The organism is Dyella sp. OK584 (assembly GCF_057787755.1).
In genome coordinates this window covers 4,239,163-4,464,545 of the sequence record NZ_CM173542.1, presented here as the reverse complement: position 1 = coordinate 4,464,545, position 225,383 = coordinate 4,239,163, and the positions used below count along the sequence as shown (strand labels likewise).

Here is a 225,383-nt window from a genome sequence, read left to right as displayed (position 1 = left end):
CGCAAACCCAACAGCAGCGCGGCCTGCCGAGCCACCAAAATCTCGTGGCACGCAAATTGCTCAAACCCTCCCGCGGCCCATGTCGCAGGAGTGAGCGATGAGTTCCATCAACGACAACCTGTTCGGATTGCACACCCAGGCGCTTGATCTTTGGCAGCGCCGCAGTGAAGTGCTGGCCAGCAATCTGGCCAATGCAGACACGCCGGGTTATCTCGCGCGCGATGTCGACTTCAAGAAGGCGCTGTCCAACGCCAGCGGCCAGAGCGACAACCTGCCGATGACGATCACCCAGTCCGGGCAGATCAACCCGCAGGCGCAGGCAGCCGACCAGTTGGCTTATCGCACGCCGAGCCAGCCGACGATGGACGGCAACACGGTCGACGCGCAAACCGAGCAGGCCAACTTTGCCGCCAACGGTGTGCACTACCAGGCCAGCCTCTCCTTTATCACCGCGCAGATCCACATGCTGCGTACCGCCATCACCGGAGGCTAAGGCTGATGTCGATGTTCAAGATTTTCGATGTGGCAGGTTCGGGCATGGCGGCGCAGTCGCTGCGCCTCAATACCGTGGCCAGCAATCTCGCCAATGCCGACAGCGTGTCGAGCACGCCCGAAGGCGCGTATCGCGCCAAAGAGCCACTGTTCGCCGCCGTGCAGCGTGCGCTGGGTGGCGCGAGCAATACCGACAACGACAGCGCCGTCGGCGTCCAGGTGAAGGGTGTTACCGAGAGTCAGGCGGATGTGCAGAGCCGCTACGAGCCGGGCAACCCGATGGCCGATGGCAACGGTTACGTCTATGGCAGCAACGTCAATCCCATCGACGAGCTGGTCAACATGATTTCCGCATCGCGTTCGTACCAGAACAACGTCGAAGCAATGAATACCACCAAGCAGCTGATGCTCAAGACCCTCGACCTCGGCAAATAAGCTAGGAACCCTCACGTGTCCACCATTCCAGGCAACAGCAGCACCAGCGGCAGTTCGAATTCCGGCACGTCGAATGCCAGCTCCCCGTTGTCCAACACCATGACGCAGGCCGACTTCCTCAAGTTGATGACGGCCCAGTTGCAGGCGCAGGACCCCACCAATCCGGTGGACAACTCGCAGTTCGTTTCGCAGATGGCGCAGTTCAGCCAGCTCTCGTCCACGCAGCAGCTGGATACCGACCTGCAGTCGCTGAGCAGCAACATCAGCTCGGCCATGCAGACGTCGCAGGTGCTCAGCTCGGCGACCCTGGTGAACCGTCAGGTACTGGTGCCTTCGACCACGATGAGCTACGACGGCAGCAGCATTAGTGGCGCAGTGAATGTCGCCAGCGCCGGCAGCGTCACCGTGCAGGTACTCGACGGCAGCGGCAATGTGGTGCGCACGATGCCGCTAGGTTCGCAGGACACCGGCCTTGCGCAGTTCAGCTGGGACGGCAAGGACGACAGCGGCAACACCGTGGCTGATGGCAGCTACACGCTTAAGGCCACCAGCGGCAGCGCCTCGCTCGACACCTACGTAGCCGGCAAGGTTACCGGTGTGGGCTACGGCGGCAGCACGGTCGGCACTTACCTGCAGGTATCGGGCGTGGGCGGCGTGCCGCTCGCGCAGGTCGCACAGATTCTCTGACGCTTCGCGCGTCCACTCATCACGAGGAACCGAACATGGCACTGAACACGGCACTCAGCGGTATCAACGCGGCCCAGTCCGATCTCAACGTCATCGCCAACAACATCGCCAACGCCAACACCACGGGCTTCAAGGGTTCGCGCGCAGAGTTTGCCGACATCTTTGCCGTCACTGGCCTCAACCTCAACTCCACCGCCGTGGGCAGCGGCGTGCGCCTGGACGACGTGGCGCAGCAGTTCACCCAGGGCGATATCCAGCAGACCGGCAACAGCCTGGACCTGGCGATCAACGGCAATGGCTTCTTTGCCATCAACAATGGCAATGGCGTGAACTACACGCGAGCCGGTGACTTCCAGAAGAACTCCAACGGCTACGTCACCACGCCCGACGGCTCGCGCCTGCAGATCTACCCGTCCAATGGTGCGGGTGGTTTCGATACCAGCACGCTCTCGGACTTCAGCTGGATCACCGCGCAGAGCAACGCGACCGCCACCTCGACGGTGACGCTGAGCTCCAACCTGCCGGCCAGCGCCACCGTGCCGGCCAATGCGTTCAGCACCACCGATTCCACCAGCTACAACGCCGCGGCGCCGGTGAAGGTCTATGACTCGCAGGGCGGCTCGCACCAGGCCACCGTCTATTACGTGAAGACCGGCACCAATACCTGGGACGCCAACCTTTACGTGGATGGGCAGAACGCCGGCACCCAGCCGATGACCTTCGACACCAGCGGCAACCTTGCGACGCCGACGAGTGGCACGCTGGCGTTCAACAGCGTGACTCTGGGCAATGGCTCCTCGCCGCTGACGCTGTCGTTGAACGTTACCAACACCACGCAGTTCGGCACCGATTATTCCGCCGGATCGATTATTCAGAACGGCTTCGAGGCCGGCACGCTGTCTAGCATCGACATCGACAACAACGGCGTCATCACCGCGAACTATTCCAACAACCAGAGCACGCAGATCGGCCAGGTGGCCGTCGCCAACTTCGCCAACATGCAGGGTCTCCGCCAGCTCGGCAATGCGAGCTGGGCTGCCAGCACCGACTCCGGCCCGCCAGTGATGGGTACGGCGGGCGTTGGCGAGTTCGGCACGATGCAGTCCGGCGCGCTGGAAAGCTCCAACACGGCCGACACCACCGCGCAGCTGGTCAACATGATCCAGGCGCAGCGTGACTACCAGGCCAACGCACAGGTGCTGTCCACCGACAACACGCTGGCGTCGGCGCTGTTCAACGCTGTTTCGCGCTGATAAGCCGTCATGGATCGTTCCGTCTACGTAGCAATGACCGGGGCAACGCAGATCATGCGTTCCCAGGAAGCGGTGAGCCACAACCTGGCCAACGCTTCCACGGTCGGCTTCAAGAGCGAGCTCACCGCGTTCCAGAGCGTGCCGGTGCTGGGCGATGGTGCGCCCTCGCGCATCAACGCGGTGGCGCAGGGTATCGGCCAAAGCTTCACGCAGGGTTCGCTGATCAACACGGGTCGTTCGCTGGATGTTTCGGTGCGCGGCGCGGGCTGGATCGCGGTGCAGGCGCCGGACGGTTCGGAAGGCTATACGCGCGCGGGTGATCTGCAATTGACGGCGGACGGTGGCCTCACCGATTCGCGCGGCAACCCGGTGATCGGCAGCTCCGGCCCGATCACCATTCCGCCGGCTGCGGAAGTAAGTGTCGGCAATGACGGCACCATTTCCTCCGTGCCGCTGGGGCAGGGGCCCAACTCGGTGTCGACGCTCGATCGCATCAAGCTGGTCAACCCTGATCCGACACAGCTTGTGCAGGGCAGCGACGGTTTGATGCACATGGCTGGCGGCGGCACGGCCGATACCGACGACAACGCGACGCTCGCCTCCGGTGTGCTCGAGGGCAGCAACGTCAACGCGTCCGCCGAGCTGGTGAAGATGATCGCGTTATCGCGCCAGTACGACATGCAGGTGAAGTCCATCAAGGCCTCCGAGGACAACGCCGATTCCGCCATCAAGCTGATGCAGGCCAATTAAAGCCGCAGCGTTACGGGAGTAACCGATGTTCTCTTCCTTGTGGATTGCCAAGACCGGTCTCGATGCGCAGCAGACGCGCATGGACGTGATCTCCAATAACCTGGCCAACGCCAACACCACCGCGTTCAAGAGTTCGCGTGCCGCGTTCCAGGACCTGATGTACCAGAACAAGGGCCAGCCTGGCGGCCAGACCACGGAACAGACGCTGTCGCCGTCGGGCCTGATGCTGGGCACCGGCGTGCGCGTCGTGGGCAACGAGAAGCTGTTCACCGAAGGCAGTTTGACGCAGACCGGCAGTTCGATGGACGTAGCCATCCAGGGCCGCGGCTTTCTGCAGGTGAGCATGCCCGATGGCAGCGTGGCGTACACGCGTGACGGCTCACTGCACACCGACGCCAACGGCCAGCTGGTCACCGCCGACGGTTATCCGCTGGAGCCGGCCATCACCGTGCCGTCCAACGTGCAGAGCCTCACCATCGGCACCGACGGTACCGTGTCGGCAACGACCACCGCATCGGCTACACCCGCCACGCTGGGTGCGCTGCAGCTGGCTGACTTCATCAACCCCGCCGGCCTGCAGCCGATGGGTCAGAACATGTATCTGGAAACGGCATCGAGCGGTGCGCCGCAGACCGGACAGCCCGCACTCAACGGCATGGGTTCGCTGCTGCAGGGCTCGCTGGAGTCCTCCAACGTCAACGTGGTGGCCGAGATGGTCAACATGATCGAAACGCAGCGCACCTACGAAATGAATTCCAAGGCCATCAGCAGCACCGACCAGATGCTGCAGGACCTGACCGACAAGATGTGAGCATTGCCATGCCGTCCTTTCGCTACCTGTCTCGAATCACTGCTGCGCTGGCATTGGCCATGCTGGCTGGCTGCGTCATGCCGCCAACCCATGACGATCACCAGTGGGCGGCCACGATGCCGACGGAGCCGAGCGCGCCTCCGCCGACCGATGGCTCGATCTACCACGCCGAGCAGGGCATGGAGTTGTTCAACGACGCACGCGCGCATCGCGTGGGTGACATTCTCACCATCTCGCTGGTGGAAAGCACGCAGGCGTCGAAGAAGGCCAGCACCAGCACCAGCAAGAAGGACGCGAGCACCATCAGCGCGCCCACCATTCTTGGGCACTCGCTCAAGGTGGGTGGAAAGACCGCAGATTCGTCCCTCAATGCCGACCGCAATTTCGATGGTGCGGGCAACAGCAGCCAGAGCAACCAGCTCACTGGTTCGATCACGGTCACCGTGGCGCAGCGTCTCTCCAACGGCAACCTGCTGGTGCGCGGCGAGAAGATGCTCACCATCAACCAGGGTCAGGAGCTGATCCGCATTTCCGGCATCGTGCGTCCGCAGGACATCCTGCAGGACAACAGCGTGCCATCCACGCGCGTAGCCGACGCGCAGATCGCCTATACCGGCAAGGGCTCGCTGGCCGATGCGAACACGCAAGGCTGGTTGTCTCGCTTTTTCAGCTCGAAGTGGATGCCTTACTGATGAACGGTTTCTTCCATCGGGATTCCCATGTGATGGCACGGATCGCGCAGCGTGCGGTGTCGGTATTGCGCGGCGTAGCCATCGTGCTTTGCGCCAGCTTCTCGGTGAGTCAGCCCGCGCATGCCGACAAGATTCGCGACCTGGCCCAGGTGGCCGGCGTGCGCACCAACCAGTTGATCGGCTACGGCCTGGTGGTAGGTCTCGATGGCAGTGGCGATCAGACCACACAGGCACCGTTCACCACGCAAAGTCTGGAGAACATGCTGGTGCAGTTCGGCATCACCGTGCCGGCCAACGTGCGCCCGCAGCTGAAGAACGCCGCCGCCGTCACGATAACGGCGCAGTTGCCACCGTTCGCCAAGCCCGGCCAAGTCATCGACGTTACCGTGGCATCGATCGGCAATGCCAAGAGCATTCGTGGCGGCGAGCTGCTGATGACGCCGCTGCGTGGTGCGGACGGCAACGTGTACGCGATGGCACAGGGTAGCGTGGTGGTGGGTGGCATCAGCGCGCAGGGCAAGAGCGGTTCCAGCGTGCAGGTGAATATCTCGGCCAGTGGTCGCGTGCCCAATGGCGCGACGGTGGAGCGCAGTGTCGCTTCCTCGTTCGGCAACAACGGCGGTGATCTGGTACTCAACCTCAACACACCCGACTTCACCACGGCGGCGCATATCGCCGAAGCGGTGAATCGCACTTACGGCGCGGGCACAGCCAGCGCGATCGACGGGGGCTCGGTGAGCGTGCGCGGTCCGGTCGATCCGAGCCAGCGTGTGGCGTGGCTCGGCGCGGTCCAGGGCATTGAAATATCGCCGGGCGAAGCGCCTGCGCGTGTCGTGGTCAATTCGCGCACCGGCACCGTGGTGATCGGTTCGGAAGTTCGCGTGACGCCGGCAGCCGTGGCGCACGGTTCCATCCAGGTCACCATCAGTGAGCAGCCGCAGGTTAGTCAGCCGGAGGCGTTCAGCCGCGGCCAGACCGTGGTAGTGCCCAGCAGCAACGTGCAGGTGAGCGAGGACGGCGGCCACATGTTCAAGTTCGGCCCCGGCACCAATCTCGACACCATCGTGCGCGCGGTGAACCAGGTCGGTGCGTCGCCCAGCGATCTGATCTCGATCCTGCAGGCGCTCAAGCAGGCCGGCGCGTTGCACGCGGAACTGGTAGTCATCTAATGGCGTTGACCGGCGACGCTGCGAAGAGCCTGAACACCTGGACGGATCTGTCCGGGTTTCAGTCGCTTCGGCAAAGCGCGCAGACCGATGCGAAGTCGGCACTGCCGGCCGTGGCCAAGCAGTTCGAATCCATCTTCACCCAGATGATGCTCAAGTCCATGCGTGACGCCAGTGCGGGCGATGGACTGATGGACAGTGATGCGGGCACCGCCTGGCGAGACATGTTCGACCAGCAGCTGTCGGTGAACCTGTCGCAGCAGGGCAACGGCCTGGGCATTGCCCAGATGCTGATTCGCCAGCTTGGCGGCACGCAACAGAGCGGTACGGGTGGCACGACGACACCAGACGACTGGCAGAAGCGTCTCAATTCCGTGACCAGCGCCGCAAAATCGGCAGGTTCGCAGGTGCTCAAGTTGTTGCCGCAGGATGCGCAGGATTTCGTGCAGCAGCTCGCACCCTATGCGCAGAAAGCTGCCGAAAAGCTTGGCGTCTCCGTGCGCGCAGTGCTGGCCCAGGCCGCGCTGGAAACACAATGGGGCAAGCACATGCCGTCCCATGGCAATGGCGATACCAGCAACAACCTGTTTGGCATGAAGGCCGGCAGCAGCTGGGATGGCGAGAAAGTGAGCGTTCCCACGCTGGAGTTTGAGGATGGTGTGGCGGTGCAGCGACGCGCTCAGTTCCGTGCCTACGCCAATCCGGGCGAGTCGTTCGACGACTATGCCCAGTTGATTTCCGATAACCCGCGTTACGCCAAGGCACTCAACCATGGCGAAGACGTGGTGGGCTTCGCACGCGGCCTGGTCAATGGTGGCTATGCCACTGATCCGTCGTATGCGCAAAAAATTGTGGCCATCGCCAACAGCCCAGCCATGCGTGACGCCCTCGATGCGCTCAAGAAAGTCAGCGACGCGCCGATCTCCCCCAAGTGACTTTGCCGGAATAACCCATGTCCAACCTTCTCAGCATTGGTACTTCAGGGCTTAACGCGGCACAGGTCGCGCTCAATACCGTCGGCAACAACATCAGCAACGTCAACACGACGGGCTACAGCCGGCAGACGGTGGTGCAGACGGAGACCATGACGCCCCCCGGTGGGCGATACAGCATTGGCAGCGGCGTCGATGTGAAGTCCGTGCAGCGCGCCTACAGCGACTTTCTTACCAACGCGGTGTGGAGCAGCAACTCCAGTCTGCAGCGTGCTACCAAGTACAACGATCTGGCGACCACGCTCAACAGCGTGTTGAGCGCCAGCGGCAGCCTGCAGGGTTCGCTCGACAGTTTCTACGGCGCCTTCAGCACGGTGGCCAATACGCCGGGCGTGGCGTCCAGCCGGCAATCGCTGCTCGGCAGCGCCGGTTCCACGGTTACCGTGTTCAACACCCTCGGCCAGCAGTTGAGCGCGCAGCAGAGCCAGGTGAACAGCCAGATCGGCACCACGGTGAACAGCATCAACACCGTCGCCAGCAATATCGCCGACCTCAATGCCAAGATCCACCAAGCCGGCAGCAATGTGCCCAACGATCTGCTGGATCAGCGCGACACCATGGTCCAGACGCTTTCGGGCTACCTGGGTGTTTCCACCTTTGCCCAGCAAGACGGCACCATCAGCATCTATGCGTCCAATGGGCAGGCGCTGGTAAGCGGCGACAAATCTTTCGCGCTTTCCACCGGCAAGAACGCCTACGATTCGACGCGCACCGATGTGTTCGACACCACGGGCACCAACATCACCACCAAGCTGAGCGGCGGCGCGCTTGGCGCGTTGCTCGATTACCGCAGCAACGTGCTGGACAACGTGCAGAACCAGTTGGGCCAGGCGGCCGTGGCGCTCGCCAGCAGCGTCAACGAGCAACAGGCCAAGGGCCTGGACCTCAACGGCAAGCAGGGCGCGGCGATGTTCGGTGTGCCGTCGCCGACGGTGCTTCCCAGCAGCGCGAACAAGGGCAGTGCGGGCGTTACGGCCAGCATCAGCGATGCGTCGCAACTGACCGCGTCCGACTACGTGATGAGCTACGACGGCACCAACTGGAACCTGGCAACCACCAGCGGCCAGAGTGTGGCCATGACCACCAACCCCGACGGCAGCTATTCGGCCGATGGGCTCACCTTCAACGTATCGGGCACGGCGCAGACGGGCGACAGCTTCCAGATCCAGCCCACACGTTCGGCTGCCAACGGCCTGACGTTGACCATGACCGATCCCAACGGCATCGCAGCGGCGGCGGCGCTCACCTCCAAAGCGGCCAGCGGTAATACCGGTACGAGCAGCATGGGCTCGGTCACGGTGAACGATCCCACCAACGCGGCGTTGCTCAGCAATGCCACGGTGAGCTTTCCTACCACGGGCAGCTATCAGGTCACCGACAGCACCGGCAACGTACTGGCCAGCGGCAGCTATGCGGCAGGGCAGACCATCAGTGCCAATGGCTGGAGCGTGACGCCATCGGGCACGCCTGGCGCGAACGACAGTTTCACCGTTGGCATCAACAGCAATGGCCTCAATGACACCAGCAACGCGCTTGCACTGGCGGGGCTGGCCGACAAGGGCGTGCTCAACGGCGGCACCCAATCGGTGATCGAGGCTTACGGCACGCTCACCACGGCCATCGGCACGGTGGGTAGCCAGGCGCAGAGCAATCTCACCACGCAGACCAGCCTGTACAACCAATCGGTGTCCGCGCAGCAGAGCGTGTCGGGTGTGAACCTCGATGAGGAAGCGGCCAACATGGTGCGCTATCAGCAGGCGTATCAGGCCTCGGCGCAGGTGATCTCCACCGCGCAAACCATCTTCAGCAGTCTGATCAGCGCGATACAGGGATAAACCACGATGCGCCTCTCCACCAGCTGGATGTATCAGCAGTCCCTCAGCACGATGCTCAACCAGCAGAGCGCAATGGCGGCCTCGCAGAATCAGGTCGATACGGGCGTGCGCATCAACGTGGCATCCGACGATCCGGCGGGCGCGGGGCAAGTGGTGAGCCTCGGCCACATCATTGCGGCCAACGCGCAGTTTTCCAACGACATCGACAGCGCCAACACGAGGCTCAATACCGAGGCCAGCACACTCGACTCGGTGAACAGCGCGCTCGACAGCGTGCGAACGCTGTCGCTGCAGGCCATCAACGGAACGCTCTCGGATAGCGACCGCAAGAGCATCGCCAGTCAGCTCAGCCAGATCCGCGACCAGCTCGTGCAGGCGGCCAATACCACAGACAGCAACGGCAATGCATTGTTCGCCGGCACCAGCACCACCAGCACGCCGTTTCAGGTGGGCGTCAACGGCACCGTGAGCTACGCGGGGAACGATGGACAGCAGCGCGCGGCGGTGGGCTCGGGGTTGCAGATCGCTACCGGCGACGCCGGCTCGGGCATCTTCATGAATGTCCCTTCGGGCAATGGTTCGTTCGTAGCCAGCGCGGGCGGAACGAATACGGGCACGTTGCTCGTAGGCACCAACAGCGTCACCGATCTGGCCGCATGGAATGCCGGCAAGGCAAGCAGCGGTGGTGGTTACACCATCACTTTCGGTACGGCAGGCAGTTGGACGGCTGCCGATGCCCGTGGCAATCCCGTGCTCGACAGTAGCGGCAATCCGGTGGGTGGTACCTACACGGACGGCGGCTCGATCAGCTTCAACGGCATGACCGTCGCCATGAGCGGTACACCCGCTGCCGGCGATACGGTGTCAGTGCAGTCGGGCGGCCAGCAGGATGTGTTCACCACGCTCAGCAACATGATCACTGCGTTGCAGGGTGGTGGCAGCGATACGCAACTCACCAACGTGATGAGCCGGCAGATCGAGTCGATCGACCAGGCGCAGTCGGGCATCAGCGCGACGCAGGTCGCCATCGGCGGACGATTGAACACGCTGACGCAGCAGCAGGGCGTGTACCAGGATCTCAACGTTACCTATCAGGCCGCGCTGTCGGACGTGGCAGCTGCCGATCCTTACACCGCGATCAGCAACCTGTCGTTGCAGTCGGCGGCGCTGCAGGCGTCGCAGCAGGTGTTCGCGCAAGTCAAATCGATGAGCTTGTTCAACTACATCAAGTAATGGCTTCGTGGTTGCGCGTGCCGCGTTGGTGGCTGCGCGATGCATGGGCTGGATATCGGTCGCGGATGCAGCAGGGAGGTCTACGCAGCAAGGGTCGGGTGTGATGGTGCGCACGGTGGAAAGGTTTCGCCACGCTTGCAAAGTGCGCTCTATCACGAAATGGCAGTGAGTGGCTCAAGTAATCCGAAAGGACGCCGAAAAGCTCACCGAGGCGGATGGCATTCCCACTGAGGACCTTGCCGCCGGCACGAACAAAGCCAACCAACCGGCCACCGGTTACGTAGGAGAAATCCATGTCTCTCGTTATCAATACCAACATCTCGTCGCTGAATGCTCAGAACAACCTGACCAAGTCGAAGAACGCCTTGGCCATGGCCACCCAGCGTCTGTCGTCGGGCCTGAAGATCAACAGCGCCGCCGACAACGCCGCCGGCTTCGCCATCTCGCAGCGCTACACCACGCAGGTTGGCGGCCTCAATCAGGCCAGCGCCAACGCCAGCGACGCCATCAACCTGGCGCAGACCGCCGGTTCCGCGCTCGATCAGGTCACCGCCAACCTGCAGGCCGTTCGTGACCTGGCCGTGCAGTCGGCCAACGGCACCTACACGGACGGTGACCGCGCTTCGATCGACCAGGAAGTGCAGCAGCGCCTGGCTGAAATCACCCGCATCGCCAACCAGACCACGTTCAACGGTTCCAAGGTTCTGGACGGCACGATGCAGACCAAGAGCTTCCAGATCGGCGCCGACGTCGGCCAGACCATCAGCGTGAACCTGGGCACCAGCGTGAAGGCCAGCGACATGGGCAAGATCGCTGAGGTCAACACCTCCGACCTGAGCGGTGCGTTCACCGATGCCACCACCGGCGCGGCGCTGACGATGGATCTGTCGAAGATCACCATCACCGGCACCGATGGTACGGCAGTAGCACTCAGCGGCACGGCCAGCAGCGTCCAGGATCTGGCTGATGCCATCAATGCCAAGGCTGTCACTGGCGTCAGCGCGGCGGTGGACGGCAAGGGCGGCCTGAGCCTGTTCTCCAATGGCTCCTTCAAGGTTGCCGACACCGGTTCCATCGCTGCCGCCTCCACCTTGGGTGCCACGCAGACCAAGATCACGGGTGTCGCCACCGACGTCGGTGCCGGCGGAGCTTATGTGGATGGCGCTGCCGTCAATACCGCTGGATCGCTGGATGGCTCCGATGTTAAGACCGTCGATAACGCCAACGCGCTGATCTCGCGCGTCGACGTTGCTCTGAAGACAGTGAGCGATTTCGCTGCCCAGTTGGGTGCGGTGCAGAACCGCTTCCAGTCCACCATCTCCACGGTGGCGGCTCAGACCACCAACCTGCAGGCCTCGCAGTCGACCATCCAGGACGCGGACTTCGCGGCCGAGACGGCCAACCTCAGCAAGGCTCAGGTGCTGCAGCAGGCGGGCATCTCGGTGCTGGCACAGGCCAACTCCAACCCGCAGCAGGTGCTGAAGCTGTTGCAGTAACGGACGGAAGGCCTGGACGCGGCTCTCCCGGGTCGCGTCCGCCTCGGCCGGTTTTATCGCCTGACGGGCCCTTGGGCCCGCCAGGTATCACGGGAGCCACCGGCAAAGTCCTTGAGAGACGAGGGTTTTGCCGGGGGCTCGAAACTTCCCGCCGCAAAGCGGGGTTCATTCGGGAAAGTGAAAAGGCAGCGCCATGACCCCCACCAGCCCTACCAGCAGCCCCACCACCACCCCCACCACCACCCCCACCACCACCCCAACGACCGGCTTGACGACGACCGGCGGCACCATCAGCTCGGCGGGTCTCGGTTCCGGCCTGAACGTCAGTGCGATCGTCACCGCGCTGGTCAATGCACGAAAAGATGCGCCGCAGACGCAAATCACCACGCGTACTACGCAGACCAACAACCTGCTCACGGGGTTGTCTTCGCTGAACTCGGCGTTGGGCTCCGTGCAAAGCGCGCTCGCCACGCTCACCTCGGTCAACACGTTCAACAGCTACGCCGCCACGCTGACGCCCAGCGGCAGCAGTTCCAGCATCGGCACCGCGACCACGATGTCCAGTGCTCACGCTGGTACCTACACCATCGAGGTGAGCCAACTGGCGACGGCGCAGAAGCGTGCGAGTGACGCGTACGCCACCGGTACGGCAGTGGGCAGCGGCACGCTCAGCCTCACCGTGGGTTCGAACACGATGAACATCGCCGTGTCGGCCACCAATTCGCTGTCGGACATCGCCTCCGCCATCAACAGCTCCTCGTCCAACCCGGGCGTAACAGCCACCATCATCAATGGTGCGAACGGTCAGCAGCTGATGCTGAGCTCCAGCAAGACGGGTGTCGCCAACAGTTTCTCGGTGAGCGCGAACGCTACCAGCAGCAGCGGATTGCTTGCGCTGGCAGGCAAGCTCAATACGGCGGGCAACAACGAGCCGGTGGACGCGAAGCTCCAGGTGGACGGCATCGACGTCACCAGCGCCACCAATACCGTCACCGGCATGATGGACGGCGTGACGCTCAATCTCACCGGTACCGGCACCAACACGCTGACCGTGGCGCAGGACACCACCGCCGCCAACAAGGCCGTCCAGGGTTTCGTCGACGCATTCAACAGCTACGCCAGCACGGTGTCCTCGCTGTCCAGTTTCGACAAGAGCACCAGCACCGCTGGCGTGCTGCTGGGCGATGCCACGCTCACTTCGGTGCAGCGGCAGATCTCCTCCGTGCTCAGTAACTCGGTGAAGGGCAACAGCATCGGCACGCTGTCCAATCTGGGCATCACCCGCAACGCCGACGGCACTCTAAGCCTGGATACGGACAAGCTTGCCTCGACGCTCAAGTCCAACCCCAGCGCGGTGAAGGATCTGTTCACCGGTGCCAATGGTTATGCCAACGCGCTCAACAAGACGATCGATGGCTATACGTCGAGCAACGGCATCATTACCACGCGCATGGACAGCCTCAACAACACGCTGACCCAGCTGACCCAGCAACAGACTTCGCTCGATGCGCGCATGGCGACCTATCAGACCCAGCTGCAGCAGCAGTACACCGCGCTGGACACCTTGATGTCCTCGCTCAACAACACCAGCAGTTACCTGACCACGGCACTCGAGCAGATCAACAACTCCAACAGCTCGAAGAACTGAACGCGGGGAAGCGACCATGACCTACGGCTACACGCGCAACGCCGGCGCGATCTATCAGGACACCAGCGCGCGCGGCAGCGTCGAGGGTGCCGACCGTCACCAGCTCACCGGCATGCTGTTCGACGGCGCCATCGACCGGATCAATCAGGCCCGCGGTGCCATGCGCCGGGGCGATGTACCCGCGAAGGGCATGCATTTCGGCAAGGCGCTGGCCATTCTCGGTGAGTTGCGCGGCAGCCTGGACCACACGTCTGGCGGCACGCTGGCTGGTCGACTCGACGCGCTGTACGACTATGTGAGCCGCCGTCTTCTTCACGCCCAGCTCAACGACGACGAGCACGCCATTGACGAAGCAGTGGATTTGCTGACGCCAGTGCGCGACGGCTGGCGCCAGATTCGCGAAACGTACATGGCGTCGCAGAGCGCCTCCAGCGCTGCTGCGTGATGGTGATGGACATGGCTGCCAGCATTCTCGATGTCAGCGCACGCATGCTGGCCTCGGCCCGCGCCGGCGATTGGGACGCCGTCGCCTCGTTCGAGGCCGAACGCAGCGGCCTGCTCAATTCGCTGTCCCTGTCCGATCCGGCGGCGCTTGCGACCCTCAAGACACTGCTTGCCCATACCGAGGAAGTCCGCAAGCTGGCCGGCGACCAGCGCGACCACCTCGGCGAAGCACTGGGGCAGCATCAGCAGCGCCACCGTGCTCTTAGCGCCTACCTTCACGCCGGCATCGACTGACGCTACGTCCAGTCTGGCGCCAGAGCGAATACGCGCATAATCCCTACGTATTCCGGCGCTGTCTCGAAGCCCGGCCCAGAACGACCGAGGGACCCATGCAAGACTCATCCTGGCAGGCCTTTTCCGAGCGCGTCACCTATGAGGACGGCCTTCACGCCAGTTGCGCGGCGTTGCCGCAGGCGCTGGGCGAGTTGCAGCTACTGGCGATGCGCGAGCGCAACCTCAGCGTGCTGGGCACGCTCGCCGTGTTTGGCGAACGCCGCAGCGACACGCTCGACGAGGAAAGCCCGGTCGCGCAGGAATTGCAGCGGGTGGACAGCAAGCTCAACGTGCTGATGGCCATGCTGGATCAATTGCTTCGACGCGATGTCGAGCTACCACCCCGCCAGTTGCTCTGCTTCAACGCCATTGGAGCTGTGTTGCCGCGAGCCATGTGGCCTGTCGGTCAGGCAAGCGGCCTGGTGCGATTGCATTTCGATGGCTGCCTGGCCTTGCCGTTGGAGTTGCCGGCACGGCTCGTGCGAGAACGTGATGTCGATCACGTTTTCGTGGCGTTCGAATCACAGGACGACGTGACGTGTGACGCACTTGAGCGCCTCGTGTTCCGCCACCACCGACGTAAAGTGGCAGAACGTCGCCTGACAGCTTCTTAGGAATCTGCCTACGGTCGCGACCACTATGTGACCGACATCACGCTACGTAAAATCGACGCGAAAGTTCTTTGACGCCGATCTCATCTCTGGTGTCGCACAGGGTCACTTTTCCGCAGACCTTTAGCCTTCGTTTTAACCCAATAGATTCAGTCACATGTCGCATACCTTTGCGACGTGGGCGAGCCGCTGCGCCCGCGGGTGACGCTGACCGGCAGATGGCGGCGGCCGTCAGCGTCGAAAAATCGTTCCGTACTGGCCTTCTTCTTGCTGAACCCTCTTCAACAGACGACGACGGATTGTCGACTCGCCAGCAGCGCAGTCCAGGGGTTCAGGGGTCCATCGATGAAGCAGCACGCACGAGAGTCAGTCATGGGAAAGTTCGACGTACTGGTGATCGAATCCGATCATCGCAGGGCGGAGTCAGTCGTATCGGCGCTGGAGTTTCTTGGTTATCGGCCACAGCGCGCCGATGACTGCGAAACGGTGGAGGAAGCGACTCATGCCTGGCGCGCGGTCTATGTGGGCGACGTGCGGGATGATGCGAAGGCGGAGCAGCAGTTCGCCCAACTGGGTGCCGCCGCAGCGCATGTGATGGTGTTGCTGGCCACCGATTCGACTTGGGTGGCGCGGATGGGGGCGGACGCATCGCCATTCGCCGCCCGCGTGGGAGTCGTCGATTTCCCGCTGCGCTACGAACAGCTCGCCGAGACCTTGCGTGGCCCTCAGTCGCCGTCGGCAATGCGTCGCACGGAGCTTCGACTGGTCGGCTGCTCGGCACCGATGGCCCGAGTGAACTCTCTGGTTCGTCAGGTGGCGCCGTTCGACTCCAGCGTATTGGTGCTGGGCGAATCGGGCACCGGCAAGGAAATGGTGGCACGCAGCATTCATGAATGTTCGTCGCGCCGCGACAAGCCTTTCGTGGCGATCAACTGCGGCGCGATTCCGGCCGAACTGCTGGAAAGCGAACTGTTCGGTCACGAAAAGGGCGCGTTCACCGGCGCCATCAGCACACGCAAGGGCCGGTTCGAGCTGGCCGAGGGTGGCACGCTGTTCCTGGATGAAATCGGTGACATGAGTTTGCCGATGCAGGTGAAGCTGTTGCGCGTACTGCAGGAGCGCGTGTTCGAGCGCGTGGGAAGCAATCGCACGCAACGCTGCGACGTGCGCATCATTGCCGCCACGCATCGCAATTTGGAGGCCGCCATTGCTGACGGCCAGTTCCGCGAGGACCTGTATTACCGCCTGAGCGTATTCCCGCTGGAAATGCCGGCGTTGCGCGAGCACCTGGACGACCTGCAGGAGCTGGTGGCCGAGTTCAACCAGCGCCTGTCGCGTCGCGGCCTGTCCGGCGTGCGCTTCAGCGCGGGCGCCATGCATGCACTGCATGGTTATGCCTGGCCGGGCAATGTGCGCGAGCTGTACAACCTGGTGGAGCGTCTTTCGATTCTCTATCCGCACGGCGAAGTGCGCGTAAGCGACCTTCCGGAAAAATATCGCGGGCAGCAGGTGATCGAGGAAGTGCGCGGTTCCGCGCTGCTGTCGCTGATGACGGGTCATTCGAGCGCGATGGCCGAGCCGATGACGGTAGTGCCGGCCGATTCGTTGGTGATGCTGCCCGAGGGTGGGCTGGATCTTAAGGATCACCTGGCCGACATCGAAGTGGGGTTGATCCGTCAAGCGCTTGACGTTACCGGCGGTGTGGTGGCACACGCGGCGAAACTGCTGCGCATGCAACGCACGACGCTGGTGGAAAAGCTGCGCAAGTACGGGCTGCAGCCAAGCCTGCAGGCTTGATGTGCTTTTTCTCCCTCTCCTCTTTGGGGAGAGGGTTGGGGTGAGGGGACAACCTTGCGTTGCACTCGGAAAAACGTCGGTCCTGTAGGAGCGCACTCTGTGCGCGACATGCCTACGTAGCGGTACACCGAACCTCCGCGGTCGCGCACAGGGTGCGCTCCTACAAGGGCAAGACAAGCGAAAAATGGCATGGCACGCCTTGTGCTTCTACACACTCAAACACCGTCACGCGTTGGATTTCCGTCATGACCCAGATCGACGTCAACAACCTTCTGTCGCAAATGCGCCAGCTCTCCTCCCAGGTGAGGCCGGCCGAGCAATCGTTCAGTGCGGCAAAGCCCGGGCAGACGGATTTCTCCAGTCTTCTCAAGCAGTCGATCTCGTCCGTGGCCGATGCACAGACGCAAGCAGGCAACCTCGCTGCAGGCTTTGAACGCGGCGATGCGGGCGCCGATCTCGGTCGCACCATGGTGGCCGTGCAGAAGGCCGATCTCTCGTTGAACACGCTGACCCAGGTGCGCAACAAGCTGGTCGATGCCTACAAAGACATCATGAACATGCCGGTCTAAGAGCCTGATTATGGTCTTCCCACAGCCCGCGTTGTCGTTGAGTGGCCGTCAGGTGGTAGGGCGCGGCGCTGCGCCTGACTGGCTGTCAGGCCAAGCCGTGCGCTGCCGCATGACGGCCACTCAGCGGCAACCCTCCAGGCCGGGTCGGTTTGCCCACATGCCAGCGTCATCGCTCGGTCGTGTATCGACATACACTTCCTCGCTCTTCCTTGGCCTGCGCGCAAACCGAGCCCGGCGCGGGCTACGGGAAGACCATAATCAGGCTCTAGCTGGTCCGATGACGACGCCTTCGCGTCCACTGAGCACGAGCAGTTTTCATGGCCGATAACGCCCTCGCGACCACCGACGACAGAGCCGGTTCTCGCCTGGACCTCAAGCAGCTTGCGCGCACGCCGGCAACGCGGCAGCTGTTGCTGCTGGTTGGTGTGGCGGCAGCCGTCGCACTCGGCGTGGCCGTGGTGTTGTGGTCGCGTGGCCCCAACTACGGTCTGTTGTATGCAGGCCTTGAACAGAAAGACGCCGCTGCAGTGACGCAGGCGCTGCAAGCCTCCAACACGCCTTATACATTGGGTGCGGATGGCAATTCGATCATGGTGCCTGCGTCCGACCTGGCGGCCATCCGGCTGAAGCTCGCCGCGCAGGGCTTGCCGCAGGGCAGTGCGGCTACGGCCACCGTTCCCGGCGCTGACTCGCCGTTCGGCATGAGCGATCTGGCCGAGCGCACGCGCTACCAGCAGATGCTGGAAACGGATCTGGGCAACACCATCGCAGGTCTTCAGTCGGTGCGCGCGGCGCGTGTGCATCTCGCATTGCCCAAGCCTTCGGCTTTTATCCGCGACAGTCACGAAGCGAGTGCTTCCGTGCTGGTGACGCTGTATCCCGGGCGACAGCTCGATGCGAGTCAGGTGGCGGCGATCGTTCACCTGGTCGCTTCCAGCGTGCCCAGCCTTGACCCCAAGCAAGTGTCGGTCGTGGATCAGCAGGGTCAGCTGCTCACCTCCACGGATCCGGGCAGTGCCAGCGCCATTGGCGATACGCGCCTGCGTCTGACCACGCGCATCGAGAACTCCTATGCGCAGCGCATCGAAGAATTGCTGACGCCGCTGGTCGGCCCCGGCAAGGTGCGCGCGCAGGTCTACGTAGACCTCGACTTCAGCGAAACCGAGAAGGCCACCGAAACCTACGGTCACGAACACCCGGCGCTGCGCAGCGAACAGACCAGCAGCAATTCCCGCACCGGTAGCGGGAGCGATGGCGGCATTGCTGGTGCGCTGAGCAATCAGCCGCCCAATGCGGTGGCTCAGCCGACGGCCGCGCAGCCCAATGCGGGCAAGGCGACAGCTGGCAAGGGCGCCGCGGCAGCTACGGCGCAGACGAGCGCACCTGGCGAGAATTCCAACAGCGCCACGCGCAACTACGAACTAGACCGCACGATCAGCCACGTAAGCGATCCAGCCGGCCGTCTCGCACGCCTCACCGTTGCCGTCGTGGTCGACAACAAGAGTGTGCCCGGCGACAAGGGCAACAAGAGCGTGCCGTTTACGCCGCAGGAACTGGAGCACCTCACCACGCTCGCCCGCAACGCCGTGGGTTACACCGAGGCACGCGGCGACAACGTCAGCGTGATCAATCAGCCTTTCCATCAGGAAGTGGCCGGCGACACCACGCAGCCACCGATGCAGTTCTGGGAACGCCCCGGCATGCTGGACCTGATCAAGCAGGCCGCCGGCATCCTGGTCGCGCTGCTGGTGGCTTTCGGTTTGCTGCGTCCGCTGTTGCGCGGACTCTCGCGTGCACCCTCGCCGGGCAGGGGCCTGGCGGTGGCACAGCAACCCATGACGCCAACCATCTCTGTACGCATCGACGACAAGGACGATGGCGACGAACTGGCGCGTCTCAACGGCGTGCCGCCAACCATCGCCTATGAGCAACGCATTGGCCTGGCGCGGCGCATGGTCAGTGAAAACCCCAAGCACGTCGCGCAGGTCGTCAGAAGTTGGGTGGGCGAAGATGGCAGCTGATCGGACACACGCTATGGTTTTCCAGCTGGCGCTTCGGAAACGGGCGGCCCGGCCGATAACTCCCGGATACGCCGCGCGCGCAGCGACGGCACAAGAACCGGGCACGCACGCAGTCGGGCGGAATGAATCATGAAGGCAGAACTCTCAATCGGCGGCGCGCAACGCGCGGCCATCCTGTTGCTCACGCTGGGCGAGCAGGACGCCGCCGAAGTGCTCAAGCACCTCAGCGCGCGCGATGTTCAGGCCGTCGGCACGGCCATGGCTGGTCTCACCAACGTATCGCGCGATCAGGTGGAGACCGTGCTCTCCCGCCTGAACGAGGACATGGGTCGTCATACCTCGCTGGGTGTCGGCACGGAGGAGTACATCCGCAAGATCCTGGTCAACGCGCTGGGCGAGAGCAAGGCTGGCGGTTTGATCGATCGCATTCTGCTCGGCCGCTCCAGCAAGGGTCTGGAGTCGCTCAAGTGGATGGAGAGTCGCGCCATCGCCGAGATGATCAGCCAGGAGCACCCGCAGATCATCGCGTTGGTGCTGGCCCATCTGGAGCCCGACCAGGCTGCCGAAGTCATCGGCTATCTGCCGCCGCGTGTTCGCAGCGATGCGGTGATGCGCATCGCCACGCTCGATGGCGTGCAGCCGCATGCGCTCAACGAGCTCGATGAGATCATGGAGCGCCAGTTCTCCGGCGGTAACACCAAGAAACTCAAGTCCGCCTCCGTGGGTGGTCTCAAGGCAGCGGCCAACATCCTCAACGCGATGGAGTCCAGCCGCGAGAACGAGCTGATGGCCGCCATCCGCACTCACGACTCGAGCCTGGGTGGTCGCATCGAAGAACTGATGTTCGTGTTCGAGGACCTGGCGGAACTCGACGACCGCAGCATGCAGACCTTGCTGCGCGAAGTGCCGACGGCGCGACTGGTCACTGCACTCAAGGGTGCCGAACCGGGCGTGCGCGAAAAGATTTTCGCCAACATGTCCAAGCGTGCCGCCGACATGCTGCGCGACGACCTGGAAGTGTCCGGTCCGGTGCGCTTGAGCGAAGTCGACGCCGCGCAGAAGGAAGTGTTGGGCATTGCACGCAAGCTGGCTGACTCGGGCGCCATCAATCTTTCCGGCACCGGTGACGAGCTGGTGGCATGAGCGCCGTACTGAATCGCGACAACCTCGCAGCCTTCGAACGCTGGCATCCGCCGGAGATGGGTGCGCCTGCCGCAGCGCAAGCGCCTGCCGAATCGGCGGTGCAACCGACCGTGCGCGATCTCGAGGCGCTCGAACAGCAGGCGCGCGAGGAAGGTTACGCGGCCGGGCATGCCGAGGGCATGGCCGCGGCACGCGACCTGGTGAACTCGCGTCTGGGCAGGCTCGATGCCTTGCTGGATGCCGCCGCGCGTCCGCTGCGTGCGATGGATGAACTGGTTGAACTGGAACTCGCGCGCCTGGCCATGACCGTGGCGCGCCAGGTGCTGGCCCACGAACTGCGCACGGCGCCGGATCTGGTCGTCGAAGCCGTGCGACAGGCTGCACTGGCATTGCCTGCGGCCACCGGCAGCCTGCGTGTACGGCTGCATGCGGATGACATTGCGCTGTTGCGTTCGCTGGAAATGGTCGAGCCGAACTGGCAGCTGATTGCCGACCCGACCCTGCAACGTGGCGACTGCATGCTCGAAAGCGAGCGCTCGCGACTGGATGCACGGGTGGAAACGCGGCTTGCCGCCGTGGTCGACGCCGTACTCGGCGCCGAAGCGGAAGATATCGACGTGGATGCCGACGAGGTGCGCGGATGAATCCGCCGCCCGACCCAACGCGCACCGCGCTTTGGCAGGAACGGCTGGCACGTCGTCGCCAGCGCGCCCTGGGCGCACGCACGCTCACCGTGGAAGGTCGCCTGCGCCGCGTGGTGGGGCTGACGCTGGAAGCGGAAGGCTGCGAAGCGCCACTCGGTGCGCGCTGCATGGTCACCACCGCCGACGGCAGTGAACTGGATACTGAAGTGGTCGGCTTCGCCGACGAACGCCTGCTGTTGATGCCGGTGAGTGAGATGCACGGCGTGCTGCCCAATGCGCGCGTGCGTCCTTGCGCGCACACCAGCGGCTTGCCGGTAGGCATGGCGCTGCTGGGCCGTGTGATCGGCGCCGATGGCGTGCCGTTGGACGGCCTTGGGCCACTGGATGTGGACGAACACGCCTCGCTCAAGCGCGAGCCGATCAACCCGATGGCGCGCAAGCCGATCGACACGCCGTTGGATACCGGCGTGCGTGCCATCAACTCGCTGCTCAGTGTGGGGCGCGGCCAGCGCCTGGGTCTGTTCGCCGGCTCCGGCGTGGGTAAATCCACGCTGCTGGGCATGATGACGCGCTACACCGACGCCGATGTGGTGGTGGTCGGTCTGATTGGTGAGCGCGGTCGCGAAGTGAAGGAGTTCGTCGAGCACACGCTGGGGCCCGAAGGGCGCGCGCGTGCCGTCATCGTCGCCGCGCCTGCCGACGCGCCGCCGCTCAAGCGTCTGCGTGGCGCGCAGTACGCCACCGCTATTGCCGAGTGGTTTCGCGATCGCGGTCAGCGCGTGCTGCTGTTGATGGATTCGATCACCCGTTATGCGCAGGCGCAGCGCGAAATTGCGCTGGCCATCGGCGAGCCGCCCGCCACCAAGGGTTATCCGCCGTCCGTATTTGCCATGCTGCCGGCGCTGGTCGAACGCGCGGGCAACGATGCCGAAGGGCGCGGTTCCATCACCGCGTTCTATACCGTACTTACCGAAGGCGATGACTATCGCCACGACCCCATTGCCGATGCGTCGCGCGCCATTCTGGACGGCCATATCGTGCTGTCGCGTGACCTCGCCGAAGCCGGGCATTACCCGGCCATCGACATCGAGGCATCCATCAGCCGCGTAATGCCGGCCGTCGTGAAGCGCGAGCATTTGCGTGCGGCACAGCGCTTTCGCCAGGTGTATTCGGCCTATCGCCAGCAGCGTGACCTGATCGCGGTGGGCGCTTACCAGAAAGGCTCCGATCCGCAGGTGGATCACGCCATCGCCATGTGGCCGCGCTTGCGCGACTTCCTGCAGCAGGAAGTGGACGCACCCACCACACTCGGCGACGCCATCGCCGCGCTCGAACAAATCACCGCCGGAGGCGCGCCGTGACGTCACGCGCGAACCGCCTGCAACCGGCTGCCGACCTGGCGCACGAGCGACAGGAATCGGCGATGCAGAAGCTTGCCGAACAGCAGCAGCGGCTGGCAAAAGCCGAAGCGCAGCTGACGGAGCTGCGGCGTTATCGCGAGGAATATGCTCAGACCTCCGGTGGCGTCACCGTCAACGCATTGCTCAACCGTCGCCAGTTCGTCGAACGCATCGACCAGGTGATTGCGCAACAGATCAACGAAGTGGCCCGCCAGCAACGCCAGCTTGAACTGGTCCGTGGCCAGTGGCGTGATGCTCATGCACGAGAAAAGGCGCTAGGCAGCGTGATCTCTAGCTACCGCGAACAAGAGCGCAAGAGCGAAGACCGCCGCGAGCAGGCTGAAATCGACGAACGCATGCAGTACCGGCGCCCCGCGCGAGGGCGACTGTGATGAAGCATCTATGCCAAGCCTCTTTGGAGACGACCCCATGACGCCTTCCGTCGCACTCGCGGCCAACGCAGCGCCGCAGGCCGACGCATCGACTTCCTCGTCGTCAGGGAAGCACGCTTCTGACTCGGCTCGCAGCGACTTTTCCAAGCCGCTGCAGCAGGCGCGTCAGCAGCATCTGTCGCAGCAGGCATCGTCAACGCCAGACGAGCCCCGCTCCACATCGTCTGGCAGCGCGTCGACATCCAGTGCCGCTTCATCCCGCGATGACACGCATGACCACGACAAGGACGACGACTCCTCGTCGAAGAACACGACGCCTGACGCGACGGCCGCCATGCTGGCGCTGTTGGGCCAGAGCGTTCCAGCCCAGGCAAACCCAACGCCTGCCACTGCAGCAGCGAGTGATGGCAATGCAAAGGATGCAGGCGCTGTAGCGACCGCAACCTCCGTGCAGACAGCCGCCATCACACCCGGCCTGACCTTGCTGGGCGCGGCGCAGGCCGCGCAGACTCAGCCCCATGCCGATGCCGATGGCGACGATCTGGTCGACGCCATGAAAGGCGATGACATGAAAGACAAGGCGCTGTCGGTGACAACGGAAGACTCCGATGCCACCACGACTCCGGTGGCCTCGGCCGGCATGCCTGTGGATGCCAAGGCAAGCCTGACTCAGGTCACGCAGGGCACAACCACACAGGGCGATCACAACGACCCGCTCGATGCCTTGCGCGCCATGACCGCACAAATGATGCAGCCTGGGCAGACCGCTGCACCGGCCACTCCCGCCACGCCTCACGCCATGACCATGCAGTCGTCAGCGGGTACACCCGCTTTCGCACAGGAGTTGGGTCAGCAGGTGGCTTGGCTCGGCGGCCAGGACATCAAGCAGGCACGCATCCGTCTGCACCCCGAAGACCTTGGCCAGCTCGACGTGAAAGTCACCGTGAAACAGGATCACGTCGACGTGAGCTTCATCGCGCAACACCCGCAGGCGGTACATGCGGTGCAGCAGACACTGAGCCAGCTCGACGCCATGCTGGCCCATCACGGGCTTACGCTGGGGCACGCCGAAGTGGGGCAGGGTGGAGGCGATGGCAACTCAAGCCAGGGTGCGTCGACGGGTTCGACGACTGGCGGTGATGCGGGGTCGTCGGAGGATGGGGTTGTTGCGTCGGTGGTCGCGCCTGTCGTGCGGGCAATTGGGTTGTTGGATACGTTTGCTTGAGTTGCAGCAGGGTATGATCGATTGATCGCGCTGCTGCATTGCTCGTCATCCCAGCGAACGCTGGGATCCAGCGTCTTGGCCTTGCCCACCTCTTCGTGATCGGGCTCGCCTGCGGCGGGCTTCCGCTGTCCTGCCGGCCAGCGGGTTACTTCTCTTTGTTTGGCCAAAGAGAAGTAACCAAGAGAAAGGCCACCCCGATGGCGCGCCTTCCGGGCTGACGCCCTCCAGGTGCGCGGGCGGGTTGCGGGGTTTTTCGACAGCACATCCATGTACTGTCGAAAAACTGGCTGGCATCCATGCCAGCCACCCTTCGGGCTTTCCTCCACCTGCCCACCGCGCCATAGGGGACGGGTAGAGCAACACCCAAGAGCGAGAGCGAACAACAAAGAGCGATGAGCAGCGTTTCGCGCTGCTCGAGCCTTGTGCTTTTGATCTTCGGGACCCCTGTGCGGCGGTGAGGGACGGACGATCAGGCCCGCAGGGGAATCGACAGGGATGTCGATTCCTTTTCGTCAGGGCAGGAGCCCTGTCGAAAAGCCCGGCCGGCCCTCACGGACTTGCCGGGCGTTGCCCGGCAAGCGCCAAGCGGGGTGCCTTTCTCTTTGGTTACTTTCTCTTGGGCAAGCAAGAGAAAGTGACCCGGCCTCCGGCAGGAGGTCGGAAGCCCGCCGCAGGCGAGCACGCTGGCTGCCACGCAAATTTCCAGCGCTGCCCCGAACAGCACTCCCATTTCCCGCGACAACCTTCCGACAGCCGCCACCAACGCGACACGACCAATCCCCGTCACGCGTCAAGAAAGCGCCACTCTCCACATCCGAAGCTGCGCAAATCCAACTCCTACAACGCTTTCCGGCGATGGCATGGCGTTTGCTATCAACAGGCATGAGGCGCTCGCGTGGCGCCGCGACATGTATCTGACTGATAGGGAATGGGATCGGCATGGCTCAGAACGAGCAGGAAATCGAAACCACGATTGCCCCACCGAAGAAGGGCGCATCCAAGACGGTGTTGGTGATGGGTGTGGCGCTGCTGGCGATGGCAGGCGTGTGCGCCTATGTGTTGCTTGGCACGCGCAGCGCTCATGGCGGCGCAGCTCCGGAAGAACCCAAGGTGGCGATGTCCAAGCAGGAGCAGTACCTCGCGCTCGACCCGCCGTTCGTGGTGAATTTCAAGGACGACCAGTCCATGCGCTTCCTGCAGGTGGGCGTGAGCCTGATGTCGCACGACGCTGCCGCGCTGGCGGCCGCCAAGGAAGCCGACCCGGTGATCCGCAATGCGCTGCTGATGCTGTTCAGTAGCCAGGACTACACCATCCTCAGCGATGCCGTTGGCAAGCAAAAGCTGCAGGCGCAAGCGCTGGATTCCGTGCGCAAGATCCTCGAGAAGCGCCTGGGTCGCCCCGGCGTCGAGGCTCTGTATTTCACCAGCTTCGTAATGCAGTAACGGACGGCATCGATGAGCGATCTGCTTTCACAGGAAGAAATCGACGCCCTGCTCGACGGCGTGGAAGGCGGCGCTGTCGAGACGGGCAACGACGAACCGTTGCCGCCCGATGCGGTGATTTCGTACGACTTCACCCAGCAGGACCGCATCGTGCGCGGCCGCCTGCCCACGCTGGAGATGGTCAACGATCGCTTTGCGCGCTTCTTTCGCACAGCGATTTTTGGCGTGCTTCGCAAGACCTGCGAGGTGTCGGTGCTCGGCGTGAAGATGATCAAGTTCGCCGAATACGTGCATGCCCTGGCCGTGCCAAGCAACCTCAACCTGGTGCGCATCAAGCCGCTACGCGGCACGGCGCTGGTGGTGATGGAGCCGCGCCTGGTGTTCACCGTGATCGACAATTTCTTCGGTGGCGACGGGCGCTTCCATGCGCGCATCGAAGGTCGCGATTTTACGGCCACCGAGAACCGCGTCATCCAGATCATGCTCGAGGCGCTGTTCACTGCGATGTCGGAAGCGTGGGCGCCGGTGCTGGCGCTGAACTTCGAATACCTGAACTCGGAGATCAATCCGCAATTCGCCAATATCGTCAGCCCTACCGAAACCGTGGTCGTGTCGAAGTTCCATGTCGAGCTTGATGGCGGTGGCGGCGAAATACACCTCACCCTGCCGTACGCGATGGTCGAGCCGATCCGCACGCTGCTCGATGCCGGCGTGCAGAGCGATCGCGTGGATCGCGACGACCGCTGGGCCGAGAACCTGCAGGACGAAGTGCTCGATGCCGAAGTCGAGCTCAGTTCGTTGCTGCTGGAGACGCGCATCAACATCGGTGACTTCCTGCGTCTGCGACCTGGCGACGTACTTCCCGTCCAGCTACCTGAATTCAGCACCGTCTTCGCCGAGGACGTGCCGGTGTTTCGCGGCCGCTATGGCCAGTCCAACGGCCACAACGCCGTTCGTTTCCACGCTCAGACCGGCCGCCGCGAAATGCGCCTGTCGACAGAACCAGTTACGGAGAAGAGCCTCGCATGACCCCGCCCAATGACGTCGCAACCCAACGCGTCGAGTTCGACCAGCTCAGCGGCCCCGCGGCCGACGGTGCCGAGGTCAACCTGGACATGATTCTCGACGTGCCCGTGACGCTGGCGATGGAAGTCGGCCGCACGCGCATCAGCATCCGCAATCTCTTGCAGCTCAACCAGGGTTCGGTGGTGGAGCTGGACCGTTCCGCCGGCGAACCGCTGGACGTGTTCGTCAACGGCACCCTGGTGGCGCACGGCGAAGTGGTGGTGATCAACGAACGCTTCGGTATCCGTCTCACCGACGTAATCAGTCCCGCCGAGCGCGTGCGAAAGCTGCGGTGAGCATGATGTTGCTTGCTCTTGCCCTGCCGGTGGCTGCGGCGCCCGAAATCAATGTGGGTGGTGAACTTGTGCGCGTGCTGCTGAGCTTGCTCGGCATCGTCGTGTTGATCTTCGCCGCGGGCTGGCTCAGCCGGCGCTTGCAGGCGCGCACGGCTCCCGGCGGTCGCCGACTGCGCTGCGTTGAAACGATGGCGGTGGGTGCGCGGGATCGCGTGCTGCTGATCGATGCCGATGGCAAGCGTTTGCTGGTGGGTGTGGGGCAGCGCGGTATGCGCACGTTGCATGTCTACGAAGGCAGTGCGCCCGCGCCGGAGGCCAGCCCTCAACCGCCCGTTCCGGGTTTTGGCGACGTGCTTGCCCGATGGAAGCGCACGCCATGAAGAAATACCGTCGCTGGATTCTCCTTCTGGCGCTACTGCTGGTGCCGATGCTCGCTTGGGCAGCGCCCACCATGCCGTCCATGCCCATCATGCCGTCCTCGCCAGCCGGCATTCCCGTACTGACCGTGCAGAACGCGCCGGGTGGTGCCCAGAACTGGACGCTGTCGCTGCAACTGCTGGCGCTGATGACGGTGCTCACGGTACTGCCAGCCGTGCTGCTGATGATGACCTCGTTCACGCGCATCATCATCGTGCTGGGTTTCCTGCGCCAGGCGCTGGGCACCCAGTCCACACCGTCGAACCAGATTCTGCTGGGTCTATCGCTGTTCCTCACGTTGTTCGTGATGTCGCCGGTGCTAACCCACGCCTATGCCGATGGCGTGAAGCCGTATATGGACGGCCAGATGAGTGCCGAATTGGCCGTGCCTGCAGCCGCTGCGCCCTTCAAGCATTTCATGCTTGACCAGACACGCGACGCAGACCTGCAGTTGTTCACGCATCTGGCCAATGAGCAGCCTTATGCGAGCAAGGACGATGTGCCGTTTCGCGTGGCGATGCCGGCGTTCGTCACCAGTGAGCTGAAGACCGCGTTCCAGATGGGCTTTCTGCTGTTCATCCCGTTCCTGATCATTGATCTGGTGGTAGCCAGCGTGCTGATGTCGATGGGCATGATGATGGTGTCGCCGACGATCATCTCGCTGCCGTTCAAGATCATGCTGTTCGTGCTGGTAGATGGGTGGACGCTGCTGCTCGGCACGCTGGCGGGGAGTTTCTACACGTGAGCGCAGCCTTTCTTTCGCCCTCTTCCGCTTGGGGAGAGGGTTGGGGTGAGTCACCTAGAGGTGGTAAAGGGTGGGTGCTTGCCACGTCCCTTCATTCTCGTCATCCCAGCGAAAGCTGGGATCCAGTGCCTTTCTTCCAGGCATTCAGCAAGCACGAAAAGTCGCTGGATCCCCGCTTTCGCGGGGATGACGGTGAGGGGAATGCATGCTTTCTCGAGCACCCGCCCTTTACCACCTTGAGGTGGCTCAGCCCAGCCATCTCCACAGAGGCGAAAGGGAGCGAGAGCACGCCATGACGCCTGAATCCGTCATCGAATTCGGCCAGCACGCGCTTTATGTGGCGATGATGGTTGCCGCGCCCCTGCTGCTCACCGCGCTGTTGGTCGGCCTGATCATCGGTGTGGTGCAGGCCGCAACGCAGATCAACGAAATGACCTTGAGCTTCATTCCCAAGGTCATTGCAATGGCGCTGGTCGCGCTGATTTCCGGTCCGTGGATGCTGCGAACGCTGGTGCAGTTCACGCGCCAGCTGATCGAAAGCCTGCCCGGGGCGGTTAAATGACCACCGTCGACCTGGCCGACATTCAACGCCTGCTGGGCTCGTTGATGTGGGCGATGGCTCGGGTGGGCGGCCTGTGTCTGATCGCTCCGGTATTCGGCGATGCGGTAGTGCCGCAGCGCATCCGTCTCGGCGTGATGCTGGTGCTTACAGCGGTGATGGCGCCGCTTGCACCCGCGACCATCGATCCGATGAGTACGGATGGCATCGCCGTGATGGTGAGCCAGGTGCTGATTGGTGCCGCAGTCGGCTTTGTGCTGAAGATGGCGTTCGAGGCGGTATCGCTGGGTGGCCAGTTGGTGGGCCAAAGCATGAGCCTGGGTTTTGCCGAGACGGTGGATCCGCGCGGTGGCGGCAGTTCACCCGTACTCAGCCAGTTTTATCTGTTGATGGTGACCCTGCTGTTTCTGGCAATGGACGGCCATTTGCGTCTGATCGCGCTGCTGGCCGACAGCTTCCGCACCTTGCCACCTGGCCAGGCGGCCATCGACGGCAACGGGCTGCATGCCGTGGTCGCGTTTGCCACGCATTTGTTCGGTGGTGCGGTTCGTGTTGCCTTGCCGGCCGTCACCTCGCTGCTGATGGTCAATATCGGTTTTGCCGCCATCAGCCGCGCCGCGCCGGCGATGAATCTTTTCGCGGTGGGTTTTCCCATCACGGTGACGCTGGGATTCGTGGCGCTGTGGATGTCGATGCACAGCGTGCCGGGTGCATTCGAATCGTTGCAGATCAGCGCGTGGACGCTGATGCACGAACTGGTCGGTGGATGAGGAAGCCGCACCATGTCCGAGAATGACGACCAGGAACGCACCGAACAACCATCCGAAAAACGCCTGCGCGAGGCGCGGGAAAAGGGTGACCTGCCGCGCTCGCGAGATCTCTCCGGCGCGGTGGTGGTGCTGGCTGGTGTATCCACGCTGATCAGCGGCGGTGAGCGCTCGATGGAACACGTGCGCCACATCTACGGCCTGGGCCTGAACTACAGCCGCGACGCGCTGTTCAGCGATGCCTTGCCTTCACGCGTGCTGGCCATGGCCGTGCGCGAGGCAATGGCGCTGTTTGCACCAGTGGCACTGGCCACCATGCTGGCCGCGCTTGCCGCACCGGTGCTGCTGGGCGGTCTCAATTTCAGCGCCGAAGCACTGCAGCCGAAGCTGGAACGGCTCGATCCTCTCAAGGGCCTGGGCCGCATCTTCGCCTTGCGTGGTCTGGTGGAGCTGGCCAAATCGTTGCTCAAGCTGGTGCTGATCGGCGCGGTGCTGCTGATGGTGCTGAAAAACTGGCAGACCGACCTGATGGCAACTGGCCACGGCGAAGTGGGGGCCGGCGCGATCAAGGCCATAAGCCTGCTTGGTCACGGCGCGCTGCTGTTCGGCTCCGTGCTTGCGCTGATCGGCGGTGCCGATGCGCTGTACCAGAAGTTCGACCACACCAAGCGCCTGCGCATGACACGCCAGGAGTTGAAGGACGAGTCGAAGGAAAGCGATGGCAATCCCGAGCTCAAAGGCCGCATTCGCCAGCTGCAATACCAGATGGCGCGCAAACGCATGATGCAGGAGTTGCCCAGCGCCGACGTGGTAATCACCAACCCCACGCACTTCGCGGTGGCGCTGCGCTATGACGAGGGCCGCATGGGCGCGCCGCGCGTCATCGCCAAGGGCGTGGACGAACTGGCCATGCAGATTCGCCTCGTCGCCGGCAGCCATCGCATCCCGACGGTGGAGGCGCCGCCACTGGCTCGCGCGCTGTATGCCACCACGCGGATCGATCGCGAAATTCCGGCGTCGTTGTACGTCGCCGTGGCGCAGGTGCTCGCCTACGTGTTCCAGCTCAAGCAGGCCGTCGTGCGTGGTGACGAACCGCCGAAGGCACCCAAACCCGATGTCGATCCGGACCTGATGGGTCCCTACAAGTTCTGACGGAAGTTAAGCATGGCCACAGCTACCGCCATCGATACCCTCAAGTCGCTCGGACGCCGCGGCGTCGGCGCGCCGGTGATCATGCTCGCCATGTTGGCGATGTTGATGTTGCCGCTGCCGCCGTTCCTGCTGGACATGCTCTTCAGCTTCAACATCGCATTGTCGCTGGTGATCCTTCTGGCGGTGATCTACGTGATGCGGCCGCTGGAATTTGCTGCGTTTCCCACCGTGGTGCTGATGGCCACGCTGTTGCGTCTGGCGCTCAACATCGCTTCCACGCGCGTGGTGCTGCTGCATGGCCATGACGGCCCCGGCGCGGCGGGCAAGGTGATCGAGGCATTTGGCGAGTTCGTCATCGGCGGCAACTTCGCGGTGGGCCTGGTGGTGTTTGCCATTCTCACCATCATCAACTTCGTGGTGGTGACCAAAGGTGCGACGCGCGTGTCCGAAGTGACCGCCCGCTTCACCCTCGATGCCATGCCTGGCAAGCAGATGGCCATCGACGCCGACCTCAACGCCGGCCTGCTCAACCAGGAACAGGCACGCGACCGTCGCCAGGAAGTGCGCGAGGAAGCGGACTTCTACGGCTCAATGGACGGTGCCTCCAAGTTCGTGCGCGGTGACGCCACGGCGGGCATCCTGATCCTCATCATCAATATCGTCGGCGGCTTTTTCGTCGGCGTGATGCAGCACGGCCTCTCGGCGAGCGACGCTGCCAAGACCTACACCCTGCTCACCATCGGTGACGGCCTGGTGGCCCAGGTGCCTTCGCTGATGTTGTCGATTGCCACCGCAGTGATCGTCACGCGCGTCTCCAAGGCGCAGGACATGGGCAAGCAGCTGATCGGCCAGGTGTTCGGCCAGCCGCGTGCGCTGGCGGTGGCTGGTGTGGTGCTGGGTGTGATGGGCCTGGTGCCTGGCATGCCGAATATGGCCTTTCTGTTGCTGGGCGGCGCGTGCGGTGGCGCTGCGTGGCTGATGATCAAACGCGATCAGGAAGCGAAGGAACGCATTGCCCAGGCGGCTACCGAAATCCCGCCGCCGGCCGCGCCGGTGGAACGCCTGGAGCTGGGCTGGGAAGACGTCGCCAGCGTCGATCCGCTGGGGCTGGAGGTGGGATACCGACTGATTCCGCTGGTGGACACGCACCAGGGCGGCGAACTGATGGGCCGCATCAAGTCGGTGCGCCGCAAACTTTCGCAGGAGCTGGGCTTTCTGGTGCCGCCGGTGCACATCCGCGACAACCTGGACCTTGGCCCCAACACCTATCGCATCACCCTGATGGGCGTGCCGATGGGCGAGGCGGAGATTCACAACGACCGCCTGCTGGCGATCAATCCGGGCCGTGTACAGGAAGGGCTGCACGGCATCGCCACGCGCGATCCGGCATTCGGCCTGGAGGCGATGTGGATCGAGCCGGGCCAGCGCGAACTCGCGCAAAGCCTGGGCTACACGGTGGTCGATCCGGCCACGGTGATCGCCACGCATCTGTCGCACATCCTGCAGGGCCACGCGCACGAATTGCTGGGTCACCAGGACGTACAGCAACTGCTCGACCGCCTCGCACAGACCACGCCGAAGCTGGTGGAAGACCTGGTGCCCAAGCGCTTGTCGCTGGGCGTGGTGGTGAAGGTGATGCAGAACCTGCTGGCCGAGCGCGTGCCGATCCGCAACATGCGGAGCATCGTCGAATCCTTGGCGGAGCATGCGGGGCAGAGTCAGGATCCCGGCACTCTCACCGCCGCCGTGCGCGTCGCGCTGGGTCGGCAGATCGTGCAGGAGATCACCGGGCTGGGCACCGAGATTCCGGTCATCACGCTGGCGCCGGAGCTCGAACAGATTTTGCTCGGCTCCCTCGCAAATGGCGGTGTGGCGGGCGCCGCAGTGGAACCGGGTCTTGCGGACCGCTTGCAGCAAGGCGTCGCGGACGCCGCGCGCAAGCAGGAAATGAGTGGCGAACCCGCGGTGTTGCTGGTCGCGCCGCAGCTGCGTCCGTGGCTCGCGCGCTTCACTCGCCACGTGGCACAGAACCTGCACGTACTGGCTTACAACGAGGTGCCCGACAACCGGAGAGTGCGGTTGGTGCAGGCGCTGGGTCGATAAGAGTCGGGAGTCGGAAATGAAATATCGGGAACTGGAACAGCGAGCGATGCACGGCCCCACAGGCCTGCAGCCTGCCCATTCGCCTTTCGTCATCGCCGGCTCCCGCTTGCGGAGCAAAGCATGAAGATCAAACGTTTCGTCGCCGCCGATATGCGCCAGGCCATGCGCGAAGTGCGCGAGGACCAGGGCCCGGATGCGGTGATCCTTTCCACGCGCCGCATGAGCGATGGCATCGAGATCATCGCCGCCGTTGATTATGACGAGGCGCTGGTGCGCGAAGCCGCACGCCACGGTGCGCCGTTGCAAGTGGAGTCGCGTACGCCGTCCGATCATGCGTCGGCCGAAGCGAAACCGATGACGGCGAGCCGGAACGACGTCATGCCGCCGCCGCTGCCGCCAATCAGCCGTCACGACGATGGCGTAACCGTCACGCTGTCGCGCGCACGGCCGCCCATGGCTCCGCCCGCGTCGGACATGTTGCAAACCGCTACCCCCAGAATCCAGCCTGCGGCTCCGATGCAGCCCGTCGCGCCTGTCGAGGCAGCGCAGCCGACCGTAACGATCGACCCGTCCGCACCGATTCATCCTCTGCTTGAGCGCGCCGTGCAGGACACGGCTCGCGTTCGTGCCGAACTCGGCAGCCTGCGAGAGTTGCTGGAGACGCAGCTTTCCAGCCTGGTGTGGAACGACATGGAACGCCGCCAGCCGCTGCGTGCACGTGTGTTGCGCGAGATGACGCGCCTGGGCATCGAGTCGGATGTGGCACGTCGACTGGTGGCCGAGCTGCCTGCGAACATCACCCCCGAACAGGCGCGCTACCTGCCGCTGGGCGTGCTGAGCCGCAGCCTTTCCATCAGCCGGCGCGACCAGTCCGAACGCCACGGCGTGACGGCGCTGGTCGGACCCACCGGCGTCGGCAAGACCACCACCATTGCCAAGCTCGCCGCGCGTGCGGTGATGCGTCAGGGTGCCTCGCAGGTTGCGCTGGTCAGCACCGATCACTACCGCATTGGCGCTGCCGCGCAGCTGGAACACTACGGTCGCCTGCTGGGCGTGCGCGTGTATCCCGCCTATGACGCGGACAGCTTGCGACAGGTACTGGATCTGCTGCGTGGTTGCCACACGGTGCTGGTGGATACGGCAGGACTCGCCGGTGGCGATCCGCGACTGGCCGAACAGCTGCAAGTGCTGGGCAACGGCGGCGAACTGCGCTCATGCCTGGTGCTGGCCGCCAATGCGCAGGCCCCATCGCTGGATGAAGCGGTGCGCGCATACCTGCCGCTGAAACCGCACGCGTGCATTCTCACCAAACTCGACGAGGCACCCAGCCTCGGCGGTGCGCTGTCGGTGCTCATCCGTCATCGGCTCGCACTCGACTACATCACCGACGGCCAGCGTGTGCCCGAGGACATCGCCACCGCCGACGCGCGTGTGCTGGTGTGCCGCGCCGCCCAGGTGCTCAAGGGCAACGGCGTGGCGTCCGCTGATGACGATGTGATGGCAGAACGTTTCGGACTAGCGGTGGCTGGCGCATGAGTGCTTTTGCGATGAATCAGGCGATTGGCCTGGAAAGCATGCTGCGGGCTCTGGCCGAGCGGCATGGCAAACAAACACCCACACCCGATCAGGCCTTTGGCCTTGCCAGCCCTCCCGCGCGCCGGCGTTGCCGCGCCATCGCGGTGGCTGGCGGCAAGGGCGGTGTGGGCAAGACCACCGTGTCGGTGAACCTCGGCATGTCGCTGGCGATGGCCGGGCACCAGGTGATCCTGCTGGACGCCGACATGGGCCTGGCCAACATCGACGTGCTGCTTGGCCTCACGCCAACGCGCCATATCGGTCATCTGCTGGACGGCCATTGCGGCATCGAAGACCTGCTGCTGACGGGCCCGCATGGTATGAAGATCGTGCCCGCCGGCTCCGGCACACGTCGACTGGCGCAGCTGAGCAACAACGAGCACGCCGCGGTGATCCGCGCGTTCGATGATCTGGTGTCGCCGCCCGACTACCTGCTGGTGGATACGGCTGCGGGCCTGTCGGACAACGTGGCGATGTTCGCCGCGGCCGCCGACGATGTGGTGCTAGTGGTGTGCGACGAACCGGCCTCGCTTACCGACGCCTACGCCATGCTCAAGGTGCTCAGCCGTGACTTTGGTGTGCGCCGCTTCCGCATGGTGGCCAACATGGTGCGCAACGCGGGCGAAGCGCGGCAGCTGCATCAGAAGCTGGCACGCGTGAGCGACCGCTTCCTGGACGTGGCATTGGAATTCATGGGGATGGTGCCGCACGACGAACGGCTCAAGCAGGCCATCAAGCGCCAGAGCGCGGTGGTGGATCTGTGGCCGTCGAGTCGTTCGGGACAGGCATTCAAGCAATTGGCAGGTGCGGTCGATACATGGGGTGAACCCGAGCGACTGGGGCTGGACCGCATTGCCTTCTTCAGCAGGCAGGCCGCAGCGGCGACGGGGTGGTGAGATGAGCGTGGCTTCCGAATATCTGCAACTGCAACGGCAGAGTGCCGACGAACTGGTTCGCCAGCACGCGCCGCTGGTGCGAAGGATCGCCTATCACCTGATGGGCCGCCTGCCGCCAAGCGTGGACGTGAGCGACCTGATCCAGGCCGGCATGATTGGCCTGCTGGAAGCGGCGCGCAATTTCGCCACCGGACGCAATGCGAGCTTCGAAACGTTTGCGGGTATCCGCATTCGTGGCGCGATGCTCGACGAACTGCGGCGTACCGACTGGACGCCACGCTCGGTGCACCGAAAGGTGCGCGAGATGGCCGAAGTGGTGCGCCAGATCGAGATCGAAACCGGCGCCGATGCCGATGACGCCGAGGTCATGCGGCGACTGGGCATGGGTGCCGAGGAATACCACCAGGTGCTGGCCGATGCGGCGAGCGCGCGTTTGCTCAGCCTCTCCGTGCCGGACGAAGGGGATGGTGGCGCGGCGTTCGACGTAGCCGATGCGGACAGCCTTGGGCCGCAGGACAGCGTGGAGCACGCCGGCATGCGCGAGGCGCTGATCGATGCGATCGGCAGCCTGCCAGAACGCGAGCAGTTAGTGATGTCGCTGTATTACGAGGAAGAGATGAACCTCAAAGAGATCGGCGCAGTACTTGGCGTCACCGAATCGCGGGTCTGCCAGATCCACGGTCAGGCCGTCGTCCGGTTGCGCGCGCGCATGACCGACTGGCGCGAACAAGATTGAGCCGTGAACACCATTGAGTAATAACCCCGGGATTCCCTTCAGGCATGGCGCACCGGACCACACGGTGCAAGCGGAGAAAGTGGTTTGGACAAGAATATGAAGATCCTGGTGGTGGACGACTTTTCCACCATGCGGCGCATCGTTCGCAACCTTCTGGTGGAGCTGGGTTTCAGCAACCCGCTCATCCAGGAAGCCGACGACGGCGAAAACGCCCTGACGATGCTGCGCAATAACGCCTTCGATCTGGTCGTGACCGACTGGAACATGCCCAACATGACGGGCATTGACCTTCTGCGCGCGATTCGCGCCGAGCCTTCGTTGAAGGGCATGCCGGTGCTGATGGTCACCGCGGAGAACAACCGCGACCAGATCATCGCCGCCGCGCAGGCCGGCGTGAACGGCTACGTCGTCAAGCCGTTCACCGCCGTCACCCTGCAGGAAAAACTCACCAAGATTTTCGAGCGGATTGCCGCCAGCGGAGCCACCGCATGAACGCACAACCGAATCTGATGGCTGGCGAACTGCCGCGCGAATTGCACGACTTGCTCAACAGTACCGATGGTGCCGCTTTCGAGCAGGCGCTGGATGTACTCGTGCGCCAGCGCGAGCAGCGCGTGTTCCGTGCGCTGGGCCTGCTGGCCCGTGACCTGCACGACGCCGTACGTCGCCTCGGTGGCGATCTGGCACAGGAAGGCGTTCCGGGTAGCGTGGCCCACGCGCGCCAGCACCTGAATGATGTGCTGGAAATGAGTTCGCAGGCTGCGCACCGCTCGCTCGATTTTGCCGAGCGCATGCGTCCGCTGGCCGAAGCAGTGGCTCAAAACGCCAACGCCGTGATCGACGGCACGCCGCCCAGCGACGTCGCGCATATATTGGCGAAGCAGGCGCAGACCTTCGCCAACGATTGCCGCGACGGCCTCGCCGATTTCGTGGTGGCGCAGTCGTGGCAGGACCTGTCCGGCCAGCGCATCAAGAAAGTGGTCGCCTTCATCAGCAGCGTGGAGAACTCCTTGCTGGAGCTGGTGAGCCTCACCGGCGCACTGGCCCATGGCGAAGTGGCCGTGGGGCCGGTCAAGGTCACCAGCCAGGACGAGGCTGATCGTTTGCTGAGCGAATTCGGGTTCTGAGCATGACGCCGGAGCTGGACACGGAGCTGCGCGATGCCTTCCTGGCGGAAGCCGGGGATCTTATGCAGCGCCTGGGCGAGCAGCTGATCGGGCTGGAGACTGCTCCGCGCGACGCCGAACTGTTGAATGCGGTATTTCGCGCGTTCCATACGGTGAAGGGCGGCGCGGGCTTCCTCGCCCTGGAGCCGATGGTGCAGCTGTGCCATCACGCGGAAGATCTGCTCAACGTGGCACGCGGTGGGCGGTTGTTGCTCGACTCCAACCGCATGGATGCGCTGCTGGAAGCGCTGGATCTGCTCAACGACATGCTGTCTGCCCTGGCCGGCGGCACGACGATGGAGATGCCGCCGCCAAGCCTGCTGCAGCGGATTTCGCCCGCCGGCGCCGTCGCGCAGAAGCCCGCGCCAAAACCGATAGCGCCGCCGCCGAGCGACGGCACCATCGACGATTCCGAATTCGAAGCGCTACTGGACAGCCTCTACGGCGGTGGCGGTGCACCGGGTACGCCTGCGCCTGCAACCGCATCGGGCAGCATCAGCGACGACGAATTCGAAGCGCTGCTGGACAACCTGCACGGCAAGGGCGGTATGCCCAGCGCGCAGGAAGCCGTACCGGTTGCAGCATCGGCAGCGGACAGCATTTCGGACGATGAATTCGAGTCGCTGCTCGACAACCTGCATGGCAAGGGCTCTGCGCCCGGAGCACTGTCAGCGGCGCCCGCTCAGGCCGCACCCGTACACAACGCTGCGCCTGCAGCACGTAGTGCGGCGCCGGCACCTGAAAATACCGTGCGCGTGGATACCGCGCGCCTGGATACCCTGGTGCATCGCGCCGGTGAGTTGGTGCTGGTTCGCAATCGCCTGCTGAGCCTCGCGGCGAAGCACGGAGACGAAACGCTCGCGCTCGCCGCGAGTGAACTTGATCGTGTGTCCGATGCGCTGCAAGCCACCGTGCTCGGCATGCGCATGCAGCCGGTTGGCCGCCTGTTCCAGCGCTTCCCGCGCATCGTGCGCGACCTCTCGCGCCAGCTCGGCAAGGAAGTGGAACTGGTGCAGGAAGGGGAAGGCACCGACCTCGATCGCAGCCTGGTCGAGGCACTCGCTGACCCGATGGTTCATCTCATCCGCAACGCGCTCGACCACGGCCTGGAAATGCCGGCGGACCGCGAGCGTGCCGGTAAGTCGCGCAAGGGCAAGGTGACGCTTTCCGCCAGCCAGCGTGGCGAGCGCATTGTCATCACCGTGTCCGACGATGGGCGCGGCATGAACCCCGAAGTCCTGCGCCGCAAGGCGGTGGAGAAGGGCGTGATCGACGAGGCGCAGGCATCGCGCCTGAGCGAGAACGAATGCTACGAACTGATCTTCCGCCCCGGCTTCAGCACGGCCGCCACGGTGTCCGATATCTCCGGTCGCGGTGTTGGCATGGACGTGGTGAAGACACGCGTGGCTGAACTCGGTGGCACGTTGCAGGTGCGCTCGCAGCTCGGTCGTGGCAGCACGCTGGAACTGGCCGTGCCGCTTACACTGGCGATCCAGCGCGTGCTGATGGTGCGCGTGGGTGCGCGTCAGCTGGCGCTTCCGCTGAGCAATATTGACGAAGTGTTCGAGCTGGCACCGGGTCAGCAGCAATGGCTCGACGGCCGCGCGGTGGCATCGCATCGCGGTCGCGCGCTCGCGCTGGCGGACCTCGCCGGCTGGATTGGCATGGACGGTCCTTCGGGACGTCACGTGGTGGTGCTACACATTGGGCATATGCGTCTGGGTTGCCTGGTGCACGACGTGCTGGGTCGCGAAGACGTGATGGTGAAACCGCTCGGCCCCCTGTTCGAAGGCGTACCCGCTGTGGCGGGTGCGACGGTTACCGGCGACGGTCGTCTTGCGCTGGTGATGGATCTGGCTGGCCTGGCCGGCAACGACGGACAACTCCTCCCATCCCTGAGAGTTAGCGCCTGACATGGACCTGGTAAGTCTCATCGGTACGATCCTGGCCTTCGTGGTCGTGATCGTCGGCACCATCCTCAAGGGCTCCAGCGTGGAAGCGCTGTGGAATCCGGCGGCCTTCGTCATCGTGTTTCTGGGCACCATTGCGGCGTTGCTGGTGCAGAACACGGGCAAGGTGCTGAAGAACGCGTTGGCGATGTTTCCAAAGGTGTACAAGCCACCGAAGCATCAGCCAGCCGACCTGATCAGTCGCATCGTCGGCTGGAGCGAAATCTCGCGCCGCCAGGGTCTGCTCGGTCTGGAGCCGCAGATCGAATCGGAAGACGACACCTTCGTGCGCAAGGGCCTGCAGCTGCTGGTGGACGGCAGCGAGCCCGAGGCGATTCGCGGCGTGCTCGAAGTGGAAGTGGACGCACGCGAGCACACTGACCTTGCCGCGGCCAAGGTGTTTGAGAACGCCGGCATCTTTTCGCCCACCATGGGCATCATCGGTGCGGTGATGGGCCTGATGGCGGTGATGCAGAATCTGGCCGACCCCAGCAAACTCGGCCACGGTATCGCCGCGGCCTTCGTGGCCACCATCTACGGCGTGGCATTGGCCAACCTGTGGATGTTGCCGATGGCAGCGCGCCTGAAGGGAATCATCCACAAGCAGACGCAGATGCGCGAGATTGTGATCGAAGGTCTTGTCGCCATCGCTGAAGGCTCCAACCCGCGTCAGATCGAGGCCAAGCTGCAGGGCTACCTGCCGTGAGAATGGAGAGCCTCTCTTCATATCCCAAACATCTCGCGCCGGGTCTGTTTGCCCGCGTGGCGGTGTCATCACTCGGTTGTGTATCGACATACACGCCCTCGTTCTTCCTTGCCATGCGGGCAAACAGCTCCCGGCGCGAGGCGCTCGGGATATGAAGAGGGGCTCTAGAAAACACCACGAAGACCACGTCAATCACGAGGCATGGGCCATTCCCTATGCCGACCTGATGACGTTGTTGTTGGCGTTTTTCGTGGTGATGTACGCGGTCTCCGTGGTGAACGAAGGCAAGTACCGCGTGATGTCCGAATCGATCATCGAGGCGTTCAACGGCTCAAGTCATGTGATCGCCCCGATGCCGCAGACGCGCGTGCAGCCGCACAACGTCGATCCAGCGCTGGCCTCGCCCGCAGGACAGCCGGGCGCGGCCACTACACCGGTCAATGTTCCGATTCCGCAGCGTCCGCAGCCGGTGCGCGTGATGGATGTACGTCAGCGGCTTCAGGAGCACACCGAGCAGCAGAACCTGGAGCTGATCCGCGATCAAGTGCAGCGCGCGCTGCAGCCGCTTATCGACAAGCAAATGGTGATCGTGCGCAAGACCACCACCTGGCTTGAGATCGAGCTGCGCACCGACATTCTCTTTCCTAGCGGCGTGGCGAAGATTTCCCCGCCCGCCGATGACGTGCTTAACCAGATCGCCGCCATCCTGCATCCGTTCTCCAACCCGGTGCGCATCGAGGGCTACACCGATGACCGGCCGATCAACACCTCGTTATATCCCTCCAATTGGGAATTGTCCGCCGCGCGCGCGGCGAGCGTGGCGAGGCTGTTTTCCGAGCACGGCATCGACCCGCAACGCCTTGGCATTGTCGGCTGGAGCGAATATCGCCCCAATGCCGACAACGCCACTGAGGACGGCCGCAACCAGAACCGTCGCGTGCTGGTCGTGGTGCTGAGCGACCAGAACGCACCCAAGCGCTTCTACAACGACGTCGAGCACATGGGGCAGCTGGTGGACAACGGTGACGCCGGTGGAGCGCCCGCGCCTGCCGCTTCTACCATTGCGGCTCAGGCCACTGCCGCATTGCCGAACATGCCCGCGCCGATCAGGCCGTTGCAGGTCGGCCGTGATGTGCCCGTGAACAAAGTCGTGCTTGCCGAGCCGCATGGCGAGAACACAGCGCCACTCACGCCAAATGCCGCCGCCGGCACCATTATCGTGACCGCGCCACACAACAGGGCGCCGGAGCACGGGCCGTGACGAACGCATACGCGATACATGCCGTGCCGGCACATGCCGGGGAGTCGATGTCTTGAGTCCTGTCCAGAACCACACCACCGACGAACGCTGGCTTTCATTCCGCCTTGGCGGGCAGTTGTACGCGGCGCCGCTCGGACATGTCAGCGAAGTCATCCGCGACGGCGAATTGACGCCTGTGCCCGGCGCGGCGAACGACCTGCTCGGCATCCGCCATCTGCGCGGCCGCATCGTACCCGTGCTCGATGGCCGTCGCCGCCTCGGCCTCCCCGAATCTGTCGGGGACGATGAGGCCCAGGTGCGTTTGGTGATGCTTTCGCATGGCCCGCATCTGGTAGGGCTGCGTGTGGATGCCATCGGCGATCTGGTGTCGCCCGGCACATCGGAAATCGCTCCGCCGCTACCGGGCGGTGCAGCGCGTGAGGACGATCCGGTGCACGGCATCTTGCCCTGGCAAGGGAGCTTCATCGCCCTGCTCGACGTGCGTTGCCTGTGCCGTCTTCCGTTGGAGAGCGAGGCGGCCTGACGCTTTCGGGCAACGCTCGAATCGAGGGGCGCCGCAACGCCCCTGCGCTGTGACTTCAGGCACGGGTACGGGCATCGGGAGCGGCGCATGCTCCGGCCAATTCCCGGGAGACGTCATGATGCGCATGCGATCGTTCGGACTCCTGCTGGCCTTCCTTGTATCGATAGGCGAAACCTCGCCAACGCTTGCCGTCGAAGCGCCCGCATCGTTGCGCGATACCTTGCTGCACACCACGCAGGACCTTGTTGACGCCATTCCCACGGGTGACAAGGCAGTGTGGGAAAAGGCGCTTACCGATGACGCAGTGATCATCGACGAGTTCGGCCGCATTGCGCACAAAGCCGATACCGTGGCGTCCATCCATCCTTTTCCGGCGGGCTTTTCCGGAAGTATCGAGCTGCGCGACGCGCATGCGCAGCAATACGGTGACACGGCGATACTGCAGGTGGAGGAGTACGAACGCGAAACCGTGTTCGGGCAAAACTTCGTCGTGCGCTATGAGTCGCTGCTCACCTTCGTCAAGCAAGATGGCGCGTGGAAGCTCGCCGGCTACGAGGACGTGACACTGCCTACGCCGCCGCCCAAGCTCGCCGTGTCCGGCCTGGACCTTCACGACTACGCCGGCACCTATCGATACGGGCCGGGCCGTGCCTGGACGATAATCAGCAAGGGCGGCGAGCTGAGTTATGTGACACGCCCCGGGGGCACCGCGAACGTGCTTGAACCCATCGCGAAGGATGTATTCATGGGCAGCGATGACGAACGCAATCTGCTGGTCTTTCGTCGCGACGATCATGGCAAGGTGAATGCGCTGATCGAGCGGCGCAAGTTCAACGATCTCCGCCTTATCCGGGAGAACTAGTGTCACGCTGGCGAACATAGCCACTCGAAGCGGTTGTGGGCCAGACGAGCTAAAGCCGCGACGGTTGCGGCTGGCGTTGCATGCGACGAATGTTGCGGGTAGCGCGGAATGGATGGATAACCGATTTTGCGCAGATACTCCCTCATCAGCATGATGGATTGCGCAAGAAACTTTCGTGCTTAGACAGGGTTGCATAGCCGGACCTTTGCGGTTGGCCGTGTGGCAGTCCGGTTTCGGGGGAATAGCGTTCCACCAGTGGAGACACGCCATGTCCAGTCAGCTTCTTCCTCAGCGCATCGACAACGCGTATCACGGTCACAAGCTCGCGCTCTGGATCTTTGGCCTGCTCGTGCTCATCAAGGTGGGCATCGGCGTGAACTCGATCTTCAATGGCCACCACGTGGCAAGCTCGGCTGATGGCATTCCCCTTGATGCGTTCACGCCAGCGGGCGCCCAGGCCGTTGTTTCCCTGTTCGCCATATGGGGATTGGGTCAGCTCGTGATGTGCCTGTTGTGCGGCGTGGCGATGGTCCGATATCGCGCCATGGTGCCGCTCTTGTTTGCGCTCTTCTTGCTGGAGCACCTGAGCAGGAAGTTGATCCTGTATTTCCTGCCGATAGCCACAATAGGGTCACCGCCAGGGTTCATCGTCAATCTCTTTCTTCTGGCATTGATCGTCGTTGGGCTCGCGCTGTCGCTGTGGAGCCGGGCCGGTCTTCCGGTAGGGAAATGAAATGAGAGGAGGCAATCACGTTTCGTTGATCGCCTCCTCCCTGTCGGCAGCCGATGGCCGAGGCTATTTGAGTATGAGCTCGCGTAGCATCTGGCTGCCGAGCAATTCGCGCATCGACTCTCTGTCCGCGGACGCCTTGTCACGTTCATCCCTCGGACCCAAGGTCTTTGCCTGGACGGCATCGGCCTCGTCGGTTTTATCCAGTGCTGCCATGTTGGAATACGTGACGGCGAGGATCAGATCGGGATCCTGTGGCGAACGTGCCTGTGTCTGATAGACGGTGTAGCCAGTGATCAGGCCAGCCTTCTTCATGGCTTCCATGTTCGTCTTGTAAGGACCGTCCAGGAATTTCATGTAGTTGTTGAACTGCCCAGGTTTGATCTTTACAAAGCTGACGACACGAACCTGGCCGTCCTTATAAGGTTTGGCATCCTGCGCAAATGCTGATCCAAGGGTCGCGAGCAAGAGCAATGACACGATGAGTATCGAGTTGCGTTTCACGGTTTTCCCCTCGACATGGCTGCGCGCATGTGCGGCGAGCCGGAGGCTACGCGCGGTTCCTGAGAGTGTCAACGAATGAAGACTGGTGGCTTCGAAATGCATGGAAGACGCGCGCTGTGATGTATCAATCCTGTTACATGATGTAGACGTTTGGCCTTCTAAACTGTCTGGAAGTCATGCCTGGCAAAGGCACCAGCAGTGCTTGGGTGGGGCGATATGACGTCGGTTTAAGAGCGGATCTGGCCTGATAATGTCGACACACGGAGAGGGATAACGATCATGACCATCAAGCATGAAGGCGTGGATGCGAGTGTCCCGCCAAGCGGCACGGGTTGCGTCGAGTGTATGAAAGACGGCCACTGGTGGCTTCACCTTCGTCGCTGCGCGCAGTGTGGTCATATCGGCTGCTGTGACGATTCGCCGAACCAGCACGCGACCAAGCATTTCCAGTCGACGGGTCACGGCGTTATAGCCAGCTTCGAACCTGGCGAAGACTGGTTTTACGACTTTCGAACCGAGGAGTTCTTCGACGGCCCTTCATTGGTACCACCGCAATCGCACCCTCTCGAGCAAGGCGTGCCGGGGCCGAAGGAGAAAGTCCCTGCCAATTGGGAGGACCTCCTCAACTAGCCGATGCAGGCCCTGGGGTCAGCTCAGGTCTTTCCACTTCTGGAAGCTTTCGCTAATTGCTCGCAGGTGCTGCTGTAGGTCTTGAGTTCGCTTTTGATGGTGTCGAGATCGATGGTGAAACCGTAGCGCACTGCGCCACCCTTGTCGGCGAGCCAGGCTCCCATGGATCGCGCGGTCACGAATTGCGTCAGCTGGGACAACGGAACGGGGCGACTGATGACCACCGATTCGCTGGTAGCAATGACGCTCTCGCGTTCTCCCTGCAGGGTTTGCTGCTGGTCGATCTCGAAATACGACCGCGACGCGCGTGCCACGATGCGTCGCGCGCGCTCCACGCCAACCATGTAGTACGCAGTGAGCGTCAGCCCCTCGGGCTTGCACAACAGCGTGATGCGGTGCTCGCCGTCGCGAGCGCTCTGGCCGAGCGTCAGATAGGGCGCGCCCGACATCAGATGGTAGGTTGCCGTGGGCGCGAGACGTCCGTTGTTGGCCAGCCCCGTGGCCATCATCTGGTCGCCCGTAAGCCAGGCGACGTCTTCGCGTGGTGTCGTTGGGGCAGGCTTGAGCGCTTCTGCGCGAATGCCCATGTCCTTCACGTAGGAAGCAACGTCGCCCGACGCCAGCGGCGTGTTGGCGACGCCGACCGCTTTCTGCTCGATGCCATCCGATGGCGGCATGCCGAAGCGATCATTGCCGGTTGGCGCCCACCGATAGAGCCCACCCATGTAGGCATAAGTGCATGCACCCGTGCAGAGCGCGGCTTTGGGTCCTTGAGGGGAACGTGATGTGCGCCGTGGTACACCCAAATGCGTCGCCATCAAGCCGGATCGAAACATCCGTCCCAGAGCCATGCCCGCGCGAATGTCCCCGCCCGATGAATTGAGATAGATATCGGATCGGGGCGGAATCTTCCCCGACCTCACCAGCGCGCCGAAACGATCGGCGGCATCCGCATCGATGGTGCCGTAGAGATAGATCTGTGGTGCCTTGGCAACAGCGAGCGTCAGTTTGTCAGCATTGATCTGGATGGATAGCTCGTCGGCTGTTTGTCCGCGTGATGCCTTCGCCCTGGTGCTCGCATCGTTCACTTGGGCATGGGCAGTCACGGCGCCAGCCATGCAAGTTGCCAATAGCAGCAAACTGGACACACAGCGAAAACGTGCCAAACGGAAGAAGCCCGGATCTACATCAATGGCCTGCACGCAACTGATCCTGCGATATGGGTCGGACAGTTTGCCCGCCTGAGGATGTTGTGCAAGTGAAATCCGCCAGGCGAGTGTCCACGGGCCGGACGTCCGCAAATCTGTCCGCGGACGCAGCAACTTTTTACGCCTGCTCGGCAAGCTACTGAAAAGACTCGATTCCGCTGCACGTTTCCCGGTGGCACGCGGCTTGCTCTAGTGGACGCAACGGTCACACGCTCGTTCGCGTGCGCGATCACTGCATCTTCTGATCTCGCCGACGTTACCGGGCTTGATCGGTTGCCACATAACCAGAAAGGAGAAATTCGTTGAGCATGTCCCGTTCGCCCTTTGCTTTCACGCTGGCCCTCGTCATGGGGTTGGTATCGGTCAATGCTTTCTCCTCGACGGCGCCGGCTGCCGCCACAAGTGCGCCGACCGCGCCTGCCAAGGACAAGGCGCTGATGTCGCGCGACCAGGTCACGCGCATCCTGGAAAGCAATCGCAAGATCCTTTTGCCCCAGGGTGTGGACGAAAAGATCAAGTTGCACATCAACGGCATCGATCAATGGGTGTCGATTCGCGGAAAGGATCGTCGTAATCCGATCCTGCTGTTCCTGCACGGTGGCCCGGCCTCGCCGGCGATGCCCGAGGGTTATACGTTCCAGACGCCGTGGGAGGATTACTTCACCGTGGTGCAATGGGACCAGCGCGGCTCTGGCAAGACCTATCGCGCCAACACGGAAGAAGCGATGGCGCCGGGCATGACCGTGAAGGGCATGACCGACGATGCCGCCCAGGTGGTGCAGTATCTGCGTGAGCACTACGGCAAGCAGAAGATTTTCCTGCTGGGCCATTCCTGGGGAACGGTTCTCGGAGTGGAACTGGCCCAGCAGCATCCGGAATGGTTCTACGCATACATTTCCACGGGGCAGGTGGTGAACGGCCGTCGTAATGAGGAAGTGGGTTATGCGTTTTCCCTGCGCCAGGCGAAGGCGGAAGGCAACCAAACGGCAATTCGCGAGCTTGAGGCCATGGCGCCTTATCCCGGCACCGGCAAGATGACGCTCGACCGCATCGGCATGCGCAGCAAATGGGAGATGTACTACGGCGGTCTTTCCTGGGGCCGCAAGGATTTCCAGTTCGACGTGGACGCCGAAGAGCTGTCGCCCGACTACAGCCGGGAAGATCTCGACGCGATCGACAAGGGCAGCCTGTTCTCGCTCAACCATCTGCTGCCAGCGTTGCTCGCGGTCGACTTCGATCACGTAACGAAGTTCGCCTGCCCAGTGATCGTGTACGTGGGTGCGCACGACTACACCACGGCGCATGAGCTGAGCGAGGAGTGGTTCGAGCACATCCAGGCGCCGTCGAAGAAGCTGGTCTCGTTTGCCGACTCGGCGCACATGATGATGCAGGATCAGTCGGGTCGCTTTCTGATGCACCTGGTAACGGACGCGTTGCCGTTGGCGCAGAAGGCAGGAGATGCGGCACCGGCGGAAGTGACGCGCGATCGGTAATGCTGTTGGACAGGCCGGTTCCCCAACATTGCGGAACCGGCCTGTTTCGGCTTCGCGGTGGCGGACTGCGTCGATCAGGGCAGTGACGGAGTTCGGTAATTCTACGTAGCCGGGTTAGGTGAAATTTCGCTTGTCCACCATCGCCTGGACGACCACGCTGGCATCCAGCGTACGGAGCGCCATGCGCATATGCCTCACTGGCGGCGCGTTTGGCCTGACCACTCTTCTCCGCCCAGGGATGCCATGAAACGACTTGCGCTTGTTCCTCTTCTATTGGCCGCTGGCGCGGCTGTGCCAGCCTATGCGACCGAAGGTGCCCTGGGTCGCTCCATCACCGGAGAGCAGGCGACTTCGTATGCCGGCCTGATACCGCCGACGCCCGGTTGGAACTGGGGCGTAGGTTATGCCTACTACAGCGGCTCCATCGGCAGTTCGAAAGAAGTGCCCTTGCCCGGCGGTGGTTCCTCGCTGGGTCTGAAGGCTGAATTCCAGCTGCTTTCGTTCGCTGGCGTCTATATCTGGAACACCAAGCCATCGGCGTGGAATTTCGCCACGGAAGTGACCGTGCCGTTCGCCTATGTGGACGCAAGCGTCAACGCACGACTCGGCAACTTTTCGCGGGGCGTGAACGACAACGACTCCGGCCTGTTTGACATGACGTTCGTACCGGTGATCGCCAGCCATCACTTCAGCGAAACGCAGCACATGTCGCTGGCGCTGTACATCTATGCCCCCACGGGCAGCTACAACAAGGGGCAGTTGGCGAATGTCAGCCTGAACAACTGGACCTTCTCGCCAACCATCGGCTACACGCAGCTTTTCCAGCAGGGTTCGCTGGAATGGAGCCTCACCTCGGCGGTGGACTTCTATACCAGGAACGACGACACCGATTACCAGAACGGGGCGGTATTTCGTATCGACTCACTATTGGTCAAGCGCCTTCCCTCGGGTTGGGGCTTCGGCGCGGTGGGCGGCTGGATCGAGCAGCTCGAAGACGACACCGGTCCGACCGCCGATCGATTGAACGGTTTCAAGGGCCGCTCGCTCGCGCTTGGCCCCATGGTGAACTACCTCAAGAAATGGCAGGGCGGGCAGGCGGAGTTCTCGTTGCGCTGGATGCGCGAGTTCGACGTGAAGAACCGCCTCAAGGGCAACCCGGCATTGCTCGAGGTGTCGATATCCCTTTGACGTGATCGCTTCCTGATAGGGAAGGCGAACCATCGACGCTCAGGTCGCGCCGTGATCCTCGGACGCATCAAACACACATGCCAGTACTGAGGCGGCTGCTGCATAGAGCGGTGCGGGAACATCCTTCCGCAAACGCAGCGAGGCGAGCAGGGCGGCCATCTGCGGATCGTGGTGCAGCGGAATGCCGAGCGCGCGTGCACGCGCCAGCAGCGTTTCCAGCGATTCCGGTGTCAGGTTGGCGGGTGTCGCGGTATTGGCGGGGCCGCCGGAAAGGCGCAGGGTCACACGTCGCTGTGCGGGCGGTAATGAAGTGCTCATGCCATCGTCTTCAGCAGGATCGCGCTGTGCGGGCTGCTTGAATGTGGCAGGCCACGCTGGCAGCTCAATTGGTCGAGGATCAGGCCGCACGCTGCAAGGCGCTGACGCAACGGGCCAAACTGGTGTTCCAGCCGATGCACGGTGATGGCGCGCTCTGCCCACAGGCGCACCGACAGGCGCAGATCACGCAGCTGAAGTTCACCTTGCACGGGGCCGAGCGCGGGAAGGTCAAGCGCAAAACCCAGCACCCACGCGGCGCCACCTTCGTTGTCGGTGGTGTATTGCAGCTGGAGCTGCAGAATGTCGCGCCCCGCTTCGCCCTGCAGCGGAATCTCGATCATCCATGCCGGAACGGTGGTGGCCTCCAACTGCGCTACTTCCACGCGAGCCAGCGCCGCGTGCACTTCGCCGTGCAAGCGACCGAGTAGCGCATCGACGTCGTCGTTGAGCAGTTCCGGTGGCAGCGCGAAGCGAGGCTGTGCCTGCAGGCCACGCTGCTGCAGTGGCGGCGGCGTCTCGCTGTCGTCTGATGGCGCGCGGCGTGCCGGCAGATAGTCGTCGAGCAGGCTGGCCAGGCGCAGCAATGCGCCCTTCCAGTCCTCCTGACTCAGCACGGCCATGTCGACCTGTGACTGCGCCAGTTGCGATTCCAGGAACAGGCCACTGCGACTGATGGCTTCTTCCAGGCCCTCGCCGCGGGTGATTTCGGCCGGCGTGCGCACGCCGTGTTCGAGCAGGGCGAGCGCCGGACGCAGGTAAGCAGGCAACTGTCGCAGCGCGGGACGCTGCGCCAAAGCATCGAGTGTGGCGAGCAACGGCGCATAGCCGTTCTGTTGCGGCAACCGTTCGCGCAGCGCCACCTGGATGGCCGGCTCCGGCGTATGCGGTGCGATTACTTCCAGCTGCGGTTGCGCGCCCAGGGTCAGCACGCGCACTTGAAACTGCGAAGGTAGCTGGCCGCCTGGCGCTTCGGCTTCCACCGTGAGCGCGCCGATCTGTAACACCAGCATGCCTTGCGGATTGATCCCCAACGGCCGCGCAGCCAGCACCGTGCCGATGCGCCAGCTCTCCGCAGCACTGCCGGAGGCGGCGCCGGCCCAGGTGAGGGCGGCGAAGCTGGTGGGTTGAATGACCAATCAGGACTCCTTGCGGCAAGGCTTTGTGCGCGGGCCCTTCCGTGCATTGGGCATCGGCAGGTTTCGTGGGAACTTGAGCGTCATTTTGTCGTGCCCGTCGCAGGTTTGATGGGGTGGACGTCGCTAAAGCGATCGCGCCCGCCGCCGATAAGCACTCCGTAGACGCCCAAGTGGCGTAACGAGGACAGGCTTATGGGCAGCAAGGCGGCACAACGCAAAAGCGGTAGCGAGGCGCGCGTGATCGCGTTGCCCGCCGACTTTCGCCTGGCCGAACTGGCCAGCGTCAAGGCCGGCCTGATCGAGGCGCTTGACGCGCCCACGGTGCAATTGGACGGCGCCGGCGTGGAGCGCGTGGACACCGCTGCGCTGCAGCTGCTCGTGGCCTTTCGTCGCGAAGCTTCGGCGCGCGGGCTGGCCTCGTCGTGGACGGGTGTGAGTACTGCAATACGTGATGCGGCCGGCGTGCTCGGCCTGGCACAGGCACTGGAATTGCCGGCAACCATGCCGGCCTGAAACTGAGGTGGAAGATGGCAAAGATTCTTGCGGTGGACGATTCGGCTTCGATGCGCGGCATGGTGGCTTTCACCCTGCGCGGCGCCGGTCACGACGTTAATGAGGCCGAGAACGGCCAGCTGGCGCTGGATGCGGCGCGCGCCGGTCGCTACGACCTGGTGCTGGCCGACGTGAACATGCCGGTGATGGACGGCCTCAGCATGGTACGCGAGCTGCGCACGATGCCCGAATACAAGGGCGTGCCCATTCTCATGCTGACCACTGAGTCGCATACCGACAAAAAGATGGAAGGCAAGGCGGCCGGCGCCACCGGTTGGCTGGTGAAGCCGTTCGATCCGGAGCAGCTGCTGGCTACCGTCAAGCGAGTGCTGGGCTGAGGATGCCTTTTTTGTCATTCCCGCGAACGCGGGAATCCAGTGTCTTTAGTGACGTGCAAAGGCACTGGATCCCGGCTTTTGCCGGGATGACGAACTAACCCTCGCATCCCCAAGACGCTTTTCCCGAGAGAGCATCACCATGAGCAAGGCCGGTCTGGCGCAGTTCCAACAGGTATTCATCGAAGAGAGTCTGGAAGGACTCGACACGATGGAGTCGTCGCTGCTCGCGCTGGACAACGGCGGTGATGCGGAGCTGGTGCACACCATCTTCCGTGCAGCTCATTCGATCAAGGGCGGCGCGGCCACCTTCGGTTTTCCGGAGATGTCCTCGTTCACCCACGAGGCCGAGTCGCTGCTGGATGAAGTGCGTAGCGGCAAGCGCAGCATCGACCGCGCCATCATCGAACTGCTGCTGCGCACGGTGGACTGCCTGCGCGGCATGTTCGCGCGTGCCCAGGCCGGCGCGCCGCTCAACGATACGGTGGCCGAAAGCCTGCGCAGCGAGCTGGCTGTGGCGATGGGGCGTGGCGCTCCCGTGGGCGAGCTGCAGGCGCGGCGCGACGTGGATCAGGCTGATGCGTGGACGGTCCGCTTCCGTCCGCAACCGGGCATGCTGGCGGGCGGCAACGATCCGCTGCGCCTGATTCGCGAACTGGCCGGGCTGGGCGAGCTCAACGTCACGCCCGAATTCGAACGGTTGCCCACCACCTTGGCGGCACTGGAGCCGTCCGAATGCCATCTCGGCTGGACCATCGAGTTGAAAGGCCCTGCCAGGCGCGCGGACATCGCTGCGGTGTTCGACTGGGTGGAAGGTGAGTGCGACCTCGTCATTGAAGCCAGGCACGTGGTTGCAGCTGCCGCACCGGCGCCCGCAGCGCCAGTGGCCGCATCCGCGCCGGCCAACGTGGCCGACGCAGGCGCCGCGCGTGCGCAGCGTGAGGCGAGCGCCGAGTCCAGCTCGGTGCGTGTGTCGATCGACAAGATCGACGGACTGATCAATCTGGTGGGCGAGCTGGTGATTACCCAGTCCATGCTCGACACCTTCCGCGAAGGCGACATCGATGCCTCGCGCATGGCCCTGCTCGAACACGGGCTGGCCCAGCTGGCGCGTCACACACGCGAGCTGCAGGAAAGCGTCCTTGGCATTCGCATGTTGCCCATTGCCTCCGTGTTCAACCGCTTCCCGCGCATGGTGCGCGACATCAGCCAGAAGCTGGGCAAGCAGGTGAAGCTGGAGCTGGTCGGCGAGCAGACCGAGCTGGACAAGACGGTTCTGGAGAAAATCGGCGACCCGATGGTTCACCTCGTGCGCAACGCGATTGACCATGGCCTTGAAACGCCTGAAAAACGCCGCGCCGCCGGCAAGGGCGACACCGGCACGCTCAAGCTCCAGGCCTCGCATCGCGGCGGCAGCATCGTGGTGGAAGTTTCCGACGACGGCGCGGGCCTCAATCGAGATGCCATCGTTGCAAAGGCAGTGCAGCGTGGCCTGATCGCCAGCGGCGAGGGCATGAGTGACGAGGCCGTGGCGGAACTGATCTTCCAGCCGGGTTTCTCTACTGCCGCTGTCACCACCGATCTTTCCGGTCGCGGCGTGGGCATGGATGTGGTTCGCCGCAACGTGGCGGATCTGGGCGGCAGCGTCATCATTCGCAGCACGCAGGGCAAGGGCAGCGTATTCACCATCACCTTGCCGCTGACGCTGGCCATCATCGACGGCCTCACCGCCGCGGTGGGTGATGAGCGCTACATCGTGCCGCTGGTGTCCATCATCGAATCGGTGCAATTGAAAGCCGATGCGATACGCAGCGTGGTTGGCGGTGGCGAGCTGTTCCGTTTCCGCGGCGAATACCTGCCGGTGATCCGCCTGCACGAAGCGTTTGGTTGCGACAACGCGATACGCGCCATCGACGAGGGCCTGATGGTCGTGGTCGAAGGTGAAGGCACACGCGTGGGCCTGTTCATCGATGGCCTTATCGGCCAGCAGCAGGCCGTGGTGAAGTCGCTGGAAGCCAATTACCGCCGCGTGCAAGGCATATCGGGCGCCACCATCCTGGCGGACGGCTCAGTGGCGCTGATCGTGGATATCGCAGGCCTCATCCGCCTGCAGGGACGTCGCAAGGCGGCTTGATTCAAGGCATCTACAAGCCGCGGCCGTTGGCCTGCGGCCCGCGTAGTGCAGTGCAGGGGTCGCCCCGCATCGCCAGTAGTGGCGCCGACGGCGTCGCGACCGGTGGCCGTTACGCGTACGGCTGGAGCGAGTTCCAGGCCGGGCCACATTCCTCCGTGCATGGCGGAAAAGGCCCGCGAACCGCTCAAGTTTCGCGCTCCTTCGCCGATCCAGTTTTCGAAAGGGGGCCTGGCACCTGGCCCTGACGACGAGGCAAACATGACCGATAACACCCGGAGCGAGGCGCTCCAGACGCAATACCTCACCGTCAACCTCGGTCACGAGGAATACGGCGTCGACATCCTGGCGGTGCGCGAGATCCGTGGCTGGACGCCAGTCACGCGGATTCCGCAGGCACCGCACTACGTGCTGGGCGTGCTCAACCTGCGCGGCGCCATCGTGCCGGTGATCGACATGCGCCTGCGCTTTGGCCTGCCGCGCGAGGAATACGGCACCACCACGGTCACCGTGATCGTGACCGTGGCAAGTCGCAACTTCGGCGTGGTGGTGGATGCGGTGTCCGACGTGCTCGACGTCACCGCCGACGCCATTCGCCCGGTGCCGGACATGGGCACCACCGTGGATACCGAATACCTGAAGGGTTTGACCGCCGCCGGCGAGCGCATGGTGTTGCTGCTGGACGTGGACAAGCTGTTGCAGCCGCAGGATGCGCAGATGCTGGAAGCGGCACTCCCCGCCGTCTCCGATGTGAAAGCCGTGGCCTGATCGATATAGCCGGAAGTGGAATCATCATGAAGAAGTTCACACTGAAAATCCCTGCGCTGTCCGTTCGCAATCGCATGCGCGCGGTCCTTGGCCTGCTCGGCCTGATGCTGATCGGCGGCGCCATCGTCGGCCTGGGCGGCATGCAACTGCAGAACGACGGCATGGGCAAGATCTACGACGAGGAGATCGTGCCCACGCAGCTCATGTCGCAGATCTCCACCCGTTCGCTGATGTCCTTCATCTTGCTGGGCGAATCCAGCTCGCTGGTCAGCAAGCCGGACCAGGTGAAGGCCAAGCTGGCCGAATACGACAAGATGCAGACGGAGATGGAGGCGCTGAAGAAGCAATTCGACGCCATCCCGATGAGCGACGAAGTGAAGAAGCATTTCAAGGACTGGCGCTCCACCGACGCGGACTACAAGGACGCCAAGGATTCGCTGGTCGACGCGCTCAAGCAGGGCGATGCCGGCGCATCGGAACTGCTGGAAATGCAGGTTCGCCCGTTGATGATGCAGCGCCAGGATTCCATGGCGAAGCTGGTGGACGCGCAGCGTGCCGATGCCAAGCAGATCTATGACGCTCAGGTGGCGCGCTACCACTTCATCCGCGCCATCAGCATCATTGCGTTGCTGGCCGGTTTGGCTGTGGCCTCGGTGATGGCCCTGCTGATGATGCGTTCCATCATGAACGCCCTGGGCGTGGCGATGAAAGTTGCCCACGAAATCGCCGGTGGCCGCCTGGGCCACGAGATCCATGTGAGCAGCAAGGACGAGCTGGGCGAACTCCTGGGCGCGCTGCGCACCATGGACGAACGCCTCAGCAACATCGTCGGCGAAGTGCGCCATGGCGCAGGCTCGGTCAGCTCCGCCGCGCAGCAGATTGCGCGCGGCAACGACGACCTCAGTCAGCGTACGCAGGAACAGGCTTCCAGCCTGGAAGAAACCGCGTCGTCGATGGAAGAAATGACTTCCACGGTCAAGCAGAACGCCGAGAACGCCAGCCACGCCAACCAGCTTGCCAGCGCCACGCGCCGTCAGGCCGAGCACGGCGGTGAAGTGGCCGCGCAGGCCAGCCTGGCCATGCGTGAGATCAACGACTCCAGCCGCAAGATCTCCGACATCGTCAGTCTGATCGACGAAATCGCGTTCCAGACCAACCTGCTGGCTCTCAACGCCGCGGTGGAAGCAGCGCGTGCCGGCGAGCAGGGTCGCGGCTTCGCAGTGGTGGCCACGGAAGTGCGCAACCTTGCACAGCGCAGCGCCGGCGCGGCCAAGGAGATCAAGGGCCTGATCAACGACAGCGCGGAGAAGGTGCGCGTGGGTTCGTCGCTGGTGGACCAGTCTGGCAAGGCATTGGCCGAGATCGTGGACAGCGTGAAGAAGGTGACCGACATCGTGGCCGAGATCGCCGCTGCCAGCCAGGAACAGTCGGCTGGCATCGATCAGGTGAATCACGCCGTGTTGCAGATGGACGAGATGACCCAGCAGAACGCCGCACTGGTGGAAGAAGCCGCAGCCGCTGCACGTGCGATGCAGGAGCAGGCAGGCGAGCTGGCGCGCCAGGTGAGTTTCTTCCAGCTCGGCGACGATGCAGTCGAGCCGGCTACCCAGAAAGCTCGCACCAAAACGGTGATGGCCGAAGCCGAGGCCGTGTTTGCCGCTGTGCGCGGTGCACCCACCCAGCCGGCACGCGCGCCGCGCGCTTCCGAGGCGGCTGACGCGGGCGCCTGGAAGGAGTTCTGAGCATGAGCATGCCCGCCGCGATCGATGGCAACGCCGCCGTGGCGGGCATGAATGGTCCGTCGCTAGGCGATAGCGACTTCGCCTTCCTGCGCAGTTTTGTGTACGAGCATTGCGGTATCTCGCTGGGTGATCACAAGCGCCAGCTGGTGCAGGGCAGGCTGATACGCCGGCTGCGTGCGCTGAAGTTGCGCGATTTCGGCAGCTATTGCGACTTGCTACGCCGTGATCCTCTCGGCGAACTGGGCGAGCTGGCCAGTGCGATCAGCACCAACGTCACGGCGTTCTTCCGCGAGTCGCATCATTTCGACCTGCTGACCAACGAACTGTTGCCGCGCTGGATCGCCGAGAAGAAGAACGTCGGCCGCCTGCGCATCTGGTCCGCCGGTTGTGCCACCGGCGAGGAGCCCTACACGCTCGCCATCGTGCTGGCCGAGGCGCTGGAGAAGCATGGTGGCAACGTCGATGCGAAGATCCTCGCCACCGACCTGTCGCCGCAGGCATTGGAGACGGCACGCAAGGGCGTTTACCCGATCGAGCGGCTGGAGGGCGTGAGCGTCGAGCGTCGCCGCCGCTGGTTCCTGCGCGGCGAAGGCGAGTACGACCAATACGCCTGCGTGCATCCGCGCTTGCGCGAGCTGGTGAGCATCCTGCCGCTGAACCTGCTGCACGACTGGCCGATGCACGGCCCGTTCGACGCAATTTTCTGCCGCAACGTCGTCATCTATTTCGACAAGCCCACCAAGCAGCGTCTGTTCCAGCGTTACGCAGGACTGCTGCCGGAGGGTGGTTATCTGTTTCTTGGTCATTCCGAGTCCATGTACGGGCTCAATGAAAACTTTGACCTGATAGGACGCACGGTCTACCGGAAGCGCAGTGAATGAGCGTCCCCGCAGTGAATCTTCCCGCCGGCGCCAGCTATGACCCGGCGCGCGTGGTGCCCGGCTTCGAGCACCTGCGGCGTTTCTGGGATCCGGCACTGGCCTGCGTCACCGTAAAAGTGCTGCCTGGTGAGTTCTATGTGAGCACGCAGGAGGAAATGATCTCCACCGTGCTCGGCTCCTGCGTGTCGGCGTGCATCTATGACCGGCAGCGCGGCATTGGCGGCATGAATCATTTCATGTTGCCCGAGCCTATGGGTGGCGAGCGGGGTGGTTGGGCCGACACCGTCGGTCGCGCGGCGCGCTATGGCAACGATGCGATGGAGCAGTTGATCAACGCCATCCTCAAGGTTGGTGGACAGCGTTCGAATCTGGAAGTGAAGGTGTTCGGCGGTGGCCGTGTGCTGGCCACGATGACTGACATTGGCAAGCGCAACATCGAGTTCGTCAAACGCTATCTGGCCGCCGAAAGGCTGCAGTTGCGTGCGGAAGACCTGGGCGACGTGCACCCGCGCCACGTGCAGTTTTTCCCGGTCACCGGCAAGGCGCGCGTGCGGCAGTTGCGTGGCCGCACCGATTCGGTGCTGGTGGATGGCGAGCGGCAATATCTCAAGCGTTTGGCAAATGATCCGATAAAGGGAGAGGTGGAGCTGTTCTGACGCGCTGGCGCGGCAACAGATTCACTTGGCTGTATCCGGCCCCGGTAAGGGCCAGCACGAAGTCGGGAAAGATGGCGATGGAAAGAGTACGTGTCCTGGTGGTCGATGATTCCGCACTTGTGCGGAAGCTGCTGTCGACCATGCTTTCGTGCGATCCGGGCATCGAGGTGGTGGGCACGGCAGCCGATCCGTTGATTGCTCGCGAGAAGATCAAGCAACTCAATCCCGACGTGCTCACGCTCGACGTGGAAATGCCGCGCATGGATGGCATCACCTTTCTTGAAAACCTGATGCGCCTGCGCCCGATGCCGGTGGTGATGGTGTCGTCGCTCACGCAGGAAGGTGCGGAAGTCACGCTGCGCGCGCTTGAGCTTGGCGCCGTGGATTTCTTCACCAAGCCAAGCAACGACCTCGCCAGCACCTTTGCCGAGGGCGCGCAGGAAATCTGCGCCAAGGTGAAACTCGCCGCGCTTGCCCGTCCGCGTCAGCGCACCGCAGTGCGCAAGCTCGACGTGCCGCCGCGTCTCTCCGCAGATGCTGTGCTGCCGCGCGCGCAGACCGTCGGTACGCGTGGCGGCATGCCGATCATTGCCATCGGCGCGTCCACCGGCGGCACCGAAGCGATTCGCGTGGTGCTTGAGGCAATGCCGCCGGATGCGCCGCCGATCGTCATCACGCAGCACATTCCCGCTGCCTTCAGCGGTCCGTTCGCCGCGCGCATGGACCATTGTTCGGCCATGCGTGTGTGCGAGGCACGCGATGGCCAGCCGATCCAGCAGGGTCATGCGTACATCGCTCCGGGCAGCCAGCATCTGCTGGTGATGTGGGATGGCGCCAAGTACGTGTGCCGCCTGCACAACGGTCCGCCAGTGAACCGCCACAAGCCGAGCGTGGATGTGCTGTTCCGTTCGATGGCGGCCAGCGTAGGCAGGGCCACCGTAGCCGCACTGCTTACCGGCATGGGCGACGACGGTGCGCGCGGTCTGCTGGAACTTCAGCAGACCGGCGCGAGAACGCTCGTGCAGGACGAGGAGTCTTCGGTGGTGTGGGGCATGCCCGGCTCCGCCTGGAAGCTCGGCGCCGCCGGCGAAAAGCTGCCTCTGGATCACATTGCCGCGCGGTTGCTTGCGCTGGCGCATCAACCCATTCCACGCGCCGCCGTGTCGGCCATCTGATCAGCGGATAACTTCATGGATGCCATTTTCTCCTTCCTGCGCGTGCGCCCCGTGGTCGGCCTGGGCGGCAGTGCCATCGCGCTACTGCTGACCTTGCTGTGGCCGTCAGCCTGGCTCGCGCCCATTTTGATTGTGCTGCTCACGGCCGCCTGGATCATCGAGGTGCGGCGCGCGCCTGCCGCCGAGGAGCCCGAGATCGAGTCCTCGCTGGACCATCACGCACCGGTGCGCGAAGCGTTGGAAGAAGTGCGCAGCTCGCTGGTCGACGAACTGGGTCATGCCACACGCGAGCTGCACCAGGCGCTGGATCTGCTGCGTGACGCCGTGTCCGAACTCGGCGGCGGCTTCGACGGCCTGTCGCGCAAGACCGGCATGCAGCAGTCGCTGCTGCGCCAGATCATCGATGCGCAGAACGAAGGTGTGTCCGTGCAGGATTTTGCTGCCCGCACCGGCGACTTGCTCGAACATTTCGTGGGCATGGTGGTGCAGATGTCGCGCGAAAGCCTGCGCATCGTTTATCGCATCGACGGCATGGCCAAGGAAATGGACGCGGTGTTCGGCCTGTTGAAGAACGTCAACACCATCGCCGAAGAAACCAACCTGCTGGCGCTTAATGCGGCCATCGAAGCGGCGCGCGCAGGCGAATCCGGGCGCGGCTTCGCCGTGGTGGCGGGCGAGATCCGCAACCTGGCCAGCCATTCCAACCAGTTCAATGAGCAGATCGGCAGTCACGTCGAGCGTGCGCGCACCGCGATGGGGCAGCTGCGCGGCCTCGTTGGCACCATGGCTTCGCAGGATCTCAACGTCGCGTTGTCCGCCAAGGGCGGCATCGACGCGATGATGGCGCACGTCACCGAGAGCGACGCGCGCACCAGCGCCGTGGCCGATCAGGTGGTGGAAATCAATCGCGGCCTTGGCACCGACGTGTCCACCACCATTCGCTCGCTGCAGTTTGAGGACATCCTCAGCCAGCTCATCAACCAGACCCGCATGCGTCTGGTCGAGCTGCAGGACATCACCACCGAGTGCACGCGCGACATCCAGGAGCTGGCCTGCAACCCGATCGACGCCGAGTTGCTCGCGCAGCGTGCCGAACGCGTGCGCAGCCGCCTGGCTATCCAGCGCGAGAAGGCCCGCCTTCGCTCGCGCGGCCCGGCGCTGCAGAACACGATGGATGCCGGCGAAATCGAACTCTTCTGACTTCATGTGCCGGGAAAGTGCTTCTGCACTTCCCCGGCTCGCTCAAGTCCGATACATGCCCGGACTTGGCTCCGTCAAATCAAACACGTGTGTTTGATTTGCGAGCGATCCATCCATGGATCGTACTTCTGCGATAGGAAATGCCTCGATGAGCCTGACCGTTCACCACGACACCGAACTGGACTGCGTGACCCTGCAGCTGGGCGAACGCTTCGACTTCAGCGTGCACCGTGCATTCCACGATGCCTGCCTGGGCGGTCACGCTGCGCGCAGCTACGTCATCGACCTGGGTGAAGTCTCCAGCATGGATAGCTCCGCGCTGGGCATGCTGCTGCTGCTTCGCGAGCATGCGGGCGCCGATCGCGCGGAGATCCGGATCGTCAACGCCGGTACCAGCCTGCGCGGTACCTTGCGCGTGGCTGGCTTCGACAAGCTGTTCGTCCTGCACTGAAACCTGTCTGTTTCCTATAGGCGCGATGGCGGGACTCTGCCTTTCGCCCGATTGACGCTGCCCATGGCCGGGCGTAGGTTCCGGCGGACGCGAGGCTGTGCGCCTCGCGTTTCGATAACCCCCGTTTGTCCGCCGTTGCAAGCGTCGTTGCCTCCGCCCCGCGACTTGTAGAAACACATGGCCTCATGTGCGAAACGTGCCGTTTGCCGGTTCGCCGCGCCGTATGCGGCGTTGACCCATTCAGGGGATGGGTGGACTCAACACAGTTCGCCGGGCACGGGATGCCCAAGGAACCGTCTCCCGGGCGAGCAGTTTGCCGTGGGAGCCATCGACTACTTCATCGTTTTGCTGGAGGACGTGTCATGGCAAATTCCATTAAGTCGGGTGTGAAGTGTGTGCTGGTGGTGCTCGCGTGTGCCTTTGCCGGCACTGTGCTTGCGCAGGACATGGTCAAGGTCGCGCCGAAGAACACCAAGGTGCTGATCGACAATGACCAGGTCAGGGTGATCGAGGTATGGGTGAAGCCGGGTGAAATGCTTCCCATGCATTCTCATCCGGCGAACGTCGTCTACTTCGTCACGGGTGGAAAGACCAAGACGACGATGGGCGACGGCAAGACGACCGAGGTGGAACGCAAGGCGGGCGAGGCTGTTTGGAGTGATCCCGTGACGCACAGCAATCAGAACGTCGGTTCAGCGCCGACCAAGGCGCTGGTCGTCGAACTGAAAACGGCCAAATAGGACCTCGTCAGATCGTCGATATGCTGGCAGGTGCGCCGTTGGTGGCGTGCCTGCCAGATCGCGACGGTTCATCGCGTCATGCAACATGACGCGGCATGCGTAGTCAGTGCGGTGCCACGGGTGTCGCGACTTGCTGCTTCTCTTTCACAGGCTGCGCCGATGCGTCAGCTATGACTTCCTCAATCCGCTCGTGCACGTAGGGATAGAACGGGTTGGAGGAGATGCGCAGCACCGCATCCAGGTTGAGCACCAGCGCGCCGCGTTCGCCGCGAGGAGCCTGCGTGCCCAGGCGCACGCCGAAATTTTCGGATGTATCAGGCTCGGTGCCGTAGAGCGGATCATTGGGAGCGAACGGCAGGGCGATGTGCGAAAGCGAAAAGATATCGTCGGGATAGCGAATGGCGAGTGGGTACGACGTGGTTTCGGTGCTTCCCGCCTCGGTCACGCGCGCCACCATTTCGCTGCGATCCTGTTCGGCGTTGGCAATCACCGTGATGCGATAGTGCTGCGGGCCTTTGGGCAGCAACCGGTTGAGCGCCTGCAGAGAGCTTGTGCGCAACAGTGAATCGAACCGGCGATTGCGGTTGACGTCGAACAGTACGACTTCGCTGCCATTGGCTGGCAAATGCGCGTACAGGGCTGTCATTACGGCAGGTGCGCTCACCGTATCGTCGATCACAGACTGAAAGGAGAGGATAGGCGGCAAGGCCGTGAGCTGATTCGCCCGCGCCATGCGCCGCAATTGTCCCTGCAATACATCCGTGAGCAGATAGGTCTGGCGCGCTGCGTTGACGGGGAAGGAGTTGTACTTGAACGGGTTGTACTCCGGCAAAAGGTCCAGCCATGCCGCCTTCGCAAAAGCGGGAAGCACGGCCGGCAGTCCTGCCAGACCTGCGAAGCGCGCAAAGCGGGTGACGCCGATCATCGGCGACAGCAGCACGAGGCGTTCGGGCCGCGGGAGTTCAGCGTGCTCGGAAGCATCTAGCGTGTACTTGAGCGCGAGTGCGCCGCCATTGGAGTAGCCGACCATGTGGATGGGTGCATCCGCGCCCACCGCTCGCCGCGCTTCGCGCATGGCCAGTCGCGTCGCCGCCAGCCATTCCGGCCATTGCGCCTGCGTAAGTGCCGCTGGAACGGTGCCGTGACCTGGCACGCGCAAGCCGATGGCGACGAAGCCGTGATCGCGATAAAGCTCCGCGATGCGGCGCAGGCTGTACGGTGAATCGGTGAGTCCATGCAGCAGCACCACGGCGCCGACAGGTTTGCCGGCAGGCTGCAGTTCGTACGAGCGATTCCAGTCCTGCGTGAAGTGGCCCGGATACATCGTGGCGCCTTCGTAGTACCGGTTGCTCGCAACCCGGTCCGCATCCGGGAGCTTGTCGCTCACTTGCGTGCGAACCTCATCGAAGATGCGCTGCTCGGCGGCCAGATAGCCTTGCCAGTCGGTGGCGTCGATCTGCGCTGCGGTCAGCTCGTGCGGTATGTACGTCTGCCAAAGCGCAAGCGGGTCGCCACGCTGGGAATCCCATGCACGAATGGCCAACAGGGACAGGAAAAAGACCAACAGCACCAGTCCCAACCACTTCAGTCCCTTCGCTATCGCTCGAAGCATGATGCCTCCGCCATAGGCGCCGCTGCGCGACGATGTGTTGGGGAGTGTGCCTCATTTGGCGTGATGCGGGCACAGTCATGCTCTTGAGTGCCGATCTGGTGTCAGTGGCTGGCCGGCCGCACGGCCGACGCATGGGCGGCCTGGAATTGACGCGAGGCATCGTTGGCCCTGGCAATGCGCTCGCCATTCAATGGATGGCTGGACACATAGCGCAGCTCCTTGCCGCCCTTCAGCTCCGGGTGGACACGTTCCAGTGCTTGCATGGCATGCACAAAGGCCACCGGATCGATGTTTTGCTGCGCCAATGTGCGGAAGGCGAAAGTATCGGCATCTTCCTCGAAGCGGCGCGTGTAATGGCTGTCGATGAGGAACATGGGGATGCCCGCTGCGACGCCGCCCAACGACGTCACGTCACCCATCAGCATGCCGGCGACGATGAACACGCCTGAGCTTCGCAGCACCTGGCGCAGCATGTGATGGCCTGCCTGATGTCCGAGCTCGTGCGCGATGACGGCAATGAAGGCCTGGTCATCCGGAATGGCATTGGCCAGCTCATCGGTAAATACGATGGTGCCGTCGGGCAGTGCGAAGGCGTTGGCGCCGATCACCGGCGCTGCGTAGAAGCGCAGGCGCACCTCGGGCAGGCCAGGTATGGCGTCAGCAAAATGACGAAACACGGATTGGAGATGCGATTGCCTTTCAGGCGGCAGCGACGTCGGAAGCAGCAACCGTCCTTCCAGCACCACCAGCGACTGCCGGCCCATCGACGTTTCCAGCGCGTGCGGTAAATGACCCGCAATGCGGTCGGCCGCCCATGGCAACCCGAACTCGAACAGGCCGAGCAGCGAGGTCACCACCACGACGACGCTGACGAGCGCCGCCACCCAGCGACGTTCCAGCCAGTCGACCAGCCGCTCAAGCCGGTGATGGCGAGGAAACCAGTCTGCGGGTAGCAGATCGTGATCGATCTGCAGGTGTGCGCCATTGCTCAGGCGCAACACGAAGGGCAAACCGGTGACGCGAGCGCTCGGTTCGATGGCCGTGAGTGGCGCATCCCACTGATGCAAGCGGTCCACGGTGTGCCAGTGCAGCACCGCGTCGTCGCGCCACACGGAAACCCGTGTGGCCTGACTGGAACGCCCGTCGAAATAGACCGCCGGAACCATCATCGTTACAAGCCGATGTCGATACCCAGCAGGCTATCCATCTCGGTGGCCGCGGCACCGACCTCGCCATGCGCGAACGCATCGCGCACAAAGTCGTTGAGATCCCCCTCGCCGATGACCTCCAGGTGCTCCGCGCGATATCGGGCCAGCCGGATGCGCGCCCACGGCATGGCAAGGCCGAGGGAACACAGCACCGCCAGCCCGTTGGTGAGATAGAGGCAGAACATGGGCCACGACGCCAGCGTGGAGTTGAAACGGTAAAGCCCAAGGCTTGCCTGGTTGTAGAGCAGGTTGGTCATGCGCACATGGGCGAAGGTCCACACGCCCAGGTACATCGGTGCCATGCAGACATAGATGCCCGCGATGAAAAGCAGCGAAGGTGCCTTCGCATTGAATGGCTGCACATGTGCCTTCGCCATGGCCAGGTTGGCAAGCGTCAGCACCAGCACCGTGGGCACGAACCATAGCAGCGCCACGCCGACGGCCTTGATGTACACGCCGTAGTAGTTGCCGATTTCGCTTTTGAAGCGGAACGACTTGCCGCCGAAATGATGGTTTTCGACCATCCACTCCTGCTGGTGTCCCTTGATCCAGGGATAGATACCGGTAAACCCGGCGAATACCAGCAGCAGGCCGACAAACGGGTGGCCCGCGATGGAGAGCACGGTGGCCAACAGGAACGGAACGCCCATCAGGAAGTACACGCCGAGGTACCACTTGTAGGCACCCAGGTAGTCGTCGCTGAAAAAGAAGCGCAATCCGCGCCACGACGAATAGCGGGCCCGAAACATCAGGCTCTTGACGATCATCCAGGGCATGAATGCGCCAACCACCAGCGCCGCGCCTACCTGCAGCGGCTTGGATACATGGCCGGCCAGCGCGTAGAGCGCGAAGATCAGCGCCGTCAGCAGTCGACCCTTCAGGATCGGTATGGGCCGCGCGAGGTAATCGAACGGCGAGCCCGCCAGCGTGGTGCTTGAGTACATGTAGCGGCGCGTACGCACCGTGGCCCAGGCCGAGTAGATGCCAAGCGTCACCAGACTCAGTGCGACATTGACGATCCAGATGCGGAAATAGTCCCCGGCGTTGCCGTGGAACTGGAGACGCCGTCCCTCGTCGGCGTGTCGTGCAGGTGCAACGTCCATCTCGGGCAGGTACACGCCCGAGGCCATGGTCTCGTCATGCATGCTCTTGATCCCCTGAATGCTTCCCCCCGGAAGCGTGGGCAGCATAGCCGAGAAGCGGGCTTAGCGATGGGTCAAGAACTTGCGATGGCGTAGGGTAAATCTGAAACGAATGTCAGCAGCGCGAGTCGCCTGCTTCAGCCAGGAGGCCAAGGTCGACGTCCGCCAGACTCACGCCGTCTCGCCCATCGAATTTGGTTCGATACATGGCCTCGTCCGCCTGCCTCACCAACTGTTCGAAGCGCACCTCGGCGCGTGCCGTCGCCGTCGCCACGCCAATGCTGGCGGTCACGGGAATGAACTGGCTATCGATGCGGGCGTGCGAATGGGCAAGCGAATGGCGCAGTCGTTCGGCCACTTCCAGACCCTGCGCGAGGGTGGCACCAGGCAGGGCGACCACGAATTCCTCGCCGCCATAACGGCTGGCCAGATAGCCCGGCCACAGGGCGATCTCGGGCAGGATGGCGGACACGTGCCGAAGCACTGCATCGCCAGCGTCATGGCCCCAGGTGTCGTTGATGTGCTTGAAGTGGTCCAGGTCGAAGATCAGCAGGGTGAACGGCTGGCCGCGCTGCTGGCAGCGCTTGAGCTGGGCGCGACCCTCGGCTATGACGGCGCTGCGATTGAGCAGGCCGGTGAGGCCGTCGGTATGCGCGGCGCGGCGCAGATCCACCACGAGTCGCTCGGTGATCAGTTGAAGCAGCGCGAAGTAGGACGCAAGCCCGGTCAGGATGCCGATCACGTAGGTCGCGGCAATCGGCGTGCCGGCCAGCATGATGTCCTGGCTGGAGCCCGCTGGCAGCGGAATGAAGGCTCGCACGAGATAGAACGAGCCATTGATGATCATCACCGCGCCGGCCACATGGCAGCTGATGCGGATGGCGGGCACGCCGTAGCGCAGCAGCAAATAGGCATAGGCGAAGTTGAAGATCATCGCCTGAAGGCTGCCGGCGACTATGCGCATGCCGAGGTCGGGGGTGACATAGGCGAACCACGCCATGTATGCGGTGTACGCAATCACGAAGCAGCCCAGCCACCGCCAGCGCATGGGTAGCTCCAGATGCCTGGTGAGGCCCCTGAGGGTGATCACATTCGAGGTCACCAGCAGGCTGTTGCCGATCACGATGGAAAGCAGGTCGGGGATGCGATTGCGCAGACCGATCAGCGTCACGCCGAGCGTGGCGATCCACAGGCTGATGACCCAGAGGCGGAGCACGACCTGGTTGTGGAGCACCGCCAACAGCGAGGTGAAACCGATCGAGGCGCCGATGCCCATCAGGAGACTGACGAAGGTCAGAGTCGGAATGTCTAGATGCATGGCGCTCCCAGTGCCGCCGCACCCCAAGGGAGATGCGCTGTGCCTTGGCCGAAACCTGCGGATCGACGGCATCGTCGACGGTCAAGAAGTCTATCGGCTTTGGTGCCTAAAACTTGAACTGCATCACACATTGGGAAATGGGGCCCGGGGACGGCCCAAAAAAAAGGCCCCTCGCGGGGCCTCAAGCAAGACAACGGTGAAGTCAGTGCGCTTACCAGGTGCGAACGTCCGCAACGCCAACCGTGTAGGACTGCATTTCCGGGTCGAAGCGGAACAGGCGGCCAAGATCGAAATCCACCGTCTGGCCGGCGCCGATATTGGTGGTACCAGCCGGCCAGCCCTTCTTGGACTGCAGCACCTTGCCGGAACCGTCCTTCGCCTCGATGGCAACCTGAGCGGCGGCGGCCTCGGCACAATGGTTCACGAGCTGGCCGCTGAGGCTCAGGCGGGCGGCGGCGCCGCTACCGACAAGCTTCATCTTGAAGTCTTGCACGGCGAAGTCGGACGGAGCACAGGCGGCATGTGCGGCCAGCGGGGCAAACAGGAACAGGGCGGTAGCGATCAGGGTCTTCATAAGTGGAATCCGTCGATGGGGTCAGGTCGGAAGAAGAACGACATGACAAACATCGGCGGTTCCGCCGGATTCTTTAGGCCTGCCGCGGTCTTGCGTTCAGCTTCGTGCCATCAGATCGGTGTGTTCGATGAACCACAGACCGGCGAAGAGCTTCGGGTCAATCGAGTAGCCCTCAGCGGCGCGCGCAAACAGCCAGTGCCCGGCTTCCGCGCGCGGCACCTCGTGCACGACGATGTTTTCGGACTCATCGCCGCCGCCCGGGCCCACCTTTTTCAGATCCCGTGCCCGCACGAAAGTGATCATCTCCGTGCTCATGCCGGAGGACGAAGGCCCCTCATGCACGAACTCCAGCCGTTCGCAGCGGTAGCCGGTTTCCTCCTCCAACTCGCGGCTGGCGGCAAGCAACGCATCCTCGTCGCCGTTCTCGTGAAGGTCGCCCACCAGCCCGGCCGGCATTTCGATGGTGTTCTTCAGGATCGACACGCGGTACTGCTCGACGAACAACACTTTGTCCTCCGGTGTCACTGCCAGGATGATTACCGCCCCGCCGGGATTGTTGCGCTCGGCAAACTCCCAGCGGCCGCGCTTGCGCAGGCTTAGCCACTTGCCGACGTAGAGGGTTTCCACCGGGGCGCTGGCGTCGGCGGGAATCTGGCTGTGTGGATGGGTCATCGGCATCGCATCGGGCGGTGGGAATACTGCATGGTGCCGTGCCCATGTGGCAGTCACAACCTCATGACGTCATTCGCTGGTCGTGACGACCGGTCGCGGCCTGATTCGCATGGCCCAGGCCACGCCGGCCACCAGCAGCGCGATGCCGGTCAGGGTAAGCAGGCCTGGTGCGCGGCCGCGCAAGGCAAACGCATAGCCGAGCGCCGCCAGCGTTTCGAACACGATCAGTTGCCCGACCAGCGCCGTGGGCAGGCGCTTGCTGGCAGCGTTCCAGCACAGCGTGCCCAGCCACGAGGCGAACAGCCCGATCGCCGCCATCAGGCCAACGAAACGCAGCGGCTGCGGTCCGAACGGCATGTCGAACGGGTTGGCGCTCACGCCCATGAAAAGCCACAGCAATGCATAGCCGGCAAGCGCGAGCGGCAGCGTGGCGATGCCCTGCGCGGTGGCCCAGGTGCCGGGGCGGCGCCCAGGGTGACGGCGCAGCCAGTCCGCATTGCGCAGCGGATACCAGGTCCAGCACGCCACCGCACCGCAGGCGAGCAGCGCGCCGCGGGCGTAGCGTGAGACATCGGCGGGTGCGTGCCGATCCGTCGCCATGAGCTCCGCCTGATTGACGCAGGCGATGCCCATGGCGATCAGCACCAGCGACGGGGCCAGCCAGCGCCAAGGCAATCGGCCATCGCGGTGGGCATCACGCAGGTTGGCGGTGATCGCGATGACCACCGGCAACGTGCCGATGATCATGGTGGGCAGCGGTGCACCGGCCAGTTGAATGGCGCTGGCCAGGCACAGGTAATAAAGCAGGTTGCCAACCGCGGCGAGCTTCAGTGCGTCCAGCCAGTCTGCGCGAGAGAACTGGCGCAGCGCATGGCGATCGAGCCACGCCAGCGGCAAGGCGATCAAACCGAACGCGAGATAGCGCCCGACCGACTGCAGCGCGGCCGGATACTCCGGCAACAGCAGCGGACTGATGAACACCAGGCCCCACATCAGGCCGGCGGCAAGTGCATAGAGAGTGCCTGTCCACATGAGACACAGCATGGTCGGCTGTGGACGCGCCGTCTTGTACCAGATTGCGGGTGGCGGTCGATTACCTGCGCAATTCGCGCTGATATCGTGCCGGGGTCACGCCGTAGCGCCGCGCAAATGCGCGGGTAAGGTGCGACTGGTCTGCCAGTCCGACGGCGGCCGCCACCTGCGCTGGCGGTACGTCTCTCGACAACTGTCGTTTGGCTTCCGCAAGCCGTAATGCCATCAGCATCTGTTGCGGCGTGGCGTGATGTTGCGAGCGGAACTGGCGCAGGAAATGGAATGGACTCAAGCCCGCCACGGCGGCCAATTCGTCCAGCGTGAGCCGGCGAGAGAGGTGTGCATGCAGGTAATCCACTATTGGCGCGAAGCGTGCGGCACTCCCATCGACTGCCTTGCGTGGAACGCGCGCGTGACGGCGAAACTGCGCGAGCAGTTCGAACAGCAAACTGTCGAACGCCAGCGGTTCGCGTGCTTGCCACAACGCATCCAGCAAGCAGGTGACACGACGCGCGCTGGGCAAGTCCTCGCGCACTACATCGCCGAACCACCAGCCCGGCTCGCCGGTGATGTCCGCCACAGCGGAAGGCTCGATGTACACCATGCGGTAGTGCCAGCCGCCTTCGGTTTCGGCGCGCCCCGTGTGCAACTCGTCGGGGTTCATCATCACTACCGAATCCGGTGGCGCGAGATGATCGGCGCCGCGGTAGCGGAAACGCTCCACACCCGATTCGATGGCGCCCAGTCCGAAGCCGTCATGCGTGTGCGGTTCGAATGCATGACGGACGATATGCGCCCGGTAAAGCTCCACGCCCGGCCGATGCGCCGCCAGCCGGAACTCGGCTTCGTCGTGATCGGAGGGAAAGCGGTCGGGCATGCCTTGCATGTGCGTCATGCTACCGCTGCTTGCAGTGCGCGGCGAGGCACGCTCAAGCGATGTCGCTTATGCGATCAGCGCCTTGAGCCGCGTCCGCGTCAACGGACCGAACCGTAGCCGTTCGCACAGTGCATCCATGACCTGCGCATCGCCACGCTGGCGCCGCAACGCATCGGCTTCTGCCGCCACCGGCACATCCAGCGCAATGCGCGTGAGACGGCGATAAAGCCGTGCAGCTTCGGCGTGTTCGCGCAATTTTGCTGCGGCGCTGGCAGCACCGCGAATGCGCAGAAAAGGCACTTCATCGACGCGATCGAGCAAATCGTCCAGGTTGCCGAAATGGGACAGCAACGCCGCCGCAGTCTTTGCGCCGATGCCAGGCACGCCGGGGATGTTGTCCACCGCATCGCCGCACAGCGCGAGATAGTCGGCCACCTGGTGGGGATGCACGCCCAGGCGCTCGTGCACGCCGGCGGGCCCCCAGCGCATGTTGCGCGCGTAATCCCATTGCTCGTCGTACTCGCCAAGTAACTGGCCGAAGTCCTTGTCGGCCGACACGATCACGCTGCGAAACCCGTGTCCGCGCAGGCTCCACAACGCGCTGCCGATCAGGTCGTCGGCCTCGTAGGTGTGATCGATCATTACTGGCACGCCAAGCGCCTGCGTCACCTCCCTGCACAGCACGAACTGGCGTTCCAGATCGGGCGGTGGCAGTTCGCGATTGGCTTTGTACTTAGGGTAGATGGCATTGCGGAATGAGGTAGTCAGCGAGGCATCGAACGCCACCGCGAGGTGCTCCGGCTTCACGCGCTCCAGCAGTTCGCAAAGGAACCGCGTGAAGCCATGCACTGCATTCACCGAATGGCCATCCACATCGTGGAATTCGTCCGGCATGGAGTGCCAGGCGCGAAACACGTAAAGGCTGCCATCGATCAAATGGACGGCTGGACGGCTCATGGCGTCCACGTGCTGAGCACGTCGGCAAGCGCGGGTCGATCTCGGTCAGGCACATCGAGCTGAGGTGTGCCGATGTGCACGAAGCTAACCACCTGTTCGTTGTCCGCCAGGCCCAGGATGCCGGCCGCTTCGCGGTCGTACGCAGCCCAGCCGGTAAGCCATTGCGCACCGAAACCCAGCGCGTACGTGCCGAGCAGCAGGTTATAGGCCACGCAACCGGCGCTATGCAGCTGTTCGATCACCGGCACTTTGCTGGTGGCATCGAGACGAGCGATCACTGCCACCACCAGCGGCGCGAAGGTGTAACGCGTACGCTCTTTCTCGCGCTTGGATTCCGGCATGTCCGGATGCAGACGCAGCGACAGCGTGGCCAGGCGGTCGCCAAAAGCGAGCTTGGCCTCGCCACGCAACAAGATCAGGCGGAAGGGCACCATCTTGCCGTGATCGGGCACGCGGATGGCCGCTTCCAGCAGGTCGTGCAGAGTGGCCTCATCGGGCGCCGGCTCACCGAGCTGGAGGGAGGGAGTCGAGTGGCGCTGCTGCAACAGGGAAAGGGAGTGAGGCATGGGAAAGTCTGGCAAGGCAAGGCAGCCATGCTAATCCGCCGGGCACCGCGAGGCGAATGTTGAGCTCACGCGGTGGGTGGCGGGACCGCCGTTTCAGCCGGCAACCGCCAGCCGGAATGATCCTGGCAGCAAGGCTTGCACCGTGGTTTCCTGCATGGCGCCATCGAGGTTGCCCAGCCATACGGGCATGTTCTCGTCGCACAGTTCGGCCATCACCTGGCGACAGGCGCCGCAAGGGCTGATGGGGGCGGGCGTATCGCCGATCACCGCCAGCGCCTTGAAATCACCCGGCCGGCAACCTGCGGCCACCGCCGTGAACAGGGCGGTGCGCTCGGCGCAGTTGCACAAGCCATAGGAGGCGTTTTCCACGTTGCAGCCGGTGAATTGCCGGCCATCGTGAGTAAGCAGGGCGGCGCCCACCAGAAACCGGGAATAGGGCGCATAGGCCTTTTCGCGCGCCTGGCGCGCCAGGTTCAACAGGACATCGGGAACAACGACTTCAGTCATCGGGATCTCCATCGCGGGACCCCATCGCCAAGACCGCCTGAGGCGGCTTCGAAACCGGTGGCGGGCCAGTTAACTCCGTCAAGGAGGTTGCTGCAAGTGGCCGGTGGTCCGCTCGGCAGCGCATCGGCTAGGATGCATGGACCTTTCCGCAGGGGATGCACGATGCCGATCACCGTGGCTGCATTGCGTGAAACCGCCGCCGGCGAACGTCGGGTGGCCATCACACCCGAAATGGCCAAGAAGCTGCGTGGCAAGGGCCTGCGCGTGCTGCTGGAACACGATGCAGGCACCCCGGCGGGCTTTCCCGATGGCAGTTATGCCGATGTCGATTTTGCCGATGCCGACAGCGTGCTCGCGCAAGCTGACCTATTCACCTGCGTGCTGCCGCCGGACGATTCGGTATGGGGCCGGCTGCGTGAAGGTGCCACCGTGGTTGGGCAATTGCGGCCCTATGGTGCTGCTGCTCGCATCGTGGCGATGGGCAAGCATCGGCTCACCGCATTTTCCCTTGAACTACTGCCGCGCACCACGCGCGCGCAGGCGATGGACGTGCTCAGCTCGCAGGCTGCTGTTGCCGGCTACCGCGCCATGCTGATTGCTGCCGAGGCGTCTCCGAAATTCTTTCCCATGCTGACCACCGCGGCAGGCACGATCCGTCCGTCCCGCGTGCTGGTGATCGGTGCGGGCGTGGCGGGGTTGCAGGCGATCGCCACCGCGCGACGCCTCGGCGCACAGACCGAGGGTTATGACGTGCGCCCCGAGACTCGTGAGCAGGTGGAGTCGCTGGGTGCGAAGTTCCTCGAGCTGGGAGTTAGCGCCGCTGGCAGTGGTGGTTATGCGCGCGAGCTGTCGGCCGAAGAACGTGCCGCGCAGCAGCAGGCGTTGGCCGAGCATCTCAAGATGGTCGACGTGATCGTCACTACGGCCGCGGTTCCGGGGCGGCCGTCACCGAAAATCCTTACGGCGGCGATGGTCGATGGCATGAAGCCCGGCGCATTGATTGTCGACCTGGCTGCCGAGAGCGGCGGCAATTGCGAGCTGACGCAGCCGGGCGAGCGTGTCGAGCACAACGGCGTGGTCATCCTTGGCCCGCTCAACTTGCCGGCGGGCGCACCGCTGCATGCCTCGGAGATGTACGCGCGCAACGTCTACAACTTCGTTGAACTGCTGGTGCAGGGGGATGCGCTGGCGCCGGATTTCAATGACGAGCTGGTGGCGAAGAGCTGCGTAACACGCAACGGCGAACCCCACTTCCAGGGATAGGCAGCGCGTCCAGGCTGCTCATGAAAAACCCCGCCAAGGCGGGGTTTTTCGTGTCAGTGCCTGGGTGGTCCGCTCGGTGGAGGCGGCGGAGGCGGCATCCCTCTGGGGCCTGGGCCACCGAAGGGCGGCGGGCCGCCGCGCATTTCCTTATGCCATCGGCGAAGCAACTGCTCGCGCTGGTCCGGCGGCAACTGCTGGAAATGCTGAAACGCTGCATGCAGCTGCTCGCGTTCGGCCGGTGGCAGTTGCTGGAAGCGGCGACTGTTCTCCCGCGCCTGTTCCTGTTGCTCGGGGCTCATCTTCTGCCAGCGGTCGATGCGCTCGCGGATCTCACGGCGCTGATCGGGCGGCAGCAATTTCCATTGCTCGGCGCGCTGCAGCATGCGGGACTGCCGTTCCGGCGGAAACGAATCCCATTTGTCCGCCAGCGGTGACAGGACGTCACGCTCTTCAGGCGTCAGGTTCTGCCACGAACGCGGCGCTGGCGGTGGACCCGGCGGCGGCCCAGGTGGCGGTCCGGGCGGGGGCATGGCCCCAGGAGGTGGTGGAGGTGGTGCACTCTGGGCAAAAGCGGAAGTGGCGATGCCGCCCAACCAGCAAACCAGAAGCAGTGCAAGGAAAATACGACTTCGACGCATGGTCACCGGCTCGCCTGGCTGTCGCCGTTCTTGGCCAACCACCCGTAGAAGTCCAGGTTCTGATACAGCGAGGGATCCGCCGCGGCGGCGTCCGGTGGCAGGTCGCCATCCGCTTCATTCGTTGTCGAAAGCGCCGTAGAGGGTCGGCTGCCGGCGGGTCCCTGCACCGGGGAGGACAGCATCAGTGCCGCCAAGGCGATAGCCGCGAATGCGCCTGCCGGCAGCAGCAGCTGCAGCAGACGGTTGGCCAATGACGACTTATCGGCATTTGCCAGCGCCGCGCGCCTGGCTGCACGCAGACGGGCAGCCGTCGCCGGGTCGAGCTGACGCGCAGCTTCGCGATAAAGCTCGCGGGCACGGCGTTCCAGATGGTTGTCAGGCGCATTCATCGCCATTCCTCCAGTAGGTCGCGCAGGCGTTGTAGCGCGCGCGACAGGTGTGTTTTCACGCTCCCTTCCGAACAGCCCATGGCTCGGGCGGTTTCCGCTACATCCAGACCTTCCAGCACGCGCAGCATGAAGGCTTCACGCTGGCGCCGGGGTAGCAGTTTCACAGCTGCTGCCATGTCAGCGTACGACTGGGAGTCACGTAGCCTTTCCAGCGGCCCCGGCCCGGTGTCGGCGGGCTCCCACATGGGCAGCTCGTCGCCATCCTCGTCCCGGCCGCCCAACCAGCCCACCATGATCGAGCGCACCTTGCGGCGGCGCTGCAGATCCACGATGCGTCGGCGCAGGATGCCCCAAAACAACGGCGTCCACTCCTGGGCTGGCTTGTCACTGTAGTGCTTGACCAACCGCAGCATGGCGTCCTGCACCGCGTCGAGCGCATCCTCCCGGTGGCCGAGGTTCAACTCGGCCATGCGAAAGGCGCGACGCTCCACCTGTGCCAGGAAGGCATCCATCGAGGCCGGCACCGCGCGGATGTCTTCGGCCAGCAGATTGGTTTCGAGAGTGGATACGACGCTGTTCATGGCGTCATTGTCCGATTCGCCGGATCGGGCATGCTGTGACTCCATCGGTACGTCCTTGTGCATCAACGTCCAAGGCTCGCGCGGGTTGACTCACGCCCGTATGATGCGGGAACAACGGTGTCCTGGCGGGGAGAGGTCATGATCGACGGGTTCCTGGCGCTTTACATCTTCATGCTGGCCGCTTTTACGGGGTACGAGATCATCGCGCGGGTACCGGTGATTCTCCACACGCCGTTGATGTCCGGTTCGAACTTCATTCACGGCATTGTGCTGGTCGGCGCCATGATCGCGCTAGGTCATGCCGAGACACCGTTCGAGGTGGCCATCGGCTTCCTGGGGGTACTACTAGGTGCCGGTAATGCGGCCGGAGGTTACGTGGTCACCGAGCGCATGCTGGAGATGTTCAAGTCCAGCAAGCCCGCTCCCGGCAAGGAGACCAAGTGATGGCCTGGCTGGCGGTTGTGATCAAGGCCTGTTATTTCCTCGCTGCCTTGCTGTTCATCCTCGGTCTCAAACGCATGAGTTCGCCGCGTTCCGCGCGGGGCGGCATCGTATGGGCGGGCGTGGGCATGCTGGTGGCGGTCATTGCCACCTTCGCCCTGCCGGACATGCATAACCGGGGGCTGATTCTGGCTGCGGTGCTTATTGGCGTGGGGGCTGCGTGGTGGTCCGGGCGCCGCGTGGCGATGACCGCGATGCCGCAGATGGTGGCGCTTTACAACGGCATGGGTGGCGGTGCCGCGGCAGCCATTGGCGCGGCCGAGCTGTTCAGTTATGCCGGCAACGCAATCACCCTCTTGGACGGCGGTGAGTTCACCGCCAGTGGCGCAGCGACACCGGGAGCCGCCCAGCTGACCCTGGCGGTGCTGGGTGCGCTGATCGGATCGGTGAGCTTCTCCGGTTCGCTGATCGCCTTTGCCAAGCTGCAGGGGTGGCTGGACAAGCGCTTCGTGTTTCCTGGCCAGCGGGCAGTCAACCTGCTGATACTGGCCGCGGCGGTGGTGCTCGGCGCGATGATCGTCAGCGGGCAACTAAGCATGCCGCTGATCGTGTCGTTCTTCATCCTGGCGTTGCTGTTCGGCCTGATGATGACCCTGCCCATCGGCGGCGCCGACATGCCGGTGGTGATCTCGCTGTACAACGCCTTCACTGGCCTGGCGGTGGCGTTCGAAGGTTTTGTGCTGCAGAACGAGGCGATGATCATCGCCGGTATGGTGGTTGGCGCGGCGGGTACGCTGCTAACCCAGCTGATGGCCAAGGCCATGAACCGTTCGATCGGCAACGTGCTGTTCGGCAGCTTTGGTGCCGCTGGCGGCGCCGCAGCGCAGGCCATCGAAGGCAGCCAGAAGCCGATCGAGGCCAGCGATGCTGCGGTAATGATGGCCTATGCCGAGCGCGTGGTGATCGTGCCGGGCTACGGCATGGCGGTGGCGCAGGCGCAACACAAGGTTTGGGAGTTCGCCAAGCTGCTGATCGAGCGCGGCGTAAAGGTGAAATTTGCCATTCACCCCGTGGCCGGCCGCATGCCCGGCCATATGAACGTGCTGCTGGCCGAGGCAGGTGTGCCTTACGACCTGATCGCGGACATGGACGACATCAACCCGGAGTTTCCGAACACGGATGTAGCCCTCGTGATTGGCGCCAACGACGTGGTCAATCCGCTGGCCAAGACCGACCCTTCCTCGCCCATCTACGGCATGCCGATCCTCGACGTGTCGGCTGCCAGGCAGGTGATCGTGGTCAAGCGAGGCAAGGGCACCGGTTTTGCCGGCATCGAGAATGCGCTGTTCTATGCCGACAACGCGCGAATGCTCTATGGCGACGGTCAGGCGGCTGCCGGACAGCTGGTGACGGCGCTGAAATCGCTGGAGGGCTGACGGGGGCTCAACCCCTCGTCTTTCCCCGGATCGCCCGGCTGGCAACGAGTGCAGACAGGCCCATGCCGATGGCGTACCAGACGTCATCAGCAGGCGAGCTGCCAAATTCAGCCAATTGCAGCAACAGGTTGAATCCGGCTGTGCGCATCGCGTCAATGAGCCCCAGGCCCATCAATCCGGCGATGCGCGCGGCGGCGGTCAGCAGGTTCACGTAAAGCGACGCCGACAGCATGGCCAGCGCTGCAAGTAAGGCTGCGCCGGCACCGGCCGGGCGCACCCAGCTGCGAATGGCCAAGCCGAGCATCCAGCCAATGGGAAGCGACAGCCAGGGCAGGGGATGCTGCAGATAAAGCGTGGGCACCATCCAGACGGCACCGGCGGCCAAGCCGAGCATGACGGCGCTGATCAGCGCGAACAGCCAGGAGAATGCGACCCGTGCGTTCATGAACAAGCGGGGAAAAGCAGGGCAGCGGACACGGGTTCTTCTCTGGCGTAAAACTCCCATCATAGCGCGCAGCAAAGGCTCTTCGGCTGGGGCTAGGCTATGCGCGCTCTTGAGATCGGCCCGTCCCGTCCTGATTTGGGGATATGTGTGGCCATCAGGCGGCATAATACTGAGTTTGGCGCGGCACCCTTCCGCGCCCATCGATGAGATTTGGCATGAGCGGTTTCAGTCTTAGCAGCGAACCTTTCACCCTGGAGCGTGACTGCCAAGCAGTCATGGTGCCGCAGGGCGAAACGGTGAGCCTGCCTGCCGGCCAGGTCGGCTACATCACCCAGGCGCTGGGCGGCAGCTTCACGGTTTACGTGGAGGGCAACCTCTTCCGTATCGCCGGCAACGACGCCGATGCACTGGGCAAGGAACCGCCGCCGGCGATCGAACTGGCGGTGGATGCCACCGATGCCGATGTCGAGGCCCTGGTGTGGCAGCAGCTGCGTACCGTGTTCGATCCGGAAATTCCGATCAACGTGGTGGAACTTGGCCTGGTCTACGACGTGAGCATCGAGCACGCCGCAGCGGAGCAGCGGAAGGTGTACGTCAAGATGACGCTCACCGCGCCCGGCTGTGGCATGGGCGACATCCTTGTCGACGATGTGCGCACCAAATTGGAGCTGATTCCCACCGTTGCCGAAGCGGACGTTGACCTGGTGTTCGACCCGCCGTGGAACCACTCAATGATGTCCGACGCCGCCAAGCTCGAAACCGGCATGCTGTAAACCCCACAACGTTCTTCCGTGGGGCGCGCCCAGTGCGCGACCGCGGCGTGCCGGCGCGTTTGCTGCGCAAGTTTTTCTCGCACTCCGCGCACTCCTGCAACAGCCTTGCTCTGATCCATATCAACGTCCTGGACTCCAGTCGCCGCCAGACTGCGCAACGCAGTCTGGCCCGTTATCTGGAGCGCACATGTTTCCTGAGTTTCGCGACCTGATTACCGACCTGAAAGGCCGGGATCCGCACTTTTCTCGCCTGTTCCATCGCCATAACGAGCTGGACCACGAAATCAAGAACATGGAGTCGGGCCTCGCGCCCACCGGGGACGCGTTTATTGAGCAGCTCAAGAAGGAAAAGCTGCATCTGAAGGATCAGCTCTACAGCATCCTGCGACGGGTATCGGCATCCTGAGATGCGGCGCGCACGCCGCTTTTCTCGCGCCAGATTGGCGCGCCTCCCCTCAACGAAACCCAAGGGCGTCGTCGTGTCGTCATCGACTTCTTACCGCTCCCCGACCGATGCACGCGAGAACGAGAATCTCGCGCCTCCCGCAGTCGTAGCCGACGACGCCCAGCCGACTTTGGACGACGCCTTGTCTGCCGCCGGCGAGCTGCAGAGGGAGCGCGAAGCTGTCATGCATGCCATTGATTCGGCGCAGGCACTGATGGCCGATGGCATGCAGCACATACTTGCCGAGGCGTCACCACACGACGCGGACAGCCTGATGGGCACCGTCAGAACCATCCTGGATGGAATGTCGCCCGATGACGCCGAGCGCTTCCGTAGCCTCGTGCTGGAAGGTGACCCCAGCCTGCGACACGGCAAGGGCAGTCGTCATCCGGACGACGAGCTGTCGTCTGGTTGGCGCAAGGGCGAGTATCCGTACCGGAACAAGATGTCCCGTCGCAACTACGAAAAGCAGAAATTTCGCCTGCAGGTCGAGTTGCTCAAGTTCCAGGCATGGGTACGCGAGACTGGGCAGCGCGTGATCATCCTGTTCGAAGGGCGTGACGCGGCTGGCAAGGGCGGCGCCATCAGGCGCTTCATGGAACACCTCAATCCGCGCGGCGCGCGCGTGGTGGCATTGGAAAAGCCCAGCGAATCGGAGCGTGGGCAGTGGTATTTCCAGCGCTATATCCAGCACCTGCCGACCAGGGGCGAGATCGTGATGTTCGATCGCAGTTGGTACAACCGCGCCGGTGTGGAGAACGTCATGGGGTTCTGCACTGCCAATGAGTACGATGAGTTCATGCGGCAGGTACCGGAGTTCGAGCGGCATCTGGTCAGCAGCGGCATCCACCTGTTCAAGTTCTGGTTCTCGGTGAGCCGGTCGGAGCAGCGTCGGCGCTTCGGCGAACGCAAGCTGCATCCGCTCAAGCAATGGAAGCTCAGCCCGGTGGATCTTGCTTCGCTGGACAAGTGGGACGAATACACGCGTGCCAAGGAGTCGATGTTCGCGCACACGGATACAGCCGACTCGCCATGGATCGTGATCCGTTCCGACTGCAAGAAGCGGGCGCGGCTCAATGCGATGCGCCATGTGTTGAATCGACTGCCCTATGCAAACCGCGACGCCGAAGTGATTGGCGTGGCCGATCCGCTGATTGTGGGGCGTGCGCTGTTCGGATAGCGCGGCAAGTTTCGTCTCGAATCGCAACGGGCTCGCCGCTGGTGCGGCCCGTTGTCGGTTGTGGGCACGCTAGTTCCCAGCATCTCGTTTGAGACCCGGCGGGTCTCCGAGTGTCGCCAACGCGTTGGCGAAATTTAATCCCGATTTACTTTCGTCGTGACCTTGTGAATGTCGCGACGCATTGGTGTGCGCAAGTTTTTTCGCATTCTCTCTGGGCGGGGAGATTTTCCTGGCCTGAAGGACGAAATCGATGAGATCGATTAAATGCGCATGACATCGCATTTTGAAACAGATCTCATTGTTTATGCCGATGGGGTCATTTCATTCAACGGCATGAATTAACTGCAGTTGATGAGGTGTGCTGCGTTTCATACGTTTCACGAAAGCGAATTGCTCATGACGCAAGAAGTGGCGTTTTAAACCAATCGCTCCGCATTAATTTGCTCGCATGGTCGTGTTCGACACTGCAAATCGAGAGCATTGACGGTTCGCATTTTCCTGATTAGCGTCAATTAATCCGTGAGCGGGAGGGTTGACGGATGGTCCTTTGGCGGCGTCAGCACCGACATTCGCTTGGTGTGCGTCGTTTAACGAGTCTGTGTCGGGACATGCCGTTCCAGGGAACGGCAGGGGGAAGGCGAGTCCCGGCGCCTATCGGATCGCAAGACAGTCACGAAAGCTGAGGCCGTGCATTCACGGCAACCCATGTCCATGTGGCGCGACGTGCCGCATCAGGACGGTTTGTCCTCAAAAAATGTCAAGGAGACAAGAATGACTGTTCGTATCGATTTGCGGGGAAAGGCTTTTCGCAAGGCGTTGCTGCCGCTGGCCGTGTCGTTCGCCATGGCTGGATCGCTACACGCGGCGACCAACGATACCTGGGTAGGTGTCCGCACCCAGGCCGCCATCGCCAGAACGGTGGCACCCGCCACCGGTGCTACCACCGCTGCCGCGCACCCGAGCTGGACGCTGAGCCTGCATGGGGCGCCGACTGTCGATGCCGCCACCGTGTCGCCGCTGGAAGCCAGTAAGCCGATGCATGTGGAGGTCAGCCTGAACCTGCGCAACGTCGAAGAGCTGGAATCCTTCCTGCACGCGGTCAACGACCCGTCGAGTCCGCAGTACCACCGCTTCCTGAGTCCCGCGCAGTTCAAGGCACGCTATGCGCCTACCGATGCCGATGTGGCGCAAGTTACGGCCCATCTGCGGCAGGCTGGCTTCACCATCGTGCAGGTTGCAGCCAACAACATGCTGGTGTCGGCTGACGGCAACGCCAACACCGTTAACGCCGCTTTCCGCACCACCATGCGCACGTTTGCCTATGGCGGCAAACAGCGCATCGCCAACGATTCGGCGGTGCAGGTGCCGCAGGCGTTAGGCAGCATCGTCGATTCAGTGTTGGGCCTGCAGAACATCAACGTACCGCACACCATGCACCACATCCTTGGCCCGGCACCGTCGCAAGCGAGTGACAGCCATGTGGGCACGCTGGCCGCGGCCAGTCAGGTATCGCACAGCCCGACTGCGTTCCCCGCGATCTATGACGTTGGCAGCACGCCTACCGCATCCGGCACCACGGTGGGCATCGTGACCTGGGGTGACATGACCCAGACCATCACCGACCTCAACACCTTCACCAGCGGCGCGGGCATGAGCACGGTGACCACGCAGGTGGTGAAGACGGGCAGCAACGCCTATGCGGACGACCCCAACGGCGACGGCGAATGGAACCTGGACAGCCAGACCATCGTCGGCACCTCCGGCGGCGTCGGCAAGCTGGTCTTCTACTCGGCGCCGAACTGCTCCAACGACAGTTGCCTTACCGACGCAGCCATCACGGCGGCGTACAACCGCGCCGTGACCGACAACGTGGCAAAGGTGATCAACGTATCGCTGGGCGAGGACGAATCGGCCGCCAACAGCTCCGGCACGCAGGCTGCCGATGACAGGATCTTCGCGCAGGCCGTCGCGCAGGGTCAGACTTTCTCGATCGCCTCCGGCGATTCCGGCGTCTACCAGTGGTCCAGCGATCCGATCGAAGGCGCGCCGGGTTACGTCACCAACTCAGCCGGTACGGTGGAAATCTCGCTCAGTCACTACTCGGTGAGTGAGCCCGCCTCGTCGCCGAACGTGGTGGCGGTAGGCGGCACCACGCTGAGCACTACTGGTAATACCTGGACTGGCGAGACCGTGTGGAACGAAGGCCTTGCCGCGATCGATCCGAGCGGCGGCGACAACAACAAGCGCTTGTGGGCGACGGGTGGTGGCGTCAGCTTGTTTGAGACTGCGCCGGCATGGCAGACCATGGCGTTGGGTTCCACGGTGACCAAGCGTCAGGTGCCGGACGTCGCGTTCGATGCGGCACAGTCCACTGGCGCGAACATCATCATCCAGGGCCAGACCTACCAGATCGGCGGTACCAGCCTGGCCTCGCCGATCTTCGTTGGCATCTGGGCGCGCATCCTGTCGGCGAACAACAACACGCTGGGCTTGCCGACCCAAAACATGTACGCGCACTTCCCGACTGATGCCACGCCGCTGCACGACGTCACGTCGGGCAACAACGGCTATAACGGCTTCGGCTACACGGCCAAGGCGGGCTACGACAACGCAACCGGCTGGGGCAGTCTCGACATCGCCAAGTTCAACAGCTACGTCACCCAGTACTGGGGTGGCGGTGGTGGCGGCACGGGTGGCACGCCAACGGCGAACTTCAGCTTCGTCACCAGCGGGCTGACTGCGACCTTCACCGATAGCTCCACCGATAGCGGCGGCACAATCTCGTCCCACTCGTGGACCTTCGGCGATGGCGGCACGTCCACTGCGACCAGCCCGAGTCACACCTATGCGGCTGCCGGCACGTATAGCGCGAGCGAGACGGTAACCGATGGCGTGAGCGGCAAGATCTCCAGCAAGACGTCGTCGGTGACGGTGTCGTCCAGCTCGCCGTCGCAGTTGCTGGTCAATCCGGGTTTTGAAACCGGCACGGCCAGCCCGTGGACGATGAGCGCCAGTGTGCTGTGCAGCAACAGCAGTTGCAGTGGCGAGACGGCGCATGGCGGCTCGTGGTTTGCGTGGCTCGATGGCTACGGCCAGACACATACCGATACGGTGTCGCAAAAGGTGACGATCCCGAGCGGCAAGACGTCGGCGACGCTTTCGTTCTACATGCACATCGACACGGCCGAGACCACCACGACAACTGCCTACGACAAGTTGACCGTGCAGGTGCTCAATAGCAGCGGTACCGTGCTGAAGACGCTGGCGACGTACTCGAACCTCAATGCGGCGTCGGGTTATGCCCAGCGCACGTTCGATCTCAGTGCGTACATCGGCCAGACGGTGACGCTGAAGTTCGCCGGTACGGAGGATTCGTCGTTGCAGACGTCGTTCGTGCTGGATGATGCAAGCTTGACCGTGCAGTAAGCCGCAGCTGGGGCAACAAAAAAGGCCCGGTCAGCGATGACCGGGCCTTTCTCGTAACGACGGATGCGCAGCGTCAGCTGCTGACTTCTTCGAAGCGGTTGGCATCGCGATTCTTGCGCACCTTGGACGGATCCCAAACGCGACCATTCATGGTGATGTACACGCCATCGGGCAGCGTCTGCACGGCGGCCACCGCGCAACCGACATTGAATACCGCGTCCGAACCCTGGAAGCGTGCCGGATTCAGCGCGCCGGTGAGTACGATTACCTTGCCTTTGATGTTGGCCAGTTCATGCGCAGTCTCGACCATGGTGTCGGTACCGTGCGTTACCAGCACGTGGCGATGCGGCTGTGCTTCGATGGTCGAGCGGATCAGCGCGCGATCCTCGTCAGTGATGTGCAGGCTGTCCTTGCGCAGGATCGGAATCACGTCGAACTGGAAGGCCACGCCCAGCTGGCTGAGGATCTCGCTGATCTGCGGCGCGCCGATCTTGTAGTCCGACTTGTCATCGAAGTAGATCTTGTCGATGGTGCCGCCGGTGGTGACGATGGTCAGATGCTGCATGGTCGGAAGCCACAAGATAGGGGAGGTGCGCATTTTAGCCGTTGATGGCCGTCCGTGCTCAGTGCGGACCCAGCAACAGCGCGGTATCCGTCGCGTCGGTGACACCAAACCGTGACAGGCCATGCCCGACAAAACGCCGCAAGGCGGCGCCGGCCGGTGCGTTTCCGCGCGGCGCCGCCCAGCTGTCATGGCGGGCCAGCAAGGCGGCCGCTGCGCAGCGCGCCAGGGTGATGGCCAGGCCGCGCGCACCGGCTTCCAGTGCGTCGCGTTGCCCGGCATGGGCGTCCAGATAGCTGGAGGCCGCGTCCATGGCCGCATGAATCTGCTTGCGGGCGTGGGCGTCGATGCTGTCGGCCAGCCAGCCTTCGATGGCTGTGTGCAGTGCGCCCAGGCTCTCTCCCGCCAGTGCGCGCAGGCTGTCCAGCGAGAGCACATTGGTGGTGCCCTCCCATATCGCATACACCTGCGCATCGCGCAGCAGTTGAGGGAGGCCGGTGTCCTCGATGTAGCCGGCACCGCCGAAACACTCCAGTGCTTCGGAGCAGAGTTTCACCGCCATCTTGCCGGTCCACAGTTTGGCCAGTGGCGTGAGTAGTCGCAGCAACGCCGCTTCGTGTGGATGTGCGACGCCGTGTTCTACACGACCGAGCAGATGCGCCACCTCGAACGTAAGCGCGAATGCGCCTTCAAACTCCGCCTGCATGTCGGCCAGTGTCTGTGCGTGCAGCGGCTGATCGATCAGCCGCTTACCGAAGGCGCGACGGCGCGTGGCGTAGTCGCGTGCCAGCGCGATGGCGCGGGCCATGCTGGCGGTGGCACCGATCGCGTTCCATGTGCGGGTGATGTTAAGCATGGGCGCAACCTGCCGCACGCCATTGGCCAGTTCGCCCAGCGGCCATGCAGGCAAGCCATCGAGATGGATCTCGGCGGTGGGCAGCTCGTGTGTGCCGAGCTTGTCCTTGAGGCGATCGATGATCAGCTCCGGCTTGCGGCGCTCTCCGTCCATGGTTTCCACGTAGAACAGCGCGAGCGCACCGGGGCCTGTGCCGGCTCCGTCAGGGCGTGCCAGGCCGAGCGCGACTTCACCCACCACGGCCGAGCTGAACCACTTGCGGCCATAAAGCCGCCATTGGCCCGAAGCGTCCTGGCGCGCCACGGTCTCGGTGTTGCCCACATCAGAGCCACCGGCGTTCTCGGTCATCCATTGGCCGCTCAGCCAGAACGTGGCGGCGTTGCGGCTGAGCAGATGCGGCAGCGCGCGCTCGATCAGGGCCTTGTTGCCGGAAGCCTTCAGCGCGGTGGCTGCGCCATCGGTCATCGCCAGCGGGCAGGTGTAGAACTCGCTGGGCACGTGATAGAGGTAAGCGCGGGCAAACTCTTCGAGTCGCGCGTGCTCGCTGGCTTCATGGCCGGCAGCGAGCACCGAATGGGATGTGGTGATGTGCGGGCCTTCCCGCCAGGCCTCGGTCAGTTCGATGCGGTCGACGCGGTTGCCCCATGCATCCCATTGCGTGAGCACGGGTTTGCGGCGGGTGGTGCGGCAAGCGCGTTGCCACGCCATCAGCGCATAGTCGCCCAATGCCTGCAGGTCGGCGTCGAGTGCTGCACGCCGCGCTGGCGGTAACGCGCGATCGAGCATGGAACGCAGCAGGCGGTCTTCACGATACGGATGAGCGAGCTGCGGCGGATCTTGCAGGAATCCCATGGTCGGCTCTCGACGGATCGGTCGTCGGAAGTATAGGCGCGCGTTACCAACGATGCGTGGAGCGGGCTTTCAGCCCCGCTGGATCGCATCGAAGTTCACCAGATCTTCCTGCTTGCCGTTGATGTACAGCCGCAGTCGCCGACGCGGGTAGTCGCACACATCGTGTTCAAGCCGCTGGCCCATCACCAGCAGCACCAGTGGTTCGTTGCCGCTATTGGTCAGCATGTGCGCCGGGCCGTTGCGGGCGAAGCCGAGAAAATCGCCGGCGCTTATGGCGTGCGGCTGTTCGTCGATGATCGCGGTGCCGTGTCCCGAAAGCACATAGACGCACTCTTCCTCATAGAGGTGCCGGTGATATTCGGCGGAGTCGTGGCCGGGCGTTAGCTCCACGCGCAGCACCCCGATCTGGGTGAGGCCGGTGGCATCGCCCAGCCACTTGCGATGCCGCACGCCGTTGGGGTTGAGGGAATGGATGTTGGTGTCAGCCGACATCGCCTCGATGTCGGCTGCCTTCAACAGCTCGCGTGGTGCAGTCATTCGGGGCTCCGGTAACAAGCGTGTATCCGTAGCCTATCCCGCCACCCGTCGCGACCTTGTCAGGGCCTGCTGAACTTGAGGATGAAGCGATCGGTATGGCCACGCGTGGATGGATCGTAGATGCCGGCAGTATGACTGTCGGCAGGATTGCGCAACGCATCGCTTTCACCATCGAAGCGGAAGCCCGCTGCGGTGACTTCCGCTTTCACTGCGGCTGGATCGATCCGGTGCAGGTCGTCAGTACGTGATAGGCCGCTGCCAGCCGCCGCCGCGTGGTCGAGCACGAGCAGCGTGCCGCCGGGTTTGATGGTGTCGAACAAGGTTTTGTCCAGGCGCGCGATGTCCGGAGAGCCCATGAAGGGATCATGCAGATCGTGGTAGTTCTGCGACGTCCAGATCATGTCGACCTTCTCGGGAATGGACATGGCCGATGCGGGTTGAACCAGCACGACCACGTTCGGAAAGGCCGTCGTTCCAGCAAAACTTCGCAGGCTCAGCAGTCCTTTCGGCGCGGCCTTGTCCATCTCCGCCGGCTGCAGTGCGTAGACCTTGCCTCTCGGCCCGACGATCTTGCTCAGCAAGCGTGTGTAGTAGCCCGTTCCCGGCATCAGATCCACCACCTTGTCGCCGGGCCGGACACCGGCAAACGCCAGCACTTCAATGGCATGACGATCCGCGTCTTGCGCTTTGTCTTCCGCTGGTCGGGCCGTATCGGCGATGGCGTCGGTGATGTTGGATGGCACGTGCGTGGATGCCCATATTGGCGGCGCGATGCACATCGATGCGGCGACAAGAATGATCAGCGAATGACGTTTCATGACTAACCCTCCACCTAGTGAACGTAGTTGATCGCGATAGCTGGGGTGATCGAGGACGATGTGTGGTGGCCGCCGAAAATCACACGCGTGCCGATCAGCACACCGATGTCCGGCGTCCAGCTGTACTCGATGGCCGGCGCGACGCCGAAGTAATCGCTGGTGCCGGAATTCATGTGCAGGTCGCGTGGCAGCGGCGGCCCGCCGAACGGATCGACGGTGTCGCTGCCGGTGACGCGGGTGTTGCCGTTGTGGTTGTAGAGCGCATCCATCGCAAGCACCCAGCGGCGCGTGAGGCTGTATTCGACCGAGACGTCCATGCCATAGCTGTTGCCCGGTCGCGCCCGGCCGGAGAACGTGTTGCTCGTGCCATACACGCTCACGCCGTGTACGTTCGTGCTGCCCGAATACGACGCGGTGAGGTTCAGGCGCAGGCGCAGGATGCGGCCGTTGGGCATCCACAGATAGGTCTGCGCGTTGAAGCCCAGCGTGGTGGTGTACACGCCGCTGCCCATGCCATCGGCAGGCCGGTTGCCGAGGCGGTCGTAGGCCCCGGTGGGCAGGGTTTCCTGGATCATCAGCGCCGTGCTTGGCACCCAGCTGTCTTCGTGGAAGCGGGTGAACTGGTATTGCGCCTGCAGGGTGAAGTCGCCCAGCCCGACGCCGCTGCTGTTGGGGCCGTTATCCACGCGGTTGTAGCCGAATACCGGAATGATGCCGACGCTGAGACGGTCGGCCAGGCCATAAAGCAGGTAGGTCCGCGAGCCGAAGCTGTTGGCGTGCGGGGCGCGCACGTCGTAGAGATAAGGCTCGGCCAGGACATGGCCCGGCGCGCCTGTCTCGGGCGAGTTCGCCATCATGGGGCCTGTCCACCAGGCGTCTTCACGCGATTGCTGAGGGAAGTCCTCCGCCGAGGGCAAGGAGCGTGCCGGCAACGGGAAAATACCCAGCAGACAGGCCAGCGCGAAGACGGCCAGGCGGGATAGGGTGGGGACGACTGGGTGATGAAACTTCACAAGGGTTCCCTGGGTTTTGGCGGGCTTCACGCTATGTCTCCGAGCGGTCTTCGAAAATATCCACTTTGATATGATTCGATATGACCACTTCCGCGCCATCCGGAGATTGTGATGACACGTGCTTCCGCCAGTTTTGTGCCGCCAGTCGCGATCGATCCGGATAGCGGCATGCCGATGTACCAGCAGCTGTCGGACTGGTTCCGACGAGCCATCCGCGACGGCCACCTTCGACCGGGGCAGCGCGTACCCTCCACCCGCAACCTGGCGGGCGAGCTCAAGATTTCCCGTATTCCCGTGCTCAGCGCCTACGACCAGCTGCTGGCCGAGGGGTATCTGGAAACCTTTGCCGGCTCGGGTACCCGTGTGGCCAAGGCGATAGCCACCACGGCCTGGACCACGACGGGCAACCGGCGGCAGCGTGTACAGCTGAACGGACACGCCGAAACCGCATCGCGCCGCATGTCGCGCCGCGCAGCTCTGCTGCACGGGCCCGAGCAAACCTGGCTGGGCAATCTGGGCGCGTTCCGTGTCGGCCTGCCGGCGCTGGATCGCTTTCCGACCGGCGTATGGGCCCGATTACTGAGTCGACATGCGCGGCAGTTGTCCGTGGACACCATGAGTTACGGCGATCCGTCAGGGCACTTGCCGTTGCGCGAAGCCATCGCGGAATACCTGGGCGCCGCGCGCGCCGTTCGTTGTGATGCTTCGCAGATCCTCATCACTACCGGTTCGCAGCAGGCGTTGCAGATTTGCGCACACGTGCTGCTCGATGCGGGCGATCGCGTGTGGATGGAAGACCCGGGTTATCCCGGCGCACATCAGGCGTTCCGCACGGCGGAAGCGCAGATGGTGCCGGTTCCCGTGGATGGCGAAGGCATCGATGTCGAAGAAGGCATACGTCGCGCCAAGGGCGCACGTGCGGTCTACATCTCGCCGTCGCACCAGTTTCCGCTCGGCACCACCATGAGCGCATCGCGACGCATGCAATTGCTTGCGTGGGCTGCGCGCGACGACGCGTGGATCATCGAGGACGACTACGACAGCGAATACCGCTTTGGCGGACGTCCAGTGGCATCGCTGCAAGGACTGGATACGGGCGCTCGCGTCATCTACGTGGGTACCTTCAGCAAGGTCATGTATCCCTCGCTGAGGCTGGGCTACATGGTGGTACCCAAAGATCTGCTGCCGGCCTTCCATGCAGGTCGCGATGCCATCGACACGTTCTCTTCCACACTGCACCAGCTGGCCATGACGGACTTCATCCGCGAAGGCCATTTCGCCCGGCATATCCGCGCCATGCGTGCGCTCTACCGGGAGCGACGCGCGACCTTGCTGAAAGCCATCCAGCGTCAGATGGGCGATCGCCTCGAAGTGATTGGTGCCGAAGCGGGCATGCAACTGGTGGGCTTGTTGCCGCCCGGTGTAGACGATATCGAGGTATCGCGGCGGGCGGCGCAATGTGGTGTATCTGCGCGGCCGCTATCGCAGTGCTATCTGGAATCGCCCGCGCGTGGCGGGCTGATTCTTGGCTACGGCGGAGCAACGCTGGAGCAGATTGACGAAGGCGTACGCAAGCTCAGCCTGTGCTTTTGAAAGCACTCAAGGAGACGTTACGTTGGACGCTTGCGTTTCACACCTGCACCCAGCGTCCCGATCAGCGTCAGCGTCAGCACGATCTCGATCCATGCCAGCCAGCGTTCGCCTGGCGCGCTCCAGGCTTCGCTGATGCCGTGGCAGAAGTAGAACAGGCTCAGGATGCCGACCCACAGCAGCGCGCGGCGCACGTCGCGGATGGCCAGTAGCGGCAGCAGCAGTGGGATCACGGTGATGGCGAGCACCAGGGCGAAGGGCATGGACTGCGCGGGGAACAGCCAGCCGTGCCAGACCAGCTGCAGCGCCGCCAATGCAGCCCAGGCGAGCACGCCGATACGATAACTGGTGGCGACGGGCGTGCTCACGCGCTGGCACCCAGGCGGCGCGCTACGTCGGCGAGACGGCGGCCCAGTGCGCGCGCAAGTTCGCGCTCGTGTTCGGTAATGGCATTGTCGCCCTTCGCGCCGGTCACGTGACTGGCGCCATAAGGCGTGCCACCGCTCTGCGTGGCGGTGAGTGCGGGCTCTGTATAGGGCAGGCCGACAATCAGCATGCCGTGGTGAAGTAACGGCAATGCCATGGTGAGCAGGGTCGATTCCTGTCCGCCGTGCATGGTGCTGGTGGCGGTGAACAGCGCCGCAGGCTTGCCGGCCAGCGCGCCGCTGGCCCATTCCGCGCCGGTGGAGTCGAGGAAGTACTTGAGCGGTGCGGCCATGTTGCCGAAGCGCGTGGGACTGCCCAGCGCGAGCCCGACGCAATCGATCAGGTCCTGGCGGGTAACGTAGGGCGCGCCCTCCTCAGGTTCCGGCGGCTGTGCCACTTCGGTCACCGGCGCTACCGGCGGCACCTGGCGCAGGCGGGCACGCATGCCGGGCACTTCTTCCACGCCGCGTGCGACCAGGCGCGCTAGCTGGGCGGTGTGGCCGCTGCGGCTGTAGTAAAGGACCAGGATGTCTTGGCTCATGGGTTTGGGTGATTGCCAGTGATCGGTTAGTGTACCGGCCGATCAAGCCCGTGTTGCCCGTCTGTTCACGTCCTGCGTATGGGGCCGGGCGGCACCATGGGGTGTACGACGCACAAAAGGAGCCGCCATGGCCTTGCGTTTCGATCGCGATCGCACGCGAAGTTTCAGCCACTTCCTGTGGCAACGCTTCATCGACGACAAGTGCTTCGAGACCGCCGGTGCGCTGTCCTATACGACACTGGTGTCGCTGGTTCCGCTCATCGTGGCCTCGCTGGCCATCTTCGCGGCGTTTCCCGCCTTTGCCCAGGCGCGCAGCACGCTGATCGAATTCGTCTTCAGCAATTTCGTGCCCGCGGCGGGCGAGAAGGTGCAGGAGTACCTCAACGGTTTTGCCGATAACGCCAGCAAGCTCACCGGCATCAGCGTGCTGGTGATGTTCTTCAGCGCGCTGTCGATGATGGTAAGCATCGAGGACCGCCTCAACCGCATCTGGCGCGTGCAACGGCAGCGCGGTTGGGTGTCGCGGCTGCTGCTGTATTGGGCGGCGCTTACGTTGGGACCGGTGCTGATCGTGGGTGGACTCGCGGTGGCCTCATACGCCACGGCATTGCCAATTTTGAATGAAGCTGCCGGCCAGCTCGGTTTGCGTCAGCGTCTGGTGGGCACGTTGCCCTTCATCGTCACTTTCCTCACGCTCATGCTGATCTACCTGATGGTGCCCAATCGTCGGGTGCACTGGCGGGACGCGGCGATCGGTGCCTTGCTCGGCGCCGTGCTGTTCGAGATTGCGCGCTGGGGCTTTTCGCGCTTCATTCACCATGCGCATACCTATCAGCAGGTGTACGGCGCGGCGCTGGCGGCAATACCGATTTTTCTGCTGTGGATCTACCTTTCGTGGGTCATCGTGATTTTGTGCGCATCGGTAGCCGCGGCGGTCTCGGCCTTCGACTATGAGCCACCTGTTCAGTGCCTGTCCGAAGACGCGGCCTTGCTTGGCCTGCTGGTGGTGCTGGGTCATTTCATCGATGCGCATCGCGCGGGACGTCAGCTTGATCCCGACGAAGTGCGCGACAGCGAGCCACGCTTGCGGCGAGCCGCCGTCGTCGGCTACTTCGATGACCTGCAACGCGCCGCCGTCATCTGTCGCGGGGAAGGTGGTGGCTGGTTTCTGAGCCGTAGCCTGGAAAGCACGGATTTGCTGCGCGTGTATGCTCACTGCGCTTACCGCGTGCCGTTGCAACCCGCACAAGAAGTTCTTGCGCAAGGGCTGCGGTTGCCGCCGGAGCTGGTTGCGTTGCTTGACACCGTGGCGCAATCGCTCGACGCCACACTAAGTACGCGGCTGGACCAGGCTTACCCACCGGTCACACCCGCCACTGAAATATCCGAGGACATCCCCCAATGACATGCTTCAAACCGCTTGCCGCCCTGGCGCTGTCCCTGGCGCTCATCGGCAGTGCGCAAGCCGCGATGCCGGAACAGCCGTCGCTCAAGATCACCACGCTGGACGGCAAACCCTACGACCTCGCCACGCAGCGCGGCAAATGGGTGATCGTCAATTACTGGGCTACGTGGTGTGTGCCGTGCATCAAGGAGATGCCTGACATTTCCAGGTTCGTCAGCACCCACAAGGACAAGGTCAGCGCCATCGGCTTGGCCTATGAGGACAGCGACAAGGCCGACATCCAGACCTTCCTCACCAAGCATCCGGTGAGCTACCCGATTGCGCAGGTCACCCTGGACAAGCCGCTGAAGGATTTCGACGAACCGCGCGGCCTGCCAACCACCTGGCTGATCGGCCCAGATGGCAAGGTGTCCAAACGTTTCCTGGGCCCAGTGACCGAAGCTTCGCTCAGCCAGGCCATCGGTCTGGGGAAATAGTCATGGCAGCGGCGCGATTCCTGGTCAGCGGCAAAGTGCAGGGTGTGTTCTATCGCGCCAGCGCTCGCGAGCAGGCACTGGCGCTGGAGCTCACCGGCTATGCGAAAAATTTGCCTGACGGGCGCGTGGAAGTGGTCGCCAGCGGTTCGAGTTCGGCGCTGGAAGCGCTGGAACGCTGGCTGTGGCACGGACCATCGGCCGCTCAAGTGGATGCCGTGACCCGCGAGGAATGCACCGCGCCCGATGTGCGCGGTTTTCAAACCGGCTGAATACCGCCTCGCAGTCGTCGACCGACCAGGGAGGCGCGGCGTTTCGCTGTGCGCCGTCCTGGCGTCATCGCGTCCGTCGTTCAGCGGGAGACAACCTTCACGCAAAGTCGACAGGGACAACACACGCGATGGCGACCATGGCGTGTCTATTCCCGCTCCTGTAGTTCGTCGCATGGATAAGCCCGGCAGCGGGCGTTGATCCCACGGCCACCGCGCCAGGATGGGCGGTGCCACTTTGCACAGGAGAGCTTTCATGTCATCCCGCTTCCAGCGCATCACTCCGTTCCTCTGGTTCAACGATCAGGCCGAAGAGGCTGCCGCGTTTTACGTCTCGGTGTTCGAGAACTCCCGCATCCTCAACACCACGCGCTTCACGGCCGAGAGCGCAGCGGCCTCCGGGCGCCCTGAGGGTTCGGTGATGACCGTCGACTTCGAATTGGACGGCCAATCGCTCGCGGCGCTCAACGGCGGCCCGATCTTCAGCTTCAACGAAGCGGTGTCACTCGTCGTCCACTGCCGCTCGCAGGAAGAGGTGGATCACTACTGGGCCAAGCTCACCGAGGGTGGCAATGAGAAGGCGCAGCAGTGCGGCTGGCTCAAGGACCGTTACGGTCTGTCATGGCAGGTGGTGCCGGACGAGATGATCCGCCTGCTTGCCGATTCCGATCCGGGCAAGGTCGCCCGCGTTACCGCCGCGATGATGCAGATGAAGAAGCTCGACCTGATCGAGCTGCGCCGCGCGGCAGCCTAGTTGCTCATTCCTCGCAGGTATCGGGCACCCACAATGCCTTGTCAGTGACGTGCTCGCTCTTGGGCTTGCCCTTGAGCTTGGGCAGTTTCGGCTCGGGTATGGTTTCGTCATGGCGCGGCACCTGTTGCAGCAAGTGCCGGATGAGGTTGATGCGCCCGCGCTTCTGGTCATTGAAGTCGACCACGAACCATGGTGCTGCCGGGCGCTGCGTGCGCTCGATCATCACGTCACGCAGGTGCCCGATCTCGTCGTACTTTTGACGCGAAGCCAGATCGTTTGGCGAAAGCTTCCAGCGCTTGAGCGGGTCCTCGGCGCGTTCGGCGAAGCGCTCCTCCTGTTGCTTCTGGTCCACCGCCAGCCAGTACTTGAGCAGGATGATGCCGTCGTCTGTCAGCAGTTTTTCAAAAGCCGGCACTGCCGCCATGAATGCCTTGTACTGGGCTTTCGTACAAAAACCCATGGCCGGCTCCACCACCGCGCGGTTGTACCAGCTGCGATCAAACAGCACGATCTGACCCGCGCTCGGCAGGTGTTCCACGTAGCGCTGGAAGTACCACTGCGTGGCTTCGGTTTCGTTCGGCTTGGACAGCGAGGCAATGCGATAGCCGCGCGTGTCCATCGATTCGGTGATCGCCTTGATCGTGCCGCCCTTGCCGGCGGCGTCGCGACCTTCGAAGATCACCACCACCCGATGGCCGCTGCGTTGCAGCCATCGGTGCAGTGAGGCCAGTTCCAGCTGAAGCTCTTCCATCTCGCGACGGTAGGTCTTGTCCTTCTTGGCCATCTGCGGGTACTCCGTGGGCTAGAGATCGAGGTCGACCGGCTTGCGTCCTATGCGATAGCGCGCGCTCATCGCCTGCACGGCGCGGTGGAAATCAGTGGCAAAACCCTGCATGTCGAACAACGGACTCTGCGTGCGTTGCTGCGAGAGATGCTGACGCAGGGTAGTGAGCGCATCGCGATCGTTGCCCAGCTGCGTGGCCATGGCGATGAACGATTCCTCGTCCTCGCAGACGAGCTCGGGCAGACCCAGGCGCTGAAGCAGGCTGGTGGCGACGCGACCGGCGAACGTGTCACCCGTGCAGGTCAGCACGGGGCAGCCGGCCCACAGCGCATCCGATGCGGTGGTGTGCGCGTTGTACGGCAGCGTGTCCAGAAACAGATCGGCGTGGACGTAGCGGGCCAGATAGTCGACATGCGGCAGGCGAGGCAGGAATACCAGTCGCTCCGGCGCGATACCCGCGGTGCTGGCAGCGGTGCGCAAGCGGTCATCGGCACTTTCCGGCCCGCTGAGCAGCCACAGCACACTGTCCGGCACTTGCTGCAGCACCAGCATCAGCCGCGCGAAGGCAGCCGGGTTGAGCTTGTAGCTGTTGTTGAAACAGGCGAACACGGTGCCATGCTCAGGCAGCCCGCATTCGATGCGTGAAGGTGGTTCGGCCACCACGCGGGTGTTGTCGTTGGGCTGGTAGCAGCGCGGCAAGCGCAGCAGTTTTTCGCTGACGGTGGCTCGCAGGCTGTCAGGCAGCACGGTGCTGTCGGCCATCAGGTAGTCGATCCACGGCGCGCCGGAACTGCCCGGGTAGGCCAGCCAGTTCACCTGCACTGGTGCGGGGCGCAGCGCGAACAGCTCGGCGTTGTCATGTCCCGAGTAACCGTTGAGATCGAACAGGATCTCGATGCCGGTGTCGTGAATGCGCTCCGCCACCTGGGCGTGGTTGAGCGCGGAGACGTCATGCAGTGTGGTGGCCGTTGCCAGCCGTTGGCGGATTGGGCCGCCGTCGTCCGGCGTGGTCGCGAACAGGTGCAGGTCCAGGTTCTCTTCGTCGGCAAGGGCTTCGAACATGGCGACCATCAGCAGGCCGGTGGCGTGTTCGTTGAAGCCGTCGGCGACGAACCCCACGCGGACCGGCGCATCCGGTGCGGGCTTGGCATGCGTGAACGCCTGCTGCTTGCGCAGTGCTGCCGCCTGTTGCTCGACCGACGCGGCATAAGCGGTGGCGCAGCGCAGCTGCAGGGTGGCGTCGACATCCTCGGCGAGCATCGCGAACGGGCTGACCACGGCGCTGTCGTCGACAACCGCCTGCTGTAGTCGTGCGCTCAGGTCGTCCAGATCGCGCCAGTCGCAGAGGCGGCGGCGCAGGAACAACAGCTGACCGACCGCGCGGCCATCGTTAGGGTTGATTCGCAGCGTGCGTTCATAGGCGTCGCCTGCTGCCGCGAGCTGGCCGGCATCCTCCAGCGACTGGCCGACGGCAAACGGATATTGCGGGTTCTGTGGCGACAGGCGTTCGGCCTGCAACCATGCCTCGGTGGCTTGGGCCGGCTGTCCCTGTTTTTGCAGGATGCGTCCGCGCAGGGCGTAGGCAGCGTCGAAGCGCGGATACAGCTGCAAGGCTTCTTCGATATGCTGCTTGGCCTGATCGGCATGGCCAAGTTCCAGCTCGGCGGCGGCGAGGTTAAGGCGCAAGCCCGCGTGGGCAGGTGCGCCATGGGTGGCCATGGCGTAGGACTCGCGAGCGTGCTGGTAACGCGCTGCAGCCATCAGGGCATTGCCGAGCGTCAGCAGTACGGCGGGGTGACCCGGCGCCATGCGCAACGCAGCGCGAAGGCGCTCGATCGCGTTGTCGGCATCGCCATTGGCAACCTGGGCACTACCCAGATTGCACTGCACTTCGATGCTCTGCGGAGCCAGCTGCGCGGCCTGCTCGAGTGCCTGGACGGCATCGGCATGGCGCTGCAGCTGCATCAGGGCGACGCCGTGCAGGCGCGCCAGTTCGGCATCATCCGGATAGTGTCCGCGTGCCTGTAGGGCCGATTGTTCGGCTTCGCCGTATGCGCCGCGTTCGATCAGTTCGATGATCTGCTGCGCCAGGGCCTTGGAAGAGAGGGTAAAGAGGTCAGTCATCCGCCCAAACTAGCGCAGGGCGCCGCGGCTGCCAATCCACTTTCGCGACGAGTGCAAACTGGCGCTTGCACTTCGGGATGTCCGTGCACGTTTTGCTCGTCATTCCGGCGAATGCCGGAATCCAGTGCCTTCAACACCTTGCGAAGTCACTGGGTCCCGGCTTGACCAGCCCTTCGGCTGTTGAAAAGCGCCTCGCTGGGATGCCGGCTTGGATTCACAGGTTCCTTAGCTGGCCGTCAGCGCCTTCAGTTCGTCGACCTGATTCTCGCGGGTGAGCGTGTCGACCAGCTCGTCCAGGTCGCCCTGCATAATCTCCGGGAGACGGTAGAGATCAAGGCCAACACGGTGATCTGTCACCAGATTGTCCTTGTAGCGGTAGGTGCGGATACGTTGGCTGCGAGTGCCGCTACCCACCTGCAATCGACGAGACTCAGCCTGTTCGGCAGCCTGCTTGGACTGTGCTTCGTCGAGTAGTCGGGCCTTGAGCAAGCTCAGCGCTCGGGCGCGATTCTTATGTTGACTGCGCTCGTCCTGGCATTCGACCACTATCCCGGTGGGAAGGTGAGTGATGCGTATCGCCGAGTCGGTCTTGTTGACGTGCTGGCCGCCGGCGCCTGAGGAGCGGAACGTATCGGTCTTGAGGTCTGCCGGATTGATCTCGATGTCCACGATGTCGTCGAGTTCAGGGAGTACCGCAACAGTCGCCGTAGATGTGTGTACGCGCCCTTGTGCTTCGGTGGTTGGTACTCGCTTGACGCAATGCGCTCCGGACTCGAACTTCAGCCGCGAATACGCGCCCTTGCCCTCGATGCGCGCCACGACTTCCTTGTAGCCACCGTGCTCGCCCAAATTCTCGCTGAGCACTTCGACATGCCAGCGGCGACGCTCGGCGTAGCGCGTGTACATGCGGAACAGGTCGCCGGCGAAGATCGCTGCCTCGTCGCCACCGGTGCCCGCACGTACTTCGAGGAACAGGTTGGCGTCGTCGCGCGGGTCCTTGGGCAGCAGCAAAATCTGCAGCTCGTCGTCGAGTTCGACCAGGCGTTGTTCCAGTCGACCGATGTCGTCCTGCGCCATGTCGCGCATTTCCGGATCGTCCAGCATGGCGCGTGTCTCGCCCAGTTCACGCTCGGCCTGGTCATGCTCGCGCAGCGACGCGGCCAGCGGCTCAAGCTGCGAGTATTCGCGCGATAGCTCGCGAAAACGCGTGTTGTCGGCGAGCACGTCAGGCTGGGCGAGCAGCAGTCCGATCTCCTCGTGACGTTCGGCGAGGGATTCGAGCTTGCGGCGGATCGAAGGAGTCATGGGCAGGAACGAGTCGAAAAGTGGGGAGCGAGATAACGCGCAAGCGTACAGCGTCGGGGCGTTGACTCGTCGTCGCTACTCTTCGCTCAGTTCCGATTTCTCGTCCAGACCATAAAGGCGACCTGCTGCATGCAGCAGGTCCATGTCGCCGCTGAGCGCTGCCTCGCGCAGGCGCGCGCTGGGGTGATGCAGCAGCTTGTTGGTGAGCGTGTTGGCAAGGAAGGCCAGCGCTTCGTCCGGCGTCTTGCCGCGAGCAATCATGGCTCGCGCCTTCTCCAGCACTTCGTCGCGATAGCCTTCGGCATGCTGGCGCAGGTCCACCGCCGGGTTGCGCACGGTGAGCGCGCGGCGCCAGGCCATATAACGATCAACCTGCAAGTCGATGATGGCATCCGCCTCGCGGGCGGCGGCCTGGCGCGAACGGCGGTTGTCGTCGATCACCTGACGCAGGTCGTCGATGCCGTAGAGGAACACATCGCCGAGATCGCCCACCGAAGGCTCGATATCGCGCGGCACGGCGATGTCCACCATGAACATGGGCTTGCGCCGGCGCGTGACGATGGCCTTCTCGACCATGGCGTGCGTGACAACCGGCTGGCGAGCGGCAGTGGAGCTGATGACGATGTCCGCTTCGGCGAGATGCTGTGGCAGGTCGTGCAGGGAGATCGCATAGCCGCCGTAGCGACCGGCCAGCTCCTGTGCGTTCTCCAGCGTGCGATTGGCCACGATCAGCCGACGCACCTGCTTGTCCGCGAGGTGGCGCGCGGCCAGCTCGATGGTGTCCCCCGCGCCGATCAGCAACACGCAGGCCTGGCGCAGGTCGGTGAATACCTGCTCAGCCAGACGCACCGCGGTGAACGCCACCGACACGGTATGCGCGCCAATGCGGGTATCTGTGCGCACACGCTTGGCCACGGCAAAAGTGTGCTGCAGCAGGCGCTCCATCGGCGCGCGCAGTGCCTGGGCATCGCGGGCCTGCTGATACGCGTCCTTCACCTGACCCAGAATCTGCGGTTCGCCCAGCACCATTGAGTCGAGGCCGGTCGCGACGCGGAACATGTGACGCACGGCAGCGTCTTCATCATGCCGATACAGGAACTCATCGAGCCTACCCGCAGTCAGCTGATGGTGGCGGCTGAGCCACGCTTGCGGAATGCCTTCGGCGCCTGCTGCCACGCTTACGTAGAGTTCGGTACGGTTGCAGGTGGAAAGGATCAGCGCCTCTTCCACGCCAGGTTCGCGGGTGAGCGCCTGCAGGGCGGCGCTCGTGGCCTCCGCATCGAATGCCACTTGCTCGCGCAGGTTGACCGGCGCGGTGAGGTGATTGAGCCCTAAGGCGATCAGCGTCATGGTTCAGGGCAATTCAAGGCGAGGGGCATCCGGCAGCGTAAACTAGGCTTTAGCACCGGCCGTTCTAAAGTAAAAGCGGCCAATACAAACGGATGAGCGGAGAATAGTGTGCTGAGCAGGTGGGTCAAGTTCAAGCAACTGCGGCATTTTGGGGTCAGTTGGATGGCCATGCTGGCCCTGGCCGGGTGCGCCACCATGTCGGGGTCGCCCAGGCATCAGCCGGCCGCATCCAACCAGCCGCTCGACCACCTGGTGGTCGCCACGCCCGATGAAGACCACGACCTGATCGCACAGCTCATGGCTGGCGAGATGGCGCTCACCCGCACCGATCTCAAGGCGGCCTCGGCGGCTTACGGCCGGGCCATGATGCTTTCGGACGACCCCAAAGTGGCCGAGCAGGCCGCCGCGATGGCCATTGCCATTCGCGATACCCCGGCGGCACAGGCTGCCATTATCCGATGGCAGGCCTTGGGCGCCAAGCCGGCACCGCTGGCGCAGGCGCGCGCCCAGCTGGCGCTGAGCCAGGGCAATACGGAAGAGGCGCGCAAGCAACTTGAGCTGCTGGTGAGCACTGGCGATCCGGACGCCTGGCGCCAGTTCGGACGTGTGCTGATCGGCAGCCGCGACGCCGCGCAGGCGATCCAATTGCTGGAATCGGTCGCCACGCCGCAGCGGTTGCCGGCTGATCCCCAGGCCTGGCTGGCGATGAGCGAGCTGGGTGACAAGCTCGGTCGCCACGCTTACGCCCTGCAGATCGCAGAAACCGCGGCAAAGCGGTTCGGCACGGCGGAAACCTATGCCTGGCTCGGCCAGATGAAGTACCGCGACGGCGACAAGGCCGGTGCCAAGCTGCTGTTCGACAAGGCACTGGCCAAGGATCCGAAGAACACCCACCTGCGCCTGGCCTACGCCACGTTGCTGGGGCAAGGGGGCGACTACGCCGGCGCGGCGCGCTTGCTGGATAGCGGGCCGCAGGATGCCGACACCTATGCCATGCGTGCCGCCCTGGCCGCCCGCAACAACGACACCAAGACGATCAACCGCCTGTACACCCAGCTTCAGCGCTCGCCGGACGACGTGCGCCAGGGCAGCGCCTACCTGTTGGGTCAGCTGGCCGAGATGCTCGATCGCAAGCAGGATGCGTTGAAGTGGTACGACCAGGTGACCGACGACGACGACCACGCGTTCGACGCCGATGTGCGCAGCGCCGTGCTGCTGCAGGACCTGGGGCGCAGCGCCGAGGCGCATGAGCAACTGGCGCAGATGCAGACGGACTATCTGGACCAGCCCGCCATGCTGCGCCGCGCATACGAGGTGGACGCCGAGCTGTACATGAACGAGCAGCAATTCGGTCAGGCCGAGCGCTCATTCAGTCGCGCGCTGCAGGTAACGCCGGACGATCCCGCACTGCTATACGGGCGCGGGCTGGCGTACGCCGAGGCGGGCGACATCGACCGCGCCGTGGGTGATTTCCGTCATCTTCTGGAACTCAAGCCTGACGATACCGACGCCAGCAATGCGCTGGGCTACACGCTGGCCGACGCCAACCGCGACCTGCCGGAGGCGCAGCGGCTGATCGAGACTGCCCGCGCTGCCCGGCCGAACGATCCGGCCATCCTGGATTCCTGGGGCTGGCTGCAATACCGCCTCGGCCACCTGGACCAGGCTGAGAAAACCCTGCGTGGTGCGTGGACAGCACGCAAGGACTCGGACGTCGGCGTGCACCTGGGCGAAGTGCTGTGGAAGCAGGGGCGCCAGGAAGACGCGCGGCGGATGTTTGACGAAGTGCGTAAGATCGATCCGCAAAGCACCAGCCTTCACAACACTCTCAAGCGCCTCAATCCATGAAGCTTCCCCTTCGTTTTCTTGCGGCAGCGTTGCCGCTGCTGCTAGCCGCCTGCGTCCACAAGGAAGCCGTGCGCCCCGCGCCCAAGGCCGACTATGCCGTGCTCCTGGATCAGCAACGCGCGCGCGAACACCTGATGGCCAAGTCCGACCACTGGGTGCTGCAGGGCAAGATCGGCGTATCCGGTGAAGTCAACGGCAAGAAGGACGGCGGTAGTGGCACGCTCACGTGGACGCAAAACGGAGACAGTTACGAGTTCGTCGTGCGCGGGCCGGTAGGCAGCAAGAGCTTCCGCCTCAGCGTGACACCGGAGGGCGCCACGCTCGAAGGGCTCGATGGCGGGCCATTGCGCAGCCCGGATGCGGAGTCGCTGGTTCAGAAGGCCTTGGGTTGGCGCGTGCCGCTGCGCGATCTGCGCGCCTGGGTGATGGGTCTGCGTGCGGACAGCGGCCCGGCCGAGCTGAAATTCGGCGACGATGGCTTGCCGTCGCTACTGACGCAGGATGGCTGGAGCGTTACCTATCCGGCTTGGGACGCCTCTCGTCAGCCAGCGGCTGTGCCAGAAAAGGTGTTTGCCGAGAACCCGCCGTACAAGGTGAAGCTGTCGGTGGAGTCCTGGAGCTTCCAGTAACGCCCAGCTTTTCCCTCTCCCCTGCGGGGAGAGGGCAGGGTGAGGGGCCAATCTGGCGATATGGCTTGATAGAAGCGTGCTTCGTAGCAGCGTCTTCGCGAGCACCCGCCCCTCACCTCGGTCCTCTCCCCGAAGGGGAGAGGAAGAAGAAAGAAGACGGAATTCTCATGACCTTCCACATCGAGCGCGCCCGCCCCAGCCAGGTCGACGCCCTGTGCGCCATCGAGCGCGCGGCGGTGGAGTTGTTCCGTGGTCACCGCGCGTGGCCGTCGTACCGCCGCGTATCGGTGCCGCCCGAAATCCTGCATGAGGCGATCGCTCGCGGCTTGGTGTGGGTGGCCGTGATCGGCTCAGGCGAGCCGGTTGGCTTCATCTGGCTGGACGCGGAAGAGGGCGGCGAAGCCATCGGTGTGGCCGAAATGGACGTGCTGCCTTCGCACGGCCAGCGCGGGATCGGTGCGGCCTTGCTCGAGCATGCCTGTGGCTGGGCGCGCATGGCCGGCTACCACCGGGTCGACCTGGGCACGCTGGCGGACGTACCGTGGAATGCCCCGTTCTACGCCAAACATGGCTTTACGGCAGTCGACAAGAGTCGCCCCGAATTCGACTTTGCCCGCGAGCGCGACCGGGAAAACGGCTTCCCGGATGACTTGCGCGTGTTCATGAGTCGGCCACTGGCGCCGCCGGATCCAGCCGACTGGACCGTCTGGCCGGCACCCGCCAAGCTCAACCTGTTCTTGCGTATCACCGGGCGGCGAGCCGACGGTTACCACGAGTTGCAGACGGTGTTTCGCCTGCTCGATTGGGGCGACGAGATCCGCCTACGGCCGCGCCGGGACGGCCAGGTCCATCGGCTGACCGAAGTCCCCGGCGTGCCCGCCGACACTGATCTGGTGGTGCGCGCGGCCCGCTTGCTGCAGCCTCATGCGCCGGCAGGTGCCGGTGTTGATATCGAGGTGGAGAAGCGCATCCCGATGGGCGGTGGCCTGGGTGGCGGGAGTTCCGATGCGGCTACCATGTTGGTGGCGCTGAACCGCTTGTGGGGCACCGGTTTGAACGAGAACGCCCTGGCCGAGCTAGGTCGCCAATTGGGTGCGGACGTGCCGGTGTTTGTGCGCGGACGTTCAGCCTGGGCGGAGGGCATCGGCGAGAAATTGACCCCGATCGCACTGCCGCAACGCTGGTATGTGGTGCTTGATCCCCACGAATCCGTGCCCACCGCAGCACTTTTTCAAGCTTCTGAATTGACACGAAATGCGCCGCCGGCGACAATTTCATCCTTTGCTTCGGGCGAAACGGTCGAGAACACGTTCATGCCTGTGGTCCGCGCGCGACATCCGCGCGTGGCTGCGGCGCTGGACTGGCTCGACGGCTTCGGCCGGGCAAGGCTTTCCGGCAGCGGTGCGTGTGTGTTCCTGGAGACGGACTCTCCGGAACGCGCCGAGGCCATAGCGGAGCGCTGTCCTGCCAGATTCACGGCCCATGTGGCCAGGGGCGAGGACATATCTCCGTTGCATGTCGCTCTGGCGCGCCATCGAGGCGCCGACGGGGCAGGCAAGTAGGAAATCCAGTGATACTGGGGCGTCGCCAAGCTGGTTAAGGCACGGGATTTTGATTCCCGCATGCGCAGGTTCGAATCCTGCCGCCCCAGCCATTCCACACAATGGCTCAGGTTTAAAAAAATGACTGTTGACACGTCCGGTCCGATGCTCTTCACCGGCAACGCGCATCGCGCGCTGGCCGAGGATGTCGCCCAGCGCCTGGGTGTGCCGCTGGGCAAAGCCCTGGTGGGCAGCTTCAGCGACGGCGAGGTCCAGATCGAAATCGAGGAAAACGTCCGCCGCCAGGAAGTGTTCGTGTTGCAGCCCACCGGTGCACCGAGCGCGGAAAACTTGTTCGAGCTGCTGACCTTGGTCGATGCGCTCAAGCGTGCCTCGGCCGCCAGCGTCACCGCGGTGATGCCGTACTTCGGCTATGCCCGCCAGGATCGCCGTCCGCGTTCGGCACGCGTGCCGATCACGGCCAAGCTGGCGGCCAAGTTGATCGGCACGGCCGGTGTCGACCGCGTGCTTACGGTTGACCTGCACGCCGACCAGATCCAGGGTTTCTTCGACATTCCGGTGGACAACGTCTATGCGTCGCCGGTGCTGCTGGCGGACATCTGGCGCAACCACAGCATGGACGACCTGATCGTGGTTAGCCCGGACGTCGGTGGCGTGGTGCGCGCCCGTGCGATGGCCAAGCGACTCGACGATGCGGATCTGGCCATCATCGACAAGCGCCGCCCGAAGGCCAATGTGGCCACGGTGATGAACATCATCGGTGAGGTGGACGGCAAGACCTGCGTGCTGGTGGACGACATCGTCGACACCGCCGGTACGCTCTGCGCGGCGGCTGCAGCTCTCAAGGAGCGCGGCGCCCGCAAGGTGGTGGCGTACTGCGTGCACCCGGTGCTCTCGGGCGCTGCCATCCGCAACATCGAAGGCTCCCAGCTCGACCAGCTGGTGGTCACCAATACCTTGCCGCTGCGCCCCGAAGTGGCCGCCTGCGCCAAGATCCGTCAGCTCTCGGTCGCCGAGCTGCTGGCCGAAACGATCCGCCGCATCGCCTTTGGCGAGTCGGTGAGCTCGTTGTACATCGACTGATTTTAATGGCGGCGGGCGCGTGTCCGTCGCCATTGCATGACTCCTCTGGTCGCGGGGGAGTCACCTGACTGCCGCGAGGCAGCTCAACTACTGATAGGCAATACCAACATGGCTACGACTCACGAAATCAAGGCTCAGGGCCGCAAGGACGAGGGGAAAGGTGCGAGCCGCCGCCTGCGTCTCACCGGCTTCGTTCCTGCTGTTGTCTACGGCGCCGGTTCGGCCCCGGAGAGCATCCAGATCGAGCACAACACCATCCTCCTGTCCGCCAAGAACGAGTGGTTCTTCTCGTCCGTGCTCGACCTGAACGTCGACGGCAAGGTGCAGAAGGTGCTGGTGCGTGACTGGCAGAAGCATCCGTTCAAGCAGCAGATGCTGCACATGGACTTCCTGCGCGTGGACGAGAATGCGGCTATCCGCATCAGCGTGCCGCTGCACTTCCTCAATCAGGACAAGTCGCCGGCCGCCAAGACCTCGGGCGTGGTGATCTCGCACAACCTGACGGAAGTGGAAATCTCCTGCCTGCCGAAGGATCTGCCGGAATTCATCGAGCTGGATCTGGCCGACGTCAAGCCGGGCGACATCATCCATCTGTCCGAGCTCAAGCTGCCCAAGGGCGTGGAAATCGTTGCGCTGCACCTGGGTGCCGACCATGACACAGCCGTTGTCACCGCCAACACGGTGAAGGAAGAAGTGGACGCCGCTCCGGCCGAGGGCGAAGCTGCCCCGGCTCCCGAGGCTCCCAAGAAGTAAGTCGCCGCGCGCCGCATCCTCACCGGATGCGGCGCGTTTGCGTGCTTACTTGGCCTTATGGCGGGTCTGCGCCTCATTGTCGGACTGGGTAATCCCGGTGCCGAATATCTCAGAACCCGGCACAACGCCGGGTTCTGGTTTGTTGACGCCCTGGCGTCAGGGCAGGGCGAGCGCTTCGGTTTCGACGGCAAGCTGCATGGCGAGACCTGCAAGGTCCGCATCGGCGGCGAGTCGGTCTGGCTGCTCAAGCCCTCCACCTTCATGAACAAAAGTGGCCTCGCCGTGGTCACGGCGTTGCGCTACTACAAGATCGAGCCGGAGGAGTGCCTGGTGGCACACGACGAGCTGGATCTCGATCCCGGCACCGTGCGCCTGAAATTCGATGGTGGCCACGGTGGCCAGAACGGCTTGCGTGACATCGTCGCGCACCTGGGCCACGCAAAATTCCATCGCCTGCGCGTGGGTATTGGTCATCCCGGTCACAAGGACAAGGTCACGCCGTGGGTGCTGGGCCGCCCGTCCGCGAAGGACGAGGATGCCATCGTCGACGGCATTGCCCGCGCACTCGATGTGCTGCCGCTGGCGGTTGATGGCCAGTTCGACAAGGCCATGCTGCAGCTCCACACACCCAAGGAAGCGTAAGCCGGGCATGGCGAATCGCTAAGCGATTCGACGCCTGATCTACGATTCCCCACTCACGATTTTCTTTACCCGGATTCAAACCATGGGCATCAAATGCGGCATCGTCGGCCTGCCTAACGTCGGCAAGTCCACCCTGTTCAACGCGCTGACTAATGCCGGTATCGCTGCGGCCAACTTCCCGTTCTGCACCATCGAGCCGAACGTGGGCGTGGTGCCGGTGCCGGATCTGCGCCTGCAGGCGCTATCGGACATCGTCAAGCCGCAGAAGGTGATCCCCACTGCCGTCGAGTTCGTCGACATCGCCGGCCTTGTGGCGGGCGCATCCAAGGGCGAAGGCCTGGGCAACAAGTTCCTGGCGCACATCCGCGAAGTGGATGCAATCACCCATGTGGTGCGCTGCTTCGAACACGGTGACATCGTGCACGTGGCGGGTAAGGTCGACCCGATCGCCGATATCGAAACCATCGACACCGAGCTGGCGCTGGCCGACCTCGACTCCGTCGAGAAGGCATTGAACCGCGCCGAGCGCGCGGCCAAGGCCAACGACAAGGAAGCGATGGCCAAGAAGCCCGTGTTGCAGAAGATTGCCGCCGGCCTCAACGAAGGCAAGTCCGCTCGCAGTTTGGGCCTGGACGATGAGGAAAAGGCGCTGGTGCGCGACTTGTTCCTGCTCACGCTCAAGCCGCTGATGTACATCGCCAACGTGCGCGAAGACGGTTTCGAGAACAATCCGCACCTCGACGCCGTGCGTGCTCGCGCCGTCACGGAGGGTGCCGAAGTGGTGCCGGTGTGCGCTGCCATCGAAGAAGAGATGGCGCAGCTCGACGACGCCGACCGCGATGAATTCCTCAAGGATCTTGGCCTGGATGAGCCGGGCCTCAATCGCGTGATCCGGGCGGCTTACAAGTTGCTCAACCTGCAGACCTACTTCACCGCCGGTGTGAAGGAAGTGCGCGCATGGACGATCAAGCGTGGTTTCACCGGTCCGCAGGCGGCCGGCGTGATCCACACCGACTTCGAGCGTGGCTTCATCCGCGCCGAGACCGTCTCCTACGACGACTTCATCCAGTACAAGGGTGAGGCGGGCGCCGCCGCGGCGGGCCGTTTGCGCAAGGAAGGCAAGGATTACATCGTCAAGGACGGTGACGTGCTGCATTTCCTGTTCAACGTCTGATCTGACGCCGTCCTGCCGATGAAAAAAAGCCGCGCAATGCGCGGCTTTTTTGTGCCATGTCGATCATTGCGGAAGCGCAAATTGTGCGCGGCCAACGCGCTGTGTCATTACCACCTTGCGTGGCTTCATGGGAGCGGGTTGGTTGTGCGCAGGATGCACTTCTGAAGAAGGCGTCACCTTGCCGGCACCGCAGGCACATGCTGTGATGCCCGCATGGGTGATCTGCGATTACGACTTGCGCGCGAAGAGGATGCGCCTGCCATCGCCCGATTGGCCCGGCGCGTCGTACGTCGCTGGATCATTCCCGGCCAGCCCCGCGCAGGCGCGGTGGCGGTGGAGGATGCGCTGAGCACGCCGGTGATCCGCGAAAAAATACGGGTTGGCCAGCGTTTTCATCTGGCCTTTGTCGATGGGGTGCTGGCGGGGATCGCGGCCGTGCGCAACGACAGCCACGTATTCCAACTATTCGTCGGTACCCGCTACCAGAGGCGCGGCATTGCCAGGAAGTTGTGGGAGCGGCTGCGTCGCGACTGTATGCGCCGTGCCGGCACCCGGGTGTTCACCTTGAATGCCTCTCTTGGCGCGATTCCGGTCTACCTCCGCCTGGGTTTCGTGCGGGACGGCGATCCGCGCAGGGTGCCGGGCAAGATCGTAAGCATGCCGATGATCTATCGAGAGAGCGATCAGCCTTGATGCAGATGGGCCATGTGCGGCTATGCGACGCGGCGCATAATGATGCCTTTCCCGCCTCCGGAGTCCCCGATCCATGCCCGGTAAGCAGCACGAAGTGAATTTCCGTTTCCTCGCCCAGCCGACCGACGTCAACTTCGGCGGCAAGGTGCACGGCGGCATGGTGATGAAGTGGATCGACCAGGCTGGCTATGCGTGTGCGGTGGCTTGGAGCGGGGCGTATTGCGTCACCGCCGCGGTCAGTGGCATCCAGTTCGTGGCACCGATCCTGATCGGTGACCTGGTCACCGTGCGGGCTCGTGTGATCCATACCGGCCGATCGAGCATGCACATGGCCGTGGATGTGTTAGCGCGCGACCTGCGCAAGGATGAGCACCACCTGGCCACCAGTTGCGTGATGGTCTTCGTGGCGCTGGATGCCCCGGATGGCAGGCCGACCAGCGTGCCGGCATGGTTGCCTCGTGACGACAACGAGCATCGCCTGCAGGAGCAAGCCATGAAGCTGATGGAGCTGTCCAAGGAGATGGAGCAACTGGTCGACACACGCGCTGCCCAAAGCATCTGAAGCGATCGCGGTATGCAGTGAAAAAATCGCGGAAAAACGTCAATTTTCCCGCGACAGGTGTTGACAGCTCAGGGGCCGATCCACACAATAGCCGTTCTTTGTTGGAGGGATACCCAAGCGGCCAACGGGGGCAGACTGTAAATCTGCTGGCTTACGCCTTCGGTGGTTCGAATCCACCTCCCTCCACCAGACGATTTCCGCGTAAGGCTGTTGTACCAGGCGGGAGTAGTTCAATGGTAGAACCTCAGCCTTCCAAGCTGATGGTGCGGGTTCGATCCCCGTCTCCCGCTCCATTGAAGTCGTCTCAGGTGTTTCGTGCTCATGTAGCTCAGTCGGTAGAGCACTTCCTTGGTAAGGAAGAGGTCGCTGGTTCGATTCCAGTCATGAGCACCATCTCACCGCGGTCCGCGGGTACCATTCCACTTTTCATCATTTGACTCCATCGGGGTTTTAGGCGTATGGCAAAGGGTAAATTCGAACGCACCAAGCCGCACGTCAACGTCGGCACGATTGGTCACGTGGACCACGGCAAGACGACGCTGACGGCTGCGCTGACGAAGGTTGGCGCCGAGCGTTTCGGTGGCGAGTTCAAGGCATATGACGCGATCGACGCGGCGCCGGAAGAGAAGGCGCGCGGCATCACGATCTCGACTGCCCACGTTGAATACGAATCGCCCAAGCGCCACTACGCCCATGTGGACTGCCCGGGCCATGCTGACTACGTGAAGAACATGATCACGGGTGCCGCGCAGATGGACGGCGCGATCCTGGTGTGCTCGGCCGCTGACGGCCCGATGCCGCAGACGCGCGAACACATCCTGCTGTCGCGCCAGGTGGGCGTGCCGTACATCATCGTGTTCCTGAACAAGGCCGACATGGTGGACGACGCCGAGCTGCTCGAGCTGGTCGAGATGGAAGTGCGCGAGCTGCTGAGCAAGTACGACTTCCCGGGCGACGACACGCCGATCATCCACGGTTCGGCGCTGAAGGCGCTGGAAGGTGATCAGAGCGAAATCGGCATACCGGCGATCATCAAGCTGGTGGATGCGCTGGACAGCTACATCCCCGAGCCGGTGCGCGTGATCGACAAGCCGTTCCTGATGCCGGTGGAAGACGTGTTCTCGATCTCGGGCCGCGGCACCGTGGTGACCGGTCGTATCGAGCGCGGCATCATCAAGGTCGGTGACGAAATCGAAGTGGTCGGCATCCGTCCGACCCAGAAGACCACCGTCACGGGCGTGGAAATGTTCCGCAAGCTGCTGGACCAGGGCCAGGCAGGCGACAACGCCGGTCTGCTGCTGCGCGGTCTGAAGCGCGACGACGTGGAACGTGGTCAGGTGTTGGCCAAGCCGGGTTCGATCACCCCGCACACGGACTTCGAGGCTGAGGTGTACGTGCTGTCGAAGGACGAGGGTGGCCGTCATACTCCGTTCTTCAAGGGCTACCGTCCGCAGTTCTACTTCCGCACGACCGACGTGACTGGCGCTTGCCAGCTGCCGGATGGTGTCGAGATGGTGATGCCGGGCGACAACGTGAAGATGGTGGTGTCCTTGATCCACCCGATCGCGATGGACGAAGGCCTGCGCTTTGCCATTCGCGAAGGTGGCCGCACCGTCGGCGCCGGCGTGGTGGCCAAGGTCATCAAGTAAGCTGTACACTGGGAAGTCGCCCGCATTGCGGGCTGCAAGGAACCAGGGGTGGGGGCGGTCAAGGCCTTCTCACTCCCGGATGGCGCCTAAGGCGCCTCCTTGTGGCGGCAAGGCGAGCGACTTCACACTTTTTCGTATACGCCAGTAGCTCAATTGGCAGAGCAGCGGTCTCCAAAACCGCAGGTTGGGGGTTCGAGTCCCTCCTGGCGTGCCATCTTCCCGAGGATCCACGACGGGTGATGGATGGCATAGTGGCCGTAGCCGGTCGATGCCCTCTCTCATTCGATCACTTCGCATGAATACGAAGGCAGAACAGACCAAGGGCGTCAACGCCGCTGATATCGGCAGGCTGGTGCTGGCAGTGCTGGTGCTAGCTGCTGGCGTTTTCGCTTACTCGTGGTTCGGTAGCGACAGCTCCATTCCTCAATCGGTCCGAATGCTTGGCGTGCTTGTCGCGCTGGTCATCTCGCTGGCTATTGGTGCCTTTACTGCGCCGGGGCGTCGCGTACGCACGTTCCTCGGTGAATCGCAGTTCGAACTGCGCAAGGTGGTCTGGCCCACCCGTGACGAGACACTCAAGACCACCGGCATCATCATGGTTGTGGTCATTGTGCTTTCGCTGCTGTTGGGCCTGATCGACCTAATCCTGAAGTCGGTCGTGCTCGACTGGCTGCTCAAGCTGGGTACATGAGGTGATGGCATGAGCAAGCGTTGGTATGTGGTGCACGCCTATTCGGGCTTCGAAAACCAGGTAAAGCGGTCGCTCGATGAGCGTATCCGCCGCGCCGGTATGGAAGAGAGGTTCGGCGAAGTGTTGGTGCCGACCGAAGAGGTCATCGAGATGCGTGGCGGCCAGAAGCGCCGTAGCGAACGCAAGTTCTTCCCGGGTTATGTTCTCGTGCAGATCGAGACGGACACCGAGGGCAAGGCGCCGCGTATCGACGACGAGTGCTGGCATCTGGTCAAGGAAACCCCGAAGGTCATGGGTTTCATCGGTGGCACGGCGGATCGCCCGCTGCCGATTCGCGACAGCGAGGCCGATGCCATTCTCAGCCGTGTCCGCGAGGGCGTCGAGAAGCCCCGTCCGAAGGTGCTGTTTGAGCCAGGTGAAATGGTTCGCGTCACCGAGGGCCCGTTCAACGACTTCAACGGCGTGGTCGAGGAAGTCAATTACGAGAAGAGCCGCCTGCGCGTCGCGGTGCTCATTTTCGGTCGTTCGACCCCGGTCGAGCTGGAGTTTGGTCAGGTCGAAAAGGCCTGATTGACCCCGTTGGCACGCCTCAGGCATGGGGCTTGCTTAAAACTTGATCAGTCTCTAAACTACGCGGTTCACGCCGGAGCCTTTTGGCTCTGCGTGTCCGTGTTTCCGAGGTCCGCAGGATGGCGGGCCTTCCTCTATCCATGGACGAAGTACTGCGAGGAGCCGCAAGGCGCTTGAACTCGCGAGGAAAATCAAATGGCAAAGAAAGTAACTGGTTACATCAAGCTGCAGGTCAAGGCCGGTCAGGCCAACCCGTCGCCGCCGGTGGGTCCTGCCCTCGGTCAGCGCGGCCTGAACATCATGGAATTCTGCAAGGCGTTCAATGCCGCCACGCAGAAGCTGGAGCCGGGTCTGCCGATTCCGGTGATCATCACGGCCTATTCCGACCGTAGCTTCACCTTTATCACCAAGACTCCCCCGGCCTCGATCCTGATCAAGAAGGCCACCGGTGTCGCCAAGGGTTCGCCCAAGCCGAACACCGACAAGGTCGGCAAGATCACCCGCAAGCAGTTGGAAGACATTGCGAAGCAGAAGGAGCCGGATCTCACGGCTGCTGATCTGGACGCTGCCGTGCGCACCATCGCTGGTAGCGCGCGCAGCATGGGCTTGGTGGTGGAGGGTTAAGACATGGCAAAGCTCACGAAGCGTTTGAAGGCCGCTCAGGCCGCAGTGCAGCCGGGCAAGATCTACGGCCTGGAAGAAGCCCTCAACATCGTCAAGAACAACGCCAAGGCGAAGTTCGCTGAGTCCGTGGACGTCGCCGTCCGCCTCGGCATCGATGCCAAGAAGTCCGACCAGGGCGTGCGCGGCTCCTCGCTGCTGCCGCACGGCACCGGCAAGACCGTCAAGGTCGCCGTGTTCGTGCCGGCCGGTGAGAAGGCCGAGGCTGCCAAGGCCGCCGGTGCCGACGCCGTCGGCATGGAAGACCTGGCCGAGCGTATGCAGGCTGGCGATCTCGACTTCGGTCGCGTGATTGCTACGCCGGACGCGATGCGCGTGGTCGGTAAGCTCGGTCAGCTGCTCGGCCCCCGTGGCCTGATGCCGAACCCGAAGGACGGCTCGGTCACCGCCGACGTCGCCACGGCCGTCAAGAACGCCAAGGCTGGCCAGGTGAAGTTCCGCAACGACAAGGCGGGCATCATCCACGCCACCATCGGCAAGGCCAGCTTCGACGCTGCCCAGCTCGCGGACAACTTGAACACGCTGGTCAATGACCTGCTGAAGGCCAAGCCGTCGACCGCCAAGGGTCAGTACCTGCAGAAGATTGCCCTGTCCAGCACCATGGGCGTGGGCGTGCCGGTCGATACCTCGTCGCTGACGCTGTTGACCAAGTAAGAATCAAGTCCCGCATCGGCGTGAGCCGGTGCGGGCACGTTTTTGAGGGCAGCCCTGGCCCATGGTCGGGGTCGCCGTCAAAGACCGCAGGCGCATCAGCGCACGACGACGACGGGCAGGGAGCTCGGATCTGGCAGGGAATCGCCGTCGCCGTTAGCGGGATCGCTTAATCGGGTGCTACCACGGACCTAGCCTGCGTAGATGGTGCTGCCCCTTCTGGAATCGTTTTTCTGGAAAGGCCACCACCCGGGACTCACGTCCCCGACGTCACGGATGGCGTCGCTCAGGACCGCAAGCGGCAGGAGCCGTAAGCGGAGTTCATAAGAGGAGTGAAAAATGGCTCTGAATCTCTCTCAGAAGCAAGAAGTAGTCGCCGAACTGGCAGAAGTTGCCGCGAAGGCTCACTCCTTGGTCGCTGTCGAGTATGCGGGCACCACGGTCGCTCAGATGACCGCGATGCGCAAAAAGGCTCGTGAGTCCGGCGTGTTCTTGAAAGTTGTCAAGAACACCCTGGCTTCGCGCGCTGTAGTCGGTACCGATTTCGAGGTCGTCAAGGACGCCCTGACCGGTCCGCTGCTGTACGCATTCTCGACCGAGGAGCCCGGCGCTGCCGGTCGCCTGATCAAGGAATTCGCCAAGGGCAACGACAAGCTGAAGGCGCGCATCGTCTCGGTGGAAGGCAAGCTGCTTCCGGCTGAGCACGTTGAAGTGCTGGCTTCGCTGCCGACCCGCGAACAGGCCCTCGCCATGCTGGCCCGCGTGTTGGCTGAGCCGGCGTCGATGTTCGCTCGCGTCGTCAAGGCTGTGGCCGACAAGCAGGGTGGTGGCGAAGTCGCCGCCGAAGCCCCGGCTGAAGCCGAGCCCGCCTAAGTTCGTTGACTATTTAATTCGAATCAATTTCCAGAGGTAAAGCAAAATGTCCCTGACCAACGAACAGATCGTTGAAGCCGTCGCCGCCAAGTCGCTGATGGAAGTGATGGACCTGGTGAAGGCCATCGAAGAGAAGTTTGGCGTGACCGCCGCCGCCCCGGTGATGGTTGCCGCTGGCCCGGCCGCCGCTGGCCCGGCTGCTGAAGAGCAGACCGAGTTCGACGTGATCCTGAAGAGCGCCGGCGAGAAGAAGGTCGACGTGATCAAGGCCGTCCGCGCCATTACGGGCCTGGGCCTGAAGGAAGCGAAGGACCTGACCGAGGCCGGTGGCGTCGTGAAGGAAGCCGCTTCGAAGGAAGACGCTGCGAAGTTCAAGAAGGACCTCGAAGCAGCCGGCGCCACGGTCGAACTGAAGTAATCGGCGCTCTTGCGCGCCGTCAGTTTGATCTAGCGTCAAGCAAGCCTGGGGACGTAAGTCCCCGGGCTTTGCCTGTTGCAGAGGTCCGCGTAGGGAGATGCGGCCTGTAACGACCAAATGTCATCTTTAAGGTTCGTGTTTTACGCGTCGGGAAGACAGCACTGAAAGGCCTGCAGAACATCGCCGACCTTTGATTTATGCCTTTTTGACGCACTGACGGGCAGGGCAGCACATCTTGCCCGTCACGGCAGACACAGCTTTCACAAATCAGCCGGTGTGTGCACCACCGGCGTCACTGCGAACCGAGGCGGTACCCACCATGACCTACTCGTTTACCGAGAAGAAGCGCATCCGCAAGGATTTCGGCAAGCGTCCACCTGTATTGGGCGTGCCGAACCTGCTGACCATCCAGACCGATTCCTATCGCGAGTTTCTGCAGGAGCATGTCGCTCCCAAGCAGCGCGACGAAAAGGGTCTCCACGCCGCGCTGAAGTCGGTGTTCCCGATTGCCAGCTATTCGGGCAATGCCGCGCTTGAGTATGTCGACTATCGCCTGGGCGAGCCTGCCTTTGACGAGCGCGAATGCCGCAACCGTGGCATGACGTTCGGTGCGCCGCTGCGCGTGACCGTGCGCCTGGTCATCTATGACAAGGACAGCCCGGCCTCCAAGAAGGCCGTCAAGTACGTGAAGGAGCAGGAGGTCTACATGGGCGAAATTCCGCTCATGACCGACACCGGCACCTTCATCATCAACGGCACCGAGCGCGTCATCGTCTCGCAGCTGCATCGTTCGCCGGGCGTGTTCTTCGATCATGATCGCGGCAAGACGCACAGCTCGGGCAAGCTATTGTTCTCCGCTCGCGTGATTCCTTACCGTGGTTCGTGGCTCGACTTCGAGTTCGACCCGAAGGACGCGCTGTTCACCCGTATCGACCGTCGCCGCAAGTTGCCGGTGACGGTGTTGCTGCGCGCGCTCGGCTACAACAACGTCGAGATGCTCGATACGTTCTTCGAGCACAACGTGTTCCACCTGGGCAAGAAGGGTGGCACCACGCTGGAACTCGTCGCCGAGCGTCTGCGCGGCGAAACGCTGAGCTTCGACCTGACCATCGGCGACAATGTGCTGGTGGAAGCCGGCAAGCGCATTACCGCGCGTCACGTGCGTCAGCTGGCCGCCGAGAACATCACTGCGCTGGAAGTGCCGGACGACTACCCGGTCGGCCGCATCCTGGCCACCGACATCGTCGACAGCAAGACCGGTGAGCTGCTGGCCTCGGCCAATGACGAAATCACCGCCGAGCAGCTGGAAAACTTCCGCAAGGCCGGCATCGAAGTCGTGCCGACGCTGTACGTGAACGATCTCGATCGTGGCGCGTACATCTCGCACACCCTGCGCATCGACAACACCAAGACGCAGCTCGAAGCGTTGGTGGAAATCTACCGCATGATGCGTCCGGGCGAGCCGCCGACCAAGGACGCTGCGCAGAACCTGTTCTACAACCTGTTCTTCACCTTCGACCGCTACGACCTGTCGGCCGTGGGTCGCATGAAGTTCAACCGTCGCGTGGGTCGCCAGGAGATCACGGGTCCGGGCGTGCTGTTCGATCGCAAGTACTTCGGCGACCGCAAGGAAGAGGAAGCCCAGTCGCTGGTCAAGTCGCAGGGTGACCGTTCCGACATCCTCGAGGTGCTCAAGGTCCTCATCGACATCAAGAACGGTCACGGTACCGTCGACGATATCGATCATCTGGGCAACCGTCGCGTGCGTTCGGTCGGCGAAATGGCCGAGAACACCTTCCGCATCGGCCTGGTGCGCGTCGAGCGCGCCGTGCGCGAGCGCCTTAGCTTGGCCGAGTCCGAGGGTCTGACCCCGCAGGAACTGATCAACGCCAAGCCGGTTGCGGCGGCGGTGAAGGAGTTCTTCGGCTCCTCACAGCTCAGCCAGTTCATGGATCAGAACAACCCGCTGTCGGAAGTGACGCACAAGCGTCGCGTTTCGGCCCTGGGACCGGGCGGCCTGACCCGCGAGCGCGCCGGCTTCGAAGTACGCGACGTGCATCCGACCCATTACGGCCGCGTCTGCACCATCGAAACGCCGGAAGGCCCGAACATCGGCCTGATCAACTCGCTGGCCGTGTACGCCCGCACCAACACGTACGGCTTCCTCGAGACGCCGTACCGCAAGGTCGTAGGCGGCAAGGTCACCAACACGGTGGACTACCTCTCGGCCATCGAGGAAGGCGACCACGTCATTGCGCAGGCGAACTCGCCGCTCAAGGATGGTGCCTTCGTCGAAGACTTCGTGTCCTGCCGCTTCCGCGGCGAGTCCGAGCTGCGTCCGGCCTCCGAAGTGGACTACATGGACGTCTCGCCCATGCAGACCGTGTCGGTTGCAGCGGCACTCGTGCCGTTCCTGGAGCACGATGACGCGAACCGCGCGCTGATGGGCGCGAACATGCAGCGTCAGGCCGTGCCGACCCTGCGTTCGCAGACTCCGTTGGTAGGTACTGGCATCGAGCGCGCCGTGGCGCGTGACTCGGGTGTCATCACCACCGCCAAGCGCGGCGGTGTGATCGACCAGGTCGATGCGGCTCGTATCGTGGTGCGCGTGAACGAGGAAGAGGTCGGCGACAACGACGCCGGCGTCGATATCTACACCCTGACCAAGTACACCCGTTCCAACCAGAACACCAACCTCAATCAGCGTCCGCTGGTGAACGTGGGTGACATCGTGGCGAAGGGCGACACGCTGGCCGACGGTTCGTCGACCGACCTGGGCGAGCTCGCGCTCGGCCAGAACATGCTGATCGCCTTCATGCCGTGGAACGGCTACAACTTCGAAGACTCCATCCTGCTCTCCGAGCGCGTCGTGCAGGAAGACCGCTACACCTCGATCCACATCGAGGAGCTGTCGTGCATCGCGCGTGACACCAAGCTGGGCGCCGAAGAGATCACCGCTGACATCCCGAACGTGGGTGAGCAGGCGCTGGCTCGCCTCGACGAATCCGGCATCGTGTACATCGGTGCGGAAGTGAAGGCCGGCGACATCATGGTCGGCAAGGTCACGCCCAAGGGCGAAAGCCAGCTGACGCCGGAAGAGAAGCTGCTGCGCGCGATCTTCGGCGAGAAGGCGTCCGACGTTAAGGACAGCTCGCTGCGCGTGCCGCCGGGTATGGATGGCACCGTTATCGACGTGCAGGTCTTCACCCGCGACGGCATCGAGAAGGACAAGCGCGCCAAGCAGATCGAGGAAATGGAAATCAAGCGTATCCGCAAGGATCTTGATGACCAGTTCCGCATCCTCGAAGGCGCTATCTACAACCGTATGCGCACCCAGCTCGTCGGCAAGTCCGCGATGAGTGGTCCGGGTGGTTTGAAGCGCGGTGCGGAAATCACCGACGCCTACCTCGACGGCCTGAAGAAGGACGACTGGTTCAAGGTCAACGTCAAGGAAGAGGACGTCACCGAGTTCCTCGAGCGCGCCGCCGATCAGGTCAAGCGTCACAAGGAAGAGTTCGAGAAGCGCTTCAAGGAGAAGCAGGGCAAGATCACCCAGGGCGACGACCTTGCTCCGGGCGTGCTGAAGATGGTCAAGGTGTTCCTGGCCGTGAAGCGCCGTATCCAGCCGGGCGACAAGATGGCCGGTCGCCACGGTAACAAGGGTGTGGTGTCCAACGTGGTGCCGGTGGAGGACATGCCGTTCTCCGCCGACGGTATGCCGGTGGACATCGTGTTGAATCCGCTGGGCGTGCCTTCGCGTATGAACATCGGCCAGATTCTGGAAGTGCATCTGGGCTGGGCCGCCAAGGGCCTGGGCAAGAAGATCCAGAAGATGATCGAGGCGCAGGCCAAGGTCGCGCAGATCCGCGAGTTCCTCGACCAGATCTACAACCACCACGTTGCCGGTGCCGTGCAGCATGTCGACCTGAAGTCGCTGACCGATGAGGAAATCATCACGTTGGCGAACAACCTCCAGGAAGGCGTGCCGATGGCCACCCCGGTGTTCGACGGTGCCGAGGAAACCGAGATCAAGGCGATGCTCAGGCTTGCCGATCTGCCGGAATCCGGCCAGACGATGCTGTTTGACGGTCGTACCGGCGAAGCATTCGATCGCCCGGTCACGATTGGCTACATGCACTACCTGAAGCTGAACCACTTGGTTGACGACAAGATGCACGCGCGTTCGACCGGTCCGTACTCGCTCGTCACCCAGCAGCCGCTGGGCGGCAAGGCGCAGTTCGGTGGTCAGCGCTTCGGCGAAATGGAAGTCTGGGCACTCGAAGCCTACGGCGCGGCCTACACCCTGCAGGAAATGCTGACGGTGAAGTCCGATGACGTGCAGGGCCGTAACCAGATGTACAAGAACATCGTCGACGGTAACCATGAAATGGCGGCGGGCATGCCGGAATCCTTCAACGTGTTGGTGAAGGAAATCCGCTCGCTCGGTATCGACATCGACCTCGAAGAGGTCAAGTGATCGTCGCGGTCACGGGAGATTACGCATGAAAGACTTGCTCAATCTGTTCAATCAGCAGCGCACCGCGCCTGACTTTGACGCGATCAAGATCGCCCTGGCTTCGCCGGAGCTGATCCGCTCGTGGTCATACGGCGAAGTGAAGAAGCCTGAGACGATCAACTACCGCACCTTCAAGCCCGAGCGTGACGGCCTGTTCTGCGCCGCCATCTTCGGTCCGGTGAAGGACTACGAGTGCCTGTGCGGCAAGTACAAGCGCATGAAGCACCGCGGTGTGGTCTGCGAAAAGTGCGGCACCGAGGTCACCCTGGCCAAGGTGCGTCGCGAGCGCATGGGTCACATCGAGCTGGCCAGCCCGACCGCGCACATCTGGTTCCTCAAGTCGCTGCCGTCGCGCATCGGCCTGATGCTGGATATGACGCTGCGTGACATCGAGCGCATCCTGTACTTCGAAGCCTTCGTGGTGATCGATCCAGGTTTGACCGCGCTCGAGCGCGGTCAGCTGCTCAGCGAAGACCAGTACCTGGAAGCCGTCGAAGAGCACGGCGACGAGTTCGATGCCCGCATGGGTGCCGAGGCTGTCTACGAATTGCTCAAGTCGCTTGACCTGCCGGGCGAAGTCATTCGCCTCAAGGAAGAGATCGGCTCGACCAATTCCGAGACCAAGCTCAAGCGTCTCACCAAGCGCGTCAAGCTGATCGAGGCCTTCCTCGAGTCCGGCAACAAGCCGGAGTGGATGGTGCTGACCGTACTGCCGGTGCTGCCGCCGGACCTGCGTCCGCTGGTGCCGCTGGACGGTGGCCGTTTCGCCACCTCCGACTTGAACGACCTGTACCGCCGCGTCATCAACCGCAACAACCGCCTGCGTCGTCTGCTCGAACTCAATGCGCCCGATATCATCGTGCGTAACGAGAAGCGCATGCTGCAGGAATCGGTCGATGCGCTGCTCGACAACGGCCGTCGCGGTCGTGCCATCACTGGCACGAACAAGCGCGCGCTGAAGTCGCTGGCCGACATGATCAAGGGCAAGCAGGGCCGCTTCCGCCAGAACCTGCTCGGCAAGCGCGTGGACTACTCCGGTCGTTCAGTGATCGTGGTCGGTCCGACCTTGCGCCTGCACCAGTGCGGTCTGCCCAAGAAGATGGCGCTTGAGCTGTTCAAGCCCTTCATTTTCGCCAAGCTGCAGGCACGCGGCGAAGCCACCACGATCAAGGCTGCCAAGAAGCTGGTCGAGCGCGAAGAAGGTCAGGTGTGGGACATCCTCGAAGAGGTGATCCGCGAGCATCCTGTGCTTCTCAATCGCGCACCGACGCTGCACCGTCTGGGCATCCAGGCGTTCGAGCCGAAGCTGATCGAAGGCAAGGCCATCCAGCTGCATCCGCTCGTCTGTACGGCGTTCAACGCCGACTTCGACGGTGACCAGATGGCTGTGCACGTGCCGCTGTCGATCGAGGCGCAGCTTGAAGCGCGTGCCCTGATGATGGCGACCAACAACATCCTGTCGCCCGCCAACGGCGAGCCGATCATCGTGCCGACCCAGGACGTGGTGCTGGGCCTGTACTACATGACGCGCGAGTTGGTGAACGCGAAGGGCACCGGCATGGTGTTCTCGGGCATTGGCGAAGTGCGTCGTGCCTACGACAACCGCGCTGTCCAGTTGCACGCCAAAATCAAGGTCCGCATCAAGCAGGTGCACGTCGACGAACAGGGCGGTCGCACGTCCGAGACTTCGATCGTGGACACCACTGTGGGTCGCGCACTGTTGCTCGAGATCATGCCGGAAGGCCTGCCGTTCGCGCTGGCTAACACCGAGCTGACCAAGAAGAACATTTCGCGCCTGATCAACCAGTGCTACCGCCGCCTGGGCCTGAAGGACACGGTGATCTTCGGCGACCAGCTGATGTACACCGGCTTCCGCTTCGCCACCCGCGCCGGCATCTCCATCGGCATCGATGACATGATCATCCCTGCCGAGAAGAAGCCGATCCTGGAAGAGGCCGAGAAGGAAGTGGTCGAGATCCAGGAGCAGTACCAGTCGGGTCTGGTCACCGCCGGCGAGCGCTACAACAAGGTGGTCGACATCTGGTCGCGCACCAACGAACTCGTTGCCAAGGCGATGATCGACGGTATCGGTACCGAAAAGGTCACCGATGCCGAGGGCAAGACGGTCAACCAGAAGTCGATGAACTCGCTGTACATCATGGCTGACTCCGGCGCCCGTGGTTCGGTGGCTCAGATTCGTCAGCTGGCGGGCATGCGTGGCCTGATGGCTCGCCCGGACGGCTCGATCATCGAGACGCCCATCAAGGCGAACTTCCGTGAAGGCCTGAACGTGCTGCAGTACTTCAACTCCACCCACGGTGCTCGTAAGGGCCTCGCGGATACGGCGTTGAAGACGGCGAACTCCGGTTACCTGACCCGTCGTCTCGTCGACGTGGCCCAGGACGTGGTCATCACCTCGCACGACTGCGGCACCGAAGACGGCGTCATCATGCAGCCAATCGTGGAAGGCGGCGACGTGGTCGAGCCGTTGCGCGAGCGCGTGCTGGGTCGCGTGGCAGTCGAAGATGTCTACGCCCCTGGCGACGACATGGATCCGATCGTCGTCCGCGACACCTTGCTGGACGAAGCCCTGGTCGAGAAGCTCGACAAGGCCGGCGTGCAGTCGATCAAGGTGCGTTCGCCCATCACCTGTCAGGCCAATCACGGCGTTTGCGCGCTGTGCTACGGCCGCGATCTGGCCCGTGGCCACCTGGTCAACATGGGCGAGGCCGTGGGTGTGGTCGCCGCGCAGTCGATCGGTGAGCCGGGTACCCAGCTGACCATGCGTACGTTCCACATCGGTGGTGCGGCTTCGCGTGCGGCGGCGGTGGACAACGTGACGGTGAAGACCACCGGCACGCTGAAGTTCAACAACCTCAAGACCGTGCATCACAATCAGGGTCACCTGGTGGCGGTCTCCCGTTCGGGCGAAGTGAGCGTCATTGACGCCAACGGCCGCGAGCGCGAGCGCTACAAGGTGCCTTACGGCGCCACCATTGCCGTCAAGGATGGCGATCCGGTGAAGGCCGGCCAGGCCGTGGCTAACTGGGATCCGCATACCCATCCGATCGTCTCGGAAGTGGCCGGTACCGTGCGCTTCATCGACTTCATCGATGGCATCACCGTGCAGAGCCAGACCGACGATCTGACCGGCCTGGAGTCGGCGGTGGTGACGGATCCGAAGCGCCGTGGTACGGCCGCCAAGGATCTGCGCCCGATCGTGCGTCTGGAAGATGCCAAGGGTCGCGAGCTGAAGCTGCCGGGCACCGACGTGCCGGCGCAGTACATGCTCCCGGCCGGTGCCATCGTGTCGATCCAGAACGGTGTGCAAGTGGGCGTGGGCGACGTGGTAGCACGTATCCCGCAGGAAACTTCCAAGACCCGCGACATCACCGGTGGTCTGCCGCGCGTGGCCGATCTGTTCGAAGCCCGCAAGCCGAAGGAACCGGCGATCCTCGCCGAGCGTTCGGGTGTGATCAGCTTCGGCAAGGACACCAAGGGCAAGCAGCGCCTGATCATCAAGGACGTGGACGGCAACGAGCACGAGGAGCTGATTCCCAAGTGGCGTCAGGTCATCGTGTTCGAAGGCGAGCACGTCGAGAAGGGCGAAACCGTGGTGGACGGCGAGCCCAGTCCGCACGACATCCTGCGTCTGCTGGGTGTCGAGCCGCTGGCCGCTTACCTGGTCAAGGAAATCCAGGACGTCTATCGTCTGCAGGGCGTGAAGATCAACGACAAGCACATCGAAGCGATCATTCGTCAGATGCTGCGTAAGGTCGAGATCTCCGATCCGGGCGAGAGCCACTATCTGCGCGGTGAGCAGGTCGAGCGTGTTCGCATCAATGGCGAAAACGATCGTGCCATCGCCCGCGGCGAGCGACCGGCTGAGTACCAGTCGGTGCTGCTGGGTATCACCAAGGCCTCGCTGGCCACGGAATCCTTCATTTCGGCCGCCTCCTTCCAGGAGACGACCCGAGTCTTGACGGAAGCCGCGGTGCGTGGCACGCGTGATACCTTGCGTGGCCTGAAGGAAAATGTTATTGTCGGTCGTCTAATTCCGGCGGGTACGGGTCTGGCGTATCACGCGCAGCGTCATCGCCAGGGTGGTCTGACCGCCTCGGAGCTTGAAACCCTCTCCGGCTCCGCTTCATCGGCATCCTTTGCGGAAGCCACCACCGGTAGCGACATTGGTGTGGAGTAAGCCCCTCTCGGGTTCTACTCGCTGACATACGAAATGAGGCGCAAGGATTGCGCCTCGTGTTCGGGCTATGGATGGCAGGGCGTCAGCTTGTCTGTGACAAGCTGCCCATGTTAAATTCCCGCTTCTTGGCAGACCGAGCCGGTTCGGTCTGCCTTTATGTTTCTCAGGAACAGCTTCAGATGACGACAGTCAACCAGTTGGTTCGCAAATCCCGTAGCCCGAAGACCTATAAGAGTGCTTCGCCGGCTTTGCAGAACAGCCCGCAGCGCCGCGGCGTCTGCACGCGCGTTTACACGACCACCCCGAAAAAGCCGAACTCGGCCTTGCGTAAGGTTGCCAAGGTGCGCCTGACGAACGGCTACGAAGTCATCAGCTACATCGGTGGCGAAGGTCACAACTTGCAGGAGCACTCGGTGGTGCTGATTCGTGGCGGTCGCGTCAAGGATCTTCCGGGTGTTCGTTACCACACGGTGCGCGGCAGTCTCGACTGCGCCGGCGTCACGAAGCGCCGTCAGTCGCGCTCCAAGTACGGCGCCAAGCGCCCGAAGAAATAAGAGCTAAGGACAAGAAACATGTCGCGTAAAGGTTCACATCCCGCCCGTCTGATCCTGCCGGATCCCAAGCACGGCAGCCAGCTCATCGCCCGCTTCATCAACATGGTGATGAAGAGCGGCAAGAAGTCAGTTGCTGAGAGCATTGTCTACGGTGCTCTGGCCCATCTGGGCGAAAAGAACGCCGAGCCGGTTCAGCTCGTCGAGAAGGCGCTGAACAACATCGCCCCGGCCGTAGAGGTGAAGTCCCGCCGTGTTGGTGGTGCTACCTACCAGGTGCCGGTTGAAGTGCGTCCGGGTCGCCGTATGGCGCTGGCCATGCGCTGGGCCATCGATTCCGCCCGCAAGCGTGGCGAGACCTCGATGCCGCGCAAGCTGGCTGCCGAGCTGCTCGAGGCTTCCGAGAATCGCGGTGGCGCGATCAAGAAGCGCGAAGAGACGCATCGTATGGCAGAAGCCAACAAGGCCTTCTCGCATTACCGCTGGTAAGAAGTAGTTCGTTTTTTGCTTAAAGCAAGCACTTTTAGAGGTTAAGACCGTGGCACGCACCACTCCCATCGAGCGCTACCGCAACTTCGGCATCATGGCTCACATCGATGCTGGCAAGACCACCACCACGGAGCGCATCCTGTTCTACACCGGCGTCAGTCACAAGATTGGCGAGGTGCATGACGGTGCGGCAACGATGGACTGGATGGAGCAGGAGCAGGAGCGCGGCATCACCATTACGTCGGCGGCAACGACGGCGTTCTGGAAGGGCATGGATCGTTCCTTGCCTGAGCATCGCTTCAACATCATCGACACCCCGGGCCACGTGGACTTCACGATCGAAGTGGAGCGCTCGTTGCGTGTGCTCGATGGCGCAGTGTTCGTGCTCTGCGCAGTGGGTGGTGTGCAGCCGCAGTCCGAGACCGTCTGGCGTCAGGCCAACAAGTACAAGGTGCCGCGCCTTGCGTTCGTCAACAAGATGGACCGCACTGGCGCGAACTTCTACAAGGTTGTCGACCAGCTGAAGGCTCGCCTGGGTGCAAACCCGGTGACCATGCAGGTTCCGATCGGCGCCGAAGACAACTTCGAAGGCGTGGTCGACCTGCTCAAGATGAAGGCGATCATCTGGGACATGGAGTCCCAGGGCATGAAGTTCGAGTACCAGGATATCCCGGCGAACCTCGTTGACAAGGCGATTGAAGCGCGTGGCTACATGGTCGAGTCCGCTGCTGAGGCGACCGAAGAGCTGATGAACAAGTACTTGGAAGAGGGCGACCTCACCGAGGAAGAGATCATCGGTGGCCTGCGTGCGCGCACCCTGTCGAGCGAAATCATCCCGGTCTTCTGCGGTACCGCGTTCAAGAATAAGGGCGTGCAGGCGATGCTTGACGCCGTGGTCAACCTGTTGCCGTCGCCGCTCGACCGTCCGCCGGTCGCAGGTATGGACGAGGACGACCAGGAAGTCACGCGCAAGGCCGACGACGCAGCGCCGTTCTCCGCGCTCGCGTTCAAGATCATGACCGATCCGTTCGTCGGCTCGCTGACGTTCTTCCGCGTCTACTCGGGCACGCTCAATGCCGGCGACCAGGTGTACAACCCGATCAAGTCCAAGAAAGAGCGCATCGGTCGCATCCTGCAGATGCACGCGAACGAGCGTCACGAGTTGAAGGAAGTCCGCGCTGGCGATATCGCTGCAGCGGTAGGCCTGAAGGACGTGACGACCGGTGACACGCTGTGTGCGCAGGATCACATCATCACTCTGGAGCGCATGACGTTCCCGGAGCCAGTGATCTCGATGGCGGTGGAGCCGAAGACCAAGTCGGACCAGGAGAAGATGGGCGTCGCCCTCGGCCGCTTGGCCGCGGAAGATCCGTCGTTCCGCGTTCGTACGGACGAAGAGTCGGGTCAGACGATCATCTCGGGCATGGGCGAACTTCACCTGGACATCCTGGTGGACCGCATGCGTCGCGAATTCAACGTCGAGGCCAACGTCGGCAAGCCGCAGGTGGCTTATCGCGAGACGATCCGCAAGAGCGACGTCAAGTCGGACTACAAGCACGCCAAGCAGTCCGGTGGTAAGGGGCAGTACGGTCACGTGGTGATCGAGCTGTCGCCGATGACCGAGGAAGAGCGCAAGAGTCCGGACGTCAAGAACGATTTCCTGTTTGTCAACGACATTACGGGCGGCGTGATTCCGAAGGAATTCATCCCGTCGGTCGAAAAGGGTCTGCGCGAAACCATCGTCAGTGGTCCGCTGGCCAGCTTCCCGGTCGTGAACGTGAAGGTCAAGCTGGTGTTCGGCTCGTACCACGACGTCGACTCGTCGGAAATGGCGTTCAAGCTCGCTGCTTCGATGGCCTTCAAGGAAGGCTTCCGCAAGGCCGATCCGGTCCTGCTCGAGCCGATCATGAAGGTCGAGGTGGTGACGCCGGAAGACTACGTCGGTGACGTGATGGGCGATCTGAGTCGTCGTCGCGGTCTGCTCCAGGGCCAGGACGACACGCCGTCGGGCAAGACCATCGACGCGATGGTCCCGCTGGGCGAGATGTTCGGTTATGCGACGACGATTCGCTCGCTAACCCAGGGTCGCGCCACCTTCACGATGGAATTCGACCATTACGCGGAAGCGCCGAACAACATCGCTGAGCAGGTCATGAAGAAGGCCTGATAAGGCCCTTCTTCCCACAACATACCGTTCTTTTCTAGAGGTTTAGAGTCATGGCAAAGGGTAAATTCGAACGCACCAAGCCGCACGTCAACGTCGGCACGATTGGTCACGTGGACCACGGCAAGACGACGCTGACGGCTGCGCTGACGAAGGTTGGCGCCGAGCGTTTCGGTGGCGAGTTCAAGGCATATGACGCGATCGACGCGGCGCCGGAAGAGAAGGCGCGCGGCATCACGATCTCGACCGCCCACGTTGAATACGAATCGCCCAAGCGCCACTACGCCCATGTGGACTGCCCGGGCCATGCTGACTACGTGAAGAACATGATCACGGGTGCCGCGCAGATGGACGGCGCGATCCTGGTGTGCTCGGCCGCTGACGGCCCGATGCCGCAGACCCGCGAACACATCCTGCTGTCGCGCCAGGTGGGCGTGCCGTACATCATCGTGTTCCTGAACAAGGCGGACATGGTGGACGACGCCGAGCTGCTCGAGCTGGTCGAGATGGAGGTGCGCGAGCTGCTGAGCAAGTACGACTTCCCGGGCGACGACACGCCGATCATCCACGGTTCGGCGCTGAAGGCGCTGGAAGGTGATCAGAGCGAAATCGGCATACCGGCGATCATCAAGCTGGTGGATGCGCTGGACAGCTACATCCCCGAGCCGGTGCGCGTGATCGACAAGCCGTTCCTGATGCCGGTGGAAGACGTGTTCTCGATCTCGGGCCGCGGCACCGTGGTGACCGGTCGTATCGAGCGCGGCATCATCAAGGTCGGTGACGAAATCGAAGTGGTCGGCATCCGTCCGACCCAGAAGACCACCGTCACGGGCGTGGAGATGTTCCGCAAGCTGCTGGACCAGGGCCAGGCAGGCGACAACGCCGGTCTGTTGTTGCGCGGTCTGAAGCGCGACGACGTGGAGCGTGGTCAGGTGCTGGCCAAGCCGGGTTCGATCACCCCGCACACGGACTTCGAGGCTGAGGTGTACGTGCTGTCGAAGGACGAGGGTGGCCGTCATACCCCGTTCTTCAAGGGCTATCGTCCGCAGTTCTACTTCCGCACGACCGACGTGACGGGCGCTTGCCAGCTGCCGGACGGTGTCGAGATGGTGATGCCGGGCGACAACGTGAAGATGGTGGTGTCCTTGATCCACCCGATCGCGATGGACGAAGGCCTGCGCTTTGCCATTCGCGAAGGTGGCCGCACCGTCGGCGCCGGCGTGGTGGCCAAGGTCATCAAGTAAGAACGAACCTCTCCACTGGCATGGTGGAGATGGCCCGCGCAAGTCCGTCGATGGCGTGTTTGCGGGGTCGATTCAGCCGGGGAAGGCTTTAGGGCTTTCCTTCGGCCGAATTTGCAGCTATAGTTAATGGCTTGCTCGTCGACAGCCCCAGAAGCTGCTCGACACCACCGCGAAATGAGGCACAGGAAGTGCTTCGAGTTCGCTGGCCGGGATGGCCAACTCGCAAGAAGGGCTTGGGTTGCGAAGCGTGACGCTTTGTTGACCTGGGCATTTCGCGCGTTTTATACTTTTCCGTCTGGGCGGGCCCGTTTAGGGCCTGCCTAGTCTTTTAGGGTCAGTCGTGCGGCACGCTGTCGCTCGCCGTGGCTGACCTGGCAATACCGTAGCGGCAATGGGTTGTGCGGGGCGGCGAGAAGCCTTCCCGATTCACAGTATTTGTTCTTTCGATAATAGGACACGGTTTATGGCGAACCAAAAGATTCGCATTCGGCTCAAGGCGTACGATCATCGTCTGATCGACCGCTCAGCCAGCGAAATCGTCGAGACGGCCAAGCGCACTGGGGCTACGGTTCTCGGTCCGATTCCGCTCCCGACCAAGATCGAGCGTTACACCATTCTGGTGTCGCCGCACGTCGACAAAGATGCCCGCGACCAGTACGAGACCCGTACGCACAAGCGCGTTTTGGACATCGTCGACCCCAACGACAAGACCGTGGACGCGCTCATGAAGCTTGATCTCGCCGCTGGCGTAGATGTTCAGATCAAGCTCGGCTGAGCGATAGATAGGATACGAACATGAGTATCGGACTAGTTGGCCGCAAGTGCGGCATGAGCCGACTCTTCACTGAAGATGGACGCTCGATTCCGGTGACGCTTATTGAAGCCACCCCGAATCGCGTCACCCAGTTGAAGACGGAAGATAACGATGGCTATAGCGCTGTGCAGGTCGCGGCGGGCGTCAAGCGCGCCAGTCTGCTGACCCAGCCGCTGAAGGGTCACTACGCCAAGGCGAAGGTTGAGCCAGGTCGTGGTCTGTGGGAGTTTCGCGTGTCTGCCGACGACCTCGGCAAGTACAGCGTGGGCGCCGAGATCAAGGCCGACGACGTGTTCCAGGTGGGTCAGATCGTTGACGTCGCCGGCGTGTCGAAGGGCAAGGGCTTCCAAGGCGCCATCAAGCGTCACCATTTCACCATGGGCGATGCCACCCACGGTAACTCGCTGTCGCATCGCTCGCCGGGTTCTATCGGCCAGCGCCAGACCCCGGGTCGCGTGTTCCCGGGCAAGAAGATGTCGGGCCACATGGGTGCGGTCAACCGCACGCAGCAGGGCCTCGAAGTGGTCAAGGTCGACGCCGAGCGTCATCTGATCGCGGTGAAGGGCGCGGTGCCGGGTGCTACCGGCGGCGACGTCATCATCCGTCCGACGACCAAGGGTTGAGGAGAGACGCCATGGAACTGAATGTCATTGGCGCCAAGCCGCTCAACGTGTCGGACGAAGTGTTCGGCGCTGAGCTCAAGCAGGCCCTAATCCACCAGGTCGTCGTTGCCTATCAGGCAGGCGGTCGTGCAGGTACCCAGTCGCAGCTTTCGCGCGGCGAAATGTCCGGTACCACGAAGAAGTTCAAGAAGCAGAAGGGCGGTGGCGCCCGTCACGGTGATTACCGTGCACCGATCTTTGTCGGTGGTGGCCGCACGTTCGCTGCCAAGCCGCGTAGTTACGAGCAGAAGGTCAACCGCAAGTCGTATCGCGTTGCCATTCGCTCGATCCTTGCGGAGCTGATTCGTCAGGACCGTCTGAAGGTCGTCGAGAGCTTCGGCATCGACTCCCCGAAGACCAAGGCAATGGTGGCCAAGTTGGCCGAGCTGCAGGTGTCGGGTCGTGTGCTGCTGGTGTCGGAAGACGCCAACGAGGCCACCTTCCTGGCCGCGCGCAACATCCCGTACATCCACGTGGTGGACGTGTTGGCGCTGAACCCGGTCAGCCTTGTCGGTTCGGACCACGTCGTCATGACCGTCGATGCGGTGAAGAAGATCGAGGAGTGGCTGGCATGAGCAACGAACGCATTCTGAATACGCTGCGTGCGCCGCACATCTCGGAAAAGGCCGCGCGCCTGGCCGAGAAGAACCAGTACGTATTCGTGGTTGCCCCCGAGGCAACCAAGGCCGATGTCCGCGCAGCGGTGGAACAGATGTTCGACGTCAAGGTCGAGCAAGTGAACCTCGTCAATGCCAAGGGCAAGGTCAAGTCCTTCCGTTTCCGCACTGGCAATCGCCAGGGCAAGCGCAAGGCCTATGTCCGCCTCGCCGATGGTCAGACCATCGACGTGTCGGCCAAGGCCTGAGCCAGGAGTTGAATTGAGATGGCACTGATCACTCATAAGCCGACCTCCCCCGGACGCCGCGACGCAGTCAGCGTTCGCACCGAGGGCCTTCACAAGGGCGCGCCGTACGCGGCGTTGACCGAAGCGAAGACCAAGAACGGCGGTCGCAATAATTACGGTCGTATCACTGTTCGCCACCAGGGTGGTGGTCACAAGCAGCGTTACCGCATCATTGACTTCAAGCGCGACAAGGAAGGCATTGCTGCCAAGGTCGAGCGCATTGAATACGATCCGAACCGTACCGCGCATATCGCACTGCTGTGCTATGCCGACGGCGAGCGTCGTTACATCATCGCGCCGAAGGGTGTCCAGGCGGGCGACCGTCTGGTGTCGGGCAGCGATGCGCCGATCAAGGCTGGTAACAGCTTGCCGCTGCGCAGCATCCCGGTGGGTAGCACGATTCACTGCATCGAGATGCGTCCGGGCAAGGGTGCGCAGATCGCACGCTCCGCCGGTGCCGCGGTCCAGCTGGTTGCACGCGAGTCCGGTTACGCCACGCTGCGTCTTCGCTCCGGCGAAATGCGTCGGGTGCCGGTTGATTGCCGCGCCACCATCGGTGAAGTGGGCAATGGCGAGCACAGCCTGAAGAAGCTCGGCAAGGCCGGCGCCAAGCGCTGGTTGGGTATTCGTCCCACCGTTCGCGGTGTGGTGATGAACCCGGTCGACCATCCGCACGGCGGTGGTGAGGGCAAGACCTCTGGCGGTCGTCACCCGGTTTCTCCGTGGGGTACGCCGGCCAAGGGCTACAAGACGCGCTCTAACAAGCGCACCCAGCAGTTCATCGTGCGTCGTCGCAAGTAATAGGAAACGATTATGCCGCGCTCTCTAAAGAAAGGTCCGTTTGTCGACCTGCACCTCGTAAAGAAGGTGGAAGCCGCCGTTTCCGCCAATAACAAGCGTCCGATCAAGACCTGGTCGCGTCGCTCGATGATTCTGCCGGAGATGGTCGGTCTGACCATCGCCATCCACAATGGCCGTCAGCATGTCCCCGTGCTGGTCAACGAGAACATGGTCGGGCACAAGCTCGGTGAGTTCGCGGTGACCCGTACCTTCAAGGGCCATGGCGGCGACAAGAAGGGCAAGTGATGAGCACTGAAGCCAAAGCGATCCTGCGCAGCGCCCGCATTTCGGCGCAGAAGGCACGCCTGGTAGCTGACCTGGTTCGCGGTATGCCCGTGGGCCGAGCCAGCGACGTGCTCCAGTTCACCAACAAGAAGGCCGCAGCCCTCGTTCGCAAGGTACTGCTGTCGGCTGTCGCCAACGCCGAGAACAATCTCGGCGCTGATGTGGACGAGTTGAAGGTCTCGAGCATCTTCGTGGACGAAGGTCCGACGATGAAGCGCATGTACGCCCGCGCCAAAGGCCGCGGTTCCCGCATCCTGAAGCGCACGAGCCACATCACTGTGGTCGTTGGCAACTGACTGAGGACGTAGACGATGGGTCATAAAGTTCATCCCACCGGTATCCGCCTCGGCATTGCCAAGGACTGGAACTCGAAGTGGTACGCCAATAAGGGCGAATACGCCCAGTACCTCGCTGCCGACCTTAAGGTTCGCGAGATGCTGCGCAAGAAGCTGGCCCAGGCTGGCATTTCGAAGATCCTCATCGAGCGTCCGGCCAAGACCGCGCGCGTGACGATTCACACCGCCCGTCCGGGCGTGGTGATCGGCAAGAAGGGCGAGGATATCGAGAAGCTGCGCAAGGAAGTCAGCGACATGATGGGCGTTCCGGCGCACATCAACGTCAGCGAAGTGCGCAAGCCCGAGCTGGACGCACAGCTGGTTGCCGAGTCGATCGCGCAGCAGCTGGAGCGTCGCATCATGTTCCGCCGCGCCATGAAGCGCTCGGTCGGCAACGCGATGCGCCTGGGCGCCCTGGGTATCAAGATAAATGTCTCTGGTCGTCTGAACGGCGCTGAGATTGCACGTTCCGAATGGAGCCGCGAAGGTCGCGTGCCGCTGCATACGCTGCGTGCCGACATCGATTACGGCTTCGCCGAGGCGAAGACCACCTACGGCATCATCGGCATCAAGGTGTGGGTCTACAAGGGTGAGATCTTCGATCTTGCTCAGGCCAGCCAGGAGTCGAAGGAAGAGCAGTCCCAGCCGCGCCGTGAGGGTGGTGAGGGTCGTCGTGATGCGCGTCGCGAGGGCGGTGAAGGCCGTCGCGAGCGGACGGCGAAGTAAGGAGAGTTGCCATGCTGCAACCCAAGCGAACCAAATACCGTAAGCAGTTCAAGGGCCGTAACGACGGCTTGGCTTTCTGTTCCAATCTCGTCAGCTTTGGCGAGTATGGTCTGAAGGCAACCACGCACGGCATGCTCACCGCACGCCAGATCGAGGCCGCCCGTCGTTGCATCACCCGCTTCGTGAAGCGTGGTGGCAAGCTCTGGATCCGTGTGTACCCCGACAAGCCGATCACCAAGAAGCCCATCGAAGTTCGAATGGGTGCAGGTAAGGGTGGCGTCGAATACTGGGTCGCTCCGATCCAGCCGGGTCGCATGCTTTATGAAATCGAGGGCCTCGACGAGGCAACCGCACGCGAGGCGTTCCGCCTGGCCGCTGCCAAGTTGTCTGTCCAGACCCAATTCGTGACCCGGGCGGTGATGTGATATGGCCATCAAAGATCTAACCACTAAGACGGCCGAAGAGCTGAACAAGCACTTGCTGGATCTGCGTAAGGAGCAGTTCAACCTGCGCATGCAGAAAGGCACCGGCCAGCTCAACCAGCCGCACCAGCTGCGCCGCGTTCGGCGCGACATCGCCCGCACGAAGTTCGTGCTCGGCGGCAAGAAGTAAGGGACGGCCGATATGAGCGACAACCAAAAGCAGACGCGCACCCTCGAGGGCCGCGTCATCAGTAACAAGATGGACAAGACGGTCACCGTCCTGATCGAGCGCCAGGAACAGCATCCGCTGATCGGCAAGATCATTCGGCGTTCGACCAAGCTTCACGCTCAGGATGACCTGGGCGCGAACGAGGGCGATTTGGTCCGCATAGCGGAGTGCCGCCCTCTGTCCAAGACCAAGCATCACCGCGTGGTCGAAATCATCACGCGCGCTAACGTCTAAGGGAGGGTGCAGACATGATCCAGATGCAAAGCACGCTTTCCGCGGCTGACAATAGCGGCGCCCGCGAACTGATGTGCATCAAGGTGCTCGGCGGCTCCAAGCGCCGTTACGCCGCGATCGGTGACGTCATCAAGGTCACCGTGAAAGATGCCATTCCCCGCGGCAAGGTGAAAAAGGGTGAGGTGTACAACGCCGTGGTGGTTCGTACCGCCAAGGGTGTGCGCCGTCCCGATGGCTCGCTGATCCGTTTCGACGGCAATGCAGCGGTGCTCCTCAACAACAAGCTCGAGCCGATCGGCACCCGTATTTTCGGGCCGGTCACCCGCGAGCTGCGCAGCGAGAAGTTCATGAAGATCGTCTCGCTCGCGCCCGAAGTGCTCTGAGCGGAGACCAGACCATGAACCGTATCCGCAAGGGTGATCAGGTGCTCGTGATCACCGGCAAAAACAAGGGTCAGCGCGGTGACGTGCTGCGTGTGGACGGCGATCGCGTGTTCGTCTCCAACGTGAACCTCGTCAAGCGTCACACCAAGCCGAATCCGCAGGCCAACCAGGCCGGCGGCATCGTCGAGCGTGAGGCTTCGATCCATATCTCCAATGTGCAGCTGTTCAACCCCGCCACGAACAAGGGTGAACGCGTAGGTGCCAAGACGCTCTCTGATGGGCGCAAGGTCCGCGTGTTCCGTTCGTCTGGCGAGGTCGTGGACGCGTGAGGAACTAAGTCATGACGCGCCTTGAATCCTTTTACAAAGACCAGGTAGTGAAGAAGCTCACCGAGCGCTTCGGCTACGAAAACGTGATGCAGGTTCCCCGCATCACCAAGATCACGCTGAACATGGGCGTGGGCGAAGCGGCGGGCAACAAGAAAGTGCTCGAGAACGCCGTGGCCGACATGGCCAAGATCTCCGGCCAGAAGCCGATCCAGACCAAGGCGCGCGTGTCCGTTGCCTCGTTCAAGATCCGCGACGGCTGGCCGATCGGCTGCAAGGTCACCCTGCGCCGTGCCCAGATGTGGGAGTTCCTCGATCGCCTGATCAACATCTCGCTGCCGCGTACGCGCGACTTCCGTGGTGTGTCGGGTCGTGCCTTCGATGGCCGTGGTAACTACAACTTCGGCATCAAGGAACAGATCATCTTCCCGGAAATCGACTTCGACGCCGTCGACGCGATGCGTGGCATGGATATTTCCATCACCACCACCGCCAAGAGCGACGAAGAAGCCAAGGCGCTTCTGGAAGCCTTCAGTTTCCCGTTCCGCAACTGATAGACGCGAGAGAAAATCATGGCAAAGACCTCGATGGTCAACCGCGATATCAAGCGGACCAAACTCGTCAAGAAGTACGCCGCCAAGCGCGCCGAGCTGAAGGCGATAGTGCTGAGCCCCAATGCCTCTTACGAGGACAAGATGGAAGCTCAGACCAAACTGCAGAAGCTGCCGCGTGATGCAAGCCCGTCTCGCCAGCGCACCCGCTGCGTTCTGACCGGCCGTCCGCGCGCCGTGTACCAGAAGTTCGGCCTCGGCCGTAACAAGCTGCGCGAAGCCACCATGCGTGGCGATGTTCCTGGCCTGCGCAAGGCCAGCTGGTAAGACCCTAAACAGGGCAATGGTGGGCTAGCCCACCATTGTTCGATGCGGCGGCGGGCCCGGCCCGGCGTCGTTGGCGCGATTTATGCGCTGCTGTTCGCAAAGTCGGAAAATTGCTGCTATAGTCGTTGGTCTGCGTTCCGCAGGCCGGCCCTGTGCCGGCTCACAATTGAATTGATTTCCGGTTTTTCGGATATCGGTGCACTCTGAAGGATGTTTTCATGAGCATGACTGATCCCATCGCCGATCTGTTTACGCGCATCCGCAATGCCCAGCTCACGGGCAAGCAGGCCGTAAATATGCCGTCGTCGAAGTTGAAGGTGGCCATCGCCAACCTTCTCAAGAATGAGGGCTATATCCTCGACGCCAAAACCTCCAGCGAGGAGGGTAAGCCGGTGCTCGAGATCAAGCTCAAGTATTTCGAAGGCCGTCCGGCCATCGAGACCATTTCCCGTGTCAGCCGCTCCGGCCTCCGCGTTTACCGCGGCAAAGACGAGTTGCCGAAGGTCCTGGGTGGTCTCGGTATTTCGATCATCTCGACTTCTGCCGGTCTGCTGACCGACGCGCAGGCCCGTTCGAAGGGTCTGGGCGGCGAAGTCATCGGTCTGGTCGCATAAGGAGCCGACGATGTCCCGTGTTGCCAAGAAACCGATTAACCTGCCGAAGGGCGTCGAGCTCAAGGTCGATGCCAATGGCATCACCGTGAAGGGCGCCAGGGGCACCCTGTCGACCCACGCGCTCCCGGGCGCTTCCGTGGTCGTCGACAACGGGGTGGCCACGATCCAGGTTGCCGAAGGTGCTGACGACAAGTTCGGCGGTACCCTGCGTGCGCTGCTCGCGAACATGGTCAAGGGTGTTACCGACGGTTACGAGCGCAAGCTTGAGCTGGTCGGCGTCGGCTACCGTGCCTCGATGGCCGGCAAGTCGCTGAACATCGCCCTGGGCTTCTCCCATCCGGTCGTGTTCGAAGCGCCGGAAGGCATCAGCATCGAAACCCCGACGCAGACCGAAATCCTGATCAAGGGTTCGGACAAGCAGCGCGTGGGTGAGGTGGCTGCCAAGATCCGCTCGTTCCGTCCGCCGGAGCCTTACAAGGGCAAGGGCGTCCGTTACTCGGGCGAGAAGATCACGCTGAAGGAAGCCAAGAAGGCTTAATCGCCTATCCGCTTCCTGGAGAGAACACGATGAACAAGAACGAATCCCGCCTACGCCGCGCCAAGGCCACCCGCTCGCATATCCGCAAGCTCGGTGTCGCTCGTCTGTCGGTGCATCGCACCGGTCAGCATCTGTACGCGCAGGTGTTCGACGCTTCCGGACTGAATGTGGTGGCTGCTGCTTCCACTGTGCAGAAGTCGGTAGCCGAAGGCCTGAAGGGCACCAAGAACCTGACCGCTGCCGCTGCCGTGGGCAAGGCTGTTGCAGAGCGTGCGCTGGCTGCCGGTGTGGAAGCCGTGGCGTTCGATCGCTCGGGCTTCCGCTACCACGGTCGTATCAAGGCGCTGGCCGATGCGGCCCGCGAAGCCGGCTTGAAGTTCTAAGCCGGTCGGAGTCGGGTGCTGAATTCGTTCGGCACCCTGTTCCAGTAGCAGTACCTACAACTCCAAGCGGCTCAGCCGCAAGCAAAAGTCCCGGCTCGCTGGGCATACGGAAAAGAACATGTCTTCTACCGATCGCGAAAATTCAGACGGCCTGCTCGAAAAGCTGATCGCCGTCAACCGCGTGGCCAAGACCGTTAAGGGTGGCCGCCAGATGAGCTTCACCGCGCTGACCGTGGTCGGCGATGGCGAAGGGCGCGTGGGTTTTGGCTATGGCAAGGCGCGTGAAGTGCCGGTCGCCATCTCCAAGGCCATGGACCGCGCCCGCCGCAACATGGTGAGCATCGATCTCAACAACGGCACCCTGTGGTACGCCATCAAGGCCAACCACGGTGCAGCCCGCGTGTTCATGCAGCCGGCTTCCGAAGGTACTGGCGTGATCGCCGGTGGCGCCATGCGCGCTGTGCTGGAAGTGGTTGGTGTCAAGAACGTGCTGGCCAAGGCCGTTGGTTCGCGCAACCCGATCAACCTGGTGCGCGCCACCATCAAGGGCCTGCAGGCCGTTGCCTCGCCGAAGCAGATCGCTGCCAAGCGTGGCAAGACCCTGGAAGAGGTGCTGGGCAATGGCTAAGAACAACGAAACCGCCGCCACCGTGCGCGTGCGCCTGGTCAAGGGCCTGCGCGGTGTGCAGAGCCGCCATCGCCTGAGCGTGAAGGCGCTCGGCCTGAGCAAGCTCAACGACGTCCGTGAACTGAAAGACAGCCCGCAGGTACGCGGCCTGATCAACACGGTCTACTACCTGGTGCGGGTTGAGGAGTAATCACCATGCGTCTTAACGACATCAAGCCGGCCGCCGGTTCCCGCAAGACCCGCCTTCGTGTGGGTCGCGGTATCGGTTCGGGTCTGGGCAAGACCGCTGGTCGCGGTCACAAGGGTCAGCACGCTCGCGCGGGCGGTACCCACAAGTACGGTTTCGAAGGCGGTCAGATGCCGCTGCAGCGTCGCTTGCCGAAGGTCGGCTTCCGTTCGCTGAAGAAGAAAGAGAGTCAGGAAGTGTTCCTGTACGAGCTCGCCGCCCTCAAGGCTGACCTGATCGACCTGATCGTCCTGCACCAGGCCGGTCTGATCGACAGCCACGCCAAGAAGGTCAAGGTCGTCCTCAAGGGCGAGATCGGCCGCGCGGTGAAGCTGTCGGGCGTGCTGGCAACGGCCGGTGCAAAGGCAGCTATTGAAGCTGCCGGCGGCAGCGTGGAGTAATCACGTGGCGTCAGCCCAGGGCACATCGCTCGGATCGCTCGGCAAGCTGACGGAACTGCGTCAGCGCATCTTCTTTGTGATTGGTGCGCTGATCGTTTTTCGTCTCGGTTCCTTCATCCCGGTTCCCGGTGTCAATCCGGAGGCCATGACGAACCTGATTGAGCAGGGCGGCGGCCTGATGAACATGTTCAACATGTTCTCGGGTGGCTCGCTGGCACGCTTCTCGGTGTTCGCGCTTGGCGTGGTGCCGTACATCTCTGCATCCATCGTGGTGCAGATGATGGGGTCGGTGATCCCGAGCTTGCAGGCATTGCGCAAGGAAGGCGAGTCGGGTCGCCGGAAGATGACGACCTACACGCGCTTTGGCACAGTAGGTCTGGCTGCTTTCCAGGCTTTCAGCATCGCCATGGCGTTGCAGAAGCAGACAGCACTGGGCGGCGCGCCGGTGGTCTACACGCCGGGCATGGGTTTCGTCATGTCATCGGTAGTCGGTCTGACGGCCGGCACCATGTTCCTGATGTGGCTGGGTGAGCAGATCACCGAGCGCGGTATTGGCAACGGCATTTCGCTGCTGATCTTCGCCGGCATTGTCTCCGGTTTGCCTGGTGCGCTGGCGCATACGCTGACCATGGCCAGCAATGGCGAGCTGTCTGTGATCAAGATGATCATGGTGGCGGGTCTGATTCTGGCGGTGACGGCGTTCGTGGTGTTCATGGAACGCGCCCAGCGGCGCATCACCGTAAATTACGCACGGCGTTCCGGCGGGCAGCGGGCCTACATGAACCAGACCTCGCACTTGCCGCTGAAGATCAACATGGCAGGTGTGATTCCGCCGATTTTCGCTTCGAGTCTGCTGCTTTTTCCGGCGACTGCGGCGAGCTGGTTCGGCACGGGGCACCAGTCCCGCTGGATCCAGGAGCTGACCCAGGCGTTGACCCCGGGTGAACCTCTGTACGACATCGTCTTCGCGGTGCTGGTGATCACTTTCGCCTTCTTCTATACGGCGATCGTGTTCAACTCCCAGGAGACGGCGGACAACCTCAAGCGTTCCGGCGCCTTGATTCCGGGCATCCGCCCGGGTCGGTCCACGGCGGACTACATCGACAACGTAATGACCCGTTTGACCGGTGTCGGCGCGCTGTACCTGGTGCTGGTCTGCCTGGTGCCATCGTTTATGCAAAAAGCTTGGCACGTCCCGTTCTACTTCGGTGGCACCTCTCTGCTGATCGTGGTGGTCGTGGTGATGGATTTCACTGCTCAAGTGCAGGCGCACTTGGTCAGTCACCAGTACGAAAGCCTGCTCAAGAAGGCCAATCTCCGCCGCAACTGATGGCTGCTGGGGTGGTGGGAGTTTGGTCTAAGTTGGAAGGGCGGCGGCACCCAAGTGCCGCAGGGCTTTCCTGTTGGGTTAATTACGGTTAGAATTGCGCGTTTACCGCGCACGAAACGCATCGGAGAAATACATCATGGCGCGCATCGCGGGTGTCAATTTGCCGGTCCAGAAGCATGTCTGGGTCGGTCTGCAGAGCATTTTCGGGATCGGCCGCAGCCGGGCCAAGAAGGTCTGCGCGGACGCAGGCGTGGTTCCTACCACGCAGATCAAGTCCTTGAGTGAAGGCGAAGTTGAAAAGCTTCGCCACGAAATCGGTAAGTACGTCGTCGAAGGTGACCTTCGTCGCGAGGTGGGTATCGCCATCAAGCGTCTGATGGACCTGGGTTGCTACCGCGGTCTGCGCCATCGCCGTGGTCTGCCGGTGCGCGGCCAGCGCACGCGTACCAATGCACGCACCCGCAAGGGTCCTCGTCGCGCGATCAAGAAGTAACGGATTCCGAACATGGCCAAGCCTGTCAAGACCAAGAAGAAGATCAAGCGCGTTGTCACGGATGCCGTGGCTCACGTGCAAGCCTCCTTCAACAACACCATCGTCACCATCACCGATCGCCAGGGCAACGCTCTGTCGTGGGCGACTGCCGGCGGCGCGGGTTTCCGCGGTTCGCGCAAGTCGACTCCGTTCGCCGCCCAGGTGGCCGCCGAGAAGGCTGGCCGCGCGGCTGGTGACTACGGCGTGAAGACCGTGGAAGTGCGTATCAAGGGCCCGGGTCCGGGTCGTGAGTCCGCCGTGCGTTCGCTGAACGCCCTCGGTTACAAGGTTCTCAACATCATTGACGTCACGCCGATTCCGCATAACGGCTGTCGTCCCCCGAAGAAGCGCCGAGTCTAAGGAGCATACCCATGGCCCGTTATCGTGGAGCTACCTGCAAACTCGCCCGCCGCGAGGGTGCAGATCTCAGCCTGAAGAGTCCGGCTCGCGCCATCGACTCCAAGTGCAAGTTGGAAAACAAGCCCGGTCAGCATGGTGCGAACAAGCGCATGCGCATGTCCGACTATGCCAACCAGTTGCGTGAAAAGCAGAAGGTCAAGCGCATCTACGGTGTGCTCGAGCGTCAGTTCAGCAACTACTACACCAAGGCGTCGACCCTCAAGGGCAACACGGGCGAAAACCTGTTGCGCCTGCTCGAGAGCCGCCTGGACAACGTTGTCTATCGCATGGGTTTCGCGGTCACCCGCGCCCAGGCCCGCCAAATGGTCAGCCACAAGGCTGTGTTGGTCAACGGCAAGAAAGTGAACATCCCGTCGTACCAGGTTCGTCCGGGTGACGCGATCGCTCTTACCGAGCGTGCGCGTACCCAACTGCGTGTGCAGGAAGCGGCGACCGTGTTCGACACCATGGATCTGCGTCCGCAGTGGGTCGAAGTCGACAGCAAGAAGTTCGAAGGTACGTTCAAGACGATGCCGGACCGCGGCGACCTGCCGACCGACATCAACGAGAGCCTTATCGTCGAGCTCTACTCGAAGTAATCAACCGGAGCCCTGCATGGCAGTTTCGTCAACTAGCGTGCTGCGGCCTCGCGGCCTCAGCGTCGAGCAGCTCGGAGCCAACCGCGCCAAGGTGGTGGTGGAGCCGCTCGAGCGTGGCTTCGGCCACACCCTGGGCAACGCGCTGCGCCGCGTGCTGCTCTCCTCGATCCCTGGCAGTGCCATCGTCGAGGTTGAAATTGATGGCGTGCTGCACGAGTACACCACTCTGGAAGGCCTGCAGGAGGACGTGATTGAAGTCCTGCTCAACCTCAAGGACGTGGCGATTCGCCAGCATTCGGGTGATGAAGTCACCCTGACCTTGTCCAAGAAGGGCAAGGGCGTAGTCACGGCCGGCGACATCGTTGTCGACCACTCGGTGGAAATCATCAACCCCGAGCATGTGATTTGTCACCTCACCAAGGACATCGCTCTCAACATGCGCCTGAAGGTGCGTCGTGGCGTCGGCTACCAGCCGGCCAGCGCGCGCCAGCATCCGGATGATGAAGCCCGTCCGATTGGTCGCCTGCAGCTCGACGCGTCGTTCGCGCCGGTGTTGCGTGTGGCCTACGAAGTGGACGCCGCTCGTGTTGAGCAGCGCACCAACCTCGACAAGCTGGTGCTGGATATCGAGACCAACGGCACCATCGGTGCGGAAGACGCGGTTCGCAAGGCCGCCGAAATCCTCAACGACCAGCTGTCGGTGTTCGGTGACTTCTCGCGTCGCGAGAGCGCCACGGACAAGGCGGAGAAGGGCGGTTTCGATCCGCTGCTGCTGCGTCCGATCGACGATCTGGAGCTCACCGTGCGTTCGGCTAACTGCCTGAAGGCCGAGAGCATCTACTACATCGGTGATCTGGTTCAGAAGACCGAAGTGGAGTTGCTCAAGACCCCGAACCTGGGCAAGAAGTCCCTGACCGAGATCAAGGACGTGCTGGGTGGTCGTGGTCTGGCTCTGGGCATGAAGCTTGAGAACTGGCCGCCGCCGGGCTTGTCCCACGGTATGCAGCTGGGCTGAGAAATTGGCGATCGTTCGCGATCGCCTGTAATACCGGCAAACTGGCGAGCGCACTTAGGTGCGCTCGCCAGCTGCCAAAAAGCGGTCTGAAGAACCGCGTGATGTTTTGGGCGACCACCTTTGGTCTCCGGCATTGGTCGTCTGACGAGTGTGTATACCTCGGATTTTGCAGACACCTGATACGGCCAGCATTGGCCGTCTTGCTCAATAAGAGCCCGTAGTAAGAAGGGCTTCATCAGCGGGTAACCGCGGGAAGTCGGACATAACCGCCGACTTTTCATAACAATAGACATAGAGAGTATTGCCATGCGCCACCAGAAATCCGGTCGCAAGCTCAACCGCACGAGCAGCCATCGCGAGGCCATGTTCAAGAACATGGCGTCGTCGCTGATCAAGCACGAGCTGATCCGTACCACCCTTCCCAAGGCGAAGGAACTCCGTCGTGTTGCCGAGCCGCTCATCACGCTCGCCAAGACCGATGGTGTCGCCAACCGTCGTCTCGCTTTTGCGCGTCTGCGCGACAAGCAGGCCGTCGGCAAGCTGTTCGTCGAACTCGGTCCTCGTTACCGCGAGCGTCCCGGCGGCTACCTGCGCATCCTCAAGGCCGGCTTCCGCCCGGGCGACAACGCGCCGATGGCGTATGTCGAACTGGTCGATCGCCCGCGCGCCGAGGCAGCTGCCGAGTAATCGGTACTGCACCTGCTTTACGAAACCTCGGCAGGGTGACTTGTCGGGGTTTTGTCTTTTTGGGCGAAGAGAAAGCGCGCCGCTGGAACGCATGCGGGGCACGACGTCGCCTGACGACCCGATAAACCGCGGCTGGCAGACACCGGATGAATTAGTGAGCCCGGAAGTTTGCGGTCCTCCACAGGTGCGATTCGACAGAACGGTTACCGGGTGAATTGGCAGGGCTGACAGGGGCTGGGCAAGCGGGTAATGTCCCGTTTTCGCAACGCACCACAGTTGAGTCATGAATCCATTCCGTTGGTCGTATCGCGCCACCTATCTAGCCGGTTTCATCGTCTGCGTTGCTTTGCTGGGTTACGCGTTGTATGCCGAGCACGTGCTCGGCATGATCCCGTGTCCACTGTGCATCTTCCAGCGCATCGCATTCCTGGTCATGGGTGTGTTTTTTCTGCTCGGTGGCCTGCATGCGCCGGGCGGTGGTGGGCGGTGGTTTTATACCAGCGGTGTTTTGCTGGGAGCCTTGGGCGGCATCATCACGGCAGCTCGCCACCTCTGGCTGCAGACGTTGCCGGCGGATCAGATTCCTTCCTGCGGCCCTAACCTCGGCTACATGATGGATACGTTCCCGTTCGCCAAGGTGCTAAAGATGGTGTTCACCGGTTCGGGTGAGTGCGCCAAGATTGAGCCGGTGTTCGGCTTGCCGATGCCAGCTTGGACGCTGGCGTGGTATCTGCTGCTGGTAGCAGCGGCGATCTACGCCGCCGCGCGCAAACGCGCCTGAGCAGGCCGATTCGTCATGTCACACGTCATGCCTATCACTCAAGCAATGATCCAAGTTCCTGAAGGCTGGGCGCCTGGTAGCTGGCAGCAGCGGCAGGCGCTGCAGCAGCCGATATATGAGGATGCGGTTGAACTCGCTCGTGCCACCGGCCAGCTCGCAACGCTGCCGCCGCTGGTGACTTCGTGGGAGGTGCTGGCGCTTAAGGAGGCGCTGGCAGAGGCGCAGGAAGGCAAGCGCTTCTTGCTGCAGGGCGGTGATTGCGCAGAGAGCTTCGCCGACTGCACCAGTCCGGTCATCTCCAACAGGCTCAAGGTGCTGCTGCAGATGAGCCTTGTGCTGGTGCACGGGCTGAAGAAGCCGGTGCTGCGCGTGGGGCGGTTTGCTGGTCAGTATGCCAAGCCACGTTCGGCTGATACCGAGACACGCGATGGCGTAACGTTGCCAAGCTTTCGCGGTGATCTGGTCAATGGTCCCGAATTCACCCCGGAGGCACGTCGACCCGATCCGGAGCGATTGATCCAGGCCCACGCGCACTCTGCGCTGACCATGAACTTCGTGCGTGCACTGATCGATGGTGGGTTCGCCGACCTGCACCATCCCGAGTATTGGGATCTGGCCTGGGTCGAGCATGCGCCGTTGGCGGCCGAGTATCGCCGCATGGTGACGGCGATCGGTGACTCGCTGCGCTTCATGGAAACGCTCGCGGGCCCCATTGCCGGTTTTTCGCGGGTGGATTTCTTCACCTCGCACGAGGCGTTGCTGCTGCATTACGAAGAGGCGGTGACGCGCCGGGTGCCACGTCACCAGGGCTGGTTCAACCTGTCCACGCATTTCCCCTGGATCGGCATGCGCACGGCGGCGCTCGATGGCGCCCACGTGGAGTACTTCCGTGGTATCCGCAATCCGGTCGCGGTGAAGGTTGGCCCCTCGGTTACTCCCGATCAGCTGCTTCCGCTGATCGGCGCGCTCAATCCGGACGATGAGCCGGGTCGCCTCACGTTGATCCATCGCATGGGCAATGCGGCGATTGGCAGGGCCCTGCCGCCGCTGCTGGATGCGGTAAAGCGGGGAGGGCGTCGCGTGCTGTGGGTGGCTGATCCGATGCACGGTAATACGGAAACGACCTCCAACGGCTACAAGACGCGCCGCTTTGACAATATCCGGGGCGAGCTGGACCAGGCCTTCGACATTCATGCGGCGGCGGGCACGCGTCTGGGCGGGGTGCATCTGGAGCTGACCGGTGAGGACGTCACTGAATGCATGGGTGGTGCGCGCGATCTCAGCGAGGCCGATCTCGACCGTGCTTACAAGTCCATGGTCGACCCACGGTTGAACTACGAGCAGTCGCTGGAGCTGGCGATGCTGATCGTGCGCAAATCTGCGGGGCCAGTGAGCGCTTGAGGTTCGACAGGCATCGTTAGTTGATCCCAAGCCCGGCTTCAGCCGGGCTTTTTCTTGCCAAAGAGACTATGGAGCCGACTGCTTTCGCAAGAATGATGAGTCTGTGGCGAATATGTGATCAAATTCGCTGCGAGAATAGCGATCGGGTGTGCGGCCGCGAGGCCAGTTCTTTCCGAATACTCGCCGGAGTCTGCCGTGTTGTCCGAACAGGGGTTTGGTTTTAGTCGATGACCAACGCAACGACAGGGGCGGGCAGCGCTGACAAGCGCTCCTGGCTGCACGGAGGGCTCCGGCATCTTGCCGTGGTCGTTCTCTATGCGGCCAGTTACACGCTGCTGCGAGATATCTCCGTATCCCACTGGAATCTTCCTTCGGGACTCCGGGTTCTGTGCCTGCTGCTGGTGCCATCTCGCTACTGGCCGGCGATGATCGTTGGCGAGGTGATTCCGCTGGCTTATTTCGGCTGGTTGCATCACGAGGAATTCGGCTGGCTCTGGGCATGCCTGCTTGCCGTGCCGCCGCCCTTGCTGCTCTGTGCGCCCCTGTTTGCATGGGCGCGTCGCCGCATACCCCTGCTGGATGCGGGCACGCCCAATGTCACCGCGATGCTGACTTACATTCTGATCGGCGGCGCGATGAATGCGTTGGCGAACACCATGACCCTTGCCGTTATGCAGATGCCACCGGGTGAAGTGGCACCTGCGATCACGATGCATATCGCGCTGACCTATTTCCTTGGCGGGTACCTAGGGGCGTTGACGTTGACGCCGGCCGTGATTGCGCTGTGGAACTGGGCTGTGGGGTCGCGTGCGTCATGGCGTACTGCACTGCGAAGCACGTTCCTCCGGGATTGCGCGACTGGCGTGTTGCCGCCGTTGCTGCTGCTCGCGTGGCTCGCTTTGACCAGTTCCAATGCTGAAGTGGTAGAGGTCTCGCGCTTGGCGGTGTTTCTGCCCGTGGTGTGGATGACCTTGCGCTACGGCTGGCGGGGCGCAGCGGCCGCCGGCTTGCTGGCCAGCGTGACCGTGCAGCTCACCCTGACCGTGATTCGGGATCCGGCGGTGATCCAGGCGCAGGCATTGATCGCGTTTGCAGTGTCGAGCCTTCTGATGCTGGGAGGGCGTTTGCAGCTTGCGGTCAGGGAACCCACCGCTGGCGCACTGGATGCAGGCGAGATGCTGCGTGGATTTCGGCTGGCGCAGCAGGGGCTCTATCAGGAAGAGCAACGCTTGCGCCACGTGGCCGAGTCGCTCGACCAGCTCGGCCAGTCCATGCGCGATGGTCAGAAGCGGATGATGGAGCGTCTGAGCCCGATGCTGCCTGCCAGCATGGAGCAAACCTACGCGCGGCACCTCGACCTCACCCAGCGCGAGATGCAGCGCCTTGCCGATGCGCTGCATCCTCGCTCATGGCGGGAGCGCGGTTTGGCCGCCACCTTTGAGTGCGGCCCGTTGTCCCAGGCCGCTTCGATGGCCGGTGCGGACTACACCTGTGAATTAAGCGGGTGCGGACTGGACCAGTTGGCGCCGGGCGTCCACATGATGCTCTACCGGCAGGCCTGCGAAGTGCTGGTGTACATGCTGGCGCGCGAGCCGGTTCGACGCATTCGGGTGCAAATTCGCGGCGGCTGCACTGGTGGTCGCCGCTGGGTCGTGTTGCGCATGACGGGAACACGTGCCGCGCTCTCACAGCGTGGCAGGCCGGCGCCGGAGTGGCGTCAGCTGGTGGCGTTGCTGGGAACCAACGGGCAGGGCATGACCACGGTTCGCGAGCGCGCGCTAATCTACGGCGGCCTGGTACACGAGCGTGAGGATGACGATCGCCTAGGCGTCACGTTGCTGCTGCATGACGCCTTGCGAATCGAATCCTCCGTGGTGGCGGATTTGTCGTACGCAAGGCCGGTATCGGCCTAGCTACGTCGCAGCTCAGGGAGCGGGCGATACCGGCTTGCCGCCCACGGTGTCCAGGAATGTCGGCGGACGCCAGGCCTTGGCGTGCTGCTCGAATCCATAAGCGATCGAGATCAGTGTGGGCTCGCTCCAGCGGGCGCCGAACAGCACGATGCCCACCGGCAGATCATGAGCAAAACCGGCGGGTACGGTGATGGACGGATAGCCGGCCATTGCTGCGGGCTGCGAAGCGCCGCCTACGGTGGGGTCGCCGCTGATCACATGGTCGCCCAGCACCGGATCAGTGACGAAGGTCGGACCCCATGATGGCGCGAGCAGTGCATCGAGATGATGTGCCTTAAGCGCAGCGTCGATACCGTCCGGGCCAGAAAGCTGTTTCGCCTTGGCCAGTGCCGTGGTGTAGGCCTCATCGCTGAGGGCGCCCTTGGCTTGTGCCTGCTCGAACAACTCCTGTCCGAACCACGACATTTCGAGCGAGGCTTCGCGCTCGTTGAAAGCGATCAGGTCGGAGAGATTCTTGACCTTGAGATCGGTGCGCGCGGCGAGATAAGTGTTGATGTCGTGCTTGAACTCGTACAGCAGCACGATCATTTCCGGATCGCCCAGTTCTCTCAGATGCGGAATCTCGACGGGGTCGACGATGATCGCGCCCTGTGCCTTCATCAACGCGATGGACTCGTCGAGGACGCGATCTGCATTCGGCTCTGCACCACCCAGCTGACGCACGACGCCGATGCGCTTGCCGCGCAGGCCGTTCGGATTGAGGAAGCGTGTGTAGTCGGTGGCGTGCCGGTCGGCATCCAGCGTCGCCGGGTCGTGAGAGTCACTGCCGGCTATGGCGCTGAGTAAGGCGGCAGCGTCGGCCACGCTGCGGGCCATGGGTCCAGCGGTGTCCTGGCTGTGGCTGATCGGCACGATGCCGCTGCGACTTACCAGACCGAGCGTCGGCTTGATGCCGACGATGCCATTGGCGGCAGCGGGGCAGATGATGGAGCCGTCCGTTTCGGTGCCAATGGCGACGGTAACCAGTCCTGCGGCCACAGCCGCGCCGGAGCCCGCGCTCGATCCGCATGGATTGCGATCCAGCGCATAGGGATTGCGTGTCTGGCCGCCGCGTCCGCTCCATCCGCTGCTGGCGTGGTTGGACCGGAAGTTGGCCCATTCGCTGAGGTTCGTCTTGCCGAGGATCAACGCGCCATGGTTGCGCAGGCGCTCTACCAACGCGGCGTCACGCGGTGCCGGGGCGTCGGTCAACGCGAGCGAGCCGGCTGTGGTGAGCATGTGATCGCCGGTGTCGATGTTGTCCTTGAGCAGCACCGGAATACCGTAGAGCGGCCCACGCCGCTTGGTGCGCGGGCGCTGCTTGTCCAGCTTCTGTGCGAGTTCAAGCGCGTCCGGGTTGGTTTCGATCACCGCTCGCAGCGACGGGCCGGCCTGGTCGATGCGTCGGATGCGTTCGAGAAACTGCCGCGCCACTGCCTGGCTGCTTAGCGTGCCTACATCCATCTGCTGCTGGAGAGTGGCGATGGACGCGAAGGCGACGTCGGGAGCGTCGGCCGCGAGCAGCGGCGAACTGGTCAGCAGCGTGGCAAGTACAGCGATTGAGAGCTGGCGACGAGACACGGGACCCCCTCCGGACAGTGGTGTGCGACATGATGTCGCGAAACCGCAGCCTATCGGAGTTCGCCGTGGTCCGGTGTGGGGCGATGCCTATAATGAAGGCACGACATCGCCCTCGGTCGGGCGGCTGCGTATGACGCGCACTACGGGAAGATCATGAAAGGGCTCTCAGCGAAGCTGTGGCAAGCCGGGCGTGCCGGTAGCGCATGGATGCTACTCATCACCCTGGCGTCATTCGGCGCAGCGCATGCACAGGAAGCGGCGCACCCCATCATTCCCGACACGCTGCAGCAGCGCATCGCAGCGTGCACGGCGTGCCACGGCGTGCACGGCGAAGGCACGCCGGAGAGCGGGTTTTTTCCCCGTCTGGCCGGTAAGCCAGCCGGTTATCTCGCTCGCCAGCTGAAGGATTTCCAGGACGGCCTGCGCAAGTACGGCCCGATGGAATACACCGTGCGCCAGCTCAGCCCTGAGTACATGCACGAAATCGCCGAGTACTTCTCCACGCAGGACGTGCCATACAGCCGCTCGCCGATGCCGCGGATAACGGCCGACGCGTTCAAGCGCGGTGAGGAACTTGTGACGCACGGCGATCCCTCGCGCCAAATTCCGGCCTGTGCCGCTTGCCACGGCAGCCAGCTCACCGGCGTGCAGCCGGATATTCCGGGTCTCGTAGGCTTGCCGTACGACTACATCAGCTCGCAGCTCGGTTCGTGGCGCACCAAGACGCGCGCCACCGTTGCGCCAGACTGCATGTCGGAAATCGCCAACCGCTTGAGCGATTCGGATATCAGCGCAGTGTCGGCATGGCTGGCCGGGCGCGAATGGCCGGCGGACATGCATGCACAGCCGCCAGGCTCGGTGACGCCGCCATTGCATTGCGGTGTGCTGGGTGACAAGGGAGATGGCACATGAAGCGGGCGCTGGTAATCGTTGTCGTGGTGCTGCTGGCGCTGGGTGGCTGGTGGCTGTTCCACACGAGGGTGCTGCAGCCGGTGTCACCTCTGGCGAGCAAGGTGGATGCGGCGACGCTGAAAGATCCGGCGCTGATCGCCAAGGGCGAGTATCTCGCCATCGTCGGCGACTGTGCGTCGTGCCACACCGAGCAGGGCGGCGCCCGCTATGCCGGTGGCCGAGTGCTGCCCACGCCATTTGGCAACATCCCCGCACCCAACATCACGCCCGATCGTGAGACGGGCCTCGGCGAGTGGAGTTTCGAGGATTTCTGGCGGTCACTGCACAGCGGCAAGGGCCGCCATGGCGAACTGCTGTATCCGGTGTTCTCCTACACCTCGTTCACCAAGGCGTCGCGTGACGATGCGGTGGCGATCTTTGCTTATCTGCAATCGCTGCCTCCGGTGCATCAGCCGTCCAAACCACTTGGGCTGGAGTTTCCCTACAGCGTGCGCAGCAGCCTCAACGCCTGGCGCGCGCTGTATTTCCGTGAAGGTGAATACCAGCCGGACCCCAGCAAGTCCGAATCGTGGAATCGTGGCGCCTACCTGGTGCAGGGCCTCGGCCATTGCAACGAATGCCACGCGCCACGCGATTCGCTGGGCGGCACGCAGAGCAGTCCTTCGCTGGCGGGAGGACAGATTCCCTCCCAGAACTGGTATGCGCCCGACCTGAGTACGCAAGCCAACGGTGGATTGGCAGGCTGGAGCGAGCAGGACATCGTTGACCTGCTGAAGACCGGCCAGTCGGTACGCGGCGCGGCGTTCGGGCCGATGGCCGAGGTGGTGGCGCAGAGCACGCAGCACATGCACGAGGATGACCTGCGGGCGATCGCCACCTATCTGCAATCGCTGCCGCCGCGAGCGCTCGTTGTGACGGAGAAGTCGCCGCTCAACACCAAGCCCATTCTGGCTCAGGGCGCCAAGGTGTATGCCGAGCGTTGTGCGGATTGCCACGGCAAAGACGGCAATGGTGTGGCTGGCATCTATCCGCCGCTAAGCGGCAATTCCTCGGTCAACGAGCCCAGTGGCATCAATGCCGTACGGGTGGTGTTGCTCGGTGGCTTCCCGCCGGTGACGGCGGGCAATCCGCGGCCGTACTCGATGCCGCCGTTCGCCCAGCAACTGAGCGACAGCGATGTGGCCGCCGTAGTCACCTACATCCGCCAAACGTGGTCGAACCAGGCATCGCCGATCCTGGAACGCGACGTCATCAAAAACCGACACACGCCGATCGACTGATCGTGGCTTGCGTCAGGCGCTGCGCCTCGCAAGGAGTGCAGCGTCGGCGTGTTCTTGTTTGATGCATCCAAGGCTGACCAGGGTGGCTTGCACGGCTTCATCGAGCGGCGTGTAGAGGTTGTTGCCCAGGAAAGCCCGCAGCTTGCTGTCGTCGAGGCGAATGGGTTTGCGCCACAGGTAGCGCATCTTGCACAGCTCGCGCATCGTCTCGTTGAACGGCGACGCCAAGCGGGCGAGCCACCACGGGAAACGGCCGGCCTTGATCTGCGGATTGCCGGTGGCGCGCCGGATGGCGGCGACCATGTCGTGGCCATCCAGCCAGTAGCCGCCGAAATGAAAGCTCTGGAACGCGGCCAGTTGCGGTTCGCGATCCAGCAGGCGGGCGAGCACTTCGCCGACATCTGGCAGATACGCCCAACTGTGGCCCAGGTCAGGGCGGCCGGGATATTGCACGCGGCCCACCGGCGCACCAGGGCGGATCAGCCCCTGGGCGAACCAGTTGTTGCCGATCCGCGGGCCGAAGAAGTCACCACAGCGCAGGATCAACGTGCGCACACCGTCCGTGGTGGCTTCCTGTAGCCGGCGCTCCATTTCGGCGCGGATCTCACCCTTACGGGTGTGCGGGTGCTGCGGCGAGGTTTCGGTGAGCCGTGGGAAGGCATCGGGGCCGTAGTTGTAGATCGTGCCCGGCAGCACGATGCGGGCATGGTTCTCTCGGGCTGCCGCGATGGTGTTATCCAGCATGGGCAGCACCAGTCGGTCCCAGTCGCGATAGCCGGGTGGGTTCACGGCATGAACGATCAGTTGGGCGCCCATCGCGGCTCGCCGCACGTCATCCGCATTCATGGCGTCGCCCTGCATCCATTCGATGCCATGACGCCCGGCCTCGGGCAGCGTGCGCACCAGGGCACGTACATGCCAGCCGTGTCGCCGCAGGGCCAGGCAGGTTTCGTTGCCGATGCCGCCATTGGCGCCAATGACGAGTGCAAAGCGCTGGGTGGTCATGGTCAAGTCCTCGTGGAAGTTAAGGCCAGCTTGCAGGTCGCGATGATCAAAGAAAATTGCCTAATACCGAAGGTCTGCTATACAAATACGCATGGCCTCTATCGATCCCGGCTGGGAGCTCTACCGATCCTTCCTCGCGGTCATGCGCGAAGGCAGCCTGTCGGGCGCCGCGCGGGCGCTGGGCATGACCCAGCCCAGCCTGGGCCGCCATATGCGCGAGCTCGAGTCTGCCTTGGGTGCGGTGCTGTTTGCCCGCTCGCCCCAGGGACTGGTGCCCACCGAGCTCGCGCGAGAGCTGGTGCCGCACGCACAGGCCATGGCTTCGGCATCAGCGGCGCTGCAACGCACGGCATCGGCCGGGCGCGAGGAGGTCAGCGGAACGGTGCGCGTCACCGCCAGCGAGGTGGTCGGCGCCGAAGTGCTGCCGCCCATCCTGACAGTGTTCCGCGAGCGTCACCCCGGAATCGTGATCGAGCTGGTGCTGTCGAACCAGGCGGCGGACCTGCTGCGGCGCGACGCCGACATCGCCATCCGCATGGTGCAGCCCACGCAGGAAGCGCTGGTGGCGCGCCACGTGGGGCGGGTGGAGTTGGGATGGTTCGCCCATCGGCGCTATCTCGACTCGCATGGGCATCCCGGAATGCTGGACGATCTCACCGGGCACACGCTGATCGGCTTCGATACCGAAACGCCCTATATCCGCCGGCTGCGGCCGAAAGGGTTGCCCTACGCGCGCGAGCACTTCGGGCTGCGCACCGACAGCGACCTGGCCGCGTTGTCGGCCGTGAGAGCCGGTTTCGGCATCGGCATCATTCAGGTGAACCTGGCCCGGCGTGACCCACAGCTCGTGCGCCTGTTGCCGGACGAACTATCGCTGGCGCTGGAGGCCTGGGTGGTGATGCACGAAGACCTGCGCCAGAGCCTGCGGGTGCGGCGGTTGTTCGATCACTTGGCCGAGGCGCTGGCGGATTACGCGCGGTCCTGAGCTTTCTGCGCCACGAGGTTAGCCAGCGCCTGCCATGGCGCAAGATCCCAGTGCCCGCGTGCCTGTCCGGAGGGCGAGGGCAGCACGAACAGCTGCGTGTCGCCCATGCGCTCAACCTGCAGGCCATAGCCACTGTTCCGCCCCAACGCCGCGCGCGCCGCCGCTTTGCTGGTGAAAGCGAGCACGCGAGGCGCATGGTGCTCGATGCGTTGATGCAGCGCTACCACGTCGAAGGCATCGCGCGGCAATTCGTCGTCATTGCCTATGTGGTGCTTGGCCAGGTCAGTCAGGCCTATACCGAGCGCGTGCAGCAGAGGAAACTCCGCTGGTGCGAACAACCGGGGCGTCAGTTGCACAGCATGCAGAGTGCGCCAAAACAGGTTCCCCGGATGCGCGTAGTACGCACCTTCTTGCGCCGAGCGACGGCCGGCGGCCGTGCCACAGAACACCAGCCTCAGGCCCGGTTGCAGCAGATCAGGGAGAATCGGATCACGCATCGACCGAGCATAACGGGCGGTATCGCGACGGCCTAATGGAACACTGCTCGGTACATCAAATGCCATGTTTCTCTGCGATTTTGCGTGCCAGTTGGCGAGGTCACTGAATTCGTCGTCAGCGAGCGTCAACACGCATCGACAGTGTGCGCGTACTGCCGCTATAAAGATTACCTATCCAGGGGTGTGCCAGTGAGCGAAGAAATCCTGATCAACGTGACCCCGCGCGAGACCCGCGTTGGTGTAGTAGAGAACGGCATGTTGCAGGAGGTGCACGTGGAGCGAGCCTCCCGTCGCGGCTATGTTGGCAATGTCTACAAGGGCCGCGTGCAGCGCGTGATGCCCGGCATGCAGGCGGTGTTCGTCGACATCGGGCTGGAGCGTGCGGCTTTCCTGCACGCCTCGGACATCCTGCGCCCGCCGTTGCCACCTTCGGCTGATGGCGCCGAGATGGTCACCAACGGCAACGGCCATGTGCCGTCGATCAGCGAACTGGTGCATGAGGGCCAGGAGATCGTGGTGCAGGTGGTGAAGGACCCGATCGGCACCAAGGGCGCCCGGCTGTCCACTCATCTGTCCATTCCTTCGCGTTACCTCGTGTTGCTGCCGCATGCCCGCACGCTGGGCATTTCCGCGCGCATCGAGGAAGAGGAAGAGCGTCAGCGCCTCAAGGACGTGCTCAACTCGCTGATCGGCGAAAACCCGCTGGGTTACATCGTGCGCACCAACGCGGAGGGCCAGACCGCCGAATCGTTGGCCTTCGACGTGACCTACCTGGGCAAGGTGTGGCGCGTGGTGCAGGAGAACATCGCCAAGTCCAAGGTGGGTGAGCGCGTGTACGAAGAGCTCTCGCTGCCGTTGCGCAGCTTGCGCGACATGCTCAACGACGACATCGAGAAAGTACGCGTGGATTCACGTGAGACGTTTGAGAAGGTCGTGAAGTTCGTGCACAAGTTCATGCCACACCTCGACGACCGCATCGAGCACTATGCCGGCGAGCGCCCCATCTTCGACCTCTACGGGGTGGAGGACGAGATTCAGCGGGCGCTGAAGAAGGAAGTGCCGCTGAAATCCGGTGGCTACCTCATCGTCGACCAGACCGAGGCGATGACCACCATCGACGTGAACACCGGCGGTTATGTCGGTTCGCGCAATCTCGAGGAAACCGTCTACCGGACCAACCTTGAGGCCGCGCAGGCAGCCGCACGCCAGCTGCGCCTGCGCAACCTGGGCGGCATCATCATCATCGACTTCATCGACATGACCGACGACGAGCACAAGCGCCAGGTACTGCGCATGCTCGAAAAAGGCCTGGCGCGCGACCACGCCAAGACCACGGTCTACCCCATGTCGGCGCTGGGCCTGGTCGAAATGACGCGCAAACGCACTACCGACAGCCTGGAACGGCAACTATGCGAGCCCTGTCCAGCTTGCAGCGGGCGGGGCACCGTAAAGACGTCCGAAACGGTGACCTATGAGATCTTCCGCGAGATCACCCGTGCGGTGCGCCAGTTCAATACCGAGAAGCTGCTGGTGATGGCGAGCCCCAATGTGGTCGGTCGCATTCTGGAGGAGGAGTCCGCCGCGGTGGCCGAATTGGAAGAGTTCATCTCAAAAAGCATACGCTTTCAGGCCGAAGAGCATTATTCGCAGGAACAGTTCGATGTGGTTCTCCTTTAAGGCCATCACGCGCCTGGCATGCGGCGTGGCGAGTCGGCCGTGAACCCTCTTTGGCAAAAGTGCACGCATGGCTGTGCCCGGGCGTTGGGCTGGGTAGCCGGCGTCGCTTTGATTTCGCTGGCCGTGTTGATGGCGCTGACCCAGCTGGTGCTGCCCACGCTGGCGAGCCATCCCCAATGGGTGGCGGCGCAGTTGAGCGCCAGGCTGCAACGGCCGGTAACGTTTGAGTCACTGGAAGGACACTGGCAGCCTGCTGGCCCGCTGTTCGTCATGCACGGCATGAAAATAGGGGCCGACAACGGCGGGGAAGCCCTGCGCGTTCCCGACGCGGAACTGAAGCTGGACCTCGGCGGTTTGCTGCTGCCCACGCGCCACGTAGTGAACCTGCGCGCCCGCGGACTGCAACTGGACCTGAGTCGCGACACCGACGGCACCTGGCACATCAATGGCATCGGCCTGCCCGGCGGCGAGGAGCGGCAGAATCCGATGCTCGGGCAGTTGTCGGTCGGTCTGTGGCTGCGCGATGTGCGGCTGGACATCACCGATCACCGACTGGACCGGCACTACACGCTGCTGGCCGACCAGCTGCGTCTGAGCCGGCAGGGCAGTCGTATCCGCGTAGGTGCATTGCTGCGGCGCGAGGGTGCGCCGGGTCAACTGCATGGTGCTGGCAATTTCAGCGACAACGGCGCCGACGGCAAGCTGTGGATCAGCGGTACCGATATCGATCTGCACGCCATGTCGATGGGTATCGATATGGGCGGCTATACGGCCGAAAGCGGCAGCGGCTCCTTCGACACCTGGCTGGACTGGCGCGATGCCAAAGTGGTGCGCAGCCTTACGCGCTTTCATCTGGCACGGCTGTCCATTACCAATCCGGACGGCGTGAAGGCCAACGTGCCGGCGCTGGACGGACTGGGCGAGTTGTTGATAGGCAATGACGGTTATCAGCTGCGTTGGGCAGGCGACGATGGCAGCGCGCTGGCAGCTAGCCTGCAGGCTCTGGGCACCGACCAGGCGCATGCCGAGGTAGCTGCGCACAACCTGCAGTTGGCACCCTTGGTGCCCTGGCTGGCGCTCAAGCCTCAGTTGTCGCCGACGTTGGCGCAGTGGGTGGGCAGCGGCAAGCCGCGAGGGCAGGTCACGCATGCCCAGTTGAGCTGGAATCATGCCGGCGGCCTGCAATGGCTGGATGCCAAATTCAGCGGGCTAGCGATCGATCCGGTCGGCAAGTTGCCCGGCGTGGATGGCCTGAAGGGCGAGCTACGAGGCGACGCAGAGGCGTTGTCGCTATCGTTGCCCACGCAGGCTACGACGTTGCGTTTCCCGCGGACCTTCCGGCAGCCGTTCGTGATGTCGCGCCTCGGCGGCGACGTGACGTTCTGGCATGAGGATGATGCCTGGCGCATCGGCACCGACCGGTTCGGTTTCGAAGGCGCCGGGTTCGGCGGCCAGGCCCGTGGCGAAGTGGCGTTGCCTGACGCCGGTGGGCGGCCGTTCTTCGACCTGTACGCGTCGCTGGCGCATGCCGACGTGTTGGCGGGCAAGCTGTTCTGGCCGATCGACTCCATGTCGCCAGCCGCGGTGCAATGGCTGGACCAGGCGCTGGTCAGCGGCAAGATCGACCATGCCGACGTGCTCGTGCGCGGTGACCTGAAGGACTGGCCGTTCCATCACAACGAAGGCCGTTTCGAGGCGCATGCCAATTTGAGCGACCTCGTGCTCGACTATGGCAGGGGTTGGCCGCGCGCCGAAGGCGTGAGTGCAGTCGCCAGCTTCGTCAACAGCGGCATGATGGTGGAGGCCAGTGCCGGCCAATCGCTGGGCAACAAGGTGGATCACGCCGTGGCGGTGATTCCCGAGTTTGGTAACACGGTGCTCGACCTCAACGTGAGCGGCAATGGCACCGGTGCCAGCATGATGGACTTCGTGCGCCGCAGCCCGATCGGCATCCACCAGGCCGACACCTTGTCCAAATTGAAGCTGGGCGGCACGGGGGCGTTCGATTTCCATCTGTCGCTGCCGATGGCCGACGCCAGCAACTTGCGGCTCGATGGCCGTGCGCAGCTCACGGGCGTGGATTTCGATGCGCCCGAATGGAACCTCAAGCTGGATAAACTCACCGGGCCCGCCACGTTCGACAAGACTGGTTTCCACGCTGGCCCGCTGGACACCAGCTTTCGCGGACAGCCGTCCAAACTGGATCTGGCCATCGCTGGTGCCACCGGCAAGCCGGACACCACTCTGTCCGCCAAACTGAGCGGTCGCTACAGCATGAGCGAGCTCACCCAGGGCTATAAGCAACTGGACTGGCTGAACCAGGTGGCCGATGGCCGCAGCGATTTCACCATCGGTTTCGACATTGCCCGCGTCAATGGCGCAGCGACCACTACGCAGCAGTTGAATGTCGATTCGACATTGAGCGGCATGATGCTGGATTTCCCGGTACCGCTGAAGAAGCCCGCCGATGCGTCGCTGCCTCTGCATGTGGATATGAACTTGCCGATGGCCGGCAGCGACGTACGGTTGAGCGTTGGGCAGGTCGTGCGTGCACGTCTGCGCTTGCCGCAGAACGACAACCAGTCGCTGGCTGCAACGTTCGCCTTCGGCACGAAAGCCCCTGACGCCATGCCGGACAAGGGCATACGCGTACGCGGCCGCGCCGCGAAGCTCGACGTGACCGGCTGGGTGCAGTACTCCGCTTCGGGCAGCAGCAGCGGCGGGCCGGGGTTGGACGGCATCGATGTGAGTGCCGACCAGGCGCTGGTGTTTGGCCATCCATTTGCCGATATGCACTTGCTCGCCACCTCGCAAGCGGATGGTCTTACCGTGGATGTGGAAAGCGTCGGACTGGCCGGTCGCTTTGGCATTCCGTTGGCCGATCTCAACAAACGTGGTGTCACTGCGCGTCTGCAGCGCCTGTACTGGCCCAAGGACGTTGCGCCGCCACCGAAGAAGGCCAGTGCCGAGACCGTGGCAGAAGCCGGACAGGCGGCCGCGGCCTCTACGGCAAATCCCACGATGCCTGTACCCAATCCCGCGACCACCGGTATCACACCATCCTCGTTGCCACCTTTTCACCTATGGGTGAGCGACCTTCGCTTCGGTGATTCCAAGCTCGGTGAAGCACGCCTGGAGACCTGGCCGACTGATCACGGCATGCATGTCGACCAGCTGCGCACGTTGTCGCGTAGCGTGCAGATCAATGGTTCGGGTGATTGGGACGGCACGCCGACCAATAGCCATTCGCACATGCGCATCGATTTCTCGGCGGACAACCTCGGCGAGATGCTGGGTGCGTTCGGCTACGAAGGGCTGCTCGCTGGCGGTAAGGTGCGCTCCCAGCTCGACGCCACCTGGCCCGGCGCGCCTTCCGCGATGGAGCTTGGCAACATGGACGGCAAGCTGACCATCAATGTCACGGACGGCCGCATGCCGGAAGTGACGCCCGGTGTGGCGCGATTGTTTGGCCTGATATCGATACTGGAATTGCCGCGCCGACTCTCGCTCGACTTCGGCGATGTGTTCGGCAAGGGGCTGGCGTTCGATGCGATCACCGGCGACTTCAAGCTGGGCGATGGCAACGCCAACACCGACAACCTGCAGATCCTCAGTCCCGCCGCGGAAATCTCCATCAAGGGCCGCACCGGCGTGCGTGCCAAGGATTACGACCTGCAGGTACAGGCGATTCCGCATGCTGGCAACAGCCTGCCCATCGTGGGCGCGGTCGTGGCCGGCCCCATCGGTGTGGCGGCCGGTTTCGTCGCACAGGGACTGCTGGGCAAGGGTATCAATCATGCCGCCAGTGCGCGCTACAAGATCACCGGTGGCTGGGACAAACCGGTCATCACGGTGCTGGAGAAGAAGGACGTGCTGGTGCCGTCGGCAGTGATCCCGTCCACGGTGCCCACCGCCGATGCTGGCCCGGGCGGCGACGCCCCCTGAGCGCTTTAAACCGAGCCATTCGGCCCCAACTGTTACAGTCTGGTTTCCCCACAATGGCAACGACTTCATGGATTCCCTGATCGTGCAGGCGGAACGCCGCCTGCTGGCGCCGGGTGGCCTCGCCGCCACCGACCTCGAGCGTGTGTTCAATCAGTTGATGGGGCCTTCCATTGACGCCGCCGACCTGTATTTCCAACACTCGCGCAGCGAGTCCTGGGTGCTGGAAGAGGGCATCGTCAAGGACGGCAGCCATTCGATCGAGCAGGGCGTGGGCGTGCGTGCGATCAGTGGCGAAAAGACCGGTTTCGCTTATTCCGACGAGATCGTGCTGCCGCAGCTTCTGGATGCCTCCAAGGCTGCGCGCGCTATCGCCCAGGGTGGCAACGGCGTGGGCAAGCCGCTGGCGCTGAACGGTGCGCGGCAGTTGTACCCGGCCATTGATCCCGTCGAGAGCCTGCCCAACCCCGACAAGATTGCCCTGCTGCGCGAAGTGGACGCCTATGCACGCTCGCGCGACCCGCGCGTGAAGCAGGTGATCGTCAGCCTGGCGGCGACGATGGACACCGTGTTGGTGGCTGCCTCCGACGGCACGCTGGCCGCCGACGTGCGCCCGCTGGTACGTTTGAACGTGCAGGTGATTGCCGAGCAGAACGGTCGCCGCGAGCAGGGCAGTGCAGGCGGCGGTGGACGCTACGGTTATCGCGAGCTGATCGACAACGGTCGCGGCATGGCCTTCGCCGACGAAGCCGTGCGCCAGGCATTGGTGAACCTCGATGCGGTCGACGCGCCGGCCGGCAGCATGCCGGTGGTGCTCGGCCCCGGTTGGCCGGGTGTGCTGCTGCATGAGGCGATCGGTCATGGTCTGGAAGGTGACTTCAATCGCAAGGGCAGCTCCGCCTTCGCCGGTCGCATTGGCCAGCGCGTGGCAGCGCCGGGCGTCACCGTGGTCGACGACGGCACTCTGCAGGGCCGTCGCGGCTCGCTTAGCGTGGACGACGAAGGCACGCCCACCGAATGCACCACGCTCATCGAGGACGGCATCCTCAGGGGCTACATGCAGGACAAGCTCAACGCGCGGCTCATGGGCATGGCGCCCACCGGCAACGGCCGCCGCGAATCCTTCGCGCAATTGCCAATGCCGCGCATGACCAATACGTACATGCTCGCTGGCCAGCACGATCCGCAGGAAATCATCCGTTCGGTGAAGAAGGGCCTCTACGCAGTGAACTTTGGTGGCGGCCAGGTGGACATCACCAACGGTAAGTTCGTGTTCTCCGCGAGCGAGGCTTACCTCATTGAAGACGGCAAGGTGACGCGTCCGGTGAAGGGCGCCACGCTGATCGGCTCGGGCCCCGACGTGCTCACCCGCGTGTCGATGATTGGCAACGACCTCGCGCTGGACGAAGGCGTGGGCGTGTGTGGCAAGGACGGCCAGAGCGTGCCGGTGGGCGTCGGCCAGCCGACGCTGAAAGTCGATGCGATGACGGTGGGCGGTACGGCGTCTTAAGCGCCTCGCCGGCTAGGCTCTGCCGGAATTTCAGCCGTCCAATCAAAGCGCCGGTTGCCCTGTGGCAGCCGGCGTTTTTTTGTTGCCGCCGTGAGCGAGACACAAGGCGACTGAAAATCCGCCGCTTCGTTGTGTGAAGATTGACGCGGGGAACGGCCACGCGGTCGTGGGATGGGACGGGGATACCGATGTTCATGCGCAGAGAGTTCTGGGCGGGAATGGTGCTGGTCGCTTATTTGGGCGCGGCTGGGTCGACGGTGCGGGCGGATGACGCGGCACCAAGGAGTCCGTTCTCCGAGCAGGAGTTCAACAGCTTCGTCACCGCGGTCGCCAAGGCGGAAAAGATCAGCGATCCGATGCAGCGGTGCCTGAACTATCCCGATCCTCCGGGAAGTCATTGGACGCACGAGGGCGTCGTCGCGTATTGCCACTACCGATTGCAGCCTGCGATTACCGGCGATGATCTGGTGTCGCTGGCAGGAAGCGGCCACGCCGCCGATATCGACCGCCGACTGGGCGAACTCATGCATGCCCAATCAGGTGGCGTGCGTCCCCAGGATGTGGTGTGGCGAAGCATGCTTGCCTGTTGCTTCAGCAAAAAGTCCACGCCACAGGTCCGTCACGCGCTCGACGAATGGAAGCGCCAGGCACCGAAGAGTGCGCTCGCCTATACCTTTAGCGGCTACAGCAATGTGCAGCTGGCGTGGTCTGCACGTGGCGGGGAGTGGGCCAGCAAGACCTCCGAGTCGAGGTTTGATGCCATGAATGCATTGCTTGGTCGTGCCAAGGCTGATCTCGCTAAAACTGTGGAACTTGATCCCAAGCTCGCGATCTCCTACGCCGTCATGATCAATGTGGGTGTGCTGGTGGGTGACAGCAGCTATGCCATGCGGGCTGCCCGTCAGGGGCTTTCGGTCGACTCGTCCAGTCTGGCTGTTTACGACATGCTGGAATTGATGTCGGAGCCGCGATGGGGCGGTTCGCCACAATCGCAGGCGGGATTGATCGCAGCCTCGTTGAAGGAGTCAACGAAGAGCCCTCTGTTGCTGACGGTCAAGGCCAGTGTGCTGGCGGATGTCTACGAGTTGCGGAGCTGCAATTGCACGACGGCTGAGGAGCGCCAGGCCTATCGAAAAGCGTTCGACCAGGTGGCGCTGACGAGTACCTTGTTGTCGACCGGTATGAATGCCTCAGGTAACCACCAACCGGAAATCGCTTACGTCTATCTCTCCGAGGCGTTGCGCTTCTATCCCCCGGCCGAGGCGAACGATGCTATTTACTATCGGCAACAGGCCATCAATGAGCTTTATTTGCCCTAGGCAACGGCCGTCCAGACATTTCGATGTCTATTTCACCAACTCGGGGCTGATGCGGCCTCGGGCATATAGATAGAAGAAATAGTCATTTCTTTTCCGCCCTCGGCGAACGGACAGTGCAACACGCAATCTGCTGCCGATAGCCGACCTGACGGCTCCATGCGTCGGGCCGGCGCGACACCGTCCATAGCGAGGGCAAGACGATGAGTGAAGCCACCCGTGTGCTGCCGGCGCCGGCCCGATCCTCCGACGATGCGGCTTTCCGCTCGTCACGCCTTGGCGTGTTCTCCAACGAAGACTGGTGGTCGGTATGGATCGGCCTGTTGGTGATCGTGGTGGCCTGGGCGCTGTTTGCAAACGGCGGAAGTCTTAAATGGCTAGCGGTGGCGCCGGCGAAGTGGAAGACGCTGGCGGAGGCGGGCCAGGGTGTCGTCAGCCATCTTCCCAATTACCTGGCGTTGTTCGCCACCTTCGCGTTGCTGTTCGGAACGGGGCTTGTGGTGCTTGGGCAGTCGCTGTCGCGTTTCCTGCCGGCATTCCTGATTTTGTTCTTGGTGTCGCTGCTGATCTTCACCGCATCCGCATGGACGCAAGCGTCACGCTACAACCTCGAGGCGCCGCTGCTGGCGCTGGCGCTCGGCTTGCTTGTGTCCAATACCGTGAAGCTGCCGGTGTGGTTCCAGTCGGCGCTGCGCGTGGAGTTTTACATCAAGGTTGGCATCGTGCTGCTGGGCGCGACGTTGCCGTTGACGCTGCTGGTGTGGGCTGGGCCGGTAGCCGTGGGGCAGGCGACCATCGTGTCGCTCAGCACGTTCTTTGTGATCTTCCTGGTCGGTAAGGCGCTGGGGTTGGACAAGCGCTTTGCGGCGGTGCTCGGCGTGGGTGGTGCGGTGTGCGGCGTGTCGGCCTCGATTGCCGCTGGTGGCGCCGTGCGCGCGAAGCGCGAGCAAACGTCGATGGCGATCACCTTGGTGGTGCTATGGGCGATCGTGATGATTTTTGTGTTGCCGTTTGCAGCACGTTCGCTGGGTTTGTCGACGGCAGTGGCGGGCGCCTGGATCGGCACATCGGAATTTGCTGATGCCGCCGGTGTCGCGGCAGCGCAGGCGTATGGCGATGCAGCGCGCAATGCAGGCGGTGCCATCGCTGGCGCGCCGGATGCCGCTGTGCAGGCTTTCACGCTGATGAAGGTCGTAGGTCGCGATATCTGGATCGGCATTTGGGCCTTCACGCTCGCGTGGGTTGCCACCACGCGCTGGAACACGGGCGAGAATGGCGTGCAGGCGAAAGTCGATGTGCGCGAGATATGGGCGCGCTTTCCGAAGTTCGTCATCGGTTTCGTGCTGGCATCGGCATTGGTGACCTGGATTGCCAGTCACTACTCGCTGGTCGATTACCGCAAGATCGTCACGCCCGATCTGGTGGCACCGATCAGCACGCTGCGCACGTGGGCTTTCACGTTCTGCTTCCTCGGTATCGGCCTCACCACGCGGCTGCGTTCGCTCACCGCAACGGGTTGGAAGCCGTTCGTGGCGTTCACCGCAGGCGTGCTGGTCAACATCATCATCGGCTACGTGCTGTCGGTGCACATATTTGCCAGCTACTGGAATGGGCTGGGCGGATGAGCGTTGTTGGCGCCTGGGTCCTGCCGCCGAGCAACGTGGCTGCTCGCTGCGAACACTGTCGGCATCGATTGGAGAGCCAGCACGACGTGGAGCAGCGCGTAGCGGGCCTGGCTTCGTTCGGGTCGGCTTATGGCGCAAGCATCGCAGCCAGTCGGCTATGCGAGGTGCACGATTGCTGGGTGTCGCCCGGTGATGGTTGCGGGCGTTTCAGCGCGAAGGACTGAGCCCAAAGCGCCGATCCGCCCTCATCGTCATCCCTGAGGACGCTGGAATCCGGCGCCTTTTGGCGTGGTATGTGATCAAAAGCGAAAAGTCACTGGGTCCCAGCGTTCGCTGGGATGACGGTGAGGGTGCCTTCACCTGAGTGTGAAGCAGTCGTGCAGCGCCGAGCGCCTAGCGGGCATCCTCTTCTGCTTCCGCATCACCCACTTCATCCGCTTCACCAGGCTCATCGGCTTCCACCTCGGCCAGCTCCTTGAGCAACTGGAAGATCTCGCGGTAAGCGCGCGGCGGCTTGTTCGATTCCTTTTCCGCCTTGGCTTGCCGCACCAGTGAACGCAGATGCTGGCGATCGATGGCGGGATATTGCTCGATCAGCTCGCCCATCGCCGTGTCGGTATCGGACAGCAATCGATCGCGCGTCGCTTCCAATCGATGCATGGCAGCGGTTTCCTGGCGCTGGCGGCCGCGGTTCTCGCCCAGCGCAGCGCGCACACCTTCGAACACTTCCGGATCATGGCGGCGCATCACCTTCGCCAGGAAGGCCAGCTGTCGCTTGCGCGCGATATGCGCAGTGATGCGGCGCGTTTGGGCGATCTCGCGCTGCACATCCTCGGGCAAGTCCAGCTTGGCCAGCTTGCTCGGCGGCAGCTCAATCAGCTGGTTGGCCAACGCGAGCACGGCCAAGGCATCGCGGCGCTGCTGCGTACGAGTGGGGCCGTAATCGTGCTCGGGGTTGTCAGTGTAAGTACGGTTCACGAAGAGGTTTCCAGCAGTTAGGCCGTTGGGCCTGGCTTTCAGTGCGCGGTGTCGCGGTGGTCAAGCAGGGTAGGCTCGGCCTGCTCCAGCGCGAAACGGGCGATCGGCTCGCCCTCCAGCTCCACGGTTTCGCAGAACATCGAGGCAGGGCGCACCCAAAGGCCGTAGTCGCCATAGAGCGCCTGGTAGACCACTACTTCCTCCATCGTCTCGCTGTGCCGGGCAGTGCCCAGGACGCGATAACGCTGGCCTTTGTAGTGGCGGTAGATGCCGGCTGTCGGTGACATGGCGTTCTCCGCGGACGCTCTTTGCATTCGGCCGCGCCACCCCCATCTCGGGAAATTGCGCGGGTCGGACCGCGTATTCTACCCGCCCCTTCCGAGGAAACCCACGCGTGACCGAGCTCAAGCCCACTTACGACCGCAGCCTCGAAGAACTCGATCGGCTGGCCCAGCTGGCCGAGGACGTGATCCGCCGCGCCCGCGCCGCCGGCGCCAGCCAGGCCGAGGTGGCTGCCAGCATCGACACCGGGCTGAATGTGAACGTGCGCCTGGGTGAGGTGGAAACGGTGGAGCACACCCGCGATCGCGGCTTTGGGCTCACTGTCTATTTCGGCCAGCGCAAGGGTTCGGCCAGCACGGCCGACCTCAACCCGGACTCCATCCAGTCCACGCTGGATCAGGCTTGCGCCATTGCGCGCTTCACCGAGGAAGATCCGGCCGCCGGCCTGGCGGACGCCTCGCGCATGGCCACCGAGTTCCCTGACCTTGACCTCTGGCACCCGTGGCGCGTCGACACCGCCCAGGCTATCGCGCTGGGCAAGCAGATAGAGGACGCCGGTCGTGCTCACGCGGGCATCACCAATTCCGACGGCGCCAGCGTGCAGATGGGCGAGAGCCTGGGCGTATACGCGAACTCGCACGGGTTCCTTGGCCGCGAACGCGGTACGCGGCACTCGCTGTCGGTGGCGCTGATTGCCGGCGACGAAGAAGGCATGCAGCGCGACTACTGGTACGACAGCGTGCGGTCGGCCGATGATTTCATGAGCGCCCAGGCACTCGGCGACCGTGCCGCGCAGCGCACGTTGGCGCGCATGGGCGCGCAGCGGCTGTCGACCCGTCAGTGCCCGGTGCTGTTCGCACCGGAGGTGGCGCGCGGCCTCATCGGCCACATGGTGAGCGCCGTCAGCGGCGGTGCGCTTTATCGCCGTGCCAGCTTTCTGCTCGACCACGTAGGCAAGCAGATCCTGCCGGCATGGCTGAGCATCGTGGAGCGACCGTTCCTGATGCGCGGCCAGGGTTCGGGCGTGTTCGACGCCGAGGGCGTGGCGACGCGCGACAGTTCTCTCGTCGAAAACGGCGTGCTGGCGCGCTATGTGCTCGGCAGCTATTCGGCGCGCAAGCTGGGTCTGGAATCCACCGGCAACGCGGGTGGCATCCATAACCTGATCGTCGAGCCAGGCCAGGGCGACGGCGCGCCCAGTGACTTCAGCGGCATGCTCAAGCGCATGGGCACTGGGCTGCTGGTGACCGAGGTGATGGGGCAGGGCGTGTCCACCATCACGGGCGACTATTCGCGCGGTGCCGCCGGCTTCTGGGTGGAGAACGGGCAGATCGCCTACCCGGTGGAGGAAATCACCATTGCCGCCAACTTGCGCGATATGTACGCCAACATCGTCGCGGTGGGAGCGGACGTGGACCCGCGCTCGCACATCCTCACCGGCTCCATTCTGCTGGAGAGGATGACCATCGCCGGCGAATAGATTATCTGGCAACGGAAAAAGCGGCGGACACTTGCTAGGATCGGAGGCGCCGGCCTAGGCCGGAAATGCAAATTCAGGCCTTTACGACCCAGGAGATGTGCGCATGAGCGTTCCGCCCGAGTCTGTCGTACCGCCCTCGTCCAACGGCCCTGCCGCCCCGCCGTCCGACACACCATCCGTCCAGGAAAAGCAATGGGCCATGTTTGCCCATCTTTCCGCCTTGCTCGGCCTCATCATCACCGGCCATTGGTTCGGCTGGGGATGTTTTCTGGGGCCCTTGATCATCTGGCTGGTAAAGAAAGACGCCATGCCTTTCGTGGACGATCAGGGCAAGGAAGCGCTGAACTTCAACATCACCGTCGCGATCATCTTCTTTGCGCTGTTCGTACTCACGCTGATCACCCTTGGGCTGGGTGTAGTGATCGCCATTCCCATTGGGGTCGTGGTCGGCGTGGCGTGGCTGGTGTTCACCATCATCGCCGCCATCCGTGCCAACGAAGGTGTGCGCTACCGTTATCCCTTTACGCTGCGCCTGATCAAGTAAGCGCTGGTAGTGAACGAAAAAGGCGGCCGTTTGGCCGCCTTTTTCGTATCAATGCAGCCCGACGTAAGTGCGTTTGAAGCTCACTGGCTGCTGCAGCGTGGGGACTTTCCACGCGCCGGTGACCACCATCTGCTGGCCATCGGGCGATAACGCCCAGGTTTGGTCAAGCTGGGTACCGTCGGCGTACCGGATGGACACCATCAGGCGGCCCGCCTCAACGTGGCCGCGCACCATGGCGTTGCCATTGAGCGACTGGCGAGGCTGGCCATCCAGCTTGCCGGTGAGCTGGTCGCCGTTGTTGAGGCGTACCTGGAAGGTCTTGGTGTCCTGCTGTACCAGCAGCACGGAGTCGATTTTGAGCAGCGGCGGCATCGGATAAGTGGCAGTTGCGATGGGGTCCTTGTCGCCGTTGGTGGCCGGCTTGCTGTCGCCGTTGCCGCCACCGTGCTTACCATGGCCGCCTCCCATGCCGCCGCCGTGGCCCATACCGCCACCCGTTCCCTCGCCGCCCATGCCGCCACCGCGGTGACCGCCGCCGGCATGGCCCGCACCGGGTGGTGCCGGGGCCGAGGACGATGCTGCTGGTGTCGCCTGCTGCGTGTTGGCCTGGAGTTCCGTGCGCGCCTCGGCACGCATGGCCATCGTCAGCGCGTCGGAGCTATCGCTGTTGCGATCGTCCAGCCGCCAGGCGCCGCTGAAGCCGGTGGACTGCGGTGTGGCAGCAGACGACGCGGTGGCGAGCAGGAAGAGGCCGAGCGTGGTCAGCCACGAGGTGAGGGTGGAGCGCAAAGCGGCTTGGGGATGGGGCATGACGTCCGGACGTTGGGTGTATCCGTCTTCGAACGTCCTGTGGCCGTCTGTGTTGACGCACGTAGGGGCAGATCGCGCTTGGAATGCGCCCCTGCACGGTTGCTCAGTCGTTGCAGGAGCGCGTCCGGTGCGCGCCCTGTTGCATCAGTGCAGTCGCGCAGCCGCGTAGCGGGCCAGCTCTTCCAGCAGGGCTCCGCGCTCACCCAGAGGCGCGATGGCTTCCAGTGCGTCGGCGGTCAGGCGTGCGAGATGCTCTCGCGAGGCCTCCATGCCGATGATCGAAGGGAAGGTCGGCTTGTCGGAGGCCGCGTCCTTGCCGGCGGTCTTGCCGATCACGGCGGACTCACCTTCCACGTCCAGAATGTCGTCGCGCACCTGGAAGGCCAGGCCCACGGCGTGCGCATAGCGGTCGAGTGCGGCCAGCGCGTCGTCGGGTGCTCCGGCCGCCAGGGCGCCAAGGCGCACCGAGGCACGGATCAATGCGCCGGTCTTGCAGGCGTGCATGTGTTCCAGCTCGGCCAGCGTGAGCTTGCGACCGACAGCCGCCAGATCCAGCGCCTGCCCGCCGGCCATGCCTTCAGCGCCGCACGCGCGGCCGAGCACGCGCAGCATTTCGACGCATCGCGCCGGCGCCACGCCAAGATCGACATCATGCGCGAGCAGTTCAAACGCCAGCGCCTGCAACGCATCGCCCGCGAGAATCGCCATCGCCTCGCCGAACACGATGTGGCAGGTGGGACGGCCGCGGCGCAGTGCATCGTCGTCCATCGCCGGCAAGTCGTCGTGCACCAGCGAGTAGGCGTGAATCAGCTCCACGGCACAGGCCGGTGCATCCAGTCGCGAGCCGTCTTCGTCGAACGCGTGCCCCGCGGCATACACCAGCAGCGGACGCAGCCGCTTGCCGCCGCCGAGCACGGCATAGCGCATGGCACGATGCAGTTCGAAGGGAGCGGTGTCTTCCGGCGGTAGCGAGCGGACCAGCGCCTCATCGGCGCGCACGATCAGCGACTTGAGGTGCGTGCCGAGCTCAGAGTTCGGGTTCAAATGGTTCGGCGTTTTCGGGGGCATCGGGATCGAGCAGCAGTCGCACGCGCAGTTCGGCACTTTCCAGTGCCTGCTGGCAATGGCGATAGAGGCCGATGCCGCGTTCGAAGGAGGCGAGGGATTCGTCCAGACTCAGGTCGCCACCTTCCATACGTGCCACCAATTGTTCGAGTTCGTCCAGCGAGTGCTCGAAATCGGCGGCGGGTGCCGGATTGGCGGGGACGGAAGCGGACTTGGCCATGGGCCGCAAAGCTAACGCAGGGGGCGTGCGGAATCAATCTGTAGTCGGCCGATTGTCGCGACCCTTGTGCGACGCTCAGCACGCCTGTGTAGGAGCGCAGCCAGCGCACGACCAGCCTGCTCAGCTAGGACGGGGCTATACCGAGGCCACGTACTGGTGTGATCCCGCAGGGCGATCATCCATCAGTAGGCGGGTTGCCAATGGGGACGGGCGCTGCCGAACAACGCCAGGCCGCGGCTGGTGAGCCAACGGTCGCCGACGCCAACCAGCTCATCGCCGGCGTACAGCAACGGGCAGGCGAGACGCCGCCACGGCGGCATCGCGCTTTGCTGGAACAAATCGCGCAGCTCGCGCGTGTGTGCATCGCCAACGGGACGGATGTGTTCGCCGCCCCGACGCAGACGTACCGTCACGGGTTCCGTCAGTCGACCCGGCGGATCGAGCAGCAGGCTTCCGCCATCTGGCAAGGCGAGCGGTTCACCCTGCCAGGAAGCACTCCACTGGGGATCAATGGCGGGCTGCGGCGGCAGCGCCCAGAGCCGGCCCTTCCACACATGAAGTTCGGCGCCGGCCCAGCGAATGCAGGGCAATTGGCCGTCGCGTGCCCCGCACTGCCGCTCGATCTGCTCGCGCTGGGCGGTGGTAGGGGCGGGCAGCCCGCGCGCATGCAGCCAGTCGTCGAGCAGGGGGTGGCGCAGGGCCGGCGGCAACGCCAGCCAGCCGGCGGCATCGAGGCTGCCGGTGGTCACGTCCAGCAGTTCGGCTTGCCGGGAACGCCATTGCTGTTCCAGCGCCTGCGTAGCGGAACGGTTCAATCGTGCGCTGTGCACGATCGAATCCACGGCCTGCGGCCAATGCTGGTTCAGTCGCGGCAGGATCTCGTGCCGAAGGAAATTTCGCGACAGCCGGCTATCGGCATTCGATGGATCATCGATGCAGGGCAGCTCATGTTCGACCACGTGGCGGCGCAATACCTCGCGAGGAACGTCCAGCAATGGCCGCCATAGCATGCCCTTGCCCAACGGCCGCATTTCCCGCATGCCACCCAGGCCTTCCGGCCCGGAGCCGCGCAGCAGCTTGAGCAACACCGTTTCTGCCTGGTCGTCTCGATGGTGGCCAAGCAACAGGTGCTCGCCATCTTGCAGCGACAAGGCAAAAGCGCGATAGCGCGCCTCGCGTGCCGCCGCTTCCAGTCCGTAGCCGCGTGCGTGATCCACCTCCACCCGCAGCACCAGGCACGGTACGCCCCATTCCTGCGCGAGCTGTCGGCAATGCGCTGCCCATGCATGACTGTCTGCATGCAAGCCGTGATCGACATGCAGCGCACGCAGCCCGCGCGCATGCGCTTCGGGCAACCGGGTCAGCGCATGCAGCAGGGCGGTGGAATCCGGGCCACCGCTGTAGGCGACGCACAGCGCGCCCTGTGGCTGTTCGCGCAATGCGCGCTGCAGTATCTCGGCGAGCTTACTCACGGGCCGGCGATTTCTTGGTTTTGTTGCGCACGTAGATGACTTTCGGCCGCCCATCGCCAGGACTGCGCCGATCGATCTCGAACAGCGTGGTGGCGGCAATCAATTCACTGAGCTTGTTGTAGCCGTAGCTGCGCGCATCAAAGTCGGGTCGCTGCTTGGTGATGATGGAACCCACGCCGCCCAGTGCGGCCCAGCCATCGTCGTCGGAAGCCGCTTCCACGGCATTGCGCAGCAGATTGACCAGGCTGGAATCCTGCTTGAGCTGCGCGGCAGTGCTTGGCTTGAGCGGCTGTTCCTCATCCGGCTTGGCGACCAGAATGTCGGTGTAGATGAACTTGTCGCAGGCCGCGACGAACGGGTCGGGCGTCTTGCGTTCGCCGAAGCCGTAAACGATCAGGCCCGACTCGCGGATGCGCGCGGCCAGTCGCGTGAAGTCGCTGTCGCTGGAAACGATGCAGAAACCGTCGAAGCGCCCCGCATAGAGCAAGTCCATCGCATCGATGATCATGGCCGAATCGGTGGCGTTCTTGCCGCTGGTGTAGCCAAACTGCTGGATGGGCTGGATGGACTGCGTGAGCAGTTGTTCCTTCCAGCCTTTCAGGTGCGTGCTCGTCCAGTCGCCATAGGCGCGCTTGACGTGCGCCGTGCCGTACTTGGCGACTTCGGCGAGCAATGCTTCGGCGATCGCTGGCTGTGCGTTGTCGGCATCGATGAGGACGGCGAGCTTGGTAGCGTGTTCGTGGGCCATGGGCGCGACTTCCGAGCGGCGTTGTGCCGATGGTAGCGCGTGGGTGTGACCGGGCGGTGAGGCGGCGCGGGCCGCGCACAGGGTGCGCTCCTGCAGGAGAGCACCCCGCGAGGATTATTCGATATACGCGCCGTAACCGCGAAGACGCTTGTAACGCAGCTCGAGCAGATCCTTCAGCGGCAGCGCTTCCAGCTCGTCGAGCTGGTTGAGCAGCACAGCCTTCAGGCGCACTGCCATTGAATGCGGGTTGCGATGAGCGCCGCCCAACGGCTCGCGCACCATCTTGTCGATCAGGCCCAGCTCCAGCAGGCGCGGCGCGGTGAGACCGAGAGCCTCCGCAGCGTCCTTGGCCTTGTCAGCACTCTTCCACAGGATCGACGCACAGCCTTCCGGCGAGATCACCGAATAGGTCGAGTACTGCAACATCACCGTGCGATCGCCCACGCCGATAGCCAACGCGCCGCCGGAGCCGCCTTCGCCGATCACGGTGCAGACAATGGGCGTCCTGAGGTCGGCCATTTCCAGCAAGTTGCGGGCAATCGCCTCGCTCTGGCCGCGTTCTTCGGCACCGACGCCGGGATAGGCGCCCGGGGTGTCGATCAGGGTGAGGAGTGGCAGGCCGAAGCGCTCGGCCATCTTCATCAGGCGCAGCGCCTTGCGGTAACCCTCGGGGCGCGGCATGCCGAAGTTGCGGCGCACCTTGCCCTTGGTATCGCGTGCCTTCTGGTGGCCGATGATCATCACCGAACGGCCATTGATACGGCCAAGGCCACCCACGATGGCGGCGTCGTCCGCATAGGCGCGGTCACCGGCCAGCTCATGGAACTCGTCGCAAATCACGCTGATGTAGTCCAGCGTGTACGGACGGCCCGGGTGGCGCGACAGCTTGGTGATCTGCCAGGGCGTGAGGTTGCGGAAGATTTCGTTGGTCTTGAGCTTGAGCTTCTCGCGCAGGCGACCGACCTCTTCGTCGATGTTGAACGCCTGCCCATGGCTGGCGTGGCGAAGTTCTTCAATCTTCGCGTCCAGTTCGGCGATCGGTTGTTCGAAATCGAGGAAGTTGGGGTTCATTCGGTGCTATTCGTGACGCGGAAGCGGGGCAGTATACCGGTCCGCGAAAAATCGCGGAAACGGAAGCGTATGGGTACCCTTCACCGCCGGAATGACGATGAGGGGCCGCCCGTGTTCAATCGCCGCGCGGGCGATCGTCGGTCTTGACGATGCGCAGCTTGGCCGCTTCCACCCCCGGTACCGCGCGAATGGCGCGCAGCAGCTCGGGAATAGCATCCACCCGCCATTCCTCGCCCAGCTCCAAGTCGGCTTGGGCGGTCTGGTTGTGGTATCCGTACAAGACCACGCTGGCGCGGCCGCCGCGATAGCCGGCCAGGGCGCGGCGCAGGTCCTCGATGAAGTTGGGGCCTACTCCGTTCAGTTTTAAACGCAGCAGGCGCGCGAAGCGGCGGCAACCGTCGCCCAGGGTGTAGGCGCTGCGGGCGCGCAGGGCGAAGCCGCCGCCGGAGAAGTCGTCGATGCGCAGGCCGCCTTCGACCACCAGCATTTCGTCGCGCGTGAGCAGTGGTGCGACCTGCTGGTACAGCTCACCGAAGAAGCTCACTTCAATGATGCCGGTGCCGTCTTCCAGCCGCACAAAGGCGTCGCTGTCGCCGCGTTTGCGGATGGCGGTGACCATGCCGGCAACCGTCCACGGAGTGTCCGGGCCGCGGCGGAAGCGGTTGTTGTCGCCGTCGTCGTTCTTGCGCGGCTTGGGCGGCTGGTAGCGATCGGCGATCTCACCCAGCGGGCAGGTGGATAGCTGGGCCAGCTCGTCCTTCCACGGATCGGTGGGATGACCCGAGAGGTAATGACCGAGCGTGTCGCGCTCGCCCTGTAGCGTCTGTTCGAGCGGCCACGGGGGCACGGTGGGTAGGTCTACCTGCACGACCGGAGCGATGCTGCCCATCATGGCGCCGAACATGTCGTTCTGGCCCGACTGCTTGTCGCGCAGGTGCTGCTCGGCGACCTTCATCGCGTTCGGCAGTTGCGCCATAAGGCTTGCGCGATTGGGCGCCAGCGCGTCGAGTGCGCCGGACAGAATCAGTGCTTCAAGCACGCGACGATTGAGCTTGGTGGAGTCGACACGGCGACAGAAGTCAGCCAGGTCGGTGTACGAACCGCCGCGCTTGCGCTCGTCGGCAATCGCCTCGCATGCGCCTTGACCCGCACCCTTGATCGCGCCGAGGCCGTAACGGATGACCTTCGGCTCCATCGCGACGAACATGTACTCCGATGCGTTCACGTCCGGTGGCAGCACCTTCAGTCCGATCGCCTTCGACTCGTCGATGAAGGTCACCGCCTTGTCGGTGTTGTCCATGTCCGACGAAATCGTCGCGGCCATGAACTCGGCAGGGTAGTGCGCCTTCAGCCATGCGGTCTGGTAGGAGACCAGCGCGTAGGCAGCGGCGTGCGACTTGTTGAAGCCGTAGCCGGCGAACTTCTCCATCAGGTCGAAGATGGAATCGGCCTTGTCGCCGGTGAGTCCGTCCTTGGCGGCGCCTTCGCGGAACTTGGCGCGCTCCTTCGCCATTTCCTCGAGTTTCTTCTTGCCCATTGCGCGGCGCAGCAGGTCGGCGCCGCCGAGCGAGTAACCGCCCACGATCTGCGCCATCTGCATCACCTGCTCCTGATAGACCATGATGCCGTAGGTCTCTTTCAGGATCGGCTCGACGCGCGGATCGGGGTACTCCACTTCCTCGCGGCCATGCTTACGCGCCACGAAGCTGGGGATCAGGTCCATCGGGCCGGGGCGATACAGCGCCACCAGCGCAATGATGTCCTCGAAACGGTCGGGTTTTGCGTCCTTGAGCATGCGCTGCATGCCCGAGGATTCGAGCTGGAACACCGCCACCGTCTGCGCTTTCTTGAGCAGATCGTAGGTAGCTGTATCGGTGAGCGGCAGCGCAGTGATGTCGAGCGGCTCTTCGCCATTCGCAACGCGACGCGAATTGATGGCCTTCACTGCCCAATCGATGATGGTGAGCGTGCGCAGGCCAAGAAAGTCGAACTTCACCAGGCCGACCGCTTCCACGTCGTCTTTGTCGTACTGGGTCACCACGCCGCCGCCGCCCGGTTCGCAGTACAGCGGGGCGAAGTCGGTCAGCGGAGTGGGCGCAATCACCACGCCACCGGCGTGCTTGCCGGCGTTGCGGGTGAGGCTCTCGAGCTTGAGCGCGAGGTCGATCAGCGTGCGCGCTTCCTCGTCCTGCTCATACAGCTCGCAGAATTCCTTGACGATGCGATCGGGTTCTTTCTTCGCTTTCTCGGAACGACCGAGCGCACACGACAGCGTGAGGTCGAGCGGGCGCGCAGGAATCAGCTTCGCGATACGGTCGACCTGGTTGTAGCCCATGCCGAGCACGCGGCCGGAGTCGCGCAGCACGGCCTTCGCCGCCATCGAACCGTAGGTGATGATCTGGCTGACGTGGTCGCGGCCGTATTTGCGCGCGACGTAGTCGATCACCTCATCACGGCGATCCATGCAGAAGTCGATGTCGAAGTCGGGCATCGACACGCGTTCGGGGTTGAGGAAGCGCTCGAACAGCAACTCGAACTGCAGCGGGTCGAGATCGGTGATCTTCAACACCCACGCCACCAGCGAGCCTGCGCCCGAACCGCGGCCTGGACCGACCGGAATGCCGTTCTGCTTACCCCAGTTGATGAAGTCCGCCACGATCAGGAAGTAGCCGGGGAAGCCCATCTTGATGATGACGTCCAGCTCGCGTTCCAGTCGCGCTTCGTAGTCGGCCAGCGTGCGGCCGGCGGCCAGCGGCGCGACAACAAGACGTTCCCTCAGGCCTTCACGCGAGATCTCGCGGATGTAGCTGGCCAGGTCGTGGCCTTCCGGCACCGGGAAGTCGGGCAGGTAGTAGGTGCCGAAGATCAGTTCCAGCGTGCAGCGCTTGGCTAGCTCGATGGTGTTTTCGAGCGCTTCGGGGATGTCGGCGAACAGCGCCTCCATCTCATCGGGCGACTTCAGGTACTGCTGGTCGCTGTAGTCGCGCGGGCGCTTCGGATCGGCCAGCACGCGGCCCTGGTTGATGCACACGCGCGCTTCGTGTGCTTCGAAATCGTCCTGCTTGAGGAAGCGCGCGTCGTTGCTGGCGATGACCGGCAGGTTCATTTCAGCGGCCAGCGCCAAGGCGGCGGCGTTCCAGTTTTCCTCGCCTTCGCGACCGGTGCGGGTCAGCTCCAAATACAGGCGGTCAGCCATTTGCGTGGCGAACCGGCGAAGTCGTGCCGCGGCGGCGTCCACGCCCTGATTGACGGCGATACGGCCGGCTTCACTCTCGCGACCCATCAGGGCGATCAGGCCGTGCGTCGCTTCGGGCGTGAGCCAGGCGGCATCGACCATCGCGCGGCCACTTTGCTGACCGTCGCGCCAGGCACGCGAGACCAGCCGCGACAGGTTGAGATAGCCCTCGTGGTTCTGGCACACAAGAGTGAGACGCCAGGGGCGCGGATCATCCGGTGCGCTGATCCACAGGTCGCATCCACCAATCGGCTTGATGCCGGCGGCGCTGCAGGCCTTGTAGAACTTCACCAGCGCGAACATGTTGGTGTCGTCCGTCAGCGCCACCGCCGGCACACCCATGCGCACGCAGGCCTCGACCAGACCCTTGATGCGGATGGTCGAGTCGACCAGCGAGTATTCGCTGTGCAGATGGAGGTGAGCGAAGCGAACGGACATGGCGCACGCGCAGGTATGGAGACTCAGACTAACGGTGGGGGCCGGGTCGGGCAAGAATTGACATCGCCGTTAGCGCCATCATTGGGGCGCGATCAGGCTTGCGGCGGCGCAGCGGTTGTCGCGGGCACGGATGGAGTGGCCCCGGAAGAGGAGACTGGCGCGGCCAGCAGATCGTTGATCTCGCCGAGGATGTCGTCGAGCATGTCTTCGCCATAGCCCACATGGACATAAGCGACGCGCCCGTCTCGGCCGATCAACACCATGTAGGGAAGGCCGTTGACACCGTACGGTTTGGAGATGTGGTTGTCGCCGGGCTCGTAGGTGAGGATCACGTCCAGATCCTTCCATCGACGCCGGATCTTGGTGAAGGTATCGAGATCGTCGGCATGATTGACGCCCACGACCTGCAGTTGCTCCTGGCCGGTTTTCTTCTGGATGGCGGCCAGAATCGGCAGCTCCTTGAGACAGTAGCCGCACCAGGACGCCCAGAAGGTCACGATCACCACCTTGCCTCGCAACCCGCTTACACGGACTTCGTTGCCGTTGCGGTCGTGACCGAGAAAGTCGGGTGGCAAGTCGCCCTGGCCCGGTTTGGCGTGGACTGCCGATGCGATCGTCAGCGCCAGCAAAATCAGCGTACGTTTGAATAGACGTTTCATGGTGGTCCCCCTTGAGCGGCAGGTTAGCGCGAACGACAGCAGATGCGAGCGCGGCGGAGCGGCCATGGAAAATAAGCTTCTGGCGGTTGCGGGCAAACGCCTGGGCTGGCATGGTCCGGAGCTTTATCCGCTCTGGATGGCGGCCGCTTCGTGCCGCCTGGGACCTACTCCATGTCGTTGATCCGCTCGCTGTTCACCGTCAAACCCATCGAGGCGTCGCTTTCCGCCAGCGATAACCTGCGCCGTACGCTGGGCCTCAAGGACCTGATCGTGCTGGGCGTGGGTGCGGTGATCGGTGCGGGCATCTTCGTCATCACGGGTCAGGCTGCTGCGGAACACGCCGGCCCTGCGTTAACGATCTCCTTCGTGCTGGCGGGCCTTGCAGCGGCCCTGGCTGCGCTCAGCTACGCGGAGTTCGCCGCGATGCTGCCGGTATCGGGCAGCGCCTATGTGTATGCCTATGCCACTTTCGGCGAGCTGCTGGCGTGGTTCATTGGATGGAACGTGGTGGCCGAGTATCTGCTTGCCGTCTCGTCGGTGGCGGTGGGTTGGTCGGGTTACGGTGTGGGCTTGCTGCACAGCATGGGTATCGATGTGCCTGCAGTGCTGGCGAATGCGCCGCTGAATTTCCGCGACGGGCATTTCGTGACAACCGGCGCCTGGTTGAACCTGCCGGCCCTGCTGGTGGTAGCGGCGATCACGGCGCTGCTCTATGCCGGTACACGGAAGTCCACGTTGTTCGCCAGTTTCGTGGTGGTGCTGAAGGTGCTGGTGGTAATCCTGTTCGTCGTGTTCGGCTTGCAGTACATCGACACTTCGTTGTGGCATCCCTATGTGCCGCCGAGCCAAGGCGGAGACCACTACGGCTGGGCCGGTGTGTTCCGTGCGGCCACCAGTGTGTTCTATGCCTATATCGGTTTTGATGCTGTAGCGACCGCGGCGCAGGAAACCCGCAACCCGCAACAGAACGTGCCAGCCGGCATCCTCATTTCGCTGGCGATCTGCACGGTGCTCTACATCATCGTGGCGGCCGTGCTCACAGGTCTTGTGCCCTATCAGCAGCTGGCGACTGCCGAGCCGGTGGCGACGGCGCTGGCGGCGCACCCCTCACTCGCCTGGCTGAAGCTGTTGACTCAGGTAGGCGCGGTAGCGGGGCTTACCTCGGTGATTCTGGTCATGCATATGGGACTAGCGCGCATTCTCTACACCATGGCTGGCGATGGTCTGCTGCCACGCGCATTCGGCGCGGTGCACGCGCGCTTTCGCACGCCCCATCGCACCACCTTGCTGGTAGGTATCGTGGGTGGCGTGCTGGCGGCGGTGTTTCCGTTGAGTCTGCTGGGCGACCTGCTGTCGATGGGCACGTTGCTGGCCTTCTCGACCGTGTGCATCGGCGTGCTGGTGCTGCGGCGCACGCGCCCGGATCTTCCGCGCGGCTTCCGTGTGCCAGCCGCACCGGCGGTGTGTTCGCTTGGCGTGCTGGTGTGCCTGTTCTTGCTGGCGCAGATGAACCTGGCCAACTGGTTGTTGCTCGCCGGGTGGACCACGCTGGGCATGCTGATCTACATCGGCTACGGCTACCAGCATAGTCAGCTGCGCGCACGCGGCTGACATCTCCCTCCGCGACGACGGCACGCGGCAACCGTGCCGTCGTCGTCCGCGCTCTCACTCACCCTGAGATGTGAAAGCGCCCATCTCCGGTCGAATTATCGATGTAGTGGTCCAGACTGCTTACCGACAGCGGGTGGCGGTCGTAGTCGACATGCTGGTATTCGGCGTCGACGATGGTGGCTAGCTCCTCGGGGGTAAGGAGCTGCGTCGGCGCTGCGATCTGGTCGTTGTCTGGAAGTGCGTTGTTGCGCGGGCGGTTGGGAAGCGTCATGACACGACTCCTGCGGTCAAATACACGCGTTTGCGTTTCAAGGCCGCATGGCTGGGGGGACCACGCGGGTCTACCTATGCGTCCATGCCTTGATGAAGTGCACCGCGCCGCGGAATCTGGCGTAACGGTTGGTTGGCGTGGGCTCTGCTCTGCAGGCGGCCCGGCAACTTCGCTTCCTGTATCCCTTGGGATGCAGCAATGGCAGAAAAGGTTGTCTCGACGAAAAACCGGTGTGACGAATACGGAGAGAACGGTATGGGCCGTTGGCTCCTGACTTTGCCGGCACCCCGTCGCAGGTCACGGCCTTCCGGAAGTCGAATGTATTCTAACTCCGTTGCACGCAGGTGACGAGGGCCATTGGGCATGCTCCGGCGCCTCGCATTTGGCCTTCTTGATGCTTGAGCGGAAGTCGCAGCGGCTTGGATATAGACGTCCAATCACCCGGCGGAATCAGAACAACACACCCTGATCAACCAGCAACTTCACCGGGGCGAAGCTGCGCCGGTGATGGGGGCAGGGACCCAGCCGCTTGAGAGCTTCAAGGTGGGCGGGCGTGCCATAGCCCTTGTGTTCGGCGAAGCCATAGCCGGGATATTCGCTATCGAGTGTCACCATCAAGCGATCGCGGCTGACTTTGGCGAGGATCGATGCCGCGCTGATCGCAGGCTCAAGCGCATCGCCGCCCACGATGGCGCGGCCGGCGCAAGGCAGTTCGCGCGGCAACGCATTGCCGTCGATCCATGCTTCATGCGCGGCCGGGCTCAGTCCACCCAGCGCGCGGCACATGCCGGTCATGGTGGCCTGGAAGATGTTGATGCGATCGATCTCGTCCGGCATCACCATCACCACGCAATGCGCCAGCGCGTTTTCGATGATCTGCGGATAGAGCGCCTCGCGCCTGGCCTCGCTGAGCTTCTTGGAATCGTTCAAGCCATTGATGGGACGAGCAGGGTCGAGAATGACAGCGGCGACGGCGACAGGGCCAGCCAGCGGCCCGCGACCCGCTTCATCGACGCCGGCGATGAGCCTGACGACCGCTTTCATCATCGCGGCGGGAGCGCAAAGCGTGCTTGCCCTGGTTTTCGCGCTAGGCATGACCGGCCTCCACCAGTTCCGCCACGGCGTCAGCCGCCAGGTCGCCTGCGTGGCCTTCGAGGTCACCGCGCAGCGCCAGGTGCAATTGCTCAAACGCTGCAACGATCGCGCCGCGCCGCTCGCTGTCGTGGAACAGTGCCAGTGTCGCATCGGCGAGCTTGTTCACGGTGAAGTCGTCCTGCATCAGCTCGGGAACAAGTACCACGTCGTCGCCCATGCCACCGGCGCGTGCCAGGATGTTGGGTAACGAATAGACGTCCGTCTTAAGCATGTTGAGCGCACGCGCAATGCGGTAGCTCACCGGCGAGACGCGATAGCCCACCACCATCGGTCGCTTGGCCAGCATGGCTTCGAGCGCCGCGGTGCCGGACGCAAGCATCACGACATCGGCGGCGAGCATGGCTTCATGGGCGTGACCGTTGAACAGCACCGGCGCCGTATCGTTTGTCGCATCGCCGAGCATGGCCTTGAGGCTGGCGTACACACGCTCATTGGCTGCGGGAACGATGATACGCAAGCCGGGCAGGTTCGCGGCAACCTGGCGCGCGGCATCGAGGAAGATGCTGCCCAGCTGTTTGATTTCCGACGCACGGCTGCCCGGCAGCACGGCGAGCACGGGTACGTTCTGCGGCAGTTGCAGGAAGTCGCGTGCGCCAGTGCGATCCGATACCAGCGCAAAACGGTCCGCCAGCGGGTGGCCGACGAAGCGCGCATCGATACCGTGTCTGGCATAGATGGCCGGTTCCATTGGAAACAGGCACAGGACACGATCGGCACTGCGACCTATCTTCTCGGCGCGCTTTTCGCGCCATGCCCATACCGACGGGCTTACGTAATGCACCGTGCGGATGCCGGCCTCGCGCAGGCGTTTTTCCACGCCGAGGTTGAAGTCCGGTGCATCGATACCAACCACCACTGCAGGCCGTGCGGCGATCAGGCGCGCGACGAGTTCCTTGCGCAGCCGCAACAGCCGCGGTAGGTGCGACACCACCTCGGCGAAGCCGAACAGCGAAAGCTCCTTGATGTCGTACCAGGACTCGAAGCCCACGGCCTGCATACGGGCGCCGCCAATGCCGACGAAGCGCGCATCGGGATAGCGACGGCGAAGCGAGGTGATGAGATCGGCACCGAGCTGATCGCCGGAGTCTTCTCCGGCAATCAGTGCGATGAGTAGTGGCTGCGTGGTCGATTCGCCTGAAGACATGGCGCTAACGACTGCCGCCAGAGCCAGCGCGAGTGCTTGATGGGCGGATATGAGCCGAGCTCATATCAGCGCGCCAACGATCGCTCGCTGCGATCAATGAATTCCAGCATGGCACGCACATCCTCGCTGTCCGAGGCCTGCAGGCTTAGCTGCTCGCGCGCATCAGCGAGCGTGAGGCCCGCCATGTACAGTGTGCGATAGGCGCGCTTGATCGCGGAGATGCGCGCGGTATCGAAGCCGCGGCGCTTGAGGCCTTCGCTGTTGATGCCACGCGGGCGTCCGCGCTGCTCGTTGGCCATCGTCACGAATGGAGGCACGTCCGAACCCAGCAGGCAACCCATGCCGATGAAGGCATGCGCACCGATCTTGCAAAACTGGTGTGCGCCGGAAAAGCCCGCCATCACCACCCAGTCGCCAACTTCCACATGTCCCGCCAGCGCGGAGTAGTTGGAGAACACCGTGTTGTTGCCGATCTGGCAGTCATGTGCCACATGCACATACGCAAGCAGCCAGTTGTCGTTGCCGATGTGGGTGGCGCCGCCGCCATCACCCGTGCCGCGATTGATGGTGACAAACTCACGGATCTGGTTGCGGTCGCCGATGATCAGCTCGGTGCGCTCGCCGGTAAATTTCTTGTCCTGCGGCGCGCCGCCCAGCGAGGCGAACTGGCTGATGCGATTGTCGCGGCCGATGCGCGTAGGGCCTTCGATCACCACGTGCGGGCCAACCACCGTGCTTTCGCCGATCTGCACGTCCGCACCGATCACGCTAAACGCACCGATACTGACGTTGTCGCCGATAACGGCGGAGGGATCGATCTGCGCGGTGGGATGAATCATTTCTCGGACCTCGCAGCGCACATGAGTTCGCAGCTCGCCACTTCCTTGCCGTCGACCAAGGTGCGCGCCTCGAACAGGCCCATGCTGCGCAGCAGGCGCTTGAGCGTGACTTCCAGGCGCAGTTGGTCGCCTGGCACCACAGGTGCGCTGAAGCGTGCGTTGTCCACCTTGGCCAGGTAGAACAGCGGGCTACCGGTGTTGCCCTTGAGGCGGCTGGAGATCTGCGTGAGCAGGCCGGCAGCCTGTGCCATGGCTTCCACGAGCAGTACGCCCGGCATGACCGGGTGGCCAGGGAAATGGCCCTGGAAGAACGGCTCGTTGATGGTCACGTTCTTCAGTGCCACCACGCTCTTGTCCGGCACCAGCTCGATCACGCGGTCGACCAGCAGGAAAGGATAGCGATGCGGCAGCAGTTGCTGGATATGTTCCACAGTTACCGGAAGATGGAAGGGCACGGTGAGGTCACTCATTGTTGCTGTCCTTCTCCAACGCCGAAATCCGGCGCACGTATTCGTCGAGATGCTTGAAACGGGCGGCGTTGCGTCGCCATTGGCGATTTTCCTGCAACGGAACGCCCGAGGAATATTCACCGGGTTCGCGTATGGAATGCGTGACCAGGCTCTTGGCGGTAATGGTAACTCGGTCGGCCACTTCCAGATGGCCCAACACGCCGGCATTGCCGCCGATCATGCAGTAACGTCCGATTTTGGCGCTGCCGGCGACCGCGGCGCAGCCAGCCAGGGCCGTGTGCGCACCGATATAAACGTTGTGCGCGATCTGGATCTGGTTGTCCAATCGCACGTCTTCTTCCAGCACGGTGTCATCGAGCGCGCCGCGGTCGATGGTGGTGTTGGCGCCGATTTCGCAATCGTCGCCAATGCGGACGCCGCCGAGTTGCGGCAGCTTGATCCAGTGATCGCGATCGAAGGCGAGGCCAAAACCGTCCGAACCGATGACCGCGCCCGGGTGGACCAGCACGCGCTTGCCGAGCGTGACGCGAATGACCAAGGTGACGCGCGCCACCAGGCGACACTGCGCACCCACCGTGCATTCCGGACCGATGATGCAGTGCGGGCCCAGCACTGCGCCATCTGCCACCACTGCGCCGTCGTCTATCACGCAACCGGGACCGATGCTGGCAGTCGGCGCCACGCGCGCGCCAGCAGCGACTACCGCTGTGGGATGGATACCTTGCGGTGCGGCTGGCAGGCGCTCAAACAGCGCCGCGATCTTCGCGTAAGCCACATAGGGATCACGCGCCACTAGTGCGGGCACGGGACTGTCAACGACATTTTCCTCGCGCAACACCACGACGCCTGCGCGGGTATCGGTTAGCTGCGAGGCGTACTTGCTGTTGGAAAGGAAGCTCAGCTGGCTGGGGCCGGCGCCGGCAAGGGTGCCTACGCCGTCGATGACACGGCCACCATCGCCATGGAAGGCGAGGCCAAACCTTTCGGCAAGTTCAGACACCGTAGTCTGGAAAACACTCATGCTCAGGCTCCCTGCAATCGCGCCATTGTAGGGGTTTGGCCCCATTGGGCGCATGAAAAAAAGAAGGCGCGGCATGGCCGCGCCTTTTTTTGTCCGACCCTTCAGGCCACTTATGCCATCAGAACTGGCTGCCGAAGGTGAACTGGATGCGCTCCTCGTAGTGACCGTCATCCTGCTTGGTGCGAATCGGCACCGCGAAGTTGATGATCAGTGGACCGATCGGCGCCTGCCAGTGCAGCGAGATACCAGTCGAGGCGCGCAGGTCGCTGGCCTTGAAGCTCTGGTAGTCCTGGTACACGTTGCCGATGTCGACGAACCACGACACGCGCGCGGTGTTGATGTCCTTGAGGAACGGCAGCGGCAGGTACAGCTCGGCCGTGCCAAGCACCTTGAACGCGCCGCCCAACGGCTGCGCATAGCTGTACACACTGCCGGTACAAGTGCCGTTGGAGTTCGGCTGGATCGGCTTGCCAGTAGTGTCCACGCCCGTACAAACGCGAGGACCCAGTGTGTTGTCCTGGAAGCCACGTACGTCGCGCACACCGCCGGAGTAGTAGTTCTCCCAGAACGGGAAGGTGATCGGGTCCCCGGCCTTGTAGGTGGTGCCACCGTTGTAGTCGAAAGTCTGGCCATAGGCCTTGCCGTAGCCCACCTGGCCATCGACGTACAGCACGAAGCCCTTGCCGATCGGCCAGTAATGGTTGGCCTCACCAAAGATCTTGTAGTACTGCACGGTGGAGCCAGGCAGTGCGATGTCGGTCGACAACGAGACCAGACCGCCGCGGGTGGGCGCCCAGTAGCCGTTGCGGGTGTCGTGGGTCCAGCCCAGCGTGGCATCCCAGGTATGGATGGTCTGGTGGCCCAGCGCGTTCTGGTAGTCGATCAGCACCTGTGGCGAATAGTTCGCCGTCTGGATGACGCCGTTGGTGTCGATGTACTGGTAGCTGAGGTTGATCTTGTTGCTGCTGATGCCCAGGCCGGTGCGGACGTTGTCCGTTTCGGAAATCGGGAAGCTCAGGAAGGTCGAGAACGACTTCAGGCTGCTTTCGTAGTTGACGAAGTCACTGTTGGTGTCGCCGTAGTTGCTCTTGGTGTAACCGGCGTTGTAACCGATACCCACGCCGCTGTCGGTGAGATACGGGTTGAAGTAGCTCGCGTTGATGGCGGTGGAGTAGTCGCTACGCGACGCGCCCACAGTGAAGCTGTCACCGGTGCCGAGGAAGTTGTTCTGCGACACGGACGCGGACAGGATGATGCCCGAGTACTGCGAGTAACCCACGCCGAACATCAAGCTGCCGGCGGACTGCTCTTCCACCTTCACGGTCAGGTCGACCTGGTCCTCGGTGCCGGGCACCAAGGCTTTGTCGATGTTGACGGTCTTGAAGTAACCCAGGCGCTGCAGACGAATCTTGGAGCGGTCGATCGCTGGCTGCGAGAACCAGCTGCCTTCCAGCTGGCGCATTTCGCGGCGCATCACGTCGTCTTCGGTACGGGTGTTGCCCTGGAAGTTCACGCGGCGCACGTACACGCGCTTGCCCGGCTCGATGTAGAGCGTGAGGTCGACGGTACGCTTGTCCTTGTCCAGCTTCGGCACGGGCGTCACCTTGGCGAACGCGTAGCCGATGCTGGCCAGGATGCTCTTGATCGAGTTGGTGCTGGCTTCGATTGCCTTGCGATTGAAGGTGTCGCCCTTCTTCAGGAACACCAGCTGCTTGAGCGACTCCTCGGGGAGGATCAGCTCACCGAGCAGATGCACATCGGAAATGGTGTAGATGTCGCCTTCCTTGACGCTGGCGGCGATGTACATGGAGCGCTTGTCTGGTGCGATCGCCACCTGCGTGGAGTCCACACCGAAGTCGGCGTAACCGCGGTCCATGTAGTAGGACTGCAGCTTCTCCAGGTCGCCGGACAACTTCTCGCGCGAGTACTGGTCGTCCTTGGAGTACCAGGACAGCCAGTTCGACGTATCCGACTCGAAACCCTTGCGGATTTCCTTGTCGGTAAACGCCTTGTTGCCGACGATATTGATTTCGTTGATCTTGGCGACCTTGCCTTCGCGGATCTCGATGTCGATGGCCACGCGATTGCGATCGAGGTTGGCCACGTGCGGATCGACCGACACGTTGTACTTGCCACGGTTGTAGTACTGGCGCACCAGCTCCTGCTGCACGCGGTCGAGCGACAGGCGGTCGAAGGTTTCGCCTTCGGACAGGCCAATCTCCTTCAGGCCCTTGCGCAGATCGTCTTCCTTGATGTCCTTGTTGCCGCGCAGCGTCAGCTTGGCGATGGACGGACGCTCGATCACCTTGACGACGAGGATGTCGCCCTCGCGATCAATTTCGACGTCGCTGAAGAACTTGGTTTGATACAGGGCGCGAATGGCGCGCTGGGCGCCATCGTTGGTCAGGTGGTCGCCCTTGTTGATGGGCAGGTAGTTCAACACCGTACCGGTGGAGATACGGCTGAGGCCATCGATACGAATATCGGAAACGACAAACGGCTCGAAAGCGAGGGCGTTGGCGGTCAGGGAGGCAAGCAAGATCAGGGCGGCGATACGCTTCATCGTCGATTCCGTTAGTTTTTATTTCGATGAGGCGGCGTCAGCCGCCCCGATCAATGCGTGAAGCCAGGACGAGCCCAGCCTTGAAAGGGTGCTTGCATCTTCCCCAGATGCATCGGGTAAACCATCGCCATGTTCCAGCGGCGCGCGTTGCTGCCCGCGCCATGGATACGCCATACCCCCGGACACCATGCGACTTTCGGCAAAGTCGGCACGCGTCACGAAGGAAGGAAGCGATGGATGTCGTTGTAGAAAGCCAACCCCATTAACGTGAACAGCAGAACCAGGCCGACATACTGACCGGCCATCATCACGCGCTCACTGACAGGGCTGCCCTTGACCAACTCAATAAGGTAATACAGCAGGTAACCCCCGTCCAAGACGGGGATGGGCATCAGGTTGAGAATCGCCAGGCTGAGCGAGACCATGGCCAGGAAGCTGAGGAACCAACCCGCGCCCATATTCGCCGAGGCGTTGGCTACCTGGGCGATGCCGATGACGCCTGACAAGTTCTTGGTGGATGCCTGACCGGTCAACATCTTGCCGATCATGTTGAAGGTGGTGGCGGCGCTGTTCCAGGTGGTCTGCAGTGAGGCCGTCACGGCCTTGAACGGGCCATAACGCAGCACGGCTGTCTCGCGCTCCAGCGGTGAAACGCCAATCACCCAGTTGGTGGGCTGGCCTTCCAGCGATTCCATGCGCGCGGTGATCGACAGCGGCAGGGTCTTTCCGTCGCGCTCAACGACCACATTCAGATGGGGCGACTTGGCCGCCTCAGCGGGAATTAGGTGCTGGAAATCCTCATAGCTGGTCACGGACTGGCCATTGATGGACAGCACCCGATCGCCGCCGTGCATGCCCGCTTCAGCCGCCGCCTTGCCGACGAGCACTGTGGCGGCGACGGGCGGGAGTGGCGCGAGCTTCAGGCCTAGCTGGTCGAAGTACTGGCCAATGTCCTCGCCAGCGGATAGCTGGTTGAGCGGCAGTATCAGCTTGCGTTCGGCGCCATCGGTGCCGCGAACCTGCAGCGACAGCGGGTCGCGACCAAGCATGGCATTGGCCACGGCATCCATGGAGTCGCTCCAGGTCGCCACCGGATTGCCATCAATGGCCAGAATGCGGTCACCTGAGCGGATACCAGCTTCGGACGCCATGCTCTGCGGAGCGGCAGCGACCACGGGGGCCACGTCCGGCTTGCCCACCATGAACATCAGCCAGAACGCAAACAACGTGAAGATGAGATTGAAGCCGGGGCCCGCCGCCACGATGGCGATGCGCTGCCACACCGGCTTGCCGGTGAATTCCTGGCCAGCCAGTGCGGGGTCGACCTCGCCTTCGCGGGCGTCGAGCATCTTCACGTAGCCGCCCAGAGGAATCATGGCGACCTGATATTCGGTGCCGTCCTTGCCGATGCGCTTCCAGATGGCCTTGCCGAAGCCCACGGAGAATCGCAGCACCTTGACGCCGCAGCGCCGTGCTACCCAGTAGTGGCCGAATTCGTGAAAGGTGACCAGCACGCCAAGCGTGACAAGTAACCAGAACACTGAGCCAAAGAGAGGATTCATCTGTGAGAGCTTATCAGGCTTGTCAGCAAGCGTTGCGGAGAATGCGGCGGGCGGCCTCGCGGGCTGACCGGTCGCGTTCATTCAGGGTCTGGACATCGACCACAGCTTGCGACGGCAGTTCCGTAAGCACGCTCTCGACGAGGTCGGCGATGCCGAGGAAGGGCAGGCCGCCGGTGAGGAAGGCTTCCACCGCCACCTCGTTTGCGGCATTGAGGATGGCGGGTGCGTCGCCACCAGCCCGCAATGCCTGAAAAGCCAGTGCGAGGCAGCGGAAGGTGGCCAGATCGGGCTGCTCGAACGCCAGTGGCGCGGAGGTGGCAAGATCAAGCGGCGGTACTCCGGCTTCCACGCGCGCAGGCCAGGCCAGCGCGTGTGCTATCGCAGTGCGCATGTCAGGGTTGCCCAGCTGGGCGAGCACCGAGCCATCGACGTATTCCACCAACGAATGCACCAAGCTTTGCGGATGCACCAGCACCTCGATGTTGGCGGGCGAGGCGCTGAACAGATGGTGCGCCTCAATCACTTCGAGACCCTTGTTCATCAGGGTGGCAGAATCGACCGAGATCTTGCGGCCCATCACCCATTTCGGATGCTTGCAGGCCTGCTCGGGCGTCACACTGGCCAGCTCGGCGCGAGTGCGCCCGCGGAACGGTCCGCCGGAGGCTGTGAGGATCAGGCGCCGCACACCACTCGCGGCCAGGCTGGGCCGACCGCCGGGCAAACACTGGAAGATCGCGTTGTGCTCGGAATCCACCGGGATCAGTTCGCCACCACCGGCTGCCAGTGCCTCCAGCAGCAGCGGGCCGGCCATGACGATGGATTCCTTGTTCGCCAGCAGCAGGCGCTTGCCTGTGCGTGCGGCGGCGAGCGTGGAATCGAGCCCGGCAGCGCCCACGATCGCGGCCACGACGGTGTCGCACAAGTTGCCCGATACGGCTGCGGTGACGGCGTCATGTCCGCTGGCGATATCGCAACGGATATTGGCTGCGGCAAGGCGGCGGGCGAGTTCGCCTTCCAGTGCTGGATCGGCGATGACCGCGAGATCCGGCCGATGGCGCACGCATAGTTCGGCGAGCGCCGCCACATTGCTATGTGCAGTGAGCACGCTGGCGCGGAACCGCTCCGGATGACGGGCGATCACATCAAGCGTGCTGCCGCCAATGGAGCCCGTGGCTCCCACTACGGCGACGTTGCGAAGTGCGCTTCTACTCATAGGCCCAGCAGCAACTTGCCTGCAGCGAATACTGGCAATGCGGCGAACACGCTGTCGAGTCGATCAAGCATGCCGCCGTGGCCCGGGAACAGGTTGCCCGAATCTTTAACCGCGGCGTGGCGTTTCATCAGGCTCTCCAGCAAGTCGCCCACGATGGAGGCGATCACGGTCACCGCCGACAACACCAGCAGGCCAACCAACTTGCCGTCATGCACATCCAGCAGGAGGCCGCCAACCAGGGCGACGAGTGCGCCACCCACGAAGGCGCCATAGACACCTGCCCAGGTCTTGCCGGGGCTGATGGTGGGGGCCAGCTTGCGGCGACCGAACTGGCGCCCGCTGAAGTATGCGCCGATGTCGGCAGCCCAGACGATGAGCAGCGCGAGCAGGGTCCACCAATGCCCCTGCGTGCCGGATCCATGGATGGATACCACCGCCACCCAGGCCGGCACGATCACCAGCAGGCCGGCGCCCAGCTTGAACAGGCAGTTTTCGCGTGTCGGTGCGGCGCCGAAGGCGAAATGGCGCAGCCATTGGCCGGTTGCCAGCCACCACGCGACGCCGATGCCGATCAATACCGGCCACCAGGCGGTGCCTCGCGCGTACCAGCACAGCGCTAGCAGCAGGGCAGTCAAAGCCAGCAGGCTGCCTCGCGGCGCAGTGGCCTTGAGACCGGACAGTCGGGTCCATTCCCACATGGCGGCCAGGAAAGCGATGGCGACGATCGGTGCGAACAGCCAGGTCGGCGTCAGCAGGATCAGGCCGATCACCAAGGGAGCGAGTAGCAGGGCGGTGAGGGTGCGCTGGAGCAGCATGCAGATCCTTGGGTTACGCCTTGAGGGCGACCTGTTCGCCGGTTTTGCCGTAACGGCGTTCGCGGCGGGCGTAGTCTTCGATGGCGCTCTTCAGGCAAGCCTGGTCGAAGTCGGGCCACAGGGTATCGGTGAAATGCAGCTCGGCGTAAGCCAGCTGCCATAACAGGAAGTTGCTGACGCGGCATTCGCCGCCAGTACGGATGAACAAGTCCAGCGGTGGCAGCTCGGCCAGGCACATCCAGTGGCCCAGCAACTGCTCGTCGATTTCGTCTGCACGCAGTTCGCCGCGCACCACTGATTCGGCGGCCTTGCGGGCAGCCTGCACAATGTCCCAGCGGCCACCGTAGTTCACGGCGATGTTCAGGTGAAGCGCATCGTTGCCGGCGGTGCGCGCCATGGCGGCGATCATGCGCTGACGCAGGCCAGCATCGAACGCGTTGAGGTCACCCACGAAACGGATGCGCACGCCATTGCCGTGCAGTTCGTCCACTTCCTTGTCCAACGCACGCAGGAACAACTCCATCAGCGCGCCGACCTCGTCCTGCGGGCGCTTCCAGTTCTCGCTGGAGAACGCGAACAGGGTGAGTACCTTGACACCCTGGCGCAGACAGCCCTCGACCACATCGCGCACGGCCTTGCGTCCGGCGTTGTGGCCGAAGGTGCGCGGCCGGTGGCGGAGTTTTGCCCAGCGACCATTGCCGTCCATCACGATGGCGATGTGGCGCGGTATCCGCGCGGGGTCGGCGCTGGTCATGATGCGAGGGTGATGGCGCTCAGAGCGCCATCAGCTCCTCTTCCTTCTGCTTGACGGCGCTGTCGACGTCCTTGACGTAGCGATCAGTGAGCTTCTGGATCTCGTCCTCGGCCTTGCGCTCGTCGTCCTCGGTGATCAGCTTTTCCTTGAGCAGATCCTTGACCTGCTGCATGGCGTCGCGACGCACGTTGCGGATAGCGATCTTGGCGTTTTCACCTTCGTGCGCCACGTGCTTGGCCATTTCGCGGCGGCGCTCTTCGGTGAGCGGCGGCATGTTCAGGCGAATCACGGTGCCTGCAGTGGTCGGCGTGATACCAACATCGGAAGCCATGATGGCCTTTTCGATGGGGGCGACCAGGGTCTTCTCGAACGGGGTGATGATGATGGAACGCGAATCGCCCAGCGCGATCGTGGCGACCTGGTTCAGCGGCATGTCCGAACCGTAGTAAGGCACCTTGATGCCTTCAACCAGCGCCGTGCTGGCGCGGCCTGTACGCAGGCGAGTCAGGTCGTGCTTGAGCGAGTCGATGCTCTTGCCCATGCGGGTCTGGGCATCGTTCTTGATGTCGTTGAGCATGCGTACACCCCTTGAACCGTGCAAGCCGTTGAGTATAGCAGGGGGTAGCGGGGCGTTGGGATTGCGCGGCTTTCTTCCTCTTCCTCTGGGGAGAGGATCGAGGTGGGGAGCGGGTGCTCGCGATAAGGCTTTGTCGAGCGTTGCTTCGATGTTGCATTACCGCAAGATGGCCCCCCACTCCAGCCCTCGCTCCCACAGGGACTACCTTCGGGTCGCCCGCAGGGAAGAGGGAGTCAAAAGTTCAGTTGTCGGAGACGAGCGTGCCCACGGTCTCGCCTCGCATGATGCGCATGAGGTTGCCTGGTACGGTCATGTCGTAGATGCGCAGCGGCATGCCATGGTCGCGGCACAACGCGATGGCGGCCGTGTCCATCACGGCGAGCTTGCCTTCGATCACCTGATCGTAGGTGAGCGTGTCGTAGCGGGTGGCGTCGGCGTGGCGAGCCGGGTCGGCGGTATACACGCCATCAACCTTGGTAGCTTTGAGCAGAAGGTTGGCACCCAGTTCCACGGCGCGCAGCGCGGCCGCCGAATCGGTGGTGAAGAACGGGTTGCCGGTGCCGGCGGCGAACAGCACGATGCGACCCTTTTCGATATGACGGATCGCGCGGCGGCGGATGAAATCCTCGGAGACATCGTGGATCTGGATCGCGCTCATCACGCGGGCAAAACCACCGCGACGCTCGATGGCGTCCTGCATGGCCAGCGCGTTCATCACGGTGGCCAGCATGCCCATGTGGTCGCCGGTGACGCGATCCATGCCGGCCGCAGCGAGGCCGGCGCCGCGGAAGATGTTGCCGCCGCCGATGACCACGCCAATCTGGATGCCGGCTTTCTGCACTTCGATGATTTCGTCGGCAAGGCGGCCGATCATCTTGGGGTCGATGCCGTAGTCGGCCTCACCCATGAGGGCTTCGCCGGAGAGTTTGAGCAGGATGCGGCGGTAATTAAGCGGTGCGCTCATGAGGTCTCCGGATTGTGTGGGGCAAAACGCGCGTATTGTAACGGCAGCGACGCGAAGGGGTAAGCATTTCGTGCCGTGGCGTCGAGGGGAAACCCAGCCTTGCCGGAGGTTTGGTACCGGGATGGGCGCAAGGGACCTGCCCACCTCGCGAGGAGGCGGGTAGCAGAAAAAGGACTTTCATAAAAAAAGCCGCGGTCTCCCGCGGCTTTTCTGTGGCCCGAAGGCGGCAAGGTACTTAGACCTGCATCGCCTTCTGAACTTCGGCCAGATAGTCTTCCTGCACCTTCTCGATGCCTTCGCCGACCACAAGACGGGCAACGGCAACCACTTCGGCGCCTTCCTTCTTGAGGGCGTCGCCGACGGTGACATTGGTGTCCAGCACGTACGGCTGGCCGACCAGGGTCACTTCCGAGACGATCTTGTTGATCTTGCCGGAGATGATCTTCTCGAGGATGTCGGCCGGCTTGGCCTTGTCCTTGTCGGTCATCTGGCTCAGCGCGATTTCCTTTTCCTTCGCGATGAACTCGGCCGGGACGTCTTCCGGCTTGATGTGCGGCGGATTCATGGCCGCCACGTGCATGGCGATGCCCTTGGCCAGCTCTTCCGAGCCGCCCTTGAGCGCCACGATCACGCCGATGCGGCCGCCATGCAGGTACGTGGCCAGCGGGCCATCGTTACCGATGCGGACCATGCGACGGACCTGGATGTTCTCGCCGATGGTGGCGATCTGGGTCTTGGTGGCTTCTTCGACCGTGCCGCCAGCCGGGTGGGCGGCAGCCTTCACGGCGTCGACGTCGGTCGCACCGGACTGCAGTGCAACAGCGGCGACGGAATCGGTGAACGCTTTGAAGTTGGGTGCCTTGGAGACGAAGTCGGTTTCGCTATTGATCTCGACCAGCACGGCCTGGCCGTTGGCGGAGGCGGCGGCGATCAGGCCTTCGGCGGCCACGCGACTGGCCTTCTTGTCGGCCTTGGCCAGGCCGGTCTTGCGCAGGTACTCGACAGCAGCTTCGATGTCGCCGTTGTTCTCAACCAGCGCCTTCTTGCAGTCCATCATGCCGGCGCCCGAACGCTCGCGCAGTTCGCTAACCAGTTTTGCGGAAATGGCAGTCATCTGGATTCCTCAAAAAACTTTGATGCGCCCCGACCCTTGCGGGCCGGGGCAGATAAGGCTTACTCGGCGTCCGGCGCCGGCTCATCGGTGCGACCGCGGCCACCACGGCCACCGTCACGACGCGGGGCGCCAGCGCCCTTCTTGGCCGGACCACGGTTGTCGCGGCGCGGCGGAGCAGCCTTGCGCTCGTCCTTGGCAACCGGGTTGCCTTCTTCGTCGAGCTCGACGAACTCGTTGGCGTCGCCCTGGGCGGCAGACGGCGCAGCGGCCTTGCCTTCCAGGATCGAGTCGGCAGCGGCGCGGGCGTACAGCTGGATGGCGCGAATGGCGTCGTCGTTACCCGGGATGGCGTAGTCGACCAGTTCCGGGTTGTAGTTGGTGTCGACCACGGCGATGACCGGGATGCCGAGCTTCTTGGCTTCCTGGACGGCGATGTCTTCGTGGCCGATGTCGATGATGAACAGCGCGTCCGGCAGACGGTTCATGTCCTTGATGCCGCCGAGCGAGTTCTGGAGCTTGTCGCGCTCACGGCGACGGGCCAGCACTTCGTGCTTGACCAGCTTCTCGAAGCTGCCGTCGGTCTCAGCCGCTTCCAGCTCCTTCAGGCGGGCAACCGACTGCTTGACCGTGCGGAAGTTGGTCAGCATGCCGCCGAGCCAGCGAGCGGTGACGAAAGGCATGCCAGCGCGTGCGGCTTCCTCGGCCAACGGCTCACGGGCGGAGCGCTTGGTGCCGACGAACAGCACGGTGCCGCGCTTCTGCGCGATCGCCGACAGGAAATTCATCGCGTCCGTGAACAGCGGCAGCGTCTTTTCGAGATTGATGATGTGGATCTTGCCGCGCGCACCAAAGATGTACGGGGCCATCTTCGGGTTCCAGTAACGGGTCTGGTGACCGAAATGCACGCCAGCTTCGAGCATCTGACGCATGGTGACTTGAGCCATGGTGTAACTCCAATTTTTATGGGTCTTGAGAGACCCGGGGGTTGGGACCTCCACGCATCCCCGGCTTCGACCGCGGCAGCCCGTATCATGTGGTGGGCGTACCACGGCACCCCGAAGGCGGTGCCGATGCGTGTGTGGCGTTTAAGTGTCCAATCAAGGACTTGGGGGCTTGTACCGCAACGCGGTTACAATCTCCCCTGTTTTGCGACTACAAAAGAGCCCGATCAAATCGGACATGTCGGGTCAGCAAAACTTCGAAATTGTAGCCGGTAAGCCGGCGGCGCGGCAAGTTGCTGGATTTCTGGGCAATTGCCGCCATGTGAGTGGAACTATGGCAGTCACCCTGAAAACTCCCGAAGACATCCAGGCCATGCGTGAGGCCGGCAAGCTGGCGGCCGAAGTGCTTGCCATGCTGAAAGAGCACGTCAAGCCTGGCGTTACCACCGAAGACCTGGACCGGCTCGCCTACGAGCACATCACCAAGGTGCAGAAGGCCATTCCGGCCAACGTGGGCTACAACGGCTTTCCAAAGACGCTGTGCACCTCGGTCAACCACGTGATCTGCCACGGCATTCCCACCCCGGGCAAGGTGCTCAAGGATGGCGACATCATCAATCTCGACGTCACCGTCATCAAGGACGGCTGGCATGGCGACACCAGCCGCATGTACTTCGTCGGCGCCCCGTCGGTGCTGGCCAAGCGTCTGGTGGATACCACCTACGAGGCGATGATGCGCGGCATTGAGGCCGTGCGCCCGGGCGCTACGCTCGGCGACATCGGCGCGGCGATCCAGAAGCATGCGGAAGCCGCGGGGTTCTCGGTGGTGCGCGAGTATTGCGGCCACGGCATCGGCAAGGTCTATCACGATGAGCCGCAGGTGCTGCACTACGGTCGTCCGAGTACCGGTCTGGAGCTGAAGAAGGGCATGACCTTCACGGTCGAGCCGATGGTCAACGCCGGCAAGCCGCAGACCAAGCAGCTGCCCGATGGCTGGACGGTGGTAACCAAGGACCATTCGTTGTCCGCGCAGTGGGAGCACACCATTGCGGTGACGGATGACGGGTTTGAGATTTTGACGCCTTGGCCGGATGCGGCGTGAGGTGAGTGATGGAGGGTCGCTTCGGCGGCCCTTCTTTTTGGTCGTTGCCTTCGGTGAACGGCAAACAGGGCGCTTCATCTGGGTCGTCATCCCTGCGAAAGCAGGGATCCAGTGACTTTCGCTCTCGACTCCGTGTTCCGGCCAGCGTGCCGCCTACGCGGCGGGCGCTTCGATCGCCTGCTCGCGCTCAAGTCACTTTTCTTTTGCTGGCCCACGCACGCGCAGGAGCGCGTGCGAACGGCGAAGCCGGCCCGAAGGGCGGAGGGCAGGATGCCCGGAGTCAAAGAAAAGTAACCCAAAGAAAATGGCCTGAAGAGCTGGCAGCACTGCGATGGATACGAGCCTGGATAGTGCGGTATCGACAGGGCGTGGCGTTGCTACCTCAAACGGAGCGGCTACACCGCGGGGCGTCGGAGTACTGAGGACCTAAAGCTGCCGTTTGCTTCATGCTTCGCTCCCTCTCCCTCCGGGGAGAGGGTTGGGGTGAGGGGGCGGGCTTGCGGCAGCGCTGCATCAAGCCCTTGTCCCTGCGAATTTCCCCGGCGGAATGCAAATACATGAATGCAAGACTGCTTCTCGCCTCCATGCGTGGCAGACTTGCTGCACTGCCACACGCACTTGCCGACCATGCCCGTCGCCCCGATCGTGCTGCCCCCCTTGCCACGCCTGCCCGCGGCGGTGCCGCGCTCAGGTGTGTCTACGGACGCGCGTCGGGCTTTGCGGCAGTTGCTGGGCGATGTGGATCGTTCACTTGCAACAGCGTTTCGCGACGGTGCCGACGCCACCGCATTGGCCCACCGCCGCGGCGAATCGGTGCAGCGCATCGTGGTGCATGTGTGGACGGCATGCCTGGGTGACGTCAGCGATGCAACGCTGTTCGCGGTTGGAGGGTTCGGTCGCGGTCTGCTGTTTCCCCATTCGGACGTCGATTTGCTGGCGCTTGTCGGGCCTTCGGAACCGGCGCGTTTGCGCGCGTTGGAGCAATGCTTCGCCACGTTGTGGGATATCGGCCTGAAAGTCGGTCACGCCGTGCGCGACTTGCTCCAATGCCGCGTGCTGGCCGGGCACGATGCCAGCGTATTCACCAGCCTGCTCGATGCGCGACGCCTGGCCGGCGACCCGGCGATGGAAGAGGGGCTCCAGGCGATCATCGATGATCCGGCGTTGTGGCCGCCGGCGGCCTATCTGGCGGTGCGTCTGGCCGAGCGCGATGCACGTCATGCGCGCTACAACGACACCGCCTACAACCTCGAGCCCAATATCAAGGACGGTCCAGGCGGGCTGCGCACACTCGATTCGTTGCGCTGGCTCGGGCGTCGTCTCGCGCATGCGGATGATTTTGACGACATGGTGGCCGAAGGGCTGCTCGATCCGGCCGAGAAAGACACGCTGGAGCAGGCCGAGGCTACGCTGCGCAGCTATCGCTTCGCACTGCATCTGGAAGCGGGGCGCGCCGAAGAGCGTTTGTTGTTCGACTATCAACGGGCGCTGGCGGCAAGTCTCGGTTTTCAGGACGAGCACGAGAAGAACCTCGGCGTCGAGCAATTCATGCAGGGCTATTACCGTGCGGCCAGCCAGGTAGAGCGGCTAGGCGTGCAGATCGCCGAGCGCTTCGAGGAAATGTTGGAGCCACCGACCGCGCCGCAACCGGTAGGCGATGATTTCATCCGCTATGGCAAACGCCTGGCGGTACGCGATCCTGACCTGTTCATGCGACGACCCGCCGCGTTGGTGGAAGCCTTCATCGTGCGGCTCGGCGAGCCCGGCATCACGGGCTTTACCGCAGACACCATGCGCCGCATCCATCAGGCAGCGGCTGTGTTGGAACGTTCGTTGGCTGATGATCCAGAAGTGCTGGTTGCGTTCCTGCGATTGCTCCGCCTGGGTGCGCCTGCGGTGGAGGCGATGTGGCGGATGAATCGCCATGGCCTGCTGGCAGCCATTCTTCCTGCATTCGGCAAAGTGTTCGGGCGTATGCAGTACGACCTGTTCCATGTCTATACCGTGGACGAACACACGCTACGCGTGCTGCGGAACGTGGCGCGTTTCGCCGAACCGGCGGCTGCCGGCGAGTTTCCCATCGCCTGCGAGATCTGGCCGACGCTGCCCAAGCCGGAATTGCTGCTGTTGGCTGCGTTGTTCCATGACATCGCCAAAGGGCGGGGCGGCGATCATTCCGTGCTTGGCGAAGAAGAGGCGCTGGCTTTCGGTCGCCGACTGGGTTTGCCTGAGGAGGACACGCAACAGGTCGCGTGGCTGGTGCGCTGGCACCTGCTGATGAGCACCACGGCGCAGCGTCAGGACATTACCGATCCGGACGTGGTGCAACGTTTTGCTGAAACGGTGGGCAATGCCGAACAGCTGGATCTGCTGTACCTGCTGACTATCGCCGATATCATCGGAACCAGTCCAAAATTGTGGAATGGCTGGAAGGACCGATTGCTGGCGGACCTCTATACGGCCACGCGATATGCGCTGCGCAGCGAGGACGAACTACCGACGGATGCCGCTGCGCGAGTGCGCGAATGCACGGATCAGGCGTTGATCTTGCTGGAGCAAGACGGGTTCACGGCAGATGCTTGCCAGCGCGTATGGCGCAGCTTTCCCGAATCGAGTTTCCTGCGGCACCACCCGGAGCAGATCGCGTGGCAGACAGCGGCGATTCTGCGCGCGCGGGGGGCAACACCGTTGATCGAGGTGCACCCGAAGTCGGTGCGCGGCACGACCGAGCTTTTTGTCTACGTGCCCGACCGCGACGGCTTGTTCGCAGCCGTTACGGCCATGCTTGATCGACTGCATTTCTCCGTCATGGAGGCACGCATTCTGAGTTCGCCCACCGGCATGGCGCTGGATACGTTCCTGTTGCTGGAGTCGGATAGCCAGCAGCCGGCCACTCCGGAGCGTGCGGAAGAATTGAAGCAGCGCATGCATCGTGCGCTGTCCCAGCCTGGGCATGTGCACCAGCCATCAAGGCGCAGCATGTCGCGCCATCTCAAGCACTTCCAGGCGGCTCCGAAGATCGCTTTCAGCACGGTGGCAGGACGCACGCGCCTTTCGCTGGTATGCAGCGACCGCCCCGGCCTGTTGGCAGCGGTGGCGCAAGGCATGATGGACGCCGGTGTGCGCGTGCACGACGCACGCATCGCGACCTTCGGCGAACGCGTCGAGGACTTCTTCCTGATCACCGATCGCCACGATGCGCCCCTGAGCATCGACCAACAGGATCGTTTGCTTCATGCGCTGCTGGAGCGGCTGGGTACGGCAAAAGTCGCCTGAAGCAGGCGCAGAAGTGAGTGAGGCAGAGCGAGAGGCGGAAGAAAGCCTCTGGCGGTCCGCTTTTTCGTGGTTCTCGTTCCTCTTTGCTCGTTTCTCCAAACTGCTCGCTGGGTTAGCATCTGCGGATATTCCTCCACCCGCGTACACCCCATGCAAACCATCCAGTCCCTTATCGATGATGCCTTCGAGCGTCGCAACGAACTGACCCAGGCCGAAGTCGAGACGCATCTGCGCCCGGCGGTGGAGCAGGTCATCAACCTGCTGGAATCCGGCGAGCGGCGCGTAGCTGAGCCCGATGACAAGGGCGGCTGGACGGTGAATCAGTGGATCAAGAAAGCGGTGCTGCTGTATTTCCGCATCAATGGCAATCGCGTGGTCGACGGTGGCCCGGCGCTGGCGTTCGACAAAGTGCCGCTGCGCTTTGCGCACGGCAACGACACCGAGCTGCAGGGCCTTGGTGCACGCGTGGTGCCCGGTGCGCTGGTGCGTCGTGGCGCGCACGTGGCGAAGGACGCGGTGTTGATGCCCAGCTACGTGAACATCGGCGCTTACGTGGGCGCGGGCACCATGGTTGATACCTGGGCTACGGTGGGCTCATGCGCACAAATTGGATCGGGCGTGCATCTCTCCGGTGGTGTGGGCATCGGTGGCGTGCTGGAACCGCTGCAGGCCAACCCGACCATCATCGAAGACAACTGCTTCATCGGTGCGCGTTCGGAAGTGGTCGAGGGTGTGATCGTGGAGAAGGGCAGCGTGATCGGCATGGGCGTGTTCCTGGGCCAATCCACGCGCATCTACAACCGAGCCACTGGCGAAGTCAGCTACGGTCGCGTGCCTGCGGGCAGCGTGGTTGTGGCAGGCAGCCTGCCGTCGAAGGACGGGACGCACAGCTTGTATGCCGCAATCATCGTCAAGCAGGTGGACGAAAAGACGCGCAGCAAGACCGGTATCAATGAATTGCTGCGGAGCGCCGAATGAGCGTGACGCTGTACGGTCTGACCACCTGCGATACCTGCCGCAAAGCGCGAAATTGGCTCGACCGTTTCGAGGTGCCGTATACCTTCGTCGACTACCGTGCGAACCCGGTGCCGGCGGCGACCCTCAAAACGTGGGCGCAGCAACTTGGCGGCTGGGAAAAGCTGGTCAACAAAGCTTCCACCACATGGCGCACCCTGCTGCCGCAACGCAAGAGCCCCGGCAGTGATCCAGAGTGGACGTTGCTGCTGAAGGAGTATCCCGCACTGGTGCGCCGCCCTGTGGTACTGCAGGAAGACGGTTCGGTCAGCGTGGGTTTCACCGATAACGGCTTCAAGAAACTCTTCGCGAGGTGACATGAAGACCCTGCGGGTGAAGACTCCACGGACGCCGCGCCAGTACCGCAACAACCTGCGCATCGAGCGCGACAACGCAGCGCTTTACGATCGCCTGGCCGAATTGACGAAGGACGAACGTATCGACCGAGCGTACCGGCGCATCGCCGATGGCGAGCGTGCCAATGCCGCGTTCTGGGAAGATCGCCTGCGCCAGATCGGAGCGGATGTGCCGGCTTCGCGGGTGGGCATGCGCGTGCATGTGCTGTCGTGGTTCGCACGCCGCTTTGGCACCGACTTCGTGATGCCGACCGTGGTACGGCTGGAGCATGCCGATCACCTTCCGACCCCGGTGGATCGTGAGAGTCACCGCAACCACTTCGTCGATGAGGCGTTGCCGCCGGTGCAAAGCGGACGCCACCGCACGCGCAGCGGCAACACGCTGCGTGCCGCGGTGCTGGGCGCCAATGACGGGCTGGTGTCCAACGGCAGCCTGGTAATGGGCATGGCCGGCGCCGCATCGGGCGATCACGCGATCCTGCTTGCCGGTTTTGCCGGGCTGGTGGCGGGTGCGTGCTCCATGGCGCTGGGCGAATGGCTGTCGGTCAATAGTTCTCGCGAGTTCTACCAGGCGCAGATCGCCGCGCGTGCCGAACGCCTGGCGGTATCGCCGGAGGACGGCATGCATCGCATTGCCGGTATCTATCGCGAGAAAGGGCTGGAATCGCAGGCGGCTGAACATTTGGCCGAACATCTGGCCGAAACGCCGCGCACGGCGCTGGATACGCTGGTGCGTGAAGATCTCGGCATCGATCCCGATGAGTTGGGCGGCTCTGCTTATGGCGCGGCCATATCCTCGTTCTGCCTGTTCGCCCTGGGCGCGCTGTTTCCCGTAGCGCCGTACCTGTTTCTGCGGGGCAACGCCGCGCTGGTGGCGTGCATGCTCTCCACCATGGCGGCGCTGGTGCTGATCGGCATGGGTACTGCGCTGTTTACGGGTCGCAGCATGCTGTTTTCCATCGTGCGCCAGCTGGCTATCACGGTGGCTGCGGCGGGTGTCACCTATCTGATCGGTCACCTGATGGGCGTCGCGCTTACGGGCTGAGCGAAGCGCGTCGGGTCGTTCGTATTTCATTTTTCGTTGAGGGAAGCCATGTCCGCCGTATTCGATCTTGCCTGTGAGCTGATCCGTCGCCGTTCGGTCACACCGGACGATGCCGGCTGCCAGGCGCTGCTGGGCAAGCGGCTGGCGGCGGCGGGTTTCAAGGTTCAGCACCTGCGCTATGGCGATGTGGACAACCTGTGGGCCACGCATGGCAGTGGCGGGCCGCTACTGGTTTTCCTGGGGCATACCGATGTGGTGCCCACCGGTCCGGTGGAGACGTGGCATGGCGATCCCTTTGAGCCCGTTGTGCGGGATGGCCATCTATACGGCCGCGGCGCCGCGGACATGAAAGGCTCAGTGGCGGCGATGGCGGTGGCACTCGAGGCGTTTGTGGCGACGCACCCCGATCATCGTGGGCGCGTAGGCCTTTTGCTGACAAGCGACGAGGAAGGGCCGACCAATCTCGATGGCGTGCGCCGTGTGGCCGAGCATTTTCGTGCCATCGGTGAGCGTATCGACTGGTGCGTGGTGGGTGAGCCCTCTTCGAAAGAGCGGCTGGGTGACCTGATTCGCGTGGGGCGTCGCGGCTCGCTGTCGGGCACGCTCGTGGTGCACGGTGTGCAAGGTCATGTGGCGTACCCGGAGAAGGCGAAGAATCCCATCCATGCCTTCGCACCGGCGTTGGCGGAGCTGGCTGCCGAGCGATGGGACGAAGGCAACGCCGACTTCCCGCCCACCTCGTTTCAGGTATCCAATCTCAACGCCGGTACGGGTGCCAACAACGTGATACCTGGCGCACTGACGGCGCTGATCAATTTCCGTTACAGCACTGCCAGTCGCGCAGAAGATTTGCGTGCGCGCACCGAGGCCATTCTCGACAAGCATGGGGTGGACTGGCAGGTCGAATGGTCGCTCTCCGGGGAACCGTTCCTCACGCCACCAGGCGGCGCCGTGCGCGAAGCGGTGGTGGCCGTATGCCGTGAGTTGTGCAGTGTGACGCCGGAGGAGAGCACCGGGGGCGGTACGTCCGATGGCCGCTTCATCGCGCCGCTGGGCGCCGAGGTGGTCGAGTTGGGGCCGGTCAATGCCACCATCCACAAGGTAGACGAGTGCGTCGCCGTCGCCGATCTCGAGAAGTTGCCGTCGCTCTATCTTGCCGCCTGCAAGAAACTGCTGGGCTGAAAACGCGTCGCGGTGCCGGGCATATGCCGATTGCCCGGTTTGCCCAAGCCCATGCGGGCGTGGCACCCTGCCTGAGTCACACCTCTGGACGTCCAGAAGTCCGCAACTCGGGAGTATTCATGTCTCGCAAGTTCTTCAGCATTGCGCTCGCCACCACCTTGTCAGCCACCGCGATGGCTGCTGTACCGACGTCCGAGCAGCCAGGTCTCGCACAGATTCGCGAAACGGACTTGCGCGCCGATCTTGGTTTTCTCGCGTCCGACGCGCTGCAAGGCCGGCTCTCACTGCAGCCCGGCGATGATGCCGCCGTGCAATGGATTGCCTCGGAGTTCGCCAAGGCAGGGCTGAAGCCGGCCGCCATCGATGCCCAGCGGCAGTCCAGCTATCTGCAGGCCGTGCCGCTGGTTGAGTACCGGCCCGATGCGAAGGCCACACGCCTGGAGCTCAAGCGACAGGGCAAGAACACGGAATGGAAGGATCCCGACGTGTCGGGTTCATTTCCGGAGGATCGCGACGTGGAAGCGCCGGTGGTGTTTGCTGGTTACGGAATCACCGCGCCGGAGCTGGGTTATGACGACTACGCGAACCTGGATGTGAAGGGCAAGGTGGTCATCGTGTTCGACCACGAGCCACAGGAGAAGGACGCCGCCTCCACTTTCAACGGCACCGGCAACACGCGCTACGCCACTAGCTACGTGAAGGTGCTCAACGCGCAGGAACACGGTGCTGTCGCCGTGCTGCTCGCTCCCGAGCCCTCGCACAACCATCCGTCAGCGCAGGAAATTCGCACCCGCATCGGCCATCACGCGGAGCACGCGGCCAACCCGATTCCTGCTCAGGCGCTGGCCGACAGTCCGCTGCATATTCCCAGCATGGTGATCTCCGCTGACGTTTCCAGTCAGTTGCTGGCGCCCAGTGGCGATACGCCAGCCGCACTACAGAACGCCATCGACAAAGACCTCAAATCGCATTCGCGGCCGCTGCCGGATAGCACGATCAGCCTGCACCTGCACAACAGCTCACGGCGCGAAGCCTCGACCTGGAACGTGGTTGGACTGGTCGAGGGCAGCGATCCGAAGCTGGCGCCGGAAACCGTCATCATTAGCGCGCATCACGATCACGATGGCGAAAGCGGCGGCAAGATCTGGCACGGTGCCGATGACAACGGCTCGGGCACGGTGGGCGTGGTGACGCTGGCCCGTGCGTTTGCCGCCAATCCGGCCAAGCCCAAGCGTTCGATCCTGTTCGTGGTATTTGCTGCCGAAGAGCGTGGCTTGCTTGGCGCCTACTATCTTGCGGCGCACCCGCTGCGTCCGCTGGACACCACGCGTGCCATGATCAATTTCGACATGATCGGCCGCGACGAGAAGCCCAGCCAGCAGACGGACGGCCTGATCGACGTGCCGGCCGATACCAGCAACCGACTCAACCTGATTGGCGCGGCCTACAGCCCGGATTATCAGCGCGCGGTGGCCAAGCAGAACGAACAAGTGGGCCTTGTGCTCGATGATCGGTTCGATCACGAGTACGCGCTGAATGTGTTCTTCCGCTCCGACCAGTTTCCATTCGTGCTGCACAACGTGCCGGCTTTCTGGTGGTTCACGGGCTTTCATCCCGATTACCACCATCCCAGCGACACGGCGGAAAAAATTGACTATCCGAAGATGGCGAAGATCCTGAAGCTCGCCTATCTCAGCGCCTGGCAGTTCGCCGACGAGGCGACACCACCGCGGTTTGTGTCGCATCCGGGCAATCAGCAAACGCACTGAGCGCTCTTATCCATATCTACGGATCATGACAGTGGCGGCTGCGGGACAGGTCTGTTGCTGTTTCAAGGCCATATCGCCGCATGACAAAGAAAAGCCGCCTTTTGGGCGGCTTTTCTGTTGGCGTATACATGGCTCCGACTGTTGTCAGGTGCCAGTGAAGTAGGGGCCGACCATCAGCCTGTCGTTGCCCAATACCGACATGACGTCACCGTTTGGCTGAATGTAATCCAGGCGCTTGGGCGTTTCACCGGACGAGGCGGACGCGTCAGCGGCAGTTGGCATCTGGACGTTGTCGTGGTGGCCACTGAAGGTCAGCGCCAGCATCTTGCCGAGCTCGAGGCCACCGTCATGAAGTGCTTGCTTGAGTGCAGCAGCGTCATGATCGCCCCACGTCCTTGCATACTCATAAGCCAGTTGGCTTTGATCCCAGGCAGGGCTGTTGGCCGCAGCAAGATTCTTTTTGTGCTGATCGATCCTGTCCATCAGGGCCCGGCGACTTCTGCCCGCGGTGACGTCGAAACGTGGTTGCTTGTTGAGGTCATCGATTTGGGCATCAATGGCAGCCTGGTCCCAATGAGCGTTTTCCTCGGCAATCATCCGTTCCGTATCGGCTGGAGTCTTGTCGGCGATATGCAGCGCCTCGGACTGGAATACCAGCGTGTTGTGGAAGACAGGCTTGTGGCGCCAGTCGCTCGCTGCATTGCCAGGCTGTTGGCGAAACAGTTCTACCTCAGCCACTACGACCACATGCGAGAAATCCGTGCTCAGCGCATAACGAGGATGCACCACCAACCAGGAAGTGATCTCCTGAGAAGGTGCGATGCCTTTTACATTGGCAACCACCTGAGTCGCCCCTCGGTTGAGCCACGTCACGTCCCTGGCCGAGTCCACAATGGCTTGCCGGAGTTGCTCTTGCAGACTTGCGCCCTTGCTTGCCTCGCGTAGATTGGCGATATGAGTTTCGGCGAACTTGTGGTTGTCTGCCTTCGTTGCGGCGGAAACGATCGCCATGCCTAACGCTCCTCCTACCGCGTTGGCGCCGATACCATTCCAGCTCATCGGCTGTGTCGGGGTGAGCGCTGGTGGCACGTTACCGTTAATGCCCGTGTAAAGCGCTTCGATGGCCGGCTGGTCCATGGCCAGGAACAACGAGGTTTGCTGCAGATCAACGACGTAACTGGCGTTGTTGATGTCGCTTGCACGAGTAGCGAACGGCAAGATCGCCGAGCCAGCGAGACAGAGACCTGCCAGCAACTTCTTGTGGTGCATGTGGATTTCCCCCTTAGGCTCGGGGGGAAAGAAAGGCGTTTCGTACCCAGTGTGCTGGATAGGTGCTGGCCATGCCCCCCGACATCGCCAGCACCGCGTTATAGCAAATCAAGCGACCACGACCATTCACGTTCCGTATCGCTAGGCCTTGGGCATCAGCGTCAACGTGTGCTGCTCAGGCCCCGGCAACAGCGGCGTGGGGCGACCATTGACCCAGTCTTCCTCGCCCGCGCCGTGATACGGCGACAACGGATTGTCGCTCTGGCCGCCCGGCATGTGCAGGATGCTTTGCGCCTCGTGTCCGGGCATCGCATCGAGGCGCTCGGAGGCGCCGAAGCCCGGTGAGACGACGCGCGGCATGTTGTTGTCACCGGCCAGCGACTCGTCCGGCATGTCGAGCATGCGGCCAATGAACGGCGGCAGGGCGCGTGACAGCGGATGGCGAATGGCGGTGCGGTTGTACTCGCCCCAGCTGCGAGCGGCCAGACCGCCAGGTTGCTTGCCCAGTTCGTCGACCACCTGATGCGCGGCGGCGGTCAGCAGTGCGTTCCAGTTGTCGTACTTCGGATCGAGCAGATGCACGGGCCGGTCGCGCAGCAGCGCCCACACGGCGGCTTCGGTGTCGTTCATGCCGGGCCAGCTGAAGTCGTCATGTTTCTGCTTCACCTGCGCCACGAACGGCGCGAGCACGTTTTCCTTCACCTTGTCGCGGAAGGCGCGCACCAATCGATAGTCCACGCTTTCCGGCGCGGCGCGGCCGGTCCAGGTGGCAGTGAGCTGGCGCAGTTGTTCCAGCTCCGGATCGCTGGTACCGGCCAGCGTGTCCTGCAACAGACGCTGCCAACGAGTGAGCAACACGGCGCGGTTGTCGAGTTGCACATCAAGCATGTTGCCGGGCGTGAAGCTGTTGCGCGCGCGCAGGTCGTCGCGAATCTGCTGCGCACGTGCGCCCAGGTCGTGGCCGCCGTTGCCCAGCAGGTCGAGTTCGGCACCGTCCACGGTTCGGTTGTTGGCCGTCCACAGGCGGCCGTCGGCCGGATCTTCAATGCGCGGGTATTGCGATGGGTCGGCCCAGCCGACCCAGCCGGTATCGGGCGTTGACCAGTCGGCTGGCAGGCGCCCATCGAAACCTTTGCGCAGCGGCATGCTGTTGCCGGTGATGGTCCAGCCGATGTGGCCGGCGCTGTCGGCAACCAGCAGGTTCTGCGGCGGCATGCCCATGGTGGGCGCCGGGTCCAGCGCAGCGTGCGCGCTATCGGCGTGTTCCAGCTGCATCACATTGATGTTGTAGCCGCGCGGGCGATCGCCGATCCACGCCAGCGCCAGCGGCGTGCCGTCGGTGTCCTTGCCCATGATCGGTCCCCAGCGCGTGGCTTCCACTTTCAGCGTGTAGCTGGGCGCGTCCTTGATGCGGATGATCTCGTCGTGCGTCTCGATGGCGGCCCAGCCTTCGGGCACCTTGTAGCGGGTGGCATCGTTCGGGTCGCGTTGCACGCGCACCCAGTCCAGCCAGTCGCCGTAGCTGTTGGTGAACCCCCAGGCGACCTGTCCATTGGAACCGACCACCAGCGCCGGTGTGCCGGGCAGGGAGACGCCGCTTACATCGCGCTGGCCGCTCGGTGCGGTGGAGTCGGGATAACGCAGCCGTGTGCGGAACCAGATGTTGGGCACGCGCAGACTCAAGTGCATGTCATTGGCGAGAATGGCCGAGCCGCTTTCAGTCAGGCTGCCGGCCACGGCGAAGCTGTTGCTGCCCGGGCGGGGTTGATCGAGCGCCGGCAGCAGGGCGGCGGTGAGCGCGGTGCTGTCGACATGGGTGGCCGGTTGCGACTGGCGCAGGTCGAACACATCTGCCGCAGGAATCACCGGCGGGCGCGAGAGGTCACCCTTGAGCGGCGCCTCCCAGTCCGGGTCGGGCGACAGCAGGAAGTCGGCGACCGGTGCCGGCAACGCCGAACGCAGCTCGGCGATATGCAATTCGCGATCGTTGCGGCCGTCGCCATTGAGGTCCAGGTACATCGCCGAGATCACGAGGAACGAATCCTCCGGACGCCACGGCTGCGGCTTCGCCTTCAGCAGCAGGTATTCCCACGGCTTCACGCGCAGGTCGGCCAGGCCGGCGTTGACGCCCGCCGCGTACAGGTCGAGGGTGTGTTTCTGCTCGGGCGCCAGCGCTGCATAAGCGGCCTCGGCCACGCTACGCAGGCGATGGCGACGATGGTTGATGTCGGTATCCAGTGCCTTGGCGCCCACCAGCTCGGACAGCTCGCCGGCAGGCAGGCGACGCATCAGGTCCATCGCAAAGAAGCGCTCCTGCGCATGCACGTAGCCCAGTGCATAGCTGATGTCATCGCGGCTCTTGGCTTGCAGCGTCGCGGTGCCCAGCGCGTCGCGGGTGATCGATACCGCGTCGCCGAGGCCGGCCAGGTGCACCTCTCCATCGAGCCGTGCGCGGCTACCTGCAAGCATGTACCAGCCGGCGGCGAACACGCCCAGTATCAGGATCAGCAATGTGCCGATGAGGTAGCGAAGCCAGCGGAAACGTCGTGGTTGCGTCATGGCGTGTGCAGCTCAGTCCGTTGGTGGTGGAGGAACAAGACCGGCCGCACAAGCGGGCGGGGTTCAAGGCGTTGGTTGGGTAAACACCGCAAAAATGCCGGCGTAGGGCTTCACCATGAACGTGGGCGCACCGGCATAGCCTTCGCCGTCCACGTAAAACTGCGAAATGGTGCCGTCGAGGTACAGCGCGTCACGGCAGCCTAGTTCTTCCTTGAACAGTCGCGCAAAGGTATGAAAATTCACCGGCGCTTCGCTCACCGCGAACACCACGTGATGCGGCGTCTTCGCGCACACGCCACTACGCCACTTCAGGCTGCTGGAGTCGTCGATGAACTGGTCGTTGAGTTTGCCGTCGATCACCAGCATGGGGCCCGACTGGCTGGCCCATTGCACGGGCTTGCCCGCTGCCTTGAAGGCTGCGCTGGTGTGTACTTCGGCATGGCCATCCGGGTAGATGGCGAACACGCCATTGGGCAGCAGCGAGAAGTTGCCCGACGCAGGATTGCCGTGGGCGAGATTCAACGGCACCACCGTCTTGCCGTTTTCCACGTACAGGCCCAGCGGTGCGAACTGTCGGTCGTAGATGCCGGCATTGGTCGCGAACAGCATGCGGCGGCCGTGTGCCATGCCCCATTGGCGCAGCGCATTGATGGTGCCGTAAGGCTCGCCGCTGCCGGGTTCCTTCCAGTGCAGGCTCAGCGTTTCGCGCTTGAGGTCAACGTTGACCACGCGGAAGTTCTGGCTTTCGAACACGCGCGCGTCGCTGTCCACGGCCTTGGCCTGTTGGTCGCAACCGGCCAGGCCACCCAGCAACAAGATGGGAGCCAGCAGGAGCCAGGGCAGGCGGCGAAGCAGCGGACGTCGGATCGAAGTCGTGGACGTGGGCATAACCCAGATGGTCGCCGGCCCAGCCCAATTCACGCAAGCCCGGCCGCCGCATGTTTTAAACTCAACGCTTTTCCCAGGTAGCGCGGACCCATGCCCTACACACCCATCGTCGCCACGCTTGGCTATGTGCTGTCGCCCGATCGCCGGCAGGTGCTGATGATCCACCGCAACTCGCGCCCGGACGACCTGCATCTGGGCAAGTACAACGGCCTGGGCGGCAAGATGGAGCCAGGCGAGGACATTGCCGCCTGCATGCAGCGCGAAATCCATGAGGAAGCCGGCATTACCTGCGAGTCGATGTCCTTGCGCGGCACACTCAACTGGCCCGGCTTCGGCAAGCACGGCGAAGACTGGCTGGGCTTCATCTTCGTAATCGACCGCTACGACGGCACACCGTTCACGTCCAACAACGAGGGCACGCTGGAATGGGTGCCGCTGGATCGCCTGATGGACCTGCCCATGTGGGAAGGCGACCGTCACTTCCTGCCGCTGGTGTTCGATGGAGACTCACGCCCGTTCCACGGCGTGATGCCATACAAGGACGGGCGCATGCAGTCGTGGGCGTATTCGCGGCTGTGAGCGGGACCATACGCATCGTCGCCGCGGTGATCCGCGATGCACAGGGTCGGGTGCTGATGGTGCGCAAGCGTGGTGCCGATGTGCTGCAGCAACCCGGTGGCAAGCGCGATGTTGGCGATAGCGACGACCTGCATACGCTGGCGCGAGAGCTGCACGAAGAACTGGGTTGTGTGATGCATCGCGATGGTGCGCTCTGGCTGGGTTGTTTCAGCGCGCTGGCGGCCAATGAGCCTGGACATGTCGTCGAGGCGGAAGTCTACGAGGTCAGCGCGGAGGGTCCGTTCTTGCCGCGTGCGGAGATCGAGGAAGTGCGCTGGATCGATCCGGCGGCGCCCGGCGACTTGCCCATCGCACGACTGAGCCGTGAACAGATCCTGCCGTTGCCCGCAGAGGTCTGATTTACCTTTTTTGCTCGTCATCCCAGCGAAAGCTGGGATCCAGCGTCTTCCGTGCCTTGCAAAGGCACGGGATTCCAGCTTCCGCCGGGATTACAGCTTGCACGGGATTCGAACGGGCGCCCAGCAAGAGGTGCGCTACACCGTTGCCGTCGACCGGTTGCGATTTCGTCCGGTGATGTGGGCCAGCGTATTGACGTTGTCCACCAGCCGATCGCTGATGCGCATGAGCAGCTCCGCCGCCTGGCGGTCTTCCGCCATGTTCAGCAGTGCAGCGTAGGTGCGCTGCAGGCTGCGCAGGTCAGGCAAATGTTCCGGAGCGCGCTGCGTTCGCAGGGCCGAGGCGATTTCGTGCAGCGCGGCGGCGCCGTGGTCGACGAAGGCGCACATCTCCGCCGTTTCGGGCAGGTTGTTGTGATCGTCGATCAGCGCCTCCAGCGTCATTGCCGTGCGCGCGAGGCGGTTGCCGTTGGCGAACAGGGCATTGGCCAGCTCCAACAACGCCGGTGGCGTGGCGGGTTCAGCGCGCATGCGGTCCAGCGAAGCCTGGGCGTTGCTGCGCGCGGTGCGCGCGGCGGTACGTGCTTCGCGGCGACCGTCGCGACGTTCAGGGCGGGCCAACGCGCGCAGGTAATCGGCATAGGCATCGAGCATGTCCGACAGCGCGGCGCGGGCCCGACCGCGTTCCCAGGTGGGCCACAGCACATAGGCCAGCAGTGCCATGCCGCTGCCCAGCGCGGTGTTGATCACGCGGTCCATCACCGCATCGCTGGAGTTCACGCCTTCGAACGAAAGCAGGATCACCACCGTGCCGGTCAGCGCGGCCACGGCCGCACCGTAGTGCGCGGTGGCGAGATAGCGGAACGCCATGCACAGCGCCGCCATCAACGCCAAGTGTGCCCAGGCGTCGTGCGGCGTGTAGTGCAGTAAGGCCGTGGTGAGCAACAGACCCAGCACGGTGCCGACCACGCGCAGCAGGCCGAAGTTAAAGGTGGCGGCAAAATCGGGTCGCAACACGATGGCGGCGGTCATCGGTAGCCAGTAGCCGTGCGGCAACTGCAACTCGCGCGCCACGAACAAGGTGGCGGACAAGGTGACGGCGCTGCGTACGGCATGGCGAAACGCCACCGAGTGCGGCGTGAGGTTGGCTCGCAGCGTGGCGAATGCCGAACTGCTGCGCAGCGCGGTAGGCAGCGGTGTTTCGGCGGCAGCGGCGCGCAGTTCGCCACGGCTGCCGGCCCAGTTCGCGTTACGCACGGCGGCGGCCAGCTGGCCGGACAGCGAGTGGATATGCGTCGCCAATCCATCGGCATTGCCACCGTTGCTCAGCAGGGCGTTCTCGCTGGCCTGCAGCGTCTGCAGGGCGTGCTCGGCCTGCCTGGGCGAGTCGCCGGCCTCCAGCGCATCGGCGATGGCACCCAGTACGCGCGCAGCATCGCCGCGGAACATCGCATGGATGGTCGGGTTGGCGTGCAGCTCCGCCATGGCGGTAAGTTCCAGCCGGATGCGCTCGGCCAGTTCCAGCAGCACGCCAAAGGCTTCCATGGCGCGACCGCGCGCATGATGCCGGCCGAGCAGGGTGTGCTGCAGCGTGGTCATGGCATCGGTGAGGGCGGGCACGTCGGCATCGTCGTGTGCCTGTTGCCGCGCCAGCGTGGCCAGCCCGCGATAGACCGCGGCCAACGCATGGCGCTCCGGCCGATAGCGCTGCAGTGGCCACGCGGCAACGGAGAACACGGTGAGCAGCAGGCCACCGGCAAAGATCAGGCTGGCGGCGGCTATAGCCTCCCCCAGCGGGCGCGGCGTGGCTGCCGTAACCACCAGCAGGATCATGCTGGTCATGCCCACGCGGGTCATGTCGGTGCCGAACACCACCAGCAAACCGCCGAAAAAGCCAAAGGCGGCCGTGGCGATCAGCATGGGTATCAGCTGGTCGCCGATCAGGAAGCCAAGCAGTGAGGCCAGGCCCGCCGCCAACGAGGCGAGCAGCAGCCGCGCCATGCGCTGGCGATACGGGCCGGGCTGGTCGGAGAACATGGTGTCCAGCGCGCCGGCGCCTATGCCCAGCCCGATGCCGGGGTGCCCACTGGCAATGCCGATGGCAAGCGGCAGGATGACCGCAGCGGTGTTTCGAATCACCACGCGCATGGGGACATCCGGCCGCTTGGCGGTCAGCAGGCTGTCCACGACAGTGGCGCGTAGTGAGTATCCGCTGGAGGGCATGGTGCTTCGTTCGCTCCTAAACGATGCAGTCATTTTGCCTCACGGCGCCTGAAGCAAACGCGACGAAATGTGGCCGCGCAATCAGTCTCCGGCGGCACCCAGCTGGCGCGACAAGGCGTACAGCACGCGCAGGTCCTGGGCATCCAGCGCATCACCATCCATGCCGCGGAAATGGTGATGGAACGAACGCACCGCAGCGGCGCGGTCATCAAGCGGATAGCCGATCAACCCCAGTGCCATCCATGGATCGAAGCCAGGTGGCGGATCGAGCAGCGGGTCGCGCGGCCAGAGGCCGAAGCCGGCATCGGCGAGCTGCTGCCACGGGAAGCGCGGGCCGGGGTCGTCCTTGCGGCCGGGCGCGAGATCCTCATGCCCGATGATCTGCGTGCGCGGTATGCGCAAGCGGTCGGCAAGGTCGGTAAGCAGGCGCAGCAGGCTGTCGATCTGTGCGCGGGCAAAGGGCGAGTCGCCGTCGTTGTCCAGCTCGATGCCGATGGAAGCGGAATTGACGTCCGTGATGGTGCCCCAGCGTCCTGCGCCGGCGTGCCATGCGCGTTTGTCGTCGGCTACCAGCTGGTAGATGCGACCATCGTCGCCGATCAGGTAGTGCGCACTCACGGGCCCGCCGCTGTTGGCGGTACGCAGGGTGTGCAGCGCCTGCTCGGCGGAGTGCTCGTTGGTGAAGTGCAGCACGATCAGCACCGGGCGTCGCGCATCGACGTTGGGGGAAGGCACCCACTGCGCCATCGGATTGCGAACTGGCGCGGGCGCGCAGGCCGCGAGCGAAGCCAGCAAGCCTAGCGGCAACAGCAGGCGGCAGACATGGAAGAGGCAGGCATGCGCGGATCGGAAGGAAGTCACGGCGGGCGCGTCACGGGGAGGTGACATGGAACCTGCCGTAGCCAGGCGGCCGCGTCAAGCCAAAGAAAAGCGGCGCCAGGTTGCCCGGGCGCCGCTTGGTGTTTCATGGATGCGGAGTGATCAGGCGCGACCGGCGAATTCGCCAGTCAGCGTGTTCACCCACACCTTCTCATCGTTGGTGATGTACTCGGGCACCTGGATCTCGATGCCGGTGTTGAGCTTGGCCGGCTTGGTGCGCTTGGTGGCACTGGCGCCCTTGAGCTCCGGCGCGGTGTCGACCACGGTCAGCGTCACGCTGGTGGGCACCTGCAGGCCCACCGGCGCATCGTCGATCAGCTGCACGTAGTAGCCCTCGACGTCCTCGACGATGTAGCCCGAGTTGTCGCCCACCAGTTCCGGCGAGAGCAGGTACTGGGTGAAGTCCTCTTTGTCCATGAACACAAAGACTTCGCCGTCCATGTACGAGAAGTTCGCCTCGCGGCGCACCAGGTCCATTTCCTTCAGGTCGTCGTCGGCGCGCAGGCTCAGGTCGAACTTGCGACCGCCAGGGATCGAATACATGGTGAAGCGAAAGGTGATGTTGCCGCCACGCGCGGTCGGCGAGCTGCGCTCGATGTCGCGCACCTGATACACGTTGCCTTCGTGTTCGACTACGTTGCCTTTCTTGACGTCGGAAGCTTTCATGGATGTAAGACCGGATGATGAAATGTTTCATGGTCGTCATCCCCGCGCAGGCGGGGATCCAGCGACTTTGTGCCCTGAGGCGCGAGGCACTGGATTCCTGCTTACGCAGGAATGACGGTGTTGGAGGAATTACTTCGGCTGCAAACGCACCGCGCCATCAAGGCGAATCGTCTCGCCGTTGATGTAGCGGTTGCCGAGGATGAAGCCCACGGTTGAGGCGAACTCATCGGGCTTGCCCAGGCGCGACGGGAACGGGATCGACGCCGACAGCGACTCCTGCACCTGCGGCGGCATGCCGTCCACCATCGGCGTCCAGAAAATGCCCGGTGCGATGGTCATCACGCGGATACCGAAGCGCGACAGCTCGCGCGCCATCGGCAGCGTCATGCCGACCACGCCGCCCTTGGATGCCGAATACGCGGCCTGGCCGACCTGACCTTCGAAGGCAGCGACGGATGCGGTGTTGATGATCACGCCGCGCTCGCCGTCTTCGCCGGTTTCGTTGGTCTGCATCAGGTTGGCGCTGGCTTTGGCCACGTTGAAGCTGCCCACCAGGTTCACCATCACCGTGGTGGCGAAGGTATTGAGCGGCATCGGGCCTTCCTTACCCAGCATGCGGCCGGCACCCAGGATGCCCGCGCAGTTCACCACTACATTCAGGCCGCCCATCGCCTCGCGCGCGGCGGCGACATTGGCGCTGACACCTTCTTCAGAGGTCACGTCGGTGCGGAAAAAATGGCCGCTCAGCGCCTTGGCTGCTTCCTGGCCCTTCTCCTGGTTGACGTCGAACAGCGCGACTTTGCCGCCGTTGGCGACCAGAAACTGCGCCACCGCGTGGCCGAGACCGGAGGCGCCGCCGGTGATGATCGCCTTGACCTGATTGAGCTGCATGGGAGTCCGTAAAGCGGTTGAAAACACTAATGGTAGCCCAGCAAGGGACATCCGGCTCTTTGGACTCTGCCGGGCTGTTTCGGGGCCGTTGGTGGGCCGGGACAGTAGTTTGGGCTACCTGATAAGCCGGGCAGACCCCGCGACGGGCTTAGACGTAGGACCGCGCCTACAACTGGCAGCCATACTTAGAGCTTTTGGTGGCGCGGCTTATATCGATTTTCCGGGCTATTTCATCGCTCGGGCGGAGTACAACCGAGGCGGTGGGGCGCTGGCGCCGTCGCTGAGGGAGGGCCGCCATGGGGTGTGGAGGCGATCAGGGCTTGCTGGTCGGGGCGACCAAGCTTTGGCTTGGTGGCGCCTCGTCGTGGGCGGGAGCGCTTCTTCGCACCCACGGCGTTTGCACCGACATCCATTCACTTCTCGCGCGCATGCTGCCGGTCTTGCTGCTGGTCATGGCCGGTACGGCATGGGCAGGGGAGGAGCCGGCCGCGTCGACGAATGCGCCCGAGCACGCCGATCACTCGTCTTACTTCATGACAACCTCGCAACTGCCCGATCCCATGAGGCCGTTCGCGCACTTGCCGAAAGATGCTGCATTCAGGGTGCGCGCTGCGGTCGTGGCGGTGCCCGATCCACTGGAGACGCGGTTGGGTCGTGCCTTCGATGTCGAACTCAGCGCGGTGATGAGCGCGTTCCAGGCCAGCGGATACGTGCTCGATGGTTTTGCCTTTACATGGATACCGAAAGATCCGCACAGCGATAGCGCGTATCCCACATCCGATGGCAAGGCGCGCGAATTGCCGAGCGTCATGTTGTTTCGACGCGATGACTGGCGTGGATGCAAAGGGGAACCTAGGGACCCCCAATTTTGCGGCTCCAGTTACTACGCGCTCTTTCTCGTTGGCGAAACGCCAACCTCAGGTATTCATCCGGAAGCCTTCAAGCTCGCTGCGCGTTGTGCGATAGCGCTGGATGGCGCCAATCGCAAAAGCCCGCTGGCGTCGGCATCGGATCTGTTTGAGGAAGACTGCGACGCCCTGACAACACACAGCGCAAAGGCCGTGGCTGCGTTCAACTGCGATCGCCAGCTTGACGTGATCGGCCCAGCGTTCTCCGGCACCATGGAATCGATGGCAGCGGCGTTGAACAGGGCGGCCTTGGAAGTGGCAAGTGCGCCATGCGGTGGGTTGCCGACGGCAGAGACAGCAAAGAGCTTTCGGATTCGGTTGCTCTCGCCTTCGGCAAGCATCAGCAACAACGAAGAGATCAAGTACCACGCCTATGTGAAGGTCGCGAATACGGACAAGTTCAAGGTGGATCTCCAATACCGCTCGCTGGCTTATAGCGTGTCGGACCAAATGGAGAGCGTACTGTCGTATCTCCAACCCCGTGTGGGTCGAAATCGCAGTGTCGTGGTGCTAAGCGAGGAATCGAGCTTTGGCAATGGGGTCATGCCGGATCTCTACGAAAACTGGTCTCTCGGCACAGGCAACGAGATCTGCAGGAAATCCGGCAAAGAGGGCGCGCCGGAAGCGTGTTGGGGCCACCTGGTCAATGTGCAGTTTCCCCCCAACATCGCCGCCATCCGTGCCGAGCACGTGAAGATCCAGCAGACTGAAGATGCGCAGCGTCGACAGATACTGCCGGAGCGATTGCTCGAGCTTGACCTCACGGGTGTGGACAAGGGAACGGACCAACCACCGACCTACCAGCCCAGTCTGAGCTCCCGTTCCGATGAGCTCATGCTGTACCAGACCTTTGATGCCTTGAAGAAATTCCATCCGCCGGCGACGGTGATTATTGTCGCTACCGATGTGCGCGATCGCCTTTTCCTGCTGAGCGAGACGCGCGATCTGCTGCCAGGTGCGCTGCCCATCGTGCTTGAACAGGACAACCTTCTTGAGCATCCGGACTATCGTGATATCAGTCGCGGCAGCATCACGATGCCTGCTGGCAGAAGTCTCGTTTGCCTGAACTCTTACAACGATCCCATACCGTGCCCCCAAGGTGAGATGGTGCGGGGTTCTCCGGCCGAACAAGGCGACTTTTTGACGTGCTCCCTATTTCCACGCCGTTTCGCATTCGCCACTGACTACGCGGCGAACACCTTCCGCGCCATGTTGCGGCTGGTGAAACAGCAAGATGCGACGTCCAAAAAAGATATAGATAATTTCACCTCGCCCGCAGAGGCATGGATGGCGCCTCACATGCTGGTTGCCACGCTGGCAGGCTTCAAGGACATCGATGGCCTTCGGGCCAGACGGGCGTCAACGGACTCAACTGCTGTAGACACGCAGACCAAATGCAGCACACACAAGGAAGAAAGGCAGGACACCCTTATCGTTGCCGATACGCGCCTCCAGCTGCAGGGTCCCGTGTATCTGGCAATGGTCCTGTTTTTCCTGATGATGCTTGTAGTTGCACTGTGGCTGATCCGCAACGGTGGCGGGCGGCCGCTTCTGGTATTTCCCATTCATCGTTATGCGCTGCGTTGGATGCACGTTGCACTTGCGGCAACGTCGAAGTCCATCAGCAAGGTGGGAGTTGGCTGGTTCCTGCTGTGGATCGCCATGGCGGTGGCTGGTCTGGGAATCGCTGGCTACAAGGTCGGCAAGGTGTTTTGGCCGCATGCATACCTCGATACCAACCTGGCGCATGGTCGCGCCCTTGAGGTGCTGATCGGACTATGCCTTGGATACGGGTGCTTCATCGTCCTCACCATGCTCAGGGTGCGCGAGTGGGATGCGCACTGCGTGGTGCTGTCTGATGCCGTCGGGCACGAAACGCCGTTGGGCATGCGCTTACGCCGTCATGGTGTCGGATACGCAGTGCTGAGTGCGCTGATTCTGTTGGTCGGACTTTGCTTGAGCGTCAACGACCTTGATCCCGTCAGCACCAGTTCTGCCCGGGCCTCAGAACTGGCGGCCACTTTCGCGCTCTGCGGGAGTGCGTTCTTCCTGGCGCTGTTTGGTGAGGCATTCGATCGTCTGTGCCGCATCAGCATGGAGCTCGACAGGGCGGTCGCGCTGATTCGGAAGGGAACGGGTTCGAATGAATGGCCGACGCCGTGTCTGCTCGGCGAGCGAGCGACCAGCCCCTTCAACATTGCCATGCGCTTGAAGAACTATCAGGTCTGGCACCAAAGCGGCTACGCCGAGTGGGCCAGGCAGATTCAGTCCTTGCTGACCGGCACCTGGGAGCTTGGATCTCAGTCCGGCACCGTGTTCCAGACATGGCAGACATTGCTGGTCGCAGAGATGAAATTCGCGGTATCGGCGATGCGTACGTCTGCGTGGTGTTCGGTGTTGGGGGCCACGCTCGCCATACTGCTTATCCAGGTCTATCCGCCGGCCTACCCACGACTGCAGGCCACGGCTTCAGTGACGCTTCTGGCGCTCGGGTTTGCCGCCATTGTCTACGTCGTGGTCAAGCTGGAGAAGGACAGCTTGCTCGGGCGGATGTTTACCAGCGACAAGGACAGCCTGACCTTCGGCAGTGCGCTCTCGGTGCTGTGGCCCAAGCTGCTGGCTTTGGCCTCGATCCTGGTGACGGCATTTCTTCCAAGCGTCTGGGGTTGGGTCGGTGGTCTGGTAAAGGCCATCAACTCGCTGCACTGAGACGGTGTCGCGCTCAGGGCACCAGCAACCGTTGCAAGCTGTCAGATCCGATCAACGCGGGAAACGGAACCACGGGGCGAGGCGGTATCTGGGGCGTCTGCAGCTCCTTCTGCCACACACCTACGTCCCACCAGGTGTTCAGCTTGTAACCGCAGCTGCGCCATACCCCGGCCGGGTTAAAGCCCATGGAATCGTGCATGGCCACGCTGCTTTCGCCGGGCAGGGTAATGACGCCAACCGCCTGGTTCAGGCCTTGAAGATGCATCACGTCGAGCAGCACGCCATAGAGTCGACGCGCGATGCCGCGCCGACGCGCATCGGCGTGCACGTAGATGGAGGTTTCCGCGATCCAGTCATATGCTGCGCGCTCACGGAAGCGGCTGGCATAGGCATAGGCCAGCACGCGTCCACCTTCCTCCCAGACCAGCCATGGGTATTGCCGCAGACGAGTCACGATGCGCTCACGCATGACTTCGGTGCCCGGCAGTTCGGTCTCGAAGGTTTCCACGCCGTGGAGCACCGACGGGGTGTAGATGTCGTGGATAGCCGCGGCATCGTCGGCGTGGGCAATGCGGATCATGCGAGAACCTTTTCCATGCAGATGCTGCTTGGATTGGCGCTGTGTTCGCCAAAGGGTGGGCAGCGCCGGTAGCCGGCGCGTTCGTACAGCTCCAGCGCTTCAGTCTGTGCGGTGCCTGTTTCCAGGCGGACGACCTTGCCGCCGGAACGCGCGACTTCGCGTTCCAACGCTTCCAGCAATTGCTTGCCCAGGCCGAGCCCACGGCAAGCCGGCAGTACGTACATGCGCTTCACTTCCACATAGTCCGCGTGCCGCACGCAGGCGCCGCAAGCCACGGGTGTGCCATCGACGCGGGCGGTGAGGAATGTGACGTTGGGCTGCTTGAGTTCCTCCGCCGACACCGGTTGGATGTTGCCAGTGGGGTAGAGCTCCGACAGATAGCCGTCCAGCAGCTCGATCAGCGGTTTGACGTCTGGCGAGGCAGGGTCGTCGATCTCGAAACGCAGCATCGGTGCTTTCAGCATGACTCGTATTTCCAGTTGCGCCGCTTGCCCTCAGACAGCCACTCCAGCGTGGTGGCCAACCGTTTCTGGCGCGTGGCCTCGGTCTTGGCTTCGATGATCCATTCCACGTAGTCGCGTTGCGCACCGGGCGGAAAACTCTGGAACGCCTTGCGGGCACTGGCATGCTTGCGCTGGGCGAGCAGCGCGGAGAGATCTTCCGGTACCGTCGGTGCTGGCTTTGGCGTTGTGCTGGCGCGCCGCTGCTTTACGCCGGCGTCGATCAGTGCCATCGCTTTCTTGACGTGCGCAGCCAGCGTCTTCCTGGGCGGCAGATCCTTCAGCGAGGTGAGCTTGCCGAAATCACCCATGCCCTGTTCGGCGGTTTCGCCCATCACTTCCTTGTGCAGCCAAAAACCGAAGCTGCAGTGCTGCTTGAATGCGGCCATGTTGCACAGGAGCGAGCCGTTGTAGCCGAAGAAGGGCATGCTCCATTTGAGGCCTTCCTCCACCTCCGGGCAGGCTTCGTGCATCACGGCGCGCAGGTGCGCAAGGATGGGTCGGGCGAACGGCGCCGCCTTGGCGATATAGGCGTCGATACGCGGATCTTGATTGGCCATAAGCGTGACCTCACAGCTCGCGGATGAAAAACTTGTCGCAACTGAAGTGGCCGGTACCACCCATGGGTTCGCACAGGGTGGTAAAGCCATGCCGACGATACAACGATTGGGCAGCGTCCATGCCGGTCAGCGTCTCCAGGTAGCAGCGACGAAAACCATGTTCGCGTGCCGCGTCGAGGCAGCGCTGCATCATGGCGCTACCGGCGCCGAGGCCGCGTGCGTCGGGCAGGAAATACATCTTGCGCAGTTCGCATACGTCGACATCGCCGCCTTCCAGCGGAGCCACGCCACCACCGCCGAGCACGACGCCGTCGCGCTCCATGACGAAATACGCGCTGCGCGGACGTCCGTACACCTCGTACATGCTGTCGACTTCAGCGTCATGGATGGCAAAGCCCGGGCCATCGGCACCGAACTCGGGCATGACGGCGCGAATGATGTTGGCGACAGCGGCGTTGTCGCGGGCTTCAATGGGGCGGATCAGGAAGTCGGTCATGGCGTAGTTTGTGGTGTGCGGTAAACGGTGCCGTCCTTCATCACGAAGGCCGGATGCTGAAGATCGTCGATGTTCCTGGTGGGGTCGCCGGTGAATGCTGCCAGGTCGGCGCGCAGGCCCGGTGCGATGCGACCGAACTTCTCCTGCTGGCGAAGGATGCGTGCCGCCACGTCGGTGGCGGCGTGCAGCGCCTGTGGCGCGGACATGCCATCACGCACCATGTTTGCCGGCTCGCGCCAGTTGTCGCCGTGGGTGAATACGCCCACGTCGCTGCCATTGCCAATGATCACGCCAAGTTTCAATGCGGTGCGAAACGCGCGTTCGGCTTCGCGCATACGTGCCGTCGGTTGGCTCTGGCCGGGCACGTAGTGCTCGAAATATTCCGCGGTCGATTCCACTGCGGTTAGCGTGGGCTCGTAGGCGACGCCGTGCTGCTTGAGCAGACGGAAGGTGGCTTCGCTGGCGCCGTAGCCATGCTCGATGCTGTCCACGCCCGCTTCCACGGCCAGGCGCACGCCTTCGTCACTGGAGGCATGCGCGGCCACCGGACGCCCGGACAGATGCGCGGTGTCCACGATGGCCTTCATTTCCGCCAGCGACAGGGTGGGTTGCGTGCCGCCATCCACACCCACCCGGTAGTCGGCGTAAAGCTTGATCCAGTCGGCGCCATGGCCGGCCTGCTCGCGCGTGGCACGGATGGCTTCATCCACGCCGCTGATCTCCTGCGCGCCGCCGGGCAGGTCCATGTCGGGCCGGAAGCCGCGCGGCCCCGGCCCGTAACTGGCGGTGGCGACGATGGCCCGGGTGGCGACGAACATGCGTGGCCCCGGAATCATGCCCTCATCGATGGCGCGCTTGATCGAGACATCGGCAAACCCGGCGCCCTCGGTGCCCAGATCGCGCAGCGTGGTGAAGCCAGCCAGCAGCGTGGCGCGTGCGTGCGCGGCGGCTTCCAGCGTGCGGTAGTCCTGCGGCTCCTTCAGCACCTGGTCGTTCCACAACGTTTCGTTGTATGGATGCAGGAACACGTGCGAGTGCAGGTCGATGAGGCCTGGCGTCAGCGTGGTGCCGGGCAGAGCGATGCGTTGTGCGTCGCCGGGTGCCTGGATGCTTCTCACGGGGCCGACCGCCGTGATCACACCGTCATGCACCAGCACCACCCAGTCGGCGTGCGCGGCATCACCGTCGGCCGTCCAAACGCGTTCGGGAACCAGCAGCACATCGCCCTTTGGTGCGCTTGCCGCCATGGCTGCGCCTGAGGCTAACAACGCCAACAGCGCACCGACCCAACCCCTGCATTGACTCCAGCCCATCACCGGCTCCCGCGCATCCGAAAGCCGATTCTAGCCACGGGAGCCGCGTTGCGGCGAGGCCGGCTTCAGGGAGACGTGCTCGCCGTGGTGGAGGCAAGCTGCGCGCAGTCGCCGTCGGGCGTCCCGGTGGCGGTGACACAGCTCTGGAAGCCGGCGGGCAGGTTGGTAAAGCTGCGGCTGCCGCCTGCCTGCACCGCGAAGGAAGTAGGCGGCGATGGGCAGCTGATGCCGGCCGGCGCGCAGTCGTTGGCGACCACGGTGTAGTGACAGGCGCCACTCTCGCTGCGCATGCACTGGAACGTTGCCAGCTGGCCGGCGACATGCACCTTGCTGTAGACCACGTCGCGGCCATTGGCAATCGAATGCACGACGACGGTACGTCCCTGATCGCACCCGGCGAAGGAAAGAAGCATGTAGAACAATGCGAAGAACTTGTACATGGTGACCTCTTGCGTAATGCCTGCCTGGCTTCGCGAGGAAGCTCACATATTGCGGAACAAGGCCATGAAGGGCTGGCTTACCACCAGCGTTTCCGGACGCTGCTTGAGGCGCAGCGTGCCTTTGCCAGTGTCGTCGCGAACGATGGACGCCACGGCCTTGAGATTGACGATGGTCGAGCGATGGATTTGCTTGAACGTGCTGGGGTCGAGCATGCCGGCCAGTTCGCGGATCGGCGTACGTAGCAACGACTCACCGTCGGCGGTCATGGCAACGGTGTATTTGTTGTCGGCGCGGAAATAGGCCACGTCGTCCACCATGATCAACCGCGTCTCGCGCCCATTGCTGGCAGTAATCCAGGTCAACGGTGGCTTGCCTTGTGTGTTGCCGAGCGTGAGCTCGCGCAACAGCGCGGTGAGAGTTTCGGCATCGGCGGGCGGTTTGTCCGCGCGGGATTTGATGCGTTGCACGGTGGCGGCGAGGCGCTCAGGAGTGATGGGCTTGAGCAGGTAGTCGACCGCGCCACGTTCGAATGCGGCGATGGCGTATTGGTCATACGCCGTGGTGAAGACCACCTGCGTGCCGGGGCTGGCTTCGGCTGCCGCCGCGGCGACTTCCAGCCCGCTGAGGCCCGGCATGCGGATGTCGAGAAAGGCGACGTCGGGGCGATGGCCATCGATGGCCTCGAGTGCGCTGGCGCCGTCCTCGCATTCGGCAAGGATCTCCAGCTCAGGCCACGCCTGCGCCAGAAGGTTGCGCAATGCGGTACGCAGCAGCGCTTCGTCTTCGGCAAGGATGGCGGTGGTCATTGCCCTACCTCCGGTTCGCTCGTTGCTGCGGCGCGTGCCGGCACGGTGATGGTGCTGGCCACACCTTCAGGGGCATTGCCAACGACCGAGAGCGAGGCATCGGCGCCATAGATCAGGCGCAGACGTTCGCGAACGTTCTTCAGGCCGATGCCGGTGCCACCGCTGGCGGCGCTGAAACCGCGGCCATCGTCGGCCACCGTGATGGTCACCGCGTCGTTGTCACGGCGCGCCAGGATCCACACGGTGCCGCCGCCGGGCTTGGGTTCGAGCCCGTGCTTGATCGCGTTTTCCACCAGGGTCTGCAGCATCATCGGCGGCAGTGAGATGGCGCGCAGCGCGTCAGGCACGTCCACCTGCAGCGACAGGCGCGGGCCCATGCGCAGCTTCATGATTTCCAGATAGGCGCGGGTGCGTTCCAGTTCGTCGCCCAGTGTGGACAGCGCGTCATCGGTGAGAGGCAGGGAATGACGCAGGTAGTGGATCAGGTGTCCGAGCATATGGTCGGCCTGCGCCGGGTCGCTGCGCGTGAGGTATTGCGCGCTGGCCAACGTGTTGTAGAGAAAATGCGGTTCCACCTGTGCATGCAGAAGGTTGAGCCGAGCCACCGTGTGCTCCTTCTCGCTCTCCGACTGCATGGCACGCAGCTTCTCGTGCCGGCGTTTTTCGGAAATGCGACGAGTGATGGCGCGGATGATCGCCTCGGCGTTTTCGAGGTTGGTGCCATCGTCCACGCGGAACCAGTCGCTCCATGCGCCGGCTTCGGGCTCGCAGATCAGCGTGACGCTGCCGGTGCCTTCTCCCGGCGTCACGGTGGCGAAGATCTGGTTGCGCAGATGGCCAAACCAGACGGAAGGGTCCAGACGTCCGAGCATGCTGCGTCCATAGGGCATGGGACGCTTCACCTTGGCGCGAACCTGCAGGCTGTCACGTGCGCTTTCGATGTCCTCGGTACGGGGCAATTCCCGAATGGCGGCATCGAGCAGGTCGAAGGCTTCATCAGCATCGAAAGGTATCTCCACGCGCCGCCGCTGTCGGTTGCCCAGCGTATCGCTATCAACATGGCCGGCAATCAGTCGGACACGTCGCAGGTGCGAGACGGCGCTGGTGATCACCATCAGCAACGCGATGAAGATCAGAAGCGTGGCTCCGCCACCCACGTCGCGATAGCGAAACGGCGGGCTGTTGGTGACCAGCAATGCGATGAACAGCAAGGCGAGGAACCACGCCAGGACCAGGCGAACAACGAAGAGCAGGCTCTTGATCACGGCGGAATCTCTGGCATCGAAGGGAACGGACCGGAGCATACCCAGCCCCGTCGCTATCCGGGGGTGTCTTTCGACGGAACCGGCATAGGACCGACGAAAGCGGCCTGGGCGGGAGTGAAGCAACGCGCTTCGGATGCGCGGCTAGCCGCCGAACAGCGCGCGATGGGGCCCATGCCGATACCACTCCAGCACCGCTTCGGGCACCAGCGTGTGCAACGACAGACCGGCGCCCTCGTACATGTCCAGCGTGTCGAGCAGGGCGCGCTCGAAGGGGCCTGGCGTGGTGAGTCCCGAATGTTCGCGCTCGGGCAGTGCTTCACCGAGCATGCCTTCGCTCCAGCTGTAGAGTTCGTCGGCGCGGCCAACCAGCACGCCGCAGAGCCACGCTCGGAGCGGCTCGTGCAATACCAAGGCTTCGCTCTGCGCAAGCTGGCGAGCGAGTGTCGTCACGTCGATGTCGATGCCGCGATACCACTCGGTGTGTCCGGCAGCCGATTTCGGCACCGCGAACGGTGCCTGCGCACGATGTTCGACCCAGGTGGTGATAAATAGCCGTTCGATGCGACGTGCCTGTGCGACGCGATCCACCTCGATTAGCAGGCCGCGGTCCAGGTCGAAGAATTCAAAGAAACGTCGATGCAGTGTGCGAAAGCGCGACAGTGGTTCTCGCGAGAAACCGACCTTCAGCAGATCCTCATGCCGGCAGGGCAGCACATAGACATAGGCTCGCCCGCGCGAGGCAAACCGAGGCGCGGCCTGGTCTTCTTCCGTCGTATGGTTTCCGCTGGGCATGGGCGAAATGTTCGGGGCAATGGCGCAGGTTGCGCGTCGTGCGTCTCACCGGCCGGGATGGAGCGTGCGGCTAGGTTGCCAAGCGCGCTCGCGTGACGCGGCTGGCGGTTTCCTTGTGCAACTGGGCGGCAAGCCACGCGCCAGTGGCGATCAGGATGTCCAGATCGATGCCGGTGTGCAGTCCCATGCCGTGGAGCATATAGACCACGTCTTCGCTGGCGACGTTGCCGGTGGCACCTTTCGCGTAGGGGCAGCCGCCGGTGCCGGAGACGGCGCTATCCACCACGCGCACGCCTTCCTCAAGGCAGGAAAGGATGTTGGCCAGTGACTGGCCGTACGTGTCGTGGAAATGGACGGCCAAAGCCGACATCGGAACGTCCTGCGCCACGGCATGCAACATGGCGCGTGCCTTCGCCGGCGTGCCCACGCCGATGGTGTCGCCCAGCGAGACTTCGTAGCAGCCCAGTTCGTGCAGGCGGCGCGCCACGCGCACCACATCGCTCACCGGCACTTCGCCCTGGTAGGGACAGCCGAGCACGGTGGAAACGTAGCCGCGCACTTTCACGCCATCGGCTTTGGCGCGTTCAAGCACCGGCATGAAGCGCTCGATCGACTCGTCGATGGAGGCATTGATGTTCTTGCGATTGAATGCTTCCGATGCCGCCGTGAAGACCGCGATCTCAGTAGCGCCCACCGAGCGCGCCCGCTCATAACCCTGTTCGTTGGGCACCAGCACCGGATAGCCCACGCCGGGCACCTTGCGGATGCCCTGGTAGACCTCGGCCGCATCGGCCATCTGCGGCACCCATTTGGGGCTGACGAAGCTGGTGGCCTCGATGGTCTGCAGCCCGGTACTGGAAAGACGGTCGATCAACGCGATCTTCACGTCGGTCGGCAGCAACGTCTTTTCGTTCTGCAGTCCGTCGCGTGCGCCGACTTCGACGATGCGGACGTGATCAGTTTGAAGGGATGACATGTTCATGGCGTGCTTCTGTGAAGAGTGCGGCCATGGATGGCCGCTTTTTGACTCTAGGGTTCAGGGACGAAACGCACTAGTACCGAATCGGCTTCGACAAAGTCACCTTGCGCGGCGCCTATGCTCTCGATGGTGCCGGCACGCGGCGCCTTCAAGGCCAGCTCCATCTTCATCGCTTCCATCACCAGCAATTCCTGGCCTTCCTCCACGGCGTCACCGGTTTTGGCCTTGACCAGCACGATGCGGCCCGGCATCGGCGCCACGATCTGGTTGCCGCCAACGCTTTCCTTGGACTGCCACGCAAAGGCGGCGGCGCGCTCGAAGGCGTAGCGGTTGCCGGCAGCATCGTGCACGGTGACGCGCGCGGCATCGGAACGCATGGACAGGCGCAGCGCTTCGCCGTCAAAGCGGGCACTCAGCGCTTCACCGTCGTGACGGGCACCGTGTACTTCGGTGGCCGCGTCGCCGTGGCACAGCCGATAGTCGCCGTCGTGGCCGTAGGCTTCCACTTCGTAACGATGGCCATGCAGCGACAGCGCGACGATACGCTTGCCCGCGTGGCCGACACGCCATGCATCGGCACGCGACCACGGCGAGAACGGATCGGTGCCGTAACGTGATTGGGTCATTACCGCGCATTCGTCATGCAGCAACGCGGCGACGGTCGCCGCGAACAGCACGCCATCGGCAGGCGCGGCGTCACCCGCAAGAAATTCGTTGAGATGGCGATCGAGATAGCCGGTATCGATGCGGCCCTCGACCACGACGGGGTGACGTGCCAGTCGCTCGAGGAAAGCGACGTTGGATTTCGGTCCAACGATTTCGCAGGCCTTGAGGGCATCACGCAAGCGCTGCAGGGCTTGCGGGCGGTCCTGGTCCCATACGATCAGCTTGGCGATCATCGGGTCGTAGAAGATCGTCACCGTGTCGCCTTCGATTACGCCGCCGTCGATGCGCACATGGCGCGATGGCGCCGGCAGACGCAGGCGCTGCAACTTGCCCGATCCCGGCAGGAAGTTCTGGTCCGGATCCTCGGCGTACAGGCGCACTTCGATCGCGTGACCGCTAGCCCGCACCTGTTCCTGCCTCAGCGGCAGTGCTTCACCGGCGGCGACGCGAAGCTGCCATTCGACCAGGTCCAGGCCGAGGGTTTCTTCAGTGACCGGATGCTCGACCTGCAGACGCGTGTTCATCTCCATGAAGAAGAATTCGCCGCTCTGGCCGACGATAAATTCGACCGTGCCTGCGCCGACATAGTCGACCGCTTTCGCTGCGGCCACGGCAGCAGCGCCCATTGCGGTGCGGCGCGCGTCGTCGAGGAAAGGAGAGGGCGTTTCCTCCAGCACTTTCTGGTAGCGACGCTGGGCCGAGCACTCGCGCTCGTTGAGATGGATGACGTTGCCGTGCGCATCGCCGAACACCTGGAACTCGATATGCCGCGGATGCTCCACGTAGCGTTCCAAAATCACCCGCGTGTCGCCGAAGGCGCTCGCCGCCTCGCGCTGCGCGGAAGCCAGCGCGTCAGTGAATTCGGCCTCTGCACGCACGATGCGCATGCCTTTGCCACCGCCGCCGGAAGCTGCCTTGATCATCAGCGGGAAGCCGGTGAGGCGCGCCTGTTCGGCAAGCACATCGGCCGATTGGTCCTCGCCGTGATAGCCGGGCACCAGCGGCACGTCGTGGCGTTCCATCAGCGCCTTGGCGGCTGCCTTGGAGCCCATCGCGTCGATGCTTTCCGGTCGCGGCCCGATAAAGGCGATGCCGGCCTCGGTGCAGGCACGCGCAAAGGCCGTGTTTTCGGAGAGAAATCCGTAACCGGGATGGATCGCCTGCGCGCCACTCTTACGCGCCACATCAAGGATGACATCGCCGCGCAGGTACGATTCGGTCGGACGTGGGCCGCCAATGGGCCACGCTTCATCCGCCAGGCGCACATGTTGCGCATTGGCGTCGGCTTCCGAATACACGGCGATGGTATGGAGCCCTAAGCGCCGGCAGGTGCGGATCACGCGGCAGGCGATCTCGCCGCGGTTGGCAATGAGTACGCGCTCGAACATGCGGCTTCCGGGGATGATGCAGAGCTGACAAAACTAGCAGATTGCCGCGCTGCCGCCGATGCGCGGCGCAGCATGGACGGTCTTTTCAGGGGTGGCGCGAGCGATTTACTCGTCTTCCCAGTAGCCCACTGTCAGGTCCGGCTTGCTGATGATGCGAAAGCCCTGCGGCTTGCCATCGGCGTCTGGCGGGTATTCCGCGAGGATGCCGTACTTGCCGGTATCCGGGTATTCGCAGATTTCCGGCGTCTGTTTGGTGCTGACGGCGAGATAGCGCAGCTCGACCGTGCCCGTGTTGATGATCTGGTGCGCAAGCTCCGGACCGCCCGGTGGGCAGGCAATGACATCGCCTGCACGGATGGCATGGCGGTCGTTACCGATACGCACTTCACCCGTGCCCTCAAGCACGAAGAACATTTCTTCGTTGACGCGGTGGCAGTGGCGTGGGAAGGCGCGCTTGCCCGGCGGCACGGCGGTGATGTTGTAGCCGAGCTTTTGCGCGCCAATCTCCACCGAGAAGCGACCCATGCGCGCCTCGTAGCGTTCGGCCGTTTCACCGGTGGGGCCCATGCCGGGCGGGAAGGGCTGCAATTCAACGTCGGCAATGTTGATGATGGGGTGTGGCATGGTCTGGTGTCCGTTCGGGAGGCCATCAAGCATCTGCAGGGCGCGGTGCGTTCACTGGTGCAGGAAGGCGCGGGCTTCCTGGTTCGCCGTTGTCATTCCGGTTGATGACAGACCACCTCGACATTGTGCCCATCCGGATCGATCACAAAGGCACCGTAGTAATGCTCGTGATAGTGCGGCCGCAAGCCGGGAGCGCCGTTGTCCTTGGCGCCGGCGTCGAGCGCGGCGCGATGGAATGCATCCACCGTGGCGCGATTGGGTGCAGTGAACGCGATATGCACGGGGCCTGCGGTATGACCGTTGTGCGATGTACCGATCCAGAAATTAGGCACGCCGTTGATGCCGAATCCCGCATGCTCGCCGTCACCGGTTTGTTCCGCGGTGACCTCCATGATCAGCGTGCCACCGAGGGGCGCCAGCACCTTGCGGTAGAACTCGCGGCTGCGTTCGAAACCGGAAACCTGCAACCCAACGTGGTCGAGCATGGCATCACTCCTTGTGCAAGCGGGTGGCAACGTATCGAGTATGTAATCGATGGTGTCAGTCTGGCGTGCACCAGCGGGGCGGGCGCTTGGCGAGAAAGGCGCCAAGCCCTTCCTGCCCTTCGTCGGAGACACGCAGGCGGGCGATCAGTGCGGCGTTTTCGTGATCGAGCCGCTCAGCCTCTGCCTCGGTGGCGCCGGCGACGCGCAGCGCCAGTTGCTTGGCTTCCGACTGAGCCATCGGGCCAGCCTTGGCGAGCAACGCCAGCGTGGCCTCGACGGCTTCGCCCAGCGCGGTGATGGGCACGCACTGATGTATCAGGCCAATGTGCAGCGCCGTGGTCGCGTCGAAGAGTTCGCCAGTGAGGAACAGGCGGCGCGCCTGCCGCAGGCCGATGGCGTGAATGACGTAGGGCGAGATCACGGCGGGCACCAAACCAAGCTTCACCTCCGTCAGCCCGAAACGCGCGCTGTCCACACCGATGGCGATGTCGCAGCAGGCGATCAGGCCGACGCCTCCGCCATAAGCAGCACCGTTGACGCGGGCAATGGTGGGTTTGGGCAGGTATTGCAGGGTGCGCATCAGGCGGGCCAGGCGCAGCGAATCCTCGCGGTTCGCCGCTTCGCTGGCCGCTGCCATTCCGCGCATCCAGTTCAGGTCCGCACCGGCGGAAAAACTTGCGCCCTCGCCGGTAAGCACTACCGCGCGCACCGTCTCATCGGCGCCCGCGGTGGCCAGCGCATCGGTCAGCTCCGCGATCAGCACATCGTCGAAGGCGTTGTGCACCTGCGGGCGGTTCAGCGTGATGCGGCGGACGCCCGCCTGGTCGGCGATCTGGATGCTGGAAGTCATCGGGTGCTCCTGGTGGGGATGCACATCATAAACAGGCGACGCCGTGCACCTGGAGTGTGGCGCTGCAGGTCGCATGGGACTAAGGTACAATGCGAACCATTCTTATTTAAGTTGGTGACCAGTGCGCCTGTCCGACCTGCCGAAA

The 225,383-nt window shown here is 63.3% G+C and carries 223 protein-coding genes and 5 tRNA genes (1 of these 228 running past the window's edge); 149 read left to right on the top strand and 79 right to left on the bottom strand.

Annotation, left to right across the window (positions count from 1 at the left end):
- Positions 1-97: 97 nt before the first annotated feature.
- The 44 genes from flgB (at position 98) to AC3CBN_RS20045 (ending at position 43,023) form a co-directional block, all read left to right on the top strand.
- Positions 98-493, top strand: coding sequence for a flagellar basal body rod protein FlgB (flgB, locus tag AC3CBN_RS20260; RefSeq protein ID WP_488634771.1), 396 nt, complete (start codon positions 98-100; stop codon positions 491-493).
- Positions 494-498: 5 nt separating this feature from the next.
- Complete coding sequence (flgC, locus tag AC3CBN_RS20255) at positions 499-927, top strand: flagellar basal body rod protein FlgC (protein WP_488634770.1); 429 nt, start codon at positions 499-501, stop codon at positions 925-927.
- Between the two features lie 15 nt (positions 928-942).
- Positions 943-1,614, top strand: a complete 672-nt coding sequence (locus AC3CBN_RS20250) for a flagellar hook assembly protein FlgD (RefSeq protein ID WP_488634769.1) — start codon at positions 943-945, stop codon at positions 1,612-1,614.
- A 35-nt stretch (positions 1,615-1,649) separates the two neighbouring features.
- Positions 1,650-2,867: a flagellar hook protein FlgE gene (gene flgE, locus AC3CBN_RS20245; RefSeq protein ID WP_488634768.1), complete on the top strand. Its 1,218-nt coding sequence runs from the start codon at positions 1,650-1,652 to the stop codon at positions 2,865-2,867.
- A 9-nt stretch (positions 2,868-2,876) separates the two neighbouring features.
- Positions 2,877-3,617 (top strand): flagellar basal-body rod protein FlgF, encoded by a 741-nt coding sequence (flgF, locus tag AC3CBN_RS20240; protein WP_488634767.1) that lies wholly within the window; start codon positions 2,877-2,879, stop codon positions 3,615-3,617.
- Between the two features lie 25 nt (positions 3,618-3,642).
- Positions 3,643-4,428 carry a flagellar basal-body rod protein FlgG gene (flgG, locus tag AC3CBN_RS20235; protein WP_488634766.1) on the top strand — a complete coding sequence of 262 codons (786 nt, stop codon included), beginning with the start codon at positions 3,643-3,645 and terminating at the stop codon, positions 4,426-4,428.
- 8 nt (positions 4,429-4,436) lie between these two features.
- Positions 4,437-5,120: a flagellar basal body L-ring protein FlgH gene (gene flgH, locus AC3CBN_RS20230; RefSeq protein ID WP_488634765.1), complete on the top strand. Its 684-nt coding sequence runs from the start codon at positions 4,437-4,439 to the stop codon at positions 5,118-5,120.
- Positions 5,121-5,152: 32 nt separating this feature from the next.
- Positions 5,153-6,289 carry a flagellar basal body P-ring protein FlgI gene (locus tag AC3CBN_RS20225; protein WP_488636779.1) on the top strand — a complete coding sequence of 379 codons (1,137 nt, stop codon included), beginning with the start codon at positions 5,153-5,155 and terminating at the stop codon, positions 6,287-6,289.
- Positions 6,289-7,221 carry a flagellar assembly peptidoglycan hydrolase FlgJ gene (gene flgJ / locus AC3CBN_RS20220; protein ID WP_488634764.1) on the top strand — a complete coding sequence of 311 codons (933 nt, stop codon included), beginning with the start codon at positions 6,289-6,291 and terminating at the stop codon, positions 7,219-7,221. Before AC3CBN_RS20225 ends, flgJ begins: the two co-directional genes overlap by 1 nt.
- 17 nt (positions 7,222-7,238) lie before the next feature.
- Entirely contained in the window at positions 7,239-9,113 is a 1,875-nt protein-coding gene (gene flgK, locus AC3CBN_RS20215) for a flagellar hook-associated protein FlgK (protein WP_488634763.1), read from the top strand.
- 6 nt (positions 9,114-9,119) lie between these two features.
- On the top strand, positions 9,120-10,346 hold the full coding sequence (gene flgL / locus AC3CBN_RS20210) for a flagellar hook-associated protein FlgL (RefSeq protein WP_488634762.1): 1,227 nt from the start codon (positions 9,120-9,122) through the stop codon (positions 10,344-10,346).
- 293 nt (positions 10,347-10,639) lie between these two features.
- Positions 10,640-11,842, top strand: coding sequence for a flagellin N-terminal helical domain-containing protein (locus tag AC3CBN_RS20205; protein ID WP_488634761.1), 1,203 nt, complete (start codon positions 10,640-10,642; stop codon positions 11,840-11,842).
- A gap of 193 nt (positions 11,843-12,035) precedes the next feature.
- Positions 12,036-13,490, top strand: coding sequence for a flagellar filament capping protein FliD (gene fliD, locus AC3CBN_RS20200; protein WP_488634760.1), 1,455 nt, complete (start codon positions 12,036-12,038; stop codon positions 13,488-13,490).
- A gap of 16 nt (positions 13,491-13,506) precedes the next feature.
- Positions 13,507-13,935, top strand: coding sequence for a flagellar export chaperone FliS (gene fliS, locus AC3CBN_RS20195; protein WP_488634759.1), 429 nt, complete (start codon positions 13,507-13,509; stop codon positions 13,933-13,935).
- Between the two features lie 11 nt (positions 13,936-13,946).
- Positions 13,947-14,228: a flagellar protein FliT gene (locus tag AC3CBN_RS20190; RefSeq protein ID WP_488634758.1), complete on the top strand. Its 282-nt coding sequence runs from the start codon at positions 13,947-13,949 to the stop codon at positions 14,226-14,228.
- A gap of 95 nt (positions 14,229-14,323) precedes the next feature.
- The gene (locus tag AC3CBN_RS20185) at positions 14,324-14,881 is read left to right on the top strand and encodes a PilZ domain-containing protein (protein WP_488634757.1); all 558 of its coding nucleotides are present in this window, start codon (positions 14,324-14,326) and stop codon (positions 14,879-14,881) included.
- 369 nt (positions 14,882-15,250) lie between these two features.
- On the top strand, positions 15,251-16,675 hold the full coding sequence (locus AC3CBN_RS20180) for a sigma-54 dependent transcriptional regulator (protein WP_488634756.1): 1,425 nt from the start codon (positions 15,251-15,253) through the stop codon (positions 16,673-16,675).
- Between the two features lie 245 nt (positions 16,676-16,920).
- A complete protein-coding gene (fliE, locus tag AC3CBN_RS20175; RefSeq protein ID WP_488634755.1) occupies positions 16,921-17,244 on the top strand; it encodes a flagellar hook-basal body complex protein FliE in 324 nt (107 codons plus the stop codon).
- A 317-nt stretch (positions 17,245-17,561) separates the two neighbouring features.
- Positions 17,562-19,265, top strand: a complete 1,704-nt coding sequence (fliF, locus tag AC3CBN_RS20170; RefSeq protein ID WP_488634754.1) for a flagellar basal-body MS-ring/collar protein FliF — start codon at positions 17,562-17,564, stop codon at positions 19,263-19,265.
- 147 nt (positions 19,266-19,412) lie between these two features.
- Positions 19,413-20,408, top strand: a complete 996-nt coding sequence (gene fliG, locus AC3CBN_RS20165; RefSeq protein ID WP_488636778.1) for a flagellar motor switch protein FliG — start codon at positions 19,413-19,415, stop codon at positions 20,406-20,408.
- On the top strand, positions 20,405-21,052 hold the full coding sequence (locus AC3CBN_RS20160; RefSeq protein WP_488634753.1) for a flagellar assembly protein FliH: 648 nt from the start codon (positions 20,405-20,407) through the stop codon (positions 21,050-21,052). Before fliG ends, AC3CBN_RS20160 begins: the two co-directional genes overlap by 4 nt.
- Positions 21,049-22,413 (top strand): flagellar protein export ATPase FliI, encoded by a 1,365-nt coding sequence (gene fliI / locus AC3CBN_RS20155; RefSeq protein ID WP_488634752.1) that lies wholly within the window; start codon positions 21,049-21,051, stop codon positions 22,411-22,413. The genes AC3CBN_RS20160 and fliI overlap by 4 nt, the downstream gene beginning before the upstream one ends.
- On the top strand, positions 22,410-22,844 hold the full coding sequence (gene fliJ / locus AC3CBN_RS20150) for a flagellar export protein FliJ (RefSeq protein WP_488634751.1): 435 nt from the start codon (positions 22,410-22,412) through the stop codon (positions 22,842-22,844). Before fliI ends, fliJ begins: the two co-directional genes overlap by 4 nt.
- Before the next feature lie 37 nt (positions 22,845-22,881).
- Positions 22,882-24,069, top strand: coding sequence for a flagellar hook-length control protein FliK (locus AC3CBN_RS20145; RefSeq protein WP_488634750.1), 1,188 nt, complete (start codon positions 22,882-22,884; stop codon positions 24,067-24,069).
- Between the two features lie 939 nt (positions 24,070-25,008).
- Positions 25,009-25,512 (top strand): flagellar basal body-associated FliL family protein, encoded by a 504-nt coding sequence (locus tag AC3CBN_RS20140; protein ID WP_488634749.1) that lies wholly within the window; start codon positions 25,009-25,011, stop codon positions 25,510-25,512.
- A gap of 12 nt (positions 25,513-25,524) precedes the next feature.
- Positions 25,525-26,541, top strand: coding sequence for a flagellar motor switch protein FliM (fliM, locus tag AC3CBN_RS20135; protein ID WP_488634748.1), 1,017 nt, complete (start codon positions 25,525-25,527; stop codon positions 26,539-26,541).
- Entirely contained in the window at positions 26,538-26,873 is a 336-nt protein-coding gene (fliN, locus tag AC3CBN_RS20130) for a flagellar motor switch protein FliN (RefSeq protein ID WP_488634747.1), read from the top strand. The genes fliM and fliN overlap by 4 nt, the downstream gene beginning before the upstream one ends.
- Positions 26,874-26,878: 5 nt before the next feature.
- Positions 26,879-27,253: a flagellar biosynthetic protein FliO gene (fliO, locus tag AC3CBN_RS20125; RefSeq protein ID WP_488634746.1), complete on the top strand. Its 375-nt coding sequence runs from the start codon at positions 26,879-26,881 to the stop codon at positions 27,251-27,253.
- Positions 27,250-28,035, top strand: a complete 786-nt coding sequence (fliP, locus tag AC3CBN_RS20120) for a flagellar type III secretion system pore protein FliP (RefSeq protein WP_488634745.1) — start codon at positions 27,250-27,252, stop codon at positions 28,033-28,035. The genes fliO and fliP overlap by 4 nt, the downstream gene beginning before the upstream one ends.
- 292 nt (positions 28,036-28,327) lie before the next feature.
- Positions 28,328-28,597: a flagellar biosynthesis protein FliQ gene (gene fliQ, locus AC3CBN_RS20115; RefSeq protein WP_488634744.1), complete on the top strand. Its 270-nt coding sequence runs from the start codon at positions 28,328-28,330 to the stop codon at positions 28,595-28,597.
- The gene (gene fliR / locus AC3CBN_RS20110; RefSeq protein WP_488634743.1) at positions 28,594-29,364 is read left to right on the top strand and encodes a flagellar biosynthetic protein FliR; all 771 of its coding nucleotides are present in this window, start codon (positions 28,594-28,596) and stop codon (positions 29,362-29,364) included. Before fliQ ends, fliR begins: the two co-directional genes overlap by 4 nt.
- A 12-nt stretch (positions 29,365-29,376) precedes the next feature.
- Positions 29,377-30,513, top strand: coding sequence for a flagellar biosynthesis protein FlhB (gene flhB / locus AC3CBN_RS20105; RefSeq protein WP_488634742.1), 1,137 nt, complete (start codon positions 29,377-29,379; stop codon positions 30,511-30,513).
- 12 nt (positions 30,514-30,525) lie between these two features.
- The gene (gene flhA / locus AC3CBN_RS20100) at positions 30,526-32,616 is read left to right on the top strand and encodes a flagellar biosynthesis protein FlhA (RefSeq protein ID WP_488634741.1); all 2,091 of its coding nucleotides are present in this window, start codon (positions 30,526-30,528) and stop codon (positions 32,614-32,616) included.
- A gap of 120 nt (positions 32,617-32,736) precedes the next feature.
- Positions 32,737-34,152, top strand: a complete 1,416-nt coding sequence (flhF, locus tag AC3CBN_RS20095) for a flagellar biosynthesis GTPase FlhF (RefSeq protein ID WP_488634740.1) — start codon at positions 32,737-32,739, stop codon at positions 34,150-34,152.
- Positions 34,153-34,163: 11 nt separating this feature from the next.
- The gene (locus tag AC3CBN_RS20090) at positions 34,164-35,087 is read left to right on the top strand and encodes a MinD/ParA family ATP-binding protein (RefSeq protein ID WP_488636777.1); all 924 of its coding nucleotides are present in this window, start codon (positions 34,164-34,166) and stop codon (positions 35,085-35,087) included.
- A 1-nt stretch (position 35,088) separates the two neighbouring features.
- Complete coding sequence (locus AC3CBN_RS20085) at positions 35,089-35,823, top strand: RNA polymerase sigma factor FliA (protein WP_488634739.1); 735 nt, start codon at positions 35,089-35,091, stop codon at positions 35,821-35,823.
- An 84-nt stretch (positions 35,824-35,907) separates the two neighbouring features.
- Positions 35,908-36,315, top strand: a complete 408-nt coding sequence (cheY, locus tag AC3CBN_RS20080; RefSeq protein ID WP_488634738.1) for a chemotaxis response regulator CheY — start codon at positions 35,908-35,910, stop codon at positions 36,313-36,315.
- A complete protein-coding gene (locus AC3CBN_RS20075; RefSeq protein ID WP_488634737.1) occupies positions 36,312-36,950 on the top strand; it encodes a protein phosphatase CheZ in 639 nt (212 codons plus the stop codon). Before cheY ends, AC3CBN_RS20075 begins: the two co-directional genes overlap by 4 nt.
- Positions 36,951-36,952: 2 nt before the next feature.
- Positions 36,953-38,902 carry a chemotaxis protein CheA gene (locus AC3CBN_RS20070; protein ID WP_488634736.1) on the top strand — a complete coding sequence of 650 codons (1,950 nt, stop codon included), beginning with the start codon at positions 36,953-36,955 and terminating at the stop codon, positions 38,900-38,902.
- A gap of 1 nt (position 38,903) precedes the next feature.
- A complete protein-coding gene (locus AC3CBN_RS20065; RefSeq protein ID WP_488634735.1) occupies positions 38,904-39,644 on the top strand; it encodes a flagellar motor protein in 741 nt (246 codons plus the stop codon).
- Between the two features lie 151 nt (positions 39,645-39,795).
- Positions 39,796-40,905, top strand: a complete 1,110-nt coding sequence (gene motD, locus AC3CBN_RS20060; protein ID WP_488634734.1) for a flagellar motor protein MotD — start codon at positions 39,796-39,798, stop codon at positions 40,903-40,905.
- A 52-nt stretch (positions 40,906-40,957) separates the two neighbouring features.
- Positions 40,958-41,428: a chemotaxis protein CheW gene (locus AC3CBN_RS20055; RefSeq protein WP_488634733.1), complete on the top strand. Its 471-nt coding sequence runs from the start codon at positions 40,958-40,960 to the stop codon at positions 41,426-41,428.
- A gap of 115 nt (positions 41,429-41,543) precedes the next feature.
- Positions 41,544-42,290, top strand: coding sequence for a nuclear transport factor 2 family protein (locus AC3CBN_RS20050; RefSeq protein ID WP_488634732.1), 747 nt, complete (start codon positions 41,544-41,546; stop codon positions 42,288-42,290).
- 268 nt (positions 42,291-42,558) lie between these two features.
- Positions 42,559-43,023: a hypothetical protein gene (locus AC3CBN_RS20045; protein WP_488634731.1), complete on the top strand. Its 465-nt coding sequence runs from the start codon at positions 42,559-42,561 to the stop codon at positions 43,021-43,023.
- A 63-nt stretch (positions 43,024-43,086) separates the two neighbouring features.
- Here AC3CBN_RS20045 and AC3CBN_RS20040 read toward each other — a convergent pair whose 3' ends face one another.
- Entirely contained in the window at positions 43,087-43,626 is a 540-nt protein-coding gene (locus AC3CBN_RS20040; protein WP_488634730.1) for a hypothetical protein, read from the bottom strand.
- 177 nt (positions 43,627-43,803) lie between these two features.
- Here AC3CBN_RS20040 and AC3CBN_RS20035 point away from each other — a divergent pair, with 177 nt between their 5' ends.
- On the top strand, positions 43,804-44,154 hold the full coding sequence (locus AC3CBN_RS20035) for a UBP-type zinc finger domain-containing protein (protein WP_488634729.1): 351 nt from the start codon (positions 43,804-43,806) through the stop codon (positions 44,152-44,154).
- Positions 44,155-44,177: 23 nt separating this feature from the next.
- Here the strand turns inward: AC3CBN_RS20035 and AC3CBN_RS20030 are convergent, their stop codons facing one another.
- Complete coding sequence (locus tag AC3CBN_RS20030; protein ID WP_488634728.1) at positions 44,178-45,356, bottom strand: hypothetical protein; 1,179 nt, start codon at positions 45,354-45,356, stop codon at positions 44,178-44,180.
- 314 nt (positions 45,357-45,670) lie between these two features.
- Here AC3CBN_RS20030 and AC3CBN_RS20025 point away from each other — a divergent pair, with 314 nt between their 5' ends.
- Both AC3CBN_RS20025 and AC3CBN_RS20020 read left to right on the top strand, forming a co-directional pair.
- Positions 45,671-46,855, top strand: coding sequence for an alpha/beta fold hydrolase (locus tag AC3CBN_RS20025; protein WP_488634727.1), 1,185 nt, complete (start codon positions 45,671-45,673; stop codon positions 46,853-46,855).
- A gap of 243 nt (positions 46,856-47,098) precedes the next feature.
- Positions 47,099-48,043 (top strand): SphA family protein, encoded by a 945-nt coding sequence (locus tag AC3CBN_RS20020; protein WP_488634726.1) that lies wholly within the window; start codon positions 47,099-47,101, stop codon positions 48,041-48,043.
- A 39-nt stretch (positions 48,044-48,082) separates the two neighbouring features.
- On the opposite strand, the gene AC3CBN_RS20015 is transcribed toward AC3CBN_RS20020, so the two are convergent.
- Both AC3CBN_RS20015 and fliK read right to left on the bottom strand, forming a co-directional pair.
- A complete protein-coding gene (locus AC3CBN_RS20015; protein ID WP_488634725.1) occupies positions 48,083-48,361 on the bottom strand; it encodes an EscU/YscU/HrcU family type III secretion system export apparatus switch protein in 279 nt (92 codons plus the stop codon).
- Positions 48,358-49,497, bottom strand: coding sequence for a flagellar hook-length control protein FliK (fliK, locus tag AC3CBN_RS20010; RefSeq protein ID WP_488634724.1), 1,140 nt, complete (start codon positions 49,495-49,497; stop codon positions 48,358-48,360). Before fliK ends, AC3CBN_RS20015 begins: the two co-directional genes overlap by 4 nt.
- 192 nt (positions 49,498-49,689) lie before the next feature.
- On the opposite strand from fliK, the gene AC3CBN_RS20005 reads away from it, so the two are divergent.
- From AC3CBN_RS20005 to AC3CBN_RS19955, 11 genes are all read left to right on the top strand, one after another.
- Entirely contained in the window at positions 49,690-50,010 is a 321-nt protein-coding gene (locus tag AC3CBN_RS20005) for an STAS domain-containing protein (protein ID WP_488634723.1), read from the top strand.
- Positions 50,011-50,024: 14 nt separating this feature from the next.
- Positions 50,025-50,387 carry a response regulator gene (locus AC3CBN_RS20000; protein ID WP_488634722.1) on the top strand — a complete coding sequence of 121 codons (363 nt, stop codon included), beginning with the start codon at positions 50,025-50,027 and terminating at the stop codon, positions 50,385-50,387.
- Positions 50,388-50,526: 139 nt separating this feature from the next.
- On the top strand, positions 50,527-52,518 hold the full coding sequence (locus AC3CBN_RS19995; protein ID WP_488634721.1) for a chemotaxis protein CheA: 1,992 nt from the start codon (positions 50,527-50,529) through the stop codon (positions 52,516-52,518).
- Positions 52,519-52,776: 258 nt separating this feature from the next.
- Positions 52,777-53,283: a chemotaxis protein CheW gene (locus AC3CBN_RS19990; RefSeq protein WP_488634720.1), complete on the top strand. Its 507-nt coding sequence runs from the start codon at positions 52,777-52,779 to the stop codon at positions 53,281-53,283.
- Between the two features lie 26 nt (positions 53,284-53,309).
- Positions 53,310-55,025, top strand: coding sequence for a methyl-accepting chemotaxis protein (locus AC3CBN_RS19985; protein ID WP_488634719.1), 1,716 nt, complete (start codon positions 53,310-53,312; stop codon positions 55,023-55,025).
- A gap of 2 nt (positions 55,026-55,027) precedes the next feature.
- Entirely contained in the window at positions 55,028-55,906 is an 879-nt protein-coding gene (locus tag AC3CBN_RS19980) for a CheR family methyltransferase (RefSeq protein WP_488634718.1), read from the top strand.
- Positions 55,903-56,562, top strand: coding sequence for a chemoreceptor glutamine deamidase CheD (cheD, locus tag AC3CBN_RS19975; protein WP_488634717.1), 660 nt, complete (start codon positions 55,903-55,905; stop codon positions 56,560-56,562). Before AC3CBN_RS19980 ends, cheD begins: the two co-directional genes overlap by 4 nt.
- A 77-nt stretch (positions 56,563-56,639) precedes the next feature.
- The gene (locus AC3CBN_RS19970; protein ID WP_488634716.1) at positions 56,640-57,737 is read left to right on the top strand and encodes a protein-glutamate methylesterase/protein-glutamine glutaminase; all 1,098 of its coding nucleotides are present in this window, start codon (positions 56,640-56,642) and stop codon (positions 57,735-57,737) included.
- Positions 57,738-57,752: 15 nt separating this feature from the next.
- Positions 57,753-58,937, top strand: coding sequence for a methyl-accepting chemotaxis protein (locus AC3CBN_RS19965; RefSeq protein ID WP_488634715.1), 1,185 nt, complete (start codon positions 57,753-57,755; stop codon positions 58,935-58,937).
- A 148-nt stretch (positions 58,938-59,085) separates the two neighbouring features.
- Positions 59,086-59,388, top strand: a complete 303-nt coding sequence (locus AC3CBN_RS19960; protein WP_488634714.1) for an STAS domain-containing protein — start codon at positions 59,086-59,088, stop codon at positions 59,386-59,388.
- Between the two features lie 362 nt (positions 59,389-59,750).
- A complete protein-coding gene (locus AC3CBN_RS19955) occupies positions 59,751-60,128 on the top strand; it encodes a cupin domain-containing protein (RefSeq protein ID WP_488634713.1) in 378 nt (125 codons plus the stop codon).
- A gap of 103 nt (positions 60,129-60,231) precedes the next feature.
- Here the strand turns inward: AC3CBN_RS19955 and AC3CBN_RS19950 are convergent, their stop codons facing one another.
- The 11 genes from AC3CBN_RS19950 to AC3CBN_RS19900 all read right to left on the bottom strand — a co-directional run bounded on the left by AC3CBN_RS19950 (position 60,232) and on the right by AC3CBN_RS19900 (position 70,593).
- Complete coding sequence (locus tag AC3CBN_RS19950; protein WP_488634712.1) at positions 60,232-61,740, bottom strand: alpha/beta hydrolase; 1,509 nt, start codon at positions 61,738-61,740, stop codon at positions 60,232-60,234.
- 101 nt (positions 61,741-61,841) lie between these two features.
- On the bottom strand, positions 61,842-62,909 hold the full coding sequence (locus AC3CBN_RS19945; RefSeq protein ID WP_488634711.1) for a M48 family metallopeptidase: 1,068 nt from the start codon (positions 62,907-62,909) through the stop codon (positions 61,842-61,844).
- A 2-nt stretch (positions 62,910-62,911) separates the two neighbouring features.
- Entirely contained in the window at positions 62,912-64,093 is a 1,182-nt protein-coding gene (locus tag AC3CBN_RS19940) for a YjgN family protein (protein ID WP_488634710.1), read from the bottom strand.
- A 112-nt stretch (positions 64,094-64,205) separates the two neighbouring features.
- Positions 64,206-65,408: a GGDEF domain-containing protein gene (locus AC3CBN_RS19935; RefSeq protein ID WP_488634709.1), complete on the bottom strand. Its 1,203-nt coding sequence runs from the start codon at positions 65,406-65,408 to the stop codon at positions 64,206-64,208.
- Positions 65,409-65,619: 211 nt separating this feature from the next.
- Positions 65,620-65,982: a hypothetical protein gene (locus AC3CBN_RS19930; protein WP_488634708.1), complete on the bottom strand. Its 363-nt coding sequence runs from the start codon at positions 65,980-65,982 to the stop codon at positions 65,620-65,622.
- A gap of 96 nt (positions 65,983-66,078) precedes the next feature.
- Complete coding sequence (locus AC3CBN_RS19925) at positions 66,079-66,660, bottom strand: NUDIX hydrolase (RefSeq protein WP_488636776.1); 582 nt, start codon at positions 66,658-66,660, stop codon at positions 66,079-66,081.
- Positions 66,661-66,723: 63 nt separating this feature from the next.
- Positions 66,724-67,686, bottom strand: a complete 963-nt coding sequence (locus tag AC3CBN_RS19920) for a DMT family transporter (RefSeq protein WP_488634707.1) — start codon at positions 67,684-67,686, stop codon at positions 66,724-66,726.
- A 61-nt stretch (positions 67,687-67,747) separates the two neighbouring features.
- Positions 67,748-68,581 (bottom strand): AraC family transcriptional regulator, encoded by an 834-nt coding sequence (locus AC3CBN_RS19915; RefSeq protein ID WP_488634706.1) that lies wholly within the window; start codon positions 68,579-68,581, stop codon positions 67,748-67,750.
- A gap of 48 nt (positions 68,582-68,629) precedes the next feature.
- On the bottom strand, positions 68,630-69,520 hold the full coding sequence (locus AC3CBN_RS19910; protein WP_488634705.1) for a 5'-3' exonuclease: 891 nt from the start codon (positions 69,518-69,520) through the stop codon (positions 68,630-68,632).
- On the bottom strand, positions 69,517-70,086 hold the full coding sequence (locus AC3CBN_RS19905) for a nitroreductase family protein (protein ID WP_488634704.1): 570 nt from the start codon (positions 70,084-70,086) through the stop codon (positions 69,517-69,519). Before AC3CBN_RS19905 ends, AC3CBN_RS19910 begins: the two co-directional genes overlap by 4 nt.
- Before the next feature lie 93 nt (positions 70,087-70,179).
- Positions 70,180-70,593, bottom strand: a complete 414-nt coding sequence (locus tag AC3CBN_RS19900; protein ID WP_488634703.1) for a cytidine deaminase — start codon at positions 70,591-70,593, stop codon at positions 70,180-70,182.
- A gap of 162 nt (positions 70,594-70,755) precedes the next feature.
- On the opposite strand from AC3CBN_RS19900, the gene AC3CBN_RS19895 reads away from it, so the two are divergent.
- The gene (locus AC3CBN_RS19895) at positions 70,756-71,856 is read left to right on the top strand and encodes an NAD(P) transhydrogenase subunit alpha (RefSeq protein ID WP_488634702.1); all 1,101 of its coding nucleotides are present in this window, start codon (positions 70,756-70,758) and stop codon (positions 71,854-71,856) included.
- A 53-nt stretch (positions 71,857-71,909) separates the two neighbouring features.
- On the opposite strand, the gene AC3CBN_RS19890 is transcribed toward AC3CBN_RS19895, so the two are convergent.
- The 3 genes from AC3CBN_RS19890 to AC3CBN_RS19880 all read right to left on the bottom strand — a co-directional run bounded on the left by AC3CBN_RS19890 (position 71,910) and on the right by AC3CBN_RS19880 (position 73,464).
- Positions 71,910-72,386: a DUF3106 domain-containing protein gene (locus tag AC3CBN_RS19890; RefSeq protein ID WP_488634701.1), complete on the bottom strand. Its 477-nt coding sequence runs from the start codon at positions 72,384-72,386 to the stop codon at positions 71,910-71,912.
- 110 nt (positions 72,387-72,496) lie between these two features.
- On the bottom strand, positions 72,497-72,883 hold the full coding sequence (locus tag AC3CBN_RS19885) for a DUF3619 family protein (protein ID WP_488634700.1): 387 nt from the start codon (positions 72,881-72,883) through the stop codon (positions 72,497-72,499).
- On the bottom strand, positions 72,880-73,464 hold the full coding sequence (locus AC3CBN_RS19880) for an RNA polymerase sigma factor (protein WP_488634699.1): 585 nt from the start codon (positions 73,462-73,464) through the stop codon (positions 72,880-72,882). The genes AC3CBN_RS19885 and AC3CBN_RS19880 overlap by 4 nt, the downstream gene beginning before the upstream one ends.
- 138 nt (positions 73,465-73,602) lie before the next feature.
- Between AC3CBN_RS19880 and AC3CBN_RS19875 the strand changes: the two genes are divergently transcribed.
- Positions 73,603-73,908, top strand: coding sequence for an NAD(P) transhydrogenase subunit alpha part 2 (locus AC3CBN_RS19875; protein ID WP_488634698.1), 306 nt, complete (start codon positions 73,603-73,605; stop codon positions 73,906-73,908).
- Complete coding sequence (locus AC3CBN_RS19870; RefSeq protein WP_488634697.1) at positions 73,908-75,341, top strand: NAD(P)(+) transhydrogenase (Re/Si-specific) subunit beta; 1,434 nt, start codon at positions 73,908-73,910, stop codon at positions 75,339-75,341. Before AC3CBN_RS19875 ends, AC3CBN_RS19870 begins: the two co-directional genes overlap by 1 nt.
- 7 nt (positions 75,342-75,348) lie before the next feature.
- Here AC3CBN_RS19870 and AC3CBN_RS19865 read toward each other — a convergent pair whose 3' ends face one another.
- Positions 75,349-75,786 carry a hypothetical protein gene (locus AC3CBN_RS19865; RefSeq protein WP_488634696.1) on the bottom strand — a complete coding sequence of 146 codons (438 nt, stop codon included), beginning with the start codon at positions 75,784-75,786 and terminating at the stop codon, positions 75,349-75,351.
- Positions 75,787-76,001: 215 nt separating this feature from the next.
- Between AC3CBN_RS19865 and sufT the strand changes: the two genes are divergently transcribed.
- From sufT to AC3CBN_RS19845, 4 genes are all read left to right on the top strand, one after another.
- Entirely contained in the window at positions 76,002-76,559 is a 558-nt protein-coding gene (sufT, locus tag AC3CBN_RS19860) for a putative Fe-S cluster assembly protein SufT (protein WP_488634695.1), read from the top strand.
- A gap of 187 nt (positions 76,560-76,746) precedes the next feature.
- Positions 76,747-76,965 carry an HP1242/YdcH family protein gene (locus AC3CBN_RS19855; RefSeq protein WP_488634694.1) on the top strand — a complete coding sequence of 73 codons (219 nt, stop codon included), beginning with the start codon at positions 76,747-76,749 and terminating at the stop codon, positions 76,963-76,965.
- 73 nt (positions 76,966-77,038) lie between these two features.
- Positions 77,039-78,184 carry a polyphosphate kinase 2 gene (gene ppk2 / locus AC3CBN_RS19850; protein ID WP_488634693.1) on the top strand — a complete coding sequence of 382 codons (1,146 nt, stop codon included), beginning with the start codon at positions 77,039-77,041 and terminating at the stop codon, positions 78,182-78,184.
- A 771-nt stretch (positions 78,185-78,955) separates the two neighbouring features.
- The gene (locus tag AC3CBN_RS19845; RefSeq protein WP_488634692.1) at positions 78,956-81,610 is read left to right on the top strand and encodes a protease pro-enzyme activation domain-containing protein; all 2,655 of its coding nucleotides are present in this window, start codon (positions 78,956-78,958) and stop codon (positions 81,608-81,610) included.
- Positions 81,611-81,683: 73 nt separating this feature from the next.
- Here the strand turns inward: AC3CBN_RS19845 and AC3CBN_RS19840 are convergent, their stop codons facing one another.
- From AC3CBN_RS19840 to AC3CBN_RS19820, 5 genes are all read right to left on the bottom strand, one after another.
- The gene (locus AC3CBN_RS19840; protein WP_488634691.1) at positions 81,684-82,175 is read right to left on the bottom strand and encodes an asparaginase domain-containing protein; all 492 of its coding nucleotides are present in this window, start codon (positions 82,173-82,175) and stop codon (positions 81,684-81,686) included.
- A gap of 58 nt (positions 82,176-82,233) precedes the next feature.
- Positions 82,234-83,880: an acyl-CoA dehydrogenase family protein gene (locus tag AC3CBN_RS19835; RefSeq protein ID WP_488634690.1), complete on the bottom strand. Its 1,647-nt coding sequence runs from the start codon at positions 83,878-83,880 to the stop codon at positions 82,234-82,236.
- A 69-nt stretch (positions 83,881-83,949) separates the two neighbouring features.
- Positions 83,950-84,417, bottom strand: coding sequence for a cupin domain-containing protein (locus tag AC3CBN_RS19830; protein ID WP_488634689.1), 468 nt, complete (start codon positions 84,415-84,417; stop codon positions 83,950-83,952).
- 59 nt (positions 84,418-84,476) lie between these two features.
- The gene (locus AC3CBN_RS19825; RefSeq protein WP_488634688.1) at positions 84,477-85,235 is read right to left on the bottom strand and encodes a class I SAM-dependent methyltransferase; all 759 of its coding nucleotides are present in this window, start codon (positions 85,233-85,235) and stop codon (positions 84,477-84,479) included.
- A 14-nt stretch (positions 85,236-85,249) separates the two neighbouring features.
- Positions 85,250-86,278: a transporter family protein gene (locus AC3CBN_RS19820; protein WP_488634687.1), complete on the bottom strand. Its 1,029-nt coding sequence runs from the start codon at positions 86,276-86,278 to the stop codon at positions 85,250-85,252.
- 81 nt (positions 86,279-86,359) lie between these two features.
- Between AC3CBN_RS19820 and pdxR the strand changes: the two genes are divergently transcribed.
- Entirely contained in the window at positions 86,360-87,841 is a 1,482-nt protein-coding gene (pdxR, locus tag AC3CBN_RS19815) for a MocR-like pyridoxine biosynthesis transcription factor PdxR (protein WP_488634686.1), read from the top strand.
- Positions 87,842-87,858: 17 nt separating this feature from the next.
- Here the strand turns inward: pdxR and AC3CBN_RS19810 are convergent, their stop codons facing one another.
- Together AC3CBN_RS19810 and wrbA are read right to left on the bottom strand one after the other, a co-directional pair.
- Entirely contained in the window at positions 87,859-88,206 is a 348-nt protein-coding gene (locus AC3CBN_RS19810; protein WP_488634685.1) for a DUF2069 domain-containing protein, read from the bottom strand.
- On the bottom strand, positions 88,203-88,805 hold the full coding sequence (wrbA, locus tag AC3CBN_RS19805) for an NAD(P)H:quinone oxidoreductase (protein ID WP_488634684.1): 603 nt from the start codon (positions 88,803-88,805) through the stop codon (positions 88,203-88,205). Before wrbA ends, AC3CBN_RS19810 begins: the two co-directional genes overlap by 4 nt.
- A gap of 127 nt (positions 88,806-88,932) precedes the next feature.
- On the opposite strand from wrbA, the gene AC3CBN_RS19800 reads away from it, so the two are divergent.
- The 4 genes from AC3CBN_RS19800 to AC3CBN_RS19785 all read left to right on the top strand — a co-directional run bounded on the left by AC3CBN_RS19800 (position 88,933) and on the right by AC3CBN_RS19785 (position 91,706).
- Positions 88,933-90,210, top strand: a complete 1,278-nt coding sequence (locus tag AC3CBN_RS19800; RefSeq protein ID WP_488634683.1) for a YihY family inner membrane protein — start codon at positions 88,933-88,935, stop codon at positions 90,208-90,210.
- Positions 90,207-90,686 carry a TlpA family protein disulfide reductase gene (locus AC3CBN_RS19795; protein WP_488634682.1) on the top strand — a complete coding sequence of 160 codons (480 nt, stop codon included), beginning with the start codon at positions 90,207-90,209 and terminating at the stop codon, positions 90,684-90,686. Before AC3CBN_RS19800 ends, AC3CBN_RS19795 begins: the two co-directional genes overlap by 4 nt.
- A 2-nt stretch (positions 90,687-90,688) precedes the next feature.
- The gene (locus tag AC3CBN_RS19790; protein WP_488634681.1) at positions 90,689-90,955 is read left to right on the top strand and encodes an acylphosphatase; all 267 of its coding nucleotides are present in this window, start codon (positions 90,689-90,691) and stop codon (positions 90,953-90,955) included.
- Positions 90,956-91,208: 253 nt separating this feature from the next.
- Complete coding sequence (locus tag AC3CBN_RS19785) at positions 91,209-91,706, top strand: VOC family protein (protein ID WP_488634680.1); 498 nt, start codon at positions 91,209-91,211, stop codon at positions 91,704-91,706.
- A 4-nt stretch (positions 91,707-91,710) separates the two neighbouring features.
- Here AC3CBN_RS19785 and ppk2 (AC3CBN_RS19780) read toward each other — a convergent pair whose 3' ends face one another.
- The 4 genes from ppk2 (AC3CBN_RS19780) to hemA form a co-directional block, all read right to left on the bottom strand.
- Positions 91,711-92,490, bottom strand: coding sequence for a polyphosphate kinase 2 (gene ppk2, locus AC3CBN_RS19780; RefSeq protein WP_488634679.1), 780 nt, complete (start codon positions 92,488-92,490; stop codon positions 91,711-91,713).
- Positions 92,491-92,508: 18 nt separating this feature from the next.
- Positions 92,509-94,614, bottom strand: coding sequence for an O-linked N-acetylglucosamine transferase, SPINDLY family protein (locus tag AC3CBN_RS19775; RefSeq protein ID WP_488634678.1), 2,106 nt, complete (start codon positions 94,612-94,614; stop codon positions 92,509-92,511).
- Positions 94,615-94,839: 225 nt separating this feature from the next.
- On the bottom strand, positions 94,840-95,919 hold the full coding sequence (gene prfA / locus AC3CBN_RS19770) for a peptide chain release factor 1 (RefSeq protein WP_488634677.1): 1,080 nt from the start codon (positions 95,917-95,919) through the stop codon (positions 94,840-94,842).
- A gap of 75 nt (positions 95,920-95,994) precedes the next feature.
- Positions 95,995-97,269, bottom strand: a complete 1,275-nt coding sequence (hemA, locus tag AC3CBN_RS19765) for a glutamyl-tRNA reductase (protein ID WP_488634676.1) — start codon at positions 97,267-97,269, stop codon at positions 95,995-95,997.
- 162 nt (positions 97,270-97,431) lie between these two features.
- Here hemA and AC3CBN_RS19760 point away from each other — a divergent pair, with 162 nt between their 5' ends.
- From AC3CBN_RS19760 to AC3CBN_RS19480, 57 genes are all read left to right on the top strand, one after another.
- Positions 97,432-99,117: a tetratricopeptide repeat protein gene (locus AC3CBN_RS19760; RefSeq protein ID WP_488634675.1), complete on the top strand. Its 1,686-nt coding sequence runs from the start codon at positions 97,432-97,434 to the stop codon at positions 99,115-99,117.
- Positions 99,114-99,746 carry a lipoprotein insertase outer membrane protein LolB gene (gene lolB / locus AC3CBN_RS19755; protein ID WP_488634674.1) on the top strand — a complete coding sequence of 211 codons (633 nt, stop codon included), beginning with the start codon at positions 99,114-99,116 and terminating at the stop codon, positions 99,744-99,746. The genes AC3CBN_RS19760 and lolB overlap by 4 nt, the downstream gene beginning before the upstream one ends.
- A 167-nt stretch (positions 99,747-99,913) precedes the next feature.
- Positions 99,914-101,308 (top strand): 4-(cytidine 5'-diphospho)-2-C-methyl-D-erythritol kinase, encoded by a 1,395-nt coding sequence (ispE, locus tag AC3CBN_RS19750; RefSeq protein ID WP_488634673.1) that lies wholly within the window; start codon positions 99,914-99,916, stop codon positions 101,306-101,308.
- 15 nt (positions 101,309-101,323) lie between these two features.
- Positions 101,324-101,400, top strand: a tRNA-Gln gene (locus tag AC3CBN_RS19745).
- Positions 101,401-101,452: 52 nt separating this feature from the next.
- Positions 101,453-102,391, top strand: coding sequence for a ribose-phosphate diphosphokinase (locus AC3CBN_RS19740; RefSeq protein WP_488636775.1), 939 nt, complete (start codon positions 101,453-101,455; stop codon positions 102,389-102,391).
- A 108-nt stretch (positions 102,392-102,499) separates the two neighbouring features.
- Positions 102,500-103,144 carry a 50S ribosomal protein L25/general stress protein Ctc gene (locus AC3CBN_RS19735; protein WP_488634672.1) on the top strand — a complete coding sequence of 215 codons (645 nt, stop codon included), beginning with the start codon at positions 102,500-102,502 and terminating at the stop codon, positions 103,142-103,144.
- 57 nt (positions 103,145-103,201) lie between these two features.
- Positions 103,202-103,786, top strand: coding sequence for an aminoacyl-tRNA hydrolase (gene pth / locus AC3CBN_RS19730; RefSeq protein ID WP_488634671.1), 585 nt, complete (start codon positions 103,202-103,204; stop codon positions 103,784-103,786).
- Positions 103,787-103,868: 82 nt separating this feature from the next.
- Positions 103,869-104,960: a redox-regulated ATPase YchF gene (gene ychF, locus AC3CBN_RS19725; protein WP_488634670.1), complete on the top strand. Its 1,092-nt coding sequence runs from the start codon at positions 103,869-103,871 to the stop codon at positions 104,958-104,960.
- Between the two features lie 213 nt (positions 104,961-105,173).
- The gene (locus AC3CBN_RS19720) at positions 105,174-105,653 is read left to right on the top strand and encodes a GNAT family N-acetyltransferase (RefSeq protein WP_488634669.1); all 480 of its coding nucleotides are present in this window, start codon (positions 105,174-105,176) and stop codon (positions 105,651-105,653) included.
- 73 nt (positions 105,654-105,726) lie between these two features.
- The gene (locus AC3CBN_RS19715) at positions 105,727-106,215 is read left to right on the top strand and encodes an acyl-CoA thioesterase (RefSeq protein ID WP_488634668.1); all 489 of its coding nucleotides are present in this window, start codon (positions 105,727-105,729) and stop codon (positions 106,213-106,215) included.
- 103 nt (positions 106,216-106,318) lie between these two features.
- Positions 106,319-106,404 (top strand) — tRNA-Tyr (locus tag AC3CBN_RS19710).
- Positions 106,405-106,434: 30 nt separating this feature from the next.
- Positions 106,435-106,508: transfer RNA gene (locus tag AC3CBN_RS19705), tRNA-Gly, on the top strand.
- Positions 106,509-106,532: 24 nt separating this feature from the next.
- Positions 106,533-106,608 (top strand) — tRNA-Thr (locus tag AC3CBN_RS19700).
- Positions 106,609-106,673: 65 nt separating this feature from the next.
- Entirely contained in the window at positions 106,674-107,864 is a 1,191-nt protein-coding gene (gene tuf / locus AC3CBN_RS19695) for an elongation factor Tu (RefSeq protein ID WP_488634659.1), read from the top strand.
- A gap of 138 nt (positions 107,865-108,002) precedes the next feature.
- Positions 108,003-108,078 (top strand) — tRNA-Trp (locus tag AC3CBN_RS19690).
- An 81-nt stretch (positions 108,079-108,159) separates the two neighbouring features.
- Positions 108,160-108,555, top strand: coding sequence for a preprotein translocase subunit SecE (gene secE, locus AC3CBN_RS19685; protein ID WP_488634667.1), 396 nt, complete (start codon positions 108,160-108,162; stop codon positions 108,553-108,555).
- A gap of 9 nt (positions 108,556-108,564) precedes the next feature.
- Complete coding sequence (gene nusG, locus AC3CBN_RS19680) at positions 108,565-109,125, top strand: transcription termination/antitermination protein NusG (RefSeq protein WP_488634666.1); 561 nt, start codon at positions 108,565-108,567, stop codon at positions 109,123-109,125.
- A 195-nt stretch (positions 109,126-109,320) separates the two neighbouring features.
- Entirely contained in the window at positions 109,321-109,749 is a 429-nt protein-coding gene (gene rplK / locus AC3CBN_RS19675) for a 50S ribosomal protein L11 (protein WP_488634665.1), read from the top strand.
- Between the two features lie 3 nt (positions 109,750-109,752).
- Positions 109,753-110,460 (top strand): 50S ribosomal protein L1, encoded by a 708-nt coding sequence (gene rplA / locus AC3CBN_RS19670; RefSeq protein ID WP_488634664.1) that lies wholly within the window; start codon positions 109,753-109,755, stop codon positions 110,458-110,460.
- A 336-nt stretch (positions 110,461-110,796) separates the two neighbouring features.
- A complete protein-coding gene (gene rplJ / locus AC3CBN_RS19665; RefSeq protein WP_488634663.1) occupies positions 110,797-111,330 on the top strand; it encodes a 50S ribosomal protein L10 in 534 nt (177 codons plus the stop codon).
- A gap of 46 nt (positions 111,331-111,376) precedes the next feature.
- On the top strand, positions 111,377-111,748 hold the full coding sequence (rplL, locus tag AC3CBN_RS19660; protein ID WP_266169338.1) for a 50S ribosomal protein L7/L12: 372 nt from the start codon (positions 111,377-111,379) through the stop codon (positions 111,746-111,748).
- A 319-nt stretch (positions 111,749-112,067) separates the two neighbouring features.
- Positions 112,068-116,225 carry a DNA-directed RNA polymerase subunit beta gene (rpoB, locus tag AC3CBN_RS19655; protein WP_488634662.1) on the top strand — a complete coding sequence of 1,386 codons (4,158 nt, stop codon included), beginning with the start codon at positions 112,068-112,070 and terminating at the stop codon, positions 116,223-116,225.
- A gap of 25 nt (positions 116,226-116,250) precedes the next feature.
- Entirely contained in the window at positions 116,251-120,465 is a 4,215-nt protein-coding gene (gene rpoC / locus AC3CBN_RS19650; protein WP_488634661.1) for a DNA-directed RNA polymerase subunit beta', read from the top strand.
- A 179-nt stretch (positions 120,466-120,644) separates the two neighbouring features.
- The gene (gene rpsL, locus AC3CBN_RS19645; RefSeq protein WP_121881674.1) at positions 120,645-121,019 is read left to right on the top strand and encodes a 30S ribosomal protein S12; all 375 of its coding nucleotides are present in this window, start codon (positions 120,645-120,647) and stop codon (positions 121,017-121,019) included.
- Between the two features lie 18 nt (positions 121,020-121,037).
- The gene (gene rpsG, locus AC3CBN_RS19640) at positions 121,038-121,505 is read left to right on the top strand and encodes a 30S ribosomal protein S7 (protein ID WP_102305037.1); all 468 of its coding nucleotides are present in this window, start codon (positions 121,038-121,040) and stop codon (positions 121,503-121,505) included.
- Between the two features lie 49 nt (positions 121,506-121,554).
- Positions 121,555-123,672 (top strand): elongation factor G, encoded by a 2,118-nt coding sequence (gene fusA, locus AC3CBN_RS19635; RefSeq protein ID WP_488634660.1) that lies wholly within the window; start codon positions 121,555-121,557, stop codon positions 123,670-123,672.
- A 50-nt stretch (positions 123,673-123,722) separates the two neighbouring features.
- A complete protein-coding gene (gene tuf, locus AC3CBN_RS19630; protein ID WP_488634659.1) occupies positions 123,723-124,913 on the top strand; it encodes an elongation factor Tu in 1,191 nt (396 codons plus the stop codon).
- A 463-nt stretch (positions 124,914-125,376) separates the two neighbouring features.
- Entirely contained in the window at positions 125,377-125,688 is a 312-nt protein-coding gene (gene rpsJ, locus AC3CBN_RS19625; RefSeq protein WP_017461875.1) for a 30S ribosomal protein S10, read from the top strand.
- A gap of 20 nt (positions 125,689-125,708) precedes the next feature.
- Positions 125,709-126,350, top strand: coding sequence for a 50S ribosomal protein L3 (gene rplC, locus AC3CBN_RS19620; RefSeq protein WP_488634658.1), 642 nt, complete (start codon positions 125,709-125,711; stop codon positions 126,348-126,350).
- 11 nt (positions 126,351-126,361) lie between these two features.
- Complete coding sequence (gene rplD, locus AC3CBN_RS19615; protein WP_488634657.1) at positions 126,362-126,964, top strand: 50S ribosomal protein L4; 603 nt, start codon at positions 126,362-126,364, stop codon at positions 126,962-126,964.
- Positions 126,961-127,254: a 50S ribosomal protein L23 gene (gene rplW / locus AC3CBN_RS19610; protein ID WP_046972911.1), complete on the top strand. Its 294-nt coding sequence runs from the start codon at positions 126,961-126,963 to the stop codon at positions 127,252-127,254. The genes rplD and rplW overlap by 4 nt, the downstream gene beginning before the upstream one ends.
- Before the next feature lie 18 nt (positions 127,255-127,272).
- Positions 127,273-128,094, top strand: a complete 822-nt coding sequence (rplB, locus tag AC3CBN_RS19605; RefSeq protein ID WP_488634656.1) for a 50S ribosomal protein L2 — start codon at positions 127,273-127,275, stop codon at positions 128,092-128,094.
- A 12-nt stretch (positions 128,095-128,106) separates the two neighbouring features.
- Positions 128,107-128,379: a 30S ribosomal protein S19 gene (rpsS, locus tag AC3CBN_RS19600; RefSeq protein ID WP_017461870.1), complete on the top strand. Its 273-nt coding sequence runs from the start codon at positions 128,107-128,109 to the stop codon at positions 128,377-128,379.
- Positions 128,379-128,714, top strand: coding sequence for a 50S ribosomal protein L22 (rplV, locus tag AC3CBN_RS19595; protein ID WP_488634655.1), 336 nt, complete (start codon positions 128,379-128,381; stop codon positions 128,712-128,714). The genes rpsS and rplV overlap by 1 nt, the downstream gene beginning before the upstream one ends.
- 15 nt (positions 128,715-128,729) lie before the next feature.
- Positions 128,730-129,479 (top strand): 30S ribosomal protein S3, encoded by a 750-nt coding sequence (rpsC, locus tag AC3CBN_RS19590; RefSeq protein WP_488634654.1) that lies wholly within the window; start codon positions 128,730-128,732, stop codon positions 129,477-129,479.
- 11 nt (positions 129,480-129,490) lie between these two features.
- Positions 129,491-129,904: a 50S ribosomal protein L16 gene (gene rplP / locus AC3CBN_RS19585; protein WP_488634653.1), complete on the top strand. Its 414-nt coding sequence runs from the start codon at positions 129,491-129,493 to the stop codon at positions 129,902-129,904.
- A gap of 1 nt (position 129,905) precedes the next feature.
- Positions 129,906-130,091 (top strand): 50S ribosomal protein L29, encoded by a 186-nt coding sequence (gene rpmC / locus AC3CBN_RS19580; RefSeq protein ID WP_266183058.1) that lies wholly within the window; start codon positions 129,906-129,908, stop codon positions 130,089-130,091.
- 12 nt (positions 130,092-130,103) lie between these two features.
- Positions 130,104-130,364: a 30S ribosomal protein S17 gene (rpsQ, locus tag AC3CBN_RS19575; RefSeq protein WP_038620426.1), complete on the top strand. Its 261-nt coding sequence runs from the start codon at positions 130,104-130,106 to the stop codon at positions 130,362-130,364.
- A 14-nt stretch (positions 130,365-130,378) separates the two neighbouring features.
- Positions 130,379-130,747: a 50S ribosomal protein L14 gene (gene rplN / locus AC3CBN_RS19570; RefSeq protein ID WP_038620422.1), complete on the top strand. Its 369-nt coding sequence runs from the start codon at positions 130,379-130,381 to the stop codon at positions 130,745-130,747.
- Between the two features lie 14 nt (positions 130,748-130,761).
- Entirely contained in the window at positions 130,762-131,076 is a 315-nt protein-coding gene (gene rplX / locus AC3CBN_RS19565; RefSeq protein WP_131406557.1) for a 50S ribosomal protein L24, read from the top strand.
- Between the two features lie 11 nt (positions 131,077-131,087).
- Positions 131,088-131,627, top strand: coding sequence for a 50S ribosomal protein L5 (rplE, locus tag AC3CBN_RS19560; protein WP_488634652.1), 540 nt, complete (start codon positions 131,088-131,090; stop codon positions 131,625-131,627).
- A gap of 18 nt (positions 131,628-131,645) precedes the next feature.
- The gene (rpsN, locus tag AC3CBN_RS19555; RefSeq protein ID WP_488634651.1) at positions 131,646-131,951 is read left to right on the top strand and encodes a 30S ribosomal protein S14; all 306 of its coding nucleotides are present in this window, start codon (positions 131,646-131,648) and stop codon (positions 131,949-131,951) included.
- 218 nt (positions 131,952-132,169) lie between these two features.
- The gene (rpsH, locus tag AC3CBN_RS19550; protein ID WP_488634650.1) at positions 132,170-132,565 is read left to right on the top strand and encodes a 30S ribosomal protein S8; all 396 of its coding nucleotides are present in this window, start codon (positions 132,170-132,172) and stop codon (positions 132,563-132,565) included.
- Between the two features lie 10 nt (positions 132,566-132,575).
- A complete protein-coding gene (rplF, locus tag AC3CBN_RS19545; protein ID WP_488634649.1) occupies positions 132,576-133,103 on the top strand; it encodes a 50S ribosomal protein L6 in 528 nt (175 codons plus the stop codon).
- A gap of 29 nt (positions 133,104-133,132) precedes the next feature.
- Positions 133,133-133,486 (top strand): 50S ribosomal protein L18, encoded by a 354-nt coding sequence (gene rplR, locus AC3CBN_RS19540; protein ID WP_488634648.1) that lies wholly within the window; start codon positions 133,133-133,135, stop codon positions 133,484-133,486.
- A gap of 118 nt (positions 133,487-133,604) precedes the next feature.
- Positions 133,605-134,114: a 30S ribosomal protein S5 gene (rpsE, locus tag AC3CBN_RS19535; protein ID WP_114239845.1), complete on the top strand. Its 510-nt coding sequence runs from the start codon at positions 133,605-133,607 to the stop codon at positions 134,112-134,114.
- Positions 134,107-134,304 carry a 50S ribosomal protein L30 gene (gene rpmD, locus AC3CBN_RS19530; protein WP_046972898.1) on the top strand — a complete coding sequence of 66 codons (198 nt, stop codon included), beginning with the start codon at positions 134,107-134,109 and terminating at the stop codon, positions 134,302-134,304. Before rpsE ends, rpmD begins: the two co-directional genes overlap by 8 nt.
- On the top strand, positions 134,304-134,741 hold the full coding sequence (rplO, locus tag AC3CBN_RS19525) for a 50S ribosomal protein L15 (protein ID WP_488636774.1): 438 nt from the start codon (positions 134,304-134,306) through the stop codon (positions 134,739-134,741). The genes rpmD and rplO overlap by 1 nt, the downstream gene beginning before the upstream one ends.
- 4 nt (positions 134,742-134,745) lie before the next feature.
- Positions 134,746-136,071, top strand: a complete 1,326-nt coding sequence (secY, locus tag AC3CBN_RS19520; RefSeq protein WP_488634647.1) for a preprotein translocase subunit SecY — start codon at positions 134,746-134,748, stop codon at positions 136,069-136,071.
- A 136-nt stretch (positions 136,072-136,207) separates the two neighbouring features.
- A complete protein-coding gene (gene rpsM / locus AC3CBN_RS19515; protein ID WP_090454266.1) occupies positions 136,208-136,564 on the top strand; it encodes a 30S ribosomal protein S13 in 357 nt (118 codons plus the stop codon).
- 12 nt (positions 136,565-136,576) lie between these two features.
- Positions 136,577-136,963, top strand: a complete 387-nt coding sequence (rpsK, locus tag AC3CBN_RS19510; protein ID WP_007513384.1) for a 30S ribosomal protein S11 — start codon at positions 136,577-136,579, stop codon at positions 136,961-136,963.
- Between the two features lie 11 nt (positions 136,964-136,974).
- On the top strand, positions 136,975-137,601 hold the full coding sequence (rpsD, locus tag AC3CBN_RS19505; protein ID WP_488634646.1) for a 30S ribosomal protein S4: 627 nt from the start codon (positions 136,975-136,977) through the stop codon (positions 137,599-137,601).
- 16 nt (positions 137,602-137,617) lie between these two features.
- On the top strand, positions 137,618-138,616 hold the full coding sequence (locus AC3CBN_RS19500; RefSeq protein ID WP_488634645.1) for a DNA-directed RNA polymerase subunit alpha: 999 nt from the start codon (positions 137,618-137,620) through the stop codon (positions 138,614-138,616).
- Between the two features lie 306 nt (positions 138,617-138,922).
- Positions 138,923-139,303, top strand: a complete 381-nt coding sequence (gene rplQ, locus AC3CBN_RS19495) for a 50S ribosomal protein L17 (protein ID WP_488634644.1) — start codon at positions 138,923-138,925, stop codon at positions 139,301-139,303.
- A gap of 283 nt (positions 139,304-139,586) precedes the next feature.
- Positions 139,587-140,084 (top strand): disulfide bond formation protein B, encoded by a 498-nt coding sequence (locus AC3CBN_RS19490; protein WP_488634643.1) that lies wholly within the window; start codon positions 139,587-139,589, stop codon positions 140,082-140,084.
- 45 nt (positions 140,085-140,129) lie between these two features.
- A complete protein-coding gene (locus tag AC3CBN_RS19485; protein ID WP_488634642.1) occupies positions 140,130-141,485 on the top strand; it encodes a class II 3-deoxy-7-phosphoheptulonate synthase in 1,356 nt (451 codons plus the stop codon).
- Between the two features lie 302 nt (positions 141,486-141,787).
- The gene (locus tag AC3CBN_RS19480; RefSeq protein ID WP_488634641.1) at positions 141,788-143,398 is read left to right on the top strand and encodes an MASE1 domain-containing protein; all 1,611 of its coding nucleotides are present in this window, start codon (positions 141,788-141,790) and stop codon (positions 143,396-143,398) included.
- A 12-nt stretch (positions 143,399-143,410) separates the two neighbouring features.
- Here AC3CBN_RS19480 and AC3CBN_RS19475 read toward each other — a convergent pair whose 3' ends face one another.
- A complete protein-coding gene (locus AC3CBN_RS19475; protein ID WP_488634640.1) occupies positions 143,411-145,018 on the bottom strand; it encodes an amidase in 1,608 nt (535 codons plus the stop codon).
- 153 nt (positions 145,019-145,171) lie between these two features.
- Here AC3CBN_RS19475 and AC3CBN_RS19470 point away from each other — a divergent pair, with 153 nt between their 5' ends.
- Together AC3CBN_RS19470 and AC3CBN_RS19465 are read left to right on the top strand one after the other, a co-directional pair.
- The gene (locus tag AC3CBN_RS19470) at positions 145,172-145,930 is read left to right on the top strand and encodes a c-type cytochrome (protein ID WP_488634639.1); all 759 of its coding nucleotides are present in this window, start codon (positions 145,172-145,174) and stop codon (positions 145,928-145,930) included.
- Positions 145,927-147,210, top strand: a complete 1,284-nt coding sequence (locus tag AC3CBN_RS19465; RefSeq protein ID WP_488634638.1) for a c-type cytochrome — start codon at positions 145,927-145,929, stop codon at positions 147,208-147,210. Before AC3CBN_RS19470 ends, AC3CBN_RS19465 begins: the two co-directional genes overlap by 4 nt.
- A 12-nt stretch (positions 147,211-147,222) precedes the next feature.
- On the opposite strand, the gene AC3CBN_RS19460 is transcribed toward AC3CBN_RS19465, so the two are convergent.
- Positions 147,223-148,215, bottom strand: a complete 993-nt coding sequence (locus tag AC3CBN_RS19460) for an NAD-dependent epimerase/dehydratase family protein (RefSeq protein WP_488634637.1) — start codon at positions 148,213-148,215, stop codon at positions 147,223-147,225.
- A gap of 91 nt (positions 148,216-148,306) precedes the next feature.
- On the opposite strand from AC3CBN_RS19460, the gene AC3CBN_RS19455 reads away from it, so the two are divergent.
- A complete protein-coding gene (locus tag AC3CBN_RS19455) occupies positions 148,307-149,200 on the top strand; it encodes a LysR family transcriptional regulator (RefSeq protein ID WP_488634636.1) in 894 nt (297 codons plus the stop codon).
- Here AC3CBN_RS19455 and AC3CBN_RS19450 read toward each other — a convergent pair.
- Positions 149,185-149,697 carry a mismatch-specific DNA-glycosylase gene (locus AC3CBN_RS19450; RefSeq protein ID WP_488634635.1) on the bottom strand — a complete coding sequence of 171 codons (513 nt, stop codon included), beginning with the start codon at positions 149,695-149,697 and terminating at the stop codon, positions 149,185-149,187. The genes AC3CBN_RS19455 and AC3CBN_RS19450 overlap by 16 nt on opposite strands.
- Before the next feature lie 189 nt (positions 149,698-149,886).
- Here AC3CBN_RS19450 and rng point away from each other — a divergent pair, with 189 nt between their 5' ends.
- The 5 genes from rng to AC3CBN_RS19425 all read left to right on the top strand — a co-directional run bounded on the left by rng (position 149,887) and on the right by AC3CBN_RS19425 (position 159,767).
- On the top strand, positions 149,887-151,374 hold the full coding sequence (gene rng / locus AC3CBN_RS19445; RefSeq protein ID WP_488634634.1) for a ribonuclease G: 1,488 nt from the start codon (positions 149,887-149,889) through the stop codon (positions 151,372-151,374).
- Between the two features lie 39 nt (positions 151,375-151,413).
- Positions 151,414-155,319: a YhdP family protein gene (locus AC3CBN_RS19440; protein WP_488634633.1), complete on the top strand. Its 3,906-nt coding sequence runs from the start codon at positions 151,414-151,416 to the stop codon at positions 155,317-155,319.
- Between the two features lie 67 nt (positions 155,320-155,386).
- On the top strand, positions 155,387-156,826 hold the full coding sequence (tldD, locus tag AC3CBN_RS19435; RefSeq protein WP_488634632.1) for a metalloprotease TldD: 1,440 nt from the start codon (positions 155,387-155,389) through the stop codon (positions 156,824-156,826).
- 188 nt (positions 156,827-157,014) lie between these two features.
- Complete coding sequence (locus AC3CBN_RS19430) at positions 157,015-158,145, top strand: hypothetical protein (protein WP_488634631.1); 1,131 nt, start codon at positions 157,015-157,017, stop codon at positions 158,143-158,145.
- A gap of 200 nt (positions 158,146-158,345) precedes the next feature.
- Positions 158,346-159,767: a YeiH family protein gene (locus tag AC3CBN_RS19425; RefSeq protein WP_488634630.1), complete on the top strand. Its 1,422-nt coding sequence runs from the start codon at positions 158,346-158,348 to the stop codon at positions 159,765-159,767.
- A gap of 393 nt (positions 159,768-160,160) precedes the next feature.
- On the opposite strand, the gene yjgA is transcribed toward AC3CBN_RS19425, so the two are convergent.
- A complete protein-coding gene (gene yjgA / locus AC3CBN_RS19420; protein ID WP_488634629.1) occupies positions 160,161-160,745 on the bottom strand; it encodes a ribosome biogenesis factor YjgA in 585 nt (194 codons plus the stop codon).
- A 38-nt stretch (positions 160,746-160,783) separates the two neighbouring features.
- Positions 160,784-161,032, bottom strand: a complete 249-nt coding sequence (locus AC3CBN_RS19415; protein ID WP_488634628.1) for a DUF1653 domain-containing protein — start codon at positions 161,030-161,032, stop codon at positions 160,784-160,786.
- 107 nt (positions 161,033-161,139) lie between these two features.
- Here AC3CBN_RS19415 and pmbA point away from each other — a divergent pair, with 107 nt between their 5' ends.
- Both pmbA and AC3CBN_RS19405 read left to right on the top strand, forming a co-directional pair.
- Positions 161,140-162,507 (top strand): metalloprotease PmbA, encoded by a 1,368-nt coding sequence (gene pmbA / locus AC3CBN_RS19410; RefSeq protein WP_488634627.1) that lies wholly within the window; start codon positions 161,140-161,142, stop codon positions 162,505-162,507.
- Positions 162,508-162,706: 199 nt separating this feature from the next.
- Positions 162,707-163,051 (top strand): DUF4870 domain-containing protein, encoded by a 345-nt coding sequence (locus AC3CBN_RS19405; protein WP_488636773.1) that lies wholly within the window; start codon positions 162,707-162,709, stop codon positions 163,049-163,051.
- Positions 163,052-163,099: 48 nt separating this feature from the next.
- Here the strand turns inward: AC3CBN_RS19405 and AC3CBN_RS19400 are convergent, their stop codons facing one another.
- From AC3CBN_RS19400 to AC3CBN_RS19365, 8 genes are all read right to left on the bottom strand, one after another.
- Positions 163,100-163,861, bottom strand: coding sequence for a hypothetical protein (locus AC3CBN_RS19400; RefSeq protein ID WP_488634626.1), 762 nt, complete (start codon positions 163,859-163,861; stop codon positions 163,100-163,102).
- A 144-nt stretch (positions 163,862-164,005) separates the two neighbouring features.
- A complete protein-coding gene (locus AC3CBN_RS19395) occupies positions 164,006-164,905 on the bottom strand; it encodes a polyprenyl synthetase family protein (RefSeq protein ID WP_488634625.1) in 900 nt (299 codons plus the stop codon).
- Positions 164,889-165,146: an exodeoxyribonuclease VII small subunit gene (locus tag AC3CBN_RS19390; RefSeq protein WP_488634624.1), complete on the bottom strand. Its 258-nt coding sequence runs from the start codon at positions 165,144-165,146 to the stop codon at positions 164,889-164,891. The genes AC3CBN_RS19395 and AC3CBN_RS19390 overlap by 17 nt, the downstream gene beginning before the upstream one ends.
- A 182-nt stretch (positions 165,147-165,328) precedes the next feature.
- Positions 165,329-166,618 carry a tRNA lysidine(34) synthetase TilS gene (tilS, locus tag AC3CBN_RS19385; RefSeq protein WP_488634623.1) on the bottom strand — a complete coding sequence of 430 codons (1,290 nt, stop codon included), beginning with the start codon at positions 166,616-166,618 and terminating at the stop codon, positions 165,329-165,331.
- Positions 166,611-167,366 (bottom strand): NYN domain-containing protein, encoded by a 756-nt coding sequence (locus AC3CBN_RS19380; RefSeq protein ID WP_488634622.1) that lies wholly within the window; start codon positions 167,364-167,366, stop codon positions 166,611-166,613. Before AC3CBN_RS19380 ends, tilS begins: the two co-directional genes overlap by 8 nt.
- A 114-nt stretch (positions 167,367-167,480) precedes the next feature.
- Complete coding sequence (locus tag AC3CBN_RS19375; protein WP_488634621.1) at positions 167,481-168,437, bottom strand: acetyl-CoA carboxylase carboxyltransferase subunit alpha; 957 nt, start codon at positions 168,435-168,437, stop codon at positions 167,481-167,483.
- A gap of 115 nt (positions 168,438-168,552) precedes the next feature.
- Positions 168,553-172,110: a DNA polymerase III subunit alpha gene (dnaE, locus tag AC3CBN_RS19370; protein WP_488634620.1), complete on the bottom strand. Its 3,558-nt coding sequence runs from the start codon at positions 172,108-172,110 to the stop codon at positions 168,553-168,555.
- A 92-nt stretch (positions 172,111-172,202) separates the two neighbouring features.
- A complete protein-coding gene (locus AC3CBN_RS19365; protein WP_488634619.1) occupies positions 172,203-172,769 on the bottom strand; it encodes a TlpA family protein disulfide reductase in 567 nt (188 codons plus the stop codon).
- Between the two features lie 171 nt (positions 172,770-172,940).
- Between AC3CBN_RS19365 and AC3CBN_RS19360 the strand changes: the two genes are divergently transcribed.
- Positions 172,941-174,380 (top strand): amino acid permease, encoded by a 1,440-nt coding sequence (locus tag AC3CBN_RS19360; RefSeq protein ID WP_488634618.1) that lies wholly within the window; start codon positions 172,941-172,943, stop codon positions 174,378-174,380.
- Positions 174,381-174,438: 58 nt separating this feature from the next.
- Here the strand turns inward: AC3CBN_RS19360 and AC3CBN_RS19355 are convergent, their stop codons facing one another.
- The 15 genes from AC3CBN_RS19355 to rpsB form a co-directional block, all read right to left on the bottom strand.
- Positions 174,439-174,651, bottom strand: coding sequence for a hypothetical protein (locus tag AC3CBN_RS19355; RefSeq protein ID WP_488634617.1), 213 nt, complete (start codon positions 174,649-174,651; stop codon positions 174,439-174,441).
- Between the two features lie 450 nt (positions 174,652-175,101).
- Entirely contained in the window at positions 175,102-175,698 is a 597-nt protein-coding gene (gene rnhB / locus AC3CBN_RS19350; protein WP_488636772.1) for a ribonuclease HII, read from the bottom strand.
- Between the two features lie 40 nt (positions 175,699-175,738).
- Positions 175,739-176,950: a lipid-A-disaccharide synthase gene (lpxB, locus tag AC3CBN_RS19345; protein WP_488634616.1), complete on the bottom strand. Its 1,212-nt coding sequence runs from the start codon at positions 176,948-176,950 to the stop codon at positions 175,739-175,741.
- 65 nt (positions 176,951-177,015) lie between these two features.
- A complete protein-coding gene (gene lpxA / locus AC3CBN_RS19340) occupies positions 177,016-177,789 on the bottom strand; it encodes an acyl-ACP--UDP-N-acetylglucosamine O-acyltransferase (RefSeq protein WP_488634615.1) in 774 nt (257 codons plus the stop codon).
- Positions 177,786-178,259 (bottom strand): 3-hydroxyacyl-ACP dehydratase FabZ, encoded by a 474-nt coding sequence (fabZ, locus tag AC3CBN_RS19335; protein WP_488634614.1) that lies wholly within the window; start codon positions 178,257-178,259, stop codon positions 177,786-177,788. The genes lpxA and fabZ overlap by 4 nt, the downstream gene beginning before the upstream one ends.
- Positions 178,252-179,280, bottom strand: coding sequence for a UDP-3-O-(3-hydroxymyristoyl)glucosamine N-acyltransferase (lpxD, locus tag AC3CBN_RS19330; protein WP_488634613.1), 1,029 nt, complete (start codon positions 179,278-179,280; stop codon positions 178,252-178,254). The genes fabZ and lpxD overlap by 8 nt, the downstream gene beginning before the upstream one ends.
- 118 nt (positions 179,281-179,398) lie before the next feature.
- On the bottom strand, positions 179,399-181,843 hold the full coding sequence (gene bamA, locus AC3CBN_RS19325) for an outer membrane protein assembly factor BamA (protein WP_488634612.1): 2,445 nt from the start codon (positions 181,841-181,843) through the stop codon (positions 179,399-179,401).
- A 215-nt stretch (positions 181,844-182,058) separates the two neighbouring features.
- The gene (rseP, locus tag AC3CBN_RS19320) at positions 182,059-183,405 is read right to left on the bottom strand and encodes an RIP metalloprotease RseP (protein WP_488634611.1); all 1,347 of its coding nucleotides are present in this window, start codon (positions 183,403-183,405) and stop codon (positions 182,059-182,061) included.
- Between the two features lie 22 nt (positions 183,406-183,427).
- Entirely contained in the window at positions 183,428-184,618 is a 1,191-nt protein-coding gene (locus tag AC3CBN_RS19315; protein WP_488634610.1) for a 1-deoxy-D-xylulose-5-phosphate reductoisomerase, read from the bottom strand.
- Complete coding sequence (locus AC3CBN_RS19310) at positions 184,615-185,433, bottom strand: phosphatidate cytidylyltransferase (RefSeq protein WP_488634609.1); 819 nt, start codon at positions 185,431-185,433, stop codon at positions 184,615-184,617. Before AC3CBN_RS19310 ends, AC3CBN_RS19315 begins: the two co-directional genes overlap by 4 nt.
- A gap of 13 nt (positions 185,434-185,446) precedes the next feature.
- Positions 185,447-186,187 (bottom strand): polyprenyl diphosphate synthase, encoded by a 741-nt coding sequence (gene uppS, locus AC3CBN_RS19305; RefSeq protein ID WP_488634608.1) that lies wholly within the window; start codon positions 186,185-186,187, stop codon positions 185,447-185,449.
- A gap of 19 nt (positions 186,188-186,206) precedes the next feature.
- Positions 186,207-186,764, bottom strand: coding sequence for a ribosome recycling factor (gene frr / locus AC3CBN_RS19300; RefSeq protein WP_488634607.1), 558 nt, complete (start codon positions 186,762-186,764; stop codon positions 186,207-186,209).
- A 241-nt stretch (positions 186,765-187,005) separates the two neighbouring features.
- Positions 187,006-187,728, bottom strand: coding sequence for a UMP kinase (pyrH, locus tag AC3CBN_RS19295; RefSeq protein WP_488634606.1), 723 nt, complete (start codon positions 187,726-187,728; stop codon positions 187,006-187,008).
- Positions 187,729-187,963: 235 nt separating this feature from the next.
- Positions 187,964-188,842: a translation elongation factor Ts gene (gene tsf / locus AC3CBN_RS19290; protein WP_488634605.1), complete on the bottom strand. Its 879-nt coding sequence runs from the start codon at positions 188,840-188,842 to the stop codon at positions 187,964-187,966.
- Between the two features lie 59 nt (positions 188,843-188,901).
- On the bottom strand, positions 188,902-189,786 hold the full coding sequence (gene rpsB / locus AC3CBN_RS19285; RefSeq protein ID WP_488634604.1) for a 30S ribosomal protein S2: 885 nt from the start codon (positions 189,784-189,786) through the stop codon (positions 188,902-188,904).
- Positions 189,787-190,117: 331 nt separating this feature from the next.
- Here rpsB and map point away from each other — a divergent pair, with 331 nt between their 5' ends.
- The 7 genes from map (at position 190,118) to AC3CBN_RS19250 (ending at position 199,527) form a co-directional block, all read left to right on the top strand.
- Positions 190,118-190,885: a type I methionyl aminopeptidase gene (gene map / locus AC3CBN_RS19280; protein ID WP_488634603.1), complete on the top strand. Its 768-nt coding sequence runs from the start codon at positions 190,118-190,120 to the stop codon at positions 190,883-190,885.
- Between the two features lie 627 nt (positions 190,886-191,512).
- Positions 191,513-194,161: a [protein-PII] uridylyltransferase gene (gene glnD / locus AC3CBN_RS19275; RefSeq protein ID WP_488634602.1), complete on the top strand. Its 2,649-nt coding sequence runs from the start codon at positions 191,513-191,515 to the stop codon at positions 194,159-194,161.
- Between the two features lie 150 nt (positions 194,162-194,311).
- Entirely contained in the window at positions 194,312-195,139 is an 828-nt protein-coding gene (dapD, locus tag AC3CBN_RS19270; RefSeq protein ID WP_488634601.1) for a 2,3,4,5-tetrahydropyridine-2,6-dicarboxylate N-succinyltransferase, read from the top strand.
- On the top strand, positions 195,136-195,492 hold the full coding sequence (locus AC3CBN_RS19265) for a Spx/MgsR family RNA polymerase-binding regulatory protein (RefSeq protein WP_488634600.1): 357 nt from the start codon (positions 195,136-195,138) through the stop codon (positions 195,490-195,492). Before dapD ends, AC3CBN_RS19265 begins: the two co-directional genes overlap by 4 nt.
- Before the next feature lies 1 nt (position 195,493).
- Positions 195,494-196,576, top strand: coding sequence for a VIT1/CCC1 transporter family protein (locus AC3CBN_RS19260; protein ID WP_488634599.1), 1,083 nt, complete (start codon positions 195,494-195,496; stop codon positions 196,574-196,576).
- A gap of 48 nt (positions 196,577-196,624) precedes the next feature.
- On the top strand, positions 196,625-197,758 hold the full coding sequence (gene dapE, locus AC3CBN_RS19255; RefSeq protein WP_488634598.1) for a succinyl-diaminopimelate desuccinylase: 1,134 nt from the start codon (positions 196,625-196,627) through the stop codon (positions 197,756-197,758).
- A 119-nt stretch (positions 197,759-197,877) separates the two neighbouring features.
- Positions 197,878-199,527, top strand: a complete 1,650-nt coding sequence (locus tag AC3CBN_RS19250; protein WP_488634597.1) for a M20/M25/M40 family metallo-hydrolase — start codon at positions 197,878-197,880, stop codon at positions 199,525-199,527.
- Between the two features lie 144 nt (positions 199,528-199,671).
- On the opposite strand, the gene AC3CBN_RS19245 is transcribed toward AC3CBN_RS19250, so the two are convergent.
- From AC3CBN_RS19245 to AC3CBN_RS19235, 3 genes are all read right to left on the bottom strand, one after another.
- Complete coding sequence (locus AC3CBN_RS19245) at positions 199,672-200,796, bottom strand: hypothetical protein (RefSeq protein ID WP_488634596.1); 1,125 nt, start codon at positions 200,794-200,796, stop codon at positions 199,672-199,674.
- 141 nt (positions 200,797-200,937) lie between these two features.
- Positions 200,938-203,355: a penicillin acylase family protein gene (locus AC3CBN_RS19240; RefSeq protein WP_488634595.1), complete on the bottom strand. Its 2,418-nt coding sequence runs from the start codon at positions 203,353-203,355 to the stop codon at positions 200,938-200,940.
- Positions 203,356-203,418: 63 nt separating this feature from the next.
- Positions 203,419-204,243 carry a phosphodiester glycosidase family protein gene (locus tag AC3CBN_RS19235; protein WP_488634594.1) on the bottom strand — a complete coding sequence of 275 codons (825 nt, stop codon included), beginning with the start codon at positions 204,241-204,243 and terminating at the stop codon, positions 203,419-203,421.
- 90 nt (positions 204,244-204,333) lie between these two features.
- Between AC3CBN_RS19235 and AC3CBN_RS19230 the strand changes: the two genes are divergently transcribed.
- Together AC3CBN_RS19230 and AC3CBN_RS19225 are read left to right on the top strand one after the other, a co-directional pair.
- Positions 204,334-204,822 (top strand): NUDIX hydrolase, encoded by a 489-nt coding sequence (locus tag AC3CBN_RS19230; protein ID WP_488634593.1) that lies wholly within the window; start codon positions 204,334-204,336, stop codon positions 204,820-204,822.
- The gene (locus tag AC3CBN_RS19225) at positions 204,819-205,220 is read left to right on the top strand and encodes an NUDIX hydrolase (protein WP_488634592.1); all 402 of its coding nucleotides are present in this window, start codon (positions 204,819-204,821) and stop codon (positions 205,218-205,220) included. The genes AC3CBN_RS19230 and AC3CBN_RS19225 overlap by 4 nt, the downstream gene beginning before the upstream one ends.
- A 135-nt stretch (positions 205,221-205,355) precedes the next feature.
- Here the strand turns inward: AC3CBN_RS19225 and AC3CBN_RS19220 are convergent, their stop codons facing one another.
- The 4 genes from AC3CBN_RS19220 to AC3CBN_RS19205 form a co-directional block, all read right to left on the bottom strand.
- Positions 205,356-207,440, bottom strand: coding sequence for an FUSC family protein (locus AC3CBN_RS19220; RefSeq protein ID WP_488634591.1), 2,085 nt, complete (start codon positions 207,438-207,440; stop codon positions 205,356-205,358).
- Between the two features lie 81 nt (positions 207,441-207,521).
- Complete coding sequence (locus AC3CBN_RS19215) at positions 207,522-208,301, bottom strand: N-acetylmuramoyl-L-alanine amidase (RefSeq protein WP_488634590.1); 780 nt, start codon at positions 208,299-208,301, stop codon at positions 207,522-207,524.
- Positions 208,302-208,421: 120 nt separating this feature from the next.
- On the bottom strand, positions 208,422-208,985 hold the full coding sequence (gene efpL / locus AC3CBN_RS19210; RefSeq protein WP_488634589.1) for an elongation factor P-like protein EfpL: 564 nt from the start codon (positions 208,983-208,985) through the stop codon (positions 208,422-208,424).
- Between the two features lie 129 nt (positions 208,986-209,114).
- Positions 209,115-209,876, bottom strand: coding sequence for an SDR family NAD(P)-dependent oxidoreductase (locus AC3CBN_RS19205; protein ID WP_488634588.1), 762 nt, complete (start codon positions 209,874-209,876; stop codon positions 209,115-209,117).
- Positions 209,877-210,172: 296 nt separating this feature from the next.
- Between AC3CBN_RS19205 and AC3CBN_RS19200 the strand changes: the two genes are divergently transcribed.
- A complete protein-coding gene (locus tag AC3CBN_RS19200) occupies positions 210,173-213,493 on the top strand; it encodes a hypothetical protein (protein WP_488634587.1) in 3,321 nt (1,106 codons plus the stop codon).
- Positions 213,494-213,506: 13 nt separating this feature from the next.
- On the opposite strand, the gene AC3CBN_RS19195 is transcribed toward AC3CBN_RS19200, so the two are convergent.
- From AC3CBN_RS19195 to AC3CBN_RS19130, 14 genes are all read right to left on the bottom strand, one after another.
- Entirely contained in the window at positions 213,507-214,073 is a 567-nt protein-coding gene (locus tag AC3CBN_RS19195; protein ID WP_488634586.1) for a GNAT family N-acetyltransferase, read from the bottom strand.
- Positions 214,070-214,537, bottom strand: a complete 468-nt coding sequence (locus AC3CBN_RS19190; protein WP_488634585.1) for a GNAT family N-acetyltransferase — start codon at positions 214,535-214,537, stop codon at positions 214,070-214,072. Before AC3CBN_RS19190 ends, AC3CBN_RS19195 begins: the two co-directional genes overlap by 4 nt.
- On the bottom strand, positions 214,531-215,133 hold the full coding sequence (locus tag AC3CBN_RS19185; RefSeq protein WP_488634584.1) for a YdeI/OmpD-associated family protein: 603 nt from the start codon (positions 215,131-215,133) through the stop codon (positions 214,531-214,533). The genes AC3CBN_RS19190 and AC3CBN_RS19185 overlap by 7 nt, the downstream gene beginning before the upstream one ends.
- A gap of 10 nt (positions 215,134-215,143) precedes the next feature.
- The gene (locus tag AC3CBN_RS19180; protein ID WP_488634583.1) at positions 215,144-215,629 is read right to left on the bottom strand and encodes a GNAT family N-acetyltransferase; all 486 of its coding nucleotides are present in this window, start codon (positions 215,627-215,629) and stop codon (positions 215,144-215,146) included.
- Positions 215,626-216,876, bottom strand: coding sequence for a metal-dependent hydrolase family protein (locus AC3CBN_RS19175; RefSeq protein ID WP_488634582.1), 1,251 nt, complete (start codon positions 216,874-216,876; stop codon positions 215,626-215,628). Before AC3CBN_RS19175 ends, AC3CBN_RS19180 begins: the two co-directional genes overlap by 4 nt.
- Positions 216,877-217,007: 131 nt before the next feature.
- A complete protein-coding gene (locus AC3CBN_RS19170) occupies positions 217,008-217,382 on the bottom strand; it encodes a hypothetical protein (protein WP_488634581.1) in 375 nt (124 codons plus the stop codon).
- A 42-nt stretch (positions 217,383-217,424) separates the two neighbouring features.
- A complete protein-coding gene (locus tag AC3CBN_RS19165; RefSeq protein WP_488634580.1) occupies positions 217,425-218,189 on the bottom strand; it encodes a LytR/AlgR family response regulator transcription factor in 765 nt (254 codons plus the stop codon).
- Complete coding sequence (locus tag AC3CBN_RS19160) at positions 218,186-219,493, bottom strand: histidine kinase (protein ID WP_488634579.1); 1,308 nt, start codon at positions 219,491-219,493, stop codon at positions 218,186-218,188. The genes AC3CBN_RS19165 and AC3CBN_RS19160 overlap by 4 nt, the downstream gene beginning before the upstream one ends.
- Before the next feature lie 102 nt (positions 219,494-219,595).
- Positions 219,596-220,246: a GIY-YIG nuclease family protein gene (locus AC3CBN_RS19155; RefSeq protein WP_488634578.1), complete on the bottom strand. Its 651-nt coding sequence runs from the start codon at positions 220,244-220,246 to the stop codon at positions 219,596-219,598.
- Between the two features lie 70 nt (positions 220,247-220,316).
- Complete coding sequence (locus tag AC3CBN_RS19150; RefSeq protein ID WP_488634577.1) at positions 220,317-221,228, bottom strand: hydroxymethylglutaryl-CoA lyase; 912 nt, start codon at positions 221,226-221,228, stop codon at positions 220,317-220,319.
- A 47-nt stretch (positions 221,229-221,275) separates the two neighbouring features.
- Entirely contained in the window at positions 221,276-223,279 is a 2,004-nt protein-coding gene (locus AC3CBN_RS19145; protein WP_488634576.1) for an acetyl/propionyl/methylcrotonyl-CoA carboxylase subunit alpha, read from the bottom strand.
- Positions 223,280-223,384: 105 nt separating this feature from the next.
- Positions 223,385-223,903, bottom strand: coding sequence for a cupin domain-containing protein (locus AC3CBN_RS19140; protein WP_488634575.1), 519 nt, complete (start codon positions 223,901-223,903; stop codon positions 223,385-223,387).
- A gap of 92 nt (positions 223,904-223,995) precedes the next feature.
- The gene (locus AC3CBN_RS19135) at positions 223,996-224,388 is read right to left on the bottom strand and encodes a VOC family protein (RefSeq protein WP_488634574.1); all 393 of its coding nucleotides are present in this window, start codon (positions 224,386-224,388) and stop codon (positions 223,996-223,998) included.
- Positions 224,389-224,443: 55 nt separating this feature from the next.
- Positions 224,444-225,238, bottom strand: a complete 795-nt coding sequence (locus AC3CBN_RS19130) for an enoyl-CoA hydratase-related protein (RefSeq protein ID WP_488634573.1) — start codon at positions 225,236-225,238, stop codon at positions 224,444-224,446.
- A 121-nt stretch (positions 225,239-225,359) separates the two neighbouring features.
- Here AC3CBN_RS19130 and AC3CBN_RS19125 point away from each other — a divergent pair, with 121 nt between their 5' ends.
- Positions 225,360-225,383, top strand: the start of a protein-coding gene (locus tag AC3CBN_RS19125; RefSeq protein ID WP_488634572.1) for a FeoA family protein. 222 nt of this gene lie beyond the right edge of the window; the window shows 24 of its 246 coding nt (coding positions 1-24); its start codon is at positions 225,360-225,362; the stop codon falls past the right edge of the window.

Excerpts from the sequence above, each read along its gene's own strand:
- AC3CBN_RS19200 (WP_488634587.1), top strand. The coding sequence starts at position 210,173 with ATGGGGTGTGGAGGCGATCAGGGCTTGCTGGTCGGGGCGACCAAGCTT.
- AC3CBN_RS19870 (WP_488634697.1), top strand. The coding sequence starts at position 73,908 with ATGGCCTGGCTGGCGGTTGTGATCAAGGCCTGTTATTTCCTCGCTGCC.
- AC3CBN_RS19740 (WP_488636775.1), top strand. The coding sequence starts at position 101,453 with ATGCTCTTCACCGGCAACGCGCATCGCGCGCTGGCCGAGGATGTCGCC.
- AC3CBN_RS19195 (WP_488634586.1), bottom strand. The coding sequence starts at position 214,073 with ATGATCCGCATTGCCCACGCCGACGATGCCGCGGCTATCCACGACATC.
- lpxD (WP_488634613.1), bottom strand. The coding sequence starts at position 179,280 with ATGAGTGTTTTCCAGACTACGGTGTCTGAACTTGCCGAAAGGTTTGGC.
- AC3CBN_RS19915 (WP_488634706.1), bottom strand. The coding sequence starts at position 68,581 with ATGACGCACATGCAAGGCATGCCCGACCGCTTTCCCTCCGATCACGAC.
- AC3CBN_RS20005 (WP_488634723.1), top strand. The coding sequence starts at position 49,690 with ATGGGCAGCAAGGCGGCACAACGCAAAAGCGGTAGCGAGGCGCGCGTG.
- AC3CBN_RS19455 (WP_488634636.1), top strand. The coding sequence starts at position 148,307 with ATGGCCTCTATCGATCCCGGCTGGGAGCTCTACCGATCCTTCCTCGCG.
- lolB (WP_488634674.1), top strand. The coding sequence starts at position 99,114 with ATGAAGCTTCCCCTTCGTTTTCTTGCGGCAGCGTTGCCGCTGCTGCTA.
- AC3CBN_RS19400 (WP_488634626.1), bottom strand. The coding sequence starts at position 163,861 with ATGCCCCATCCCCAAGCCGCTTTGCGCTCCACCCTCACCTCGTGGCTG.
- AC3CBN_RS20015 (WP_488634725.1), bottom strand. The coding sequence starts at position 48,361 with ATGAGCACTTCATTACCGCCCGCACAGCGACGTGTGACCCTGCGCCTT.
- AC3CBN_RS20160 (WP_488634753.1), top strand. The coding sequence starts at position 20,405 with ATGAGCGCCGTACTGAATCGCGACAACCTCGCAGCCTTCGAACGCTGG.
- rpsM (WP_090454266.1), top strand. The coding sequence starts at position 136,208 with ATGGCGCGCATCGCGGGTGTCAATTTGCCGGTCCAGAAGCATGTCTGG.
- lpxA (WP_488634615.1), bottom strand. The coding sequence starts at position 177,789 with ATGATTCATCCCACCGCGCAGATCGATCCCTCCGCCGTTATCGGCGAC.
- AC3CBN_RS19405 (WP_488636773.1), top strand. The coding sequence starts at position 162,707 with ATGTTTGCCCATCTTTCCGCCTTGCTCGGCCTCATCATCACCGGCCAT.
- dnaE (WP_488634620.1), bottom strand. The coding sequence starts at position 172,110 with ATGTCCGTTCGCTTCGCTCACCTCCATCTGCACAGCGAATACTCGCTG.
- AC3CBN_RS19825 (WP_488634688.1), bottom strand. The coding sequence starts at position 85,235 with ATGAAACGTCATTCGCTGATCATTCTTGTCGCCGCATCGATGTGCATC.
- rplN (WP_038620422.1), top strand. The coding sequence starts at position 130,379 with ATGATCCAGATGCAAAGCACGCTTTCCGCGGCTGACAATAGCGGCGCC.
- glnD (WP_488634602.1), top strand. The coding sequence starts at position 191,513 with ATGCCCGTCGCCCCGATCGTGCTGCCCCCCTTGCCACGCCTGCCCGCG.
- fliQ (WP_488634744.1), top strand. The coding sequence starts at position 28,328 with ATGACGCCTGAATCCGTCATCGAATTCGGCCAGCACGCGCTTTATGTG.
- fliE (WP_488634755.1), top strand. The coding sequence starts at position 16,921 with ATGACCCAGATCGACGTCAACAACCTTCTGTCGCAAATGCGCCAGCTC.
- AC3CBN_RS19955 (WP_488634713.1), top strand. The coding sequence starts at position 59,751 with ATGGCAAATTCCATTAAGTCGGGTGTGAAGTGTGTGCTGGTGGTGCTC.
- dapE (WP_488634598.1), top strand. The coding sequence starts at position 196,625 with ATGTCCGCCGTATTCGATCTTGCCTGTGAGCTGATCCGTCGCCGTTCG.
- prfA (WP_488634677.1), bottom strand. The coding sequence starts at position 95,919 with ATGACTCCTTCGATCCGCCGCAAGCTCGAATCCCTCGCCGAACGTCAC.
- AC3CBN_RS19965 (WP_488634715.1), top strand. The coding sequence starts at position 57,753 with ATGGATGCCATTTTCTCCTTCCTGCGCGTGCGCCCCGTGGTCGGCCTG.
- AC3CBN_RS19905 (WP_488634704.1), bottom strand. The coding sequence starts at position 70,086 with ATGCCTCACTCCCTTTCCCTGTTGCAGCAGCGCCACTCGACTCCCTCC.
- AC3CBN_RS19890 (WP_488634701.1), bottom strand. The coding sequence starts at position 72,386 with ATGCCCCCGCCCGGACCGCCACCTGGGCCGCCGCCGGGTCCACCGCCA.
- AC3CBN_RS19800 (WP_488634683.1), top strand. The coding sequence starts at position 88,933 with ATGGCCTTGCGTTTCGATCGCGATCGCACGCGAAGTTTCAGCCACTTC.
- rplK (WP_488634665.1), top strand. The coding sequence starts at position 109,321 with ATGGCAAAGAAAGTAACTGGTTACATCAAGCTGCAGGTCAAGGCCGGT.
- AC3CBN_RS19310 (WP_488634609.1), bottom strand. The coding sequence starts at position 185,433 with ATGCTGCTCCAGCGCACCCTCACCGCCCTGCTACTCGCTCCCTTGGTG.
- AC3CBN_RS19425 (WP_488634630.1), top strand. The coding sequence starts at position 158,346 with ATGAGTGAAGCCACCCGTGTGCTGCCGGCGCCGGCCCGATCCTCCGAC.
- tsf (WP_488634605.1), bottom strand. The coding sequence starts at position 188,842 with ATGACTGCCATTTCCGCAAAACTGGTTAGCGAACTGCGCGAGCGTTCG.
- fliN (WP_488634747.1), top strand. The coding sequence starts at position 26,538 with ATGACCCCGCCCAATGACGTCGCAACCCAACGCGTCGAGTTCGACCAG.
- AC3CBN_RS20140 (WP_488634749.1), top strand. The coding sequence starts at position 25,009 with ATGGCTCAGAACGAGCAGGAAATCGAAACCACGATTGCCCCACCGAAG.
- AC3CBN_RS19985 (WP_488634719.1), top strand. The coding sequence starts at position 53,310 with ATGAAGAAGTTCACACTGAAAATCCCTGCGCTGTCCGTTCGCAATCGC.
- dapD (WP_488634601.1), top strand. The coding sequence starts at position 194,312 with ATGCAAACCATCCAGTCCCTTATCGATGATGCCTTCGAGCGTCGCAAC.
- tldD (WP_488634632.1), top strand. The coding sequence starts at position 155,387 with ATGGATTCCCTGATCGTGCAGGCGGAACGCCGCCTGCTGGCGCCGGGT.
- AC3CBN_RS20050 (WP_488634732.1), top strand. The coding sequence starts at position 41,544 with ATGATGCGCATGCGATCGTTCGGACTCCTGCTGGCCTTCCTTGTATCG.
- flgF (WP_488634767.1), top strand. The coding sequence starts at position 2,877 with ATGGATCGTTCCGTCTACGTAGCAATGACCGGGGCAACGCAGATCATG.
- map (WP_488634603.1), top strand. The coding sequence starts at position 190,118 with ATGGCAGTCACCCTGAAAACTCCCGAAGACATCCAGGCCATGCGTGAG.
- lpxB (WP_488634616.1), bottom strand. The coding sequence starts at position 176,950 with ATGTCTTCAGGCGAATCGACCACGCAGCCACTACTCATCGCACTGATT.
- rnhB (WP_488636772.1), bottom strand. The coding sequence starts at position 175,698 with ATGATGAAAGCGGTCGTCAGGCTCATCGCCGGCGTCGATGAAGCGGGT.
- ispE (WP_488634673.1), top strand. The coding sequence starts at position 99,914 with ATGACCTTCCACATCGAGCGCGCCCGCCCCAGCCAGGTCGACGCCCTG.
- flgJ (WP_488634764.1), top strand. The coding sequence starts at position 6,289 with ATGGCGTTGACCGGCGACGCTGCGAAGAGCCTGAACACCTGGACGGAT.
- AC3CBN_RS19130 (WP_488634573.1), bottom strand. The coding sequence starts at position 225,238 with ATGACTTCCAGCATCCAGATCGCCGACCAGGCGGGCGTCCGCCGCATC.
- AC3CBN_RS19355 (WP_488634617.1), bottom strand. The coding sequence starts at position 174,651 with ATGACGCTTCCCAACCGCCCGCGCAACAACGCACTTCCAGACAACGAC.
- AC3CBN_RS20225 (WP_488636779.1), top strand. The coding sequence starts at position 5,153 with ATGGCACGGATCGCGCAGCGTGCGGTGTCGGTATTGCGCGGCGTAGCC.
- AC3CBN_RS19935 (WP_488634709.1), bottom strand. The coding sequence starts at position 65,408 with ATGCATCTAGACATTCCGACTCTGACCTTCGTCAGTCTCCTGATGGGC.
- rplL (WP_266169338.1), top strand. The coding sequence starts at position 111,377 with ATGTCCCTGACCAACGAACAGATCGTTGAAGCCGTCGCCGCCAAGTCG.
- rpsS (WP_017461870.1), top strand. The coding sequence starts at position 128,107 with ATGCCGCGCTCTCTAAAGAAAGGTCCGTTTGTCGACCTGCACCTCGTA.
- AC3CBN_RS19990 (WP_488634720.1), top strand. The coding sequence starts at position 52,777 with ATGACCGATAACACCCGGAGCGAGGCGCTCCAGACGCAATACCTCACC.
- rpsH (WP_488634650.1), top strand. The coding sequence starts at position 132,170 with ATGAGCATGACTGATCCCATCGCCGATCTGTTTACGCGCATCCGCAAT.
- AC3CBN_RS19795 (WP_488634682.1), top strand. The coding sequence starts at position 90,207 with ATGACATGCTTCAAACCGCTTGCCGCCCTGGCGCTGTCCCTGGCGCTC.
- AC3CBN_RS19235 (WP_488634594.1), bottom strand. The coding sequence starts at position 204,243 with ATGCCCACGTCCACGACTTCGATCCGACGTCCGCTGCTTCGCCGCCTG.
- AC3CBN_RS19865 (WP_488634696.1), bottom strand. The coding sequence starts at position 75,786 with ATGAACGCACGGGTCGCATTCTCCTGGCTGTTCGCGCTGATCAGCGCC.
- AC3CBN_RS19470 (WP_488634639.1), top strand. The coding sequence starts at position 145,172 with ATGAAAGGGCTCTCAGCGAAGCTGTGGCAAGCCGGGCGTGCCGGTAGC.
- AC3CBN_RS20020 (WP_488634726.1), top strand. The coding sequence starts at position 47,099 with ATGAAACGACTTGCGCTTGTTCCTCTTCTATTGGCCGCTGGCGCGGCT.
- rplX (WP_131406557.1), top strand. The coding sequence starts at position 130,762 with ATGAACCGTATCCGCAAGGGTGATCAGGTGCTCGTGATCACCGGCAAA.
- AC3CBN_RS19785 (WP_488634680.1), top strand. The coding sequence starts at position 91,209 with ATGTCATCCCGCTTCCAGCGCATCACTCCGTTCCTCTGGTTCAACGAT.
- AC3CBN_RS19845 (WP_488634692.1), top strand. The coding sequence starts at position 78,956 with ATGACTGTTCGTATCGATTTGCGGGGAAAGGCTTTTCGCAAGGCGTTG.
- rpsD (WP_488634646.1), top strand. The coding sequence starts at position 136,975 with ATGGCCCGTTATCGTGGAGCTACCTGCAAACTCGCCCGCCGCGAGGGT.
- AC3CBN_RS19430 (WP_488634631.1), top strand. The coding sequence starts at position 157,015 with ATGTTCATGCGCAGAGAGTTCTGGGCGGGAATGGTGCTGGTCGCTTAT.
- flgC (WP_488634770.1), top strand. The coding sequence starts at position 499 with ATGTCGATGTTCAAGATTTTCGATGTGGCAGGTTCGGGCATGGCGGCG.
- rpsN (WP_488634651.1), top strand. The coding sequence starts at position 131,646 with ATGGCAAAGACCTCGATGGTCAACCGCGATATCAAGCGGACCAAACTC.
- uppS (WP_488634608.1), bottom strand. The coding sequence starts at position 186,187 with ATGACCAGCGCCGACCCCGCGCGGATACCGCGCCACATCGCCATCGTG.
- AC3CBN_RS19760 (WP_488634675.1), top strand. The coding sequence starts at position 97,432 with ATGGCCATGCTGGCCCTGGCCGGGTGCGCCACCATGTCGGGGTCGCCC.
- AC3CBN_RS19190 (WP_488634585.1), bottom strand. The coding sequence starts at position 214,537 with ATGCTGAAAGCACCGATGCTGCGTTTCGAGATCGACGACCCTGCCTCG.
- rpsB (WP_488634604.1), bottom strand. The coding sequence starts at position 189,786 with ATGGCTCAAGTCACCATGCGTCAGATGCTCGAAGCTGGCGTGCATTTC.
- rpmD (WP_046972898.1), top strand. The coding sequence starts at position 134,107 with ATGGCTAAGAACAACGAAACCGCCGCCACCGTGCGCGTGCGCCTGGTC.
- AC3CBN_RS19185 (WP_488634584.1), bottom strand. The coding sequence starts at position 215,133 with ATGGCCAATCAAGATCCGCGTATCGACGCCTATATCGCCAAGGCGGCG.
- nusG (WP_488634666.1), top strand. The coding sequence starts at position 108,565 with ATGAGCAAGCGTTGGTATGTGGTGCACGCCTATTCGGGCTTCGAAAAC.
- rpsE (WP_114239845.1), top strand. The coding sequence starts at position 133,605 with ATGTCTTCTACCGATCGCGAAAATTCAGACGGCCTGCTCGAAAAGCTG.
- rpsC (WP_488634654.1), top strand. The coding sequence starts at position 128,730 with ATGGGTCATAAAGTTCATCCCACCGGTATCCGCCTCGGCATTGCCAAG.
- flhA (WP_488634741.1), top strand. The coding sequence starts at position 30,526 with ATGGCCACAGCTACCGCCATCGATACCCTCAAGTCGCTCGGACGCCGC.
- AC3CBN_RS19880 (WP_488634699.1), bottom strand. The coding sequence starts at position 73,464 with ATGAACAGCGTCGTATCCACTCTCGAAACCAATCTGCTGGCCGAAGAC.
- motD (WP_488634734.1), top strand. The coding sequence starts at position 39,796 with ATGAAGAGGGGCTCTAGAAAACACCACGAAGACCACGTCAATCACGAG.
- bamA (WP_488634612.1), bottom strand. The coding sequence starts at position 181,843 with ATGAAGCGTATCGCCGCCCTGATCTTGCTTGCCTCCCTGACCGCCAAC.
- AC3CBN_RS19465 (WP_488634638.1), top strand. The coding sequence starts at position 145,927 with ATGAAGCGGGCGCTGGTAATCGTTGTCGTGGTGCTGCTGGCGCTGGGT.
- AC3CBN_RS19155 (WP_488634578.1), bottom strand. The coding sequence starts at position 220,246 with ATGCCCAGCGGAAACCATACGACGGAAGAAGACCAGGCCGCGCCTCGG.
- AC3CBN_RS20070 (WP_488634736.1), top strand. The coding sequence starts at position 36,953 with ATGACGCCGGAGCTGGACACGGAGCTGCGCGATGCCTTCCTGGCGGAA.
- AC3CBN_RS19775 (WP_488634678.1), bottom strand. The coding sequence starts at position 94,614 with ATGACTGACCTCTTTACCCTCTCTTCCAAGGCCCTGGCGCAGCAGATC.
- rplB (WP_488634656.1), top strand. The coding sequence starts at position 127,273 with ATGGCACTGATCACTCATAAGCCGACCTCCCCCGGACGCCGCGACGCA.
- AC3CBN_RS19250 (WP_488634597.1), top strand. The coding sequence starts at position 197,878 with ATGTCTCGCAAGTTCTTCAGCATTGCGCTCGCCACCACCTTGTCAGCC.
- rpsK (WP_007513384.1), top strand. The coding sequence starts at position 136,577 with ATGGCCAAGCCTGTCAAGACCAAGAAGAAGATCAAGCGCGTTGTCACG.
- AC3CBN_RS20045 (WP_488634731.1), top strand. The coding sequence starts at position 42,559 with ATGTCCAGTCAGCTTCTTCCTCAGCGCATCGACAACGCGTATCACGGT.
- rplF (WP_488634649.1), top strand. The coding sequence starts at position 132,576 with ATGTCCCGTGTTGCCAAGAAACCGATTAACCTGCCGAAGGGCGTCGAG.
- AC3CBN_RS19790 (WP_488634681.1), top strand. The coding sequence starts at position 90,689 with ATGGCAGCGGCGCGATTCCTGGTCAGCGGCAAAGTGCAGGGTGTGTTC.
- flgE (WP_488634768.1), top strand. The coding sequence starts at position 1,650 with ATGGCACTGAACACGGCACTCAGCGGTATCAACGCGGCCCAGTCCGAT.
- rplV (WP_488634655.1), top strand. The coding sequence starts at position 128,379 with ATGAGCACTGAAGCCAAAGCGATCCTGCGCAGCGCCCGCATTTCGGCG.
- AC3CBN_RS19415 (WP_488634628.1), bottom strand. The coding sequence starts at position 161,032 with ATGTCACCGACAGCCGGCATCTACCGCCACTACAAAGGCCAGCGTTAT.
- AC3CBN_RS19720 (WP_488634669.1), top strand. The coding sequence starts at position 105,174 with ATGGGTGATCTGCGATTACGACTTGCGCGCGAAGAGGATGCGCCTGCC.
- AC3CBN_RS19930 (WP_488634708.1), bottom strand. The coding sequence starts at position 65,982 with ATGAAGACCCTGATCGCTACCGCCCTGTTCCTGTTTGCCCCGCTGGCC.
- AC3CBN_RS19950 (WP_488634712.1), bottom strand. The coding sequence starts at position 61,740 with ATGCTTCGAGCGATAGCGAAGGGACTGAAGTGGTTGGGACTGGTGCTG.
- AC3CBN_RS19380 (WP_488634622.1), bottom strand. The coding sequence starts at position 167,366 with ATGGCCCACGAACACGCTACCAAGCTCGCCGTCCTCATCGATGCCGAC.
- AC3CBN_RS19230 (WP_488634593.1), top strand. The coding sequence starts at position 204,334 with ATGCCCTACACACCCATCGTCGCCACGCTTGGCTATGTGCTGTCGCCC.
- rplP (WP_488634653.1), top strand. The coding sequence starts at position 129,491 with ATGCTGCAACCCAAGCGAACCAAATACCGTAAGCAGTTCAAGGGCCGT.
- sufT (WP_488634695.1), top strand. The coding sequence starts at position 76,002 with ATGAGCGGTTTCAGTCTTAGCAGCGAACCTTTCACCCTGGAGCGTGAC.
- AC3CBN_RS19980 (WP_488634718.1), top strand. The coding sequence starts at position 55,028 with ATGAGCATGCCCGCCGCGATCGATGGCAACGCCGCCGTGGCGGGCATG.
- fliI (WP_488634752.1), top strand. The coding sequence starts at position 21,049 with ATGAATCCGCCGCCCGACCCAACGCGCACCGCGCTTTGGCAGGAACGG.
- rpsL (WP_121881674.1), top strand. The coding sequence starts at position 120,645 with ATGACGACAGTCAACCAGTTGGTTCGCAAATCCCGTAGCCCGAAGACC.
- rpsJ (WP_017461875.1), top strand. The coding sequence starts at position 125,377 with ATGGCGAACCAAAAGATTCGCATTCGGCTCAAGGCGTACGATCATCGT.
- rplA (WP_488634664.1), top strand. The coding sequence starts at position 109,753 with ATGGCAAAGCTCACGAAGCGTTTGAAGGCCGCTCAGGCCGCAGTGCAG.
- AC3CBN_RS19875 (WP_488634698.1), top strand. The coding sequence starts at position 73,603 with ATGATCGACGGGTTCCTGGCGCTTTACATCTTCATGCTGGCCGCTTTT.
- fliS (WP_488634759.1), top strand. The coding sequence starts at position 13,507 with ATGACCTACGGCTACACGCGCAACGCCGGCGCGATCTATCAGGACACC.
- AC3CBN_RS19205 (WP_488634588.1), bottom strand. The coding sequence starts at position 209,876 with ATGCAGCTCAATCAGGTCAAGGCGATCATCACCGGCGGCGCCTCCGGT.
- AC3CBN_RS19245 (WP_488634596.1), bottom strand. The coding sequence starts at position 200,796 with ATGCACCACAAGAAGTTGCTGGCAGGTCTCTGTCTCGCTGGCTCGGCG.
- fliR (WP_488634743.1), top strand. The coding sequence starts at position 28,594 with ATGACCACCGTCGACCTGGCCGACATTCAACGCCTGCTGGGCTCGTTG.
- rpsQ (WP_038620426.1), top strand. The coding sequence starts at position 130,104 with ATGAGCGACAACCAAAAGCAGACGCGCACCCTCGAGGGCCGCGTCATC.
- rplQ (WP_488634644.1), top strand. The coding sequence starts at position 138,923 with ATGCGCCACCAGAAATCCGGTCGCAAGCTCAACCGCACGAGCAGCCAT.
- AC3CBN_RS19170 (WP_488634581.1), bottom strand. The coding sequence starts at position 217,382 with ATGTACAAGTTCTTCGCATTGTTCTACATGCTTCTTTCCTTCGCCGGG.
- AC3CBN_RS19485 (WP_488634642.1), top strand. The coding sequence starts at position 140,130 with ATGATCCAAGTTCCTGAAGGCTGGGCGCCTGGTAGCTGGCAGCAGCGG.
- AC3CBN_RS19460 (WP_488634637.1), bottom strand. The coding sequence starts at position 148,215 with ATGACCACCCAGCGCTTTGCACTCGTCATTGGCGCCAATGGCGGCATC.
- flhB (WP_488634742.1), top strand. The coding sequence starts at position 29,377 with ATGTCCGAGAATGACGACCAGGAACGCACCGAACAACCATCCGAAAAA.
- AC3CBN_RS19925 (WP_488636776.1), bottom strand. The coding sequence starts at position 66,660 with ATGCCGATGACCCATCCACACAGCCAGATTCCCGCCGACGCCAGCGCC.
- rplC (WP_488634658.1), top strand. The coding sequence starts at position 125,709 with ATGAGTATCGGACTAGTTGGCCGCAAGTGCGGCATGAGCCGACTCTTC.
- AC3CBN_RS19910 (WP_488634705.1), bottom strand. The coding sequence starts at position 69,520 with ATGAGCCGTCCAGCCGTCCATTTGATCGATGGCAGCCTTTACGTGTTT.
- AC3CBN_RS19450 (WP_488634635.1), bottom strand. The coding sequence starts at position 149,697 with ATGCGTGATCCGATTCTCCCTGATCTGCTGCAACCGGGCCTGAGGCTG.
- AC3CBN_RS19160 (WP_488634579.1), bottom strand. The coding sequence starts at position 219,493 with ATGCTCCGGTCCGTTCCCTTCGATGCCAGAGATTCCGCCGTGATCAAG.
- AC3CBN_RS19240 (WP_488634595.1), bottom strand. The coding sequence starts at position 203,355 with ATGACGCAACCACGACGTTTCCGCTGGCTTCGCTACCTCATCGGCACA.
- flgK (WP_488634763.1), top strand. The coding sequence starts at position 7,239 with ATGTCCAACCTTCTCAGCATTGGTACTTCAGGGCTTAACGCGGCACAG.
- AC3CBN_RS19715 (WP_488634668.1), top strand. The coding sequence starts at position 105,727 with ATGCCCGGTAAGCAGCACGAAGTGAATTTCCGTTTCCTCGCCCAGCCG.
- fabZ (WP_488634614.1), bottom strand. The coding sequence starts at position 178,259 with ATGAGTGACCTCACCGTGCCCTTCCATCTTCCGGTAACTGTGGAACAT.
- AC3CBN_RS20000 (WP_488634722.1), top strand. The coding sequence starts at position 50,025 with ATGGCAAAGATTCTTGCGGTGGACGATTCGGCTTCGATGCGCGGCATG.
- AC3CBN_RS19830 (WP_488634689.1), bottom strand. The coding sequence starts at position 84,417 with ATGACTGCACCACGCGAGCTGTTGAAGGCAGCCGACATCGAGGCGATG.
- ychF (WP_488634670.1), top strand. The coding sequence starts at position 103,869 with ATGGGCATCAAATGCGGCATCGTCGGCCTGCCTAACGTCGGCAAGTCC.
- flhF (WP_488634740.1), top strand. The coding sequence starts at position 32,737 with ATGAAGATCAAACGTTTCGTCGCCGCCGATATGCGCCAGGCCATGCGC.
- AC3CBN_RS19265 (WP_488634600.1), top strand. The coding sequence starts at position 195,136 with ATGAGCGTGACGCTGTACGGTCTGACCACCTGCGATACCTGCCGCAAA.
- AC3CBN_RS20205 (WP_488634761.1), top strand. The coding sequence starts at position 10,640 with ATGTCTCTCGTTATCAATACCAACATCTCGTCGCTGAATGCTCAGAAC.
- AC3CBN_RS19260 (WP_488634599.1), top strand. The coding sequence starts at position 195,494 with ATGAAGACCCTGCGGGTGAAGACTCCACGGACGCCGCGCCAGTACCGC.
- AC3CBN_RS19945 (WP_488634711.1), bottom strand. The coding sequence starts at position 62,909 with ATGATGGTTCCGGCGGTCTATTTCGACGGGCGTTCCAGTCAGGCCACA.
- fliP (WP_488634745.1), top strand. The coding sequence starts at position 27,250 with ATGAAGAAATACCGTCGCTGGATTCTCCTTCTGGCGCTACTGCTGGTG.
- AC3CBN_RS19140 (WP_488634575.1), bottom strand. The coding sequence starts at position 223,903 with ATGCCACACCCCATCATCAACATTGCCGACGTTGAATTGCAGCCCTTC.
- rpmC (WP_266183058.1), top strand. The coding sequence starts at position 129,906 with ATGGCCATCAAAGATCTAACCACTAAGACGGCCGAAGAGCTGAACAAG.
- AC3CBN_RS19165 (WP_488634580.1), bottom strand. The coding sequence starts at position 218,189 with ATGACCACCGCCATCCTTGCCGAAGACGAAGCGCTGCTGCGTACCGCA.
- AC3CBN_RS19735 (WP_488634672.1), top strand. The coding sequence starts at position 102,500 with ATGGCTACGACTCACGAAATCAAGGCTCAGGGCCGCAAGGACGAGGGG.
- fliF (WP_488634754.1), top strand. The coding sequence starts at position 17,562 with ATGGCCGATAACGCCCTCGCGACCACCGACGACAGAGCCGGTTCTCGC.
- rplE (WP_488634652.1), top strand. The coding sequence starts at position 131,088 with ATGACGCGCCTTGAATCCTTTTACAAAGACCAGGTAGTGAAGAAGCTC.
- secE (WP_488634667.1), top strand. The coding sequence starts at position 108,160 with ATGAATACGAAGGCAGAACAGACCAAGGGCGTCAACGCCGCTGATATC.
- AC3CBN_RS19315 (WP_488634610.1), bottom strand. The coding sequence starts at position 184,618 with ATGAGTAGAAGCGCACTTCGCAACGTCGCCGTAGTGGGAGCCACGGGC.
- AC3CBN_RS20145 (WP_488634750.1), top strand. The coding sequence starts at position 22,882 with ATGACGCCTTCCGTCGCACTCGCGGCCAACGCAGCGCCGCAGGCCGAC.
- AC3CBN_RS19855 (WP_488634694.1), top strand. The coding sequence starts at position 76,747 with ATGTTTCCTGAGTTTCGCGACCTGATTACCGACCTGAAAGGCCGGGAT.
- AC3CBN_RS20085 (WP_488634739.1), top strand. The coding sequence starts at position 35,089 with ATGAGCGTGGCTTCCGAATATCTGCAACTGCAACGGCAGAGTGCCGAC.
- AC3CBN_RS19840 (WP_488634691.1), bottom strand. The coding sequence starts at position 82,175 with ATGCAGCATCTGACCATCGTCACCACCGGCGGCACCATCGACAAGATC.
- AC3CBN_RS19900 (WP_488634703.1), bottom strand. The coding sequence starts at position 70,593 with ATGACTGAAGTCGTTGTTCCCGATGTCCTGTTGAACCTGGCGCGCCAG.
- AC3CBN_RS20090 (WP_488636777.1), top strand. The coding sequence starts at position 34,164 with ATGAATCAGGCGATTGGCCTGGAAAGCATGCTGCGGGCTCTGGCCGAG.
- tuf (WP_488634659.1), top strand. The coding sequence starts at position 123,723 with ATGGCAAAGGGTAAATTCGAACGCACCAAGCCGCACGTCAACGTCGGC.
- AC3CBN_RS19500 (WP_488634645.1), top strand. The coding sequence starts at position 137,618 with ATGGCAGTTTCGTCAACTAGCGTGCTGCGGCCTCGCGGCCTCAGCGTC.
- AC3CBN_RS19835 (WP_488634690.1), bottom strand. The coding sequence starts at position 83,880 with ATGGGATTCCTGCAAGATCCGCCGCAGCTCGCTCATCCGTATCGTGAA.
- flgH (WP_488634765.1), top strand. The coding sequence starts at position 4,437 with ATGCCGTCCTTTCGCTACCTGTCTCGAATCACTGCTGCGCTGGCATTG.
- AC3CBN_RS19885 (WP_488634700.1), bottom strand. The coding sequence starts at position 72,883 with ATGAATGCGCCTGACAACCATCTGGAACGCCGTGCCCGCGAGCTTTAT.
- AC3CBN_RS19390 (WP_488634624.1), bottom strand. The coding sequence starts at position 165,146 with ATGGCCAAGTCCGCTTCCGTCCCCGCCAATCCGGCACCCGCCGCCGAT.
- hemA (WP_488634676.1), bottom strand. The coding sequence starts at position 97,269 with ATGACGCTGATCGCCTTAGGGCTCAATCACCTCACCGCGCCGGTCAAC.
- ppk2 (WP_488634679.1), bottom strand. The coding sequence starts at position 92,490 with ATGGCCAAGAAGGACAAGACCTACCGTCGCGAGATGGAAGAGCTTCAG.
- rplW (WP_046972911.1), top strand. The coding sequence starts at position 126,961 with ATGAGCAACGAACGCATTCTGAATACGCTGCGTGCGCCGCACATCTCG.
- AC3CBN_RS20190 (WP_488634758.1), top strand. The coding sequence starts at position 13,947 with ATGGCTGCCAGCATTCTCGATGTCAGCGCACGCATGCTGGCCTCGGCC.
- AC3CBN_RS20025 (WP_488634727.1), top strand. The coding sequence starts at position 45,671 with ATGTCCCGTTCGCCCTTTGCTTTCACGCTGGCCCTCGTCATGGGGTTG.
- rpsG (WP_102305037.1), top strand. The coding sequence starts at position 121,038 with ATGTCGCGTAAAGGTTCACATCCCGCCCGTCTGATCCTGCCGGATCCC.
- efpL (WP_488634589.1), bottom strand. The coding sequence starts at position 208,985 with ATGAAAGCTTCCGACGTCAAGAAAGGCAACGTAGTCGAACACGAAGGC.
- AC3CBN_RS20185 (WP_488634757.1), top strand. The coding sequence starts at position 14,324 with ATGCAAGACTCATCCTGGCAGGCCTTTTCCGAGCGCGTCACCTATGAG.
- pyrH (WP_488634606.1), bottom strand. The coding sequence starts at position 187,728 with ATGAGCGCACCGCTTAATTACCGCCGCATCCTGCTCAAACTCTCCGGC.
- AC3CBN_RS20075 (WP_488634737.1), top strand. The coding sequence starts at position 36,312 with ATGAACGCACAACCGAATCTGATGGCTGGCGAACTGCCGCGCGAATTG.
- AC3CBN_RS19180 (WP_488634583.1), bottom strand. The coding sequence starts at position 215,629 with ATGACCGACTTCCTGATCCGCCCCATTGAAGCCCGCGACAACGCCGCT.
- AC3CBN_RS19135 (WP_488634574.1), bottom strand. The coding sequence starts at position 224,388 with ATGCTCGACCACGTTGGGTTGCAGGTTTCCGGTTTCGAACGCAGCCGC.
- flgB (WP_488634771.1), top strand. The coding sequence starts at position 98 with ATGAGTTCCATCAACGACAACCTGTTCGGATTGCACACCCAGGCGCTT.
- AC3CBN_RS20065 (WP_488634735.1), top strand. The coding sequence starts at position 38,904 with ATGGACCTGGTAAGTCTCATCGGTACGATCCTGGCCTTCGTGGTCGTG.
- rseP (WP_488634611.1), bottom strand. The coding sequence starts at position 183,405 with ATGAATCCTCTCTTTGGCTCAGTGTTCTGGTTACTTGTCACGCTTGGC.
- AC3CBN_RS19360 (WP_488634618.1), top strand. The coding sequence starts at position 172,941 with ATGTCGTTGATCCGCTCGCTGTTCACCGTCAAACCCATCGAGGCGTCG.
- tuf (WP_488634659.1), top strand. The coding sequence starts at position 106,674 with ATGGCAAAGGGTAAATTCGAACGCACCAAGCCGCACGTCAACGTCGGC.
- AC3CBN_RS20040 (WP_488634730.1), bottom strand. The coding sequence starts at position 43,626 with ATGCATTTCGAAGCCACCAGTCTTCATTCGTTGACACTCTCAGGAACC.
- pdxR (WP_488634686.1), top strand. The coding sequence starts at position 86,360 with ATGACACGTGCTTCCGCCAGTTTTGTGCCGCCAGTCGCGATCGATCCG.
- AC3CBN_RS19490 (WP_488634643.1), top strand. The coding sequence starts at position 139,587 with ATGAATCCATTCCGTTGGTCGTATCGCGCCACCTATCTAGCCGGTTTC.
- rplJ (WP_488634663.1), top strand. The coding sequence starts at position 110,797 with ATGGCTCTGAATCTCTCTCAGAAGCAAGAAGTAGTCGCCGAACTGGCA.
- AC3CBN_RS20035 (WP_488634729.1), top strand. The coding sequence starts at position 43,804 with ATGACCATCAAGCATGAAGGCGTGGATGCGAGTGTCCCGCCAAGCGGC.
- fliD (WP_488634760.1), top strand. The coding sequence starts at position 12,036 with ATGACCCCCACCAGCCCTACCAGCAGCCCCACCACCACCCCCACCACC.
- rpoC (WP_488634661.1), top strand. The coding sequence starts at position 116,251 with ATGAAAGACTTGCTCAATCTGTTCAATCAGCAGCGCACCGCGCCTGAC.
- flgG (WP_488634766.1), top strand. The coding sequence starts at position 3,643 with ATGTTCTCTTCCTTGTGGATTGCCAAGACCGGTCTCGATGCGCAGCAG.
- AC3CBN_RS19365 (WP_488634619.1), bottom strand. The coding sequence starts at position 172,769 with ATGAAACGTCTATTCAAACGTACGCTGATTTTGCTGGCGCTGACGATC.
- AC3CBN_RS19150 (WP_488634577.1), bottom strand. The coding sequence starts at position 221,228 with ATGAACATGTCATCCCTTCAAACTGATCACGTCCGCATCGTCGAAGTC.
- AC3CBN_RS19920 (WP_488634707.1), bottom strand. The coding sequence starts at position 67,686 with ATGTGGACAGGCACTCTCTATGCACTTGCCGCCGGCCTGATGTGGGGC.
- AC3CBN_RS19145 (WP_488634576.1), bottom strand. The coding sequence starts at position 223,279 with ATGTTCGAGCGCGTACTCATTGCCAACCGCGGCGAGATCGCCTGCCGC.
- AC3CBN_RS19940 (WP_488634710.1), bottom strand. The coding sequence starts at position 64,093 with ATGCATGACGAGACCATGGCCTCGGGCGTGTACCTGCCCGAGATGGAC.
- pth (WP_488634671.1), top strand. The coding sequence starts at position 103,202 with ATGGCGGGTCTGCGCCTCATTGTCGGACTGGGTAATCCCGGTGCCGAA.
- AC3CBN_RS19375 (WP_488634621.1), bottom strand. The coding sequence starts at position 168,437 with ATGAACCCCAACTTCCTCGATTTCGAACAACCGATCGCCGAACTGGAC.
- frr (WP_488634607.1), bottom strand. The coding sequence starts at position 186,764 with ATGCTCAACGACATCAAGAACGATGCCCAGACCCGCATGGGCAAGAGC.
- fliO (WP_488634746.1), top strand. The coding sequence starts at position 26,879 with ATGTTGCTTGCTCTTGCCCTGCCGGTGGCTGCGGCGCCCGAAATCAAT.
- AC3CBN_RS20180 (WP_488634756.1), top strand. The coding sequence starts at position 15,251 with ATGGGAAAGTTCGACGTACTGGTGATCGAATCCGATCATCGCAGGGCG.
- AC3CBN_RS19970 (WP_488634716.1), top strand. The coding sequence starts at position 56,640 with ATGGAAAGAGTACGTGTCCTGGTGGTCGATGATTCCGCACTTGTGCGG.
- rplD (WP_488634657.1), top strand. The coding sequence starts at position 126,362 with ATGGAACTGAATGTCATTGGCGCCAAGCCGCTCAACGTGTCGGACGAA.
- AC3CBN_RS19995 (WP_488634721.1), top strand. The coding sequence starts at position 50,527 with ATGAGCAAGGCCGGTCTGGCGCAGTTCCAACAGGTATTCATCGAAGAG.
- cheD (WP_488634717.1), top strand. The coding sequence starts at position 55,903 with ATGAGCGTCCCCGCAGTGAATCTTCCCGCCGGCGCCAGCTATGACCCG.
- AC3CBN_RS19960 (WP_488634714.1), top strand. The coding sequence starts at position 59,086 with ATGAGCCTGACCGTTCACCACGACACCGAACTGGACTGCGTGACCCTG.
- AC3CBN_RS19220 (WP_488634591.1), bottom strand. The coding sequence starts at position 207,440 with ATGCCCTCCAGCGGATACTCACTACGCGCCACTGTCGTGGACAGCCTG.
- flgL (WP_488634762.1), top strand. The coding sequence starts at position 9,120 with ATGCGCCTCTCCACCAGCTGGATGTATCAGCAGTCCCTCAGCACGATG.
- AC3CBN_RS19175 (WP_488634582.1), bottom strand. The coding sequence starts at position 216,876 with ATGGCGGCAAGCGCACCAAAGGGCGATGTGCTGCTGGTTCCCGAACGC.
- rpoB (WP_488634662.1), top strand. The coding sequence starts at position 112,068 with ATGACCTACTCGTTTACCGAGAAGAAGCGCATCCGCAAGGATTTCGGC.
- wrbA (WP_488634684.1), bottom strand. The coding sequence starts at position 88,805 with ATGAGCCAAGACATCCTGGTCCTTTACTACAGCCGCAGCGGCCACACC.
- rplR (WP_488634648.1), top strand. The coding sequence starts at position 133,133 with ATGAACAAGAACGAATCCCGCCTACGCCGCGCCAAGGCCACCCGCTCG.
- AC3CBN_RS19895 (WP_488634702.1), top strand. The coding sequence starts at position 70,756 with ATGCCGATCACCGTGGCTGCATTGCGTGAAACCGCCGCCGGCGAACGT.
- fliM (WP_488634748.1), top strand. The coding sequence starts at position 25,525 with ATGAGCGATCTGCTTTCACAGGAAGAAATCGACGCCCTGCTCGACGGC.